At 37.7% G+C, this 217,463-nt stretch carries 241 protein-coding genes, 5 tRNA genes, 1 rRNA gene and 4 pseudogenes; 104 read left to right on the top strand and 147 right to left on the bottom strand.

Features of this window, described 5'->3' with window-relative positions; translation table 11 throughout:
- The 14 genes from carB to purC all read right to left on the bottom strand — a co-directional run.
- A partial coding sequence (carB, locus tag WIW89_RS08600) for a carbamoyl-phosphate synthase large subunit (RefSeq protein WP_337720433.1) occupies window positions 1–1,227 on the bottom strand: 1,227 nt, incomplete at its 3' end.
- On the bottom strand, window positions 1,220–2,338 hold the full coding sequence (gene carA / locus WIW89_RS08595; RefSeq protein WP_337720432.1) for a glutamine-hydrolyzing carbamoyl-phosphate synthase small subunit: 1,119 nt from the start codon (window positions 2,336–2,338) through the stop codon (window positions 1,220–1,222). The genes carA and carB, both read right to left, overlap by 8 nt.
- Window positions 2,322–3,659: an argininosuccinate lyase gene (argH, locus tag WIW89_RS08590; RefSeq protein WP_337720431.1), complete on the bottom strand. Its 1,338-nt coding sequence runs from the start codon at window positions 3,657–3,659 to the stop codon at window positions 2,322–2,324. The genes carA and argH overlap by 17 nt, the downstream gene beginning before the upstream one ends.
- Window position 3,660: 1 nt before the next feature.
- A complete protein-coding gene (locus tag WIW89_RS08585; protein WP_337720430.1) occupies window positions 3,661–4,836 on the bottom strand; it encodes an argininosuccinate synthase in 1,176 nt (391 codons plus the stop codon).
- An 89-nt stretch (window positions 4,837–4,925) separates the two neighbouring features.
- Entirely contained in the window at window positions 4,926–5,066 is a 141-nt protein-coding gene (locus WIW89_RS08580; RefSeq protein WP_337701563.1) for a ribbon-helix-helix domain-containing protein, read from the bottom strand.
- A gap of 87 nt (window positions 5,067–5,153) precedes the next feature.
- Window positions 5,154–5,600: a hypothetical protein gene (locus WIW89_RS08575; RefSeq protein WP_337720429.1), complete on the bottom strand. Its 447-nt coding sequence runs from the start codon at window positions 5,598–5,600 to the stop codon at window positions 5,154–5,156.
- A 57-nt stretch (window positions 5,601–5,657) separates the two neighbouring features.
- The gene (gene purM, locus WIW89_RS08570) at window positions 5,658–6,620 is read right to left on the bottom strand and encodes a phosphoribosylformylglycinamidine cyclo-ligase (protein ID WP_337720428.1); all 963 of its coding nucleotides are present in this window, start codon (window positions 6,618–6,620) and stop codon (window positions 5,658–5,660) included.
- Window positions 6,614–8,047, bottom strand: a complete 1,434-nt coding sequence (purD, locus tag WIW89_RS08565; protein ID WP_337720427.1) for a phosphoribosylamine--glycine ligase — start codon at window positions 8,045–8,047, stop codon at window positions 6,614–6,616. Before purD ends, purM begins: the two co-directional genes overlap by 7 nt.
- 4 nt (window positions 8,048–8,051) lie before the next feature.
- Complete coding sequence (locus WIW89_RS08560) at window positions 8,052–9,263, bottom strand: amidophosphoribosyltransferase (protein ID WP_337710295.1); 1,212 nt, start codon at window positions 9,261–9,263, stop codon at window positions 8,052–8,054.
- 4 nt (window positions 9,264–9,267) lie between these two features.
- A complete protein-coding gene (gene purF / locus WIW89_RS08555; RefSeq protein ID WP_337720426.1) occupies window positions 9,268–10,596 on the bottom strand; it encodes an amidophosphoribosyltransferase in 1,329 nt (442 codons plus the stop codon).
- Window positions 10,589–12,712, bottom strand: a complete 2,124-nt coding sequence (gene purL, locus WIW89_RS08550; RefSeq protein ID WP_337720445.1) for a phosphoribosylformylglycinamidine synthase subunit PurL — start codon at window positions 12,710–12,712, stop codon at window positions 10,589–10,591. Before purL ends, purF begins: the two co-directional genes overlap by 8 nt.
- On the bottom strand, window positions 12,709–13,389 hold the full coding sequence (purQ, locus tag WIW89_RS08545; RefSeq protein ID WP_337710427.1) for a phosphoribosylformylglycinamidine synthase I: 681 nt from the start codon (window positions 13,387–13,389) through the stop codon (window positions 12,709–12,711). Before purQ ends, purL begins: the two co-directional genes overlap by 4 nt.
- Complete coding sequence (gene purS / locus WIW89_RS08540) at window positions 13,364–13,633, bottom strand: phosphoribosylformylglycinamidine synthase subunit PurS (protein WP_337720425.1); 270 nt, start codon at window positions 13,631–13,633, stop codon at window positions 13,364–13,366. Before purS ends, purQ begins: the two co-directional genes overlap by 26 nt.
- Window positions 13,634–13,647: 14 nt before the next feature.
- The gene (gene purC, locus WIW89_RS08535; RefSeq protein WP_337710298.1) at window positions 13,648–14,352 is read right to left on the bottom strand and encodes a phosphoribosylaminoimidazolesuccinocarboxamide synthase; all 705 of its coding nucleotides are present in this window, start codon (window positions 14,350–14,352) and stop codon (window positions 13,648–13,650) included.
- Window positions 14,353–14,463: 111 nt separating this feature from the next.
- On the opposite strand from purC, the gene metG (WIW89_RS08530) reads away from it, so the two are divergent.
- The 3 genes from metG (WIW89_RS08530) to WIW89_RS08520 are packed head-to-tail and all read left to right on the top strand — an operon-like array spanning window position 14,464 to window position 16,407.
- Window positions 14,464–14,805, top strand: a complete 342-nt coding sequence (gene metG, locus WIW89_RS08530) for a methionine--tRNA ligase subunit beta (RefSeq protein WP_337701548.1) — start codon at window positions 14,464–14,466, stop codon at window positions 14,803–14,805.
- Window positions 14,799–15,788: an NOG1 family protein gene (locus WIW89_RS08525; protein WP_337720424.1), complete on the top strand. Its 990-nt coding sequence runs from the start codon at window positions 14,799–14,801 to the stop codon at window positions 15,786–15,788. The genes metG (WIW89_RS08530) and WIW89_RS08525 overlap by 7 nt, the downstream gene beginning before the upstream one ends.
- Window positions 15,769–16,407 carry a 7-carboxy-7-deazaguanine synthase QueE gene (locus WIW89_RS08520; RefSeq protein ID WP_337720443.1) on the top strand — a complete coding sequence of 213 codons (639 nt, stop codon included), beginning with the start codon at window positions 15,769–15,771 and terminating at the stop codon, window positions 16,405–16,407. Before WIW89_RS08525 ends, WIW89_RS08520 begins: the two co-directional genes overlap by 20 nt.
- Here the strand turns inward: WIW89_RS08520 and WIW89_RS08515 are convergent.
- The gene (locus WIW89_RS08515) at window positions 16,321–16,962 is read right to left on the bottom strand and encodes a tRNA(Phe) 7-((3-amino-3-carboxypropyl)-4-demethylwyosine(37)-N(4))-methyltransferase (protein WP_337720423.1); all 642 of its coding nucleotides are present in this window, start codon (window positions 16,960–16,962) and stop codon (window positions 16,321–16,323) included. The two genes, WIW89_RS08520 and WIW89_RS08515, sit on opposite strands and share 87 nt — an antisense overlap.
- Before the next feature lie 35 nt (window positions 16,963–16,997).
- Between WIW89_RS08515 and WIW89_RS08510 the strand changes: the two genes are divergently transcribed.
- The 5 genes from WIW89_RS08510 to WIW89_RS08490 are packed head-to-tail and all read left to right on the top strand — an operon-like array spanning window position 16,998 to window position 20,655.
- A complete protein-coding gene (locus WIW89_RS08510) occupies window positions 16,998–17,396 on the top strand; it encodes a hypothetical protein (RefSeq protein ID WP_337720422.1) in 399 nt (132 codons plus the stop codon).
- Window positions 17,386–18,744: a dihydrolipoyl dehydrogenase family protein gene (locus tag WIW89_RS08505; protein ID WP_337720421.1), complete on the top strand. Its 1,359-nt coding sequence runs from the start codon at window positions 17,386–17,388 to the stop codon at window positions 18,742–18,744. Before WIW89_RS08510 ends, WIW89_RS08505 begins: the two co-directional genes overlap by 11 nt.
- Window positions 18,745–18,770: 26 nt before the next feature.
- A complete protein-coding gene (locus WIW89_RS08500) occupies window positions 18,771–19,076 on the top strand; it encodes a winged helix-turn-helix domain-containing protein (protein ID WP_337720420.1) in 306 nt (101 codons plus the stop codon).
- Between the two features lie 25 nt (window positions 19,077–19,101).
- Window positions 19,102–19,611, top strand: coding sequence for a cell division protein CdvB3 (cdvB3, locus tag WIW89_RS08495; protein WP_337720419.1), 510 nt, complete (start codon window positions 19,102–19,104; stop codon window positions 19,609–19,611).
- A gap of 12 nt (window positions 19,612–19,623) precedes the next feature.
- Entirely contained in the window at window positions 19,624–20,655 is a 1,032-nt protein-coding gene (locus tag WIW89_RS08490; protein WP_337720418.1) for a PhoU domain-containing protein, read from the top strand.
- Here the strand turns inward: WIW89_RS08490 and WIW89_RS08485 are convergent.
- Genes WIW89_RS08485 through pyrE form a run of 3 tightly spaced genes read right to left on the bottom strand, consistent with a single transcriptional unit; the run spans window position 20,618 to window position 22,479 of the window.
- Window positions 20,618–21,271 (bottom strand): hypothetical protein, encoded by a 654-nt coding sequence (locus WIW89_RS08485; RefSeq protein ID WP_337720417.1) that lies wholly within the window; start codon window positions 21,269–21,271, stop codon window positions 20,618–20,620. The two genes, WIW89_RS08490 and WIW89_RS08485, sit on opposite strands and share 38 nt — an antisense overlap.
- Window positions 21,237–21,899, bottom strand: a complete 663-nt coding sequence (locus tag WIW89_RS08480; RefSeq protein WP_337720416.1) for an orotidine 5'-phosphate decarboxylase — start codon at window positions 21,897–21,899, stop codon at window positions 21,237–21,239. Before WIW89_RS08480 ends, WIW89_RS08485 begins: the two co-directional genes overlap by 35 nt.
- Complete coding sequence (gene pyrE, locus WIW89_RS08475; protein WP_337720415.1) at window positions 21,892–22,479, bottom strand: orotate phosphoribosyltransferase; 588 nt, start codon at window positions 22,477–22,479, stop codon at window positions 21,892–21,894. Before pyrE ends, WIW89_RS08480 begins: the two co-directional genes overlap by 8 nt.
- Before the next feature lie 72 nt (window positions 22,480–22,551).
- Here pyrE and pyrB point away from each other — a divergent pair, with 72 nt between their 5' ends.
- The 10 genes from pyrB (at window position 22,552) to WIW89_RS08425 (ending at window position 28,785) form a co-directional block, all read left to right on the top strand.
- Entirely contained in the window at window positions 22,552–23,445 is an 894-nt protein-coding gene (gene pyrB / locus WIW89_RS08470) for an aspartate carbamoyltransferase (protein ID WP_337720414.1), read from the top strand.
- Between the two features lies 1 nt (window position 23,446).
- On the top strand, window positions 23,447–23,947 hold the full coding sequence (gene pyrI / locus WIW89_RS08465; RefSeq protein WP_337720413.1) for an aspartate carbamoyltransferase regulatory subunit: 501 nt from the start codon (window positions 23,447–23,449) through the stop codon (window positions 23,945–23,947).
- A gap of 3 nt (window positions 23,948–23,950) precedes the next feature.
- Window positions 23,951–24,592, top strand: coding sequence for a hypothetical protein (locus WIW89_RS08460; protein WP_337720412.1), 642 nt, complete (start codon window positions 23,951–23,953; stop codon window positions 24,590–24,592).
- Entirely contained in the window at window positions 24,576–25,742 is a 1,167-nt protein-coding gene (pyrC, locus tag WIW89_RS08455) for a dihydroorotase (RefSeq protein ID WP_337720411.1), read from the top strand. The genes WIW89_RS08460 and pyrC overlap by 17 nt, the downstream gene beginning before the upstream one ends.
- Window positions 25,720–26,628: a dihydroorotate dehydrogenase PyrD gene (gene pyrD, locus WIW89_RS08450; RefSeq protein ID WP_337720410.1), complete on the top strand. Its 909-nt coding sequence runs from the start codon at window positions 25,720–25,722 to the stop codon at window positions 26,626–26,628. The genes pyrC and pyrD overlap by 23 nt, the downstream gene beginning before the upstream one ends.
- Window positions 26,629–26,639: 11 nt before the next feature.
- On the top strand, window positions 26,640–26,945 hold the full coding sequence (locus WIW89_RS08445) for a hypothetical protein (protein WP_443295719.1): 306 nt from the start codon (window positions 26,640–26,642) through the stop codon (window positions 26,943–26,945).
- A complete protein-coding gene (locus WIW89_RS08440; RefSeq protein ID WP_337720409.1) occupies window positions 26,911–27,219 on the top strand; it encodes a hypothetical protein in 309 nt (102 codons plus the stop codon). Before WIW89_RS08445 ends, WIW89_RS08440 begins: the two co-directional genes overlap by 35 nt.
- A complete protein-coding gene (locus WIW89_RS08435) occupies window positions 27,216–27,818 on the top strand; it encodes a MarC family protein (protein ID WP_337720408.1) in 603 nt (200 codons plus the stop codon). The genes WIW89_RS08440 and WIW89_RS08435 overlap by 4 nt, the downstream gene beginning before the upstream one ends.
- Before the next feature lie 59 nt (window positions 27,819–27,877).
- On the top strand, window positions 27,878–28,345 hold the full coding sequence (locus tag WIW89_RS08430; RefSeq protein WP_443296425.1) for an Lrp/AsnC family transcriptional regulator: 468 nt from the start codon (window positions 27,878–27,880) through the stop codon (window positions 28,343–28,345).
- A gap of 134 nt (window positions 28,346–28,479) precedes the next feature.
- The gene (locus WIW89_RS08425; protein ID WP_337720407.1) at window positions 28,480–28,785 is read left to right on the top strand and encodes a DNA-directed RNA polymerase subunit M; all 306 of its coding nucleotides are present in this window, start codon (window positions 28,480–28,482) and stop codon (window positions 28,783–28,785) included.
- Window positions 28,786–28,789: 4 nt separating this feature from the next.
- Here the strand turns inward: WIW89_RS08425 and WIW89_RS08420 are convergent, their stop codons facing one another.
- A complete protein-coding gene (locus WIW89_RS08420; protein ID WP_337720406.1) occupies window positions 28,790–29,209 on the bottom strand; it encodes an HIT family protein in 420 nt (139 codons plus the stop codon).
- 58 nt (window positions 29,210–29,267) lie between these two features.
- On the opposite strand from WIW89_RS08420, the gene WIW89_RS08415 reads away from it, so the two are divergent.
- Both WIW89_RS08415 and WIW89_RS08410 read left to right on the top strand, forming a co-directional pair.
- Complete coding sequence (locus WIW89_RS08415; protein ID WP_337720405.1) at window positions 29,268–29,504, top strand: hypothetical protein; 237 nt, start codon at window positions 29,268–29,270, stop codon at window positions 29,502–29,504.
- A gap of 46 nt (window positions 29,505–29,550) precedes the next feature.
- Entirely contained in the window at window positions 29,551–31,074 is a 1,524-nt protein-coding gene (locus WIW89_RS08410; RefSeq protein WP_337720404.1) for a B12-binding domain-containing radical SAM protein, read from the top strand.
- Here the strand turns inward: WIW89_RS08410 and serS are convergent, their stop codons facing one another.
- The 11 genes from serS to hisC are packed head-to-tail and all read right to left on the bottom strand — an operon-like array spanning window position 31,075 to window position 39,295.
- On the bottom strand, window positions 31,075–32,439 hold the full coding sequence (gene serS, locus WIW89_RS08405) for a serine--tRNA ligase (protein WP_337720403.1): 1,365 nt from the start codon (window positions 32,437–32,439) through the stop codon (window positions 31,075–31,077).
- A 24-nt stretch (window positions 32,440–32,463) separates the two neighbouring features.
- A complete protein-coding gene (locus WIW89_RS08400) occupies window positions 32,464–32,865 on the bottom strand; it encodes a metal-sulfur cluster assembly factor (protein WP_221288080.1) in 402 nt (133 codons plus the stop codon).
- A gap of 33 nt (window positions 32,866–32,898) precedes the next feature.
- Window positions 32,899–33,294, bottom strand: a complete 396-nt coding sequence (gene hisI / locus WIW89_RS08395; RefSeq protein WP_337720441.1) for a phosphoribosyl-AMP cyclohydrolase — start codon at window positions 33,292–33,294, stop codon at window positions 32,899–32,901.
- Entirely contained in the window at window positions 33,294–33,905 is a 612-nt protein-coding gene (gene hisH, locus WIW89_RS08390; protein WP_337720402.1) for an imidazole glycerol phosphate synthase subunit HisH, read from the bottom strand. Before hisH ends, hisI begins: the two co-directional genes overlap by 1 nt.
- Window positions 33,905–34,195 carry a phosphoribosyl-ATP diphosphatase gene (gene hisE / locus WIW89_RS08385; RefSeq protein ID WP_337701497.1) on the bottom strand — a complete coding sequence of 97 codons (291 nt, stop codon included), beginning with the start codon at window positions 34,193–34,195 and terminating at the stop codon, window positions 33,905–33,907. Before hisE ends, hisH begins: the two co-directional genes overlap by 1 nt.
- Window positions 34,185–35,369: a histidinol dehydrogenase gene (gene hisD / locus WIW89_RS08380; RefSeq protein WP_337720401.1), complete on the bottom strand. Its 1,185-nt coding sequence runs from the start codon at window positions 35,367–35,369 to the stop codon at window positions 34,185–34,187. The genes hisE and hisD overlap by 11 nt, the downstream gene beginning before the upstream one ends.
- Window positions 35,366–36,115 carry an imidazole glycerol phosphate synthase subunit HisF gene (gene hisF, locus WIW89_RS08375; protein WP_337720400.1) on the bottom strand — a complete coding sequence of 250 codons (750 nt, stop codon included), beginning with the start codon at window positions 36,113–36,115 and terminating at the stop codon, window positions 35,366–35,368. The genes hisD and hisF overlap by 4 nt, the downstream gene beginning before the upstream one ends.
- On the bottom strand, window positions 36,112–36,696 hold the full coding sequence (gene hisBd / locus WIW89_RS08370; protein WP_337701492.1) for an imidazoleglycerol-phosphate dehydratase: 585 nt from the start codon (window positions 36,694–36,696) through the stop codon (window positions 36,112–36,114). Before hisBd ends, hisF begins: the two co-directional genes overlap by 4 nt.
- Entirely contained in the window at window positions 36,689–37,381 is a 693-nt protein-coding gene (gene hisA / locus WIW89_RS08365) for a 1-(5-phosphoribosyl)-5-((5-phosphoribosylamino)methylideneamino)imidazole-4-carboxamide isomerase (RefSeq protein WP_337720399.1), read from the bottom strand. Before hisA ends, hisBd begins: the two co-directional genes overlap by 8 nt.
- Window positions 37,378–38,235, bottom strand: coding sequence for an ATP phosphoribosyltransferase (gene hisG, locus WIW89_RS08360; RefSeq protein WP_337701488.1), 858 nt, complete (start codon window positions 38,233–38,235; stop codon window positions 37,378–37,380). The genes hisA and hisG overlap by 4 nt, the downstream gene beginning before the upstream one ends.
- Complete coding sequence (hisC, locus tag WIW89_RS08355; RefSeq protein WP_337720398.1) at window positions 38,207–39,295, bottom strand: histidinol-phosphate transaminase; 1,089 nt, start codon at window positions 39,293–39,295, stop codon at window positions 38,207–38,209. Before hisC ends, hisG begins: the two co-directional genes overlap by 29 nt.
- A gap of 77 nt (window positions 39,296–39,372) precedes the next feature.
- On the opposite strand from hisC, the gene WIW89_RS08350 reads away from it, so the two are divergent.
- Window positions 39,373–39,960, top strand: a complete 588-nt coding sequence (locus WIW89_RS08350; RefSeq protein WP_337710338.1) for a hypothetical protein — start codon at window positions 39,373–39,375, stop codon at window positions 39,958–39,960.
- On the opposite strand, the gene leuS is transcribed toward WIW89_RS08350, so the two are convergent.
- Window positions 39,950–42,823 carry a leucine--tRNA ligase gene (gene leuS, locus WIW89_RS08345; RefSeq protein ID WP_337720397.1) on the bottom strand — a complete coding sequence of 958 codons (2,874 nt, stop codon included), beginning with the start codon at window positions 42,821–42,823 and terminating at the stop codon, window positions 39,950–39,952. The genes WIW89_RS08350 and leuS overlap by 11 nt on opposite strands.
- Before the next feature lie 37 nt (window positions 42,824–42,860).
- Between leuS and WIW89_RS08340 the strand changes: the two genes are divergently transcribed.
- Window positions 42,861–43,394: a cob(I)yrinic acid a,c-diamide adenosyltransferase gene (locus tag WIW89_RS08340; protein ID WP_337720396.1), complete on the top strand. Its 534-nt coding sequence runs from the start codon at window positions 42,861–42,863 to the stop codon at window positions 43,392–43,394.
- On the opposite strand, the gene WIW89_RS08335 is transcribed toward WIW89_RS08340, so the two are convergent.
- Both WIW89_RS08335 and WIW89_RS08330 read right to left on the bottom strand, forming a co-directional pair.
- The gene (locus WIW89_RS08335) at window positions 43,370–44,335 is read right to left on the bottom strand and encodes a TIGR00269 family protein (RefSeq protein ID WP_337720395.1); all 966 of its coding nucleotides are present in this window, start codon (window positions 44,333–44,335) and stop codon (window positions 43,370–43,372) included. The two genes, WIW89_RS08340 and WIW89_RS08335, sit on opposite strands and share 25 nt — an antisense overlap.
- Window positions 44,332–44,616, bottom strand: a complete 285-nt coding sequence (locus WIW89_RS08330; RefSeq protein ID WP_337701476.1) for a DUF211 domain-containing protein — start codon at window positions 44,614–44,616, stop codon at window positions 44,332–44,334. The genes WIW89_RS08335 and WIW89_RS08330 overlap by 4 nt, the downstream gene beginning before the upstream one ends.
- A gap of 120 nt (window positions 44,617–44,736) precedes the next feature.
- Here WIW89_RS08330 and speD (WIW89_RS08325) point away from each other — a divergent pair, with 120 nt between their 5' ends.
- Together speD (WIW89_RS08325) and WIW89_RS08320 are read left to right on the top strand one after the other, a co-directional pair.
- Window positions 44,737–45,105 carry an adenosylmethionine decarboxylase gene (speD, locus tag WIW89_RS08325; RefSeq protein ID WP_337701473.1) on the top strand — a complete coding sequence of 123 codons (369 nt, stop codon included), beginning with the start codon at window positions 44,737–44,739 and terminating at the stop codon, window positions 45,103–45,105.
- A gap of 137 nt (window positions 45,106–45,242) precedes the next feature.
- Window positions 45,243–46,031: a hypothetical protein gene (locus tag WIW89_RS08320; RefSeq protein ID WP_337720394.1), complete on the top strand. Its 789-nt coding sequence runs from the start codon at window positions 45,243–45,245 to the stop codon at window positions 46,029–46,031.
- Here the strand turns inward: WIW89_RS08320 and WIW89_RS08315 are convergent.
- Entirely contained in the window at window positions 45,990–46,205 is a 216-nt protein-coding gene (locus tag WIW89_RS08315) for a PolB1-binding protein PBP2 family protein (RefSeq protein WP_337701469.1), read from the bottom strand. The genes WIW89_RS08320 and WIW89_RS08315 overlap by 42 nt on opposite strands.
- 43 nt (window positions 46,206–46,248) lie before the next feature.
- Here WIW89_RS08315 and WIW89_RS08310 point away from each other — a divergent pair, with 43 nt between their 5' ends.
- On the top strand, window positions 46,249–47,091 hold the full coding sequence (locus tag WIW89_RS08310; protein WP_337720393.1) for a UbiA family prenyltransferase: 843 nt from the start codon (window positions 46,249–46,251) through the stop codon (window positions 47,089–47,091).
- Between the two features lie 19 nt (window positions 47,092–47,110).
- Here the strand turns inward: WIW89_RS08310 and WIW89_RS08305 are convergent, their stop codons facing one another.
- Window positions 47,111–48,061: a hypothetical protein gene (locus tag WIW89_RS08305; protein ID WP_337701465.1), complete on the bottom strand. Its 951-nt coding sequence runs from the start codon at window positions 48,059–48,061 to the stop codon at window positions 47,111–47,113.
- Window positions 48,062–48,095: 34 nt separating this feature from the next.
- Here WIW89_RS08305 and WIW89_RS08300 point away from each other — a divergent pair, with 34 nt between their 5' ends.
- From WIW89_RS08300 to hjc, 6 genes are all read left to right on the top strand, one after another.
- Window positions 48,096–48,902: a GTPase gene (locus WIW89_RS08300; RefSeq protein ID WP_337710349.1), complete on the top strand. Its 807-nt coding sequence runs from the start codon at window positions 48,096–48,098 to the stop codon at window positions 48,900–48,902.
- Entirely contained in the window at window positions 48,880–49,413 is a 534-nt protein-coding gene (locus tag WIW89_RS08295) for a magnesium-dependent phosphatase-1 (RefSeq protein WP_337720392.1), read from the top strand. Before WIW89_RS08300 ends, WIW89_RS08295 begins: the two co-directional genes overlap by 23 nt.
- Before the next feature lie 165 nt (window positions 49,414–49,578).
- Entirely contained in the window at window positions 49,579–51,297 is a 1,719-nt protein-coding gene (locus WIW89_RS08290; protein WP_337720391.1) for an acetolactate synthase large subunit, read from the top strand.
- A complete protein-coding gene (locus WIW89_RS08285) occupies window positions 51,275–51,670 on the top strand; it encodes an ACT domain-containing protein (RefSeq protein WP_337720390.1) in 396 nt (131 codons plus the stop codon). Before WIW89_RS08290 ends, WIW89_RS08285 begins: the two co-directional genes overlap by 23 nt.
- Complete coding sequence (gene ilvC / locus WIW89_RS08280; protein ID WP_337720389.1) at window positions 51,651–52,649, top strand: ketol-acid reductoisomerase; 999 nt, start codon at window positions 51,651–51,653, stop codon at window positions 52,647–52,649. The genes WIW89_RS08285 and ilvC overlap by 20 nt, the downstream gene beginning before the upstream one ends.
- 18 nt (window positions 52,650–52,667) lie before the next feature.
- Complete coding sequence (gene hjc, locus WIW89_RS08275; protein WP_337720388.1) at window positions 52,668–53,102, top strand: Holliday junction resolvase Hjc; 435 nt, start codon at window positions 52,668–52,670, stop codon at window positions 53,100–53,102.
- On the opposite strand, the gene WIW89_RS08270 is transcribed toward hjc, so the two are convergent.
- The 12 genes from WIW89_RS08270 to WIW89_RS08215 are packed head-to-tail and all read right to left on the bottom strand — an operon-like array spanning window position 53,103 to window position 63,344.
- Window positions 53,103–54,632, bottom strand: a complete 1,530-nt coding sequence (locus WIW89_RS08270; RefSeq protein ID WP_337720387.1) for a PINc/VapC family ATPase — start codon at window positions 54,630–54,632, stop codon at window positions 53,103–53,105.
- 44 nt (window positions 54,633–54,676) lie between these two features.
- Window positions 54,677–55,279, bottom strand: coding sequence for a pyridoxal 5'-phosphate synthase glutaminase subunit PdxT (gene pdxT / locus WIW89_RS08265; protein ID WP_337701451.1), 603 nt, complete (start codon window positions 55,277–55,279; stop codon window positions 54,677–54,679).
- Between the two features lie 2 nt (window positions 55,280–55,281).
- Complete coding sequence (gene pdxS, locus WIW89_RS08260; RefSeq protein WP_337720386.1) at window positions 55,282–56,292, bottom strand: pyridoxal 5'-phosphate synthase lyase subunit PdxS; 1,011 nt, start codon at window positions 56,290–56,292, stop codon at window positions 55,282–55,284.
- A gap of 56 nt (window positions 56,293–56,348) precedes the next feature.
- Window positions 56,349–56,636, bottom strand: coding sequence for a 30S ribosomal protein S26e (locus tag WIW89_RS08255; protein WP_337720385.1), 288 nt, complete (start codon window positions 56,634–56,636; stop codon window positions 56,349–56,351).
- Window positions 56,637–56,671: 35 nt separating this feature from the next.
- The gene (gene proS / locus WIW89_RS08250; RefSeq protein WP_337720384.1) at window positions 56,672–58,123 is read right to left on the bottom strand and encodes a proline--tRNA ligase; all 1,452 of its coding nucleotides are present in this window, start codon (window positions 58,121–58,123) and stop codon (window positions 56,672–56,674) included.
- 54 nt (window positions 58,124–58,177) lie between these two features.
- Complete coding sequence (locus tag WIW89_RS08245) at window positions 58,178–58,474, bottom strand: V-type ATP synthase subunit K (RefSeq protein WP_337701443.1); 297 nt, start codon at window positions 58,472–58,474, stop codon at window positions 58,178–58,180.
- A gap of 19 nt (window positions 58,475–58,493) precedes the next feature.
- Window positions 58,494–58,652 carry an ATPase gene (locus WIW89_RS08240; protein WP_337710363.1) on the bottom strand — a complete coding sequence of 53 codons (159 nt, stop codon included), beginning with the start codon at window positions 58,650–58,652 and terminating at the stop codon, window positions 58,494–58,496.
- The gene (locus tag WIW89_RS08235) at window positions 58,645–59,286 is read right to left on the bottom strand and encodes a V-type ATP synthase subunit D (protein WP_156006183.1); all 642 of its coding nucleotides are present in this window, start codon (window positions 59,284–59,286) and stop codon (window positions 58,645–58,647) included. The genes WIW89_RS08240 and WIW89_RS08235 overlap by 8 nt, the downstream gene beginning before the upstream one ends.
- Entirely contained in the window at window positions 59,283–60,680 is a 1,398-nt protein-coding gene (locus tag WIW89_RS08230; RefSeq protein ID WP_337701440.1) for a V-type ATP synthase subunit B, read from the bottom strand. Before WIW89_RS08230 ends, WIW89_RS08235 begins: the two co-directional genes overlap by 4 nt.
- Window positions 60,680–62,461 (bottom strand): ATP synthase subunit A, encoded by a 1,782-nt coding sequence (locus WIW89_RS08225; RefSeq protein WP_337701438.1) that lies wholly within the window; start codon window positions 62,459–62,461, stop codon window positions 60,680–60,682. Before WIW89_RS08225 ends, WIW89_RS08230 begins: the two co-directional genes overlap by 1 nt.
- A 1-nt stretch (window position 62,462) precedes the next feature.
- The gene (locus WIW89_RS08220) at window positions 62,463–63,035 is read right to left on the bottom strand and encodes a V-type ATP synthase subunit E (RefSeq protein ID WP_337720383.1); all 573 of its coding nucleotides are present in this window, start codon (window positions 63,033–63,035) and stop codon (window positions 62,463–62,465) included.
- Window positions 63,036–63,041: 6 nt separating this feature from the next.
- Window positions 63,042–63,344: a V-type ATP synthase subunit F gene (locus tag WIW89_RS08215; RefSeq protein ID WP_337710367.1), complete on the bottom strand. Its 303-nt coding sequence runs from the start codon at window positions 63,342–63,344 to the stop codon at window positions 63,042–63,044.
- Between the two features lie 69 nt (window positions 63,345–63,413).
- Here WIW89_RS08215 and WIW89_RS08210 point away from each other — a divergent pair, with 69 nt between their 5' ends.
- Window positions 63,414–65,531, top strand: a complete 2,118-nt coding sequence (locus tag WIW89_RS08210) for a V-type ATP synthase subunit I (protein WP_337720382.1) — start codon at window positions 63,414–63,416, stop codon at window positions 65,529–65,531.
- Here the strand turns inward: WIW89_RS08210 and metG (WIW89_RS08205) are convergent.
- Window positions 65,523–67,259: a methionine--tRNA ligase gene (metG, locus tag WIW89_RS08205; RefSeq protein WP_337720381.1), complete on the bottom strand. Its 1,737-nt coding sequence runs from the start codon at window positions 67,257–67,259 to the stop codon at window positions 65,523–65,525. The genes WIW89_RS08210 and metG (WIW89_RS08205) overlap by 9 nt on opposite strands.
- A 53-nt stretch (window positions 67,260–67,312) precedes the next feature.
- On the opposite strand from metG (WIW89_RS08205), the gene WIW89_RS08200 reads away from it, so the two are divergent.
- On the top strand, window positions 67,313–68,236 hold the full coding sequence (locus WIW89_RS08200) for a DNA primase regulatory subunit PriL (protein ID WP_337720380.1): 924 nt from the start codon (window positions 67,313–67,315) through the stop codon (window positions 68,234–68,236).
- On the opposite strand, the gene pgsA is transcribed toward WIW89_RS08200, so the two are convergent.
- Entirely contained in the window at window positions 68,218–68,796 is a 579-nt protein-coding gene (pgsA, locus tag WIW89_RS08195) for an archaetidylinositol phosphate synthase (RefSeq protein ID WP_443296401.1), read from the bottom strand. The two genes, WIW89_RS08200 and pgsA, sit on opposite strands and share 19 nt — an antisense overlap.
- Before the next feature lie 44 nt (window positions 68,797–68,840).
- Between pgsA and WIW89_RS08190 the strand changes: the two genes are divergently transcribed.
- The 3 genes from WIW89_RS08190 to WIW89_RS08180 are packed head-to-tail and all read left to right on the top strand — an operon-like array spanning window position 68,841 to window position 70,090.
- Window positions 68,841–69,152: a hypothetical protein gene (locus WIW89_RS08190; protein WP_337701425.1), complete on the top strand. Its 312-nt coding sequence runs from the start codon at window positions 68,841–68,843 to the stop codon at window positions 69,150–69,152.
- A 24-nt stretch (window positions 69,153–69,176) separates the two neighbouring features.
- The gene (locus WIW89_RS08185; protein WP_156006165.1) at window positions 69,177–69,659 is read left to right on the top strand and encodes a protein-lysine N-methyltransferase; all 483 of its coding nucleotides are present in this window, start codon (window positions 69,177–69,179) and stop codon (window positions 69,657–69,659) included.
- A complete protein-coding gene (locus tag WIW89_RS08180) occupies window positions 69,659–70,090 on the top strand; it encodes a DUF2286 domain-containing protein (RefSeq protein WP_337720378.1) in 432 nt (143 codons plus the stop codon). Before WIW89_RS08185 ends, WIW89_RS08180 begins: the two co-directional genes overlap by 1 nt.
- A 39-nt stretch (window positions 70,091–70,129) precedes the next feature.
- On the opposite strand, the gene WIW89_RS08175 is transcribed toward WIW89_RS08180, so the two are convergent.
- Window positions 70,130–72,790, bottom strand: a complete 2,661-nt coding sequence (locus WIW89_RS08175) for a DNA-directed DNA polymerase I (protein WP_337720377.1) — start codon at window positions 72,788–72,790, stop codon at window positions 70,130–70,132.
- A gap of 41 nt (window positions 72,791–72,831) precedes the next feature.
- Here WIW89_RS08175 and WIW89_RS08170 point away from each other — a divergent pair.
- A tRNA-Arg gene (locus tag WIW89_RS08170) sits at window positions 72,832–72,918 on the top strand.
- 7 nt (window positions 72,919–72,925) lie between these two features.
- Here WIW89_RS08170 and WIW89_RS08165 read toward each other — a convergent pair.
- From WIW89_RS08165 to map, 9 genes are all read right to left on the bottom strand, one after another.
- Entirely contained in the window at window positions 72,926–74,155 is a 1,230-nt protein-coding gene (locus WIW89_RS08165; RefSeq protein ID WP_337720376.1) for a glycosyltransferase family 4 protein, read from the bottom strand.
- Between the two features lie 11 nt (window positions 74,156–74,166).
- Complete coding sequence (rpl7ae, locus tag WIW89_RS08160) at window positions 74,167–74,547, bottom strand: 50S ribosomal protein L7Ae (RefSeq protein WP_337710375.1); 381 nt, start codon at window positions 74,545–74,547, stop codon at window positions 74,167–74,169.
- 61 nt (window positions 74,548–74,608) lie between these two features.
- Window positions 74,609–76,324: a glutamate--tRNA ligase gene (locus WIW89_RS08155; protein WP_337720375.1), complete on the bottom strand. Its 1,716-nt coding sequence runs from the start codon at window positions 76,322–76,324 to the stop codon at window positions 74,609–74,611.
- Window positions 76,290–76,994, bottom strand: coding sequence for a phosphoglycolate phosphatase (locus WIW89_RS08150; RefSeq protein WP_337720374.1), 705 nt, complete (start codon window positions 76,992–76,994; stop codon window positions 76,290–76,292). The genes WIW89_RS08155 and WIW89_RS08150 overlap by 35 nt, the downstream gene beginning before the upstream one ends.
- Entirely contained in the window at window positions 76,991–78,178 is a 1,188-nt protein-coding gene (locus WIW89_RS08145; protein ID WP_337720373.1) for an HD domain-containing protein, read from the bottom strand. Before WIW89_RS08145 ends, WIW89_RS08150 begins: the two co-directional genes overlap by 4 nt.
- A 38-nt stretch (window positions 78,179–78,216) precedes the next feature.
- Window positions 78,217–78,335, bottom strand: a 5S ribosomal RNA gene (gene rrf, locus WIW89_RS08140).
- Between the two features lie 53 nt (window positions 78,336–78,388).
- A complete protein-coding gene (locus WIW89_RS08135) occupies window positions 78,389–78,583 on the bottom strand; it encodes a hypothetical protein (protein ID WP_156006149.1) in 195 nt (64 codons plus the stop codon).
- Window positions 78,580–79,713, bottom strand: a complete 1,134-nt coding sequence (locus WIW89_RS08130) for a DUF1512 domain-containing protein (RefSeq protein WP_337720440.1) — start codon at window positions 79,711–79,713, stop codon at window positions 78,580–78,582. Before WIW89_RS08130 ends, WIW89_RS08135 begins: the two co-directional genes overlap by 4 nt.
- A 59-nt stretch (window positions 79,714–79,772) precedes the next feature.
- A complete protein-coding gene (map, locus tag WIW89_RS08125; RefSeq protein ID WP_337720372.1) occupies window positions 79,773–80,666 on the bottom strand; it encodes a type II methionyl aminopeptidase in 894 nt (297 codons plus the stop codon).
- Window positions 80,667–80,718: 52 nt separating this feature from the next.
- Here map and WIW89_RS08120 point away from each other — a divergent pair, with 52 nt between their 5' ends.
- From WIW89_RS08120 to WIW89_RS08105, 4 genes are read left to right on the top strand one after another with little or no spacing between them, the layout of a single operon-like run.
- On the top strand, window positions 80,719–81,402 hold the full coding sequence (locus tag WIW89_RS08120; RefSeq protein WP_337720371.1) for a metal-dependent hydrolase: 684 nt from the start codon (window positions 80,719–80,721) through the stop codon (window positions 81,400–81,402).
- Entirely contained in the window at window positions 81,403–82,797 is a 1,395-nt protein-coding gene (gene pheS, locus WIW89_RS08115; RefSeq protein ID WP_337720370.1) for a phenylalanine--tRNA ligase subunit alpha, read from the top strand. It begins immediately after the preceding gene.
- Window positions 82,798–82,802: 5 nt separating this feature from the next.
- A complete protein-coding gene (pheT, locus tag WIW89_RS08110; protein ID WP_337720369.1) occupies window positions 82,803–84,434 on the top strand; it encodes a phenylalanine--tRNA ligase subunit beta in 1,632 nt (543 codons plus the stop codon).
- Window positions 84,431–85,213 (top strand): alpha/beta fold hydrolase, encoded by a 783-nt coding sequence (locus WIW89_RS08105; protein ID WP_337720368.1) that lies wholly within the window; start codon window positions 84,431–84,433, stop codon window positions 85,211–85,213. The genes pheT and WIW89_RS08105 overlap by 4 nt, the downstream gene beginning before the upstream one ends.
- Here the strand turns inward: WIW89_RS08105 and WIW89_RS08100 are convergent.
- Window positions 85,187–85,978: a nicotinamide mononucleotide deamidase-related protein gene (locus WIW89_RS08100; protein WP_337701399.1), complete on the bottom strand. Its 792-nt coding sequence runs from the start codon at window positions 85,976–85,978 to the stop codon at window positions 85,187–85,189. The two genes, WIW89_RS08105 and WIW89_RS08100, sit on opposite strands and share 27 nt — an antisense overlap.
- 50 nt (window positions 85,979–86,028) lie before the next feature.
- On the opposite strand from WIW89_RS08100, the gene WIW89_RS08095 reads away from it, so the two are divergent.
- On the top strand, window positions 86,029–87,228 hold the full coding sequence (locus WIW89_RS08095) for an aminotransferase-like domain-containing protein (RefSeq protein WP_337720367.1): 1,200 nt from the start codon (window positions 86,029–86,031) through the stop codon (window positions 87,226–87,228).
- Here the strand turns inward: WIW89_RS08095 and WIW89_RS08090 are convergent.
- Complete coding sequence (locus WIW89_RS08090) at window positions 87,223–88,089, bottom strand: zinc-binding alcohol dehydrogenase family protein (RefSeq protein ID WP_337720366.1); 867 nt, start codon at window positions 88,087–88,089, stop codon at window positions 87,223–87,225. The genes WIW89_RS08095 and WIW89_RS08090 overlap by 6 nt on opposite strands.
- A 54-nt stretch (window positions 88,090–88,143) precedes the next feature.
- Here WIW89_RS08090 and WIW89_RS08085 point away from each other — a divergent pair, with 54 nt between their 5' ends.
- Window positions 88,144–88,470 (top strand): helix-turn-helix domain-containing protein, encoded by a 327-nt coding sequence (locus WIW89_RS08085; protein ID WP_337701393.1) that lies wholly within the window; start codon window positions 88,144–88,146, stop codon window positions 88,468–88,470.
- Here the strand turns inward: WIW89_RS08085 and WIW89_RS08080 are convergent.
- On the bottom strand, window positions 88,457–88,849 hold the full coding sequence (locus WIW89_RS08080) for a hypothetical protein (RefSeq protein WP_337701391.1): 393 nt from the start codon (window positions 88,847–88,849) through the stop codon (window positions 88,457–88,459). The genes WIW89_RS08085 and WIW89_RS08080 overlap by 14 nt on opposite strands.
- Before the next feature lie 53 nt (window positions 88,850–88,902).
- Between WIW89_RS08080 and WIW89_RS08075 the strand changes: the two genes are divergently transcribed.
- The 3 genes from WIW89_RS08075 to WIW89_RS08065 are packed head-to-tail and all read left to right on the top strand — an operon-like array spanning window position 88,903 to window position 90,851.
- Window positions 88,903–89,589 carry a DUF2192 domain-containing protein gene (locus WIW89_RS08075; protein ID WP_337701390.1) on the top strand — a complete coding sequence of 229 codons (687 nt, stop codon included), beginning with the start codon at window positions 88,903–88,905 and terminating at the stop codon, window positions 89,587–89,589.
- A 37-nt stretch (window positions 89,590–89,626) separates the two neighbouring features.
- On the top strand, window positions 89,627–90,529 hold the full coding sequence (locus WIW89_RS08070) for a CBS domain-containing protein (protein WP_337701388.1): 903 nt from the start codon (window positions 89,627–89,629) through the stop codon (window positions 90,527–90,529).
- Complete coding sequence (locus WIW89_RS08065; protein ID WP_337720365.1) at window positions 90,522–90,851, top strand: hypothetical protein; 330 nt, start codon at window positions 90,522–90,524, stop codon at window positions 90,849–90,851. The genes WIW89_RS08070 and WIW89_RS08065 overlap by 8 nt, the downstream gene beginning before the upstream one ends.
- Here WIW89_RS08065 and WIW89_RS08060 read toward each other — a convergent pair.
- From WIW89_RS08060 to WIW89_RS08015, 10 genes are all read right to left on the bottom strand, one after another.
- Window positions 90,762–93,386 carry an ATP-dependent helicase gene (locus WIW89_RS08060; RefSeq protein WP_337720364.1) on the bottom strand — a complete coding sequence of 875 codons (2,625 nt, stop codon included), beginning with the start codon at window positions 93,384–93,386 and terminating at the stop codon, window positions 90,762–90,764. The two genes, WIW89_RS08065 and WIW89_RS08060, sit on opposite strands and share 90 nt — an antisense overlap.
- A gap of 43 nt (window positions 93,387–93,429) precedes the next feature.
- Window positions 93,430–94,815, bottom strand: a complete 1,386-nt coding sequence (locus WIW89_RS08055; protein ID WP_337720363.1) for a glycosyltransferase — start codon at window positions 94,813–94,815, stop codon at window positions 93,430–93,432.
- Complete coding sequence (locus WIW89_RS08050; RefSeq protein ID WP_337720362.1) at window positions 94,809–95,408, bottom strand: ParB/RepB/Spo0J family partition protein; 600 nt, start codon at window positions 95,406–95,408, stop codon at window positions 94,809–94,811. The genes WIW89_RS08055 and WIW89_RS08050 overlap by 7 nt, the downstream gene beginning before the upstream one ends.
- Window positions 95,359–96,045, bottom strand: coding sequence for an endonuclease III domain-containing protein (locus WIW89_RS08045; RefSeq protein ID WP_337720361.1), 687 nt, complete (start codon window positions 96,043–96,045; stop codon window positions 95,359–95,361). Before WIW89_RS08045 ends, WIW89_RS08050 begins: the two co-directional genes overlap by 50 nt.
- A 66-nt stretch (window positions 96,046–96,111) precedes the next feature.
- The gene (gene upsB, locus WIW89_RS08040) at window positions 96,112–96,522 is read right to left on the bottom strand and encodes a pilin subunit UpsB (RefSeq protein WP_337720360.1); all 411 of its coding nucleotides are present in this window, start codon (window positions 96,520–96,522) and stop codon (window positions 96,112–96,114) included.
- A 5-nt stretch (window positions 96,523–96,527) separates the two neighbouring features.
- Window positions 96,528–96,959: a pilin subunit UpsA gene (gene upsA, locus WIW89_RS08035; RefSeq protein ID WP_337720359.1), complete on the bottom strand. Its 432-nt coding sequence runs from the start codon at window positions 96,957–96,959 to the stop codon at window positions 96,528–96,530.
- A gap of 29 nt (window positions 96,960–96,988) precedes the next feature.
- The gene (gene upsF, locus WIW89_RS08030; RefSeq protein WP_337720358.1) at window positions 96,989–98,464 is read right to left on the bottom strand and encodes a membrane pilin protein UpsF; all 1,476 of its coding nucleotides are present in this window, start codon (window positions 98,462–98,464) and stop codon (window positions 96,989–96,991) included.
- On the bottom strand, window positions 98,445–99,857 hold the full coding sequence (locus tag WIW89_RS08025) for a type II/IV secretion system ATPase subunit (RefSeq protein ID WP_337720357.1): 1,413 nt from the start codon (window positions 99,855–99,857) through the stop codon (window positions 98,445–98,447). The genes upsF and WIW89_RS08025 overlap by 20 nt, the downstream gene beginning before the upstream one ends.
- Window positions 99,858–99,883: 26 nt before the next feature.
- Window positions 99,884–101,905, bottom strand: a complete 2,022-nt coding sequence (upsX, locus tag WIW89_RS08020) for a protein UpsX (protein WP_337720356.1) — start codon at window positions 101,903–101,905, stop codon at window positions 99,884–99,886.
- A gap of 254 nt (window positions 101,906–102,159) precedes the next feature.
- A complete protein-coding gene (locus tag WIW89_RS08015) occupies window positions 102,160–102,810 on the bottom strand; it encodes a hypothetical protein (RefSeq protein ID WP_337720355.1) in 651 nt (216 codons plus the stop codon).
- A gap of 48 nt (window positions 102,811–102,858) precedes the next feature.
- Here WIW89_RS08015 and WIW89_RS08010 point away from each other — a divergent pair, with 48 nt between their 5' ends.
- The 5 genes from WIW89_RS08010 to WIW89_RS07990 all read left to right on the top strand — a co-directional run bounded on the left by WIW89_RS08010 (window position 102,859) and on the right by WIW89_RS07990 (window position 107,494).
- Window positions 102,859–103,737, top strand: coding sequence for a pyridine nucleotide-disulfide oxidoreductase (locus WIW89_RS08010; protein WP_337701367.1), 879 nt, complete (start codon window positions 102,859–102,861; stop codon window positions 103,735–103,737).
- Between the two features lie 294 nt (window positions 103,738–104,031).
- Window positions 104,032–104,781 carry a hypothetical protein gene (locus tag WIW89_RS08005; RefSeq protein ID WP_337720354.1) on the top strand — a complete coding sequence of 250 codons (750 nt, stop codon included), beginning with the start codon at window positions 104,032–104,034 and terminating at the stop codon, window positions 104,779–104,781.
- A 40-nt stretch (window positions 104,782–104,821) separates the two neighbouring features.
- On the top strand, window positions 104,822–106,069 hold the full coding sequence (locus WIW89_RS08000) for a phosphoglycerate kinase (RefSeq protein WP_337720353.1): 1,248 nt from the start codon (window positions 104,822–104,824) through the stop codon (window positions 106,067–106,069).
- The gene (locus WIW89_RS07995) at window positions 106,056–107,090 is read left to right on the top strand and encodes a phosphorylating glyceraldehyde-3-phosphate dehydrogenase (RefSeq protein ID WP_337710414.1); all 1,035 of its coding nucleotides are present in this window, start codon (window positions 106,056–106,058) and stop codon (window positions 107,088–107,090) included. The genes WIW89_RS08000 and WIW89_RS07995 overlap by 14 nt, the downstream gene beginning before the upstream one ends.
- Complete coding sequence (locus tag WIW89_RS07990; RefSeq protein ID WP_337701360.1) at window positions 107,087–107,494, top strand: universal stress protein; 408 nt, start codon at window positions 107,087–107,089, stop codon at window positions 107,492–107,494. The genes WIW89_RS07995 and WIW89_RS07990 overlap by 4 nt, the downstream gene beginning before the upstream one ends.
- A gap of 46 nt (window positions 107,495–107,540) precedes the next feature.
- On the opposite strand, the gene glyA is transcribed toward WIW89_RS07990, so the two are convergent.
- From glyA to speD (WIW89_RS07960), 6 genes are all read right to left on the bottom strand, one after another.
- On the bottom strand, window positions 107,541–108,842 hold the full coding sequence (glyA, locus tag WIW89_RS07985; protein ID WP_337701358.1) for a serine hydroxymethyltransferase: 1,302 nt from the start codon (window positions 108,840–108,842) through the stop codon (window positions 107,541–107,543).
- A gap of 25 nt (window positions 108,843–108,867) precedes the next feature.
- The gene (gene hmgA, locus WIW89_RS07980; RefSeq protein ID WP_337720352.1) at window positions 108,868–110,103 is read right to left on the bottom strand and encodes a hydroxymethylglutaryl-CoA reductase (NADPH); all 1,236 of its coding nucleotides are present in this window, start codon (window positions 110,101–110,103) and stop codon (window positions 108,868–108,870) included.
- Entirely contained in the window at window positions 110,087–110,500 is a 414-nt protein-coding gene (locus WIW89_RS07975) for a Zn-ribbon domain-containing OB-fold protein (RefSeq protein WP_337701353.1), read from the bottom strand. The genes hmgA and WIW89_RS07975 overlap by 17 nt, the downstream gene beginning before the upstream one ends.
- 5 nt (window positions 110,501–110,505) lie before the next feature.
- Window positions 110,506–111,603 (bottom strand): thiolase family protein, encoded by a 1,098-nt coding sequence (locus tag WIW89_RS07970; protein ID WP_337720351.1) that lies wholly within the window; start codon window positions 111,601–111,603, stop codon window positions 110,506–110,508.
- On the bottom strand, window positions 111,603–112,649 hold the full coding sequence (locus WIW89_RS07965; RefSeq protein ID WP_337720350.1) for a hydroxymethylglutaryl-CoA synthase: 1,047 nt from the start codon (window positions 112,647–112,649) through the stop codon (window positions 111,603–111,605). The genes WIW89_RS07970 and WIW89_RS07965 overlap by 1 nt, the downstream gene beginning before the upstream one ends.
- A 160-nt stretch (window positions 112,650–112,809) precedes the next feature.
- Complete coding sequence (gene speD / locus WIW89_RS07960) at window positions 112,810–113,199, bottom strand: adenosylmethionine decarboxylase (RefSeq protein ID WP_156006082.1); 390 nt, start codon at window positions 113,197–113,199, stop codon at window positions 112,810–112,812.
- Window positions 113,200–113,312: 113 nt separating this feature from the next.
- On the opposite strand from speD (WIW89_RS07960), the gene WIW89_RS07955 reads away from it, so the two are divergent.
- From WIW89_RS07955 to WIW89_RS13615, 3 genes are read left to right on the top strand one after another with little or no spacing between them, the layout of a single operon-like run.
- Window positions 113,313–114,158 (top strand): hypothetical protein, encoded by an 846-nt coding sequence (locus WIW89_RS07955; protein ID WP_337720349.1) that lies wholly within the window; start codon window positions 113,313–113,315, stop codon window positions 114,156–114,158.
- Window positions 114,155–114,331: a hypothetical protein gene (locus tag WIW89_RS07950; protein ID WP_337710422.1), complete on the top strand. Its 177-nt coding sequence runs from the start codon at window positions 114,155–114,157 to the stop codon at window positions 114,329–114,331. The genes WIW89_RS07955 and WIW89_RS07950 overlap by 4 nt, the downstream gene beginning before the upstream one ends.
- A 37-nt stretch (window positions 114,332–114,368) precedes the next feature.
- A complete protein-coding gene (locus WIW89_RS13615) occupies window positions 114,369–114,464 on the top strand; it encodes a DUF1953 domain-containing protein (protein WP_443295720.1) in 96 nt (31 codons plus the stop codon).
- A gap of 4 nt (window positions 114,465–114,468) precedes the next feature.
- Here WIW89_RS13615 and WIW89_RS07945 read toward each other — a convergent pair.
- The 5 genes from WIW89_RS07945 to cdvA all read right to left on the bottom strand — a co-directional run bounded on the left by WIW89_RS07945 (window position 114,469) and on the right by cdvA (window position 118,024).
- Window positions 114,469–114,563: transfer RNA gene (locus tag WIW89_RS07945), tRNA-Leu, on the bottom strand.
- Between the two features lie 56 nt (window positions 114,564–114,619).
- Entirely contained in the window at window positions 114,620–115,294 is a 675-nt protein-coding gene (gene rpiA, locus WIW89_RS07940; protein WP_337701345.1) for a ribose 5-phosphate isomerase A, read from the bottom strand.
- An 89-nt stretch (window positions 115,295–115,383) separates the two neighbouring features.
- A complete protein-coding gene (gene cdvC / locus WIW89_RS07935; RefSeq protein ID WP_337720348.1) occupies window positions 115,384–116,505 on the bottom strand; it encodes a cell division protein CdvC in 1,122 nt (373 codons plus the stop codon).
- 4 nt (window positions 116,506–116,509) lie between these two features.
- Window positions 116,510–117,289: a cell division protein CdvB gene (cdvB, locus tag WIW89_RS07930; protein ID WP_337720347.1), complete on the bottom strand. Its 780-nt coding sequence runs from the start codon at window positions 117,287–117,289 to the stop codon at window positions 116,510–116,512.
- A gap of 18 nt (window positions 117,290–117,307) precedes the next feature.
- Window positions 117,308–118,024: a cell division protein CdvA gene (gene cdvA / locus WIW89_RS07925; RefSeq protein WP_337720346.1), complete on the bottom strand. Its 717-nt coding sequence runs from the start codon at window positions 118,022–118,024 to the stop codon at window positions 117,308–117,310.
- Between the two features lie 168 nt (window positions 118,025–118,192).
- Between cdvA and WIW89_RS07920 the strand changes: the two genes are divergently transcribed.
- Complete coding sequence (locus WIW89_RS07920; RefSeq protein ID WP_337710054.1) at window positions 118,193–118,441, top strand: hypothetical protein; 249 nt, start codon at window positions 118,193–118,195, stop codon at window positions 118,439–118,441.
- Window positions 118,442–118,445: 4 nt separating this feature from the next.
- Here WIW89_RS07920 and eno read toward each other — a convergent pair whose 3' ends face one another.
- Window positions 118,446–119,690 carry a phosphopyruvate hydratase gene (gene eno / locus WIW89_RS07915; RefSeq protein WP_337710056.1) on the bottom strand — a complete coding sequence of 415 codons (1,245 nt, stop codon included), beginning with the start codon at window positions 119,688–119,690 and terminating at the stop codon, window positions 118,446–118,448.
- Window positions 119,691–120,038: 348 nt separating this feature from the next.
- On the opposite strand from eno, the gene WIW89_RS07910 reads away from it, so the two are divergent.
- Together WIW89_RS07910 and WIW89_RS07905 are read left to right on the top strand one after the other, a co-directional pair.
- A complete protein-coding gene (locus tag WIW89_RS07910) occupies window positions 120,039–120,368 on the top strand; it encodes a chromatin protein Cren7 (protein ID WP_337701333.1) in 330 nt (109 codons plus the stop codon).
- The gene (locus tag WIW89_RS07905) at window positions 120,349–120,774 is read left to right on the top strand and encodes a signal peptidase I (RefSeq protein WP_337720345.1); all 426 of its coding nucleotides are present in this window, start codon (window positions 120,349–120,351) and stop codon (window positions 120,772–120,774) included. The genes WIW89_RS07910 and WIW89_RS07905 overlap by 20 nt, the downstream gene beginning before the upstream one ends.
- Here WIW89_RS07905 and gcvPB read toward each other — a convergent pair.
- Window positions 120,766–122,280: an aminomethyl-transferring glycine dehydrogenase subunit GcvPB gene (gcvPB, locus tag WIW89_RS07900; RefSeq protein WP_337720439.1), complete on the bottom strand. Its 1,515-nt coding sequence runs from the start codon at window positions 122,278–122,280 to the stop codon at window positions 120,766–120,768. The genes WIW89_RS07905 and gcvPB overlap by 9 nt on opposite strands.
- Complete coding sequence (gene gcvPA, locus WIW89_RS07895) at window positions 122,264–123,634, bottom strand: aminomethyl-transferring glycine dehydrogenase subunit GcvPA (RefSeq protein WP_337720344.1); 1,371 nt, start codon at window positions 123,632–123,634, stop codon at window positions 122,264–122,266. The genes gcvPB and gcvPA overlap by 17 nt, the downstream gene beginning before the upstream one ends.
- Window positions 123,635–123,671: 37 nt before the next feature.
- On the opposite strand from gcvPA, the gene gcvT reads away from it, so the two are divergent.
- The 9 genes from gcvT to WIW89_RS07850 all read left to right on the top strand — a co-directional run bounded on the left by gcvT (window position 123,672) and on the right by WIW89_RS07850 (window position 130,974).
- Window positions 123,672–124,715, top strand: a complete 1,044-nt coding sequence (gcvT, locus tag WIW89_RS07890; RefSeq protein WP_337720343.1) for a glycine cleavage system aminomethyltransferase GcvT — start codon at window positions 123,672–123,674, stop codon at window positions 124,713–124,715.
- 5 nt (window positions 124,716–124,720) lie between these two features.
- A complete protein-coding gene (gene gcvH, locus WIW89_RS07885; protein WP_337720342.1) occupies window positions 124,721–125,143 on the top strand; it encodes a glycine cleavage system protein GcvH in 423 nt (140 codons plus the stop codon).
- 1 nt (window position 125,144) lies between these two features.
- Entirely contained in the window at window positions 125,145–125,885 is a 741-nt protein-coding gene (locus WIW89_RS07880) for a proteasome assembly chaperone family protein (RefSeq protein ID WP_337720341.1), read from the top strand.
- Window positions 125,886–125,891: 6 nt separating this feature from the next.
- Window positions 125,892–126,263, top strand: coding sequence for an Hsp20/alpha crystallin family protein (locus WIW89_RS07875; protein ID WP_337720340.1), 372 nt, complete (start codon window positions 125,892–125,894; stop codon window positions 126,261–126,263).
- Between the two features lie 73 nt (window positions 126,264–126,336).
- The gene (locus tag WIW89_RS07870; protein ID WP_337710066.1) at window positions 126,337–127,338 is read left to right on the top strand and encodes an AbrB/MazE/SpoVT family DNA-binding domain-containing protein; all 1,002 of its coding nucleotides are present in this window, start codon (window positions 126,337–126,339) and stop codon (window positions 127,336–127,338) included.
- Between the two features lie 25 nt (window positions 127,339–127,363).
- On the top strand, window positions 127,364–128,101 hold the full coding sequence (gene sufC / locus WIW89_RS07865) for a Fe-S cluster assembly ATPase SufC (RefSeq protein WP_337701317.1): 738 nt from the start codon (window positions 127,364–127,366) through the stop codon (window positions 128,099–128,101).
- A gap of 75 nt (window positions 128,102–128,176) precedes the next feature.
- Window positions 128,177–129,616, top strand: a complete 1,440-nt coding sequence (sufB, locus tag WIW89_RS07860) for a Fe-S cluster assembly protein SufB (protein ID WP_337710068.1) — start codon at window positions 128,177–128,179, stop codon at window positions 129,614–129,616.
- A complete protein-coding gene (locus WIW89_RS07855) occupies window positions 129,616–130,758 on the top strand; it encodes a SufB/SufD family protein (RefSeq protein ID WP_337720339.1) in 1,143 nt (380 codons plus the stop codon). Before sufB ends, WIW89_RS07855 begins: the two co-directional genes overlap by 1 nt.
- Before the next feature lie 69 nt (window positions 130,759–130,827).
- The gene (locus WIW89_RS07850; protein WP_156007956.1) at window positions 130,828–130,974 is read left to right on the top strand and encodes a ribbon-helix-helix protein, CopG family; all 147 of its coding nucleotides are present in this window, start codon (window positions 130,828–130,830) and stop codon (window positions 130,972–130,974) included.
- Here the strand turns inward: WIW89_RS07850 and WIW89_RS07845 are convergent.
- A tRNA-Thr gene (locus WIW89_RS07845) sits at window positions 130,956–131,045 on the bottom strand. The genes WIW89_RS07850 and WIW89_RS07845 overlap by 19 nt on opposite strands.
- Before the next feature lie 60 nt (window positions 131,046–131,105).
- The gene (locus tag WIW89_RS07840; protein WP_337710072.1) at window positions 131,106–132,080 is read right to left on the bottom strand and encodes an NAD(P)/FAD-dependent oxidoreductase; all 975 of its coding nucleotides are present in this window, start codon (window positions 132,078–132,080) and stop codon (window positions 131,106–131,108) included.
- Window positions 132,081–132,341: 261 nt separating this feature from the next.
- On the opposite strand from WIW89_RS07840, the gene WIW89_RS07835 reads away from it, so the two are divergent.
- From WIW89_RS07835 to WIW89_RS07825, 3 genes are all read left to right on the top strand, one after another.
- A complete protein-coding gene (locus tag WIW89_RS07835; RefSeq protein WP_337720338.1) occupies window positions 132,342–132,761 on the top strand; it encodes a hypothetical protein in 420 nt (139 codons plus the stop codon).
- The gene (locus tag WIW89_RS07830) at window positions 132,752–133,042 is read left to right on the top strand and encodes a GNAT family N-acetyltransferase (RefSeq protein WP_337720337.1); all 291 of its coding nucleotides are present in this window, start codon (window positions 132,752–132,754) and stop codon (window positions 133,040–133,042) included. Before WIW89_RS07835 ends, WIW89_RS07830 begins: the two co-directional genes overlap by 10 nt.
- Before the next feature lie 311 nt (window positions 133,043–133,353).
- Window positions 133,354–133,441: transfer RNA gene (locus WIW89_RS07825), tRNA-Met, on the top strand.
- Between the two features lie 392 nt (window positions 133,442–133,833).
- On the opposite strand, the pseudogene WIW89_RS07820 reads toward WIW89_RS07825, so the two are convergent.
- The 7 genes and pseudogenes from WIW89_RS07820 to WIW89_RS07790 form a co-directional block, all read right to left on the bottom strand.
- Window positions 133,834–134,034, bottom strand: a pseudogene (locus tag WIW89_RS07820) (IS1/IS1595 family N-terminal zinc-binding domain-containing protein); the annotation flags it as partial.
- Between the two features lie 101 nt (window positions 134,035–134,135).
- A complete protein-coding gene (locus WIW89_RS07815; RefSeq protein WP_337720336.1) occupies window positions 134,136–135,209 on the bottom strand; it encodes a hypothetical protein in 1,074 nt (357 codons plus the stop codon).
- Window positions 135,210–135,215: 6 nt separating this feature from the next.
- Window positions 135,216–135,950, bottom strand: coding sequence for a 7-cyano-7-deazaguanine synthase (locus tag WIW89_RS07810; RefSeq protein ID WP_337720335.1), 735 nt, complete (start codon window positions 135,948–135,950; stop codon window positions 135,216–135,218).
- A 2-nt stretch (window positions 135,951–135,952) separates the two neighbouring features.
- Window positions 135,953–136,792, bottom strand: coding sequence for a hypothetical protein (locus WIW89_RS07805; RefSeq protein ID WP_337720334.1), 840 nt, complete (start codon window positions 136,790–136,792; stop codon window positions 135,953–135,955).
- A 160-nt stretch (window positions 136,793–136,952) separates the two neighbouring features.
- Window positions 136,953–137,120 (bottom strand): annotated as a pseudogene (locus tag WIW89_RS07800) (IS1 family transposase); the annotation flags it as partial.
- Window positions 137,121–137,259: 139 nt separating this feature from the next.
- Complete coding sequence (locus tag WIW89_RS07795; protein WP_337720438.1) at window positions 137,260–137,802, bottom strand: hypothetical protein; 543 nt, start codon at window positions 137,800–137,802, stop codon at window positions 137,260–137,262.
- Between the two features lie 57 nt (window positions 137,803–137,859).
- Complete coding sequence (locus WIW89_RS07790; RefSeq protein ID WP_337720333.1) at window positions 137,860–138,042, bottom strand: hypothetical protein; 183 nt, start codon at window positions 138,040–138,042, stop codon at window positions 137,860–137,862.
- A gap of 160 nt (window positions 138,043–138,202) precedes the next feature.
- Here WIW89_RS07790 and WIW89_RS07785 point away from each other — a divergent pair, with 160 nt between their 5' ends.
- Window positions 138,203–138,442, top strand: coding sequence for an AbrB/MazE/SpoVT family DNA-binding domain-containing protein (locus tag WIW89_RS07785; RefSeq protein ID WP_337700975.1), 240 nt, complete (start codon window positions 138,203–138,205; stop codon window positions 138,440–138,442).
- Window positions 138,432–138,860: a PIN domain-containing protein gene (locus WIW89_RS07780; protein WP_337720332.1), complete on the top strand. Its 429-nt coding sequence runs from the start codon at window positions 138,432–138,434 to the stop codon at window positions 138,858–138,860. The genes WIW89_RS07785 and WIW89_RS07780 overlap by 11 nt, the downstream gene beginning before the upstream one ends.
- 242 nt (window positions 138,861–139,102) lie before the next feature.
- Here the strand turns inward: WIW89_RS07780 and WIW89_RS07775 are convergent.
- The 4 genes and pseudogenes from WIW89_RS07775 to WIW89_RS07760 form a co-directional block, all read right to left on the bottom strand.
- A pseudogene (locus WIW89_RS07775) lies at window positions 139,103–139,267 on the bottom strand (conjugal transfer protein); the annotation flags it as partial.
- A gap of 186 nt (window positions 139,268–139,453) precedes the next feature.
- A complete protein-coding gene (locus WIW89_RS07770) occupies window positions 139,454–140,095 on the bottom strand; it encodes a hypothetical protein (protein WP_337720331.1) in 642 nt (213 codons plus the stop codon).
- A 20-nt stretch (window positions 140,096–140,115) separates the two neighbouring features.
- Entirely contained in the window at window positions 140,116–140,616 is a 501-nt protein-coding gene (locus WIW89_RS07765) for an ArsR/SmtB family transcription factor (RefSeq protein WP_337720330.1), read from the bottom strand.
- Window positions 140,617–141,269: 653 nt separating this feature from the next.
- On the bottom strand, window positions 141,270–142,364 hold the full coding sequence (locus WIW89_RS07760; protein WP_337720329.1) for a M28 family peptidase: 1,095 nt from the start codon (window positions 142,362–142,364) through the stop codon (window positions 141,270–141,272).
- Window positions 142,365–142,619: 255 nt separating this feature from the next.
- Between WIW89_RS07760 and WIW89_RS07755 the strand changes: the two genes are divergently transcribed.
- On the top strand, window positions 142,620–143,342 hold the full coding sequence (locus WIW89_RS07755; protein ID WP_337720328.1) for a CoA-transferase subunit beta: 723 nt from the start codon (window positions 142,620–142,622) through the stop codon (window positions 143,340–143,342).
- Here the strand turns inward: WIW89_RS07755 and WIW89_RS07750 are convergent, their stop codons facing one another.
- The 8 genes from WIW89_RS07750 to WIW89_RS07715 form a co-directional block, all read right to left on the bottom strand.
- Complete coding sequence (locus WIW89_RS07750) at window positions 143,343–144,086, bottom strand: CoA transferase subunit A (RefSeq protein ID WP_337720437.1); 744 nt, start codon at window positions 144,084–144,086, stop codon at window positions 143,343–143,345. It lies immediately after the preceding gene.
- 8 nt (window positions 144,087–144,094) lie between these two features.
- Entirely contained in the window at window positions 144,095–145,978 is a 1,884-nt protein-coding gene (locus tag WIW89_RS07745; RefSeq protein WP_337720327.1) for an AMP-binding protein, read from the bottom strand.
- 206 nt (window positions 145,979–146,184) lie between these two features.
- The gene (locus WIW89_RS07740) at window positions 146,185–148,191 is read right to left on the bottom strand and encodes a DNA topoisomerase I (RefSeq protein WP_443296380.1); all 2,007 of its coding nucleotides are present in this window, start codon (window positions 148,189–148,191) and stop codon (window positions 146,185–146,187) included.
- Between the two features lie 2 nt (window positions 148,192–148,193).
- Window positions 148,194–148,457: a DNA-directed RNA polymerase subunit K gene (locus tag WIW89_RS07735; protein WP_337700994.1), complete on the bottom strand. Its 264-nt coding sequence runs from the start codon at window positions 148,455–148,457 to the stop codon at window positions 148,194–148,196.
- Between the two features lie 38 nt (window positions 148,458–148,495).
- On the bottom strand, window positions 148,496–149,611 hold the full coding sequence (locus WIW89_RS07730) for a pyridoxal-phosphate-dependent aminotransferase family protein (RefSeq protein ID WP_337700996.1): 1,116 nt from the start codon (window positions 149,609–149,611) through the stop codon (window positions 148,496–148,498).
- A complete protein-coding gene (locus WIW89_RS07725; RefSeq protein WP_337720326.1) occupies window positions 149,612–150,547 on the bottom strand; it encodes an NAD(P)-dependent oxidoreductase in 936 nt (311 codons plus the stop codon). It lies immediately after the preceding gene.
- Between the two features lie 201 nt (window positions 150,548–150,748).
- Complete coding sequence (locus WIW89_RS07720; RefSeq protein ID WP_337720324.1) at window positions 150,749–151,372, bottom strand: N-glycosylase/DNA lyase; 624 nt, start codon at window positions 151,370–151,372, stop codon at window positions 150,749–150,751.
- Window positions 151,314–151,862, bottom strand: coding sequence for a hypothetical protein (locus tag WIW89_RS07715; RefSeq protein ID WP_337708395.1), 549 nt, complete (start codon window positions 151,860–151,862; stop codon window positions 151,314–151,316). Before WIW89_RS07715 ends, WIW89_RS07720 begins: the two co-directional genes overlap by 59 nt.
- A 114-nt stretch (window positions 151,863–151,976) precedes the next feature.
- Between WIW89_RS07715 and WIW89_RS07710 the strand changes: the two genes are divergently transcribed.
- Both WIW89_RS07710 and WIW89_RS07705 read left to right on the top strand, forming a co-directional pair.
- On the top strand, window positions 151,977–152,195 hold the full coding sequence (locus WIW89_RS07710) for a hypothetical protein (RefSeq protein WP_337720323.1): 219 nt from the start codon (window positions 151,977–151,979) through the stop codon (window positions 152,193–152,195).
- Window positions 152,179–152,499 (top strand): hypothetical protein, encoded by a 321-nt coding sequence (locus tag WIW89_RS07705; RefSeq protein WP_337720322.1) that lies wholly within the window; start codon window positions 152,179–152,181, stop codon window positions 152,497–152,499. Before WIW89_RS07710 ends, WIW89_RS07705 begins: the two co-directional genes overlap by 17 nt.
- Here WIW89_RS07705 and WIW89_RS07700 read toward each other — a convergent pair.
- Genes WIW89_RS07700 through WIW89_RS07690 form a run of 3 tightly spaced genes read right to left on the bottom strand, consistent with a single transcriptional unit; the run spans window position 152,457 to window position 154,138 of the window.
- The gene (locus WIW89_RS07700) at window positions 152,457–152,771 is read right to left on the bottom strand and encodes a hypothetical protein (protein ID WP_337720321.1); all 315 of its coding nucleotides are present in this window, start codon (window positions 152,769–152,771) and stop codon (window positions 152,457–152,459) included. The two genes, WIW89_RS07705 and WIW89_RS07700, sit on opposite strands and share 43 nt — an antisense overlap.
- Window positions 152,772–152,784: 13 nt before the next feature.
- Window positions 152,785–153,180, bottom strand: coding sequence for a hypothetical protein (locus tag WIW89_RS07695; protein WP_337720320.1), 396 nt, complete (start codon window positions 153,178–153,180; stop codon window positions 152,785–152,787).
- Window positions 153,158–154,138 (bottom strand): NAD(P)/FAD-dependent oxidoreductase, encoded by a 981-nt coding sequence (locus tag WIW89_RS07690; RefSeq protein WP_337701010.1) that lies wholly within the window; start codon window positions 154,136–154,138, stop codon window positions 153,158–153,160. The genes WIW89_RS07695 and WIW89_RS07690 overlap by 23 nt, the downstream gene beginning before the upstream one ends.
- A gap of 55 nt (window positions 154,139–154,193) precedes the next feature.
- On the opposite strand from WIW89_RS07690, the gene WIW89_RS07685 reads away from it, so the two are divergent.
- On the top strand, window positions 154,194–156,635 hold the full coding sequence (locus tag WIW89_RS07685) for a valine--tRNA ligase (protein WP_337720319.1): 2,442 nt from the start codon (window positions 154,194–154,196) through the stop codon (window positions 156,633–156,635).
- A gap of 140 nt (window positions 156,636–156,775) precedes the next feature.
- Here the strand turns inward: WIW89_RS07685 and WIW89_RS07680 are convergent, their stop codons facing one another.
- The 9 genes from WIW89_RS07680 to WIW89_RS07640 are packed head-to-tail and all read right to left on the bottom strand — an operon-like array spanning window position 156,776 to window position 164,571.
- Window positions 156,776–157,984: a pyridoxal phosphate-dependent aminotransferase gene (locus WIW89_RS07680; protein ID WP_337720318.1), complete on the bottom strand. Its 1,209-nt coding sequence runs from the start codon at window positions 157,982–157,984 to the stop codon at window positions 156,776–156,778.
- An 11-nt stretch (window positions 157,985–157,995) separates the two neighbouring features.
- Window positions 157,996–158,742, bottom strand: a complete 747-nt coding sequence (trpC, locus tag WIW89_RS07675; RefSeq protein ID WP_337720317.1) for an indole-3-glycerol phosphate synthase TrpC — start codon at window positions 158,740–158,742, stop codon at window positions 157,996–157,998.
- Between the two features lie 4 nt (window positions 158,743–158,746).
- Complete coding sequence (locus tag WIW89_RS07670) at window positions 158,747–159,331, bottom strand: anthranilate synthase component II (RefSeq protein ID WP_337701018.1); 585 nt, start codon at window positions 159,329–159,331, stop codon at window positions 158,747–158,749.
- Window positions 159,328–160,632, bottom strand: a complete 1,305-nt coding sequence (locus WIW89_RS07665; protein ID WP_337720316.1) for an anthranilate synthase component I — start codon at window positions 160,630–160,632, stop codon at window positions 159,328–159,330. Before WIW89_RS07665 ends, WIW89_RS07670 begins: the two co-directional genes overlap by 4 nt.
- Window positions 160,614–161,219: a phosphoribosylanthranilate isomerase gene (locus WIW89_RS07660; RefSeq protein ID WP_337708422.1), complete on the bottom strand. Its 606-nt coding sequence runs from the start codon at window positions 161,217–161,219 to the stop codon at window positions 160,614–160,616. Before WIW89_RS07660 ends, WIW89_RS07665 begins: the two co-directional genes overlap by 19 nt.
- The gene (gene trpD, locus WIW89_RS07655; protein WP_337720315.1) at window positions 161,206–162,252 is read right to left on the bottom strand and encodes an anthranilate phosphoribosyltransferase; all 1,047 of its coding nucleotides are present in this window, start codon (window positions 162,250–162,252) and stop codon (window positions 161,206–161,208) included. Before trpD ends, WIW89_RS07660 begins: the two co-directional genes overlap by 14 nt.
- The gene (trpA, locus tag WIW89_RS07650) at window positions 162,239–162,976 is read right to left on the bottom strand and encodes a tryptophan synthase subunit alpha (protein WP_337720314.1); all 738 of its coding nucleotides are present in this window, start codon (window positions 162,974–162,976) and stop codon (window positions 162,239–162,241) included. Before trpA ends, trpD begins: the two co-directional genes overlap by 14 nt.
- Window positions 162,973–164,247, bottom strand: a complete 1,275-nt coding sequence (locus tag WIW89_RS07645) for a TrpB-like pyridoxal phosphate-dependent enzyme (protein WP_337701027.1) — start codon at window positions 164,245–164,247, stop codon at window positions 162,973–162,975. Before WIW89_RS07645 ends, trpA begins: the two co-directional genes overlap by 4 nt.
- Before the next feature lie 51 nt (window positions 164,248–164,298).
- The gene (locus tag WIW89_RS07640) at window positions 164,299–164,571 is read right to left on the bottom strand and encodes an acylphosphatase (RefSeq protein ID WP_156005984.1); all 273 of its coding nucleotides are present in this window, start codon (window positions 164,569–164,571) and stop codon (window positions 164,299–164,301) included.
- Between the two features lie 95 nt (window positions 164,572–164,666).
- On the opposite strand from WIW89_RS07640, the gene WIW89_RS07635 reads away from it, so the two are divergent.
- Window positions 164,667–165,752 carry an inositol-3-phosphate synthase gene (locus WIW89_RS07635; protein WP_337720313.1) on the top strand — a complete coding sequence of 362 codons (1,086 nt, stop codon included), beginning with the start codon at window positions 164,667–164,669 and terminating at the stop codon, window positions 165,750–165,752.
- 281 nt (window positions 165,753–166,033) lie between these two features.
- On the opposite strand, the gene ppsA is transcribed toward WIW89_RS07635, so the two are convergent.
- Both ppsA and cdvB1/B2 read right to left on the bottom strand, forming a co-directional pair.
- Window positions 166,034–168,427 (bottom strand): pyruvate, water dikinase, encoded by a 2,394-nt coding sequence (ppsA, locus tag WIW89_RS07630; protein WP_337720312.1) that lies wholly within the window; start codon window positions 168,425–168,427, stop codon window positions 166,034–166,036.
- A 68-nt stretch (window positions 168,428–168,495) separates the two neighbouring features.
- The gene (gene cdvB1/B2, locus WIW89_RS07625) at window positions 168,496–169,155 is read right to left on the bottom strand and encodes a cell division protein CdvB1/B2 (RefSeq protein ID WP_337701033.1); all 660 of its coding nucleotides are present in this window, start codon (window positions 169,153–169,155) and stop codon (window positions 168,496–168,498) included.
- A 79-nt stretch (window positions 169,156–169,234) separates the two neighbouring features.
- Here cdvB1/B2 and WIW89_RS07620 point away from each other — a divergent pair, with 79 nt between their 5' ends.
- Window positions 169,235–169,522, top strand: a complete 288-nt coding sequence (locus WIW89_RS07620; protein WP_337720310.1) for a hypothetical protein — start codon at window positions 169,235–169,237, stop codon at window positions 169,520–169,522.
- On the opposite strand, the gene WIW89_RS07615 is transcribed toward WIW89_RS07620, so the two are convergent.
- Window positions 169,494–170,948, bottom strand: coding sequence for a UbiD family decarboxylase (locus WIW89_RS07615; RefSeq protein WP_337701037.1), 1,455 nt, complete (start codon window positions 170,946–170,948; stop codon window positions 169,494–169,496). The genes WIW89_RS07620 and WIW89_RS07615 overlap by 29 nt on opposite strands.
- Window positions 170,949–171,036: 88 nt before the next feature.
- Between WIW89_RS07615 and thrC the strand changes: the two genes are divergently transcribed.
- Genes thrC through WIW89_RS07590 form a run of 5 tightly spaced genes read left to right on the top strand, consistent with a single transcriptional unit; the run spans window position 171,037 to window position 176,472 of the window.
- Window positions 171,037–172,221: a threonine synthase gene (gene thrC / locus WIW89_RS07610; protein WP_337720435.1), complete on the top strand. Its 1,185-nt coding sequence runs from the start codon at window positions 171,037–171,039 to the stop codon at window positions 172,219–172,221.
- 1 nt (window position 172,222) lies between these two features.
- On the top strand, window positions 172,223–173,572 hold the full coding sequence (locus WIW89_RS07605) for an aspartate kinase (protein ID WP_337720309.1): 1,350 nt from the start codon (window positions 172,223–172,225) through the stop codon (window positions 173,570–173,572).
- The gene (asd, locus tag WIW89_RS07600; RefSeq protein ID WP_337720308.1) at window positions 173,557–174,609 is read left to right on the top strand and encodes an aspartate-semialdehyde dehydrogenase; all 1,053 of its coding nucleotides are present in this window, start codon (window positions 173,557–173,559) and stop codon (window positions 174,607–174,609) included. Before WIW89_RS07605 ends, asd begins: the two co-directional genes overlap by 16 nt.
- Complete coding sequence (locus WIW89_RS07595; RefSeq protein WP_337720434.1) at window positions 174,609–175,268, top strand: PHP domain-containing protein; 660 nt, start codon at window positions 174,609–174,611, stop codon at window positions 175,266–175,268. The genes asd and WIW89_RS07595 overlap by 1 nt, the downstream gene beginning before the upstream one ends.
- Window positions 175,231–176,472, top strand: coding sequence for an Nre family DNA repair protein (locus WIW89_RS07590; RefSeq protein ID WP_337720307.1), 1,242 nt, complete (start codon window positions 175,231–175,233; stop codon window positions 176,470–176,472). The genes WIW89_RS07595 and WIW89_RS07590 overlap by 38 nt, the downstream gene beginning before the upstream one ends.
- Here WIW89_RS07590 and argF read toward each other — a convergent pair.
- The gene (gene argF, locus WIW89_RS07585) at window positions 176,458–177,378 is read right to left on the bottom strand and encodes an ornithine carbamoyltransferase (RefSeq protein ID WP_337720306.1); all 921 of its coding nucleotides are present in this window, start codon (window positions 177,376–177,378) and stop codon (window positions 176,458–176,460) included. The genes WIW89_RS07590 and argF overlap by 15 nt on opposite strands.
- A 15-nt stretch (window positions 177,379–177,393) precedes the next feature.
- On the opposite strand from argF, the gene WIW89_RS07580 reads away from it, so the two are divergent.
- The 5 genes from WIW89_RS07580 (at window position 177,394) to WIW89_RS07560 (ending at window position 181,327) form a co-directional block, all read left to right on the top strand.
- A complete protein-coding gene (locus WIW89_RS07580; protein WP_337720305.1) occupies window positions 177,394–178,056 on the top strand; it encodes a DUF4443 domain-containing protein in 663 nt (220 codons plus the stop codon).
- Entirely contained in the window at window positions 178,028–179,137 is a 1,110-nt protein-coding gene (locus WIW89_RS07575) for an ATP-NAD kinase family protein (protein ID WP_337720304.1), read from the top strand. The genes WIW89_RS07580 and WIW89_RS07575 overlap by 29 nt, the downstream gene beginning before the upstream one ends.
- Before the next feature lie 70 nt (window positions 179,138–179,207).
- Window positions 179,208–179,927 carry a winged helix-turn-helix domain-containing protein gene (locus WIW89_RS07570; RefSeq protein ID WP_337720303.1) on the top strand — a complete coding sequence of 240 codons (720 nt, stop codon included), beginning with the start codon at window positions 179,208–179,210 and terminating at the stop codon, window positions 179,925–179,927.
- Window positions 179,928–180,169: 242 nt separating this feature from the next.
- Window positions 180,170–180,502, top strand: coding sequence for a hypothetical protein (locus WIW89_RS07565; protein ID WP_156005962.1), 333 nt, complete (start codon window positions 180,170–180,172; stop codon window positions 180,500–180,502).
- A gap of 18 nt (window positions 180,503–180,520) precedes the next feature.
- Window positions 180,521–181,327, top strand: a complete 807-nt coding sequence (locus WIW89_RS07560) for a hypothetical protein (protein ID WP_337720302.1) — start codon at window positions 180,521–180,523, stop codon at window positions 181,325–181,327.
- Here the strand turns inward: WIW89_RS07560 and WIW89_RS07555 are convergent.
- Entirely contained in the window at window positions 181,260–181,982 is a 723-nt protein-coding gene (locus WIW89_RS07555; RefSeq protein WP_337720301.1) for a hypothetical protein, read from the bottom strand. The genes WIW89_RS07560 and WIW89_RS07555 overlap by 68 nt on opposite strands.
- A 168-nt stretch (window positions 181,983–182,150) precedes the next feature.
- On the opposite strand from WIW89_RS07555, the gene thsA reads away from it, so the two are divergent.
- Window positions 182,151–183,830, top strand: coding sequence for a thermosome subunit alpha (gene thsA / locus WIW89_RS07550; protein ID WP_337701054.1), 1,680 nt, complete (start codon window positions 182,151–182,153; stop codon window positions 183,828–183,830).
- A 189-nt stretch (window positions 183,831–184,019) separates the two neighbouring features.
- Here thsA and WIW89_RS07545 read toward each other — a convergent pair whose 3' ends face one another.
- Window positions 184,020–184,364, bottom strand: a complete 345-nt coding sequence (locus WIW89_RS07545) for a hypothetical protein (RefSeq protein WP_337701055.1) — start codon at window positions 184,362–184,364, stop codon at window positions 184,020–184,022.
- Window positions 184,365–184,493: 129 nt separating this feature from the next.
- Here WIW89_RS07545 and WIW89_RS07540 point away from each other — a divergent pair, with 129 nt between their 5' ends.
- The gene (locus WIW89_RS07540; protein ID WP_337701057.1) at window positions 184,494–184,799 is read left to right on the top strand and encodes a hypothetical protein; all 306 of its coding nucleotides are present in this window, start codon (window positions 184,494–184,496) and stop codon (window positions 184,797–184,799) included.
- On the opposite strand, the gene WIW89_RS07535 is transcribed toward WIW89_RS07540, so the two are convergent.
- Window positions 184,791–185,183 (bottom strand): hypothetical protein, encoded by a 393-nt coding sequence (locus WIW89_RS07535; RefSeq protein ID WP_337701059.1) that lies wholly within the window; start codon window positions 185,181–185,183, stop codon window positions 184,791–184,793. The two genes, WIW89_RS07540 and WIW89_RS07535, sit on opposite strands and share 9 nt — an antisense overlap.
- Window positions 185,170–185,373, bottom strand: a complete 204-nt coding sequence (locus tag WIW89_RS07530) for a hypothetical protein (protein WP_156005950.1) — start codon at window positions 185,371–185,373, stop codon at window positions 185,170–185,172. Before WIW89_RS07530 ends, WIW89_RS07535 begins: the two co-directional genes overlap by 14 nt.
- A 53-nt stretch (window positions 185,374–185,426) precedes the next feature.
- On the opposite strand from WIW89_RS07530, the gene WIW89_RS07525 reads away from it, so the two are divergent.
- From WIW89_RS07525 to WIW89_RS07515, 3 genes are all read left to right on the top strand, one after another.
- A complete protein-coding gene (locus WIW89_RS07525; protein WP_337720300.1) occupies window positions 185,427–187,301 on the top strand; it encodes an arginine--tRNA ligase in 1,875 nt (624 codons plus the stop codon).
- A gap of 4 nt (window positions 187,302–187,305) precedes the next feature.
- Window positions 187,306–187,392, top strand: a tRNA-Arg gene (locus WIW89_RS07520).
- 120 nt (window positions 187,393–187,512) lie between these two features.
- A complete protein-coding gene (locus WIW89_RS07515) occupies window positions 187,513–188,085 on the top strand; it encodes a hypothetical protein (protein ID WP_337720299.1) in 573 nt (190 codons plus the stop codon).
- Window positions 188,086–188,132: 47 nt separating this feature from the next.
- Here WIW89_RS07515 and WIW89_RS07510 read toward each other — a convergent pair.
- A pseudogene (locus WIW89_RS07510) lies at window positions 188,133–188,697 on the bottom strand (acetate uptake transporter).
- 62 nt (window positions 188,698–188,759) lie between these two features.
- On the opposite strand from WIW89_RS07510, the gene acs reads away from it, so the two are divergent.
- The 3 genes from acs (at window position 188,760) to WIW89_RS07495 (ending at window position 193,796) form a co-directional block, all read left to right on the top strand.
- On the top strand, window positions 188,760–190,697 hold the full coding sequence (gene acs, locus WIW89_RS07505) for an acetate--CoA ligase (protein WP_337701065.1): 1,938 nt from the start codon (window positions 188,760–188,762) through the stop codon (window positions 190,695–190,697).
- 128 nt (window positions 190,698–190,825) lie between these two features.
- Complete coding sequence (locus WIW89_RS07500) at window positions 190,826–193,324, top strand: adenosylcobalamin-dependent ribonucleoside-diphosphate reductase (protein WP_337701067.1); 2,499 nt, start codon at window positions 190,826–190,828, stop codon at window positions 193,322–193,324.
- Window positions 193,325–193,388: 64 nt separating this feature from the next.
- A complete protein-coding gene (locus tag WIW89_RS07495) occupies window positions 193,389–193,796 on the top strand; it encodes a transcriptional regulator (protein WP_337708364.1) in 408 nt (135 codons plus the stop codon).
- On the opposite strand, the gene WIW89_RS07490 is transcribed toward WIW89_RS07495, so the two are convergent.
- The 4 genes from WIW89_RS07490 to WIW89_RS07475 are packed head-to-tail and all read right to left on the bottom strand — an operon-like array spanning window position 193,758 to window position 198,288.
- Window positions 193,758–194,819, bottom strand: a complete 1,062-nt coding sequence (locus WIW89_RS07490) for a hypothetical protein (RefSeq protein WP_337720298.1) — start codon at window positions 194,817–194,819, stop codon at window positions 193,758–193,760. The two genes, WIW89_RS07495 and WIW89_RS07490, sit on opposite strands and share 39 nt — an antisense overlap.
- Before the next feature lie 55 nt (window positions 194,820–194,874).
- Window positions 194,875–196,779, bottom strand: coding sequence for a Glu-tRNA(Gln) amidotransferase subunit GatE (gene gatE, locus WIW89_RS07485; protein ID WP_337720297.1), 1,905 nt, complete (start codon window positions 196,777–196,779; stop codon window positions 194,875–194,877).
- Complete coding sequence (gatD, locus tag WIW89_RS07480; RefSeq protein ID WP_337720296.1) at window positions 196,757–198,100, bottom strand: Glu-tRNA(Gln) amidotransferase subunit GatD; 1,344 nt, start codon at window positions 198,098–198,100, stop codon at window positions 196,757–196,759. The genes gatE and gatD overlap by 23 nt, the downstream gene beginning before the upstream one ends.
- A gap of 32 nt (window positions 198,101–198,132) precedes the next feature.
- Window positions 198,133–198,288, bottom strand: a complete 156-nt coding sequence (locus WIW89_RS07475; RefSeq protein WP_156005929.1) for a 30S ribosomal protein S30e — start codon at window positions 198,286–198,288, stop codon at window positions 198,133–198,135.
- Between the two features lie 61 nt (window positions 198,289–198,349).
- On the opposite strand from WIW89_RS07475, the gene WIW89_RS07470 reads away from it, so the two are divergent.
- Genes WIW89_RS07470 through WIW89_RS07450 form a run of 5 tightly spaced genes read left to right on the top strand, consistent with a single transcriptional unit; the run spans window position 198,350 to window position 202,726 of the window.
- Window positions 198,350–199,579: a C/D box methylation guide ribonucleoprotein complex aNOP56 subunit gene (locus tag WIW89_RS07470; RefSeq protein WP_337720295.1), complete on the top strand. Its 1,230-nt coding sequence runs from the start codon at window positions 198,350–198,352 to the stop codon at window positions 199,577–199,579.
- A gap of 6 nt (window positions 199,580–199,585) precedes the next feature.
- Entirely contained in the window at window positions 199,586–200,281 is a 696-nt protein-coding gene (locus tag WIW89_RS07465; protein ID WP_337701079.1) for a fibrillarin-like rRNA/tRNA 2'-O-methyltransferase, read from the top strand.
- 4 nt (window positions 200,282–200,285) lie between these two features.
- The gene (locus WIW89_RS07460; RefSeq protein ID WP_337701081.1) at window positions 200,286–200,705 is read left to right on the top strand and encodes a DUF61 family protein; all 420 of its coding nucleotides are present in this window, start codon (window positions 200,286–200,288) and stop codon (window positions 200,703–200,705) included.
- Window positions 200,692–201,615: a helix-turn-helix domain-containing protein gene (locus WIW89_RS07455; protein WP_337701083.1), complete on the top strand. Its 924-nt coding sequence runs from the start codon at window positions 200,692–200,694 to the stop codon at window positions 201,613–201,615. The genes WIW89_RS07460 and WIW89_RS07455 overlap by 14 nt, the downstream gene beginning before the upstream one ends.
- Entirely contained in the window at window positions 201,602–202,726 is a 1,125-nt protein-coding gene (locus WIW89_RS07450; protein WP_337701085.1) for a tRNA (guanine(26)-N(2))-dimethyltransferase, read from the top strand. The genes WIW89_RS07455 and WIW89_RS07450 overlap by 14 nt, the downstream gene beginning before the upstream one ends.
- Here the strand turns inward: WIW89_RS07450 and WIW89_RS07445 are convergent.
- The 3 genes from WIW89_RS07445 to WIW89_RS07435 form a co-directional block, all read right to left on the bottom strand.
- Window positions 202,719–203,093, bottom strand: coding sequence for a winged helix-turn-helix domain-containing protein (locus WIW89_RS07445; protein WP_337701087.1), 375 nt, complete (start codon window positions 203,091–203,093; stop codon window positions 202,719–202,721). The two genes, WIW89_RS07450 and WIW89_RS07445, sit on opposite strands and share 8 nt — an antisense overlap.
- A gap of 64 nt (window positions 203,094–203,157) precedes the next feature.
- A complete protein-coding gene (locus tag WIW89_RS07440) occupies window positions 203,158–204,042 on the bottom strand; it encodes a transcription initiation factor IIB (RefSeq protein WP_337720294.1) in 885 nt (294 codons plus the stop codon).
- The gene (locus WIW89_RS07435) at window positions 204,039–204,317 is read right to left on the bottom strand and encodes an H/ACA RNA-protein complex protein Gar1 (RefSeq protein WP_337701091.1); all 279 of its coding nucleotides are present in this window, start codon (window positions 204,315–204,317) and stop codon (window positions 204,039–204,041) included. Before WIW89_RS07435 ends, WIW89_RS07440 begins: the two co-directional genes overlap by 4 nt.
- Before the next feature lie 167 nt (window positions 204,318–204,484).
- On the opposite strand from WIW89_RS07435, the gene WIW89_RS07430 reads away from it, so the two are divergent.
- Together WIW89_RS07430 and WIW89_RS07425 are read left to right on the top strand one after the other, a co-directional pair.
- Window positions 204,485–205,429, top strand: a complete 945-nt coding sequence (locus tag WIW89_RS07430) for a coiled-coil protein (RefSeq protein WP_337720293.1) — start codon at window positions 204,485–204,487, stop codon at window positions 205,427–205,429.
- Window positions 205,401–206,462, top strand: a complete 1,062-nt coding sequence (locus tag WIW89_RS07425; protein ID WP_337720292.1) for a DUF373 family protein — start codon at window positions 205,401–205,403, stop codon at window positions 206,460–206,462. The genes WIW89_RS07430 and WIW89_RS07425 overlap by 29 nt, the downstream gene beginning before the upstream one ends.
- On the opposite strand, the gene WIW89_RS07420 is transcribed toward WIW89_RS07425, so the two are convergent.
- From WIW89_RS07420 to WIW89_RS07410, 3 genes are read right to left on the bottom strand one after another with little or no spacing between them, the layout of a single operon-like run.
- Entirely contained in the window at window positions 206,443–206,691 is a 249-nt protein-coding gene (locus tag WIW89_RS07420) for a DUF5622 domain-containing protein (protein ID WP_337701096.1), read from the bottom strand. The two genes, WIW89_RS07425 and WIW89_RS07420, sit on opposite strands and share 20 nt — an antisense overlap.
- A 24-nt stretch (window positions 206,692–206,715) precedes the next feature.
- Window positions 206,716–207,294, bottom strand: coding sequence for a TATA-box-binding protein (locus WIW89_RS07415; protein WP_156005905.1), 579 nt, complete (start codon window positions 207,292–207,294; stop codon window positions 206,716–206,718).
- Between the two features lie 59 nt (window positions 207,295–207,353).
- Window positions 207,354–208,103, bottom strand: coding sequence for a metallophosphoesterase (locus WIW89_RS07410; protein WP_337701098.1), 750 nt, complete (start codon window positions 208,101–208,103; stop codon window positions 207,354–207,356).
- Between the two features lie 57 nt (window positions 208,104–208,160).
- Between WIW89_RS07410 and dph5 the strand changes: the two genes are divergently transcribed.
- The gene (gene dph5, locus WIW89_RS07405) at window positions 208,161–208,937 is read left to right on the top strand and encodes a diphthine synthase (protein ID WP_337701100.1); all 777 of its coding nucleotides are present in this window, start codon (window positions 208,161–208,163) and stop codon (window positions 208,935–208,937) included.
- Entirely contained in the window at window positions 208,919–209,626 is a 708-nt protein-coding gene (locus WIW89_RS07400; RefSeq protein ID WP_337701102.1) for a DUF357 domain-containing protein, read from the top strand. The genes dph5 and WIW89_RS07400 overlap by 19 nt, the downstream gene beginning before the upstream one ends.
- A 25-nt stretch (window positions 209,627–209,651) precedes the next feature.
- Here WIW89_RS07400 and WIW89_RS07395 read toward each other — a convergent pair whose 3' ends face one another.
- The 9 genes from WIW89_RS07395 to WIW89_RS07355 all read right to left on the bottom strand — a co-directional run bounded on the left by WIW89_RS07395 (window position 209,652) and on the right by WIW89_RS07355 (window position 217,284).
- A complete protein-coding gene (locus WIW89_RS07395) occupies window positions 209,652–210,782 on the bottom strand; it encodes a hypothetical protein (RefSeq protein WP_337720291.1) in 1,131 nt (376 codons plus the stop codon).
- 105 nt (window positions 210,783–210,887) lie between these two features.
- Entirely contained in the window at window positions 210,888–212,270 is a 1,383-nt protein-coding gene (gene lysS / locus WIW89_RS07390; RefSeq protein ID WP_337720290.1) for a homocitrate synthase, read from the bottom strand.
- A gap of 64 nt (window positions 212,271–212,334) precedes the next feature.
- A complete protein-coding gene (locus WIW89_RS07385) occupies window positions 212,335–212,610 on the bottom strand; it encodes a hypothetical protein (RefSeq protein WP_337720289.1) in 276 nt (91 codons plus the stop codon).
- Between the two features lie 3 nt (window positions 212,611–212,613).
- On the bottom strand, window positions 212,614–213,297 hold the full coding sequence (pyrH, locus tag WIW89_RS07380) for a UMP kinase (RefSeq protein ID WP_337701107.1): 684 nt from the start codon (window positions 213,295–213,297) through the stop codon (window positions 212,614–212,616).
- Between the two features lie 104 nt (window positions 213,298–213,401).
- Window positions 213,402–213,578, bottom strand: coding sequence for a chromatin protein Cren7 (locus WIW89_RS07375; RefSeq protein WP_156005889.1), 177 nt, complete (start codon window positions 213,576–213,578; stop codon window positions 213,402–213,404).
- A gap of 107 nt (window positions 213,579–213,685) precedes the next feature.
- Window positions 213,686–214,486, bottom strand: a complete 801-nt coding sequence (locus WIW89_RS07370) for an SDR family oxidoreductase (RefSeq protein ID WP_337708338.1) — start codon at window positions 214,484–214,486, stop codon at window positions 213,686–213,688.
- A 2-nt stretch (window positions 214,487–214,488) separates the two neighbouring features.
- Window positions 214,489–215,571 carry a pseudouridylate synthase gene (locus WIW89_RS07365; protein ID WP_337708414.1) on the bottom strand — a complete coding sequence of 361 codons (1,083 nt, stop codon included), beginning with the start codon at window positions 215,569–215,571 and terminating at the stop codon, window positions 214,489–214,491.
- Complete coding sequence (locus WIW89_RS07360) at window positions 215,549–216,886, bottom strand: signal recognition particle protein Srp54 (RefSeq protein WP_337720288.1); 1,338 nt, start codon at window positions 216,884–216,886, stop codon at window positions 215,549–215,551. The genes WIW89_RS07365 and WIW89_RS07360 overlap by 23 nt, the downstream gene beginning before the upstream one ends.
- 2 nt (window positions 216,887–216,888) lie before the next feature.
- Window positions 216,889–217,284, bottom strand: coding sequence for a translation initiation factor IF-5A (locus tag WIW89_RS07355; RefSeq protein ID WP_337701114.1), 396 nt, complete (start codon window positions 217,282–217,284; stop codon window positions 216,889–216,891).
- Window positions 217,285–217,463: the final 179 nt, after the last annotated feature.

The following is a 217,463-nucleotide window of genomic DNA, read 5'->3' as shown; positions in this document are numbered from 1 at the left end:
TTTACCGCCCACTAGACCCGGTTCACCTATATCTAGCATTCTTATGGCTTTCTGTAAAGTTTCCTCAAACGACCTCCCTATGCTCATTACTTCTCCTACACTTTTCATCTCTGACGCCAGAAATTGTTCCACGTTCTCGAACTTATCCAAATCCCATCTGGGTATCTTTATTACTAGGTAATCCAAACTGGGCTCAAAACAAGCACAAGTAGACCCGGATACTTTGTTAAGAACCTCGTATAGGTCGTATCCCAATGCTAGTTTAGCTGAGACATAAGCTAACGGGTATCCGGTAGCTTTGCTTGCTAAGGCACTTGACCTTGACATTCTTGGATTTGTTTCAATTACATAATAATTATAACCTTTAGGATCAAGGGCAAATTGTACGTTACACTCTCCTACTAGATCTATGGACTTAGCTACGTCTATTGCCATGCTTCTCATATCTTGGAACTCTTTGTTGTCTAACGTCTGACAAGGGGCAATTACCGTAGATTCTCCAGTGTGAACACCCATTGGATCAAGGTTCTCTATACAAGCTATTACGGCTGAGTTACCGTGTTTATCCCTCATGACCTCGTATTCTAGCTCTATCCAGTGATGGAGGTATTTCTCGATTAAGACTTCGTGAATGTAACTTTGACTTAACGCTCTACCTATATCTCTTTTTAAATCCTCTTCATTCCATGCTACTGTTGAACCTCTACCTCCTAAATTGAAGCTAACTCTTACCATTACTGGATAACCTATTTGTCGAGCCTTTTCGAGTGCCTCTTCTTCACTTCTAGCTGAAAGACTTGGAGGAACCGGTATCCCTACCTCTATCATTGTTTCCCTGAACTTTTCTCTACTTAGAGCCCTCTCAATTCCTTCGATGGGAGTTCCAAGTACTTTAACACCGTATTTATGAAGAACTCCTTTCTTATAGAGGTCTACACCAACGTTGAGAGCAGTCTGTCCTCCAAAGCCTATCATTATAGCATCAGGTCTTTCCTTCTCAATTACTTTTTCTACAGCCCACCACGTCACCGGTAACAAGTAAAGCTTGTCTGCGAACTTATAGCTCGTTTGGACTGTTGCTACGTTGGAATTTATAAGGATTGTAGTTATTCCTTCCTCTTTCAATGCCTTTAACGCCTGACTGCCTGAGTAGTCAAACTCTGCCGCTTCCGCTATTTTAATAGGACCTGAACCTACTACTAGGACTTTCTTTAGGGACTCATGCATTTTTAACCACCATTTTCTTGAATTTATCAAATACCCACGTTACATCCCAAGGTCCAGGTCTAGCTTCGGGGTGGAATTGGGTAGTGATTATGGGTAATTTCTCGTGAATCCAACCTTCAACTGTGCCGTCATCTGGGTTATAGAACCAGAGTTTTGTATTAGGAGGTAAATCCTCTTTTGACAATATGCCATATCCGTGGTTGTGGGTTGTAATATAACATCTATTTGACGTAGTATCTATAACAGGTTTGTTCACTGCCCTATGACCGAACTTCATTTTCTTAACTTTTCCGCCTAGGGCTATAGTGGCTATCTGATGACCAAGACATATACCTAATATAGGAAGTTTGTATTCTGTTACTTCTCTGAAATTTTGGGCTAAGTCTTTAAGTAAATTCGGATTACCTGGCCCGTTCCCGAACACTATTCCCTTAGGGTCAAAGTCCATTATTTTATTAACGGAATAATTACAAGGAACTCTTACAATGGTAAAACCTCTCTGATATAGCTGGTACAATATACCATGTTTTATGCCGCAATCAACTAACACTATAGTCTCTTCCGAATTCCCTTGGTGTATAATAGGGGCTTTAGGTGAAGTATATTGTGCAAAGTCTATTTCATCGTACTTTTTCTCAAGGTACTTTTTAACGTTGACATCATCAAAGTCGATCCCAGAAGCTAATACGCCCATCATTACACCAAACGACCTCACTTTCTTCACTATAGCTCTAGTATCAACATCTTGTAACCCTGGTACTCCTTCTTTTTTTAACCACGAATCCAAGGTCATTGCTGAGTTCCATTTGAAAGGTTCCGTATGCTCCGCAATTACCACACCTTCTACCTGAATTACTTCAGACTCAAAATTGGTCAAAATACCATTTATGGTTCGTTTCTCTGGAATTCCGTAATTTCCTATTAACGGATGCGTAAAGACTAGAATTTGCCCTCTGTAGGAAGGATCTGTGAGACTGTCTGGATAACCATTCATAGCTGTAGTGAAAACTATTTCCCCAGCTCTGATTCCCTTAGCTCCGAATCCTTTCCCTTTAATTAGTGTTCCATCCTCTAGGTATAGAAAACCTATTTCTTCATTGTAAAATGTCATCTTCTATCACCTTTAATTCCGAAATTTTATCTATAAATTGTAATTTGTATTCTCTGAAATTGTTCCATTTTTGCTCTATGTTCTCTTTTTTCAACTCTATCTCTGTTTTTATTAATTCTGGATTTGGAGAACCTATTACAGCCTTTTTTTCTATAGAACTTTTTAATGAAATTTCGGACTGAAAAGTGCCCGCTCTAATCTTGTTAGCAACCTCCATATAAGCTTTTCTGTAAGGTACTCCAGTAAGAGCTAAGTCCTCCGCTACATCTGTCGCCGTAATACTTTTATCGTCAAATTTCCCTGTAACTTCCATTTTCTCTAAAACGTCTTTAATGACGTAGATACTCGGAATCACGTGCTTTACGCACTCCCAATAGTGTCTGTTAAGTTCTTGTAAGTCCAAATTGTATCCTGAAGGTAAGGCTTTATATATTGTAACAAGTGAGGAAAGATGTCCGAAACACTCCCCAGCCTTCGTCCTCAGAATTTCCATGGTTACTGCGTTCCTCTTCTGGGGCATTAGGCTACTGGTGCTTACATGAGAATCTGGTAATTTTATTATTCCAACAAAGGAGGAGGAGAGTAATATTAAGTCCTCTGCGATTCTGCTAAATATCAACATTAACAGAGTCAAAGACGAGATTGCAGAGATTAAATCGAGCCTCGAGGCGGTAGCTGATATAGTGTTATAAACTAGACCTTCAAAACCTAGCATTTCAGCCTCTCTTTTTCTATTGAGTTTCACATTAGTACCAACTATTGCACCACTTCCTAAGGGACTTCTGTTAACAAGTCTTAACGAGGTAAAAAGTTGATCCCAAACAGAGTCCAACTCCTCATCTACGTAAAGCAAATAGTGGGCTAGAGAAGTGGGTTGAGCCGGTTGAAAGTGAGTGTAAACTGGGATAATTACCTCAGTAGTTTTCTCAGCTCTTTCTAAAATAGAGATACGAAGCGAGTACAACGCCTCAAAAACGTTTACCAAGTAGTCCCTCATTTTAAGCCTTAATGCCGTGGATACATGATCGTTTCTACTTCTTCCTAAGCCAACCCAACCCCCTTCCTCACCTACTAATTTTATTATATAGTCTTCTATTGCTTCGTGAATATCTTCGTAGTTTCCCGTGTACTCCCTAAAGGAGCTTATTGCTTGAAGGATTTTCTTTGCCGTGTCCTTTTTAATATATCCAGAAAGGTAAAGCTCAATTACATGAGCCTTCATTACCGTCTTTACTTCTTCTATTATCTCTCTGTCACTCTCGTTAGAGGAGGTATAAGAAACAACGAAGTCCTTATCCGTCCCCCACTTTCTATATAACACGTTAATCACTCCTTACTTCTCTCGTGAGAAGTGAATGCATACCGAATATCTCAATGAAACCTCTTGCCATCTCATCCGTGGGGTACCATCCTTTATTATAACTTGCTACCTTCTCTGAGAATGGCGAATATTTAGGCTTCCTTCCGAGTATCCTCATTCCATTACCATCAATCTCTACTTGGACTTCACCCGTAATCCACTTGTTCAAGTTATCTCCAGCTAACTCTAGGGTTTCCCTCAGAGGCTCGTACCATAGACCTTGATATACCAGGTCCGACCATTGAGAGTCGATTAACTTCTTAAATCTCAGCTCTAGGGGAGAGTATGTTGACTTCTCTAAGTCTTTATGTGAGTATATTAACACTAATGCGGCTGGAGCTTCGTAAACTTCTCTAGACTTAAAGCCTACAACCCTATTCTCGAGATGTTCAATCCTCCCGAAGCCTCTTGAACCTGCTAGTTCATTAAGTACTTGAACTAGTTTTACGAAATCCATTTTCTCGTTATTAACTGATACCGGTACACCTTTGTCGAACTCAATAACGAGTTTCAGCTTTTCGTTAGTTTTTCTTTTCGTCCATTCAAAAGCATCTTCAGGTACTTCTACGGATGGGTCTGAAATTATATCTCCTTCTATACTTCTCCCCCACAAGTTTTCATCGATACTGTATTTACTACTCTCTGATTTAACCGGAATTCCCTTCTCTTTAGCGTACTGTAATTCAGTCTCCCTCGTCATTTTCCATATCCTTGCAGGAGCAATAATCTTGGCTTCGGGATAAAGGGCTTTAACTGCTAAATCAAACCTAACCTGATCGTTGCCCTTTGAAGTGGAACCGTGGGCTACAGCGTCTGCTCCTTCTTTTTTAGCTATCTCAACAACCTTTTGAGCGATGAGCGGTCTGGCTAGTGCTGTCGCTAAGGGGTAAACGTCCTCATAAAGTCCGTTCATCTTAACGGCATAAGAAAGAAACTTATCGGCGAACTCCTTTTTCGCGTCAATTGCATAGTGCTTCTCTGCCCCAGCTATATATGCTCTTTTTTCTATATCTTCAAAATTATCTTTTTGCCCTACATCTACTGTGACTGTTATAACGGTAGCGTTGAAGGTTTCCTTTAGCCATTTTATGGCAACTGTTGTGTCAAGACCTCCTGAGTATGCAAGGACTATTTTCATTTCCGTGTTTACAAAGAAAATTTAATATTTAAGATATGGTCATCATCAGAAAAACGAATTCTCTAGGTAGGGAATGTTGAAGGAGTCCTTTAGCCCTTCTTTTTGTGTACATAATAATCAAGTGCTTGCCTAAGAAAATCAGTTCTACTTTCTAATCCCAGTTCTTCAATGTACTTATCAATCTTTGAAACAATTTCCTCTCTAAGTCTAACACTTACAACTTTCTTCATAATCTCAATAAAAAATGGTCATACCATCTTATAAGAGTAATGACTAAAAAATATGCCATAAAAAGCGATTAATTAGACTAAAAAGTTTTAACTTACTGAAGTAAGTATTACGGCGTTCTTGGCTTTCTTGTATTCCTCTAGCCTTTCTGTCATAGTTTTAATGGTAGCTGTAAGTATATCTTTATGATATTTTCTAACATGTTCCTCAGCGTCTTCCTTAGGAACTGAGATGTCACATATAGTACACGTATAAAGTTCATCCTCTCCCTTTTTAATTATCGGTTTAATGTCCTTTGAGATTTCCTTAATAATCGGAATAATCTTCTTAGCCCTTGCTTCACTACCGCTCTTTTCAATAATCCTCTGAGCGTAACCCCTAAGCTGATGTTTTGATATCTGATATTCATAGGCAACTGACGCTGGACCTTCCCCCTTCACTAGGTATTTCTCTAGAGCATCTATTATGTAGTCACTACCTCCTAGTATTTTTAATGCTATATAATTAATTAGAGATTTTGTATCCATCTGTTTCATATATAGTCACTAGACACCTTTATTATCGCCAGAGTTTAAAAGGACTACTGTTACTTTTCATAGATTTAGAACTTGACCCTTATAAGTAGTTATTTTAATACCTTCTCCTTCTTCTACTTTTCCTAATTCCATTACTTTCTCTTTTCCTTCTAAAATCTTTATTATCTCCTCTACATTTTCCTTAGATACGAATAGAACCATGCCGACTCCCATATTGAATACTTTATGCATCTCTTCATGTGAAACTCCACTATTTTCTATAACTTTAAACACTTCAGGAGGATCTGGAAGTCGGATAGAAATGCGGTAATTTGTTATCCTCCTAAGTTTAGTGAAGGAACCGCCAGTGATATGTGCAGCAGCTTTAATTTTGTCTAAGACAGACAAAACAGAGTTTGAGTAAATCTTTGTAGGTTTTAATAGCTCATCAGCCCATTTTTCTAATCTAATTTTACCTTCGTCTATAAGTTTTCTCACTAAGGAGTATCCGTTAGAATGAATTCCGTTACTTGCAAGACCCAAAATTACGTCACCGGGCTTGACATCCTGACCGGTCTTGAGTTTATCTGCAACTCCCACCACGGAGCAAGACAAATCATAGCCAGTTATAACCCCAGGCATAATAGCGGTCTCACCGCCAACAATAATAGCTTGTGACTCCTCAGCTCCATGTTTTAGGCCTCTCACAACCTTCTCCACTACATCGTCCATAGGTTTCTCTAATGCTAGATAATCAACCAAAGCGATTGGCTTAGCCCCTACACAAGCAATATCATTAACGTTCATTGCTACACAATCTACGCCAGTAGGCTCAATAATCCCTGTCTTTAAGGCTAACAGTGTCTTAGTACCTACTCCGTCAACATGCATTACGATATACTTATCTCCTAATTTAACAGCTCCAGCGTAATGGCCTATTTTTATTGGAAGGTTAGAAGAAGAGAGGTAAGAGGAAATAAAAGAGTGGTAACTTCGTAACTTGTTCAAATCCACACCAGATTTAGAATATTCGCTCACCAAAGACCACCGTTAGGAGACCAATCCGCAGATATTCCCAGCATACCGTTCTTTTCCCTCGATTTGTAAGTATACCTCACTATCTCAGCCTTCTCCACTTGAGCTTCTAAAGTGTTCCCTATGTCGTGCCTATAAATCAGCTTCGTATCGGAACTAACCAGAGAGAAGCACTGATCTAATTTATTACTTGCATTGATAAAATCATCTATAACAACTATCTCTATCGCTCTTGAACCCTTGGTCACTAAGGACATCCCCTCTAAAGCTACAGAACCAAAGTAAACATTACAGCCCAATTCTCTCATCTTAGGTAGATCTAAGGAGATCTTGTGGCCCGAAGCCATTTTCTTGTCTAAAGGATAGCCTAAGGGAGCTACAGCCCTAACTATCGAAGGCTTCTCTTCAACCTCTAGCTTTGCTTTGCTCAAGTGCCTTGTAGCGGTTAACTCGAGGATCTCACCGAAATCAGATCTAATTCTAGGGATTATTGCTGAAGCCTCTGGGTCTCCTAGTCTCGAATAATACTCGATTATAGTTGGTCCCCACAGACCTGTCAACATCATCTGACCAGATAATACGCCTATATAGTCCATTCCGGTTTCCTTCCTTATGGCTTCTGCAGTTAGCTTTACTATCTCTAAAGATTTCTCGTACTCTTCCTCGTTTATGAATGGTAATAAGGAACCAGGTCCTGATATAGAGCCCATTCCACCCGTCTCTGGACCTATACCGTCTTCGTATGCATTCTTATAATCCTGAGCTAGAGGCAGAGGCAAGTATGAATATCCATCGGTTAATACGTGGAGGGTGTACTCAGGTCCGTCAACTTTCTCTTCAATGATAAGTTTAACATCATCCTTAACTAAACCTGCTATGTTATTTACACCCTTACTCAAGGCATTTCTCTTTTCCTCGCTCAGATAAGCTTGAAGATCCGCAACGACCTTCACTCCCTTTCCCCCTACTTGCTCCGACGGTTTTATTGCTATCGAGCCTCCAAATTCTAAGATAAATTTAGACGCTTCAGCGAGGTTATTAAACGCCTTAAACCTAAGCCTACCGGGGATGTTGTATTTCCACATTAACTGCCTCATCCATACTTTAGACTTCTCTATCATAGCCCCCTCTTTATTAGGACCAACTACCGGGATTCCTTCCTCTCTAAAAGCGTTTGCAACACCTTCAAAGAGTGGATCTTCCGGACCTATAACTCCAAAGTCCGGATTAACCTCCTTTATAACTCTCTTAACATCCTCAACGGATAGAATATCCCCAGTATAATACTTACCGCCAGTCTTTGCTACAACTTCTTTTATCCCTGGATTTACATAACTGGACATTGCATATACTTTATAACCTCTGTTGGATTTGCCCAGTGAATCTGCTAACGCGTTCTCCCTTGCTCCGTCTCCTATTAGAAGTACTTTCATGCTCTCACACCTCCTTGGGATAAGACTTAGTCATACATCCTACACATAAGGATCTATGACCAATGACCTTATACAAGCCTTCTAAGCTTAGCCAGTAAATGGAGTCTGCTCCTATTACTTTTGATATTTCCTCATCTGGCAGATTAGCAGCAATCAAGTCTTTTTCTTCAGGAACTTCCATTCCGTAAGGACAGTAAGAAATTAACTTAGGGCTACCAATCAGCACATGAACTTCTTTAGCTCCCAAAGATCTTAAGCTAAAGATGGTGTTCTTTAGGGTTCTTCCAGTCACCATTGAATCGTCAACAAGGATTACTCTCTTCCCCTTTACAGAAGCCTTTATTGGGTTAAGCTTTAGCTGAACTCCGATTACTTTAAGGAAGTCATCTGAGGCAAGCATAGTCCTTATAGGGCTACCAGTCCTCGTAAAGCCGAGAGTGAAAGGGATTCCAGTCTTTCTAGAATAACCAATCGCATAAGGAATTGCAGTGTCTGGAACTCCTATGACCACATCGGCATCTATCCTTTTTTCCTTGGCTAATTGCTCTCCTATTTTAACTCTAATGTCGTATATGTCTAACCCGAATACGTGGCTATCTATCCTGCTCTGGTATATTATATCAATCGAACAATACCTAGGTTTAGGATCTTTTATTCTAGAATATGATACATTATAAGTGTCTATGTAAACCATTTCGCCCGGCTGGATTTCTCTCTTGAACTCCCCTCCTATCACGGAAATTCCAGAGGTCTCTGAAGATAGTATTGCCAAATCAAAACCGAAACCCCCTATTTCCAAGGGTTTCACTCCGCTCTCGTCTCTGTAACCGATCATCCTGCCGTCCTTGGTAAGGAATATCATTGAAAAAACCCCTTTACTTGCTTGTAATCCTTTCTCTGGGTCTGTATAAACGCTTTTAAGCAAACCCTCTACATCTCTCACAACGCCGTCTATGACAGCAACACCGTAATCAGTCACTAAGGGATATCCTTGTTTAGTCCCATTATAAGCTACCCCGGCCCACCCTTCTAGACCTTTAACTTCTAGATCCTCCGGAGCCACGTTACTGGTAATGGTTGAAAAGCCCTTGTCGTTAAGAGTCGATATACCGCTGTAGGAATAACCCCTATGCTGGAGCCCTATTGAACCGTAGTATAAGAACTTACTTATGTTCCATATCTTATCAAATGCATATATACCTAATATACCTCCCATTTTTTCACCTCTTAAACACGGATTCCAGTTGGGACATATCGTACGAGAATTTAAGGGGATATACCCCAGAAAAACACGCGTGACATAAGTCTTTCCTACCTATCGCACTTATCATCTCCTCAATAGTGAGGTACTCTACACTATCTGCACCTATTTCACTTGCTATTTCTTTTTCCGTCTTGCCATAAGCTATTAGCTCACGTGATGTTGGAAAATCGATCCCCATATAGCAAGGATAACGTATTTTAGGGGAGCCGACTCTTACGTGAACTTCCCTTGCCCCGTTATCCCTCATCAATTTAACGATACGCTTCATCGTATTCCCTCTCACAATGGAGTCGTCGATCAACACAATCCTTTTGCCTTGAATGACGTCCTTAACTACCCCAAACTTATCCTCAAGAACGCTTTCCCTCTTATCTTGTGTAGGCATTATGAAAGACCTCTTAGCGATCATACTCCTTACTAATGCCAACTCTAAAGGAATCTTAGACTTTCTTGAATACCCTACGGCTATTGGGATAGAGGATTCCGGTACTGGAACAACTATGTCAGCATCCACGTAGTGTTTCTCGGCAAGAATTTCACCAAGCCTGACTCTTGCTGAGTAAACAGAAACTCCGTCAATCACAGAGTCAGATCTGGCGAAGTAAATGTACTCAAAGGAGCAGAAAGACACCAAGCTAGAAGCTATGATTTCGCTTTCGATATTTCCGTTCTTATCCACATAAACCATCTCCCCTGGTTTAACATCTCTTATTATACTCCCTCCTAATTGTCTGATGGCAGAGTCCTCAGACGCAATTACATAATTTTCTCCTATCTTACCTATAACTAGAGGCCTAAAGCCCTTGGGGTCTCTGAAGCCTATTAACTCTCCGTCTGAGGTTAATATAACTATAGAGTATGCACCGTCGGCAATGTCTGCAAGTTTCCTTATCCCCGCCTTAATATCCTCACTCTCACTTAATACCTTAAGTATGAATTCCGTATCCGTATTAGTGCCAAACTTGTAATAATTAGGAATAGTGCCGTTAAATGCTAAGGATATCTTTCCGTTGCTGAGGGGTTGTGCCTCGTCTATCGTCCCCTTTCCGGTGGTAGAATACCTTACATGACCTATGGACAAGCTAGAGGATTTAAGAAATATGGGATCTATCGCGTCCTCAACTAAACCCATGCCTTTTAAGGTCTTAATGCCTCCGTCGATATAGGAAATACCGGCAGATTCCTGACCCCTATGTTGTAATAGCTTGAGCACTTCGTATACAATAAACGTAGCTTTATTATCCTTACTCCACACTCCAACTACTCCGCAATGCTCCTTAATCATTCTCGATCACCTTATAGAGGTAATGATGATAATTTTCAACCTCCTGCGATAGATCTAAGGACTTTTCGTCAATCTTAAGCACATGTGATTCGGAATTGACTTTACCGATTATTGACGCTACGACCCCCTTCTTATTCCTGATGAACCATTCTGGGTCATCAGTTAACACCACGAATCTACCGCTGGATTCAGAGAAGAGTTTTACAAGCAAATCGTCTCCTGCATCAGTCTTTATCTGTCTGGTTTGAATCTCTAACCCAAAGTCCTTTATAAGGATAGGAAATAACGCTGTTACTAATCCTCCTCTACCCACATCTTTCGCGAACTTAACTTTACCCTCGTTTATCCCTTGGATGATCAACTCACTTGCTAATAGATCCTCGTTTAGCCTTACCTTAGGAACATCACCAAAACTACCATAAAGTTTAGTCAAGAAGGTACCGCGTAATTCGTTTCTCGTTAATCCAAGCATCACGACACTTAAACCATTCTCTACCGAGGGTCTAAGGAATTTGTTTTCAACTAGCCCAGCCATTACAACGAGCGGTGTAGGCTTTATCGGTTTACCCTCTTTGTTTTCATTGTGGAAAGAAACTTTACCGCCGACTACTGGTGTATTAAAGAACTTCGCAGCCTCTGCAATACCTCTTAAAGCTTCTACGAATGTGTAGTAAACCTCCGGCTTTCTGGGGTCACCGAATTGAAGGTGGTCTACAATCCCTATTCCTTTAGCTCCTACTGTGGCTAAGTTCCTATAAGTTTCTGCTACTATGTATTTACCGCACTCATAAGCGTCCTCTTCACATAAATCTGGATTCGCGTCTCCCTTCACAGCCAACAATTTCTGGTTCGGTAAGACTATTACTGACGCATCAGCTTCCCCCGGCTTTATTACTGTCGAGGTACCTACTTCGTAGTCGAACTGGGAGTAAGCCCATTCCTTACTTACGAAATCAGGATGAATCAGCATCTTTCTTATAGCTTCTTCTATGTTAATTTCTGGTCTCTCCCTAACTTGTTTTGTAGGTCTCTTTACATCCCACATGAAAAGGGATGGGGAAAGAAGTAAATCAGAAGGCAACTTTACGACGTCTTTACCCTTATACCGAAACCTAACTATACTGTCTTCTGTAAAGTAGCCTATTTCCGCGCATGGATATTCATAATACTCAAACTCTTTACATACTTCCTTCACCTTTTCTTCCTTTACAGCAAACAGCATTCTTTCCTGAGTCTCCGAGATGAGAATTTCTTCAGGAGTTAAATCAGAAACTCTTAACGGGACTTTGTCGAGATCTACTACGGCACCGAGCCCGTTAGCCATTTCGGTGACCCCGACCACTAGTCCTCCGCCTCCTAAATCCTTAATGGCGTCAACCTTATCTGCTACAGCCAGAGTAACGTCTAGTACTATCTTGCCCGCAAAGGGGTCAGCAATTTGAACAGCACCTATCTCATTCTCTCCGCTTAGCTTCCTAGACGCAAAAGATGCTCCTCCTAAACCGTCCAGGCCAGTAAGACCGACTATAACAATCCTGAGCCCAGGTTGTTTTGCTACACTGGGAACTATTTTATCCTTTCTTACGATACCTATACCTGCAACATCTACTAGAGGGTTATCATCGTAAGTTTCGTCAAAAGACAGTTCACCACCTACTACTGGAACGCCAATACTATTACCGTAAAATCCTATACCCTTAATAATGTTCTTCAGGAGCCATCTGTTCCTGTCTTTATTTAGGTTACCGACTCTAATCATATCCAATAAGGCTATAGGAACAGCACCCTTACTTATAATGTCCCTAATAATGCCCCCTACTCCGGTAGCAGCACCATTAAAGGGGTCAATTGCTGAAGGGTGATTGTGACTCTCCAGTTTTAATACGATTGCCCAGCCATCACCTACGTCCAATGCTCCAGCATCTTGCCAGTCCTCTATTCCCATCACTACTCTTTCCCCAGTACTCGGAAAGCTCCTCAGATAAACCTTAGACGACTTGTAAGAGCAATGCTCAGACCACAATGCGTCTATTGTAGCCCATTCAGCCTCAGTAGGTTCCCTGCCCAACTTTTTCCTTACTAGTTCCATCTCGTAAGCTGAAAGACTCAACCTCACCATTTTCTCAACCCCCTAAACAATAGTAACCCGTCCGTAACACCGTCAGGGGAAGTCAACTTGAAAGAAGCCCTCTCAGGATGGGGCATCATCCCAATTACATTTCCTTCCTCATTAGCTACAGAGGCTATATTAAAAAGAGAACCGTTAGGATTGTACTTCTCGTCCACAGTACCGTCTTGACCTGCATAATAGAGTACTGCAAGTCTTTTAGCCCTTTCCGGATCGGTGTGATAGTACCTTCCCTCAGCATGGGCTATGGGCATTTTAATGATATCTTTCTCGAAACCTTTAGTCAGGACAGTGTCTTTCCTTCCTACCTTCAAATAAACCCATTTGCTAATGAACCTCAAATTCAGGTTAGGCAACAAGGCACCTTCAAGCAATCCACTTTCTACTAAAATCTGGAAGCCGTTACAAATTCCTATGACGACTTTCCCCTCGTCAGCCATTTGCTTGACTTTTTTCATTGTCTCCGTGCTAGCCGCTATACTACCCGCCCTAAGATAATCACCGAAGCTAAACCCCCCTGGTAGAACTACAGCCTTATATTTATCGGGATCGAAATCCTTAAATTTCACTATTTCCGCATCAACTGAAGCCTCAAGAAGTGCTTTATAAACATCAACTTCACAAGTAGTTCCGGGGAACTTAATAATCGCCGTCTTCGTCCCTATTCACCCTTACAATTATCTTGTGGACTATAGGATTGTACAACCTACCTTCCTCTGCGATTCTCTTTACCGTCTTTTCAGCTTCTTCTGGACTGGAAGATTCAACGTTAAAAAGAATGTATTTGCCAGCTCTAGTACTATTTACGTTTTTACTGATCTTTTCTACGACATATTTCTGTATCGTTTCTCCTTCTGGATCTCTTATCCCATCCTTATTAAGTATTATTAGCTCAACCTTGTAGATCACTCATTTCCACCTCTTCACGACGTTATTCTCTTGAAGAACTCCTCGTAACTCCTCTTTACGGTCTCCAGATCGGCTCCTTTCCTATATAGATCCTTATCGAGAATTCTTAGAGTATCTTTTTCCCTGATTCTCATAGAGTCTAACGTAATTTCGTCTCCTATAATGAGCTTGTGACCAAGCCTCCCGAATTCTAGTTTAAAGTCATAAAGTAGTAGCCCCTTTTCGAGAAATAACTTATACAGCACGTTATTTACTTGCTTCATTACTTCCTCTACTTGTTCAGCCTCCTTTCTCGTAAACAGCTTAAAGTATTCCATGTGAGAGTAGTTAAGCAAAGGATCGTGCCTTTCATCGTCTTTTAGGAAGAACTCCACTATCGGAGGGTTGAACTTTTCGCCCTCTTTTATAGGAAGCCTTTTCACAATACTTCCGGTGGCTATATTCCTCAAGACGACCTCTACTGGAACCATGCTTAACTTTTTCACTATCATAGTCCTTTCATCATACATTCCTACATAGTGGGTCTCTATCCCCTTAGACTCTAGAAGTCTGAAGAGGAAAGCTGATGTCTGAGCGTTTAATACCCCTTTTCCCGGCATTTCATCCTTTCTAGCTCCGTCTCCGGCCGTTATGGAGTCCTTGAAGTAAAGAAGGTAATGATCTTTATCGTAATCATATACTATTTTCGTTTTACCTTCTGCGACCTTTGTAAAATCCATAATCGTGATTTACACACGCGGTATAAAAAACTATTGTAAATGAAGGAAGAATATTTACTTAACCAAGTAAAAGACAGTATTTTATTTTAAGCCTACAGCTAAATACTGGACATGAGCGAGATAACTATCGACGATTTCGCAAAGTTAGATTTAAGAGTAGGGATTGTAAAAAGCGCTGAGCATATAGAGGGGACAAAGCTCCTGAAACTCATGGTAGATTTGGGAACGGAAACTAGACAGATAATAAGCGGAATTGCAGAATTTTACAGACCAGAAGAATTAGTGGGGAAGAGAGTAATCTTAATTGCTAATTTGAAACCAAGAAAAATAAGGGGCTTTGAAAGTCAGGGAATGATCCTCGCTGCCGGATGTAAAGAAGATGAGGAGAAAGGAATAAAACCGAGAATTATAACAGTAGATGGGGAAGTACCCGCAGGAACAAAAGTATGTTGAACCCCTTCGAGAAAGTAAAAATACCTCCAGAAGTTGAGGACTTTATAAAGTCTTACCTAAACAAGATACCTTCTATTGGTGGGAACACTCCTAAAGACAGAGAATTAAGGAGAGTGAAATCGTTAGAGGATTCTTTATCGAGATACAGCGAATTTGTGAGCACGTTCCCAAAAGTGGATGAGCTCCACCCTTTCTATCAAGAAATGGTGAGAATAGTAGCTGGAGACGTCGATAAACTTAAGATGTGTTTAAGCGCAATTAACAGAGCAGTAATTCTGTCTAGAAAGATAACGAGACAGTATATGGGATTAATAAGGAAGAGCCAAGATGAAGAAGCAAATAAGCTTATGAGACAGTGTGTAGGAAGGATAAACTCGATTCTAAGGAAGAGAAGTGAATGTGTTAGCTGGACTATACAAGTGGCAAAATCATTGAGGAGATTCAAAGCAATAGATCCTTCATTACCTACAATTGTCATAGCTGGAGCCCCTAACGTGGGTAAGAGCACGTTAGTAGGGAAAATATCAAGTGCTAAACCGGAAGTCGCATCATATCCTTTTACTACTAAGGAAATACACGTAGGACACATAGACTTAGGGTTTTTTAAAGCCCAAGTTATAGATACACCAGGGATATTAGACAGACCTATGGCTAAAAGAAACAAGATCGAGTTACAAGCAATTAATGCGATCAAAAATCTGGATGGTATAATTCTTTTCATTTTCGATGTATCTAAAACCTCATTATACAGCGCGAAAGAACAGTTAGACTTGTACGAAGAGGTAAGAGAGTTAGGAAAGAAGGTAATACCCGTACTAAATAAGATCGATGATAAAGACGAAAAATTATACGAAGAGATAAAAACTAAAGTCAATCCTGAATTCGAGATTAGTGCTGAAAAAGGGGACGGCATAAATGAACTTTTAAATTACGTAATATCCTTGATGAAACATGAGATCGGAAATAAAGTACTGGATAAGTGAGATTTTTCAGTCCATTCAGGGAGAAGGAGAAGTAATTGGTACCCCCTCAAACTTTATCAGGCTTGCTGGTTGTCACTTAAGATGTATATGGTGTGATACGAAGTACTCTTGGTTTAAATATGAAGGAAAGGAAATGACACTGGATGACATTTTGTCTCAGCTAAACAGAAATTTACCGTTAACTACAATAACGGGGGGAGAACCGCTTCTCCAGAACATTATACCTCTTGTTACAGCGATTAAACTACAGCTAAAGCAGAAAGTCTTGATTGAAACCAGCGGAACTATTAGACCACCGAAAAAACTTGTGGAACTCGTGGACATCTTCTCTGTGTCACCTAAACTCAGTAACGCAGGTTACAAGTTTAACTATAATTTTATTGACGATAAATGGCCGACCTATTACAAATTCGTGATAGTCAACCCAGAAAAAGACCTCAAGGAAGTAGCTGAATTCGTCAGGAGGAATAACATAAACCCCGAAAAAGTCATCCTACAACCCGACGGTAGGGTGAATAATTATGAGGAATCCTTAAGGAGACTGGTCGATGCCGTAATGGAGTTCGGTCTCCCTTTTAGAGTTCTCCCTCAGCTCCATAGACTCATTAGATATAGATGACTCAACACTTTCCTTTAATTTCCTAAGTTTTTCCTTACCCTTACGTAATACCTCTAATGAAATGGATACTAACTCTTCCAGCTCTTTCTGGTCTAAAGAAGGTGAGAGGTAATGAACCATCTTTACTCCGGTTCTTAACTCGACCAGAACTCCTTTATTATTTGAGGTTAGAATACCACTGTGCTTGAACCCTGCACCTCTAGCTATCTTCAATAACTCCCACGCTTCTTCCTTATCTTTAGTATACACATGTAGGATTGGACCTTGCACGATCAACCAGAGCCTTCTAACATAACCCTTAGATATTGTGTCTTTTAAATCTTCCAAACTAAAGGTAATATGATTCTTATAAACTACAGTGGAATCTTTTCTCTCCCACGGTAAATACGAGTCTATAATGGAAACCCTACCGCTACAGCTACTCTGTGTATATGCCTTTTTCCTTTTAAAGAACACCTCTAATACTTCGAATATGTCTGGATCTAGGTACCCAATCTCCTTGTCTCTCAGAATTCTCTCCCATGCTTTCTTTTTATAATCTTCCCAGTTTTCCACGACACTTTTTACTCTTAATGACCTAAAAAGTATTAATGAATAAGGTAGTTGAAAAATTTCTAAGGGCTGAGGAATCCATCATTTTTCTTTCCACAGATGAAATCTCAATAAACGACCTATACGACGATATTCCTATAGGAGTCAGAGTAGTTGTTGTGAACAATAAGAACGGTAGAAAGAGAGTGATGGATTTAGGTTTACTAAGCTTCATCATGAAGAATTGTGAAAACGGAAGATATTTTGTTGAGAGATATTTAGACCTTACTAGATCTTTAGACGACATTCAAGAAGAGTTTAAAGTCTTTACGGAGCTGGAGTACCTTGCTCTTTGTCCCGATGATAAAATAAAGATGTTGGATAAGGACTTACAAAGCGTTTTGCAAAAGCTTAAAACCTATCTTACTAGGAGAATTAAGAAAAATAATGAATTATGATGTAGTGGTAATCGGCGGAGGGATAGGAGGTTTAACTGCGGCGATAAGAAGTTCGGAATTAGGTAAAAAAGTCGCTATAATTGAAAAAGATGAACTCGGGGGAGAGTGTTTAAACAGAGCTTGTATTCCGTCAAAGACCCTAATAGATGCCGTAAAGCTGGTTAGCAAAACTACAAAATCAAACTGGATTTCGGGAAAGGTAGAGATAGATTACGATAGACTTGGAGTATTCAAAAACGAAATAATAAAGAACGTCAAGAATTCTTTCACTTCAGTCCTCAAGAAGTATAACATCGACGTCATAAAAGGGCAAGCCAGTGTAAAAAGGGAAGGGGAAGTAGAGGTTAACGGAAAAGTGATAACCACAGATATGATGGTAATCGCGACGGGTTCAGAGCCTCTTTCTTTAGCAGACTTCCCACTAAACGGGAGGAATGTAGTAGATCCATGGACTGCAATGAACTTACCATCCTTACCTAATAATATAATTATAGTAGGTGGAGGAGTTGCTGGCGTGGAGTTAGCTACCTTGTTCAGGGCTATGAATAAGAACGTTACTATTATAGAGTTAATGCCAAGACTATTGCCCGTTCCAGGAATAGATATTGAAGTTGCAAATGAAGTAAAGAAAAGATTGGAAGAAAAAGGTGTTAAGATCTATCTTAACACCAAGTCAAAGATAGTAAAGAGTGATGATAAAGTTGTATTTACTGCACAAACGCCTTCATCTACAGAAGAAGTCAAGGGAGATTTAGCTGTTATTACTATAGGGAGGAAACCAGTAACTAACGGCATTGATCTAAAGGCTTTAAAAGTAGACAGTGACCAAAGAGGCTACATTAAGGTAGACAATAAGGCGAGGACTAGTAATCCAAAAGTTTACGCTGTAGGTGATGTAGCTGGAGTACCCCTCTCCGCAACAAAGGCATGGAGACAAGGAATTATTGCTGGAGATAATATAGGTGGTAAAAATACAGAAATGCCCAAATATATTCCGTCTTCAATTTTCGCAGATCTCGAAATAGGAGTAGTTGGGCAAACTGCTGAAGAGTTGAAGAAGTCTGGAATAGATGCTCGGGAGATAAAAGTCCTTATGAGGGAGATACCGAGAGCGTGGACACTTAATGAACCTGAGGGATTCCTGAAAGTTTACGTGGACTCTGAAGGAAAGATTCTAGGTGCTAATATGGTAGGTGAGGGGGCAACGGAAGTTATAAACACATTGGCTTTAGCTATGGAGTTATCCCTGAAGTTAAGTGATCTCTATAAAGTACAGTTCTCTCATCCTACTATTTCAGAAGTGATAACCGAGATCTCTCAACGCGGAATTTACGGAGAGATTTATTAATACTATAAACCCTTTTCTAATCCATAGTGAGTGATAAAGAGATCAGGCAAGTCAAAAAGCTTTTCAAATTTCTCTTTTTGTCCTCCAGAGGGGGAAATACTAGGCTTAAAATTGTGAAATTACTTGAGAGCTCTCCAATGAATGCCAACCAGATAGCTAAGCAACTCTCTATAGATTATAAAACCGTAACCCATCATCTCGAGGTCTTGATAGATAATCAAATAGTATATAGAGAAGGAGACGGTTATGGGGCATTATATAAGCTTACTTCTTTCTACCGCATGTATGTAAACGTTTTGAATGAGCTTCTTAAGGAGACTAAATCCTCTTAAATGTTTGGGCTCAAATGTGGTATTTGTGAGAAGGAAAAAGACGCTATCAGAGTTACTTGCAGACGTTAAAATCGCAATTAATAAGATCGATTTCTGGGTAAGTAGAATCGATAGTAGAGTTAAAAATTTGGAAAGGCTCTCCCTATCTAATGTAGGTAGGTTCCCCTATCTAAGTAGGGAATATATAAAAGAGGCAGATATAAACAAGAATATAATATCTAGGCTTATCCAGTTGAAAATCATTTTGGAAATCCTTGAGATTAGACTGGAGACTGTGTTAATTCTTGGAGAGGTTCGTGGTTATCTAGCTCCAGTAGTAGAAGCCGTAAAGGTACTTAAGAAGGAAATAGGTTCTTCAATTGAATTTTCTCCCATAATAGACGAGATTTTAGATTCATTAATACCGATTGAAACCACTGAAACCCCCTTTATACAGAATATAACGGAAGAAGCGAACAAAATACTCTCTGAGTCTGAAAGTATCGCTAAACAAGAGATAAATAAAAAATATAAAGTCCCCGAGGCAAGTATATAGTGAAAATAGACTATGATAAAGCCTATAGTGAGAAAAATACAATTAACTGGCGGTTCCACATATATAATATCCCTACCAAAAAATTGGGTGAAGGAACATTCCTTAAAACCTGGTGATGAGATAGAGATAAGGCAGGACAAACAACTACGATTAATACTTACCCCAAAAAACAGAGAGGGAGACGAGAAAAGAGAGAAAACTATAGGTCTCAACTGTAATAAACCTGATATCTCCTTTGTTATAAGAGAGATAATTGCATATTATATGGCAGGATATTCATTAGTTACAGTATCGTGTAACAGATTTACTGCAGACGATAGAGAGATGATAAAGGACGTAGTAAGAAAAAGGCTTCTTGGGGCTGAAGTTATTGACGAGAATGCTAGTAGTTTAATGATTCAATTTCTAGTTAATGAAAAGGATCTGTCTTTGACTAAGTCCATTAGTAGAGCATTCAACATCTCCTATAATATGTTGAGGGACTCGATGGATGCCTTGTGGGAAGGGGATGAGAAACTCAGTAAAGAAATCTCTGATAGAGATGATGACGTAGATAGGTTTTACTTTTACACTGTAAGACAACTTTCCTTGTCGGTTGAATACTCAGATATTCTCGAGAACGAAGGATATAACTTGACTCAGATAATAAATATATTCTCAGTTGTGAAATCTATAGAGAGGATTTCCGATCACTCAGTAAGGATATTACAACAACTTCAGACCTTGGAGAGACTTGAGGACAAAAGAGTATATGATCACGGTAAAACTACTGCAGACTTCTATAAGACTTCAGTAAACGCATTCTTCAACAAAGACGGGAATATAGCCCACGACGTAATTAAGAAAGAGTATGACTTGTTAAATTCTAATGCTCTTATAACCCAATCTATTCTCTCCTCTCAACTTGATCCCAAGAAAACAGGGTCTCTACTGATAATCATGGACTCCCTTAGAAGGGCTATAAGATATTCCATCGACATAGCGGAAGCAATAATAGATCTCCTTGCTAAACAATCCGAACCATTTGAAGAGCTAACTGATTAAACCTTGAGTTTTTATAACCGTTTAGAACTTCTTGCAGTGTTTTACTCTTTTTAGTTATCCTTGCCAGTTTCTCCAGCTCGTTCTTATCCTCTAACGTGTAAGCACCTTTTCTGAAAATCAGTAACAAACATTCGTCCGTGGTTACTCCCACCGCTAGGTAATTCTTTATAAATAGGTGAGAAGCTGTTTCGAGATCCCTATAGGAGAAAACGCAGACGTTAGGATGAGTATGAGTAGAGGCAATAGCTGAGGGATGGGGAATCACTACTCTATCCTCTTCTCCCTCTAACACGAGATAATTGCCGTCATCAAGAAGTATATTAATGAACTCTATTTCTGTCTCTCTCGTCTTTGAGGCGTAAGTACCCATTACTTTACTGATAAACTCTATGTAGACTTTAGCAAATTCCTCATATAAAGCAAAGTAACTGACTTTCCCTTTACCAATTTCGGTTCCTTTAACACCCCCTTGTGTGTATAATTTCTGAAAGTCCGTTGTAGGCTCTTCCCCCGTATCTTCATGTATTTCTTCGGCTTTGTAAATCAACTTTGCGATCTTTGCAAGTTTTAAACTTAAGTCATTATTTTCTATTTTCTGAAACTTCCTTGCACTCATTAACCCTTACCTCTTGCTTAGCAACTAATTCACGGGTAGTTTTAACAGGGTCAGTCGAGGAATATATACTTCTACCTACGATTTCATAATCGGCACCATTACATAACGCGTCTCCAAACAAAGCTCCCTGAACTCCCACACCTGGTGATATAATCAATTTTTCAGGGAAGTCATTCCTGACTACCTTAATCATTTCTGGTTTAGTAGCTCCGACCACAAATCCCTTAGGATTGACGTGTTTAGCAATATCCTTCAAATACGGGTAGAAAGAATCGTTCCAACCTTTATGAGACATAGAAAGAACCAAATATAGTCCCTTACCTTCCTTTGATAAAAAGAATGAGAGAGTGTCAAGAGCTCCTTCGAACCCTATAAAGGAATGAGAGATAAAGGAATCTGAAAAACTAGTCAGCCTACTGACTATCCCAACCATAGTAGAGTCAATATCGGCAAGTTTTAAATCAAAAATCACTTCTTCCCAACCCAACTTATAAACTTCCTTTAGGTACTCCAACCCTCCATCAAGCAAAGTGATATAGCTAAATTTCACCTTGGGAATATAGTCCCTGATACCTTTAAGTGTCTTAATTGGTAGGACTATATCCAAGGCTAGTATAGTTTTACTCAATATTATTCACCAAATACTCCTTTATAGCTTTCTTATCAGTGTCGTTTATTAAGTCCGAGGAAAGAAGGTAGTTTAGGATATCACTTATTTTATAGACTGAGATTAAATTTACATCTATATTTTTTAGCTTTTTAGAAGCACCTTCTTGCCTATCTACTATAGCGAGTGCATAATTAACTAATCCGCCGTTCTTCCTCACCTCATCAACGGCCCTTAATATAGACCCCCCAGTAGTTACCACGTCATCAACTATGATAACTTTTTTTCCTTGTACTTCCGCCTCAACCAAACGATCTGTACCATATCCCTTTTTCTCACTCCTTATATAACCTAAAGGTTTCTGAAGCTTGCATGCTAGAAATGATGCGAATGGAATCCCTCCAGTAGCTATTCCTATTATGATGTCGAAATCCAGACCTTTTATTATCTCAGTAGCTTTATTCACTACTTCGTTAAATATCTCTGGATAATTAGGTAGTCTCCTGAGGTCTAAATAATATGGACTGACTTTACCAGAGGTGAGTATAAAATTACCTATTAATAATAATCTTTTTTCAAGAATACTTTTAGCGAATTCCATCCCTTATCGGCTTTATACTTAATCGTAAAAGACTTTAAATAATCTTCCAACAAAGCTAAAACAAGGGCTTTTGTGAAAAGTATAATCTCTTCATATGACTTAACAAGAGAAGATGTAGAAGAGATCTTCAAGTTAGCTTCTAAGTTCGTGAAGGAACAAAAAGGTGATTCATTAAGAGGAAAAACCGTAGCTCTAGCCTTCTTCGAGCCTAGTACAAGGACTTACTTGAGCTTTAATAAGGCGGTTATAAACTTGGGAGGAAATGTAATCGGTTTCTCTGGAGCTGAAGGAACTTCAGTAACTAAGGGAGAAAACTTAGCAGATACAATCAGGATGTTAGATAATTACTCTGACGCAATAGTAATACGACACAAATTTGATGGTGCAGCGAAGCTTGCATCTGAGGTTACGGATAAACCGGTAATTAATGCAGGAGACGGTAAACATGAACACCCTACACAAACTCTAATAGACCTTTTCACCGTGTTTAACCACTTCGGAACAACCGATGGTCTAATTTACGGACTACTTGGCGACCTTAAATACGCTAGAACAGTAAATAGCTTCCTAAGAATGCTAACAAGATTTAAGCCAAAAAGCGTGTATTTAATCTCCCCTCCACAACTTAGACCGAGAAATGAATTCTTAGAAGAGTTGAATTATCCCTACAAAATTACCTCAAACGTCTACGATGTCATTGAGGATATAGACGTGCTCTACGTTACGAGAATACAAAAAGAGAGGTTCTTAGATGAACTTGAATACGAGAGGATCAAGGAGAGCTATATAGTAGACTTAAATTTAGTGAGTAAAATGAAGAAAGATAGTATCATTCTTCACCCATTGCCGAGAGTTAATGAGATCGACAGAAGAGTGGACAAGACAGCACATGCAAAGTATTTTGAACAAGCTTCCTACGGAGTGCCCGTCAGAATGGCTTTACTCGAAAAAATTTTAGGTGAGTAAAATGGAAGAACCTACAAAAAAAGAACTATTAGTAAGTAAAATTAAGAACGGAACGGTTATAGATCACATACCTGCTGGAAGAGCACTCGCAGTATTGAAAGTACTAAAGATAACGGGCTCGGAAGGATTAAGAGTAGCTATTGTACTTAACGTAGAAAGTAAAAGAATAGGAAAGAAGGATATAGTCAAGATCGAAGACAAGGAAGTAAGTGAAAACGAGGCCAACTTAATTACACTAATAGCTCCTACTGCCACGATTAACATCATAAGGGATTATGAGGTCGTTGAGAAAAAGCAGTTAAAAGTGCCTGAGGTAGTAAAGGGAATTCTGAGGTGTCCTAACCCTCACTGTATAACCAATAACGATATAGAGGCAACATCTGTTTTCAGGACTGTTAAAGTAAAACCGTTGAAAATGAGATGCGAGTATTGCGAGACAGAAATAGATGAAAACGACGTAATTAGACAGATACTGGGCAACCCTCAAACAAAACCGGTGTAACTAATGCTGTTTAATGAGTTGATATATAGCGATGTAATTTCTGTTTCTTATGACAAGATGTTTGAGATAAACAGAGTTTCGGTTAAATACCCTTTCAAACCTAGAGCCGGTCAATACATCAGCATAATTTTTCCAAAAGAATTAGAAATCCCTTTAACCGTAGGTGATTACGATGAGGAAAATAAAGTTTTGACGCTCTTTATTGAAAGTCAGAAACTCATCACCATGATTCAGGGTAAAAAGAAATTATTAATAAAGGGACCTCTCGGTAAGCCGATTAACTTTGGTAAGACCGGAAGTGTGCTAGGAATTATCAAAAACAAAAAGAATTATCTCGATTTAAGGTACGCGTTAAAAGTACTTAGCGAAAGTGGGTCTAAAGTCAACATATATTGCTTAGAAAAATGTGATGTCGGAGAATTCGAGACAGTAAAGAGCTTACAAGATAGTAAAGAATATGATTTAATCCTAGCATCCGTTCCTGAATCTGATGTAAAAACTCTCCCTTTAAATGCTCTGGTATACGTGAGATGGGTAAAAATGAACTGTAATTTGGGAGTCTGTGGTGAGTGTAATTATAACGGAATACTACCTTGTATTGAAGGACCCTTTGTGGAAGTGAGGGAACTTGTGGATCAGAGGTAAAACCTACTATTACGGGGAAATTACCGAGCTGTGTATAAACATAGATAGAAACATAAGAGAAATTAGAAAGAACTGTAAACCAGATATTGAGTTCAGACCCGACGAGCTTATTTTACCCAGCTCTGTTGATATTCACGTCCACGTTAGGGGGGCCAAGTTGTCATATAAGGAGACGGTAACATCTGCGACTAGTGAAGCTGTTTACGGTGGAGTCGGTACTGTATTTGACATGCCAAACACAATACCGCCAGTAAATACAAAAGAAAGAGTTATAGAAAGATTAAGGGAATTCGATCTATATGCTAGAACAAACTATGGAATATATAGCGGTGTTACAAAGGAATTTGAGGAGGTTGATAAAATACCTATAGCGGGGTATAAAATATTTCCTGAGGATCTAGAAAAAGAGGAAACTAAATTAATCCTTGAAAAGAGTAAAAAGCTTAAAATACTTCATCCTGAAATACCCCTTGCTCTAACGGTTGACAGAAGGCTCAGAGACAAGTGGATGGAACTTGCGTCGCTTTACATGGTAAATGGAAAGATACACATAACACATATAACTAATTTAGAGACGTTGAGGCTCGCAAAAAACTTAGGATTTTCGACTGATATAACACCACACCACATATTAGTAGAAGGAGAAAAGGATTGCCTAAGTAAGGTAAACCCCCCAATTAGGGATTATAAGACTAGACTGGAATTATTCCTTCTAGGATTACATGAGACGGATGCATTGGCAAGTGATCATGCGCCACATACCGAAAGGGAGAAGTCTCTGCCATTCGACCTATGCCCACCTGGAATAGCAACTGTATCTTTCACAACTCCGTTTATTTATACGTTAGTGTTTAAGGGACTCATGGAGTTAAATAGGGCTGTTAAATTACTAGCCGAGAACCCTGCTAAGATCACGGGTATTAAAGCTGGAGAGATAAAGGAGGGGTACTCAGCTACATTTACAATAATCAAAAGGGAGAGTTGGAGATACTCTACTAAATTCAGTAAAGTAACACAAACCCCTCTAGACCAGTTTCCTTTAGAAGCTAAGGTAACTAACGTTATTGTAGAAGGGAAGCTAGCATATGACGGAGAAACTGTATATCCTATTAGGGGAGTGAACATAATTGCTGAAAGTAGCAGGAATTGAATTTAAAGACCCTTTTATAATAAGCTCTGGCATAGTCCCTCTCGTGGATAAATTTATGAATAAAATTTGCGAAAAATATTCGCCTTCAGCAATAACGATGAAGACGCTAACATTAAACGCATTAGAGCCCCACAAACCTCCTACAGTGATTAAATTAAGTAATGGTTGTTACATGAATGCAATAGGTTTGGGTAACCCGGGGATAGACTCACTGGAGGGGTTTCAGGTTAAATCTGACTGTAATTTAATTCTAAGTATAGGGGGAAACAGTATAGGTGAAATAAAGAAAGTGGTAGAGAGATTCGAAGAGTTGAGAACTACTAACAAGGCTTTAAGAGAGAAAGTGAAAATGATAGAACTGAACCTAAGTAGCCCTAACAGAAAAGGTTACGGTGAATCAACCTCAAAATTTACACTGGACATCACTAAAGAAGTGAGCAGTGTAACTTCACTCCCCGTGTTCGTAAAATTAGGTCCTTGGGACAATACTGTAGAACTGGCAGGAAAAGCCCTTGAAGGGGGAGCTAAAGGAATTACCCTGATAAATACACTTAAGGGGTTAGCTTTAGATAGAGAGGAGTTTAAGCCTATCCTAAGCTACGGTACAGGTGGTATATCAGGGAAGTGCATACATCAGTTAGCTGTGAGGATTATCCATGACGTGTATAAGGAGTACGATACAGAAATAATCGGGATGGGAGGAGTATTTACGTGGGAAGATGCGTTAGAACTAATCGCTGTTGGAGCGAAGTTAGTGGGTTTAGGAACAGCGATTATCGACAGAGGTTACGAAGTAATTTTGGAGATACGTGAGGGTTTTAACACTTATTTAAAGGAGAAAGGATTAAAGATTGAAGAAGTGATTGGTATAGGTGTGAGAAAGTGAACAGAATACCTATGAAAGGAAGAGACATAGAATCACTACTGTATATGGGCAAGATACAATCGGTAGACGTTGAATATTGTGACGAGGCTAAAAAAGAGGCTAAGGTAATAGCTAAGCTGGTGACGGGAGAGGAGGTAGAGACTGAGTGCATCCCAGTTAGGGCAGCAGGCAAGATAAGTATTGTCATTAAACACTATCTCAAGATGGGCGTAGATAAATTAATAATTCAAGATATAGATATGAAAGAAGTAAGAAACGTAGATACTGAGGGTGGAGAGGAAAATGAAGTTCAGGATAGACAAGATTCCAAAGAATGAGGATGATATAGCTGAAATACAAAGAGAAGTAGAGCAAGAAGAACATCATCACCATCATCATGAACACGGAGAAGAGGACATCATAACACAATTACTTTATTCTTTGCAAAGTTTAGAAAGTAGAGTAAATGAACTCCAATTAGGTAATGAACAGTGTAAGAAGGAAATTTCTACTATCTACAAAGTGCTCAGTAAGTTGGTTTTAGCTTCTTTCACCGAAAATAAAGAGGAAAGAATTAAAATTCTCAGAGACGTGTTAAGCCTACTAGAATGACAGATATATTTTCACCAATACCAATAATTACAGTAAAATTGTTTGCAATTATAGACCCTTTTTCTGTACTACCGTACTTATTAGCGGTTTATGAAGAGGCTGCTAGAGAGGAGAAGATAACGTGGAAATTTGTTGTGAATAAAATAACAGTTGCTATTGGAGTACTTTTAGTTTTGTTTTCAATACTAGGGAAACCCTTACTTGATTTTCTTGGAATATCACCTCAAGCACTGGAAATTGCAGGTGGGATTCTTCTAGTTTACTTGGGTATCGATACTATGGGTGGTTTCCAACAACTCAGATTCGTGAAAAAGTTAGAGGAAGCTCTAATCACTCCAATAGCAACACCACTTCTAGTAGGCCCTGGAACTATGACAGCTTTAATTACGTTATCTGTATCTTATAATCCAGTAACATTAATTTTAAGTAGTATTGTAGTTACACTTTTAGTCTATTTCTCACTCCTTGTAGGACCAATACTAGTAAGAGTATTAGGTGAAACTGGAACAGTTGCTGCGGGCAGATTCACCGCTATAATCATAGCTGCCTTTGGAATACAATTAATACTAGCTGGTATATCTCAGCTCAAGTTTGTATGACAAATCCTTATTAAAATGAAAATTTTTTAACGGGTAGTCATTTAATAATCATGAACTTCATGTCTGATAGAAAACGGGTTGAGATAGACACAGTTGATAGGAAATTATTAATTGAGCTACTAAAAGACTCAAGAGTAAGTTTAAGAAAACTAGCGGAAGAAATGAATGTATCACCCGCGACTCTTCATAATAGATTATTCAGGCTTGTCCAAGAGGGCGTAATAAAAGGATTTACAGCATTGATTGACTATTCAAAATTAGGCTATTCACTTACAAGCATAATAATGGCTAAGGTAGATGGAAAACATTTAGTTGAATTTGAAAGAGAAATAGCCAATCTAGATAATGTTATCGCAGTCTACGATATTGTAGGAGAATACGACGTCGCAGTAATAGCGAAGTTCCGCAGTGTAGAAGATCTCGACAACTTTCTGAAGAGCTTATTAAAGAACCCTAAGGTGGAGAGAACTCACACGAGTATAGTTCTTAACGTAGTTAAAGAAGATCCTAGGATTAAAATTGTTTAAATCTATCCTTTTTTGATTGATTTATTATAAATAAACTATCCCTATTAATAAAGGGTTGTCCTAGGATCAGCCAAGATAGGCAAAAGCCTTTTATACATTTTCTAGGCTTTACTACAATATGTGGTGACCAGTTAATGCAGTTCTGTCCTAGATGTGGAGGAGTGCTAGTACCTACCAAGAAGGATGGCAAAGAGATACTAAAGTGCAATAAATGTGGTTACGAGAAGGAACTCAATGAAAAAGCGAAAAAAGAGTATAGTGTGAAAGAAAAAGCTGATAAAAGCAACAAAGTCCTTACTACCTCTTTGGTGAGTGATAAAGGAGAAAGAAGGCTAGAGGAAGAACAACTAGAGCAGGAGAGGGAAGAATATTATAAGGAAATAGGACTTGAACTGCTCAGGGAAGAATTTGAAGAAAGTGACGAATCTGAAGAGGAGTAAAGTACTAACTTAAAAACCTTCTAATCTTATCCGCATATTCTCTCATTTCATTTTCATCTTTATATCTGGTCCTATCCTCTATTGTGTCTATCTTAATACGGTCGCCTTTATATCTCGGAACCACGTGAAAGTGGATGTGAAACACTCTTTGTCCTGCTGCTTCATCATTATTTTGGACAACATTAATACCATCCGCACCCATCTTTTTTATTGCTGTAGCAACCTTTTTTACTACTACAATAACTTTTTTTAATTCATCATCTGGAATCTCGTATATGTTATCGTAATGCTTTTTACTTACCACGAGTGTATGTCCTTTATGAATCGGATTAATATCTAGAAAAGCTAGCACATAGTCGTCTTCATATACTTTTTGTGATTTAAGTTCACCTTTAATTATTTTACAAAATACGCAAGAATCCATTAAATCACCCGACATTAAAGTTAAAGCTTTAATCCCTATAAGTGTTAAATTAGAAATCATGAAGATATCATCCATCGAGGCAAAATATCTGGTAAAGATTGGTAGAAATGAATTGATTATACATCAAGCCAGAAATGAAAGAGGAGAAAAGATATATATATTCCAGACTTTAAAGAATATAAAATTGGGAGAAAGTGAAGAGTGGAATGAAGACTTAAATAATGTACAGACTATAGACTCAAGAGACAAATTGCCTGATGATTTGAAAAGGATCCTTAGAAACGTGCTTAAATGACTTTTAAAAACGTCTTTATAAATATAAACTTACAAAGACATAAAAGGTGAGTTTTTTGGAAGAGAAATTTGACTTCATAATAACAACTGATCGCTGTCTAATGACTAACCATCATGGCAAGGAATTTTTGGGCTTCTTAGGTACTGGACCTGCAATAGGAATTCCTGAGAAGGCGTGGAAGTGGTTAGCTTGCCCTAAAATGAAGACAGATGAATTAGGAAGACCGAAGGAAGCACCTTACGGAATGAGGAAAATAGAAGCAGCACTAATTGACGCAGGTTATAAGGCAGCCATTATTGACCCAGACCATATCGGAAAATACTTACCACATGCTAAGGCCTTAATGTTGTCTCATCACGATTATTTTGCTTTTGGCCCTCCATCTTCCACATGGTGGGGGATAACAAAGAAGGAGCCTGTCAATTACAAGAGTTTCCAAGAGCTAATTCATAAACCGGAAATTAAGCAGGCAAAACAAAGAGGTATGAAGATTATAGCCGGGGGACCGTCAGTATGGCAATGGCTTTGGAGAACAGACATGATCGAAGAAGTAGAAGTAGATACCTTAGTAGACGGAGAAGCTGATACTTACATTGTAAAAATTGCCGAAATGATAATGAATAACGAACCGTTACCGAAATACGTGTATATTGGCGCGGAGGAAGCCCCTTCAGTAGATCAAATTCCTGAAATAAAAGGTGCTAGTGTTAATGGACTAATTGAAATAATGAGAGGATGTGCGAGATCTTGCAGATTCTGCTCCGTGACGTTAAGACCAACAAGGTATTACCCACTAGAGAAAATTGAAAGAGAACTACAAGTAAACGTTAAGAATGGCGTAAGACACGGGGTAATACACAGTGATGATGTTTTGTTTTACGGTGCAGTAGGAATATATCCTAGACCTGAACCGCTTATAAAACTGCATAAACTAGTTAAGAAATATTATAAGAGCATAGCATGGAGTCACGCCAGCCTGGCAGCAATTCGTTACTCAGAAGAGAAGTACGGTCTTATCTCGAAGATAACAGAAATCGTATATGAAGACGGTCACCAGAACTACCTCGGTGTCGAAGTAGGGATTGAGACCGGATCCTCAAGACTTGCAAAAGAAATAATGCCCGCTAAATCCGCACCATATAAAGTAGATGAATATCCAGAGACTGTAGAAGAAGCATTTAAGATAATGCATGATCACAACATAATACCTGCCGGTACCATGATAGTAGGATTGCCTGAAGAAACTGAGGATGATGTCTATAAGACTATAGAACTAGTTGATAACCTGAGGTCCTACCGTAGTATATTAGTTCCGATGTTCTTCGTACCTATGGGTTACTTCAAGAATAAGGACTGGTTCACTAAGGTTAAACTAAATGAGGCACATATTGAATTATATAAGAAAGTGTTCTGGCACGATGTATATTGGGCTGAGGATATTTTAAATAAGTTCTACCTCAAGTCACCCGTATATATGCCGGTAAGATGGACATTAAAGCTGTTTCTTAGAATTGCGAAGAAGCAAATGAAAAAAGTTGAAGCCCAATTGGAAGGTTACTTAAGGAAATAATCACTCCTTTTTAGGATATATGTAGTCTTTTGGTGCTGCACCAAATACCTCTAGGTACTTTCTGAGCACTTTAGGAATCTCCACCACACCATCCTCTCTTTGGTTGTTTTCCAGAATTGCAGTAATAGTCCTTGTACTAGCAATTGCTGTACTATTTAAAGTGTGGACATATCCCTTCTTGTTTGTCTTATAATCTACATATCTTATTTTCATCCTAAACGCTTGCCAATCCAAACAATTGCTACAACTTACCATCTCCCTAAACTTCGCTTGTGCAGGCATCCATACCTCTAAATCATACTTCTTTGCTGCACATGCTCCCAAATCACCAGAGGCAATATTTATAATCCTATAAGGAAGCCCAAGTCCTTGGAATATTTGTTCAGCATTTGAGATTAATTCCTCGTGATATTTCCAACTCTCTTCAGGAAGAGAAAATATGAATTGTTCCACTTTATGAAACTGGTGAACTCTGAATATTCCTTTCAAGTCCTTATTAGCTGCTCCGGCTTCCTTTCTAAAAGCAGGGCTAATACCTACAAACTTTAAGGGTAGTTTCTCCTTAGGAATATCTTCTTTAAAGAATAGAGCTGCTATGGGGTGCTCTGCTGTGGCGATAAGATATAGATCCTCATTCTCTATCTTATAGATAGCGTCTCTAAAAGTATCTAAGTCTATAACACTCTTAATGACTTCACCCCTCAACATATAAGGTGGTAAAACTAGAGTATATCCCCTAGAGGTCATTATATCTATCGCGTAGTTCAAGAGAGCGATATCTAACCAGACTATATCGCTAAACAGATAGTAAAACCTCGACCCTGCTACCTCTCCAGCCTTTTTTGTATCCCCCAACTTAAGGACGTTTTCTAACATATCCGCATGTCCTACAGGTTTCCACTTTATTACCTCATAATCAGCCTTTAATCCCTTAACTTGCTTGAGAAATTCATCAACGTCTTTCTCATAAACCTTGAACTTCCCCCAAACTTTTATCGGTACGCTGTAATTTTCATCGGGACCAATGGGCACTGAATCGTCCACTACGTTAGGTAGCTCGGAAAGAATCTGATCTCTTTCTTCTTCAATTTTCTGTAATTCTTTCTCTTTATCCTCTAGTATTTTCAACAATTCTTTAGCCTTTTTTATAAGTTCTTGCTTCTGTTCTTTTGGCGCTCTAGGGATTTGAGAACTTATTACGTTATGCTCATGCCTAAGCCTTTCTACTTCTTGTAGTGTAGCTCTCCACTGTTTATCTAATTCAACAGCTTTATCAACTAACGAAACGTCTATGAATCTTCGGCTTATACTCTCTTTCAATTTTTCAGGATTCGTCCTGAGTAGTTCCAATATACTCCAAGACACAAGTAAGAAATGGGTGAAAAGATTTTATGCCTTCTGTTCTTGTTGTTGCGTATCTTCGGTAGGTAAGCCGTAAGTTTGTACCCACATTTCTACTATATCATAACCATATAATTTCTTGAACTTTTCTCTGCCTTCAGGTGTCATCTTTAGAGGCGACCATACCGTTTCTAAATCTATATCAACCTCCACAGATTTTGCAGGAACTGTCTCCTTTATCACTTGTTCCACAGTATAAATCAGGTCATCTACGACAGGGCACCCGGGTGCAGTTAAACCAAGTTTTATGTAAACGTCTCCTTCGTCTGAAATTTTCAACTCATATATTAGCCCTAAGTTGACTATGTCTACTGGGATTTCAGGATCATAAACTTGAGTCAAGGCTTCCATGATTTTCTTTTTCCACTCTTCTTTGTTGACTTCAACCATCTTTAACCCAGTTAAAATATGCTAAAACAAGTATTAACTCTTTGCGTTTAACTCTTTTTCTTTCTCTTTTTCTACGACTATATCGTTATAGGATCTGTAAAAACAAGTCTTATTCCCCGTATGGCAGACCGGTCCTATCGACCGCACCAACAAGACTATTGCGTCTCCGTCACAGTCTATCTTAAAGTCTTCTACAATCTGATAATGGCTGCTTGTCTCCCCTTTAAGCCACAACTTCTTTCTGCTCAGAGACCAAAAATAAGCGTAACCTTCGGTTAGAGTCCTAATCAAAGCTTCTCTATTCATATGTCCTACCATTAATACCTCTTTCGTTTCAACATCTTGGAGGACAGCTATTATTGTAGAATCTGTATGCCTGAACCAGAACTTTTCAGCTATTTTAGTAGCCTCCTCTAGGCTTAGCTTAATCACTTTTTCATCCACCTATATAGGTTACCTAAAAAGATCTTTCCAATTTTACTACTTTTTTCTGGGTGAAATTGTGTGCCTACAATGTTACCTGAACAAATAATAGCGGGGTAAGAAATTCCGTAAATGGTTGTAGCTCTAACGATACTTTCGTCTTCGGGGTATGCTACGTAACTGTGGACGTAATAAACGTACTGGTTGTTTAACCCCTCAGTGAGCGGACAAGTAAGGTCAGTTACAATTAACTTATCCCATCCTATATGTGGTAGTTTTAACTTATCCTTTCCGTTGTTTTCGATCTTATCTACTTTGCCCTTAAACCAACCTAACCCTTTGGTTAAACCGCCCTCAGTTCCTTCTTCGAACATTATCTGCATTCCTAAGCACACACCCAAAAAGTAAGTGCCTCGTTTTCTGAGGTCTTCTAATAGCTCTTTATGTGAACTCAGATAACTTGCAACTGCATTGAAAGAACCTACTCCAGGGAATACTATCAGGTCTTCGTTACCTTCGGGTTGAGAGTTTACCGAAACTTCAAAGCCTACCCTTTTCAACCCAGCTGAAATACTGAAAAGGTTACCCACACCGTAATTTATGACGGTGGCTTTCATTACTCTTTCATCCTCCTTTTTAACTCCTCATAAACATCCTCTGGTTTCACATTAGATACAGCCATTAAAACTAATAAATGATAAAGAAGGTCTGCAACCTCTTCTACAAGACGCTCCTTCGTTTCGGCTAAAGCTGCCACAATTACTTCGCTTGCCTCCTCACCAACCTTCTGAGCTATATAAGGCTTCCCTTTCTGGTACAATTTTACTGTGTAACTACCCTCTTTCTGCGATGAAATCCTGTCCTCAATTATCTCATATAACTTGTCTAATACCTCATTACCTGCCATATCTGGCACCTATACTCTTAGCATGAAATTCGAAACCTTCATACTTAGCTAAGATTATAGCGGACTGTATTAATTTGTCATCCGGCTTCTCAAGATTGGCGTACATAATGGGCTTTAAAAAATCATAAACAGTGACCCCTCCCCTAAATCTAGCCCATTGATTAGTAGGTAGAATATGATTAGGACCTGCGGCATAATCTATAACAGCCGGTGGAGTAGAGCCTAGACTTACCGCGCCTGAGTTAGAAACAATATCTAAATATCTCTTGGGGCTAGTGACATACAAAGAAAGATGTTCAGGAGATATCTCGTTAGCAATCTTTATAGCTTCCTCAACACTACTCACTTTAATGACGTAGTACACGTTCCTATCCCTTTCTAGTTCACGCTTTACTTCATCAACTATATTCTGGGAAATGGTTAGAAGGACTATAAAAGTCGATAATCCATGTTCGGCTTGGGCCCTCATATCTAGAATCAAGTCCTCAACCTTTGCTGTATCGTCCGCAATAATTACTAACTCGGTAGGGCCCTCAATTCCGTCTATTCCTACATCCCTACTCACTAAAAATTTCGCAGCTTGAACATATATGTTACCAGGACCTACAATTTTATCTACTTTCTTAACTGATTCCGTACCGTAAGCAAAAGCTGCTATCGCTTGTGCACCGCCTAATCTATAGAGCTTTTTCACGCCTAACTTCTTAGCGATATAGCATATCGCAGGGTCTATCTTAAACGGTGGAGTAGCTGCGTAAATCTCATTAACACCAGCTACCTTTGCAGGAATCCCTGCCATCAACAAAGTAGACGGGTAAGCCTTATTCCCGCCGGGTACGTATATGCCTACTTTCTCTATTGGTTTCCAGATTACACCAAACTCTACTCCCTTTGAGTTACCTCCAGCGTTATAGGGCTTAATAGTTTCATGAAATTCGACCAGCTGTTCGAATATGTAGTCTATAGCATCTTTAAGCTCTGGGGATATCCTTAACGCAAGTTCGTCTACCTTATCCTCTACTACAGAATCTAGCTTCACATGATCCAGCTTCTCCTCTAGCTCAAGTAATGCTTTGTCGCCTTTTTCCCTAACTAGCTTAATTATTTCCTCCACTGTGGGTATTGCTTTAGTGAAATCGTTAGGTCTGTTTTTAGGTAATTCACTCGAAATCATAATCTTACCTCCAACCCTTGGGACTTTAAATACATTTTAAGGTTTTGTATCCTTATTACTCCATCATGAAAAACTCCCGCAGCCAAAGCAGCGTCGGCTACTTTTAAGGCTTCCAAAAAATGAACCTCTTTACCAGCTCCTCCGCTCGCTATTACTGGAATATTAACCGCTTCTGAAACCATCTTAGTTAAGGTAATGTCATATCCCTCCCTAGTCCCGTCCCTATCTATACTCGTGAGAAGAATTTCACCAGCTCCTAAAGCTTCAACTTCTTTAGCCCATCGTATCGCGTTTAATCCCGTGTTATAACTCCCAGATTTGGTGAAGACTTTGTACTCATCATCTACTTTTTTAGCATCTATTGCAACTACTACTGCCTGAGAACCAAACTGTAGTGCGGCCTCGGTAATTAGTTTCTTATTCTCCACAGCTGCAGTGTTTATACTCACTTTATCAGCCCCGTTTCCAAGGATAGTTGATACGTCATCAATAGTCCTTATACCACCCCCTACAGTCAAGGGGATTGAAAGAACACTAGCTGTGTTCTTAACCACTTCTAACAAAGCCCTCCTACCTTCAATTGTAGCAGTAACATCTAGGAAAACTATCTCATCAGCTCCTTCATCTTCATATCTCGCTGCTAATTCCGTAGGATCCCCTTTGTCCTTTAAATCTAGGAAATTAACTCCTTTAACAACCCTACCTTTTTTTACATCTAAACAAGCGATAATACGTTTTGCCGTCATAAGCTCCCCTTCAGACTTAATACGTCTTGAGAGATAATTCTACTTGCCTCGTATAAAGACATACCTAAAGCCTTGAAAGATGCCTCAATAATATGGTGAGTGTTTGTACCCCTTAGTTGAATTACGTGTAGGTTTACTCCACAGTGATAAGAAAACGTTTGAAAGAAGTGGAAAACGTTCTCTATTGCTAATCCTCCAATTTCGCTTCGCTGAAGATTTAACTCTATATTACTTACTCCCCTTCCAGAGATATCCACTGCCACTAGGACTAACGCGTCGTCCATTGGAACTATCTCGTTAGCAAACCTCCTTATTCCCCTCTTATCACCTAAAGCCTCCTTGAACGCTTCTCCCAACGTTATAGCAACGTCCTCTACTACATGATGGTCATCATAACCTAGCTTGTCCTCGGCAATAACCGTGGAAGTCGAGTTCATGTAATATAGTAAAGTGGATAACATATGAGTAAAGAACTTGACTGGAGTTTGTACCCTGACTTCGCCTTTCTGATCAATATCTAATTCGATTTCTACCTTGGTCTCCTTTGTTTCTCTGACCTTTTTAACACTCCTATTATACAACTTTTACACCCCTAAGACTACCATTATAGAAGCTCATACCAATTATAGCATAATCGAAACCGAAAACCTTAAGCTTCATCAAATCCTCAATAGTGGATACTCCTCCTGCATATTCCTTAACTCCCTTGGTTATATTAACATATTTCTTTACGCTTTCATCTATCCCGCTCTTCGTGCCCTCTTTAGGAACGTAAGTAAATATAAAACCATAAACATCAAAAGATAGTATTTCCTCGACCTTTATCTTTCTCCTCTCTTTCCATCCTTTTATTAAAACGTCCCCTTGTTCATTGTAATCTATGGAGAGTAAAATCTTATCTTTACCCACTTCACTCCAAATTTTCTCGAAAGTTTCTCTATTCGCAACGGGTAAAGTAGATAGAACTATGAAAGAACATTCATTAGCTATTTTTTGGGCTTTGTCTAAGCTCCTTATTCCTCCTCCTACTTGTGTGTGTTCGAATCCAATTTCTTTACAAATCATCTTTATAATTTCCTCGTTGTTACCGACTCCCTCTGCCGCATCCAAATCGACTAAGTGCACTTTCTTATATCCCTCGCTGTATATTTGTTCAGCTATACGCAAAGGATCTCCCAGAATTAGCCCAGAGCCCCTCTGACCCTTAATTCTCTTTACGGCTTTACCTTCACTGATATCTATACTGGGAATGACCTCTAAACTCATTTTATCACCTTTTCTATGTCGACTATTACTATATCACGTGCACCGTTAGCCACTACCTTTCCGATTATCTCGGGAAGGGAGTCTTCATCTATCACCGTAATTACTTCCCATGCATCACTCTTAGCCAATTTAGATAAAGTAGGAGAAAGCATTGCGGGGAGAACGGAGAGCACTTTGTCCAGCTTTTCATCAGGTACGTTCATAAATACCATCTTCTTGTTTCTCGCAAATAAAGCACCTTTCATCAGGGTAAGTAGAAGGTTTATCCTTTCGGCTTCTTCACTTTTTATCCAATCTTTATTTCCTATTACCACAGCCCTACTTTCCATAACAGTGTCTATTGCCTTCAGACCATGGAGTTTCAAAGTAGTCCCGGTGCTCATTACATCGATTATCGCATCGGCAGCCCCTAAAGAGGGCATTACCTCAGCTGCCCCACTTATCTTAACTAATTTAGCTTTTATCCCCTTTTGAGCTAAGTAGTTTCTAGAAATATTAAAATACTTCGTCGCTATTCTGATTTCCCCTCTAATCTCCTCTGGAGAATTAATACCCCAAGATACTGGCACGGCGAGAACTATTTTAGCCTTACCGAAGTCCAGATGTACTAACTCCTCAACGTCTACACCTGATTCCAAGACGTAATCAAAACCGGTTATACCTAATTCCGCAGCTCCCGCTTCAACTATATTAGGAATGTCCTCCGTCCTGACCATAACTAGCTGTACTCCTTCCCAGTTAGTCGGTACTATTAATGCTCTCTCGTCACTAGCTAGGGGCTTAATACCCACACTGTTTAGGAACTGTAAGACAGGTTGTTGTAGCCTACCCTTGTTTGGTATTGCTATTTTCAAGGATCTCACCCAAGGTTTTTACAAGTAGTTCACACTGTTCTTTTGTTCCAATTGATATTCTATAATAGCCAGAAATCAAATTCCTTATAGCAATGGATTTAGCCATAAGTGGGGTAAATAAATCCCTATTATCTTTTACGAAAATAAAATTAGTGTAGGAGTTAAACACTTTTAACCCGAGCCCCCTTAACTCTTTGATTAAATACTCTTTGTTGGTGTTTATCTTGTTAACGACTTCCTTTACATAAGAAGGATCCTCTAATGCCTTAATCCCAGCGATTAGACCGGGTAGTGAGACGTCGAAAGGCGTCGAAGTCTTCTTTAGTGCTTTCACTACTTCTTCATTTCCTATTAAATAACCTACTCTAAGAGATGCCATGGAAAAAGCTTTACTTAAAGTCCTAACTATTAACACATTCGGATAGTCGTAGATCATCCTTGCAAAAGTCTTCCCGTAGAATTCGTAATACGCTTCATCAATAACTATAAACCCTCTAACATTTGTAGCGAGCTCCTTAACCAACTCCTCATCTAACATCGGTGAGCCCGTGGGGTTATTCGGATTATCAATTATTACAAGTCTTGCAGCTTTACTCTCGCTTAACAGTCTCTCCCTATCTTCATACCACCATTCTTCACCTTCAATAAGTTTAATCTTCACGTGGTTGAGTCCTCTTACTGACGAGTAAACCTTGTACATGCTATATGCAGGGTAATTAGTTACAACTTTGTCTCCAACTTGGGCTAAATTGTAAAATATTGACCTCAAAGCCCCGTCTCCACCTGGAGTAGGAAAGATGTTTTCTGGCTCTACTTTATTATAGTCAGCTGCTAAGGCTGAAAACCTCTCAGATAATTCTGGGTGCTGGTATCGATTAGCGTAAGGTAAATACTTCTGTATAGCTTCTAATATGTGCGGAGGGGGTGAATAAGGAGACTCGTTTAAGTGAAGCCTTATCCCATCCTTTATATCATCAAAATTATATTCTTCTGACTCCAGTAGCCAAGGATATATAAGTTCTTTCACGGTTGGTGCAATAGGAAACCCTACATATATCACTCTGTTGTAAAAATAAGCTTTACTCTGTCATGATAAAAGGACAACCTTAATTTTACCGTTTCCACTTTTCCGTTTATATGGATATAATCGAAAGAATTCTTCAGAAACCAAGGTTAATTAAGAGTTATTACTACGGGGTTAATTTGGTAATAGTAATTAACGCCGCTGAAAAGTTGTACGCTGAGGGGAAAAAGCCTTGTATAATCAACTTTGACAAAATTAAGTGGGAGTTTTACCCATACGAGATCAAATTCAAGATGTTTTGTGATAATGACTCAGAAAACTTGGTCTTTGAGGCGGAAAAAGTCAGTGAAATACCGCTGAAGTTCAGACTCGTTACGTCTGCTAAGGTCTTTAACATTAATTGTGACATAGCGACCGTAGAAAGGATCGGAAATAACTTATATAAAATATTATTAGATGGAGAAGTCCTCACTTTCCAAGTTAAAGAGGGCAAGTTAACCGAGAGAGCTATGAACAGAATCGATGAGGAAATCCTAAACCTTTTAAACGAAAATGGAGGAACCATGACCGTAAAAGAATTAGTAGATATTATCTCGTTTAAGCTGAGGGTTAGTAAAGATTACGTCAGAAACGAACTCGCATTCCTAAAAACTTCCGGAAAAGTTGAGATAGAAAAAAGTACAGTTAAACTTATTGGATAAATATAGCTGGTTTTAACGGTAATGCGTCTTTCTTATACTTGCTTTTGTCCATTTCTTTAACGCTCCTTATCTCGATCTCTTTACCGCCAAGTTTGTACTTAAGGTAATTAGCGCCTTCTCTTAGTATTTCTTCTTCGTTAAAGTCGTGTCCAAGAACAAGTTTACGCATCTTATCATCTAAACTTCTTGCTTCCTCGAATATTTTTTGGTACAACTTAGCGTCGAATTTCTCTTGAGTCTTATTCTTCTCTATAAACTCTTTCATACTTCCTCCTCTTGATACTACTTCTAATGCACTTCTTAATAATGAAAGTTCGTGAGGCGTTGCCACGAATATACGAACAACTTTTGGAGTTCCTTTATACACGTTTAATATCGACTGAATATCTTCAAGGACTTTCTTATGATATTCATGAATTAAGTCGACTAACATATCTACTGAAGTCTCGGGTATCTCAGGCCATTTCTCTACACTGACGAAAGTCTCATGCCCCAACTTGTGCCATACTTCTTCAGCAAAGTGAGGAGCGAAGGGCGAAATCATCTTGATCCATACTTCCAGAATCTCCTTTACTAATTTTCCATTAGGTTCCTTCCCTTCAGCCCTTACCATTTCCGTATACTCGTTCAGATAAGAAGAGAAGTTATAGAGCAGTTCATTTAGGGCATTTCTCAGGTCTAAGTTCTCAAGATATTTAGTAACGTTTATCACCATCTGGTTGAACTTATTCTTTATCCACTTCTCTGGAAAGCTTTCTTCACTTCCCTTGAACTCATCTACTTTCTCAATTAAATCGTAATAGTTCCTTAACGCGTCTGCTACTGATTTAGCATAGCTATCACTGAAGTTCACGTCGGAGCCCATATCGGCAGTAGAGGTTAGAGTAATCCTAACAACATCTGCTCCGTACATTCTTATAGCTTTTCTCAGAGGAATAATGTTTCGTAATGATTTACTCATCTTTTTACCTTCTAGAAGAACGAACCCGTTTACAGCGATAGCTTTAGGCCATAATTCTTCTGGGAATATTGCAGCGTGGTTGAAGATGAAGAAAGATAAATGATTAGGTATTAAGTCCTTACCACTGTGCCTTACGTCTAACGGGTACCAATACGTAAATTCTTTTCTCATTTCCTCTATTACTTCTTTCGGAATTCCAGTAGAATTCGAAATAGAGAAAGGGTCACCTTGCCCTAACATTACATAGTCCCAAAAGTCCAAAGTCAGTTGTGAAGGCTTAAGCCCGTACTTCTTTATAAGGTGAGCGACTGTATAATAGGCCATATAAATGGTTGAATCACTTAAGCTCTCAATGATCCACTTCTTATCCCAAGGTAAGGGAGTTCCCAATCCCCTTGTCCTTGCACAAGCCCTTTTCTGTAACCAGTCCGCTACAAACTCAAAGTCTTTACGGGCCTCAGGAGGTATGAAAGTCATGTTAGATATTAATTTCTTAGCTAGGGCTTTCCACTGCAGGTTGCCATAATCTAAGAACCACTGGTCTTTTAGAATCTTTACTACGACCTCGTTACCGCACCTACAATAGACCGGTCTATTCATTATCTCATAAATTTTCCTTCCTAGTTTCTTCTCTATCAGGAACTCAGTTATCTTCAGCCTCGCGTCTGGTACACTTAAACCCACTAATCCCTTAACACTCTCTCTGAATTCAGGTCTAGCCAACTCAACGATATTCTCTTTCATTCTACCCTTATTATATTCCGTTCTATACACTTGTTCCGTTAGTTTTTCTAAGTCCTCCTTGCCTTTGGGATTAGTCTTATCCACTACTTCTTTAGCTAACGCATCCCCTTGTCCTTCAACCGTAATTATAGATATTACGGGCATGTCCTGCTTAATCTTTTTGAGGTAGTAGTAGTCAAAAGGTGCATGAGCTGGGACACTCATTACTACTCCAGTGCCGGTCATCGGATCTACGAAGTCCGCACCCAATATCGGGATTGTTTTACCAGTGATTGGGTTTACAGCATTATGTTTAGTTAGTTCTGAACCTTTCAAAGTAGTTATGGTCTTGACATTATCGATCTGGAAGGAAATCTTAAATGCAGCCCTTTCACTCATAACATACTTCTTACCGTCTATTTCGACTATTGCGTAATTGACGTCAGAATTAACCCAGATCGCGACTGCCCCGAATACAGTCTCAGGTCTCAAAGTCGCTGCAGGAAAGATACCTAAGTCGGAGTCAAAGTAGATAAGCGTAAACTCTCCTATTTCGGGCTCCATGTCTCCTTTTGTATCGTGCATACCTACGGGGATGTGATGAACAGGACACCAACCTACCGGGTGTGTATCCCTAACTATGAAACCCTTTTGCTGAAGCTTATTAAACTGCCAGACTATAAACGAAGAGAACTCGGGGTCTATTGTAGTAAACTCCCTTCTCCAGTCTATGCTGAGACCGATTTCTTTCATCGCTTTCTTAATTTCCTCTTTGAAGTAATTGGCCATAAATAACGGGTCTACCAGTTTAGAAATTACGTCATCAGGTATCTCATATATATTCTTAAAGATGTCTATTAGCTCTTTGTCTCCTTTTGCTACGTCATCGGCCATAGCTATAATGGGTGTTCCAGTATAATGGAAGCCCATGGGAAAAAGTACGTTATAGCCCCTCATTCTCATAAATCTGGCGTAAATATCACATGTTACGTAAGTCCTACCGTGACCTAAATGAAAGGGAGAGTTAGGATAAGGAAATGCAACTGTCGTATAGAATTTCTTACGAGAATAATCAGGATTAGCCTCAAAGAGTTTTGTATCCTCCCAAGCTTTCTGCCATTTTTGAGATATCTCGTTAAGAAAATCAGAAAACCTTTTAGGTGCTGATATAAGGGTCACCAAAAGAGCTATATATTGTAGATATTTAAAGTATACTGTGTTTACTAGAGAAGGCGACGATGGTTCCACTAATGTAATTAACAAAAGAGTCGGTAAAGATTCCCCTTTGGTTAATCTGTTAGGAGATTTAGACGAACTAAATTCGTATTTAGGTTATTTAGTTTCGAAACTACCTTGGGAGGACATGAAAAACGACATCAAGAAAGTCCAATACACGTTATTTGAGATAGGAGAAGACCTCTCAACTAACGGTGTAAAGAAGAGAATAACTATGGACTACGTAAAGTGGCTCGAGGATAGGACTGTAGCTTATAGGAAGGAAACCGGACCGGTTAGGTTATTTGTAATACCGGGAGGTTCTGAAGAAGCCTCACTCGTCCACATAACTAGGAGCGTATGCAGGCGAATAGAAAGGAATACTGTAAAATATTCCAAGGAACTTCCGGAAATGAACAAGATGATAATTACGTATTTGAATAGACTTTCCTCACTGCTCTTCGCAATGGCTTTAGCCGCAAACAAGAGAAAAGGTGTAGAGGAAAATGTTTACGACATAGGCAAGTTCTGGTGATAATTCAACAAACCAGCTGATATCAAGAGTTCACAGTTCTTACATATTTCCCTTCCGTAGCTGGTCGGCTCCCCACAAATCTTACACGTAGGTAACTCTTCTTTTAACTGTGTCTGATTTCTAACCTTCTCAGCTAGTTTGTCGAACTCCTCAAGAATAGTCAATAATGTACCAGGTTTTTTATCCTCTAGCATGTAAAGGAGCTCCCTCACTTTGGCTCTCAACGTCGGTCTTGTAGATATGTAAGGACATTCTAATTCTTGGAACTGGTAACCGCTATAATAGGCATAAAGTGTAGTCTCCCACTCATAGACCTTTCTTAACGGTTTTACCCTCAGGACGAATTTCGAACTCAATTTTATGGGTTTGTCTGCAAACCTTATCAATCTGAGCAAGTCGCCCCTAATCAGATTAATTACTATAGCCTGAACTTCGTCATCCAGATTATGACCGGTAGCGACATAATCAGCAGAGACCGCTCTACCTGCATTATTAATTAATTTCCTCCTAAAGCCTCCGCAAAAAGTACAAGCTGATACGTTTAACCCCTTACCGATGGAATATTTCATCATTTCATCTAACGTATAACCTACACTCTGCTTGAAGCTGTCTTCTATTAACTCAATTCCGAGAGAGGAAAGGTATTTTCTTAACTGCTCAATTTGCTCTCTTCTGTTATAACCATGAATCCCCTCAGTTATGTTGTAAGCAATTAACTTTTGAGTATCTATAAACGACGCCAAAGTGTCCGCTAATACGTAACTGTCTTTGCCTCCAGACACTGCAAGAAGTATTTTGTTTGCCTTATCTAGACCTATCTTTAAACTCTCCTCCTTCACCCTCGCCCTCACATCTTCAATAAAGCACTTTCTACAAAGTCTCTTACCACTATGTGGTTGGTATACCTCTGCTTCCCTAGCTTTACATACATCACATATCATTTCTCTTTCACTCTGCCTTCAACCATTTTAGTCCCACTTACCACCTCGTCAATACTATGAATAGCACAGCCTTGGTTCTCAAGGGTTTGCTTAACTTCTTCAAAGTTTATGTTAGTCCCTTCGATCACTATCATTAATCCCATGGTCTCCACGTCCATATCGGTAACGCTTATGTTTACCCCCTCTACTCCCTCTAGGGAAGCGACCTTCTCGGCTAGGTCTACTAACGAAGTCCCCCTGATAGGCTTTAAGACATCAAGGACAAGTCTTCTTATAGCCAATTTATGATCAGCTGATCATATGTGAAATTCTCATTAAAAACTTGACCTACTTATAAGGTAAAAATAGGGTTAAAAATTTAAAAATAAGCGAATACCCCTTTAAAAATGGGGGGTTAGGGTATGATGGGGGTAATAAGCACACCTAAGGTAGTAGGAAAGCAAGTTTACGGATCATTATACGAGTGTGACCCTAATATCTTAAAAGACAGGGAAGCTTTGGAGAAGATTGTCAAAGACGCTGTAACAATAGGGAATATGACACTTTTAGACATAAAGTCGTGGAAGATAGGTGATGGCGTAAGTGTTGTAGCGATTGTACTTGAAAGTCACGTTACAATACACACGTGGCCCGAATATAACTTCGCTACTGTTGACGTGTATTCTTGTGGTGCACACACAGATCCTAAGAGAGCCTTCCAATATATAGTCGAGCAATTAAAGGCAAAAAAATATACTATGAATGAGGCTGATAGATCATCCGAGTTCTGATAGTAGGAGGAGGAATAGCTGGGTTACTTACCGCATATCATGTAAAGGACGTAAGCCATGTTGTTTTTGACAGAAGGTACTCAGTAGGAAAGAAATGCACTGGAATAATTAGTAGGTCAACATTTGAGAGATTAAATGTGTCTAAAGAGTTTTTAGACAGAGAATTCAAGACAATTCTTCTTCATTACAAGAACAAGGTAATTGAAATTAGAACAAATGTAGTGAGGCTTAACAGAGTTAATTTAGAAAAGTATTTGTCGGAGAACGTTAGCTTAAGGTTAAAAAGTGATGCAAAAATCGTTAACGAGTCTGCGGTAATGTGTAATGGAGAGAAGATAGAAGGACTTGTGATCAATGCCTCAGGGTGGAAAGGCGACGCCAAATGGGTAAAAGCTATCGAATATTTAACAGAGCCCATAGACTCGGAAGCAATTGAAGTCTTCTTTGATGATAGAAATAAAGCAGGCTTTTCATGGATAGTTCCCTTACCTTACGGAACGCTGATAGGAGCGATGGGTTATAAAAATCCCGAAAATTTTATCCCAGAAATTAATAAGAAAATAATAGAAAAACACGGTGGGGGGATACCTAGACCAAAACCGACCTATGTTAGAAGAGGTATTGGAGACGTATTGGGATTAATAAAAATATTCACCGGAGGTGGTATCTTCTCCATATCCGAAATTTTACCCTCAATAAAGAAGATAGTATACGAAGGGGATGAAAACGAGCATAGAGAAAAATTCAAAAAGTTATCGAAAGAGATCAGAAAGCAACATAACATATTATCTCTAACTGAGAAAGTCTGGAGCTTAGCTTTGAAATTCGGTTTTACAGTTTTTAACGGAAAAACCATATATGCAAACGAGGAGTTCGACTTACACTCACTTTTTGTCAGGAGAAGCCTCACTCCTATTTCTCACTAAATTGTAACAACCTTCGCCTTTCTCGATAATTCCCATTTCAATTAATTTAGCTATCGTAGTCTCGGGCTCTTTAACCCCTAGTGCCTTCAACTCTCTGACAGCTAATATTTCCCCTACTGAAATTACGTTCTTGAAGTACTTTATTGCAATATTTATGTCGTCTTGTGATGACATTAGTTCACCTTATAAGAACCCTTTCAATCTAATTTATTCGATTATGTCAATAAAACCTTATCTACAATTAGTGAGGATACATAACGTTATAGGTTCCGCATTGTCCGCACTAATGGGCTATTTAGTAGCTTCAGAATGGCATATAATCCCAGTCCGGATGATAATTTCCTCTTTAGTCGTTGCTCTCATCGCTGCTGGTGGTTATGTAATCAACGACGTGTATGATGTGGATATAGATCGTATAAACAAACCCTACAGACCTATACCTTCAGGGATGGTTAGCCTACAAACTGCGAAAAACTTGGCTTATGCAACATCAATAACGGGAATACTTTTGTCCCTTATTCTTGGTATCTATCCTGCATTTGTAGCCTTGATTACGGTGATCTTACTATTCGAATATGCGGTTTCCTTGAAGAAAAGCGGGCTAATAGGTAATTTGATAGTAGCTTCAACATCAGCTTTATCAGCCTTTTACGGGGGTCTGGCGTACTTTACTGGAAATTGGCTCTATTTTATCTCGATCCCCACTTTGTACATATTTTTCTTCACTTTGTCTAGAGAATTCATAAAAGGAATTGAGGACTATGAAGGAGATAAGGCTAATAACGTGAGGACCCTAGCTGTAAGGTTAGGGATAAGCAAAGCTTGGAAAATCTCTAAGGCAATTCTAGTAGGGTTAATGATAACGTCTCCTCTTCCCTATTGGTTAGGCTTTAATATAATATATCTTATTTTGATTTTAATCTTAGATTTCCTATTAATTTACGTTATCCTTCTTAAAGAGACTATAGAAAACTCTTCCAAGGCTAGGGGTGTGTTGAAAGTATACGCAATAGGAACAATGATAGCTTTTATACTAGGAAGTTTGCCTGTTAGGCTCTAGTTCAACGTGCCAGATTCAATCAAATAGTTAAAGATTTGTCAAAGGTCTTCCTAAAACCACTTTTTATACCTACTGCCCTTATTACCAAATTACCTTTCTTGTTTAGAGGTAAACCTACTTTAATATCTAGCGTGTCTGAAATTTTTACGTCGTTAAACATTTTGTAACTAATAGAAAGCCCGTTGAAGAGAACGTTCACTATAACTTTATCTAGTTCTATCTCGCTTAAGTTAGTAATTATCACATCTAGAGAATCTTTATCTACTTTAGAGTCGACCTCAAGGACTATTCTAGGTATCTTATAGTTAATACTGTAAAAATTGTAAATATAAGCTAGGGATCTTGAGTTACTTTCAGACATATACCTAACGTAAATCTCTCCTTGTTTTCTCATAGTAATCTCTTCAACTTCGTTTTCGCTTGTTATCAGGTAGCTATCTACAAACAATCTAGCGTTCTTACCCACATTCTTAGCTATTAAGTGGCATTCTCCATCACAGTTAAACTTCATTTCCTCCCCGGGCTTCAAGACCAGAATTCCAGCCATCAGATCATATTTAGTTTCAAACTTTTCCGCTCTGTAGAACGTAACGTGACCTATACTATCCAGCGAAATCTCGTGGATACCTTTATACGTGATGAGAAATTCGTTCCTACCTGGTTTAACTAAAGGGGAAATGTCATAGATTATAGACGAAATTTTTCTACTTCCGTTCTCTACTTCTATGTTAGGTCTGAACTCCTTAGTTAATGAAAAATCGTTTAACCAGAGTCTCCACTTTGGCTCTACGTTTTTGTCCCGCTCTATGTTCAAGATTATATAAACCTTCTCTGGTTTGCTGTCGATATTTATAACGTATGTAAATTCTTTCAGGGCTGTGTTAAGTTTCGTAGGTGTAGTAAAGAAGTCATAATCAATAGTCCCGTCAAAGGAGCCCTTATCGAATGTTACCATATTTCCAATTGGCATATTATTAATACCTTAACCACCAAAAATAAAGTGAATGATAGGGAAAGTTCTTGCCCTCATCAATAGGTCCGACGTAGTAGTTGAAGTGTTAGACTCACGTGAACCTGACCTTACTAGATCAAGGAAAATAGAAGATGTATCGAGAAGAAAAGGTAAAAAACTTCTTATAGTTCTCAACAAAGGTGACTTAATTCCGTTAGACGTGTTACAGAAATGGAAAGAGTACATAGAAAGAAAGGATAAAATACCAACAGTTTACATATCCGCAACCGGTCACTTAGGTACTAAAATCCTTAGGGATAAAATCAAGGAACTTTTAGGGGGGAAACGAGAAGGGATCGCTGTACTCGTAGGATATCCTAAAACGGGTAAATCGTCTATGATAAACGCACTAAAAGGGAGACATTCGGCAACAACCTCAAAGTTTCCAATGAGCTATGGTTATACTAAATCCGTTCAACTCTTCCGAGTTGACTCAAGATTATACATATGGGATACGCCAGGTATAATTCCACCAGACGGGAATGAATTAGAGCGAATTATAAGGGGGATTAACGTGGACAAGCTAGAAGACCCGGTAAGAGCTGCGAAGCTTCTCTTTGACAGAATACAACAATTTGACCCTAATGTGATTAAAAACGTTTACAAACTTGATTATTCCGACTATTACGATTTCTTAAACAGACTAGCACTAAAGCGTGGATGGATATACAAGACCACAAAAGAACCTAATATTGATGAAGCTGCAAAGGTACTAATTAGAGATTATCACGATGGCAAAATAATTTATTATACCTATCCACCAGATATAAAGACAAATGATAAAAGTAGTAGTGCTTGACGCGGACAAGACCCTCTGGGATCACCCTAATATATCCGACCTTAAACCCCCTCTAAAATTAGTTAACGAGAATAGCTTAGAAGACTCAAGCGGAAGTAAGGTAACTTTATTCCCTGGCGTAAGAGAAACTCTTCAAGAACTCAAAGACACGGGTTTTTATCTCGTATTAGTAACGTGGAACATTCCTGAAAAGACCGAAATTGTGTTGTCAACACTTAAGCTGAAGAACTATTTCGATCTGATCGTCTCAAGGGAGTATCCTTTCAAATTCATTTACATAAGCCATATAATCTCCTTGCTTAGACAGTCAAAGAAAGTTGAGATCAAGCCTGAGGAGATTTTGTTTGTTGATGATCGCAGAGTTCATTTCGGAAACACTTGGTTATATGTAGGTAATGTAAACTGTTTAGAGATGTGGGGGGATATTAATAATCACAAACAAATCATAGAAAAAATAAAAAGTATTTATAATTCAGAGAAGTTAAATGAAAAGAATTACAGTAATATTTAAAAATTTAAAACTCATTCACTTCTGTCTGTGAAAAAGATGATAGGTGACTGTACCCTCCAAGTCGACTAAATTTTCTCCTAAATTCTCGATCAAGAGGGAAAACAGGAGAGAGAATGTATTTGAATATTCTATCATACAACCTACTTCTATTAGGGGTGTGTGATTATGCCAAGTGGTGCTAGAATTTTAGTCGATTCTCTAAAAAGAGAAGGTGTAAAGGTAATCTTCGGTATACCAGGGTTATCAAACATGCAAATATATGACGCCTTTGTCGAAGACATACAAAATGGAGAACTTAGACACGTTCTAATGAGACACGAACAAGCTGCCGCTCATGCTGCCGACGGTTACGCAAGAGCCTCCGGAGTACCCGGAGTATGCACAGCGACTTCAGGTCCCGGAGCTACAAACCTTGTAACTGGGTTAATAACTGCCTATTGGGACTCATCACCAGTAATAGCGATAACCGGACAAGTACCCAGATCCTCAATTGGAAAAATGGCATTCCAAGAAGCTGATGCAATGGGTGTATTTGAACACATTACAAAATACGTGGTGGAAGTAAAGAAAATAGAAGAAATTCCGTTATGGATTAAAAATGCGTTTTATATAGCCACGACCGGAAGACCTGGCCCTGTTGTAGTGGATATTCCAAGAGATATATTCTATGAGAAAATGGACGAGGTTAAGTGGCCAGAGAAGCCTATTGTAAGGGGTTACAAAGAGTTCCCGACAATAATAGACAGACAGAAGCTAAAGAAAGCTGCCGAGATCCTGATAAACGCTGAAAGACCCATAATACTTGCTGGAACTGGAGTAGTCTGGTCTAACGCCACACAAGAAGTTTTGGAACTCGCAGAGCTACTTCATATACCAATAATCTCAACATTTCCCGGTAAGTCAGCGATACCTCACGATCACCCATTATACTTTGGGCCTATGGGGTACTACGGAAGAGCTGAAGCGTCAATGGCAGCACTGGAGTCAGATGCGATGTTAGTAGTAGGAGCCAGACTAAGTGATAGGACAATAACGTCATACGACGAAATGATCGAAACTAGAAAGAAGTTCATTATGATAAACATTGACCCGTCAGATGGAGAGAGGGCTATAAAGGTAGACGTAAACCTAGTGGGGAATGCTAAGATCTTACTGAAGGAACTGGCAAAAGCTGTAATTGAGTTAGGAATGAAGAATGATAATAGTGCGTGGCTAAAGAGATTGAAAGAGTACAAAGAATACTATGCCCAGTTCTACTATCACGATGAGCCGAATAAATTAAAACCTTGGAAAGTTCTAAAGACCATAAGGAATGCAATACCTAGGGATGCAATTGTTACGACCGGTGTGGGACAACATCAAATGTGGGCTGAAGTATTTTGGGAAGTACTAGAGCCAAGGACGTTTTTGTCTTCAACAGGAATGGGAACAATGGGATTTGGACTACCTGCTGCAATGGGTGCAAAACTAGCAAAACCTGATAAAGTAGTAGTAGACCTTGACGGAGACGGCTCATTCCTAATGACTGGAAACAATTTAGCAACGGCTGTTGACGAGCATATCCCAGTAATATCTGTAGTATTTGATAACAGAACATTAGGGCTGGTGAGACAAGTACAAGACTTGTTCTTTAACCGCCGAGTAGTAGGAGTAGACTACGGACCATCACCAGACTTCGTCAAGTTAGCAGAGGCTTTCGGAGCACTGGGTTATAATGCTACAAGTTATGAAGAAATAGAGAAATCGATAAAAGCTGCTATCAGGGAAGATATGCCAGCAGTAATAAGAGTGCCCATAGATAAAGACGAATTAGCCTTACCCACTTTACCTCCAGGCGGAAGACTAAAGCAGGTGATCCTACGTGACCCAAGAAAAGGTAGTTAGGGTAATTGGTTACTATAGGGATCCAGGTTATATAGAGAGAGTAGCTGGTGCATTCAGAAAACTGCTAATGGATATTAACTGGATCCAGGGTAGGAAAGTTTCAGACGACGGACTATACGAGATTTATCTAGGAGTACCCTACACTAACAATTTTGATATAGCAATACAAAACTTAAGCAAAACAGTAGACATAGAGAAAGTAGAGGTATTAGAAGATGCTGTAGTCACGACATATGTCATAAAACGAGATGGGTCTGTAGTTAGAGGAGAACCTTTTGAAGCGAAAGAATATGACATAGTAGTTTTTAAACCTTCATTCTCAAAAGTAACTACACTAAGTTGGGGGATTGTAAGTGGTAAAAATATATACTGATAAAGACGCAAGCTTAGAACCTATAAAAGACAAAACAATAGCAGTATTAGGTTACGGAAGCCAAGGTCATGCTTGGGCACTAAACCTTAGAGACTCTGGGCTAAAAGTCTTAGTAGGACTAGAGAGAGAAGGAAAATCATGGGAACAAGCTAAGAAAGACGGATTTAACCCAATGCATACTGAAGATGCTGTAAAGAACGCTAACATAATAATATTCCTCTTGCCAGATATGGTTCAAAGGACAGTATACCTTGAAAGAGTAAAGCCACACCTAAGAAGCGGGAATGACTTAGTTTTCGCTCACGGATTTAACATACACTATAGGTTGATCGAACCACCTAAGGATGTGGATGTATATATGATAGCACCTAAAGGACCAGGTCCAATAGTAAGAGAATACTTCGTGAAAGGAGGAGGAGTCCCTGCATTAGTGGCAGTTCACCAGAACTATTCTGGTAAAGCGTTAGAGAAAGCATTAGCTATAGCTAAAGCTTTAGGAGCTACTAGAGCTGGTGTTATAGAGACTACCTTTAAAGAAGAGACTGAAACAGACCTCTTCGGTGAACAAGTAGACTTAGTGGGCGGAATAACACAACTAATGAGGTCAGCTTTTCAGGTCCTAGTAGAGGCGGGATACCAGCCTGAAATTGCATATTACGAGACTATAAACGAAATGAAGATGATTGTTGACTTAATCTATGAAAAAGGGTTCAGTGGGATGTTCAAAGCAGTGTCTGACACAGCAAAATACGGAGGTCTAACTGCTGGTAAATATGTCATAGACGAAAGCGTAAAGAAGAGGATGAAAGAGGTTTTAGATAAGATAAGATCTGGTGAGTTTGCTAATCAGTGGATAGAAGAATACGGAAAGGGGGCCCCAACCCTTGTTAAAGGGATTCAAGAGCTGGAAAACAGCTTAGAAGAGAAAGTTGGAAGAGAAGTAAGGGAAATATCTCTGAGAGGAAAACCTAAATCCTAAAATTTTTATTATTCTTTTGTGGCTTCAAATAAAAGTAGGGGCACTTCTTTAGAGAGGTATATTGTTTCCAAACTTAGGGATAGGGGCTTTGCAGTTATTAGAGCACCTGCAAGCGGAGCTAAGAGAAAAGACCACGTACCTGATATAATAGCCATGAAATCCGGTGTCATAATTCTCATTGAAATGAAGAGTAGAAAAAACGGGAGTAGAATTTACATTGAACGGGAACAAGCTGAAGGAATAAAGGAATTTGCAAGGAAGAGCGGAGGCGAACTGTTCATCGGAGCTAAAATCGATAAAGAACTACGCTTTGTTAAATTCGACAGCCTTAGAAAGACTGAGATTGGCAATTACGTTGTTGATATAGAGACACTAAGCATAGGTCTTACTTTTGACGACTTAGTGAGATATGTAGACGCCAAATTGAGCAAAACCTTGGATTTCTTTATGTGATCATTCTGGGAATCTAATCCTAGTCTTTATACCATATTTCTTTTCATATTTCTTTAACTTAGTAACTACACGTTTATTAAACAGTCCTATTCCTTCCTTCGGTATCGTTATAACGTACTCCCCATTCTCATAGGTGACCGAGGCAGAGGGAATTATGTTGTTAATTAAGTTCTCTAATCTTCTTTGTATAGCATTTCCGGCTTTTGCTGTTATATTAGCCACGGGTACTATCATGGTCTGTTCACCGAACACGTAAATTTCGTACTCAACTCTATCCGTAAGTAAATCTTTGACCTCTACAACGGGTCTGGCTAGGTCAGCCTCCTTTAATCCAGTCGGGACTTTCACAGTCATGTCCAGACTATATACCTTGGCTACATTCCCCGAGTGGATGAAAACTATCGTATCCAGAATATTAGGAATTGTACCTATATCGACTCTATTAATAAACCTGTGAATTGCGTCGATCGGAGAAGTGGCGTGGACAACTCCTATCATCCCTATTCCTGCTAGTCTTAAATCGATGTAGAGTTTAAAGTCCTCATCATTTCTCATCTCGTCATAAACAGTATAATCGGGTCTACTAAGCAATAATATGTCGTGTAACTCACCTACTTCAGCGTAGTTCTTCGAATACTGTGTTATCTCGGGAGGTAAGTGCATATCACGCGGAGATTCTATTGTTTTAACTACTTTATTCATCCTCATGTAAAATTCCGCAAGTGCTTGGGCGAAAGTAGTCTTACCCATACCTGGTGAGCCGGCTATAAGTATCCCTTCAGCTCTATCTCTCAACCTCAATAATAACTTCTCATTAAGGTTGTAATCTTCTAACCTCTTTCTAGCTACAGGTCTGGTAATTGTAACCTCCCACCCATCGCTTAGAGGAGGTCTGATTATCACTATCCTATAATTACCTAACTGGATTATCGTCGAACCTTTTCTCTCAATTTCAATAAAAGAGTCTTTAACGTAATCAACAGCGGAAAGAATTTCATTGGCGATCTTTTTGATCTCGTGACCAGTAAGAATATTAGGCGACAGTTCAACGAACTGCCAGTTGCCGGGTTTACCCTTTTTGGCTTTTGGGGTTGTCCCCTCTTTCAAATGTACGCTCATAGTGTTTTCGTCAAATAACTTATCGATTGTAAGCGAAGTAACATCTGGGGTAAGTAAGATTACATCAATTCCTAGGCTTTCAGCCAACCTCTGTTGTATCGCATCAGCCGTAACGATCGTACAACCTCTTCTTAAGCAATACTCACGTAAACCTTCATTCACAGAAGAGTATCTTCCTTCATCACCTACTATCTCGAAACTTACTAACAACTCTTCACTAAGTTCTTTTAACCTTGAAACTTCTTCTAAGGCTATTTCAGCCGTAACTAAACCTTCCCTTGCGTCTCTTTCTAACTCGTTAAGTAATATTTTGTGAATTAGGATGTTACCATAAAGCCTCTGTTCCGCTACGTATTTTGATATACCATGAATTAGTGCGGACTTATCAGGTAATAGATCTTTCGGAGGCAACTAATAATACCCTACTTCAAATTAGTAAGTGGAAAAATAATAAATTATCTCTTGACGTGATTTAGAAAGTACTCATGAACGATTGTAGTATTCGATAGTTCAGGATGGAAAGTAGTAGCAATCATATTTCTCTCCTCAGCCATTACCGTAACACCTTGTAGTGTTATTAAAGACTTAGCCTCTCCCCACGTCTTCACGATTGCTGGAGCCCTAATGAATACTACCCTACCTTTTCCGCCACCTATAACTGAGAAATCTAAAGTCGCCTCAAAGCTCTCCCTCTGTCTTCCGTAATAATTCCTTATAACTTGAATATTCATTTCCCCTATCAGGGGCTGTGACTTTTTGGAGACCTTTGCGTCTGTGACGTCCTTAGCTAATATTATAGCACCGGCACAAGTCCCTAACACCGGTGTACCTTCAGTGATCTTACTTTTTAAATCGTCTAAGACACCAAGCTTCTGAGCTATAATTCCGATAGTTGTACTCTCGCCACCTGGTATAATCAATCCGTCAACTTGTTTCAGATCCCCTGCTTTTTTAACTGGAAGTATATCTCCGCTAACGTTCAGTTTTGTCATTGCTCTCTTTAACTGTAATGCATGCTCCTCGAAACTACCTTGATAAGCAAGAATTCCTATTTTCATATTTAACTCCCTCTTACTTGCAGCAACTCCTCTGGCTTAAGCGACTTTATATCAATGCCCATCATACTCTTGCTTTCGCTTATCATTTTTTGTGCCTCTAACACAATTTCAGGGTCCTCCCAGTTGGCAGTGGCTAAAACTACTGCTTTAGCCCTCATATCTGGGTCTGAACTCTTAAATATTCCAGAGCCTACGAAAACACCGTCAGCACCTAACCACATCATCAGGGCAGCATCAGCAGGTGTAGCTATTCCTCCAGCCGCAAAGTTAACAACCGGTAACCTCTTGAGCTTAACAGTTAGTTCTACTAATTGATAAGGAACTTGTAACTCCCTAGATTTCTTTAATCTGTCCTCTTCATTCATTGACACCAATTGGGCTATCTCATTGTTTATTATTTTCATGTGCTTTACAGCTTCGCTTACGTTTCCAGTTCCAGCTTCACCTTTAGTTCTGATCATTGATGCTCCTTCATTAATTCTCCTCAAGGCTTCTCCTAAACTTCTCGCACCGTTGACGAAGGGTACTTTGAATTCCCATTTGTTTATGTGATGTTCCTCGTCAGCAGGTGTAAGGACTTCGCTCTCGTCTATCATATCTACTCCTAGTGCTTCTAGCACCCTAGCTTCGTAATAATGTCCTATCCTTACCTTCGCCATAACGGGTATCGTAATAGAGTTCATTACTTCCTCAATAATTTTTGGATCAGCCATTCTTGCTACACCGCCACTTTTCCTCACGTCGTAAGGTAGCTTGTCTAAGACCATCACAGCAGTAGCTCCAGCATCTTCAGCTATTTGAGCCTGTGTGACGTTAGTTACATCCATTACTACTCCACCTTTCTGAAATATAGGAAAAGCGTGCCTTACCATTGATGTACCCTGAACTACATCACCTTTCTCAAGGATTGGAGATACTGTCAATAGATTTTCATCTTTAAGGATATCCCTGAGTTCAGCTAATTTATAGAAAAAACTCTCAATCTCATAAAAACTTAACTCGTAAAGTCTCATAAAAAGAGATGAGCAAAGTAAATTTAAAAAACTTTGTCAAAAGAGTACTGGGGAGCTCAATAAAGTTTTGCCTTTTGTTTCCTTTCTTCTTCAGCTCTAATCTTTATAATACCTAAGTAAACCGCACAATTAACACAATAACACTTCGTTACTGGATATCTCATTATAATGGCTCCTTTCTTCTCTAGTTCAGCTGCTAAAGCAGGGTCTACTGGACTGTACGGTCTAGTTACACATATTGCTTTATCCTCTGGTACTCTAGCACCACATTGATCGCAAGAAATATAACCTACATGCCCCTTATCGCCTTTCCTTCTACCTCTATTCTCTCTTTTCTTAGGCAAAAATTAACACCCTTAATTTAACCATATCACTCCTTTTAATAAGTTTTTGCTAGCCTAAGGGTATCCTTAGCTGGTTTTTTACAAACCACACACGACTTATTTGAAACATCTCTTGATGAGTCGTATGGAGAACCTAACACCCTACTGTTAGTAAGCTCTTCAAGTTTCAAACCACAGTCGTTCTCCCCGCACCATGGTACTTCTACTATACCGGACCTATTTTCTAACGTCTTTTTAGCTTCATCTAGATCGTCTGTATATATTATTTTACTCTTCATCATTTCCCAAGCATTTTTCTTCAAATCTTCCGAGATATTCATTAGGAGCTCGGAAACTTTTTTCACTAATTCACTTCTCTGTATCGAAATGCCTTGTAATGTATCTCTCCTTTTAATATATACCGTGTTATTGTTTACCTCTCTTTGCCCTATCTCTATCCTTAAGGGGACACCCTTTAATTCCCAGATATAAAACTTCTCGCCAGGTGTCTTCTCAGGGTTTTTATCAATAACTGCGTTTATTGAGTTCTTATTTAATTCCTCCGCAATACCGTCGCAATAATCTGTGATTTTCTTATTAGTTTCATCATCTTTAGCGGGTATAGGAATTATTACTACTTTTATAGGTGCTATTTTAGGATTCAAGACCGGGCCGTGATCGTCTCCGTTAATGGCGATTAACGCAGCGACCACTCTGTCTGAAATCCCATAACTTGTTTGATGAGGATATTCTAATGAACCGTCTTTCTTTTGTATCTTGAAGTCGAACACTTTTGTAAAGTGTTGTCCTAGATGATGTACCGTACCTATTTGCATAACCCTTGAGTCTGGCATTATCGTATCGAACGCAATAGTGTAGACAGCACCTGCAAACTTATCCCAATCTGGCCTCTTCGATATAACATAAGGAATTCCTAGTTCGTCGAAAAACTTTTTGTAGATTTCCACTGCCTCTTTGACTTGTCTTTCGGCGTCTTCATAAGTCTCGTGAAGAGTATGCGCTTCTTTGAAAGTAGTTAGTTCCCTGAGCCTTATCATGGGTCTCGTAGCTTTGGTCTCGTATCGGAAAACACTCACTATTTGGTAATATTTCTTAGGTAGTTGCTTGTAACTACTTATCCACAAAGACTCCATGAAGGTAATTGAAGTCTCACTAGTAGGTCTCAACGCTAATTTAACGTCTAGGTCATCCTTACCTCCCTTTGTTACCCAGTATACCTCACCCTCAAAACCCCTTATGTGCTCCGACTCCCTACGCAACAAATCTTCGGGGATAAGCATTGGGAATAGTACTTCCTCATGTCCCGTGGAATCAAGTAAGTTCCTAATTAAGTCAGTTACAGCCCTTCTTATTTTGAAACCGTAGGGTAACCAGACTCCTACTCCTTTGACTGGATATCTCCCATAATCGTAGAATTCGCCTTCTTTTAGTACCCACTCGAACCATTCAGAAAAGTTCGTCTGCCACTTTTCTCTTGTTATTTTCATAGTAAGAGGAAAGAAAACGAGGAACTAAAAAAGCGTTTTTGTCTTTTAACACGTTCACACTTTTGCGAACAACATTAATATTGCGAACAGTATACCATATACTGCGATTCCTTCTCCGATAGCCACGAAGATAAGAACTGTACCGAACATGTCTCTCCTTTCCGTTAATACACCTATACCTGCAGCAGCTGCCATTCCAACAGCAACTCCAGCACCCACTGCAGCTAAACCTATTGCGAGACCTGCACCGATGTTAATTCCGGCAACCTCTGTACCTGAGCTAGTTTGAGCTGAAGCTAGCGTAGTTACTAATATTGGTATTAGTAGAGATGCGAGCAGGATTTTCCTCATAGTAGAACACTCCGTTAAACTATTTTTCTACTTCCTTTAAAATATTTCTTTTAATGTTTTCAAAGTCATCCATTCTTTGTTTAACTATCTTTTCAAACTCAGCATTTAATTGCGACATTATTTCTTTTCTCTTTTCATCGAGTTTAATCTTTAACATATTCACGTATTGTTCAGCCACTTTCCATCCTCCTCCTCTGAAGAACTCTCCTAATCATTTTTAACCTACTAAACTCCTCTCTGGTTCTATCATCTAATACGCTCTTAATGTACTTAGCTGAAGAATTATAATAAGGAAGTATAGAAGTATCTATAGCATTTATAAGCCTTTGTGTCTTTCTCAGCTCAAGAGTAAGTGACCTTATAGCTGATTCCATCTCAACAAGAAGCAGTATTTTTTTGAAAGCCTCTGCAATCTCTTCCCTTGATTTTAGTATATAAGGTGATATTTCTACGTCACCGAAGGGCTGTTTTTGAATTGATTCCTCATTTAGCTCAACTATCGGAATTCTAACACCGAAGAGGAGCTTTGTATTACTCTTAACCTCAAGGCTGGAGGGTACAGAACTCGCAAACTGTTCTATAGTAGCTATACCCTCAGCCGAAACGCCTTTTAAATACGTAGAGTATACATCCGATAAAACTTTGCTGACCTCACCGTAGGTCTTTTCATACTCATCAGCATATTGACGTAAGTACAGTAACAAAACCTCTCTTTTATTTTCCAAAAGTCTCTTAATAGTTCTAGTTAATCTGATTTGTCGCCTAAGGTTTATCAGATTAATCTTTGTAGGTAAAATCTTCCTTGAGCTCATTTCTTACCCCTATAGTTGGGATGATACTTCTTTATGTATTCTTGCTTGATTAGACTTAACTCAGACTCTGGTAACACAGAGAGGACTTCCCATCCAATGTCTAGTGTTTGTTCTATAGTTCTATTCTCATTGAACCCTTGACTTATGAACTTTCTCTCGAACTGTTCTCCGAACAGTAAATACTTCCTATCAACTTCCGAAAGGCTATCCTCACCAATAATTGCAGCTAACCCTCTTACTTCCTGAGCCCTTGCATATGCCGCAAACAGTTGGTTAGATAAGTCCTTATGGTCATCTCTTGTTTTTCCTTCTCCTATACCGTCTCTCATAAGCCTTGAAATGCTCATGAGGACGTTAATCGGTGGATATATTCCTTTATTATATAATGATCTATCAAGGGTTATCTGACCTTCGGTTATGTAACCGGTCAAGTCCGGAATTGGATGTGTAATGTCATCATTAGGCATCGTTAAAATTGGCATCTGAGTAATTGAACCCTTTTTACCAACTACTTTACCTGCTCTCTCATAGATTGTCGCTAGATCAGTGTACATGTATCCAGGGTAGCCTCCTCTACCAGGGACCTCTTCTTTAGAAGCACTTAGTTCTCTAAGTGCTTCACAATAGTTTGTCATATCAATGAGTATTGCTAATACATGCATATCTTTTTCGAAAGCTAAATATTCAGCTAGAGTCAAAGCCGCTCTTGGTGTTAGAATCTTTAACGATGGTGGTTCATTAGCTAGACTGAAGAACATCGCAACCCTGTTTATAGCACCAGTCTCTTCGAAGAACTTCCTGAAGAATAATGCTTCGTCATATCTTATTCCTATTGCACCAAAGACTACAGCGAAATTACTCTCTTCACCTCTAACAGTAGCTTGTTTAGCGATTTGAGCAGCAATCATGTTACCAGGCATACCGCTCCCGCTAAATATAGGGAGCTTTTGTCCTCTCAGTAATGACAACATGCCGTCAATTGCAGATATTCCGGTTTGGATAAACTCTTCTGGATATTCTCTAACTGCTGGATTTAAGGGATCTCCGTTAATGTCCCTCTTCTCGCCTGATATGACTGGTGGACCGTTATCCAAAGGTTCACCTAACGGGTTGAATATACGCCCTAGCATCTCTTCGGAAACTTTTATCTCCAACCCTCTTCCTAAGAACCTTACCTTTGTACTTGTAGGTGAGATACCAGTGGTCCCTTCGAAAACTTGGACAAATGTAACTCCTAATTGCGAATCTACTACTAGCCCCCTTCTCTTGATACCGTCAGCCAATTCAATTTCTACTAACTCGTTATAAGAAGCGTCATTTACTCCTTGTACAGCCACTAGAGGACCTTTAATCATCGAGATGTTCGAATATTCTCTAAGGTTCATGCTTTCCATTATCCTGACACCTCCTTTAGTAATGAGTCATAAGCTGCCTTTAATTTATTCTCTATCTCATCTATTTTCGCTAGTTCATCATTCTTTACTGAGTATTTAATCCTTATAATTTCTGGCTCCAATGACCCAACTTTTTCTAATATCTTCTTCAAAGGTATTCCTTTACTGATTAAATCGTTAGCTTGAGTATAGAACGTATATAACACATGCATCATTTTAGCCTGCTTTTGCGGTGTAGCGAAAGCGTCTATCTCATCAAACGCATTCTGTTGCAAGAATCCTATTCTCACTAATTTTGCAGCCTCTAGAACTAGCTTGTCCTTATCTGACAGTGACTCGGGACCTACTAACCTCACTATTTGTTTGAGTTCATCCTCCCTTAAAAGGACTTTCACCAAAGTGTTCCTCATATCATACCAATTCGGATCAACGTTTTTATGCCACCATGAAGCTACTAAATCTACGTAAGCAGAGAACCCTTGGATCCAGTTTATTGCTGGGAAGTGCCTAGCTTGAGCCAACGAGACATCTAAAGGCCAGAACACTCTTACAAATCTTAATGTATTACTGGTAACTGGCTCGGTAAAGTCACCTCCTGGAGGAGATACTGCTGAAGCTATCGTCACTGAGCCAGTCCTCTCTGGGTTCCCTATTGCCCTTACCCTTCCAGCCCTCTCATAATACTCTGCTAACCTTGAAGGTAAGTAACTTGGGAACCCTTCTTCTGCTGGCATCTCCTCCATTCTACCTCCTAAGTCTCTTAATGCTTCCGCCCACCTAGTGGTTGAGTCAGCTACTAATAATACGTCATAACCTTGATCCCTGAAATACTCAGCCATAGTAACTCCTACGTATATGCTTGACTCTCTCGCCGCTACAGGCATGTTGCTAGTGTTTGCAACTAATATTGTTCTCTGAAGTAATGGTTTTCCAGTCCATGGATCCTTTAGCTTAGGGAACTGTCTTAGCTCGTCTGTCATTTCGTTACCCCTTTCTCCACATCCCACATAAATCACAATCTTAGCTGCCGACCATTTGGCTAAACTTTGTAATGTTACCGTCTTACCGCTTCCAAATGGACCTGGTATAGCTGCCGTTCCTCCTTTTGCCATAGGGAATATAGTATCAATTACTCTGGTACCCGTCAATAGAGGTTCTGTAGGCTCTAACTTTTCTTTGAAAGGTCTCGGAACTCTTACGGGCCATTTATGATACATTTTGAGCTCCTTCGTATCGCCGTTAACATCTAAAGTAGCTATAACATCCTCTACTGTGTAATCACCTTCAGTCACAACTTCTTTTACAACACCATGAACGTTAGGGGGGGCTAATATCTTATGTTGAATAAGCTCTGTCTCTTGGACTACACCGATTATATCCCCGCCTGACACCTTGTCCCCTTTCTTTATGGTAGGCGTGAAGTGCCATTTCTTGTTCTTGTCTAGTGCCGGTATCTTTACTCCTCTTTTAACGTAGGGTGATTTAGTGACATTTGCAATGTAGTCCAGTGGTCTCTGTAGACCATCAAATATCCTTCCTAGTAGTCCGGGACCTAATTCTACTGATAAGGGAGCGCCAGTTCTGTATACTTTGTCTCCGGGCTTAATGCCGTCAGTAGTCTCGTAAACCTGGATGAATGCCTTATCGCCCTCAATTCTGGTAATCTCTCCTATTAATCTGGGTTCTCCTACTTCTACTACTTCATACATTTGCGCAGATCTCATTCCGTCCGCTACTACTAGAGGTCCATTAACACGAATAACACGACCTTCTCCTGCCATCTTACTCACCAAAGAGAACTTTAGCTATTTCGTCTCTTAAATCATCGAACATCTGATTTAAAATTGTTTCAAGCGTAAAGTCTCTCACTAAACTTTGATCGGGATAGAAAATTTTAATCCCAGCCCTTATGTTCTTATCCTCCTCGACCTTAGCGTTTATCTTCTTAGATGATAGAATAGTTTTAACAGTCCCTAGATCACGTGAAGAACAATAAATCACGGAGCCGTTTTTAGCCTCTCTTGCTATTATACTTTCAAGCCCTTGCTTGTATCTAGTATCAGACACTAAGTCCGGTATTTTCTCCACTACCTTATAGTACACTTGGGAGATCCAATAGTCTTTCTCCTTACTGATAAGCCTTTTATTTTCTACTTCTAGTTTCGCTTGCTCGCCTTTTACCCTATCTTCATTCTTCCTGATATAATCCGTGATCTTTTGTGTATACTCCGAAAGAATAGCGTTGTATCTCTCATCTACAATCGTATTAGCTTCAACCATAGCTTTTTTTAGTTCTTCTTGGTTCTTCTTTTTCACGTCCTCTAATGATGAATTTAATAATTCCTCAAATTTCATCTATTCTCACCCAAATCCTAGAGCTCTAAGTATTAAGCCTTTCACATCGAGGGGCTGACCTTGACTAAAGGGAGTTGGAATAACAGTAATTAGTGGTTTTTTCTGATCTATTACCAATGATTCAATTTTTTCCTTTACTGGATTATATAGGTCATTTGCGACCAATATTAAGTCTATGTCTTCTCTCTTTTTTAACTTAACCAATGTGTCCTCAAGATTGAGTGGGTCATCAAGCACTAAGCCCTCAGTACCTATCATCCTGAAAAGGTTAACAGTATATCTGTCCCCTAATACTACTACTTTACCCATCGTTAATTATCATTTTAAAAGGAGATTAAATATTTTTAAGACATACCTGATTTATCATAGTGAATCACTGTGATTCTTCCTGAGACGATGGTTAGGGTTGAAATACTTACAGACAAACGAAACGTTAATAATGTGGTAACTAAGTTACTGAATTTAAATGCATTTGAAGTTGACGACTCTAAAGCACCAATATCCCAATATAAATATGAGGAGGCTAGGAGGAATCTAGGAGAAACCAGTGAAAATATCAACAAAATAAAGATAATAATGGAACTTGGAGGAATTGAAATAGAACCTAAGGGTAAATTAAAGGTCTCCGACTGGTTTGAGACCGCGACCGAGGTGAACAAAGAATATTCCAAAATTGAAGAGAAATACAAGGAATTACTGGAAGAAATAGGGAAACTCAGGGCTGAGTTAGAATCCCTTAATACTCAGTTAAGTGAAATAGAGCCCTTCAAGGACATAGGAATAAGTCTAGATCTATTATACAAAACTAAATATTTTGAAGTAGCACTCGTTATATTATCTAACGAGCAGAGAAACAACTTAGAGAAAACCGAGAGAATTGCAGTATATTGTAATCCTTTTGCAGAGAATAAAAACGCCTGTATTATAACTGGACCGAAGGGGATAAACTTAGAGACTAAATTAAAGGAAATAGGTGTCAGAAGATTCGAGACTCCAGACATGATTTCACCTCAAGAGGCTTACAATAACGTTCAGGAAAAAATTAAGTACCTTCAGTCTATTCTTGGAGAAAGGAGGAAGGAACTAATTAGTAAGGTAGAACAAGACAGAGAATGGATAGCAGAGACCTATGGTAGGCTACTAACCGTAAGAGATGCGATGACAATTCTCTCCAAGGCTAGAGTGTCAGAATACTACGTACAAATAGAAGGTTTCCTCCGCGAAAAGAAACTTAAGAACCTCTTGGACGAACTAGGAGGCTTAGCGTTTATCACATATGAATACCCTAAGAGATATGCAGAAAATGAAGGAGAGACTCCACCTACTTATGTTGAACTTCCAAAATCCATTAAACCTTTAGAATCGGTAATCGAACTTTATGGTGTTCCATCCTACTGGGAAATATCTCCTACAGTATTCTTAATAATTACCTTCCCGCTCCTCTTTGGTCTCATGTTCCCAGATTTCGGTAACGCTCTAGTTATTTTCATTTTCTCGCTGTGGTTCTACAACTACGGTAAAAAGAAGGGGAGTAATAACATTAAACAACTCTCTTTAGTTTTAATCTACGGCAGCATAATCGCAATGATCACTGGGATTTTGGCTCGAGAATTCTTCGGTCCGTTGGCCGTAGGAGGGCTCAGAGAGTTATTAAATAATCCGGCGTATCCAAATGGTCCACTTTATAACATATGGCCAGTTCCTCAGTCCGTTTACGAACAGATAAAATACATATTACCTACTGGTGGAGCTGAACAAGGTATAGTTAACTCAATAATACTGTCCTTATTGTTAGGTTCCATACTCTTGTTCGTGAGCTCCTTACTAGGAGTAATTAATGCAATAAAGAAGAAAGATCCTGAGTTCTTAGTGCTAGATAGATTGCCTATCTTATTAATCTACACAGTACCATTTATAATATTTACCTACGGTCTTACGAACTTATCGAATTATATAGGACAAGTTGAAACTTTGCTCGGAGGAATTGGTTACTTCTTGTTTAAGACCGGTTCACCAGCAGCTGGATCTACACAAACTCTTGCCGATATATTGGTGATCTGGGTAGAACTAGCGTTAATTTATAACTGGGCTGGAAAAGTTATAATTCTACGTAAACATGAGAAGATGTCTGCTGTAGGAGCTATAGTCTTCGGTTTCATAGAAGGAGGATTTGAAGCCGGCATTCTGTTACTGTCTAACACTATTTCCTTCATACGAGTGTTAGTATTTGCCGTAGCCCACTATTACATACTCTATGCATTCTCTTATATGGGGTATCTAGCAGCTGGACAACCATCAACTGTTATCACGTTAATAACAAACCCCATAGCGTTGGTGATTATAATAATCGGAAACTTACTGGCGATAGCATTAGAAGGTTTAATAGTTTTTATACAAGACATGAGGCTTCACTTCTACGAAATGTTTAGCAAGTTCTATGAAGGAAAAGGAAGAAAGTTCGAACCGCAAGTAACTTACGTAGAAATTTTATCTTAATAATTCAGGTCTATTTTTTTCTACTTTCTTTCTTATTTCTTCTAATTTTCTATGAATTTCTTCATGAAGCTTGAATTCGTCCTCTATAGGTAAGTCTAATTTTTTAAACAATGGCTCTATATTCCCTATTTTTTGTCCGGGTTTGATGGTAAAGTCTCCAGCGTTATCCCACTTCTCGTTCTCAATTCCTGATAACCCTATTTGTGAGTACAGTTTAGATGCGTGATCGGGCATCAATGGGTATATCATAATGGCAATAGTTCTCAGCGAATTTGTAGCTATATATAACACGTTTGCCGCTTGCTGCTTGTCTGTTTTAATTAAATTCCATGGAGCCCTTAAGTTTAGGTAAGAATTTCCGTCTCTAGCGAGTTTTAACAGTTCTTCAGTACCAGCCTTTAGTTTACCTAACTCCATCATCTCTCCCATTTTTTTGGGTGCTTCTTTTATTTCACTGACAAACTTTCTATCCTCATCATTATAAACGCTCTCGTCGGGAGTAGGTACCTCTCCTCCGAAGTACCTCTTGACCATAGACAAAACTCTGTTAGCATAATTCCCTATATCGTCGTTGAGCTCGGTGTTCACAATTCTTACCGCTTCTCTCCAAGTGAAATTAGTATCTCTTTCTTCTGGTCTAAGTCTTATTAAAACGAACCTCCAATATTCGATATCCATTAACTCCTTGGCTTCATCGATCCATATTCCTATCTTCCTACTTTTACTGAACTTCTGTCCCTCGTAAAGTAAATACTCGGTAGAGGCAATTACTGTAGGAAGAACGTAACCTTCCCCAGAAGCCATCAGCATTGCAGGTAATATAACCGCATGAAAGGGAATATTATCTTTACCTATAAAGTAGTAGCTCTTGACATCATTTCCGAACCAGAATTCCTTCCATTTCTCTTCATTGCCTTCTTTCCTGAAATATTCAATAGTAGCAGATATATAACCTAACAAAGCCTCAAACCATACATACACAGTTTTGTTCTCAGCTCCTTCATACGGAGCGGGAATACCCCAAGCATTATCTCTGGTAATACTCCTTGGCTTTAACCCCTCTTTAACCCAACCTAAAGCTACTGATTTAACGTTGTCTGGCATGTAAGGAGATGAAGATATCCAATCCCTTATCTTATCGTTAAACTCAGATAAATCAAAGAACCAGTGTTTAGTCAGTTTAAGGACGGGTTTACTACCACATAAGGCACATTTCGGGTTAATCAGTAGCTTAGGAGTTAATAGCCTACCACAATTATCACATTGGTCACCTCTAGCATCTTCAAATCCACAGTAAGGACAAGTTCCCTTGATAAATCTATCCGGTAAGAAGAGCTTATCATGTTCACAATAAGGTATCTCGTCTTCCTCCACTTTTACGTACTTTCTCAGATTCAACAGGAAACTTCTAACGAATTCCTTATGAACTTCAGATTCTGTCCTAGTGTAATTGTTAAATGTTATCTTCCACGTTTCCAGAAATAATTTTTTATCGTATTCATGGGCTTGATCAGTTAGTAATTTCGGGTGAACTCCCCTTTTCTTAGCCTCAATTTCTATCGGAGTCCCATGTTCGTCGCTTCCGCTCACGAACACTACGTTTTCCTTACCGTACTTCATTCTAGCGTATCTAGCAAAGACGTCAGCTGACAAAATCGAACCTATTAAATTGCCTAAATGTGGAACCGAATTAACATAGGGCCAGGCTGAAGCTACGAATATTTTCATATATCACACTTTGCTCACGCGTGGAATATAAGTTTATAAAATTTCTTAATCAGATGAGTTTTGAATTGGCACTAATAGACTACTCTAAATACCCTTTCCTCAAAAGCCTCGAAGATGAACTCAAAAAGTACGGTAGTTCAATAACTATAAAAGACTTATTAATTACTAGTAAAGAAAAACTTGATGAAGCAAGGAGTAGAATAGAGAACGTTATGAAAGAAAAATTTAATGTACCATACTCACAGCTCCACGGCGACACGGTCTTAACCTTTTATTTATCCTTACTTATTTTGTCCGCGTTAGGAAGTAAAATCCTTACAGAGAAGTTCGTTGAGAATGAGGTAAATGTTTTTAAATTACAATTAATGATGGAAAAACCGGACGTAGTAGTTGAAATAGCAAAAATATTAGGAATTAATGTTAACACTGATGAAATAGAATTACGTGAGTATCAGGGTAAAAAAATAAGGTCAATAAGACTCCCTTTTGCTATTAATTTTGTTGAGTACTTAAAATATTCGAAAGAGTTAAGGAAAAGAGACGAAAAATTCTCATTACGTAAACACGTCTTACAAAAGGGTAATGTATATTTAGACAAGAACGAACTAGTCGACCTAATAACTGACAGAATCAGAGAGAGGATAATGAACATAATTAAACAGATCCAACTTACTGACGTTCCAGAAGAAATAAAGAAATTAGCTGATGAAATTAAAGGAAGAAAAACTCCACCCTGCATTATGGAGTTAATGAAGAAAAAAGAAAATCTTACTCAAGAGGAAAAGAAGATACTCTTGGCTTATATTATCGACATAGGAGCTGATACCAAGGACTTTGCTCCAGAGGAGATAGTGAAGGAAACTAAGAAGGCTAGAGTTATAGTTTACTCTTGTGAAAGGCTAAAAGAGCTGGGTTTGTGTGTAAATAATTGCGGAGTCAAAAACCCATTACAATTGTATTATGGTAAGCTTCTATAGACGTAATAGAATCTTTGCACTACTGTTACTGCGGATAAAAGACAGAAAATTGCTAGAATGAACGAAGCTACTTTAAACGAAAAGAAAGATACGAATAGGACGATTATCGTAAATATAATCCTTTCCCCTCTTTCTATTATCCCCCTACCTTCGATCTTGGTTAAGCCTAAAGATTCTCCCTTAGCTCTAAGATAGGGGATAACTAATGACAGCCCTATAAGGAGAGATGTCAGGAATGACGAAAAACCAAGGATCACTAAACCTAGGAGGTAATTAACATCCTCAATTCTGTCCAAGCTACTATCAATAAAGCTGCCTTTTACTCCCGCAGCATTAGCCAACCTCGCTATTTCACCATCAAGTGCATCCATAAAAGCTGATATTGCTATAAGTAAAACCCCCAGAAGTGGATTTTTGAATATATACATAATTAGTAAGTACACAAAGGACAAGACTAGACCCAGTAGAGTTACAGTATTTGCAGTGAGACCCATTTTGCTTAAAGCTTTAGCAATAGGTTGAAGAATCTTCTTAGATTGCTTCCTTACTCTGGTTATCATAACCAACACCGTTATTAACTACTTACCGAACTTTTAATGGGACTATGAAAGCTAAAAAACTGATCTTGGTAACGTCCGAATCCCATCCTTCGCATAAAGCATTTTTAAAAGTTACTGAAGATTTGAGTAAGGAGTTAAATATAGAAAAGGAGATAAAAATAGAGGACTACAGCTTCCTAACAGATTACGGCGAGAAGGACGACTTTGGAATGCCATTCCTACCACAATTACTGATACAAACAGAAGACGGAAAAATAGTACCAGTTCTAACCCAAATGCCATTTAACCAGAAGTTACAGCCTGATCCCGAGAAGGGGAAGGAAGAAGCTCTTAACAAAATTAAAAATATTACCTGAATAGTTTTAGTATAAGTGAGAAACGTGAGTTACGTTCCACATGTGCCATATGTACCTACACCAGAAAAGGTAGTAAGAAAGATGCTGGAAATAGCAAAGGCTGGCCCAGAGGACATAGTGTATGACTTAGGATGCGGTGATGGCAGAATAATAGTAACAGCTGCTAAGGAGTTCCATGTTAAAAAAGCTGTCGGAGTAGAAATAAACGACGAAAGAATAAAAGAAGCAATCGAGAATATAAAGAGAAATGGAGTAGAGGGAATAGCCCATGTTGTAAAAGGAAACTTCTTTGAGGTAGATATTTCAGAAGCAACAGTTGTAACTATGTTCTTGCTAACAAATGTAAACGAAATGTTAATGCCTAAGCTCCAGAAAGAGCTGAAACCTGGAACAAGGATAGTATCTCATGAGTTCGAAATGAGAGGATGGAAGCCTAAAGAAGTCGTAAAAGTTGAGGACGGAAATATGACACACCTTGTTTATCTTTACGTAATTGGTGAAACTTAATGAAGGTTTTAATATTAAGAAGTGAGGACGGAAATATAACTAAAAAGGATATAGTCGAGGGAGAGTTTGACAAGGTATTAAGGGAGATAGCTTTTAGTGCCTTAAAGGAATGGAATGAGACCTCCTCAGACTTCACGATAATGAGGGACATGTACGAGGTTAAAATACCCCTGCCCCTAAAACCCAACGTTTACGAAATAATTAAGGGCTATTTAAAATCTAGGACAAAGACCGAAGCTATAGCAGAAATACCAGTATATATAATAAGTTTTGATAACAGATGGATGGACTCAGATTATCGTGATATGAAGGTTTACGTGGTGTCTCCCTATATCGATGAGAACGTAGAAAAGGAATTAACTGACTATGCTATTCAGGCTACTTCACAGAAACCAATGACTACTGAAGAAGAAGAGGAAGAAGAAGAGTAAATAGTTTGTTTGTGTGATTTTTGTCTAGGAGTAATAAAGTTATTTTGTATACTTATTATTGGCGAAGAATGAATCTATAGTTATAGTAGATACAATCTCATCCCAGCTAATGTTGAATGCTCTTAGTATTTGTTCAAACGTGCTTCTTAATGCATCAACATATTTATCCACATCAATTTCACTTAGCTTCGCTAGCTGTACTGGCTTTACTCCATCTTTGTTCTTTACCTTTACAAACAATATTACATCTCTAGGAAGCACCATTACGCCGTAGGCAGCTAACTGCAATGCAGCTTTTACGTGTTGTGGGGTGTTCTTCTTGTATGCATCTAAAGGTTTTGAAAGCATAATCCTAAATGCTAGCTCGTCGAGATTATAACCTTTATTTTTCAACTTGTTGTATATATCTTTTATCTTGTTTTCTAGTGCTACCTTAATTTTAGGTATATCATCTGGGGAATTCATAGATGCTATTAGTGTCTTGACTTCATTGAACTCTTTCTTAATAAACTCCGGTGTGTTACGTTTCTTTGCTAACATTCCCTTAATGTCGGTCTTACCATCTGGGTATACGCCAAGATAATTCTTCTTAAGTCCCGAGAACGCTACAAACTTATAAACTTTATCAACTTCTAAGTCTAGACCGAACTTTTCTTTTACAAATTTAATTATCTCCTCTAGTTTATCCTTAGGAGGGTTATATATGAATAAAGAGTCTGTATCACCATATAACACTTGTAAGCCCATAGACCTTGTAGTCTGTGAGGTCATAGTTATAACATATCTACCTATGGCAGTGACGCTTTCTGCCACTGCAGGTGCGTATAGAGGGAACGTTTCTGCTCCGAAGACTCCATAAGTAGCGTTGATGAATACTTTCATAGCTCTTTGAACTACATCATAAAGTGACCTTTGCTCCTCTGAAACGTCCTTCTGTTTAGCCTTCTTCTTATAAATTTTAACTCTGAAGTCCCTAAGTAATCCAGTTATAACTGCAGTTATACCCGGACGATCCATGCAAACAAAGTGTAGCTTTTGTCCTTGTTCATCTACTATCCATTCTTTTTTCTTACAATCCATGTTGTCTACCGTTTCATAACTTATGTTCCAGTTTCTGATTATTGAAGGATACAGTGAAGCAAAATCAAGAACTATAACATTGAAATAAACGCCAGCAGGTGGATCGATTACTACTGCACCCTTGTATCTTTTACCTTTAATTGTAGCTGCGGTCTTAATTTCGTTAGATCTAGCAAGTATATCCTCCTTTAATGGTATAAGCCAATTTAATTGCCTATGTTCCCAATAGTATAAGTTCTTTACCCACGTAGATACTTCAGTTCTCGTCAGTTCTTCTAAACCTAGTTTAGATATTCTAGCTAGTAATATTATTAATTTCCAAACTAGATTATTGCTATATGTAGTCAACTTTAACGTAATTTCTGCGTCTCTAAAGTTATACTCAACCAGCTTGCTCAGGTCGAGAAAGCTGATAAATGTGTCAAGTTTAACCTTAGACATACCGAGTAAAGCACTTGCAACTGCATCTAAGTTATACTCACTATATTTACCTTCAAATGCATAATTTCTTACGGCTTTGTTAAAGAAGAGCTTGTAGAGGTCGATATGCAAACCTGGTAGGAATTTTCCTTCGTCATTAACGATATCGAAAGGTATCTCATCTTCCTTAAAATTAAGCCTTAAAGCCCTATAATATATGTAGGGAATATCGAATTCGTCACCGTTAAAAGTTAGAATTAACGGATACTCAGCGACTATCTCAAAAAACCTCGCCAATAACTCCTTCTCTGTCTGGAAAGTTTCGACGCTAAAGTCCTTAGCAGCAATTTCAGTATTTACATCATGCCTCATTAAGACGAGTACCTTCTTCAAGCCATCGTTCCCAGCAAGCCCGATGCTTATAATCGGAAACTCGGCTCTTTCTGGAGAAGGTATTCTACCTTTAGAAGGTGTATAAACCTCTATATCTATTGCAACTCGCTTTACGTCTGGTACCTCGCTTTCAAATATTGGTATCCACTCCTCTACAGTCCTCTTCGTCATTTCATCTGAGTCAGCAAATGCTCTCTTTATCTCCTCAACCTCTTCTCCTTTCAGCTCGGGCTTAAGCGGTTCTAATTTACCTTTTCTCACTAAGTAAGGCAAACCTGGTATCAGACCTAAGTCATAAACGTAGTTATTGAAGTACTTAATATGTGCCTCAAAAGCCTTAGGCACTGAATTCCTCATCCTCCTTACCGCTAGAGGATCCTTGGTTACAACCTTAGTGAGCTTAATGTATTTACCCGTATAAGGATCTATCTTCTGAACTAACTCTATGTGGTCAAAGGAAGGATCCCTGACTATCTTAGGGATCTTACTAACCTTATCTGGTTCAATATCGGTCAGAAAATAAGGCTTATGATTAGTGTTATCATATAAAGTGTAAATCTTACCCGTGATCTTATCGTAAAGTTTACAAACAGCTTTCCCCTTTTTGCCGTCATAATCCACCTGAAGTAAGAAATAGGTTTTACCCTCTTCCGCTTCAGATAACCATGACCCCCTCTTTTTTAAGGATTCTTTTCTAGGCTGTGTATAGGATTTTTGTTCTTCTTTCTTAGGTTCCTCTCTAGGATTTTTCTCGTCTTCCTTCTTATTGTTGACGGTAAAATCAAAAAGCGTTACTTGTTTAGCCATATACAAATTTATTATTGTGTGGAATACGTTATAAGTTTGGAGGACCCGTAGCTCAGCCAGGATAGAGCGCCGGCCTTCGGAGATACGAGGAAAGCCGGCGGTCCCGGGTTCAAATCCCGGCGGGTCCGCTATACCTCATTTAACAAAACTTGAAAGAAAAATCTCAGTCTCCTTAGCAACATTCTCCCACTTTGAATGAAGGTCGAGAAATTGCCTTACCTTCTCGTCATTGTGCTCATCCTCGTAATCTTGTTCGTTCATTTCCTTAACCTTGTTAGCAACTGCAGCCATTCCTTTAACGTCGTACTCTCTTACAATCTTAACTGGCTTCAATCCTCCATAAACAAATCTTATCGCGGGAATATCATAAGCGACTACTGTAGTTCCTAAAGCCAGAGCGTCAAGAACTACAAGTGAAAAACCGTCCTGATGGGAGGGATAGATGAGCACTTTAGCATTAGCCACAGTACTATATAGCTCATCGTAGGGTAAATAGCCCTTATACTCAATACCTTTAACTTCAAGAAACTTCTTATCACTTTCGTTATATAGCTTTCCACATACAACGAGTTTAGTACTTAGTTCACGAGCTATCTTAGGTAATTCATAAAGACCTTTTTGAGGAACAAGTCTTGCATAAAACACTGCGAAATCGCTTTTGTTTCTGGTCTTTCTGTATTTAAAGAGAATATCTTTATCGAATGCATTCCCAGGTTTGTATACTTTTGTCTTTACTCCGTATTTTCCAGAGACCTTATCTAAGCCTGAATAGTAAAATGCTGAAGGAGACACACTTGCGATCCCCCTCAAAACTCCATCTCTCATTGCCCTTAAAAAAGCCCATTTATCAGCCTTATAAAAGAAATACATCATACTGTCATATACCCATCCTTTGAGACCGAGGAAGTGTCTATACCCTCTTCCGAAGGAATTCCTAAAAGGTTCGTCATGTAGTAACTTAACTAACGGCTTACCCAACTTCTTGGCAATATGATACGAAAGTCTTAGCGTAATCGCATCTTCATGCATATCATAGACTATATCTACTTTACTAGGTAGTTCGTCTAGTATTTTTTTATCAAAGCCTAAATTACCCCAATTGAAATATACCATATGAGAATTAATAAAATATCGAAAAGTGCGAATTTGCGTGGTAACTCCGTTCTCTAAATAGAAGTAAACTAAGGGGTGAATCTCAACTCCTTTTAACTCTTCTACGACCTTCTTTCTTGAAGAATCTACGAGAAAAGAGGGAGTGTATAGAGTTACCGAATGACCTAATTTAACAAGTTCTTCAGTCACGTTCTTAATGTGCGTATAAACCCCAGAAGTATTAAATATATTCCCTATAACGAAAATGTTCATTGTAAAAAATTTTAACTTGCTTGTCCTTTTAATCCTTCTACTCTCTTTATTATCTCATCAACTAGTTCTTTTGCTTCACCTGGGTCTATTATAGCAGCTGAAGCGGCAGCTACTTGAAGGTTACAAGCCTCGCCTAGAGCTTTCTTTGAGGGAACGTAGACATACGGTATCTTCTTTTCCTCGCACAAAAGTGGTAAGTGTGCTACTATTTCTTCTGGCTGTACGTCTTCAGCTATTACCACAAGTTTTGCCTGACCTCTTTCGACAGCTTTAGTTGTCTCGTTAGTACCTTTCTTTACCTTTCCCGTCTCTCTAGCCTTCTTAACAGCTTCTAATACCTTATCGGCTAAATCTTGTGGAACTTCAAATTTTACATAAGACGGCTTAGACATGCGTTCATCCTCCTCCTAGCTCGTCACGCAATAACATATCACTTCTGGGAGATTAAAAAACTTACTCATGTGAAAATATAGCATGAATAACCACATTGTTATTCTTTACTTCCTTTTTATCAATTCTCACAAATCCGAACCTCACGAACTGGACTATATCGTCCTCTTTTAAATTACCAATCTCCTTCTCACCTAAGCCGTGGATTTCACTAACTCCTGCGTTAGGGTCTGCAACATATACTATTACCGGTACGGCTTCGTCTTTCTTTACCCACTGAACGATTTTAGCGTTAATTTTTCTTGCTTCCTCGAGTCCTCTACTATGGTAGATTAACTTTCCTCCCTCAATCGTTACGTTACACAACTCCATTAATCTAAGGACTTTCTCTTTTGCATCGTTTTCGTCAATAAATATAGAGGAACCTGGTTTCACCATAATCTCACGATAATTTGATGGATTTGAAGGGTGATAAGGAATTCTCGCAATTATTTCCTCTGGGATATCAATTACGTACTCCCTTGGCTTCGGAACAAACATTAGCCTCTTAGCAATCTGGTCAAGTTTTTTTCTATTTACAGAAGCAATATTGTCAAAACTAATTGTCGCATCGGACACTTTAAGACCAACAGTAATTATGATCTCTCTGATAGTATCGGGAAGAATGCCTCTTCTTCTCAACCCTGCTAATGTAGGAAGTCTCGGATCGTCAATACCGGCTCCTCTGTCAAGGGCTGTTCTGATCTTGGATTTGCTCATCATAAAACCTTCCAGTTTAAGCCTACCAAACTCATGGACTTCTGGATAAGACCATCCCATGTAATTATATATCCACTTCTGTTTCTCCGCATTCACTGCATGTTCTTTCCCCCTGAATATGTGTGTAACTGTTAAGTCATGATCATCGATAGCACTCGCGAAATTGTAAGTAGGCCATACCCAGTACTTGTCGCCCTCTAAAGGATGCGGATTAGCCTTTACGTCTATAATCCTCAGTAAAACCCAATCCCGTTGTGACGGATCTGGAAGATTCAGATCAGTCTTTAATCTAAGTACAGCCTCTCCTTCTTTAAATCCCCCATTCAACATTTTTTCGAATAGGTCGAGATTAAAAGAGGGTTCCTTATTCCTATTAGGGCAAGGTATCCCTTTATCTCTTTTCTCCTTGAATTCCTCTTCGCTGCAAGTATCTACATATGCATAACCTTTTTCAATGAGCACCTTTGCGTATTTATAGTAGAGCCACAAACGTGCTGAGGCCCTAACTTCTAAGTCCCACTTTATCCCCAACCATTTTAAGTCTTCTCTTATCCAATCGTAAGCTTCCTTAATCGGTTTCTTAACTTTAGGATCTGTGTCATCAAATCTTAGGATGAATTTTCCTTTATACATTGAGGCATATTCGTAAGAGATAATTGCTGCTCTCGCATTCCCTAAATGCAACGGACCATCAGGATTAGGGGCAAAACGTGTAATGAGAGATCCCTTAACGGATATAGCAGGTAATGTTTTTTTACCACTCTCCTCCTTTTTCCTCTCTTCTAACATATCTGGATATTTATCCTTAAGTTCCTTCATTTGATCTTCAACGCTCATAGAGTTTACTTTTTCTACGACTTTCTTAGTAAGGTCTACGATCTCCTTCGCCTTTGATCTTAAGTCAGGTCTATCCGAGAATATTTTACTCACAACCGCATTTACGTTAGCTTTCCCGTTATGTTTAACAGCGTTTTGTAAAGCGTATTTATAAATCAGCTCCTCTATTTCTTCCATGTACATCACCTCTATTTGTGATTAGCATGTTTACAAATTCTGCTACTCCTTTTCCACTTTTCTCCTTAGTTATATAGTTTCCCAATTTCTTTACCTTCTCTTCACCGTTGCCTACTACTACTTTAAATCCCACTTCCTCTAAAAACTCTACGTCAGTGTCTGAATCACCTATGCCTATCACGTCATTTTTGCTTACTCCTAATAACGATAGGAGAAACCTAACTCCGTCACCTTTCCCTTTTTTAGACTTCGAGATGTGAATAGCGTAACCACTAGTTTTAATGTATAATCCTTTTTCTCTAGCCCACTTAACCATTTCCTCTGTTAATTTTGGTGGGGTGAATGTTAAGTCACAACATTTGAAGGGATTTTGCCAACTACCCCTTACGCTGAACAGTTTCTCAAACTCAGTAATTAGACCTTTATCGATCTTCTCACAAACTTCATAGAGCCCTTCGTAATAGACTACGCACCCGTTCTCCGCTACTATTCCTCCATTAAAGCCTAAATACGTATATAGTGCTCTCAAAACTGGGTAAGAATTTCCGCTTACAATACCTACTTTAAAGTCAAGTTTTTGGACTTCTCTTAAAGCTCTGATTGCGTCTAATTCAAGAACATAAGTATCTCTATCAATAGTTAAAGTCCCGTCAACATCGACTAGTATTAGCTTCAACTCAATATATCTCTTGCCCTATTCACAAATTTATAGTCAACGTAAATTCTCCCAATATTTATATATTCTGGTATTGATTTCAGCAGAGTGCTAGACAAATCTTTTAGAGATTTATATTTTCCCTTTGATAATACCTTAATCTTACTTTTATCGATAATTTTTATCTTTTCTTCAAACGGGAAGATTGCATCTCTAGGGATTCCATATCTCTCTAACTTGCTGACCAGCTCCTCTAAGGAAGTAGTAAGCTTGTCAAAAGTAACCTCTTCAAATACGACCTTTGGACCATTTCTATTTAAGAAATTCTTTATCTGCAGCTTTAGATTATCTGATGTATTATAATCTGATAAAGCCTCATATAATTTAGAAAAAACCCATTCGTCGTCCCAATATACCAAGGAACCTTCATTAACACTCTTCTTAATATAGTTTGTGTTAAACAATTCCGGACAGCATGATTCTACCACTTGTTTAAATATGTGGCGTAAATATATCTCGTATCCTAAAATGGTTTTATGATAATACACCGCCTGATACATATGTAGTCTGGATATATAAAAATTCTCTAGACTATATAGCCCTTTTTCTAAGACTATTATGTTACCATCTTCTCCGTAACTAATTGTATCTATTAACCTTTCCAGATCCAAGTTTCCTAATTGAACGCCGGTATGTCTAGAATCCCTTATTAAGTAGTCCATTCTGTCTACATCAACATCACTATCTATAATACTCGAGAAAGAGTTATCTCCATTATATATCTGGAGAATTTTCCCCACATCAACTGAATGCTCCTCAAATATTTCTTTAAGTTCCGCGTCATTACGTATAATTTCGTCCCTCAATACTTTATTACTGAGATTCGATTGAAGGTAAAGCGGTTCAATTGCATGACTAAAAGGAAACTGACCTATATCGTGAAGGAGGGAGGATAAGCGAATAAGATTAAGTTCTTCTGAGGTCATAATACCGCTCTGTTGAAGCTTTTCACCTACTTTCTGCGAAAGATAAAAAGTGCCTAGGGAATGACTAAACCTAGTATGCATCGCGCCAGGGTAAACAAGATAGGCCAAACTGGTTTGTTTTATTCTTCTTAACCTTTGAAAAATGGGAGAATCTATTATCTTTGTTTCAAGATCATTTAAGGTTATGTAACCGTGAATCTCATCAAATACTTTCTTCATTGATATATGACTAAACTAGAAGTATTAAAAATGAATGCCCATCCCAGCTCAGAAGGGCTGCGGGTCCTCGCGGACCCCACGGCCCTTCTGACGTGGGCGGCTTAACTTCCGGGTTCGAGATGAGTCCGGGTGTTACCCGCCCACTATGGCCGGGTGGACAATCTAATGTAATCTCTCAAAGCTTAAAAAAGTATCTGATTTAATACGCCGTTATTTGTTCTTTTGCTGTTGATTAGATTTAGCATATATACCCCATATAAAAAGAGGTGCACCATCTTGGGGACAAGTCCCCTCAATCTTCGGAATAAAGTCGCCCTCTCTGAAAGGCCTCTCAGTAGTGTATCCGCATTTAAGACATTTCAGTACAGTTACAATAGGTTTTTGCTGCTGTTGACTTTGGCTCATTGAGCTACACCTACTGTATTTCCTACTCCTATCATTAATACAGTATCGCCAGGTTTAGTTCTTTCTAGTATCAGCTTCTTAACTAATTCAACAACTTTGTCAGCAGCTTCATACACTTCTTGAGGCATGGATGTAATTGCCTCCTCCATACTCATCTTTACTATCACAGCATCTATTGGTATGTTATACTTTACAGCGACCCTTTCGATCGCAATCTTCTCTGGACCCGGATCTCCCATAGCAACTCCAGTTCCTTCAGCAATATCACCTGTAGTTTCCCCTTCTAACTTTGCTGCTGCGTCAACTGTTATTATTCTTGCCACTTTTCCGTGTTCTCTCTCTACAATTTTCTCTACCGCCTCACCAGGAGTTCCAACTGTAGCCATAGGACCTTCAGCTTTAACTACTATAAGCTTTCTGCCTTCGAATAATGTTTCCCCAGCTATTACTTCTCTACTTGGAGACCATTTTTCTGGAATCGACATTAGAAATCTAGAGGCAACTAATGGACCTAGAGAGTCACCTACTGGAATACCTTGGATAAATGTATCTTGAGCCTTCTCATAGGCTTCAGCCATTTTTACCAAAATTGGAACTACACTCTGCAATTGCAACAGAATGAAATAACTGTTCAGTTTTTTACCCAATAAGAGATAATGTCTGATGACCTTGTGAAGGGTATTTAATGCATTTATAATCTCAGCGGAAACTTCTATCTTACTTCTAGTTACTGGGTCAACATTAGGTAATGTAGTCATTATTATACCTTTAATCCTGTCTTCACTTGTCCTAATTAGTAGCCTCATCCTACTAATTATATCCGTAGGCTCTACACTAACTGGGTCTATAGTAAACATATCTGCAAATCTCTTAGTTAGCTCCTCTGGATTTGATGCACCTTGTTTTTCTAATAATTGTTTAGTTTTACTTTTAGCAGTATTCAAAGACTTCTCTATTTTAGCCAGACCATTTTCTATTTCCCTAGAAGCAAAGTAAATATACATCCTCTGTTGAAAACCAGGTAGCGACATCAAAGCAATGAGAGCGAAGAATACAATATATGCAAGAAAATAGTAAGCACCATTTAATTGATTAGCCGCACCTGATTGAGCTAAGGCTATTATATCTATTACGCCTAACATTCCTCCATCACATTTATGTTATAAACACAAGAGATAATAATTTTTTATTAAGTTATTACTTCCACTCCATCCTTAGTAACTAAGACCGTATGTTCGAATTGTGACACAAAACCCTTCCTAACTTCCAACAGGATAGGATAACCTCTGAGAGCACCTTTCCTCATGAGGGTTCGTATCATCTGTTTTACGTATTCCGCCTCTCCCAGGTTAGCAAACCAACGTTCGCTGAAGGGATTCTTATTTACTTTTTCATAGATCTTCATGAGAAAGCCTTTTTCCTCATCTGTTAACCCCTTAACATCAGTAGACCTTACTGCAAAAATCGTAGTCTCCTTTCCCTCTACCACTTTTCCTCCACCGTCCGTAGCGAAGGGTTCGATAGCGTAAGTATTATCCTCGATTATCCTTCCCATTCCTCTCTCGTAAACGTTTGGAATAAATATCCCTGCATGAAGTTCATAACGCCTAATCAAGTGACCGCCGAGGTTCGCTATGGGTTTATATCCGTAGCTCTTAATAGTCCTCTCAATCGCCTTTCCGATTTCTCCGATATCTACTCCTGCCCTTATAGTCTCTATAGCCTTATCTAGGGCTTCCTTTGATGCCTCAGCTAATTTTTCATATTTAGGATCTAAGACTACTGTTACGGCAGTGTCCGTTATGTAACCATCAATGTGAGCACCTAAATCTAATTTAACAACCGCATTTTCAGGGATCACTTTAGTGTCGTTGATCACGGGACTGTAATGAGCAGCTTCATTATTTATAGACAGATTGCATGGGAACGCAGGAAAGGCTCCACTCTCGATTATTATTTTCTCAACGGTTTCGCAAATGCCTATAACCTTTACCCCAGGCTTAATTAACTTCGCCCCTTCTTCTCTCGCCTTAGCCGCAATTTTTCCAGCTTTTCTTAGTATTTCTATAACCTCTTCATTCATGAGGGTATATAAAGAAAGGAAGTTTTAATTTTTAGCTTAGAAATATTCTATTATGCCACAACTACGTTGGTTAGGTCATGCGGCTGTCGAACTTTATATAAACGGTAAACATATTATTATAGACCCATTAATAAAAGATAACCCCTTATCCCCCGTAAAGTTAAACTATTTTGAGAATAACCTAGACCTAATTGTAGTAACTCATGACCATTACGACCACTTAGGAGACACAGTTGAACTGATTAAGATGAACCCTAAAGTAAAGGTCTTCGCTACTTACGATTTAGAAGCCTATCTAGCTAATGAGTACAAGATTGATTGGGACAAATTCATACCGGCTAACGTAGGAGGATACGTAGATTTCGACGGTATCAAACTTGCGTTGACAAAAGCTGTTCATTCTAGTGAGCATAGTGATCCCACTGGTGTAATAATTAACGGAGACGGAATAACATTATATCATGCTGGGGACACGGGGATCTTTGAAGACATGAGGTTAATAGGTGAGTTGTTTAAGCCTGATTACACTCTATTACCTATTGGCGGAAGGTTCACTATGGATCCTCAACAAGCGGCTATAGCGGTAGAGATGTTAAAGCCTAGAAAATATGCAATACCAATTCATTATAATACTTGGGATTTAATCAAAGTAGATCCTAATGAGTTCGTAAGAGAAGTGAATAAAAGAGGTTACAAGGCATTATTACTTCAGCCTGGACAGAGCGTGGAACTCTAAATGTTAAGCGAGAACGAGATTAAAATAGTTGAATATTTGAAGACGAAACCAGACAGAACTGCATCAGCTGAGGAGATTAGCAAAGCTTTATCAATCCCGATTTCCTCTATCTATAGCCTCGCCCAACTATTAAAGGAAAAGGGATACGTAAGGACTGAAGAGAAAAAAGTAACTAAATATGAGCTAACAGAGGAGGGTAAACTAAGGCTTCAGAATGGAATGCCCGAAGAGAAGCTGATCAAGATCCTTAACGGGCAAAGTAAAAAAATAAGCGAGCTCAGAGAGGTCTTAGGCGAGGAATTAGAAATCGCTTTAGGTTGGGCGAGAAGGAAAAACCTTATAAAAATAGATAAAGACACAATCACCCCTCTTGTTAACGACTATCACTCCCCAGAACTTGACCTATTGAGAGACCCTTCTAAGATAGACAATGAGAATTCAAAACAGTTAATTTCGAGGAAGCTAATAACTGCTAAACAAGAGACGTTTCTTCTATTAATCCTAGTACAAGACGTAGTGGAAACTATCAAAGCTATAACTTATATTACACCTGAAATCCTTAGGAGTGGTGAATGGAAAAAATCCCCGATTAAGGAGTACAACGTTGAAGCGGAACCACCTTTCTATCCGTTAGCTAAGAAACACTTTTTCAAGGAGTTCTTGGAAAGATTAAGGGACGTAATGATAGAACTCGGATTTACTGAAGTTAATGGAAATTACGTTGAACTTGAATTTTATAATTTTGACTTACTGTTCCAAGCACAAGATCACCCCGCAAGAGAAATACATGATAGCTTTATGATCGAAGGTAAGGGAGAAGTTAGAGACGAGGAGTTAATTGAAAGAGTTAAAGAAATGCACAAGAAGGGCTGGAAATACGAATGGGATGAAAACGTTGCCCTGAGACTGGTTCTAAGAAGCCAGACCACCGCAGTAACGTCAAGAGTTTTAAGTTCTAAACCTAAACCACCGATAAGGACTTTCACTATCGGTAAAGTCTTTAGACCAGACTCAATTGATGCGACCCATTTAATTGAGTTCCATCAGCTAGACGGTCTTGTAATAGAGGATGGTTTTACATTTAGAGATCTGCTAGGCGTTTTAAAGGAGATATTTTACCAGATAGGGATAAAGGAAATTAAATTCAAGCCAGCTTACTTTCCGTTCACCGAACCAAGTGTGGAAGTCTACGGAAAGATTGAGGGTCTCGGCTGGGTAGAAATGTCAGGAGCGGGACTATTAAGACCCGAGATTCTTCAGGCAGTAGGAATAAATAGTGACGCAGGAGCATGGGGAATAGGAATAGACAGACTTGCAATGCTTCTTTTCGGCTTGAAAGATATTAGATTATTATATGCTAATAGTATAGAGTTTCTCAGAACATTTACGGGTTGAGACTCATGGTAACTATAGTAGTCTATAAATGGGATATAATTAATCAACTGAAGATAAAGGAAAGCGAACTAGAAGAGCTACTTTTTAACTTAAAGTCCGAAGTTAAACCAGTTGATCAAGATCATGTCGAAATAGAGATTAATAACGATAGGCCAGATCTTCTATCCTCCTCTGGAATAATAAGAGCAATTAAGGGATTAAAGAAGTTAGAACTGGGAGAAGCCAAGTATGAGGTAAAGAAAAGCGAATACACATTAAGCGTGGAAAACGTTGATACAAGACCCTATGCAATAGCAGGAATAATAAGAGGAGTAAGATTTGATGAGGACACACTGAAGGAATTGATACAATTTCAAGAAAAACTTCATATAACTATAGGAAGAAAGAGGAAAAAGGTTGCAATAGGCATCCACGACTTAGATAAGATTACGTCTAAAAATATTGTATATAAAGAGATCCCACTAAATTACAAATTTATACCACTTAACGGGAATAAAGAAATAACCGTCAAAGAAGTTTTAGAGTCTACAGACCAAGGAAAACAATATGGAAATATATCAGTGAAGAACGGGAAAACTCCAGCGATAATGGAAGATGACGGAAGCATACTGAGTATACCGCCCGTTATAAATTCAGAAAAAACTAGAATAGAGCTAACTACCAAAAATCTTTTCATAGATGTGACCGGTACGTCTTTAGATGCCGTGATCTCTACCTTAGACCTATTAACTACTAACCTCGCTGAGATAGGCGGGAAGATAGAGCAAGTAAAAGTTTTAAGCGCACAACAAGACTTCTGGTCTCCACTGCTAAAGCACACGACGATGAGAATCTACTCGGATTATGTAAATAAAAAATTAGGAGTAAACTTGCCAACCAGTCAGATAGTAGAGTACTTAAGAATGGCCAGATTTGACGCTGATAGTATGAGTAAAAATGAGATAGAAGTTATTATCCCCCCTTATAGGGTAGATATAATTTCACAGATTGACTTGGTCGAAGATATAGCTATGATGATAGGATATCAGAACCTTGAACCTTCGACATATAAACTTTCGAAAATCGGGAATGCGTCTGAAAAGACTTTAATCAGCAGAAAATTGAGGGACTTAAGCGTAGGGGCTGGTTTCACGGAGATATTTACTTTCGTTCTAACTAACGATAGAGAAATTCAGGGTGATTACGTGAAAATCTTAAATCCAGTAACTGTGGACTATACTGTTATTAGAAACTCCTTAATTCCTACAACACTATACTTCTTGAAACAAAACCAGCACTCAAGAATGCCTATACTTGTGTTTGAAATAGGCGACGTCGTAATTAGGGGAAATACAGATACGGGCTATAAAAACTCAACCAGAGCAGTTTACGCAATAATGGACAGTAAGGTTAGCTTTGAGGAGCTTCAAGCTAGAATTCACCAGATCCTTTATAATTTGAAAATAAACTTCAGCTACAGAAAAAGTGAACACCATCTCCTAATTAAGGGTAGGACTGCTGAAATAATCAGAGATAACTCTGAGGTTATAGGAATAATAGGAGAAGTCCATCCAGAGGTTTTAGAAAAACTGGGGATCGAATATCCAATAGTTATAAGTGAAATATACGTAGATAAACTCAGTGGCGATAACGAATGATAACACTACTAAGTAGCGGAGTAAGGATATACTACGAAATGAAGTCCCAACCTGGTTTGACGAGTACTGTAGTCCTAATACACCATCTGGCAGGAAGTGTTAAAAGTTGGAAACATGTTTATCCTATCCTAGCGTCAAAATTCAATGTGTTAATTTACGATTTACGAGGACATGGTAGATCATCAATACCCTCCTCTCCCTACTCGATCGAAGAACATTCATCTGACTTGAGAGAACTTCTTGAAGTAGAAAATATCAAAGACCCAATTATTATTGGTCATTCACTGGGTACTCTAATTGCCATAGATTACGCATTAAAGTACAGCATCAAAAAACTGGTTTTGATAGGGGCATTATATAAAGCCCCCGCCAGAGAACCTTATGAGAAGATGATTTCTATAGCACTCTCTCTCGGTATGGAAGCTCTAGCAGAATATAGGAGAAAGGCAAATGACTTCTCACCTACTTTATATATGAACCCTAGAGCATGGAACGACCTCCTTGAAGTATATCGCGAAAACACACCTCTTGGCTATAAATACGCTGTAGAAGGTTTGCTTAACGCTAAGGATTACTCAAATGACCTAGAAAAGATAGATGAAGATACTTTAGTTGTGTACGGGAGTGAGGATAAGCTAGTACAAAACTTACAAGTATTCCAACAAAAAATTCGAAAATTGAAAAGTAAGGTATTTCAGGGATATGGTCACTTCCTTAACTTTGAATACTCAGAAGAACTTGCTAATGAAATCTTAGCCTTCTTGAATACTTCCGCCTAATTGTTTGCCTATTTCCATAAGCTCCTTCTTACAATTTTTAACTTTTTTCTTTATTTCTTCTTCGTTCTCAGAACTACCGGCAATTTGGACTTCCAGTAGAGGATTATCGAGTTCTTTTCCTTTGGGATGTGTCTTTATATAAAGATTGTATTTCTTAACTAATTGTTTCACGTACGGGGCTAACGCTGACTCCATCACACCTTTAATGATGAAGTTTTCCTCATAATATTTCTTATTAGGTCTGTTACTCAAGTAACGGGATAGAAAGTTTTCCAAGACGTTTTCCATCTCTCTCGGAACTCCTGGAGCGGCGAGTATTTCTATTCCTTGATAATTTATGTAAATTCCCGGAGCTATCCCAGCTTCGTTCTCGACCGGTATACTACCTTGTGGCATCAAAGCCATTTTTCTCCTTTCTTCTGTAAGTTGTATTCCTAATCTAGAGTACTTTTCAATTAACATTTGAAGAGCTCTTTGGTTTAGCTCAAGTGGTCTATTAATTGCGAGAGATAAGCCTTCACTTGTCTTATCATCATAAGTAGGGCCTAGACCCCCAGTAGAAACTATTAATTTAGGTTTTCTACTTAGCGATTCTATAAAGGCTTGTTTTATTTCATCGAGTTCGTCCATAACTACCGTTATTCTCCTTATAGTAAAACCTATTGAAACCAATCTTCTAGCTATATGGGAGGCATTTGTGTTAACAGTTCTACCGCTCAGTATTTCATTTCCTACGGTTATAATTTCAGCGTAACACTCACACACAAAAATAGATAAAAGGGCGAAGATTAATTATTTTGTGCGTGAACTGTTAAATGTTTGAACGTTACCTATCTAAAGACACTGAGATGCTAAGGAGCTCCGAAATAAGAGATCTGCTTAAATTAACTGAAGGAAAAAAAGTCATCAGCTTAGCCGGTGGTTTACCAGACCCTTCTACTTTTCCCGCTGAAGAAATAGAAAAGATTACATCAGATATACTTAAGAAGAGTCCTGAGAGAGCACTACAGTATTCTACTACTTCCGGAATAGTTGATTTCAGAAAGGAATTAGTAAACCTATCTGCAAGAAGGGGGATTACTGGGATAAATGAGAACAATATATTTGTTACCGTAGGAAGTCAAGAAGCTTTATTTATGATCTTTAATTTACTCGTTGATCCAGGAGATACGGTAATCGTAGAAATGCCAACCTATTTAGCTGCACTAAATATTCTAAGGGCAAGGAAGCCCAATTTCATAGGAGTTAAGGTTACGGAGAAAGGTCCCGACATCGACGAACTGGAGAGGAAGGTTAAGGAGAGTATATCTAACGGTAAGAAGCCAAAGTTGATGTACGTAATTCCAACAGCCCAAAATCCTGCTGGAACTACGATGAGTTTAGAGGACAGAAAAAGGTTGTTAGAAATAGCTGAGAAATACGACTTCCTAGTAGTGGAAGATGATGCCTACGGATTCTTAGTCTTTGAAGGGGAAAGTCCTGCACCTATTAAAGCTTTAGACAAATCGGGTAGAGTTATTTACACTGGCACTTTCAGCAAAATCTTAGCACCGGGATTAAGGCTGGGATGGATAGTGGCGTCTGAAGAATTTACTCATGAGTTGGAGTTATATAAGCAGAATGTGGATCTTCACACTCCTACTTTCACCCAAATGATAGCGATGGAAGCTATTAGGAGAGGAGTTATAGACAGGCAAATACCCAAGATAAAGGAGACTTATCGTAAGAAAAGGGATGTAATGTTGAGTGCTATAGAAAAGTATTTCCCTAAGACAGCTAGATGGAGTAGACCGGTAGGAGGGATGTTCGTATTTACATGGCTTCCTGAGAAGATAGACACAGTTAAAATGCTCGATGATGCTATGAAAAGAGGAGTTGCTTACGTACCTGGTTCTAGCTTTTATTATGACTATAGTGGAAGAAATACCATGAGACTAAACTTCAGCTATCCAAGCCCAGAAGAATTAGAACAAGGGATAAAGATCTTAGGACAAACTATTTCTTCTTATTTATGACATGAAAATTTTTTCTGCGTTAAGTATAACCCCAGGTTTTGGTGTAGGTATCGAAGCCTCAAGAGAATCAGATGAAACTATTAACTCATTGAATAATTTGTCACTTATCTCATCTTCGATATAGTCGAAGACCCCGTCCATTTTTATTGGTTCAATAAATTTCACATTTAGCCTTGTAGGTATTATCGATGGCCAACTGTTAAGGAATCTCGGAAGGGCTAAGATATCACCTTCCTTAGAACCAAGTTGTAAAAGTATTCTTATCCAGCTCCTCATACTACCAGCGAATACTATATCCCAGTTACCACCATCTTTAACCTCCTCTACCCCGTATAGTCTGACTTTATATCCCTCGTCGTTATATAGATATATTCTATTTGCATAACCTACTAACGTTAATGCGGATATATATGAAACGAGACCACCACCTATTATTAACACGTTAAACCCTCTCACTATCTTTCTCAGTTGTAAACCAATACTCACAAATGGATATAGAATATACTTAACGTCATAATCGTTCGGCAAGATTACTAAACTATCGCTGGGTACTACAGCGTTTTCAGCTAAGATTCCGTCTATTTCTGTTCCGATACCTCCATACTTTTTAGAGTAAGGGAGAACTATGGCTTTTTTACCCTCAATGTTTTTATCGACCTCAATCCCTGCATTTCTTACTTTAACTATGCCGGTACTACCCAGAATTCTCTTTGGTTCTACCCAAAGAAAGCCCGTGTATATAGCATTCTCTATTCCTGTTAGTAGCACTAGAGAAGGTGATACCATTACATAATCCTTATTTATAGGTCTTTCTACAACGTCTTTCATCGTAATACCTAAATCGAATACTATTGCCTTCATTCGTAACAAATAATGTATTTCACTTATTAAATTTTCGACTGATAATGGGTTTAAATGCGCATAATCCATAATCTCAGCAAAGAGGCTAGGACTAGGATTATTGAACTTCTACTACAGAAAAGAAGCAAAAAGGAGCTAGCTGAAGAACTGGGTTTATCTCCAGCAGCAATAACGAAGTTTTTGAACAATACGACCCACCCTAGCGATGAAACCATTGAGAAGGCTTTTAAGATAGCTACTGAACGAGAGAAGAGAGAGATCATAGATATCATTCTCGACGACTTATTGGAGAGTTTAGAGGAGTTTGTAGAGGAGACTAATGTAATGGGTAGAAAAATACTTAAGATCAAAAAGATCATAAACTCAGCTATGTTCTCTTAGGCTCATATAGAGGACATGTTATACAAATGTCGGAAAACTTTGCCACCACAACTTTTTTACTACCATTCTCTAGAACCACTATTGCATCTTGGGGAATCCCTAATTTTTCAGGTTCACTTATGCTCCATGCGTTACAAGTATCATTGAAAACATGTCTGCAAGTTTTCGCTTTCCACAGACCTTGTGACCGGGCTATATTTAACCAGCTAGTAATTGTAAAGAGTCTATCCAACTGTGACTTGACGTTATTAAACTCTTGACTAGTAGAATCGTTTAAGTTCTTTATTTTTTCCCTTAACTCCTTTATCTCCTCTTCAAGATCTGATGCAGAAATTAATACTACGTTATTTTTTAAAGTATCTTCATTTGTTATGCTCATGTTTAGATCCTCTACTTGATACCTTTTTAAGGGAAATTGCCAAATACAATTCCATGGTTAAGGAATTATACAAAGAGAGGGTCAAGGTTCTGACCGATATTTGGGGAAAAATACTGGAGAACACTAACGTTACAAGAGAACAAGTTCTCAAAATACTTGAAAAGTCTTATGAGGAAAAACACATAAAACCGATCAGAGGTTTCAAAGCCGATGAATTATACGAGAAAGAGCTAATCAGCCTTTACGTAGTGGGAAAGGACGGATTGGGTTTACTTAATGAATATCGAGAATTATTCGATAGGGTCTTTCCCTCAGAAATAAAGTTCGATAATGCAGCACAGCTTATTATAGAGAATAAACCTTTAGAAGCCTACGAGATGCTGGATAAGGATAAATCAAGCCTTGCTAAAACCTTAAGGCTTATTTTTATAGAAGGTATATTCTCCTTCAAACCCGAGCAGGCACTATATGATGCATTACGTATTCTAAGCTCAGTTAACGTTGACGAAATCCAGCACACAGCGATCAGTTTTGCAAGATTTTATACGGCATTTAAGATAGCCGAGGGAATAGCAACTAGGAGCATTAGAGACAAGTTGAGTCTAGAAGCCCAAAAGAGAGCTATAGCTATAAACATAGGTATAAAGTACCCTCTTCCAAAGCCAGAATATATAGCAATGATAGCAGAAAAAGTGTTTACTGTTAGTCCTAAAACTATAAAGAAAATTATTGGCTCATGAAATGATTTTTAAATTTATAATTAGATTATAATTATTGATGCAAAATTTATCATCTACGCAAAGGGAGATACTTCTAGCTCTAGTAGACTTATACAATAAGAATAAAAGAATGATAAAAAGTAAGGAAGTAGCAGACGTTATAGGAAAGGATGAAGGGACCGTAAGAAACATAATACTTAGCTTAAAAGTTCTCGGATTAATTGAATCGAAGCCCGGGCCTAATGGTGGATATGTACCAACACTCAAGGCTTATGAAACAATAAAGAACCCTATAATAACACCTATTCTGGATCAGTTAAGTCTATACAAAGATGGTTTTGAAACTGATATAAAGATAAGTAATATAGAGATTCTTGATATTACTAATCCTTCTGGGAATAAAGTTCTATTAAGGGTTAGCGGTGAACTAAAGAAGATAAAGGTAGGTGATACCGTAAAAGTAGGTCCGGTACCTTATAGCAGGCTCGTAATAGAGGGTGTTGTAATACATATTGATGATTCAAGGAAGGAATTGATCCTAGATGTTACAAGAATGATTAGTATTCCGAAGGTTCAAGTCAAGAATATAATTTCTAGAAAATTAATCGCTCTAAAACCTAGCATGACTCTCAAGGAGGCATCACAAATACTTTATAAAGAAGGAATAAGAGGGGCTCCGGTTTTAGATGAGAACGAAAAAACCTTAGGGATACTTACTACAGCAGACATAATAAAGGCGTTCTTTGAAGGAAACTATGAGGCGAAAGTTAGTGATTATATGAAGACTAACGTGATTAGTATAGGGGATGAGGACGACATAATGACAGCCATAAGAAAAATGCTAATATATAACGTGGGTAGGCTTCTAGTACTATCTAGAAATCAAAAGGTAGTAGGAATAGTAACTAGAACAGATATTCTTAAGACTATTGCTGGATTGGAAGAGTTAGTAAATGCATGAAAGAATTGCAATCGTTACAAGGAATAATAAGCTAATAGAGCTGAAGAATATAGCCAAAGGAGATGATAGGTTTCAAGTAGATCCTGAGGAGTTCTATAAATACACAAATGAGATAAAAGCAATAGTTCATACGCACAAAGACTCTTGTGAACCTTCCTTGTCTGACTTACAATACATGAGCTTATGGGAAGTGCCATGGATTATTTGTAGCAAAAAATGTGTAAAAGCATACTTATTCACTGCTCTCGGTATACTGGAGATTGACGTCAATTCCCTTATTCCTAAGGAACTCCACAACCTTCTCATGAAGCTTCTTCAATAATTCTCTCTTATCTTCTGCTAATACTACATCAGAGTACTCTTTCAGCAATATATTATGAGCGAATGGACTCGGAATATTGAACGGGCCTACTACTTTAACCATAATTTCACCACTTCTTACTTTGCTTACTATCTCTATCGCTCTTTTTATATCCATGTAATCCTCTAAAATTTCCCTTATGGTCTCCTTGAGGACAGGAAAATCTTCCAACTCTTTTACAACTCCAAGCAGAACCTCCGAGTTTAATTGCCTACGATCAATATTCGTCTCCCTACCTTTATAGCGCTTTAGTAACATAAACGATCTTTCAGCACAATGTCTAAACCTACGCTTCAGCATCTCAGTCCTCATTATTACTCTACTTAGTATATCATACATTTCATTAGGGTTAAGCCTAGCTAAGATTGAACCTATATCATAGTCAACTATGTTCGGTAGCGTAATTATAAATCCGTTATCTGTAACTGCTATTCTTAAGTCAGTTTTTAGGTCGTTACTCATAACGTAAGCTACAGCTCTAGATAAAGCATCTAAGGTTCTCCTTCCATAGAGGGCATGAAAGATAAAGTTCCTTCTTCCCTCTTCATCATCATAAATTTCTATCACAATTAGCTTATCCGTCGGTACAACACCAGCGAACATATATTGCTCGTATATATACGTGTAAATAGACTTAGCTCCGGATTTCGATAACTCATATTCTTTTGCAATCTCTTCTATAACATCTCTCGCGTTAGCGCCATGAGAGATATACTCGGCAACCATACCTCTGAACTTTCCTATTTCAAGTGCTGAGTCGTAAGCTAATGGTAACATCTCCGAAAACCAACTAGGAACAGTAGGTCTTTGTCCCTCTGCATCTCTCACGATAATTACGTTATTCTCACTTCTAATAAATTCGTACGTCTTTCCGGCAAGGACGAATATATCTCCGGGAGTAAGAATTTCTACGAACTCTTCTTCGAGGTTTCCTACGTATTTTCCTTCTTCTGTCTTGACCGGAATCATAGCCTCATCGGGGATTGTACCGCTATTGAGGAAGAATATCATTCTAGCTCCGCTTTTAGGGTAAATTACATTATCTTTTAGCCTGATTTTCGCATAAACTCTTTTATCTTCCAGTTCGTAACCACCAGCTAAATAATTAACTACGCTCAAGAACTGCTTCTTTGAAAGGTTAGAATAGTTATAAGAGTTAGTGATGATCTCAAATAGTTTATCAATTGAAACAGGGGAAATTAAGGACGACGCTACTATTAATTGGGCTAAAACGTCTAAAGGTGAGGATGGTATGTGAATACTGTCTATTTTTCTCTGCCTTGCTAGTTGTGCCAAAATCGTGCATTCTACTAGATCATCCCTATCTACAACAACTATTCTCCCCCTGCTCACATTTCTTATATGATGACCCGCTCTCCCTATCCTTTGCAATAATCGGCTTACACTCTTAGGGCTGCTTAAGAGTATGACTAGATCAATGTATCCGATATCTATACCGAGTTCTAGACTGGTGGAAGAAACTACGACTTTTAACTTTCCTTCTTTAAGCTTCTCCTCTACATCAAGCCTCACATCTCTACTCAAACTACTATGATGAGCAGCTACTAGGTCAGAGTCAAATATCTTCTCCTCCTCAAATAATTTTCTAAGCTTGTAAGAGACTCTTTCGGCAGCACTTCTAGTGTTTGTAAATACTAAAGTTGTCTTATATTTCTTAATTTCGGAGATCAAGAAATCATAAATCCCCTTACTAACCTCCTCTTCCGACGCGTGAACTAAGTCCCTTACTGGCGAAATAACTTTGATGTCTATTGGTTTAACAAATCTAGCATCGATTATTTCAAAGCTTCTGTTACGTCCTACCAGAAATTTTGCTACTTCTTCCAATGGAGATACAGTGGCACTTAATCCGATCCTAACTATCTCGTTTTTAGCTACCAAATTCTGATATAGTTCTAAAAGTCCAGATAAATACGCTCCTCTTTTACTGTTAGCGAGCTCATGAATCTCGTCAATTATTACCCACCTTACATTAGCGAGTTTATCTCTGAATTTAGGGGAAACTAAAGATATCCCGAAAGATTCAGGGGTAGTTATCAGTATGTGAGGAGGGTCCCTAAGCATCTTTTGCTTTTGGTACGACGTAGTGTCACTCGTTCTAATACCCACTTTTATCTTAGGTAAGTCTGGATATAGAGAGCTGAGTTCCGACAAAGGTTCAAGTAGGTTTCTGTGCATATCATTATTTAACGCTCTTAACGGGGAAATGTAAATGGCGTAAATCATATTCTCTAGATTACCTTCATAACCCATTTTGATCAAGGTATCTAAAATACCAAGAAAAGCTGCCAAGGTTTTTCCGCTACCAGTCGGACTAGAGACAAGCACATTTTTACCGGCTTTTATTAAGGGAATTGCTCCCCTCTGTGGTGGTGTAAAAGTCTTATACTTTTCCTTAAACCATTTTGCTACTTGAGGAGTAAGGAGTTTATATATCTCTTCATCAGAAATAAAGTTAAAAGCTTGAACTTCCATGTTAATGTTATTAAGTGACATCAGTTTAAAAGAGATTGTTGTATTATTTATTGTAACCAAACACCGTATATAAGTAACCTGAGGAGTAGTACAATAACCAAAGACCAGTAATGATATAAGAGTGAAGGAAGTATATTATCGAAGCTGTAAAATACATCAGCCCAAAGACCGCAATTACGGCATTTATTCTTCTAACCTTAGATTCAAAAGAAACTTTCACATTGCCTTTAGGGGTAACTACGTAAACTTTATCTTTATATAGAATACCTTTGAAGAAGCTTATAGTAATGAAGGGAGATATTGCTACTGTAAGTGCAGAGAGGGCTCCAATAGCCATTAAACTATTCTTGAATCCCAATCCCAACCTTAATGCCAATATAAAGAGGGTTATCGCATACAGAACCAAAATTGCCATCCAGAGCAAGAACAGAGGAGTCCTCAAAATATCTCCGAACTTAAAAGGAGCGAGAACAGCAACCAGTGTTGCCAATATGAAAGTAATTATTATTGGAGTATATTGTAAAAGGTGAAATACCATGTCCATCTTTTGAGATAAACTATAAGGTGAGCTTAAGATGTATTTTATCCTGTTTCTCAATACCTCACCTGTACCTAATGCCCATCTGGTTTGTTGGACATAAAACCCGTATAAGTTATCAGGAACCTCTATATATATCGGCACTCCAGAGGAGCATACTCTTTTCCCTATGTGTGCCATTCTAGCACCTATTTCAAGATCGTCTTGTATTAGACTGTAATCCCATCCGTGAAGTTTTTCTAACACTTCTCTTTTAAATATAGTTCCGCTCCCTACTGGGAATGGTCTTAAACCTATGCTCTCTTTACCTCTGAACAAAGCTCTGCTTGCTAATACTGTTGTAGCGACTAATCCTTTAGCTAAGTTAGAATACATATTATTTGTATATCCATTCCATTCAAAAACGACAGCGTCGCAATTACTCTCAATCATTTTAGCGTAAGCCTTAATTAAGGCGTCACGAGGAAGTCTTGAGTCTACATCTATGGTCAGAATTAGGTTTCCTCTCGCCATTTCAAACCCATAAGATAGTGCACCGCTCTTGAAACCCAGTCTTTTTTCCCTCCTGAATAACCTAACGTTAAGGTATTTAGGGATTTTTAAGGTACTCTTAAGGGTAGAAAAGTATTGTTCATCATCATCTGAAACTATGATTACCTCAAGCTTTTGCTTATCCCATATTAATGTATTTATGTTATCTATTAACCCTTGAATCACGTCTAATGACTCGCCTTTAGTAGGGACGATTATAGAAAGGAAGGGCAAATTTGTCTCTTTTAAATCTGGACTTAAAACGAGAACTTTTTTAGAGCGATAATAAAGTATTAGTTGATACAATACGAAGAGCGAAGGATAGAGGAACAATAAGAGTTTTAATACTAGTATTAGCATTTTAGAGATAGTTCTTCTCTCGGTATAAAAAATTTATAGACATGCCTAGTGGATTTAGGGGGGAACCTAAGGCCCATAGAAGCTAACTTAATAACGGTCTCTTTATCTATAGGTGGTAATGCAATCCCATCAGGTTCAGTTACTTTAACGGCTTTTAATCCTAACTTTTCAAATTTTTGCTTTAAGTGTTCAGTTTTCCAATAAAGGCGAAATATACTCTCATCACATATAATCTTAATACCTTTTATTGTTGCACAATATCTTTTTCTCTGATCGTAAGAAGCGAGTAGATAGGAGTTAATGAAAAGATTAAACGTGTTTTCATTCTCTATTTTAAGATACCAGTTTTCTATTTTTATATCTTCGCTATGATAATCTACAAGAACTACTGGTATTTTATCTAAGCCTAGTATAACAGCCGCTTGATGCCTATGATGCCCGTCTAATATCGTAAGAGAGCTTCTATCTACCACTATAGGAACAATTTTACAAAATCTTTTTAACTTATTTATATTCTCAACGACTATACTTTCTATCACATCCTCATGTGGCTTGAGGTCTAGAGGGTTTAGCCATTCCAGTGTAAAACTCACAACAATTTTTCAATACACATGAGTTGCATAAAGGTTTTCTTGCTTTGCAAGTCCTTCTGCCGTGGTGAATTAATAAATGATGTAAATTAAGAAGATCCTCTGATTCTAAGAAACCCAAGAAGTAATTCGATATATCTTTATAGCTTGGTGACTTGCCTAAAATTCCCAACCTGGTAATCACTCTTTTTATATGAGTATCAATCGGGAACGCTTTGCACTTAAGACATGTAACCAGTACAACATCTGCAGTCTTATAGCCAATTCCCTCTATACTAAGTAAAAAGTTTCTAAAAGTATTACAGTCCTTAAACTCGAGTTTATACTCTAGGAATGCCTTAGCTGCGTTTCTTATATATCTTGCCTTAGAGTTAGAAAGACCGCATATTCTTATAGCACTTCTTATATCTTCCATCTTTGCGTTTAGCAATAATTTCGGCTCTATACCTATTTTTTCTTCTAAGTTTTTGTACGCAGTCATAGCTGACTTATCAGTAGAGTTCTGAGATAGAATTGTAGCTATTAGAGTTTTAAAAATATCACCAGATCTTTTACAAACATGGTAAGCTATGAATTCTTCCTCATTCAACTCCTTATATGCTTTTCTAAGCAGTTCGTAAATTTGAGCAACCGTACACATCCTAATAGGACTTATTTCACTCTACACTAATAAATTATGTAAAAAAGATTAGAAGTTAACGTAAAATTAAGTAAAGTAGAAATAATTCCCGTTAGCTAGTAACACTATAGTACTGTCTTTAGAGACTACTATGTTCACATGATAACCGCTCGCATTTAATATATTATATATTGATACAATTTGTAGTGGCTTCACCACGAAATTGTTAATATTATATGTTACATTATATATAATTATCTTGCTTATTGTAATGTTATACTGACCGTAATTATAAACGAAAATCCCAGACAAATTATTTGAGACTCTGATCAAAGTTATCTGAGTATCTATTGCGTTTTGTAGAGCATTATACGACGAGCTAACTTGACTCTGCGTATTGTTATAAAGATTACTAAAATATACAAACAGAGGGACTGCAAGAGAGATGGTGATTAATGTAACTATTAGAGAAGAAAAAATAGAGGATATCGCCTTCATATATATCACGTAGTTTCAGATGCCAGAACATTTAGTGCTACACTAAATTGTTTCCCTACACCAGTAGTTCCGTATATTATTACGGTGTAGTATTGTCCAGCATTATATACTCCTTTAAGAAGGTAGACGTGCTGGTAAGTCTGTCCTGGCAATATGCTGGTAAGATTGAAGTTAGACACCGGTTGACCGTTAACATATACTGAAGTTATATTTACGTTAACATTACCGTCATTAACCAATGTTAATTGCAAATAGGCTTGAGATGTAGACGGATTTATTATTATTTGTGCTTGAGCGTTCACGCTAACGTTTTGGGTCAAATTACCGAACATGCCTTGACTATATGCATACAGTAGAGCACCTAATGCTATAGTTATAGCAAGTACTATTACTGTACCTAATATGGATGAAATACCTTTTTTACTCTTATGTTGCATCTTCTAATCCCTCATAAAATATCTATCTTTTAAATACCATGAGGGAAAGCCGAAAGTATTGTTGCTATTACTAGCGGAGTAATAACTGCCGGTAAGTAAAATGTAACAAATCTAGAGATTTTTGAGAATATTAGACCGTTAGCTAAACTGTAGAAGAATATCACTAGATCTTGTAATTCCACGTTCTTACTGTTACTAAATACATTCCCTAGCATGGAAAATGTCAACCACAACATAATAGGTGTTAAGAATAACATAGCATCAAATAGCCTTAATTGTCTCAGCATACTATTTCTCATTATAATTATATCGTTAACCAAATCCGAAAGTTCTTCCAGTCCTACACTGGTCAAACCAGATTTACTCAATATCTTCAACGTATTCATCACGTTATTAAACAGCTTAGATGACGTATTCACTTCAGGAATCTCGTTATCTATAGAAACCTTTCTAATTATATCCTCAAGAATTTTATAACCGAGGCCTTTTTTAGCTCTTACCTTAGTCAACGAAGTAACAATACTGTAACCGATTTTCATGTAATCCGAAACTTGATTTAAAATATCTGGTAGTTGAGAGAGTAGATAGTTTGCAACAAGGATTTGCTGATAAATGTATAACAGAGGAATCGACAAGATAGTTATAATTGCAACGAATTTTATAATCAAATTCAAAGGCGTTAAAGTAATTAAAATCAGGGCTGGCAGAGGCAAAATATATTTATAGCTAGCCTTAATTTGATAGTCTCCTACAGGCTGTATTGCTGATATGAGAAATATGAACGCAGGTGTAAATATCAATGGGAATAGTAATTGTAAGATATTTATCTTGAAAGCAAATTGAAAGCCTACTAGAACAATTGGCAGTAATAAATAAACTGCAAATATCATTTCAGAGAGCTCCGCCGATCTCTCTACATAATTCCTGTACTCTTCTCTATATGACTGTAAAATTTCTCTCATAGACTCCCTCATTCTGTCCTTTATAGATATACCGAGGTCAGCTGCTATTAGAAACTTAGAATATATTTTTCCTAGTAAATCATCTTTGTGTAAAATAGCTCTCCTCTCAACCGCCTTGTAACTTGACTCATTTAACACCTCTTTACTCTTTTTAATCATCTGGTACTCTACCGAGGGAACCTTTAGGCCCCTTACATTTAGTAATTCTTCGATAGTCTGAAGGACATTTTTATCAATTAACGAATTTACATATGCAATTATAGATATAAGAGGAGCCTCTTGGTTTACTTCCTTTTTATACTCCTCCTTTTTAGACCAGCTGTACAGTAAGGGATAGAAGTAGACAACTAAAAATACACCGATTTCACTAAACACTACTAATCTTACCGTAAGAAACGACACGATAGTTATTGCCACTAAGAGAATAGGTAAAATTCTTATCAATTTCTTATATTCTAAACACACTTGCTCGAAGTCTCCTCCAACATACTCTAAGTCTTTCTTAATTCTCTCCTCGAATATTTCACATGCTAGCCATCTCAACCTTACCACCCGTATCATAGAATTCCAAAACCTTTTGACTAACTTCTTCAAAGCCTATGACTTTGGAGTTCTGTAAATCTTGTAAAAACTTTATACGTCTGTTCAATTCACTTTGCAGATCCACGTTATAAGTTTCCTTTAGTTTTCTCAATAAAGAAGATTTCTTAATTAGCTCTTCTACAGTAGTAGGAGTAAACCTTGTTTTCATATAAGACCATTCTATCACCCTCTTAAATCCTACTTTTGACTTAGAAGTAACTACTTCATAGATAGAGAGCACTGATCTTCTACTATTATTCCCCTCTTTTACATTTCCGACTACTACAAAAGCCCATACTGTCTGAAGAAACAGCTTGGCTAGGTCATTTGACAACAAGTCAGTGATTCTTGTTACTGCATCGGTAGGTCTAGAGCCGTGAAATGTAGTGATAGAACCGTGACCAGACGCTGATGCATGGACTAACGCCTCAATTTCTTTACCTCTAACCTCTCCAATAACCAAGTAATCAGGTCTATATCTCAGCGACAACTTTGCTAAATCCATCATAGTAATATCGAAATTACCGGAGAGTGTAGCCCTTGAGACAAATCTCACCCAATTTTGATTCTTAATGTTTATTTCCGGAGTATCTTCAATAGTGAGAATCTTATAATTTGGATTAATTAAATTCAATAAGGCGTTTAGTAGCGTGGTCTTACCAGATCCAGTAGCTCCAAGGATAATGATAAAGGGTTTATACTCTATGAGTAACCACAAATACGAAGCCGTTAGTTCGTTAATCATTCCAGACTTTATGATCTCTACTATGCTTAGCGGTTTTAGAGGGAACTTTCTAATATCAAAAGTTGAGCCAGGTAGTGAAATCTCCTTTGAAATTGTTGCAGCTACTCTATGTCCCTCTGGAAGGGAAAATTCTAGGAAGGGTTTAGCTATATTTATGCTCTTGTTAGCCTTATTTGCCAACCTTTCTATAGTTTTTATTGCCTCTTCCTCAGTTTGAATATGTATATTAGTATATAGCCGAATACACTCTGAATGATCTCTATGAATTACTGTTAATGGGTATAAGTATCCCTTGTATTCAATTTCCTCTACCTTAGGGTCAAGCATTAAAATAGTAAGTTCTCCGTAAAGAAAGGATTTCTTTATATGGTAAAGAACCTTTTCAATTGATTCGTCAGGAAACTTAAAGCTTTGTAATCTTTTTACTATCTCTTCTTCAATATTATCCACTTTAGTGTAGTATAATTCTGAAAGAATCTTGTCCTTAGCCTTCTCTTCTAAAGATGATAATTTAGGCTCTTCAACAATGTATAAACATTGACTCGACTTCTTTACAATGTTTACCTTCACGGGACCTACATAATATTCTTCGAGAACTTGTTCACTCATATAACAAAGAAACCTTAAAAACGACCTCAGAGTACTCCGAAAGTTTCGATCTCTTCTTTTAACATTAGAGATTCTTTAACTGCTTTGAACAAAACTTTCTTAAATAAATCAAGCAGCTTATACTCCTCATTCCATTGTATTCCTCCCAAATTAACTAGAAGAGACACCATATCATATGTAGGTTCTAACTTAAACGTTAATTTTTCGGAGTCTGTTACAGTAATTTGTGTACCATACATACCGACTACTACGACGTTATTCAAGTTTTTCCTCAGATAAATGCAAAGGTTCTCTCCCACTATCTCGGCACTTTCCACCTTAACTGGGTTCTCGAACCCATATATAATGTATTTTCTCTTCATGTGAGATTTCTTTATTTCTATTTCCTTCCTGCCTTTTGTAACTTGTACGTTATTTCCCTCAATATTAACGAATTCTCCTGCTTTTCCAATTACTAACACATTGTAAAAGTCTGGGTATTCCTCCCTTTTCTCCCAGATAAAATCTCCATTCACTATTTTCTCAACTCTTATCTTTTTAGAATCTTCTATGTATGTAGAAACGGTTCTTATTCCCTTTTTTTCTACAAACTTCGGCTTCACCGTAAATTCATAAACTTCTTCAACTTTACTTCCCCTATGAATTCTTACCTGCACTACTTCTTCAGAGTCATCTATTTTGTAAAATGGTAGTTCAAAATTTATTTCTCCCGTTAGTTCAGTAAGCTCGTAACTTATCTCTTTATTTCTGACCCTTATACTTACCATCTTACGTAAATTAGTTGGAATATCAAACACTAATGTACCCTTTAATACTGCATTGCTCGATTCATCTTTAACGTACTTCCCATTATGTAGTGCAACATTTAATTTCAGATCCTTAATACTAAGCTTTAGTTTCTCGCTTCGTAGCTTAATAGGATACTCATACTCATAGATTTCATTTACTATCTTGATTATCTCTTCAACTTGACCACCATCCATAAGATAGGGTTCTACGTGGATTACCAGTTTATTATTCTCATAATTTCTTCTTGTCTCTACAACTTTTTGACCTAAGATAACCTCACCTTTTATCACGTCCCTTATTTCAATTTTATAGCCTATTGTATCCCTTTGAACGGTTATAAGGCCTTCATCTTCATTAGGAGATACTATATATATTCTATTAGTTCTTGATAAAGCTACTATCTTATATTCTATTAATTTTAAAGCTCTTATATTCTTAAGTGAGTATATTTTCTTTAAATTATATGAATACACGTTAGTAATATCATTCGTTAATACTACTAAGTATCTATTAACATCAGAAGATTGGAGGTTATTGTATATCTGCCCTAAGTAAGACCATCCACCCTTGTAAAAATACTTTACTTTTCCCTCACATGATATAAATATACCACTATAGGACTCACCTAGAAAATGAACGTCAGAAGAACATACACCTAATAAGTCATAATCAAGAGAATCAGAGATTATTCTGCCGTTTAAAGTTTGATAAATGTCTCCAATCGAAGTACTTGCTAAGAAAACTGCTGGCTTTTTATATTTCTTTATACTTCCATCTCTTCCTATTGTCAATGAGAAATCACTATAAACGACTGATACATAATCATTAAATATTCTGTAATGAATGGGTTTATCCAGCTCTACCTCCTTGCCTTCAGGAGTTATAATTTTTATGATGTCATTTGTAAAGACTTTAAAACCGTATTTAGAAAAATAGGAAGTATATTTTTCTCCATTAAATACTATCCCTCTTAAACCTTTATATACTGGCATTATCTCTTCATTCATATAAACAACGTCTAAAGGTAATTTTGAGTCATATTCCTTAATAATTTCCCTTCTATTCCCGTCTAATTTTATCACCTTATTATCTTTCCATAAAATCCAGTCTCCTTTTTCTATAAAGGTAGGATATAACTCAATATAAGGAGACTTGACTGCATCTGAGTGTAGGACTATTTTATCTTCATGTCTGGACATCCACACGTTGATATCCGAAGGTAATGTTAACGATATTGCCTGCTCTACTATAGGTATCATAATACACAAGTAAGGTTAAAGTAGGATGAGAGATAGCCGAAAATACTTATGAGAGAACGGTTATCGTAATATTAGGAATTATATTAGCTTACACTTTAATGATTGAAAGCTAAGAGATCTTATGAAGGAAATAAACTTACTTGTAGGACTATTGGTGGTTAGTTTATTCTTTTATGCTTGGGGATTTTCATATCCTATAGAGGGCATATTCGCACCGTATGCCTTACTAAAAATGGTTAAAATCTCCAGAAAGTTTAGACTAAACGGTAAGAAACATTAGAGCATAAATTTTTCTCTCTACACAATTTAAAGAAACACTCGATTGCACTTCTACCTTTTAATCCTAATTCCTTTGAAAAGATGCTTACTTCATTTTTCTCAACCATTTTGGAAGCTGATTCTCTTATCAAAACTTTTAACTGTAGAATTATTTGTTCATCGAGTCTCTTAGTTGCTAAAACTTTCAGAATCAATGGAGAATTTTGACAGACATTATTCCAAAGATTTAGTAAATCTACATCACCTGTATCGTAAGTTACTTTAGCGTCGTAATCACCGCTTATAACTGGAGTTATTCCACTATTATAGAGCATTTTGACTAGATAGAACTCTGTTGAGTTACTCCCAGGTACTAAAACTCTTTTTGCAGTGCTTGATAATAGTTGAAGCCTCAATCCGGTTGACACATAACTTCCATTACTCAATATACTCAAATTCTGTGCGAAATTTAAAATTGGGAGTGGGATATATACTAAGTCTACCTTATCTAGATAGAATTTTAATTCGTCTTCCCTATCTACTTTAATCAACTCAAATGTAAAACCTCTAGTATCAATCTCGTTTTTTAACAGAGGAATTAGGGGCTTTAACTCCGCTTCTCTCGCGTAAGCTATTTTGACTATCACAACAATACTATAACTACTTTTTATTTTAATTATTTGAGTTTATCATTAATGATGAAAACAACCATTGTTGGTGCGGGGTATGCGGGTTTAAACACATATTATACTCTTGGAAGAGAAGCAGAAATTATAAGTGATAGAGATTATTTTATCTTCTATACTGCTTATTTAAGAAATCTACTAAATTTGGAAAAAAACAGATATACCTCGAACCTCCGTTTCGTTAGAAAAACAACCATTAAGGACTTTGACCTTAAAGGAAAATGGATTAAGACTAAAGAAGGAACGGAAATAAACGCAGAAAATTTAGTATTAGCTGTAGGTTGTGATAGAAACGAACAGATAAACTTTATAAGAAAATTACTCGAGAAGGAGAAAATCTCTTTAAGTATTGAGAATGAAGAAGAATACTTAGCAATACAATTAGCCTTCTATTTAAGAAAAATAGGCAAAGACGTGAGCTATTGCGGGAATATGCTTTCTAGCCTCGGAGAAAAAGTAAGTAACGCAATAATAGAGAGTATGAATAATAAAAAAATCAAGATCATGGAGAATTGTGAAGATATACTACCACCTTGTAAACCACCACATCCCTTTGAGTTCTTTCCTGTAAATGAGTTTCTGCAATATAAAGGTGTTTATATAATAGGGGATCTAATCAAAGGTTTTCCTAAGGTAGGAGAACTTGCAATGAGAACCGGTATATATGTAGGAAAAAGGATTAGGAAAAACTTAAACTTGCCTTTCAAACCAGTCTTTATTAACATAATTGATACTGGCGATTACGCAATCCATATTAGGAGTGACAAACTATGGGGCGGTAATTATGAAAGTGTAAAAAAGTCGAGATTAAGGGCGTTCATGAAAAGGTTTATTGAAAAATATTATGTCTATAGAAAGGGGAAAATGGGCATACTTTATTATCTGTAAGTGAAGTATCCAGGGACCTATGGGGGGTTCAGGGGGTCATATAGTTAACCTTCATCTATAGGTCCCTGGATACCCTAAACTAATATATAGTAGATGGGGTATAATTAGTTTTCCTCTTATAATGCTTAATAACCCTAATATATTCCCATATCTTTATAAAACTATATAGTAATCCGTACTAAATATATATCGTATATCCGCTAAAAATCTTAATTATACCTGATTTACGATTAGAGAATATTATTTAACGTTTAAATCTCAGTGTGTCAATTATGGTAAAAGAGGTTTGAAAATGTGATAACGAAGTTTTTCAAAAAGAGAGACGATGATAATAAGATGAACATTACAGATGAGTTCGGAGAATGGCTAATCATACGTAAAAACGCTTACGCATTAACTGTGAAAAAAGCCGTAGATAAGACCTTTAAAAAATTAAAGATTAAAAACGGTAATTTTAACTTTATTTCAATTTCAGAAGACGAGAAAGTAAAGGGACTAATTGGAATAAAAGGAATGGCGTATTTTACTGAACAAATTAGAGATGCTGATTTTTACAAGGCATTCAAAGATGTTTCTGATGAATACTTTACTTTAGGTGAGATGAGGTTAAGTAGAATTAGAGTTTGTAATCTGACTTTTCTATTCTTTAGTATAAACATGCTTGTGAGAAAAACAGAGGAAGAGAATGATAATGTAAAATTGCTTTTCCCACCTAAAGGGGTTTACGCTGACGAAATCCCCTATGTTATGAAGGATTTATTTCTGAAAATGGTTGAGCGAAATTCAAATACTGTGTGTAACTCCATTTCATATAATCTAAACAACGGTACTTTTGAAGGAGTGTTTTCTTGTAGGCTTGTGCATGGAATTGATTTACACTTACTATATGACTCTTTCTCTTACTTCGGTATTGAAGCACCTAAAATTTCTCTTAAAGCGTCGAATAATATCGTTGAAATTTCCGTATCATTACAGAAATTTAAAACTAAATACTTGATTCCATTATTATGGGGAAATATAATAGCTTCTAATATTGTATGCTAAAATCATATTAACTAGATAGTGTCAATATTAATCGAGATTTATGATTAAAGTATCGGATCTAAGCATACCCACACTAGATGATGTAAATGCATTTAACAAGAAAATTCTATTGCGAATTGATATAAACTCACCAGTAGATAAAAAAACTGGTAAGTTATTAGACGACTCGCGTATAAAAGCTCATGCTTATACTGTGAAAAATTTACTAGAAAGAGATAATGCAATAGTTATATTATCCCATCAAGGTAGACCCGGTGATGATGACTTTATATCACTACAACAACACGCGGAATTACTATCTAAATATATTGGTACTAACGTTGAGTTCATAGAAGACATTATAGGACCGTATGCGATAGAGAAGGTCAAGAAGATAGAAAAAGGGCAGATTTATTTACTAGAAAATGTAAGATTAGTCTCTGAGGAACTAATCGAAGCTCCTCCTACACAACATGCCAAAACATTCTTGGTTAGAAAATTATCACCTCTATTTGATATTTATGTAAATGACGCATTTGCTGCAGCTCACAGAAGCCAACCAAGTCTAGTAGGATTCCCAATAGTTTTGCCATCAGCTGCGGGCAAAGTAATGGAAAAAGAAGTTTCAGCATTAGCTAAGATATTTAACCCTGAAGACTCACCAAAAATATTCGTCCTAGGAGGAGGAAAAGTTAGCGACACACTAAAAATAATTGAACATTTAGCAAAGAACAGAGTTGCTGATAGAATTCTAACAGGTGGGTTAGTAGCTGAATTATTCGCTGCAGCTAAAGGAATAAACCTTGGAAAAGCTAACATGCAAGTGCTAGAAAGTAAAGGATTGTTGAGCCTAATTCCAAGGGCTAGAAAACTGCTTCTCAGCGGAGCCCCAATAGAAATACCTGTTGACTTCGTTACAGAGAAACAAAATGGCGAGACCTCTGAGGAACCTGCTAATAATATAAACGGAACTATTAAAGATATAGGCTCAACTACTATAGAAATTTATTCATCCTTTATTAAGGAGGCAAAAGTAATCACCATGAGGGGACCAATGGGAATCATAGAGGATGAGAGATTTAGGAACGGAACTAAAAGCCTTCTAAAGTCAGCATTTGAAAGCCCCGGTTTTGTAATAATAGGGGGAGGTCATATGATAAGCATGGTGGAAAAAGGAATAGAAATTAATGAGAATAAAGTTCATATATCCACTGGTGGAGGAGCATTACTTTTATTTCTAGCTGGAGACAAATTACCGGCATTAGAAGCACTTCACCTCTCATGGGTGTCTAAAGGTGGCAAGAGTTAAAGTAGCTGTTAATGGTTACGGAACAATTGGAAAAAGAGTAGCAGATGCAATAAAATTACAACCAGATATGGAACTAGTGGGAGTAGCGAAAACCTCACCCAACTATGAAGCATTTACCGCCGTGAAGAAAGGTTACAAGCTTTATGTACCAAAAGAAAATGCAGCCAAATTTGAGAAAGCAGGGATACAAGTTAATGGATACATAGAAGACATGATTAATGAAGCCGACATAATAGTAGATACAACTCCTAATGGAATTGGAGCAAGTTACAAACCATTGTACCAGAAGTTCGGGAAGAAAGCTATATTCCAAGGAGGAGAAAAAGCGGATGTTGCAGAAGTCTCTTTTTCAGCCTTATGTAACTATAACGAGGCTATTAACAAGAACTACATTAGAGTTGTATCTTGTAACACAACCGGAATATTAAGAACTTTATGCACTATTAACAGTAAGGTAAGTAGAATAGAAAAAGTAAGAGTAACTGTGGTAAGAAGGGCATCTGACCCAAAAGAGATAAAGAAAGGTCCAATTAACTCAATAGTACCAGATCCAGCCTCAGTTCCTAGCCACCATGCAAAAGATGTTTTAACCGTGATGAAGGGGATAGACATAATATCTATGGCAGTAGTAGCTCCTACAACACTAATGCATATGCACCTGATGAACATAACAATGAAGGAACCCGTTAGAAGAGAAGACGTGATTTCTGCATTAAAGGATACTGAAAGAATAGTTCTCATAAATTCCTCTAGAACTGGTATAGGTTCTACTGCTGAAATCATAGAAGTATCTAGGGATATAGGCAGATACAGAAACGACATACCCGAGGTCGTAGTATTTGAGGACTCAATCTACTCTCAAAATAATGAACTGTTCCTAATGTACGGAGTTCATCAAGAATCAATAGTAGTGCCTGAAAATATTGACGCTATTAGAGCTGCGATGAATCTTGCTAATAAGAACGAGTCAATTAAAATAACTAACGATACATTAGGATTAATGAAAGGTTATCTAATATGACAGAACCAACATACACTGTAAGTTTTTGGTTGAGAAAAATAGCTGTATTAGTAGACGGATCAGAAAATAGCTTTAGGGCATTAGAATTAGCATTAGATTTTGCTATGAGATACGGTTCACAGATAACAGTTATTCATGCTTGTGACACTTGTAATGAGACAGAAATTAGTGAAAAAATTAAGAGACGAGTTAATGACAGGGCAGAGTATGAGTTAAAGATTCTTAAATATTCAAGTAAAGAAAGTAGCACAGCAAACGAAATATTAAAGTATTTAAGTGAAAACACATACGACGCGGTAATCATGGGAGCCAGAGGGTTATCAATAAACAGCGAGTTAAATATAGGTTCTGTAGCTATGTCCGTAGCCCTTAACGCTACCACTACAGTTATTCTAGTCAGATAAAATTAGTTTGAATAATTTTAAAAAAGAAATAAAGAAAGGAAAAAAATTAGATTAACAGAGGAATAGCCTTACCATTTGAGAATTGTCCTAAATCTAAATCAAATGTGTACTTAACGGTAAGGAATCTCTTTCTGAACTCTATCACCTTTTTCTTTACTTCTGAGACATCCTTTTTGTCTATTGCTACCTCTCTCATAAACTTGGCAATTTCAGCCATATCTTCTTCCTTAACACCGTATCTAGTCATTTCTTGTACTCCTAGCCTAATACCACTTGGATCCTTTACAGCACTAGGTGGGTCGTAAGGCAATAAGTTTTTGTTAGTAATTATGTTTGCATCTTCAAACATTTTTGCAACCTTAGCTCCTCCTCCCAGATTCCTTACGTCTATCGCAACTTGATGACTTTTCGTATACCCTAAATGCTCTCCAACAACCTTAAATCCTTCAGCTGCCAATGCCTCAGCAAACGCTTTAGCATTTCTCACAATTTGCTTTGCATAATCCTCTCCGAAGTATTTCATTTCAAGTGCGGTAACCGCTACACTAGGTAGTCTATGCAAATGATGATTACTTACAAACCATGGAAATATCGTATCACTTACTTTTTTGTATAGCTCATCGTCATTGATAAATATTGCGCCACCTTGGGGACCTGGAAAAGTCTTATGTGTCGATGAAGTCATGATGTCTGCTCCTTCTAATAGCGGATTATGCCATGCTTTTCCAGTGATTAAACCGTAAACGTGAGCAGCATCGTAAATAAGCCTGGAATTTACAGCATGAACATGAGGTGCCAGTTCTTTAGAAGGATGTGGGAATAAGTATAAGCTACCACCCAACACTACAAATTTAGGTTTAACTTGCTCGATCATTTTAATTGCCTTATCAACATCTACATTCATATTCTCAGGATCGTAAGGTAGTTCTATTTGCTCTATGCCTAGAGCGCCTAGTGTACCAAATCTAGTATGACTTACATGCGCACCAGCCTGAACTGGAGCTATAAGAGCTTTATCTCCAGGGTTAGCCAAGACCTTGAATACTTCCGCATTAGCTAAGGTACCGCTTATTGGCCTTAAATCACAGTGAACAGAATTAGTTATTTCATTCATTAATTTCATAGCTAGAGTTTCTATTTCATCTACGTATTTAGTACCTTGGTAGAACCTCTTATATGGCTTACCTTCAGCATATCTTGACATAAAATCGCTCATATAAACCGTTTCAGCTAAAGGGCTCATCACGTTTTCTGATGGAATTAAGTTTAACGTTTCTAGTCTTCGCCACCTATTCTGTTCTCTGGTTATTTCTATGATTTTTTGAAGTTCTTCGGGAACTTGAGGCATTAGGTAAAAATAGGTTATAAAAAATTTAAACTTTCGCAGCCCTACCTAGCTTAAGATGTGCCTTCCCCAATTCTTTATTGGCTAGTGCTGATAACAAGTTAAGCTCACCAGCCAACACTGTAGAAGCTATTATTTCAGCGAATTTCTTAGCATTGCTACCAGGCGGGTTACCACTACCGTAAACGCCCATTATAGAAAGTGCTTCTCTCTGTGTAGGTAATCTAGTACCTCCTCCTACGGTCCCTACTTCAAGAGAAGTTAGAGTTACAGATATGTAAATTCCGTTTTCTCTGACTTCAGTCCACGTGTAACCGCTGCTACTTTCAACTACTTGAGCCATATCTTGACCAGTTGCCAAGAAAATGGCCGCAATTATATTTGCAAAGTGAGCGTTATATTGAAAGAACGTTCCTGCCCTAGCTCCACCAGCCCAATTCTTTCTCAAATTGACCTCATGAATTAAGTTCTTATCTGATTTCAAAACCTTTGTGATAATATCGTTAGGGATTAAAGCCTCAGCTACTACGGTTTTCCCTCTACCGTGAAGGCTATTTACTATTGATTGCTTCTTATCACTACACATGTTACCGCTAACTGCTAAACACCTAGCCCTTCCAAAGTTCTCCTCAATATATTCACACACTTTCTCTGTAGCAATAGTAGCCATATTCATACCCATCGCGTCACCAGTATCGTAAATAAACCTCAACCACACATTATTACCTAAAACGTAAGGCTCTACGGAAATTAATTTTCCATGAGAGGTTGTAGACTCTGCTATATGTTTCAAATCTTCATAATGTTTCTTTACCCAATCTATAAAATCTACAACATCAATTATACTATCCAATTTGAAAACTGGAGCCCTTGCCATTCCGTCAAAAATTATCTTAACTCTTGTACCTCCACTTAAGGTTACGGCCTTTACACCACGGTTAACGCTGGCTATCAAGGCTCCCTCTGTTGTAGCTAAAGGTACATAGAATTCTCCCCTAGCATAATCACCATTAACTCTTAAAGGACCTATAACACCCATAGGTACTTGAACAGCTCCTATTACATTCTCTGCATTTCTATTCTTAATTTCAGCATAATCTAAAATTGTAGAACCTATCGAAGGTAAGTTTGAGTTAGTTAATCTTTCTATAGCTAGTCTTCTAGCTACCATCGCAGCATTTGCTTCTAAAAAATTATCTATTTCATGAAGTTGGATCTCGCCCTTTATTACTTTCTCAACAATATTATTAATTGTTTCCTGCATTATCTATCACTCTAAATTTTATCCCGTACTGTATTAAGCCATTAGTGGAATCAGACCTCAGCCTTCTTAACACAGCCTCAACTCTAACACCCTCTTTTAATTCATTGGCTTCTACGTCTGTCAAGGGGGCAACTATATCTAAACCCTCATCTAACCTAATGAGACCTACTATTATAGGGACTTGCTTTTCGAACCCCTCCCTTGTTTGATAAAGGACTGTGTATTCGAGTAAAGTACCTGTCCCCTTAGCCTTAACCTTTTCTACGTCTACAGAGCCACAATTTCCACATATACTTTGATACGGATAGAACACGTTCCCACATTTCTTGCATATTCCTAGAGTTAGAGAGTATAACGTATTTTTTAGTCTCCAACTTTGAGATGGACTTATTTTCATATATTTCACCTCATCAGAGCAACTAGATGAGAAGAATTACCAAGATCGTCTGTAGACAATAAAAATCCTCTTTCTGCATCTATTTTACCTCTTGGATGTTCTCCAATTAAATGTAAATATAACTCAGCTAACTGATATATCGCAGCAGCCGAGCCCGGATAGCCTCTTGCTTTAAGACCACCACCTAGATTTACGTTTACATTATCTAGATTGTCCAATCCGTTACCGTCCTTAGCAAGACCTAAGGACTCTAGCTCTAACGTAGCTAAGATACTATAAGAATCGTGGATCTCGTAAATATCATTACTACTCATTTTAGCCGTGAGCTTCTTTGCAACATCTCTTACAGAGTTTATTCTCACACTAGCAAGATCTAAAGGTAAATTACTGCTCACGATGTTTTCTATCCTTACAGTTGTATCAGTGAATTTCCTTGACAATTCATCAGATGTTATCAGAACTACTGAAGCACCATCAGCCCTTGCAGCTACATCAAACAAACGCAAGGGTTCAGCAACTATCTGCGAATCCATTATTACCTTTTTATCTACTTTAAATCTAAGATACGCATAAGGATTCTCCACAGCGTTTTCGTGCATCTTTAAAGGCCATTTTGTAAAGTAATCATAGTCTTTGCTGAACTTTTTCATATACCTCTTCATTAGTAAGGCAGCATGTGCATGAGGAGTTAATCCTACTTGATATTGGTATTCATTACCCAAATTATAAGAGATGACATCATTAACGTACTTTGACGGATAATCCGAAAACTTATCCACACCTATTAGCAGAACACTATTAGCAATACCAGATTTGATTAACGAATATGCTGCTAATACTGCCGAACCACCGTTATCCCCATTTTCAACTCTAAACGATATAGAGGTTTTAATGCCTAACTTGTTGGAAAGTTTGAAGGCTAACATAAGATTCTTAGACAAGGTATCACTATACGTGCTGGCTAAAATTAAAGCATCAATTGATGAAGGCATTTCCTTTACTTTTAATATTAAATTCTTGTAAGCTTCAATGACTAGATCCGTTTCAGAAAATTCATAGTACCTATCAATTTTTATGAGACCACTACCTACTATTGAGACCATTATTCATACACCTTGAACTTATTGGTCGTTTTTGCATATAACGAATAAGGAATAACCTTTTTCCTATTCATATAATATTCTACACTCGGGGCTAGCTTTTGCCTCTCAGAGATTTTATCCGTTACTAATATGCTGAAGGCATCACTTCCTGCACCGCTTCCAAAGGGAGCTGTTAATATTCTTTCACCAGGTTTCGCAATATCAAGCACTTTTGCCAGACCTAACAAAGCAGAAGCGTTATAGGGATTACCAATATATGGAGATACTAATCCGGCCTTTACTTTTTCTAACGGAACATTCAATTTCTTTGCAACTTGTATAGGAAACTTACCATTAGGCTGGTGAAATACAAAGTAATCAAAGTCAGAAATTTTGTACCCATTCTCATCGAGAAGGTTCTTCACCGCAGACATTATATGATAAAAGTAAGCAGGTTCACCGGTAAATCCTTCGCCATGAAGTGGATACGGCATACCATCTCTCCTCCAGAAATCCGGAGTATCGGTAGAGAAGGAGGTAGAAGCTTCGATAACTGCTGCGGATTCGTTGTCTCTTCCAACTACATAGGCTACTGCAGCCGAGGCTGAACTAAGTTCTAGAACATCGCCAGGATTTGATTGTGCAGTATCACTACCAATTACTAAGCCGTACTTAATCTTACCAGCTTCAACCATACTAGAAGCAAGTCTTAAACCGGCTGAAGCTGCTCTGCAAGCAAATTCTAAATCGGCACTTAGAGTATTATGAGAGATACCTAATGAATCTAGTAAAATAGTAGCAGTAGGCTTAACGGCATAAACTTTAGATTCAGAGCCGAACAATACAAGGTTAATCTCTGAGGGATCAATTCTAGCTCTAGCTAAGGCATTTCTAGAGGCTTCCCATGCCATTGTAGTAGAATCCTCATCTGCTGAAGGAACAGCCTTTTCTGACAATCCGAGGCTTTTTACAACCTCCTTTTCAATGCCCCATAGCTCAGCTATTTCCTCAGACCTAATTCTATATCTAGGAATATAACTACCCCATCCTATTATTCCACTTTTCATTGATAAATGGAATGTAAGAGCTTTAATTATAAGATTTTCGACAAATGACTATAATCTAATCGACAAATGTCGAAAAAGTAATATATAGGGTATGACTTGGATTTAATTGAAAATTATTGGTGATGAGTAAAAAACACGGGGACTTTATGACCGGCTCAGCTCACGCTGATGATCTGTCAGCATAAAACATCTGGTAGCGTCTAGGCTTTAATTGTGCCACAATGTAATTAAAAGCAGCTTGCGGATCACTCTGTTCACCACAAGTGTACACATCCAATGTAGCATATTTGTATTCATTCCATGTATGAAGTGCTATATGACTTTCCTCTACTAGAGCTATGACTGAAACTCCGCCTTTCTTGCCTCCGAATTTCCACGCTTTAATTTCTACTAAATTCATTTTAGCTATATTCACTGCTTCAAGAACTATCTTTTCTAGCAGGTCTTTATCCGTAAGAAGTTCTTCATCGAGATCGTATAGATTGCCGAAAACGTGCTTACCTATTATTTTATCTTCAGAGGAGGTTTGGAAATAGGTTTGTTGTTCCATCTTTTTTCCTAGGGCCCTCCGTCTCATTATCTTCTATATGGGGGATAATAAAGTAAACTGGTCTATCTAGTCTTCGAAATAAACTAATATATTACCCTATAGTATTAACCGCAATGAAACGAATTTACCTGCTTGGCGTCATACTCATATTATTTATAAGCCTAGGTGCAGTATTTTACGTAGAAGCTAATAATTTCCACGTTTATGCGTATATAGTTAAGGAATCAATAACCCAATCTGGTTACCAAGTTTATTCAATCTGTGTCGTTAGTTTAAATAAAGGTCCTCTACCAATGTCAGCTAATGTAATAGTGGCAATTTCCGCGGGAACGCAATCTGGTATATTCGCCCACACAAAGAACTATATCAACGACACAAGTATTAGCGTTGCCCCTTTCAGCTCTAAGAAGTTATTAGTTAATATATCAATTCCAGCTGCACAACAAGTCTATAATGTTTATATCGAGGGGTCTGGTAATTACAATTGGCAATTGAAACCACAGAACAACATAACTTTAAATCAACAAATATATCAATTAAACACTATTGCACATTTCTACCCTATAAGAGCCGTTGTGTCCTCAAAGTATCTTACATTCTATACTAACGCTTCGATCATTTTCACAAACTCACATGCTTATCCTTATTACGTACAGTCAGCTCCGATATCACTAACCGCTTATCCCAATGGAAGTATAATTTACTCAATCGCCTTCGTTCTTAATACTCAGTACATAAAACTCTCAAGTGGTTCTTACACGGCTAAACTCTATGTAAATGGAAGTTTAGTCAATACTTCAAGTATAACTATTTCTCAAGGACAGCAAGTAGTGATATACGGTAACCTCCCACCGTCAAACATAATATCTGTACAAAATTACGGTACGGCATATAATATAACATTGTTCTTAAACGGACAACAATTGATATACTATTTCGGCGAAATTATTTCAATATGATAGGGGCAAATCTTGACGTTAATAAGTTAACGTTTTCAATCTACGCTCCTTATATAGAAAAACTTGAGATTAGCATTTCTAGTTTAGGAAAATATGAGCTTGAAAAAGATGATTTGGAATATTTTAGGGGAGCCATAGATAACGTAAGAGAAGGTATGGAATATATGTTATAGTGAAAACGTTACAAAGCTTGATTGAACAAAACGTAAAATAGATGGAGAATATACAGATGTTCTAACCGGTGAATACTTTAGAGATTCAGTAACCGTCAAAGACCTACCGAGAGTCTTAGTAAAGCAAAATTAAGGTATGCGGGGGGTGGGCTTCGAACCCACGCAGGCCTACGCCAGCGGATATCCCTAGGGCCTTGAGTCCGCCCCCTTTGACCAGCTCGGGCACCCCCGCCTACCTATCTACATATTCCTCATTAATTTTAAGTTTTTCACCTATTGAATTATAGCTTAACTTAAAATCTCGATACGACCCTCTTCGTTCCCTAAAATCACCTCATAATCTTTAACACCCTTTTTACCGCAAAAAACACCACTCTCTACTACACCAGGTATCTCCTTTACTTTCTTTTCAAAAGCACATAATTCGCTTGTATTTACATCAACATCTATGATTATATTACCATTATCACTGATTACTCCTCCGATTTTTCCGTTAGTTTCCCTAATCCTCGCTTTGTATCCCAGCGAAGTAAGCTCCGACAAAACGTAAGATATGGCAGCTTGAGTGACTTCTACTGGGACGGGTAACTGATTTGAGCTTGAAAGTTTACTATACTCTCCAATGAATACTGACCTTTGAGAAAAATAGTATAATAATTTCTCTCTAAGTAATGCTGCACCTCCTCCTTTGATCATAACTTTGTCCTTAGTTACGAAATCGAAACTATCCACATAAATCTCTGGTTTCATGCCTGAACTCAATGATAAGACAACACCTCCCCTTTTAGATAAGTCTATTTCCGTGTCGATAGAACTTGATACAAAAACTTTACCCTTTATCATGTTTTTCTCTTCCATAACTTCAATTAGCCTCTTTACTGTTCTACCAGTACCCATTCCGATCAATTTGTAATCGGCTAGTAAAGGGGCTACGAACTCGGCTACAGCTCTTTTAGCATCCATAGAAGCATAATCTCCAATTAAGTTATAGGTTTTACCCTTGAATAAGAAGAGGTTAACTTAATTGTAAATAGTTAAAAAATAATTTTAAATTACAAGGCCTTGAACTTTTCGTGCCACACTTCGTAAGCTTTAACCATTTCTTCATTTACACTGGGTTTTCTAACCTTTAGAACTTCCATGAAGTCGTTAGTTGCTACTGGTCTAGGTTCCGATAAGTTCTTTTCAAACATCTCCTTTACTACCTTAATCTGAGCAGCTTGAACAATATCCTTAATATCGCTCGCTGTATACCCTTCAGTTAGTTCTGCGAGTTGATTCAAATTAACACTACTGTCCAAATTGATCTTAGATGTGTAGTACTTTAATAACGCCAGCCTGTGATTAAAATCGGGAAGTCTGACGTAGATTCTCTTCTGGAATCTCCTTAGGAATGGTTCATCTAATCTCCATGGCTTATTCGTTGCACCTATAACGTAAACTTTGAACGTCTCAGACTTATCTTGTAATCCGTCCATTTCTTTTAAAAATTGGTTTCTAACTCTTACCTCTCCGCCGTTTTCGCTATTATACACACCAAGTAACGCATCTATCTCGTCAATAAATATTATAACCGGTTTATTCTCCTTTTTAGAGAGTTCCCTCGCGTTGTTGAATATTTTAGCTACGTTCTTCTCTGCTTCACCTAGCCACTTAGACATAATCGAAGCAGCGTCGACCTGAATAAAATATGAGTCAATTTCACTAGCCACTGCAGCAGCTATCATAGTTTTACCACAACCTGGAGGACCATATAAAAGAATGCCTCTAGGCCATCCGAGAGGGAATAAGTCAGGTCTTTTTGTTGGATATACTATAGACTCTTTTAACGCCTCCTTCACATCATCAAGTCCTACTATATCGTTAAAAGAGACCTTAGGTTTTTCCTTTACTATGAGATCCTCTATACTAACAGATGTTGTCTTAGCTTGTTCTTCCCCATTAGCAGGAACTACTTCTTTTAGTACCTCTATTCTTTTTTTATACTCATTAATCATCTGTTCATAGACTTTAACAGCATTAGAATCATGATACAACGCTATCAATTGAGATAAAACTTCTATAGCTTTTTTATAGTTATTTATAGCCTCCTCTATGTTTCCTTCCTTATCAGCTTTTACAGCTGCAACAGCATATTTTCTTGCCATTTCTTCTAACATTGACTGAGCCGACATCTACTCATCCCTCCAATGCTATCAGACCCTTCTGTTCCAATCTCTTTAATAGATTGAGAACTTCTACCTTATCTACCCCATAGTTCTTTGAAATATATTCTAGATCGAGAAATCCCCCCGTACTTCTAATGTAATCCAGGAGCATATCTTCTGTTAATTGGCGCTTTATTTGTATTGCCTGAGCTCTAGGTTTAGGTAATTCTGTCGGAGGATGAGGTAATTCTGGCAAGATTTCTCTAACTTTTACTTCTGCCATCTTTTGAGCCTCATCTAATATCTGCTTAGCTTGTTCGTCAACCATTGCCGGAACTACAGATCTCTCACTTATGGCACCTGTTTCTATAGCAATACTGTTAACACTGCTTGTTATGGAGTCTAACGCTAAAGCCACTTCAGGAGCTACTCCCTTTATCTGATCCTTAAGCTCTCCTAATATTTTCATAACTGGAAATAGGACTAGGGATACACCTTGTAATTCCTGAACAGTATCAAGCTTCAGTCTGACCTTTTCTATTGCCAAATAAGCAGTATAAATTATTTTGATCATTTTCCTAATGTCAGAGATCTCTTGAGCGTAGATAGTGGCCCTAGCAACATCACCCTCAATTTGGGCTCTAACTACTTTTTCGAAGAGCTCCTTGTCCCTCTCCTTTAACCTCCTTATTGCCTCGTCAAGTCTGTCTTGCTGTTCCTTTAGCTTCAATGATATTTCCGTAATCATCTTCCCTAATTGTACTTTTCGCTTCTTATCATTGTTAAAAATTGATGATAACTTATCAAACATCCTAAGTCACTAGATTAGTTACAAAGTATTTATTACCCTTACTGGTATTGGCAAAGGCACTTCACTCTTATTACTTTCCGTCTTTGTAGATTGTTCTGTCTGCGTGGGTAATGAGGGAGAAGGCTTTAAATCCAAACTCTCTTTATCAAGCCCGTCTAGCTTATCTAACGTTTTTCTTATATCATCCCTTTCCGCGGTATAACTCTCTTTAGATTGCCTAAGGATCTCTATCGAATTCTTATATGCAGTTTCTGGTAACTCTCCCGAGATATAACTCATTTTAAGTGCTATTGTAGCCCTATCGATCTGAGATAACTGATCCTCAATTTTGTTTAACCTATCCTTAAGTTTCCCCTTGAGTTTACTTTGTTCATCTCTGACCTTTAACATTTCGGCGTCCAACTTTCTCTTCATATCATCATACATACTCTTTGGGATCTCGTTCTTAGAGTATAACTCCTCTAACGCTTTCTGTCTTCTTCTTATTTTATCCATATATCCTAAAATCTTGTAAGCCTCGCTCCTCCACTCTGGAATTAATACTAATGAATCCCCATCTAATTTCAGACTGTCAGGAGCGTAACTCTGTATCTCATCTCCTTTAGAAATCTCTACGCCAGTTACTGTTCCGTCGATTTCAGTATAAACGTGAAGTAGAATCCCTACATCTCTACCGTAAATGTCCTTTATCTTTTGTCCTATGAACTTCGTTAATACTTCAACTGAAACCGGCATGGTATTACTCCTCAAAATTATCAGCTGAGTATGATTTATTTAAAAGGATTTGGGCTCCTCAGCAGGTAGAGGCTCATCACGGATAAGTGCTTTTAACCCTCATCATCGGCTAGGTAATATTATGATAGATTATTTAAAAAGGATTCCTAACGCAAGTTATGATTTACAATGAGCTTACAAACACTGGAGAATATAACGGGACAATTTTCACAGCTCTTACATGTAAACCCAACACCTCTAGCTTCAACATTCATTATCATAGGATTGTCAATACTAATAATCCTTCTTCTCGGAGGCATCGCTTACGGAGTAGTACAGGCTTTTAAAACCTTGCCTAATATGCCGTTCAGAGGTTTCGTTATCTTAATGTTAGTTATAGCCACGTTCCTATTAATTATAGGAATATTAATACCCTAAAATACTATAACTTTTTCCCGTAATACTCTAAGCCATAATCCCTTTCTATTTCTATGATTCTATTATATTTACTAGTCCTTTCACCTCTAGCAGGAGCACCAGTTTTGATAAAGTCACTTTGAACTCCCACTGCTAGGTCAGCAATAAAGGAATCCTCAGTCTCACCACTTCTATGGCTAACTATAACCTTTATGGAATTCTTTTTAGCCAGCTCTATATAGTCGAAAGTTTCGCTTAAAGTACCAATTTGATTAGGTTTAACTATAGTTCCAATGGTCGACTTCTTCTCAATTCCTTTTTTAAGATACTCCACATTAGTGGTATATAGATCATCACCTATTACTATAGTCTTCTTAAGCTTTGACTGTAGAATAGAAAACCTTTCAAAATCATTTTCATTGAATGGATCCTCTAAATATAGAATAGAATACTCATTTGCTAAGCTAACGTAATAATCTATCATTTCATCCGGAGAGTATTTCCTACCGTCTATCTCGTAGGCACCATCTTTGAAAAAGTCTGAAGCCGCTGCGTCCATACCTAGATAAACTTGACCGTCGTACCCAGTCTGTTTTACAGCCGTATATATGAGATCCAAAGCATCCCTAGTCTTCTCGAGAGGTGGAACGACTCCACCTTCATCTCCTAAGGCAGTGTAGAGTTTACCATATCTCTCTGTTATCAGCTCTTTTAGCCTCTTATAGATTGAAGTCGAGGCGATTAAAGCCTCTGAAAATGTATCAAACTCCTTGGGTATGATAATGAACTCTTGGATTTTAAGCATGTTACCCGCATGAAGCCCACCATTTAATATATTAAGTAAGGGTATAGGAACATACCTAACCCTAGGACCTCCAATATATTTGAAATATTCTAGCCCTAGAAATTTAGAGGCAGTTTTGAGAACTGCTATAGAAGTGGCTATTGTAGTGTTCCCTCCAATTCTACTCTTGTTCGGAGTTCCATCAAGCTTAATAAGAGCTTGGTCTATTGCTAACTGATCCAGAACACTAAAGCCATGGAGTGAATCATTAATTACTGAATTAATTATTCGAACAGCTTCTGTAACTCCGCCATCCTTATCCCTAAGTTCTACAGCTTCCCTAGTTCCCTTTGATGCGCCTGCAGGAGCGTCTCCGAAGTCAGAAATCCCGCCGTAAGTCTCAACCCTTACTCTAACTGTCCTGTTACTTCTAGAATCGAGAATTTGATAACCCTTTACCTTTCTTATTCTGAACGAATCGCTCATTTTAAATCCTTGATTAATATTCAAATAGAGAAGATTAATATATGTTACCTATTTGTTACAGCTCAATACCTTTGATCATATACGGGGTATTAACGCCAGTTTACGCTCGAATCCTAAGGGGAAAGATAAGTAACGAAAAAGCATTTTATATCACTTGGGTCACAGCACCGTTTTTGGTAGCGTATTTTTACCTTCAAACCATAATAACTTTACCAATCTTAATATTTTTCAATATTATAGGATATGTAATAGCTTTGAATAAAAAATACAAATTCATATCCCCTTTACTTCTGACGGCGTCAATATTATGCCAATTAATTTATAGTTTATTTGTATTACATATTACTCATGCCTAGGAAAAAACAGAGCGAGCCAGACGTATGCCCTAATTGTGGAACAAAAGTTGATAAACCGACAAAGACTTGGCAACTAGTATCTCCTCTACCAGATGCATATGGAAGAATAACCATAACAGTTATGGGCTCTTATGAATGTCCTAAGTGTGGACATAAATGGAAAGCAGTAGTTTCAAAAATAAAGGCTGGAGGGAGCTCCGTAGAGGTAGAGGGTAAGAAAGGAGTTAAGAAGATAGGAGAAGAGCAAGAGAAGGAGGAGGAAAACAGAGCCGAAGTAATAGAACTTGATTTGAGTGACCTTGATGAAGATGAAGAAGAGTGACATCATACTTTTAATACTTATTTTAATGATCTATATAGGAGTATTTTCAGGAGTAGTACAGACAGCTAGCGTAGAAGGAGTTTCAATGTATCCGGAATTTCAAAATGGCTTCCTAACTTTCTATACTTCTCCAAAAAACATTAGTGTAGGAAATATAATTATATATAAATCAACTCTAGGAACTTATGTAATTCATAGAGTTATTCAAATTAACCCTCAATATAATAGTTATATAACACAAGGTGTAGATCCAATAACCAATCCCATTCCTGATAATAGAATAGGTTTAGAACAACCTTACGGTGTTCCTCACCAATTCGTTATAGGAAAAGTGTTAGAGATTCATGGAATAATATTTTCAATACCTTACCTCGGATATATTTCTATATTATTCTCATTACTTTAAGATAGATATTTTTCCCTCACTTCTCAGTCTGTACACCCTATACGTAGGAGTCACTGAAGAGGGGTGATTTGCAGTAACTTGATCAATCCTACCGACAGAGGTATTTGATGGAGAGTTTAACAGTAATTGCGGATTCTTGTAAGCCTCTTCAACTATCTGCCTAATTGCATCTGCATATTTATCAAGAACCTCTTTCGGTTCGGTTTCAGTAGGTTCTATCATTAAAGCCTCTTCTACGTTAGGCGGGAAATAAATTGTAGGAGCGTAAAAGCCCCTATCGATCAGTGCTTTAGCGATATCATTAGCCGAAATCCCGGTCTCGTTAAACAATTGTTTCGCCGAGAATACAACCTCGTGTTTTCTGGGTCTATCTGAATAAGGTAATGAGAGACCTCTTACTCCCTTGAGTTTACTTATTAGGTAGTTAGTAGCTAGACTACTCAACTTTCCTACCATAGAAATGCCTTCAGAACCTAAACCTAAAATGTATGAATACGCTCTTACAACATTAGCAATATTGCCATAAAAGGTAGCTATCTTACCAATACTTTTAGGCGGAACATAATTTAGTGTAAACTTTCCATCCTTTTTCTGAACTAAGGGATAGGGCAAATAGTCTACTATTTCACCTTTGGCGCATATAGCTCCAGCACCTGGCCCTCCTCCACCATGAGGGACTCCAAAGGTCTTATGGAGATTGAGATGAACAACATCGAATCCCATGTCTCCCGGTCTGACTATTCCCAGTATCCCATTTAGGTTTGCACCATCATAATAGAGTTTAGCATCAACCCTATGAAGAATCTTGGATATCTCTAGAATATCACTCTCAAAAAGTCCTAGTGTATTAGGATTAGTGAGCATGAACCCGGCTGTCTTTTCGCTTGTAACTTCCTTTAATATGTCTATATCTATTAGCCCATCCTTGTTTGTCCTTATGTAGATTACCTTATATCCTGCCATAGCTGCACTTGCTGGATTAGTACCGTGAGCAGAATCCGCTATTAACATTTCATCGCGATTTCTTCTATTCTTATCTTCATGATATTTCTTTATCATTAAGACACCTGCTAATTCTCCAGCCGCACCTGCTGGAACTTGAAGACTACATTGATCCATACCAGTGATCTCAGCTAACATATTTTGCATCTCGTAAATCATTTCCAGAATTCCCTGAACAGTGTCAAAATCTTGTAACGGGTGATATTCAGAAACTATCTCTGAAGTTTTTTCTTCCACTTTAGGATTATATTTCATAGTACATGAGCCTAAAGGCATAAATCCAGTATCCACTCCGAAGCTCATTTGAGAGAGCCTTACGAAGTGCCTAACTACTTCTAGTTCTGATAGCTCTGGTATTTCAGGCTCTTTACTTCTCTTAAGTTTTTCAGGTATTCTTAATTGGATTTCTATTTCCTTCTCGTGTGGAACCAGAGTTCCTATCCTACTATTATTTCCCTTATATTCCGTTATTAGTGGTTCGTCCCACTTAGCTTGTCTCCACATTTTCAATAACCTCCTTCACCTCACTTACTAAAGTGTCGATCATTTGCTTTGTGTGAACCTCAGTAACACAAAACAATGCCTCATTTCTATCAATTTTGATACCACCATGAATTTTCTTCTTTAGTAGATGAGAGTGAATTAAGGAGTAATCAATGGGGAATTTGAGCAAGAACTCTTCAAAGAAGTCCCCTTTAAAGGGCGAGATAACACCGTCTATCCTTTCGAACCGTTCTTTAGCATAATGACTCCTCTTATAAATCTCCTCAGCTAAGTCCTTTAGCCCTTTCCTCCCTAGTAAAGATAAATATACTGCATTTGCGATCGCCATCAAAGCCTCATTGGTAGTAATATTCGAAGTTGCTTTCTCCCTCCTAGCAAATTGCTCCCTAGTTTGTAAAATTAATGTAAAAGCTCTGTTCCCGTCAGAGTCCCTAGTAAGACCTACTATTCTCCCAGGCATTTGTCTGATAAGTTGCCCGTCCCACCTAACTGCCATAATTCCAACTAAAGGACCTCCGTAATTTAAAGGCAAGCCTAGTTCCTGCCCATCACTGATAGCAATATCAACCCCGTATTCACCTGGAGGTTTTATAAGACCGAGAGATAGGGGATTAACACCCATAATAGTTATGATATTGTTCCTTTTAGCATATTCTACTATCTCTTCGACATTCTCTTCAAAGATACCGTAATAGTTAGGCTGTTGTATATATATTGCGGTTATATCTTTAGAAGACGATAGTATCTCTTTTGCCTTTTCATACTCTAATTGACCAGAGTTCTTGTTATAAGGGATCTCAACAATTTTTATTTCCTTACCGTATACCCACGTTTTTAATTCCTCCTTATGATAAGGGTTCATGTTTTCTGGGATTAATATTGTAGATCTCTTGTTGATTCTGTTTGCCATCATCACAGCTTCAGCTAAAGCAGAACCCCAATCATATAGAGATGCATTAACTACTTCCATCTCTAATAGTTCCGCAATCAGACTCTGATACTCGAAAAGTGCCTGAAGTAAACCCTGAGTTATCTCTGGTTGATATGGAGTATAAGAAGTATAGAATTCTGAACGACTAATGATAAATTTTACAGCCTCAGGAACGTAATGAGGGCAAACACCCCCACCCATAAATGGGGGCATGAGTAATTTCATGTTTTTATTTTTTAATTCATTAAGCCTTAACGTAATTTCGTACTCCGATAATGGTTCTTTATAAGGTAAGTTAAGCTCTCTCCTCAATAGGATCTCGTTAGGTACATCGGAGAAGAGATCATAAATATCGTGTACTCCTATTGCTTGAAGCATTTCCTTAATGTGAGCTAGGTTAGGTAGCCACGGATGCATGTCCATATAAATATCAAACAGTTATACTTGATCACGGTTAATAATGTTTAGTTCACCCCTTTTGGATATTGAAATAAAGCTAAATGCGGATATAGGAGAATTCGCAGGCTGGCAAATGCCGATGAAATACACAAGTTATCAAGACGAACACATGGCTGTGAGAACATCGTGTGCATTTTTCGACCTTTCACACATGGGAAGACTCAGAATTAAGGGAAAAAATGACGAGTTGGACAAACTGGTCGCCAAGGATATAAACAAGGAAAAAGAAGGAAAAATGATAGGACCTACCGCATTCCTCAATGATAGGGGTGGTTTTGAAGACGACGTAATGTTATATAAGGTCAAAGAGGATGAGTTTCTCGTTGTTACTAATGCTATAAACAGAGAGAAAATAATCAGTTGGATAAAGAAAAATTCCTCACTAGATGTTCAAGACTTGACATTCGATCTAGCTATGATTGCAATCCAGGGGAGAAATGTGTGGAACTTCGTTGAAAAAGTGGATCTTCAACCTTTAGAATTTAGGTTGAACACAAAATTCATGAGCGAGGATGTATTTTTATTAAGTAGGTCAGGGTGGACGGGAGAGGACGGCGTAGAATTATGGGGATCTCCCGAAACACTCTCAAGGTTGATCACCAAGCTTGTTAATTTGGGTGTGAAGCCAGCAGGTCTAATTACTAGGGACAGTCTGAGGCAAGAAATGGGTTTTGTACTTTATGGGGAGGACATCGATTCAACTACTACACCTATAGAAGCCAGATATTGGGTTTTCTCTCTAGAGAAAGAGTTTATAGGAAGGGACAAGATTTTAGAACAGTTAAAAAATGGAGTAGACAAGATAAGAATCGGATTTAAAGGAAAAAAGAACGAGAGGATCTTACCCAGAAGGGACAATCCGTTTAAAGTTTTAGGTACTCAAATAGGATATGTTACGAGTAGTACTTACAGCCCTTACTTAAGCAGGGTTATAGGAATGGGCTACGTTAAATCGAGTCACCTTTACTTAGGATTTAACTTAAACATTGACGTAAGGGGAAAATTAATAGATGTAAAAATATCAGACTTCCCATTAATTAAGTGATAAAGATGAGCAACGAAATCGTTATAGGAGGAAAATATAAGGTCTTAAAAGACAGATACTATACTGAGACCGACGAGTGGATAACTATAGAAAATAATGTGGCTAAGGTAGGGATAACAGACTACGCTCAGAAGAAGCTGAGAGACATTGTAGGAGTTGACTTACCTCAACCAGGTAGGGAAGTAAAAGCAGGAGAACAAGTCGCCACTGTAGAATCAGTGAAAGCTGCTGCCGATATATATTCCCCACTTTCCGGAAAGATAACAGAAGCCAATGAAGAATTAGTTACCTCGCCCGAATTAATAAATAAAGAACCTTATGGTGCAGGATGGATTTTCAAACTAGAAATTTCAGATCCAAAAGAAATCGAAAAACTGTTAAACTACGAGCAGTACATAAATACAATTAAAAAGAGGGAGGGACTGTAAAATGTCAATAGAGGTATTAGAAGGATACGTGCCCGTTTTTCCAAAGCCATCTTACATGGTTGTAGGAATTCCTGACGCTGGACTCGTAGGAGTCATAGCCACCGAATACCTAATAGAAAAACTCGGTTTGAAGGAATTCGCCACATTATATGCCCCAGGTTTACTACCTCCTATCTCCCACGTAAAAGACGGGATAGCTAAATCACCCATAAAACTTTACCATGGAAATAACATACTCGTCTTCCATTCGTGGATAGCAATTCCCTCAGAAGCATTATATCCGATCTCACGAGAGATAGTAAAAATAGCTAAGAAATATGGTATATCAACGATCATCTCAATAACAGGTCTTCCGATAGAAGACAGATTAAATGCTACTACAATAAACGCGTATTGGATAGGTAATAGTGAAGAGATCGCTCAAGAAATGGAAAAATTTGGCTTAATGAAGAAATTCGGTGACGGGTATATCGCAGGTCCCTATGCTCCGTTACTAATTGAAGCTAAAAAAGAGAACATTAATAACTTCACCATAGTAGTGGAATCGTTCTTAGACCTACCTGATCCCGAAGCATCTGCACTAGCACTTTCAATTCTTTCCAAATATATTGGTTTTAACATATCTGTAGACGAACTGATGCAAGAGGCAGAAGAGATAAGAGAGAAGATCAAAGGCTTAATGGCTCAAACAAAAGCCGAACTTCCAAGATACGCATCTGGCAAACCTATGACCTACGCGTGATTAAAAATGCCAGTTTTTAAAGATCTGGATGAATTAATCAGATACTTAATATCTAAACAAAAGGAGGAATTTAAGCAGATAGAGCAAGAAATTAAGAGAGAGTTTGCAGAAGTCGAGAACTTCATTAAGTCAAGATCTCCCTTATACTCCGTTGAGGAACTACAAGATTGTTATAAATATGTAATAGACATGCCGAAAGCCGATACATCAAGCCTTAAAGTCACAACAAGTGAAAACACTATAAGAGTTTATTGCAAGACAAAAAGCGGTAATACATATTATCTTAAATTCACAATTCCACCAGATGCAGATCCTAATTCTGTTGAAGTAACAAGACACAAATGGTTGATCGTAATTACGGTTAAAAAGAAGCACTAATTTTTTTAAAAGCTTAGAATAAGTTAGAAATGTTTATATAAACGCCGTTTAAGTTTAATAATAGGGAATTATTTTGGCAGAGGAAACTAATAAAACACCAAAAGACGTGGAGACTAGAAAAGTTCAAAGATTAGGTTCATCCTCCCTTTTCATCACATTACCCAAGAAGTGGATTAACAAGTGGGGAATAAAACCAGGAGATAAAATTATTATGGAGATCTCTGAAGATGGGACACTAAGGTTAGTAGCGGAAAAAGTAAAGATAAACTACAACAGGAGGAATGTAAAGATAGATATAGATAGCTATAAACAACCCATGACTACAGCAATACCATGTTTATACATCTTAGGATACGACGAGATCGTATTTACTTCAAAAAAGAACATAGATCCTAAAGAATTTGAAGACGTAATAAATTACTCAAAGCACTTGGTAGGAATTGAAGTAGCAGAAACTAGTGAAAACAGTATAAAGCTGGACTGCTTGCTCGATACTGAAAAAATAGGCTCCGAGTCCCTTCTCAGACGTATTCTGAACATTGCATCAAGAAAAGTTGATGAAATTCTAGGATACTTAAAAGGACAACCCTTGGCAGAAGTGCAGCCTAGCTTAGAGGACTTGAAGAGAGTACAATTGATGTTATTGAGAAGGAGTATGGGAGGCAGATACACGTCTGAAAGAGACACATTAAGAAACTTCATAATAGCTATTAACTCGATTATTATTCTCCGTGTATACAACATTATGACTAAATTAAGCAACACGATAAAGAACACTAAACCGATCCTCACTCAAGAACAAGTAAAGATCTTGACGGAAATGTTCCAGAAAATAAATGACTTATTTGATGAGATCATAATGACAATATTATTCCCGAGCGTTAAAAGGATCTCTAACGGCCATAATATAATCTCCCAGTTGAAACAAGGACTAGAACAGCTTAACATACAAGAACCGTTAATCAAAAATTATCTAGAGGAGTTAGTTCAAAGTTTAGAGGAGGCGTTAACAAACTCCTCTTGCTCAATATTTTTGGAAGAATTGCCGTGGATCGAGAGAAATTTTAATGCGTGAACAGAAATAGATATGGAGAAAAGTAATGACCACGCTAAAAATAAAAAACCTTCACGTGCAAGTTGAAGGAAGAGAGATACTTAAGGGAGTAGAGCTTGAAATTAACTCAAGAGAAATTCACGTACTTATGGGGCCTAACGGAAGCGGTAAAACCTCTTTATCATTAGCTATAATGGGACACCCTAAATATAAAATCACAGAAGGTAAAATCCTTCTTGACGGAGAAGATATCACAAACCTAGAGACTTATGAGAAAGTGAGAAAAGGTCTTTTCTTAGCTTTCCAAAATCCTATAGAGATTAGTGGAGTTAAACTTTCTACGCTTCTTGTAGCAGAATATAACAGAATTTACGGCTCCTCAACACAACCCTTACAAGTGATATCACAAGTTAAAGAGCTAAGCAAAACTGTAGGTGTTTCAGACTCACTTTTAAACAGAGGGATTTTCGAAGGATTTAGTGGAGGAGAGAAGAAAAGAACAGAAATCCTTCAAATGCTCCTCATGAAACCTAAAATAGCAATCCTAGACGAGCCAGACTCAGGAGTAGACGTGGATGGATTAAAAGCGATTTCAAATTCTATACTAAAGCTCAGAGAGGAAAACAATACTGGGTATTTGATAATTACTCATTATAGAAGGATCTTAGAACATATCAACGCCGACAGAGTACACGTACTATATAAAGGAAAGATCGTTGCTAGCGGAGGTATGGAGTTAGCTAAACTAATAGATGAAAAAGGTTACGAAGGAATAGTCAAATGATAGACTCTTTTTACAAATTATTCATAAGCAAGTTTAAATTAGATCTTTAACACAGTTAATGTGAGGTAATCCCAATTGCCAGAAGAGAAAATATCCGTTGATCTAAACGAATTAATAAACGCTACAATAGAAGCTAAAAATCACTCGCTCACACAGCAAGAATTCCATAAGAGAGTGGTGGAATCTGGACTTAGCAAAGACGTGATAACCGAAATTTCTAAGATAAAGAAGGAACCTGAATGGATGCTAAGGTTGAGGCTAAGAAGCCTTGAGTTATTTGAAAAACTCCCCACACCTAATTGGCTTCCTGACTTCCTATCAGAGCTAGACGTTTCCAAAATGGAAATTTACATTAAACCAGACGTAGAGAGAACTTCTAACTGGGATCAAATACCACCAGAAATAAGAAAATATTACGAACAGTTAGGAATACCACAATCAGAACAACAATACCTAGGAGGTTTAGTAGCAACTTTTGAATCAGAACCGATATATAGTAACGTAAAAGCGGAACTTCAAAAGAAAGGGGTAATTATGATGCCCCCTGAAGAAGCAGTCCAGAAGTATCCAGATATAGTCAAAGAATACTTCACAAAAATATTCCCAGTCTCAGACCACAAATTCGCAGCCCTACACGGAGCATTATGGAGTGGAGGAGTATTCGTATACGTCCCTAAAGGAGTAAAAATAACAATGCCCGTTGAAGGGTTTTTCATAATAGGTACAGAAATGGAAGGACAGTTTGAACACACACTCCTAATTGCTGATGAGGGGTCTTATATTCACTTTATAGAAGGATGTAGTGCGCCACAGTTTAAGAAGTTCTCCTTCCACGACGGAATGGTCGAACTTTACGCTAAGAAGAACGCATACATTAAATTCACTACAGTTCAGAACTGGAGCAAGAACATAATTAACTTTAATAATAAAAGAGCGTGGGCTGATGAAAATGCAACAGTAGAATGGGTAGAAGGCTCTTTAGGATCAAAATATAGCTTTGTTTACCCCTCCACTATCCTAAGAGGTAAAAATGCAACCTCAACCAGCTTAGTAGTAACATTAGCAAGTGGAGAAGGAGAATGGAAAGATAGTGGTTCAAAAATGATACATGCTGCACCTAATACTAAAAGTAAAGTCGTAAGTAAAAACATCGGATTCAATGGAGGAGTTAATATATACAGAGGACTAATAAGAGTTAACAAAGGTGCAGTGGGATCTAAAGCATTTGTAAAGTGTGATTCGTTAATGTTAGATGAAAAAACTAAAGCCTATACATTCCCCCATAATCAAGTGTTTGAGGAAGATGCAGATGTAGCTCATGAGGCTCACACATTCAGAATGAACGAAGACCAGTTATTCTATCTAGAGAACAGAGGAATAGACGAGAAAGAAGCTGTGTCAATGCTAGTACTAGGATTTATAGACGAGATAATGAAAGAGTTACCATTCGAATACGCTACAATGTTAAACAAGGTTATTAAATTAGAACTCGACAAGCTAGGTGCAGTCGCATAATGTCCATAATAGATTTTTCCTCAGCTCAACAGTATATTTCAAAGTTTAGTAATAAAAGTGAAAGAGAAAGACTTTTATCATTATATTTATCCCTCCCTTATCAGAGGATTAACGATTCCCCTACTCTAAAACACTACACAGACTGGAGCAGATTTGAAAAATTGAACCTACAAGTTAATGATTTCTTGCCCTCGAAGGAAGGAAGAAAGATAGATGGTTATACTGAAATTACTTATCCATCTGAGATCGAAACAAAGGATGAACCCACTAACTCACTTATAAAAGCCGAGGAACATAAGCTAGTAAGCTTAACACTCGCATTATCAAATAAGATCACCATATCTTCATCAAATTTAAAGTCAAAGAAGATCCTATTTTACCACACGTCTTCTGAAGGAGTATTTTATCCCCTAAATTTAGAGGTTAAAGTAGAAGACGGAGACACGATGGACTTCGTTTATATGAGCGATAGTCCGAAGGATGGAATGACCTCATCTGTTATATCCTTTGAAGTAGGAAGAGATGCACAGCTAAATCTTACTATAATAGGGCTTTCCTCTAACCTATTCATTTATTCCAAGGCATTAGTAAAAGGAGAGCTTAACACCAACATTTTCACCTCAAGGTCGTTTATCTCACATGTAAGTTACTCAATCGAATTAATGGAAAACGCAATATCTACATTTTCAGCAAAGACCATAGGATTAAATGATGATAATATAAATGTAAGAGTAAGTGCAATTCATAAAGGTAAAAGGAGTAAAAGCGATGGCATGCTAAAGGCTATATCTACAGATTCCGCATTGTCCGTAATAGGAGGAGATGCAATAGTATCAGAAGAGGCGTTAGATTCCTCAACATCTATAATAGGTAGAGCGTATAACATCGGTAAGGACTCTAAAGCAGTAGTTGCTCCAATGTTAGAGGTCAAGACTGGGAGGGTTCAGTTAGCAAAGCACTCAGCTTCAATTTCGAGAGTACCAGATGAGCTTATCTTTTATCTGGAGACTAGAGGATTCAGCAGAAAAGAAGCAGAGTCCATGATAATTAAAGGTTTCATAATAGATGAAAATGATCCTCAGTTCTTAGAGAAAATAATCGACGAAATACTTACGGAGGCAAAAGTATTAGTTTCAGTCTAGTCTCTCTATTCTGACTTAAGCGAAAAATCCCTTATTTATAATCTACGTAAAAGGTAATACTGAGGGAGCATGAGAGTAATCACGTTCAAGGTCGAAGAAGAGTTGTTACAAGAGCTTGACCTCTATGCAGTTAATTCTAGAAACACCAGAAGTGAGATAATAAGAGAGGCCCTCATAAAATATCTGAGAGAAAAGAAAGCCGCCGCGGGGACTTGAACCCCGGACCACCGGCTATCTCGAGATAGACCTTACAAGGCCGGCGCTCTACCAGTCTGAGCTACGGCGGCAAGTTATTATTTTACCCATTAATTTTAAAGTTTTATCCCGTTAATACCGTCAAAACGTTTTTACGATATTACGAGTCTAATAGCTCTAAATATACCCACTTTTTCCGCTAATTCAGCTAGCTCACCTTTCACAAATTTACCATAAAAATCACCAAAATAAATTCCCCCTATCCTGACTATTATGGCTAGTTGGTTAAACCTAAACTTTTCATCCTCCCCTAATGCATTCAACATCGCTCTTCTTCCCGATTGGACTGCTACTTGAGCTGACATTGGTATGAATTTCGTCGTCGTTGCACAATCTCCGGCTCCATATACGTCATCGTAGTCAACCGACTTAAGATAATCATCTACTATCATCCTACCGTTTATATTGGTTAGTCCAATCTCACTGATCATCGGGGAGCCCTTAAATCCTACAGATGAAATTATGAGATCAGCTCTAATCTCATGATCGTTAGTTACTACTAGATTCTTCTCTATTTTTTCTACTTTATTCTTAAGTAATACCTTTACTCCCAATCCAGTAAGTAATTCATAAGCATAAGTTGAAGACTCAGTACTCATAAAAGGTAAAAGCCTATCTTGTGCTTCTATTAGGTAAACTTCCTTCAAAGGATCCATTTCTTTTATAATCCCTGCTAATTCAACACCTAAATTACCTCCGCCTAATATTACAACAGACTTAGCCTTCAACAATTTATCTCTTAATTTTAGAGAATCTTGTATGTCTTCGACTTTCTCTGTGTTCGGAAATATTTTCTGAGAATACCCTAGTGCTATTATCAATTTATCATATTGGAACTCGCCCTTGTCAGTGATAACTACCTTTTTCCTAAAATCCACGTTCCTCACTCTAGCAACCAATACTTTATGGTAAGGGATCTTAGCTAACTTCGGATCTCCAGTCTTTATTACGTCCACTAGCCTATGGGTGAGAGTAAAATAACTTTTCTGATCTATAAGTAAAGCGTCAGGATTTGTTTTTAAAGCAGATAAACCTGCAAATCCTCCACCTAAAATTATAGTCTTCATAAGTATATATCAACTTTCAACTTTTTAAAGCTAGTTTCGTAATATTTAAAATTTTCACTTTTTTCCCAGTTCACCTCAAGTACTGAAGGCACATCGTGAAATGCTTATAGAATATAGACTAAATACCACTTACTGTCAAACTCATAAGAGTAAGGAGAAATTATCTAAAGTGGTTTCGCAGAACAGAAAATTAAAATTCGGCTAAAAAATTCTAGTTAAGAAGTAAAGGACTTGATCGAGAGACTAAAGAGTTTGTTTTTAATGAATCCTGTCAAGTTTGCATTTGAAATCTATGACTCAGAGGTCGATAACGAGTATGCAGATCTTACGGTAATTAATGAGGGTTATTTAATGTTTTACAGAAAATTTAAGCCAATTACGATACTGCTTTACGCGGAGAAGGAAGAGACAGCTAAAAAGTTACTGAGTTCAATAAGGGAAGACAAATTCGTACCGTTTGTGGAACCTAGATGGAGATCTTTGTTGAACTTTCCAAACAGTAAGATTTATCCAGAGCTCTTGATAGTGTGTAGATCTCCTATAGTCTTTAAGAGAGAGGATGTTAGGGAGTTGAATATGAAGGACTCTAATGAAATACTAAAAATCTATGGGAAAGAGAGGGGTAACACGTTACTACAGATGATAAAGAAAAATGAACTACTGCATACAGATTGTTTTTAAACGATCACCTAGTCTCAGCGGCTTATACATTGATTGAACTAGAGAAAGTTGCTGTAATAGTGGAAGTCCTAACTAAGGAAGAATTTAGGAATAGAGGTTTTGCAACTTCAGTTGTATCAATGTTGACTGAAGACCTTATTAAAAGAGGTAAAGTAGCCTCATTGTACGTGAGAGGAGATAACAGCCATGCAATTTATGTTTATATGAAGATAGGATTTATAGAATATTGGAAAAGGTTATGGATAACTGTAAATACTGATACAAAACCTCTGCAAATATAATAGATGTGTATCTATGCCTTTTTGCATTTTTTCTCTTTAATATGAACACTTTAAGTCCTTTGATAAATTAAATAGATATTAATGTAGAGTATACCTAGATATTTTAACTGAATTTAAAAGATAATTCATACTCTATTTCATGCTAAACTATCATTATTTTAATAATAACGTTACATAACATTCCATTAAACTATTATTTAGTTAATTATCACTTTTTCATCTCCCAACTAAGCCTAGAGAATCTTCTACCATATGCCCCTGAACTTCTAAATATAAACTTTATAACCGAATTAACACTTAAAAAATATAGTGCCGCCGTAGCTCAGCCTGGTTAGAGCGCCGGACTCATACGGCGCAGGGGACATCCGGTTGTCCGGGGTTCAAATCCCCGCGGCGGCATCTCCCTAATCTTTATCATAAATTGAAAGAGATTTACGTTCTTATGAGGGAGTATGATTGGAAACGTCTGAGGAAGAAACTGGAAACGCATAATATCAATTAGGTCTCTGACGTATTTATTAGAAGAGGGGTAGGAATAATAGACATTTTCGGGCTGACGGAGTATCAGAAGATCAAAATCTTAGAGAGGACACTGGAGAAGAGCTTATCAGACAAAGAAGGATAAACGAGGTAACTATAGTCTGGAAGGAATTCCATTCTTTCTATTGACTTCAGAGGACTGCAATATGAAAATGAAAGATATCATTATTGTTAAGTCAAGCAGAGAAGAGTTATATTAATATCTCACGAAAGCCTGAGGTCTATGAATTTGAATGGACTAAATTCCCTATTATTAGCTCTTCTTTCAATTTAATTACAGAGAAAGAATTAGACCTAGAGCGATGATAATAAGAAGCATTACCGAGGAAATACCTACCGCAGTACCTACACAAATACCTCTGCCTACCCAAAGGCCTACCACACTTGACAACATGATGACTACTACAAGAAGGACGTGCTAGGTCTTGTCTGATTGCAAGCTTTCTGCTCATAAATAATTCTGGTTATACAAAATATACATAGCTTAATGACTGCACTATGCTCACACTGACTCAAAAAGTAATTCAAGATATATTAAACACTACATTATTTACTATTTCCTTTCTACTATAACCTTGTATACAAACAAAGACGGCAAGATTGAAGATAACCCTGCTATTATAAAAATTCCATAAAACAAACCCAGTTTTACGATAAATGCAAGTAAGATTGACGCTAACGCTGAGAAGATAGTATCCATCAAGTGGTAAAATGAAGAAATTTTTGTGCTAAAATTTGACAATTTGACTACTGTTTCTTCAACGACTGGTGCCCTTAAGGATGAGGATATGTTGGCTAAGAGTATTAGGGATAAGAAGAGAAATATCGATTCTCGGTAAAACATAGAAAGTGATAAGAAAAGAATTAATTCTGCTATACACAATATTAGGAAAACTTTCTCACTTATTTTATGGCCTATATAAAAGAAAATAATTAGAGGAACTTGAATTATCATGAGGCATAAACTTATTTCCTGCGGGGTATATGTATAAAATACTGTAAGCAGAATTAAAGGTATATAACTTGTGATTGCAACTCTTCTTAAACTTGCAAAGAAGCCAAAGAATAAAACTAACTTCCCGACGTTTTTTAACCAAGAGTAGAGTTCCGATAAACTCTCTTTATTCTCTTCATATCTAAGCATTGATGATAATACTAGGTTTGCAAACAATAGAGGAATAAATAATATGAGGAGAATTTTTATCCCTATTATTCTACTCAAGTAGAATATTCCTAATCCTGCTAAGCTGAGGGTGTAAGTTAAGGTCATCATAATTGAATAATCCTTTCTCGTAAATCCTTTTTGAAGCATTATAACTGAGGAATTTATAGAGTTGGAGATACCCATAAAAATTGCAGAGAGGGTGAAAGTAAGGAAGGATCTTTGGATAATTAAGATTATTAGTACAAGAAGTTCTAATGCCGCTGAGACCAAGAGATTCCTCTTTATCGAGAAAGACACCAGAATAATGTATGTGATAAATTGAGATATTGATATAGTACTTAATATTAACCCTATTTGAAAGTCATTTAAGCCTGATATTTTCATTAAAGCTATGAACGCAAAACTCATGAAACCTATGAAAAATGAGATAATTGACTTATATGCTAAGTAATAATTCTTCATTTAGATTCATCCGTTATATTTTTTCAAAATGTTGGCTAAGTTATCCACGAAGTCTTTAGGATATTCTCCAGTGTACTTCAAGAATGGCTTAAAATACCTCTCTACTAACTCTTCCAGGCTTAGTTCTCTTGATAACTTATCTATCTCAGCAAGGGGCAAATTAAAGTAGTAGATGGTGGGATCTTTAACTTTTGCCTCTTCAAAAGCTCTTCTTCTAGATCTACACGGCATACATATGCCGCAATGCATTTTTCCAGATACAATGCAACTATGAGTTTTTGTAAAATCTACGCCTAATTCATTACCCAACTTAATAACTTCACTTTTTACCATTGTGTGAAAAGGTGCCATAACCTTAAAACCCGTAAGAGATTCAATACCTTTTAAGATACTCATTTTATTACTCCACTCATCCTTAAGCCAGCCCACAAACATGGTATTTAGATTCGGATAAGCTGAAAAAGATGCTAGGATTTCTATCACAAACTGATACTTAATTATATATTGTATAGAACCTATTGGAGGGAGATCGAAAGACTTAATATAAGAGGAAAAATCAATAATCTTTAGAGGGGTATCGAGCTTTTTAGATAATTCTTTGACTAACTCTAATTCTCTTATCTGGGGAGGATAGCCGTAATATATGAAAGTTCCATGCAACACATATTTATCTTTAAGATAATACGCTAACACTGTGGAATCTATTCCTCCAGTAAGTTGAATAATAGCTTCATCAACCATGATTATTTCCCGTAAGGGTCTTTTGCCGGCATATAATATGCTATGTGTGACATTGAATCTATTCTTTTATTATTCTTTATCTGATCGAAATTAGCATCTTTGCATTTAAATATCATAACCTCATCAAATGGTAATTTTCTGCCACCATATATTTTATATTCTCTAATGGCGGCCTCGTAATACATTCTACCCATGGAGTCTACTTGTATCTGATTATAAACTCCAGATATTATATTGTCATTTTTCTGTGTCAGATATACTGTATAACCCGGCGAAGTATTCAACCGGAATTTTTCATCAATAAACCCAACTAATTTAACTTTACCAACTCGTACCCCGTTAATAGTCTTAACTATACCTTTCTGATATCCTTGGAATACTATCTCACCCTCGTCGTTTAGAGTTAAATATGTAACATTTGCTTCTAATGGAAAACCCTCTAATGTTCCCGCGACAGAACTTATGTTAACCGCACCTTGATAAGCTTTTGAATAAGTAGAATAATCCCAGCAAATTATGGAGCCACCACTAGCAGCTTGCACTTCATATTTAGTTAATGATTCCCACTCGAAATAGAGAGACGAGATATTATTAGTCTTTGTATCGTATGAACCAATGCCAAGTCCTCTATAAGTTTCATCATTTAAATTAACTTCAATAATAAAAATGGTATCTATCTTGGAACTATCATAAAAGTTATAATACGATTTTAGAAAATCTTTGAATTGTTTATCTTCTAACTCACTATTTTCAATTTTTATCTCGATATTAGAAACAATGAACTTTATTTTAGGTATTAAGTTTTTCCCTATTATGTATTCAACTTTAGAACTGATTTCCATCTTTACCTGGATAGATTATTTCGTTTATGTTAGATAAAGATACTGTATTTAGAATATAGAGGAATATGTAGAAAATGTATATTATATTAAGTTTTTTCCGATCTTACTCTATATAATATATTTTTGCCGAAGTTACAACAGTCTGGAGATAGTGTCGTAATTAACCTACAAATTCTGGAATTAACATTCTCTCCCACAAGACTAGGACTATGTAGTACATCATGGTACTAATGCTCCTATTTACTGTCTTAGTAGTCCTCTTAAAACGTACGAGCCTATCCCTCAATCAAGAGTGCAGCGATTCGTTAGGATTAACGGGTGAGATAACCGGCTGTCCGGGGTTCAAATCCCCGCGGCGGCACCTTAACTACATTTACTGATAATTTCGGACAGTTTTCTCGATAAGTCAACTGCTAAAAGAGTAAGATTTGGTAACAATAATTAAAACAATCTGTACGTTTAAGCCTTTATCTTTCTCCGAAACGATACTTATACGTCTCAATCTTACTCCTCAAATTGTCAACCAACATTCTAGTCTCAAAGCTTACATTCTTCCCCTCCATAGCCTCCTCAGCCCTTGCCAGATACTCCTTAGCCCTCAAGTACAGATCCTTGTTATCATAAGCTACAGCATTTTGCAAATACATCATGCCGAGCATGACCAACTGCTTGATATATTCCTCACCCTTAATAAGCTTGAGATTAACCTCAAAGCTCCTTATGTATTTTTCATCAATAGGCTGCCCACTATCTGGTGAGATTGTAATCGTTCTCTTTTTCATGAAGGGACTGATAAGATTGCGACTCTGAAGATATTTACTAAAGTATGTTACTGAGATTACAAATACTACTAATGGAATTATTGTACTAAGGGTATTAGTTAGAGTTACATTGTGTAATAAATAGTAAGGAATCGAAAACGACACTACAGTAGCTATTGCTGTAGGGAAACCTATAAACAGCAATGCTAAACCAAGCCATTTCGAAAAAGATAACTTCTCTCCTTCCATAACTCTTCCCTTAGTTAAATTCATTATATAAAGTATAAAATTTTATTATATTAGCAACTAAACCGGCTTTCTGGCATTTCCTTCTTCACTCTTTTGTTGCAAAGGGTAAGGTTGGTATAGCTTGTCTGGTATTAGCACTTCCTTATTCTCTATCCTCTTAGTCTTGGTTCCGCATCCAGACACGCCTTCCTTAATCAAAATTCTGTGCTTATAAGCTACACTGTTTTGCGAATACACCATAGCAACTATATCTAATTGAAATTGTTAGACGTACTCCTATCAATATCTTCTTCAGAATCTGCTTCAGCAACAATCCTCATAATTCTTTAAACTATTCGTAGTGCTATACTCCTCTCGGTTAATGGTTAAACTCTTTAGACATTAGTTTAACTTATATTATATGGTTTATCAAATAAAGTTAAGGAAGAAAGGTGTAATTATCTTACCAAAAGATGTTAGGGAAAAACTCGGGATAAAAGAAAACGATATATTGTTAGGTGAGATGAAAGGTGAGGAGTTAGTTTTACGTCCCTTAAAACCTAAAATTGTGAGGGTTGATCCCAAAATGGTGGAAGAGATCCTTAAGGAAGAAGGTGAGGCTGAAAGGAGGAAAGAGGAGGAAATATTTAATGATAGTTGATACGGGAGTTCTAATAGAGTACATTAATGAGGCTGGTACATACCATGAAAAGGTTAAGAAGCTAATTGAGAGCTACAAACCACTTTATGTCACACCAATCACTTTGAGTGAAGTATTATACGTAAGTTATAGAGTTTACATAACGGCTGGGTTAAGTAATGCCAACAATTACGCAAAGGAATTTGTAGAGTGGCTATCAGCTAAACTGAAAGTCACGGAGATTAACCACGAAATAGTAATAAAAGCAGGGGAAATAAAGAAAAAATACGGGATAGCTTTGCCAGACTGTTATGTAATAGCTACTGCAGACTATTTAAAAGATAAGGCTCTCTTTAAAAGAGAGAAGGAAATAGTTCAAGTCTTGGACGAAATTAGAAAAGAATTCGGAGATATTATTAGTTTTATTGATGAAATATAATACAATAATAAAAAACTTAAATTTTATAAATTCTGAATATTTTAACAGAAGTATTTACTTAAACATCTCGGGATTATTACTACACTGGAGTTAAAGAGGATAAAACTAGTTCAAATACCGGTATCCGTTCCAATAAATTACTTAAGGATAATCGAGGGGCGAAAAATTTTCACGTAAGAAGATGGGGTAAAAAGCTCTCTGTACATTTAAGAAAATTTTCAATATTCTAATATATAGTTAAGTTAAAGACTATCAGCCTTAATAATTAATCTTATGTCCCTGTCAAAGCATATCATCGTTCTTGAAAAGAAATCATCCCTACCTAAAATAAGGCTTGGAAAAACTCCTTCATAAACGCCTAAATCGGCTATTGCAACTGGTATTTCAAAATTTTCATTTAGCTCTACGGGTAGCTAGAGATAGAGGAGTTTGGAAAAGAGGATTTTAATGTGGGGCTTTAAAGAGTAGCTGAAGGACAAGTTAAGTTAATACGTAAATCCGATATTAATTCTAGAAGCTACTGGGAGATATAAGATTATATTGCAGCTCAAGCTAGAAAATCCTGAGGGTTTATTTAAATATGGCTCTTCACTTTAACTATATAAAAATTTTCTAGCGACAATAAAGCTGAGCAGCGACAATGTAAAATCTGGAATACTAAATAATATAAACATAGACCTGAGGCTGAGGTGGTTAAGATCGGCATAAGTGGCAATAGAGTCAACAAAACCGAAAGGCGCAGTGACTATTATATATTTTATATTATTCTTCCTATGGCTTAAGCAAGCCGTAACACCCCAGGCATAGTGCAATAATAGTGAAGACGTTCTATCAACAATTTTCACGATAATAACCTGAAGTAACGTAGTCAGAACTACTGTATAATTAAGGATAAATGCGTCCGGTAACAAAAGGAGCCCTTCTAACACTGCATTTTCCCAAAAAGCTAAGGCTACTCCATACACTTGAGAGTCTCCTTTAACTAACCTTGCGAACACGTATGCGAAACCAGGTTCTGTAGCAGCCGTTAAAGCTCCATAAGCTAGGTATGTAGGTATCTGAGGCTTTTCGAAGAAGCTTAAAAAAGAGTACTGGATTACAACCTTTACGATTATAGCTGTAAAATACGCAGCTGCTGCAACCGCGAGAGCTTGTATGTCCCTCTTTACGAAAAAGAGAGGCAGAGCACCAACTAAAATGGAAATAACACTACCTATAAGTATATACAAGTCCATGGGTTAAAGTAAGGAAATAACTATTTAACGTTCCTTTTCAAAAATGAAAATAAGTAATTTCTAGCTTCTTCCACGAGCTCCTTTAGCTCACCCTCGTTATCGAAAAGTATCCCATAATTCATAATGATATCCATTAATACAGCATAATCTATAGGATCTACGTCATCTGGTATTTCATTAGGATACGCTTGGAGAGCTCTATTCCTTAAACTTAATAATTTTTCATAAAGGAACTTAACCTTAATGTCTCTAGGACGGATTTGGAGAAAATTCGGCAAAGCATAGTACAAGGCTTTAGCCCGATAATATTTTACCTTAAACTTTCCCACCTTCTCCACCTTCACTGCCTCTATTAATCCTCCCTTCTCGAGCCTCTTTAGCCTTCTCCAAACCGTCGGTATCGGCTCATTTAGCCTCTCAGAAATCTGAGTGACATTTAGAGGTTCTCTTATTATTTCTTTGATGATCATGACATTTAATTTGTCGAAAAGAAGATCAACTTGCTCCTTATTTACTACCATAAATCTTAGCATAAGATAATAGAAGGGATTAAGGATAAATTTTGTTAACGATGTTTTCTCATCAATTCGCTATTATCACCTTTTAAGTTTGTGTAAGACTTTACAGGGGGTCTGTTTGGTTTGATTACCTTTCCCATCAGATAAATTCTTTTTAAACCAAATAATCGTTTTGTAAAGAAGAGGGTTAGGAGAAGGAAATCTCCGAAAAGGGATTAACAGCCCCATATAGAAATGTTTATAAACGTTACTTTTTCTAAATTTCCTTAAATAACTAGGAGAGATAAAGCAATCAGAGATATTCTTTTTATAAAAATCGCCTATCCAACCTCTTACTAGTCCTTGTAACTAACTACTCAAAAGCACTCCGTCATGCATTATAGAGATTAAGAGGATTGTTATGACAACACCTTCCTGATATACAAGGGATGGTATAATAATTCGAAAAGAGAATGTTTCCCTTAGACGTGAAAAAAGATTGAAGAAATTGGTTATCATTAGTTTTAGTGTACTTGCAATTAGGAGAAAGACCGTGACGTTATTAGGGTGGTGAACTTAAATGGGAGGGGTTTCTGAGCCTCTCGATTGACCACTGAAGGAAGAATGTGATTCCAAATCGATGAGAGGAACCCACGCTTCTTAGAGCGGAAGGGAAATCATCTCTCGCCCCTCAACTTTGAAGTAAGACCGTAAGGAATTATACTGCCTTTTCTTTCTAGAAGTTTTATTCCTTTGCTTTCGGCATACTTAAAGAACTTCTCATTTAACTCCTCCTCTCTCATCTTATCTAACTCGATTAGGAATCTGATCAGTGATTTTCTTAACTCCTCTGCAAAAGCTTTATCTGACTCTATCGGTAAATCTCGATCCGAATGATAAAAAGGAATTAAATCGTCGTTATAGAGAACCATAGCGGGATAACCTTCTATCACATAAGGAAAGTGATCGGAATAAGGTGTGGGCATCTCCACCCTTTTCACGTTAAAAAATCGCGATAAATCCCATAGATCAGGAGTAGCCGAAAAGACTACTTTGTCGGGGTATAAAGCATCGAGAGATATCATAGTAAACACGTCATCTTTGGGTTGTTGAATAGAGCCGTTGCAACATCTGGGACCCTCTTCAGACGAAAAGAAAACGATTTTGAGACCGTGTTTAAACTTTGGAAATTCTATAGTAGAAAGAAATTCTACAGCGAAAATATTATCATGATATCCTGATAGCCAGTGATCTACATGAGCTCCAATAACGATATATTTTTCACCTTCTTGAACAGTAAACTCTAGGTTATGAGATATCGTATCGACGAGTCTGCTCTTAGATTCTATATCTACTACATCGCCTGGCTTTAAAGGTATTGAACTGAAAACAGCCGGTTTTTCATCCTTTACACTAATCCTCCTTAATTTCCCCTTGTCATAAAATACTGAAGCTGAATATTTCCTTTTTAAATTCTCCTCGTGTATCGAAGGTACGAGAAATGGGTGCTCTGGCATTACGTTAAAGGCTATATCCTTTCCTACTTCCCCTTTCAGGTATCCGCAAGTATACGGTAATAAACTGGCTTTTACTTCTTTTCCGTTAACTACAAAACGGAATTCGTCTATCACCCATTCCTTAGTCTTTACCAAGTATTCACGATATGTAGGATAATTACCTGAGAGTCTTTCCTTTAGGATACTAAGGATCTCTTTCTCTCTGTTAGAACCATGAATAGCCTCACCGAGCTTGAAAAGCTCTTCTCCCAGCACAATGAGATAATTAATTCAAGGCTTAAATAAATAAGATAAACGTGAAAAGAAGATAAGGGAAACAAAAAAAGCAAATTTAACTTATTAAAAATAAAAATATTATGCTTTCATTGCGAGCCTTCTACAGGCTTGATATCAAATTATTTTTAGGAAACCTTTTCGGATATTTCACAGTAAACTTGAGCCATCTGATAAATTTTACGAATTGTTAACGTTGAGTGAATTAATTAGCATCTACATAATAATAGTTTAATAATGAGTCAAGTAGACTACGCTATAAAGGCTATTGCTGAACAAGTTGAAGATAATGAGTTAGTTTACATAGGGTTAAACTCAATTCCAAGTCTCATCGCCTCATTCATGGCAAGAGATCTTTACGGCAAGAAAATAAGGATAATAGGAGTTGCTGAGGCTGATAACCCTAAGTCCGTAGAAATAAGTCCCTCAACTGGTAATCCCTTTATGGTCTCCAACACTCCAGTATTTATAACAGCTGACGCTTTTGATTTAGCTCAGAAGGGGAGACTGGATGTTATGTTTTTAGGACCCGTCCAAATCGACAAAGAGACTAACGTAAATCTCTCCGTTATAGGGGACTACCACAATCCAAAAGTAAGGCTTACCGGAGGGGCTGCAACTGCCTTCATCCTCCCCCTAGTTAGAAAAGCTATATTGTGGAATTTAAAACACTCAAAAAGATCTCTAGTAGAAAAAGTTGACTTTGTAACGGGTACAGCAAAATATTCTAGTAATAAGGTGATAGTGGTTACTAACTTAGGGGTTCTAAAATATGACAGAGAGAAGAAAACCTGGTTCATAACTGCTATTTATGAAAACACGTCAGTTGAAGAGATCTTAAATAATACAGCGTTTGAAGTAGTTGAATCACCTACTCTACGAATTATTACGCTCAGAAACGACGAAAGAGAATTCATAAAAAGGATGGATCCTTATAACTTACGCTCTGCACTTGCATAATTAGATAGGTTGTAATTCTTCCACGACTCTTTTCCAATCTACATCGTAGAGCCCGAACATACTTGTGGGTTCAGCGCCCCTCGGAGCATGAACTACGGCTGTTATATATTCACCATTTATTGTAGGTCTTTTTCCGTAGAAATAACTCTTGTCAACAATTTCCTCGGCTGTTATAATTGTTATTTTGGATGCCTTAGCCTTATACTCATCCTCGTATAAAGGTCCTAATATTTCACTATTACCCTCTTCATCTGCCTTATGGACATGAATAACTGCTACATCGGGGACTATAGCTTTAACTAGGAGGATATCCTCACCGGAAAAGGGATCTTTAACAACTTTCCAGGTCTCTAACTTTTCATGTATTTTAACGAGATCCGAACCTATTACCCCCTTAACAGGCATGAAAGGTAGTCCGAACGCACCAGCCCTGATACCGGCGATAAAAGCTCCACATGTGTCTTCTATGAACTCTACGTCTTTATTTTCTACCATCTTCCTAAAATTCGGAGGAATCCCAAACCACTCGAGAGTAGCCATAGCAGCCCTTATCTTTTTAACCGCGCCGTGTTTGAGGAGAACCTCTAATCCGAAACCTGGCTCCCGGTCGATAAAATATAACCCCTTTTTACCACTCTTGATTAATTCATAGATAAACGCCATAGGATTTCTATGAAATGACATACCGCTGATGGTAATTGAATCTCCGTCCTTCACTAGGTCGACAGCGTCTTTAATACTCATTAATTTGCTCAAACTCTATCCACCACTTTAATATCGGCTAACGCTTTTTTAGCTTCTTCTACGCTTGTCTCGTCCTCCAGTGTTGAAACATCACCTACATCTTTTCCAGTTGCTAACGCCCTTAAAACCCTCCTCATGATCTTGCCGGTTCTCGTATGCGGTAATTTATTAACGAAAATTACTTCCTTGACAACAGCTATTGCCCCGAAATTCTTTTTCACATTTTCAATGATCTTTTGCTTTACTTGGGACAAGTCTTTAACTCCTTCTTTAGGTACCGCGAATATCACAATTACCTCTCCCCTAATCTCGTCAGGAACTCCTACTACTGCAACCTCAGCAACTTCTTTAATGTAAGCTGCATTCTCGATCTCAGCCACTCCTAGCCTATGACCTGCGACTTTTAGTATATCGTCGCTCCTGCCTAGAATATACAAATATCCCTCTTCGTCCATATAACCGTAATCTCCGGTCTCATAATAACCGAACCTGACGTAGTAGTTTTTATACCTTTCATCATTCCACAGACCGATCATAAAAGCAGGGGACGGTGAGGTAACTATGATATTTCCAGCTTTCCCCCTAGGTAGTTCAGTACCGTTATCATCAACTATTTTAATATTTATAGACGGTAACGGGACACCAACACTACCATCCTTGATCTTGAGGAAGCCGAAGTAAGAACCGCCTGGAGATGCTATGTAGCCGGAATTCTCGGTCTGTCCCCATACCTCAAAAATCTTTTTTGCTTTAACGTTCCTACGCAACCAATTCATAGCTTCAACTCCCAGACTCTCACCAGCTGTGACAAAGACTTCTAAACTCGAGGTGTCGAATTTCCTCACGTGCTCTTCTCCATACCTCATTAGCATCTTAACTAATGTAGGTGCAGTCCACACATTTTCAACTTTATATCTCTCTATTATTTCCCACATAACTCCAGGGTGAGGATAGTCCAAGACACCCTCATACCAGATCGTTGTACCGTAGTTAAGTAAAGGTCCATAAAGGCTATATGAGTGACCGTTAATCCATCCTAGGTCGGCAGTCGTTAACAGTTTCCTCTCGTTAGAGAAATCAAATAACCATTTAACGTGAGCATAATCCCAGACGGTATAAGACCCCATTGCGTGAACTATACCTTTAGGCTTACCAGTAGTTCCTGAGGTATAGAGTATGAACAATGGATCTTCCGAATTCGTCTCTACGACCCCCATTCTAGTATTAAGCTTAATAACGTCATTAAAGTCTATATCCCTATCCTCTTTAAAACTAGCCTTGTCCTCTCTATTTAAAACTACGACTTTGTTTACATTAATTCCGCTTTCCTTTATCGCTTCATCAACGACACTCTTCAACTCTATAACTTTTCCTCTTCTGTATGTAACATCAGCCGTGAAAATTATTTTCGGCTTAGCGCTCTTTATTCTCTCTGCTAATGCTTTAACACCGAACCCCGAGAACACTACGGTATGAATTGTACCTGATCTCGCTGAGGCTAACATTGTTGCTCCTGCTTCGACAACCATAGGCATGTATAACAGTATTGTATCGGATTTCGACGAATACTGAGTGATAAATGAAGATATTTTGCACGATAATTCGTATAGGTCTTTGTAAGTATATCTCTTCTCTTTTCCTTCTTCATTTAACCAGATTATAGCTGTTTTGTCCCCCTTACCTTGAGAAATCCATCTGTCCAATGCATTATATGTAATATTAATCTTTCCGCCTACAAACCAACGGTAATTATCCGGTGATTTATAGTCTAGAATCTTTTCGTAACGCCGAAACCAAATCAGTTCCTTAGCTATCTTATCCCAAAACTCTTGGGGGTTACTTATACTTTGTTTCCAGATATCGAGATAATCGCTTAAACCTACCTCTTTCATTGAAAAAATAAACTATGAATTAATAAATAGATTTAGCGGAAACGCGGAAACTAGACAATAAGACAAAAGGGAGTGTACTCAATTTTCTTATCCTCTCATTAAGTTTAATAACTCACTTAGATAGAACTCTTTTTAGATGATGTGAGTCATGCCAAAGCGATTGGTGAGTTAAACCCTGAGGTAACTGATTTCCTTTCACTAGATCCCTAAATTAGTTTCTTCTCTATTACCTCCTTAACGTATTTTCCAGTAGAAGATGAAGTCAATAGTTTCTTGATTATTTGCGGCTCACCCATACCGCTTCTTTCCTTCCATACTAGCAGAGATTCCCTAAGTTTCCTCAGCGCTTCATTATGATACTTGCATAATCCGTTTACCGAAATAGCTTCAAGTTTACATATTTTACAAGGCTTATAACTTACGAGACCCAATACTCCTCCTAATTTCTCTCCAATATGCTTTTTAACCTCCTGATATTTACTCATGTAGCTTTCTAAGATTTTGACGGTCTCGTCTACAACTTCTTGCTCATTAGCTTTACCGTCAATAATTGCGTTAAGTTTCTCTTCCATTTTCTTTGTTAGAGAGACGTCTGTTAATTCCTTAAAATACTGATCTAAGACTTCAGCCACTGTTATCCCAAGGTCAGTTGGTACTAGATAACTTCCTTTTTTTACCAGATATCTTCTGTCAAATAAAGTCTCTATAATTCTCCCTCTAGTTGCCTCGGTACCTAGATTATTGTTCTCCATCCACTTCAATAAGTCGATTTTCGTAAGCCTACTTAGCGATGGTTTAGTAACTTTCATCGAAACGGAGACCTTTGCTATTTCCCCTACATCTCCCTTTTTCAAATCTAGGAGTTCCTCATCAGGTACGTTACGATAAGGATACAATAATAACCAGCCCTTGAAAATTACCTTCTGAAAAGTTAGCCTTATGTCTAACTTCGTTTCTTTAAACATTAAGTCTACCTTTTGTTCTTTAACCTTGGCATCAGAAGATATGCTAGCTAAGAACCTCCTCGTTATCAACTCGAACAGTTTGTACGTTTTAAGTTTTAAGCCCTTAGCTTTTTCTCCAGTAGGGTAGATAGCTGGGTGTGCTGGATCTTCCTTCTCTCCTTGCCTAACTTGAAACCCATTCTCTCTTTTAGTTATATTCTTCACTAACCTCACTAAATTTGAGAAGTTGTTCCGCTCTATATCTTGGACTATCTTATCAACATTAACAGTAGGAGGTATCTTTTGGCTATTAGTCCTCGGGTAACTAATAAGTCCGTCTAAATATAACTCTTCAGCTAATCTCTCTGTATAATAAGGTGAGAGACCTAAAATTCTTCCGGCTTCTACCTGAAGATCTCCTAGGTTGAACGGTGGGGGTCTAAGCAAATTTCTTTCTTCATATTCTACTTCTCTGACTATTAGCTTATCGTTCTTTATTTTTTCTGCAAACTTTTGGGCATCTTCTTTCCTTTCGAACACTTTATTAACTGTGAACTTCACTTTCCTTTTTCCAATTACTGCTTCTACGCTCACTGTATAATACGGAAGAGGGACGTAAGTTTCCCTCTCCATTGTATTATTTATCACGTGGATTAACGTGGGGCTTTGTACCCTTCCGGCACTTAACACTATTCTCTTCCTAGATATCTCGCGTACAGCATTCATTAATGCCCTACTGACGTTTATTCCCCATAACCAGTCTACTTTATGTCTCGCTATTCCGGCATTGATCATGTTATAATCTAAAGGTTCTAGATGAGTAATTGCTTTCCTAATATCTTCTTTAGTAAGAGCTGAAAACTTCATCCTCTTAGCTTTTCTCTCATCTCCAAAGAACTTTATTATTATGTAACCTATTACAGAACCTTCAATATCATAATCACAAGCATTAATAAAATCTAAAGCCTTTTCCGAAAGAAATCTAAATAACTCATAATATTTCTTAGTATATCTAGCAGAATCATCTATTGTCCAAAGGGGTTTCCATTCCATATGAAATACTGGAAACCCAGAATTCCCGTACAGATTGAAAAGGTGTCCAGCAGCAGGAGCAATTACTAAAGTTCTTTTATCGTAATTTAAAACCCAATAATTCACTGAAAACTGTTTACATAGTTGAGGTTTAGTAGATAATGCTTCGGCTATCTTTTTAGCCGCTTTGCTTTTCTCTGCAACCACTAATGTATAATTACTTGGCTTACAGACCATGTTTATTCGATCTTTCTTATAGACACTAACTCTACTTTACCATTAGGATATACACGTCTTATAGTAATAGGTAAAACCCCTCTTTTCAATTCGTCTTCTGCTATGCTTATAACGTCATCAAAAGACAAATTAGACGTATCAATGAGAGGTTGAGCACCCATTGCAAGCTGTAAAGCTCTTGCACTGACAATTCGTGCTATCTCGTATTTTGTTAGCTTACCTTTCCAACTCTCCTGAAAAATCTCATTAATTTTACTAATTGTCATCAGTACTCACACCCAATAAGTAGGAAAAAAATCTAACTCTAATCCCAGTCTATCTCTTTTGCGAGAAATTCCGGCAACTTACATTCTGGAGGAGGAGTAAACGGTATCTCTGAATTGAATATAGTTCCCAGTACTTTAGCTAACTTACCTACTGCCCTATCATCTACGATTCCAAGTAATCCAAATCTCACTATTTTCTCCTTCAACTCTCCTATACCTGGCGATATTTCGATCTTAAATTCCTTCAACTTGCTTCTTAGATCCTTTATAGGTGGTTCAGCTGCAACTACAGTATTGGAGAAGTTACTTTCATTGCCAAATAATGAAAACCCAAGATAATTCGTGATATTCCTTACAAAACGTGCACAAGCTTCATGCCTTCTCCATCTATTTTCAATTCCCTCCATTTTCATCAGCTCAGCTGCTCTCAATGTAGCATTAAATACTCCTACCGCAGGAGTAAACGGTGTCTCAAATTTGTCTTGGAATTTGAGGTAAAGCGATATATCTAAATAAGCAGGGACTTCATCTTTTACGAGCTCGTTTACTCCTTCTTGAGATAGTGCAACGAAACCTAAACCAGGTACTGACGCTAAAGCTTTTTGACTTCCAGTAGCCACAGCATCTATTTTCCATTCGTTAACTAGAAGTTTATACGCAGCGAATCCCGATACAGAGTCAACAAGTAATTTTAAACCTCTGCTTTTAACTACATGAGATACATCTTCCATATTTCTGAACGCAATACCAGTACTGGTTTCGTTGTGAACCAGAGCAACTGCCGTTGCATCTTTATTGTTATCTAACGCTTCCTTGATCTCCTCCAAGGTAAAACCTTGACCTAGTGGTTTTTCATAGCTCACTACATTAGCTCCTCTCCTTTTTAGTGAGTCTAAAAGCCTATTGCCGAATTCACCGTATGGGAATGTTACAACTTTTTCGCCTCTTTTTACAAGAGAGTAAACCATTGCTTCTACAGCCAAGGTGCCTGAGCCTGTTAATAATGCTACTCTAGTAGAACTGAAATGCTCATTCATTAATCTCTCTAGGTTTTTAACTATCTCTCTAAACTTATCACTTCTATGGTTGATTACTAGCGTAGATGCTTCCTTTACGCTTTTTGGGACTTCTACCGGACCGGGTATTAACAACATTTAGATCATCCCCAACTCTTTCATAGTAGCGAGTAAGTTCTGTAGTGTTATTTCGGCTACTCTTTGTTGTGCTTCTTTGGTTTGAGCACCTATATGAGGAGTAACAATAACTCTCTCATGCTTTAATAACTCCAGTTCCCACTCCTCCTTTGGAGGCTCATTCCAAAATACATCCGTAGCATAGGCTAAAATCTTACCAGACTTTATATATTCTAGTAAAGCTTTACCGTCCACCGATACTGCTCTACTGGTGTTAACAATTATTACATTATTCTTCATTTTTTCAAATTTATCTCTATCTAAAATCGGCTTAGCATTTTTACCTACTGTTACGTGAAGACTTATAACATCTGACTCCTTCACCAACTCATCTAGAGTTACGGCTTTTGCATTGAGTTTCTCTGCTTTCTCTCTAATATCTACAACGTCATATGCTAAGACTCTCATCCCCATAGCATTTGCTATTATACCTACCTTAGTGCCTATTCTCCCATAACCTATTATCCCTATGGTTTTTCCAGCTAACTCTACTCCTTCTAACTTCTTAAATATACCAGATTTCGCTAGGTTCATTGCTGCGTGCATTTTTCTAGCTGCAGCTATCATTAGTCCTATTGTTAATTCTACTGCAGAATCCGTAGAAGCACCCGGGGCATAAACTACCTTGATTCCTCTTTTATCAGTCTCGTCTGTATCGATATTATCTAGACCTATACCGGCCCTTGCAACTATTTTTAAGTTTTTACCTCTCTCGATTACGTCTTTATCTACCCTAGTTCTACTTCTGACCACTAAGACTTGATAGTTTTCTATTATATCTAACAATTCTTTTCTTTCAATTTCAGGTCTATAATCTACTTCTGCTCCCTTCTCTTTTAGCGTTTTAATTAGGATTTCGTTGATAGGATCTGTAATTAATACTTTTACGGAAGGCATAACACTCACCGTAAGAAGAATTTATAGAATTAGATGTTTAACATGATGAAAGTGATGAAGAAAAAGCCCAAGACGTAGTATAAGTCAAGTAAAGTTGTATGCCTTTAGGCACATTCAAGGGATTTGTAATTGTTTGCATTTTTACCCTCACTTTATACGTTAAATTCCTACTTTTATATTTTTCTTTTATATTTTTTTATTTTATTTTACGAGAGTTTGGGTTTGCTTAAAAAATATAAAAAGATCAAGCAACCCCACTTGCATATTCAAAGCTGAAGCTATAGCTCTAAGTAAACCTTCAACTAATAAATATCTATGTTTGTTATCTACTTTTTTAACGCTTACATACAAATTAGTATTAACATACCGTAAAATGTGTCTATCAATAATAGCCAGCTCAAAGTATCCCAGATTACGGAGGAAGTGGCTAGCTTCTTTATAACCTAAACCTTTAATGTTATTTACCAGAAATTCTCTAGCTTCAAATTGGTCAATGTCAGCTATAGGTTTCACTAATGTCTTTATCCTTCCGTAATATTTTTCTATTGCTTCTCTTATATAACGGGATTTAAGATTATAAAATCTATATCCAGAATCTCTTAAAATTACAGAGATCTGCTCTATATCTAATAATTTAATGTCATGAGAGTATAGGTTATTTAAGGCCTTATAAGCAGATATGAAAGAAGAATTAGCGGTAAGTAAACAAAGTATTAATTCCCTAAACCAAATTTCTTCTCCTGCTTTATTATTTAATAAAAATTCCTCAACTCTTTCTAGCACTCTTGCTCTTAGCTTTTTGTCTTGAACCAGCTCTCTTAGCACTCTTCTTTTTCTTACTCTTAGCTTTATTTTTAGACTTTTTAGCTGTTGACTCCTTAGTTCCCTTAGGCTTAGAGTTTATTTCTCCTTTAGATATTATCTTAGTAAATCCGTTCTCAAAATCTAAGACTACAAAAGGTTTATCAAAGTTCTCATTGATATCCACCCCTATTAGTTTATAATCCTTATCAAAGAACGTAAGATACTCCATTCCCACTGATTCCACATTCTGAAGATCTTTAGGATAACCGATCCTAAGTAACTTCAAGGGTTCAGGCAAAGTGTACCTCATTAAACCTGGAGTATTAACTACTCTGAATTTATTAGCTATAACGAGAGACACATGGGAAGTATCTTGAGAAGTAGTTTTTTCTGCCTCTTCTTCATCTTTAACGTTAACTAGTTCTTCCTTCTCTTTAGCAACTTTATAACCGATTAGACCAGGGAGTAACTCTACTGGTTCCAATTTATAATACAAGACTACAGCCTGCACTTTTTATTCCTACTATATTTATAATCTTCTCCTAATAATAGTTACTCTTGGAGGAAAAGGTAACACCTTATCCTTACGATAAATATAAATACATGATAGAAGGTAGTATATCGCATGAGTATTAAAGGCAGAGGAAGCACAGCTTACGGACATATAGGATGGGTTCAAGTTTACTGTAGAATATGTAACAGAAAATTAAAGATGGGAACTGATATAGTATATAAGTGCCCAAAGTGCGGAAAGAAGTATAGGGCCTATTTCTGTGAGGCTGATGCGAGGGGTTTAAAGTATAGATGTCCTTACTGTGGGAGCGAACTTGTCCAAACAGTTTAAGAAAATTCTATTCAATAACAAAGATCTCGTATTAATTGGAAATCTTTTTTATGCGGACACAGATTTAATAGTTAATAATACAGAAAAACTAAAAGTCACTAATAGCATTAACAATGTCATTTATGTGGAATTAAATATTGAGAACGACTCTTACAGAATAGTGAAAGGAGTTTTATGCAAATCGAGGATACACACTTACCTATGTAATATCGTAGCTGAGATGAAAAAGGAAATAACAGACGATGGAGAGATAAAACAAATTTACCTGAAGATGCTGGAGGAAGTAGCTAAAGTCATTACGTAACCTTGTTCTCTAAGTCTGGTAGCTAGCTGGGATAAGATATTAACTAAAGACTGAGAATTATGAGACTGAACCTTTAAACGAACATTAAGCTGTCTCCCTTCATTAAACGAGGTAAATACTAACACCAAAACATCAGCGGAAGGAGCACAGAGTAGCGAAGCTCCCGCTTTTACAACATTACAGATCTCCTTTAACTCCTTCTCAATAAGTTCTAATGCATATGTGCTTCTCAGAACATTAGATGGATCTGAAGGAAGTATAGTGTATTCCACTTCAAAAATAATCTCACCCCTTAGGAAGCTTCATGTTAATTCCTTTAATCGGGATCTTGAGCTCTTGAAATAGGGCTCTAACTTGCTCGGCGTAGGTTGGCTCTCCTTTCACTAGTTTTAACTTTAATTTTCTATAATTGAATTCAGAAACTACATTACCATCTTTATAGACCGTGACCTTTCCCCTTACCTTATTTTTTAGATTTTTTAAGAAAACTAAATGTATGAAAATTCCCTTATCTGGTATTATAACTAACGTTCTATCTCCTATCTTGTAAGTGGGAGGAACTTTACTCTTTACCTTAACGGTTTTATATTCTACTAGTTTACCGTTCTCCAAGGTGTAAAGTAAACTCCTTATTGCATGCTTACCGGTCTTACTCTTACTATTTTCTAAGTATACCTCCACTTTTCACAAACCTCGCTGACTCTGTTATACCTTCAGGAGTTAATTTATCTTCTAAATAAGCGTCTATAAGAATTTCGTTCTTAAACAAGAATTTTAAGAGACCCTTCCTTAAAGATAACCCACTTTTTCTGTATAACAAAAGAATTTTATGCTGTAACATAATACTGTCCTCTAAGCTTTTCAAAGCGGAGTCTAATCTCTCTTCAAACCTATTAAAGTCGTACGATAGTACCTCATAAGCCTTTATTGCAGAAATAGCAGAGGGCCTAATTCCCTCACCGCTCAGAGGAAAGACTAACCCTCTAGCTTCACCTATTCTTCCAACCTTATTATGGACTGGGGAAATGGAAATAGGAGCACCTCTCATGTCTAACAATTCGAAATTACCGTATCTCTCTTTCATATACTTAAGTAAGAGCTCCTTTGAGTTTTTATACTCTATGAAACCAGCTCCTATGTTAAGTAACCCTTCTTCAGCTGGGAATATCCAATAAAAACCCGTGTATTTAGTATCGAACTCAAAAATAGCTTCATCAGTAAATTTATCAGTCTTTATAATAGCCCTTGTCGTGTACACTACATCCCTATCCATATCATATGGACCCTTAGCGTCTATGACTAGATCAAAGTCCTCTTTTCTAAATTCACTTACGTGGTTAAAACCTAAATTTTTACGCATGTCATTAATCCATTTCCATTTGTCTATTACTAACCACTTCGTATGCCTATATTCTACGTCGTAAACTCTCTCCCCATCTATATAAAAAGCGAACCTCTTAATCCCGAACTTGACTTCCCAAGGATACGGAGTAGAAAAAACGTTAGGTACTATATCTCCGCAAGGTTTAACATACTTGTTTATTACATCGAATAACTTTACCTCATGATTTGTCTTAGCCTTTAACAAGTAACCTAGTAGTGATCCTGATACTCCACCACCAATAACTGCAATCTTCATTTCCAACAATTTTTAACCTCATACCTTATAAAATAGTGGTAAAATAGGTGAAACAATGCTAACACAGGAGGAGATTAATAAAAAGATGGAAGAATGGCCTAAGCATTATGATCCTGAGTCGATTGAGTTAAAGTGGCAAAAAATCTGGTTAAGCCAAGAGTTTTGGGAGAAAGTCTTCAGGTTTAAGGATGAGGATACGCAATCGCCCACCTTCGTTATAGATACTCCTCCGCCTTTCACGAGCGGAGAACTTCACATGGGTCACGCATATTGGGTTTCCATTGCTGATACCATAGCGAGATTTAAGAGACTCCAAGGATATAACGTGCTTTTACCTCAGGGATGGGACACACAAGGGTTACCTACCGAGCTGAAAGTCCAGTACAAGCTCGGTATTCCTAAGGATAACAGGGAATTGTTCCTCAAAAAATGCATTGAGTGGACAGAGGATATGATCAAGAGAATGAAAGAAGCTATGATTAGACTTGGCTACAGACCAGAGTGGGAAAGATTTGAGTACAGAACTTACGAAGAAAAGTATAGAAGAGTAATACAGAAAAGCTTACTGCAGATGTATGAGAACGGACTAATAGAAATGAAGGAGGGCCCAGTATACTGGTGTCCTAAATGCGAGACTGCATTAGCTCAAAGTGAAGTAGGATACCTTGAGAAAGAAGGAATTCTAGCTTATATTAGATTCCCTCTCAAGGATGGTGGAGATATAATAATAGCAACAACCAGACCTGAATTATTGGGAGCAACACAAGCTGTAGCAGTACATCCGGAAGACGAACGATACAAGAACTTGATAGGAAAAACGGTTATAGTTCCCGTGTTTAATAAAGAGGTAAAAATAATTGCCGATAAGTCTGTGGAAAAAGAATTCGGAACTGGTGCAGTAATGATAAGCACTTACGGAGACCCTCAAGACATAAAGTGGCAATTAATGTACAACTTACCTGTAGCAGAACTGCTAGACGAGAAAGGCAGAATGAAAAACACTAACGGGTTGTTGGACGGGTTGAAGGTCACCGAAGCCAGAAAGAAGATGGTGGAAATACTAAAACAACAAGGTTACTTAGTGAAAGTAGAGAATATCAAGCACAACGTTTTATCTCATACTGAGAGAAGCGACTGTCTGTCTCCCATAGAGTTCCTTACAAAGAAACAAATATACATAAGAACTCTGCCGTTTAAATCACAATTGCTAGAAGAATATAAAAAAATGAAATTCATTCCTTCCAGGATGTCTCATTATCTTGAAGACTGGATCAATAGCTTGGAATGGGATTGGAACATAAGCAGACAAAGAGTCTATGGAACACCCTTACCGTTCTGGTATTGTGACAACGGGCATCTAGTCCCCGCTAAAGAAGAACAACTCCCAATAGATCCTACGAAAATCTCTCCTCCTGTAGATAAATGTCCTAAATGCGGTCTTCCTTTAAAGCCAATAACCGATGTAGCTGATGTATGGATCGATTCCAGCGTTACAGTGATTTACCTAACTGGTTTTTACACCGACAAGAATAGATTTTCGAGGACTTTCCCTGCATCAATAAGGTTACAAGGGACGGATATCATAAGAACGTGGTTATTTTACACTTTTTTCAGAACTCTCATGCTAACTGGGAATATACCGTTTAAAGAGGTACTAATTAATGGGCAGGTGTTAGGACCCGACGGAACTAGAATGAGTAAAAGTAAAGGGAACGTGGTTAATCCACTGGATAGGATAGACGAATTTGGTGCCGATGCAATAAGGCTTACATTATTAGATGCAAGAATTGGAGACGACTTTCCATTCAAATGGGAAACCGTAAAGGCGAAGAAACTGCTACTTCAAAAGTTGTGGAACGCTGGAAGACTTTCATATCCCTTCATAGGAAAGAAGAAGTTCGAAAAACCTCTAACCTTAAACTCTATTGACCAATGGATCTTAGCTGAGCACAAGAGATTTATAGAAAAAGTCATTAGTGCATACGATAATTATGACTTTTACACAGTTGTGGAGTCTTTGTACTCGTACTTCTGGGAGACAATAGCTGATGAGTACCTAGAACTGATCAAACACAGACTCTTCGAGGAAGATCAGTCAGCACTTTACACTTTGCAAAGGATATTCAGGGATCTTCTGATAATATTACACCCGCTAGCACCCCACATAACAGAAGAGATGTATAGTAAACTTTTCGGAGATAAAATAAGTATCTTGTTAGAGAGAATTCCGGATGTAAGTGACATTGAAGAAGACCCCGAGATTCTGAAGCTGGGCGAGTACATAAAGAAAACTACTTCAACAATTAGAACATTGAAAATAAAGAACCAATTATCAATTGTATCTATGATTAATGTTAAATTAGTAGGCCCTAAAGAGTTCATTGAGAAGATAAGAAGTATAGAAAGTGACATAAAGAAAACATTGAAAATCGAGAGTATAGAGTATCAAGAGGGCGACGAGATTAAGGCTGAATTATTATCAATAGTGAAAAAATAAATTAGGGATATTTTTCCAACGTGCTTTTCAAAGCCTTCTTTATTTGTTTTGAAGAACTGAATTAGAGGTGAAAAACAGAAAATAAACATTATTTAATCACAGATAGTCAGCCCATGGGAGTTTTGCTCACCGTTCACTCGTTACTCTTTCATCAACCTTGTTACGAATTCATTAATCCTTCTGACTCCTTCTCTTATATCATTTTCGTCTACAGCAAAACTTAATCTGAGAAAGTTCCTTCCAACCTCTAACGGGAAGACCTCCCCTGGTATGGTAGTCACCCCAGCTTCTTCTATCATCTTTACTGAAAAGTCTTTAACCTGCATTTTCGTCTTAGCTAGAATGTCTCCTACATACGGAAACATGTAGAATGCCCCTTGACTCTTGTAAACCCTTATCCACTTATTTTTCTTCAATTCTTCATACATTACATCCCTTCTTCTTCTGAATAATGAAATCATATCCTTTACATCATCCAATGAATCAAAAGCAACTAATGCTCCTTTCTGAGCAAAACTTGTCGGACATGTATATATATTAGCTGCAAGCTCTGCCATTTTCCTGACAACTCTATCTTTAGCTACTATATAACCCAGCCTCCAACCAGTCATCGAAAACGTCTTACTGAAACCGTTAACATAAATTACATACTCACGCCAATCTGGATCTTCTAAAACACTTTTCATCTTTCCATCATAAATAAAATAATCATAGATCTCGTCTGATAACAAGATAACTTTTCTCTCCTTTGCTATTTCCATTACTTTCTCTATTTCTCTCGGATCAAATACCATTCCAGTAGGATTATGAGGATTGTTAAGAACTATCATTTTAGTCTTAGATGTTATCTTCTCTTTTAGCTCATTAACATTGAGCGAGAAACCGTTCTCTTCAGTCCACCTCATCTTGATGTAAACAGTTTTCCCGCCTAACATCTTTATTACTTCCGCATAGGAGTAGAAAGACGGGTCGAAAATTATAACCTCGTCACCGGGGTTAACGTAAAGGAGAAAAGCGAGATATAATGCAGTTTTCGCGCCAGGCGTAACTATTACTTCCTCCTTCTTTATTGGTCTCTCACTAGGATACCTCGAATTTAAATGCGAGGCGATCTTTTCACGCAATTCATCTATACCGTAGGCTGAGGTATAACCGGTAAAGCCCTCGTCGAGTGCCTTTATTGCTGCATTTCTTATTTTTCTAAACGTAGGTAAATCTGGCTGTCCTATTCCGAAGTTTATTACTCTTATACCTTTCTCCTTCTGTACTTTTCTCGCCACTTCTTGATAAACTAACGTCGATTCACCGGTTATACTTGTTGACGCAGTAGAAAAATTATCTACTGACATAAATTATACACCTAAATTAATTCCTTTATTTTATTCGGATCTTGCATTAATGTGGTACCTATTAAAAATGCGTCAGCTCCCGCATTTTTAAGACGATGAATATCGTCCCTAGACCTTATCCCGCTTTCAGCAATTTTTATCCTATCTGAAGGGATAAGTTTAAGTAACCTTTCAGTCTTTTCTAAACTTAAGTCAAGAGAAGAAAGATCCCTGGAGTTTACGCCTATTATATCAAAATTATTCCTTAAAGCTATTTCTACCTCTTCCTCATTTGTTACCTCCACAATAACGTCTAACTTATAACTCTTTGCATATTTGTACAAACTAATTAACTCCCTCTCCGTGAGAACCCTTACTATCAATAAAATGACGTCAGCACCTAAACTATAGGCTGTATTTATTTGTTTCTCAGTGACCACAAAATCTTTCATTAAAACTGGGACACTAACATTTTCAGCAACTCTCTCAAGGTCTGTGTAACTGCCTCCGAAAAATTTCTCCTCGGTTAAAACAGATATACCGGCAACATCATTAGCCTCCATAAATTTTACATACTCTATTATGTCCCTATTCACGTTAAGCCCGGAGGGAGATTTCCTTTTAAACTCAGCAATAATGGGGTTTTTGCCCTCACTTTTCTTTACCATAATATTCCTTTTGAGCGAATAAATAGGTCTCTGTCTAGTTTTGTATACTTCAGGTCTTTGTTGGGAAAATCTTATAACATCCGCTAACCAGCCTTGTAAAAATCTAGGCATCTGATCAGACTTTATTAATGAAATTATAAAGTATTCTCTTACCTAACGGTGTACCCACACTTTCAGGATGAAATTGAACCCCATATATTCTATATTCGACATGATGAACCCCCATTATTTCGTTATCTTCTAAGGAATAAGCGTCAATAATTAACGGCTCTTTTACATCATCAATAACTAAGCTGTGATATCTAGTAGCCTCGAATTGCTTAGGGATTCCGTCATAAATAATCGCTGTCGAATTATGAACTATTTTACTTATTTTACCGTGAAAAACCTTTTTAGCCCTTCTTATCTTAGCCCCGAAAGCATATCCTATAGCTTGATGACCTAAACAAATACCAAAAATCGGAATTCTTTTTCCCAATTGCTTTATTACGTCTATTACTATACCTATATCTTCTTTCTTATCAGGTGAACCTGGACCCGGAGAGATGATGATCCTATCAGGGTTTATTCTCTCTACCCCCCTCACTGTAATTTCATCATTTCTTATCACTATCGGAATAGTTCCTAATTCTCCTACTATTTGTGCTATATTATAAACGAAACTGTCATAATTATCTATTATAAGTGTAATATCTGTCATTTTTCCACCCCCATAGCCACTCTCAAAGCTCTCATTTTATGTTCAGTCTCATAATATTCCATTTCTGGAATTGAATCGTAAACTATACCAGCTCCTGCTTGTATCCTAAACAAATCTTTATTCACGAAAGCACTCCTTATCGTTATAGCAAACTCGGAGTCACCATTAGCTGAGAAGAATCCCACACCTCCAGCATAGGGACCTCTCTTATACGGTTCTAACATCTCTATAATATTCATAGCCATAGGCTTAGGAGCCCCGCTTACAGTCCCCGCAGGGAAGGTAGCTTTCAGCACGTCAAAGGAAGTGTTGTTCCTCTTCAATGTTCCGACTACCTTACTAACTATATGCTGAACATGACTGTATTTTTCTACATACATTAATTCCGGTACTTTCACGGAACCCATGTAGCATACTTTACCTATGTCATTCCTAGCTAAGTCTACAAGCATTAAATGCTCTGCCCTCTCTTTCTCTGAGGCCAACATTTCCCTCTCCAACTCTAAGTCCTCTTCTACGGTCTTCCCTCTAGGCCTAGAACCCGCTATAGGATAAGTTTCAACGATACCATCTTGGACACTGAATAATGTTTCGGGACTTGAACCAATTATCTCCCTATCAAAGAACTTTAGGTAAAACATGTAAGGTGAAGGATTAACTTTCCTTAACGTATTGTAAAAGTGTGTTACATTACCCTTAAATGTATACCTATAAAACCTAGAAATTACTACTTGAAAAGCATAGCCTCGTTTTATATAATCTAATATGTCTGAAACACTATTTTCAAATTCCGTTTTCCCTAAAGATTCGTCATAGAGATCGAACTTTACTTGTCCTGAATTCGAACAACCATCTTTAAGCTGGAGTTCACCTTCCACGTAAACCTTCCCTTCAACATGGTCATATAAGATTACGTTTTCGGGTATGAAGAACTCAGCGTATGGCCAATCCTCGGCTTCTGGTTTCAGATCCTTTATCGTTTCCCAATACCTTATTGCGTCATAACTGACATACCCTATCATACCTCCCTTAAATTTTCCAGGTAAATTCAACAATGGAGCTTTTTTCATAAACTCGCCTAAAACCTCCACGGGATCATAAAATGAGGTCGATATCTCTCCCTCGCTAGAGTCCTTGTTCAACTTGAGATAGCCTTTCCTCCCCCAAGCAATTATACTAAACCTCGCTTTATGCTGAGGACCAGAACCGCTTTCAAGTAATGCGGCAATATTCTCTCCTTCTTTAATACACTTAAAGACTTCGTTAGGTTGTGCGAAAGCGGTTATCGGATAGACGTCCATTCTCTCACCTCTTTTATAATTAAGGACATTTTACTCGGGTCTTTCTTTCCCTTGTATAATTCAATCCCACTGGAGATATCAATCCAGTAAGGGTTCAGTGAGAGGTAATCCCTAACATTTTCGGGCTTTATACCTCCTCCTATACCGACCTTAGAGTACTCACTAATCCATTTTTTAGCAATATACAAATCGACCTTGTTTTCATTATCTTTATCTAATAAGACCATGTAATTTGAAGATGAGATCACTTTTCTAAAGTACGTTTCGAATTTACCAGATGCAGGCACGTATAAAATGATATTCCTTTTGAAGGAATTTAAATACTGTAACTCTTCGTCGGTTAAAACCCTATGTATCTGTACAAAATCCGCTTCTTTCCCTTCTTCCAGTATTTTACCTAGTTCTCCTTTAACCTTTACCGTTACTACGGGTTTCGTAACATACCTTTTCACTATTCTTACGAACTCATTTTTGACATACCTAGGACTTACAGTATCAGTTACTACACCTATGAAGTCCGCACCTAATTTTTCAGCTAGCATAGCGTCTTTAACGTTAGATATACCGCAGAACTTAACCCTTATCAGCTTCCTTCACCAAAGCCTCAAATTTTTGAGAAGTTCCGTTTAACTCCATTATCTTTCTTATATGTTCTACAGAACTGCTCATGAGCTGCTCAGCGTACTCATATCCGTCTTTAAAGTCGTTAACTTTCCTTAATAGTTTAAGGCCGACACTAACGTTAATTCCTATGAAAATTCTGACATTTTTGTCCTGTCCCAACAATCCCCTAATGATCTTAAGAGCTGAATCGTGAGCATTTTCGACTCTTAATTTACCTATCGAGACTGGTTCTTTAATGCCGAAATCCGTATAGTTTACCTTATACTTTTCCATACTCTGTCCTTTCACTTCATATATCAGAGTATCTCCTTGAGGACTTACTTCATCAATTCCGGGGTCTCCGTGATACAAAAATACCCTCTCGTAATTAAGATGTTGAACCGCTTCTGCTATTCTATCAATGTATTTTATGGAAAACACACCAATCATCTGGTACTTAGCTGAAGCGGGATTGGTAAGCGGACCTAAGATATTAAATATTGTACGTATCCCGAGATTCTTCCTTACATTAGCAACGTTCTTCATTGCAGGATGATAGAGTTGGGCAAACAAAAAGACAAAATTGCACTTTCTCAAAAGCTCAATAGCCTTATCTTTACTAACAAATATGTTATATCCCAGCTCTTCTAAGACGTCAGCACTTCCCGACTTACTGCTCACCGATCTATTACCGTGTTTTGCAACAGGAAAAATCTGACTAAGTACAAGAGCTGCAGCTGTACTAACGTTCAAGGTGTTTAACCCGTCCCCCCCAGTACCAGCTGTGTCCAAACTATCGGGAAAGTCTATTTTTATTGAATTACTTCTCATAGCCCTTGCAAACCCTCTAATCTCTTCTGCCGATTCTCCCTTAGACGCTAAAGCTACTAGAATTCCCGAACTCTGAATCTCATTTATCTCTCCCCTCATTATACCGTTAGCTATTTCCTCAGCTTCTTTTTCTGAAAGATCCTTTTTCTCATAAACAAGTTTTTTCAAGTACTCAGCTGTATTCATCTAAAATCCCCCTGATTTTTTTAACTAGTTCTAGTGCACTATTGATCCCGTTCTTCTCAATTTCTTCGATAAAAGCGGTACCAATAGCTATCCCGTCAGCCCCCGCGGCTAATGCTTTTCTGAGGTCGTTAAGATCGTTAAGACCAAACCCTACAACTAACTTATTTTGAACTAAATTCCTAACACGTATAATCAGGGAGTCAACACTTACGGGAATAATAACTCCAGTAGTGGGTCTTACACCGTAATAAAGAAATATATCGGAAATCTTTGACGCCTCTTGTATGAGAGTATCGGGAACTGATGGAGCTGTAAATAACACAGCCTTTAACCCATGTTTCTTAATTATATTAACATACGACAAATAATCGTCTACGAAATCAATCAATAGATCTGGAAATAGTATCCCATCTATCCCTATTTCTCTTAATTTGCCAAGAAATTGATCCAATTGATTTATATAATCTTCTAAATACGTTAATATAATAATAGGTACTGAAACCCTTTTTCTGACTTCCGCTAAGACTGAATAGTAGTCCTTAAGCCATTCAGTAACTACTTTGTAACTTTTTCTAATCACGGGGCCATCGTATTTAGCGTAATTTGGTGGTACGCCTATCTCCAATATGTCTGTCCCTAATGATACACTTTTTTCTACAAACTCATAGAACGAGTCCAAATTTGGATATCCTAATGTCATATACGTTACTAACATTCTCTTCATTTCTTGCTCCCTATTCTCTTTCTTATAGATTCATAATTACCAAGATCTAATAACCCGTGACCACTGAAATTTACAACAATTACCTTTTTCTCGTTTTTCTTCTTCGCCTCTAATGCCTCATCGATTACAGCTCTCAATGCATGGGAGGTCTCTGGGGCAGGTACAATACCTTGAGTTTTCATGACTAGTTGAGCAGCCTCAAATATGTCCTCCTCTCCGTATTCCCTCCACTCTATGATCTTTTCTCTCACTAATAGGCTAAGAGACGGAGCAACACCGTGATATCTTAGTCCTCCTGCATATATCGAGGGAGGAACATAATCCTTGCCTAGGGTTATCATCTTAACCAGAGGTAATAACCCTGCGGAATCAGGAAAGTCATACTCGTACTTACCAGTGCTAAACTTCGGTACTTCCGCTGCGCCTACCGCAATATACTTCTTTCCTTTCTTAGCACCTATAAAGGGATAAACAAATCCTCCGAAGTTACTTCCTCCACCTACACATCCTATTAGTACGTCCGGTTCCTCGCCTAGCTCTTCTAATTGGGCTATAGCCTCCATACCGATTACCGACTGATGAAGAAGTACTACATCTAAAACACTTCCTACTAGGTATCTGTAGCCGTGTGTTAGTGCATATTCTATAGCTTCACTCATTGCTATACCTAGAGACCCTGGGTGATTCGGATTTTCCTTAAGAACTTTCCTTCCAAATTCAGTTAAGTCCGTGGGACTTGGATAAACATTTCCACCATAAAGTTCCATTATCGTCTTTCTCATTGGTTTCTGTTCATAACTAACTTTCACCATGAAAATAGTGGATTTCATATCATACATCGAAGCAGCTAGTGCTACCGCCGTCCCCCACTGTCCAGCACCCGTCTCTGTTACTACATGCTCTACTCCTTCTTCATACGCAAAATACGCTTGAGGTATAGCTGTGTTTATCTTATGAGACCCCGTAGGGGTTGCACCCTCGTATTTAAAGTAGATCTTTGCAGGAGTACCTAAATATTCTTCTAACCTCTTCGCTCTAATTAGGGGTGTAGGCCTACCTATAGCCGCGTATCTATCTCTCACTTCCTCAGGGATCTTTATAAATCTCTCTATAGTGAACTGTTGCCTTAATACTTCTTTGGGCAATATTTTCTTAAGGAGCTCAATCCTTGAAAATTCAGCATCTGGAGGGTCTCTTGGAGGAGGTAAAGGTTTGGGTAGGTCTGGAACTATATTGTACCAGTACTTTGGAATCAAATCCGTGTTTACCATTGGTGCAACAAAAACACCTTATACAATAAAAGCTTACCACATTTAAAAATTTTAATAGGTATCAAACGTGTCGAACTCACCTTTATACTCATCAAACCTTACGTCCACATTCTCTACCTTTGCAAGAGGAGGTCCTCGTCTTATCTGGTCTAAGAGTTTCTGAAGAGCTTCTTCGTGACCCTCTCCTACTATCTCTACACTTCCGTCTGGAAGATTTTTAGCATAACCTTTTACCCCCAGTCTTACCGCGTGAATTTGAACGAAACGCCGAAAACCAACCCCCTGAACTATACCGTATACCCTTACATACATTCTTTTTAACATAATCTCAACCTCAGTGTCGCTCCACTTCTTCACCTATCTGATTTCTCCTTATCATCACAATATATTTTAATCCATCTTCTCTCATTTTAAAATCAATGATTAAAGTAGCAATAGCTGGACTAGGGAATTGTGCCTCAATGCTTATACAAGGAATAGAATATTATAAACAGAAAGGAGAGAGTTATTACGAGGGGTTAATCACACCACTAATAGGAAGATATAAGGTGACTGACATAGAGATAGTTGCAGCATTCGACATATCCAAAAACAAAATAGGAAAGGATATAAGCGAAGCTATCTTCGAGAAACCTAATATAACCCCTAAAATTGTTGAAATACCCAAAAAAGGCGTAAAAGTTTCTAAAGGACCCACATTTGACGGAGTAGCTCCTCATATGATGGACGTTTTTAACCCTGCAATGGACGGAAAGATAGAGGATGTAGTGCAAGAACTCAAGGATAGTAAAGCAGAGATCCTTGTAAATATGTTACCGGTAGGTAGTGAGATAGCCAGCAGAACTTATGCTAGGGCTGCGTTAGAGGCAGGAGTAGCCTTCATTAACGCGATTCCCGTTTTTATAGCAAGCGATCCTACCGGCGAATTTCCCAGAATGTTTAAAGAAAGGGGACTTCCTATAGCTGGTGATGATGTTAAGGGTCAGATAGGTGCTACGATTCTTCACAGAACACTCACATCTTTGTTCAGACTTAGGGGAGTTAAGGTAGACGAAACCTACCAGCTTAACGTAGGAGGAAACACAGACTTCCTAAACATGAAAACAGAAGAAAGACTATATTCTAAAAGGGTTAGCAAAACCAAAGCAGTAACAAGCACTTTAGAGAACGATTATCTAGAGAAAGAAGGTAAAATCAGGATTGGTCCGTCAGACTATATTCCTTTCCTTGGAAATACTAAAGTAGCTTATATTTACGTTAAGGGCTCTGGCTTTGCTGGGATGCCAATAAAAATAGAAGCGTCATTAGAAGTTGACGATAAATCTAACTGTGCTGCGGTGTTGGTAGACGTGATAAGAGGTGTTAAGGTAGCGTTGGATAGGAAGATAAGCGGACCTCTAATTGAATTATCAGCATTTTACTTCAAACATCCACCTGTCCAGGCGAAAGATGATGAAGAAGCTTACAGATGGTTTAAGAGATTTTTGGAAATGCGAAATTTGTGAAGAAAATTCGCAACTTTTTGTTTGCAAAATTTGTAGGAGAAAAGTATGTTTAGAAGATTTTGTAATCACTCAAGGCATATGCAAAGTATGTGAAATGAGCCTCTGTCAAATTTGTAGAAGGAACTTGTCAATAGGAAAGTGCGAGAATTGCGGAAGAATAATATGCCAATCATGTACGGCATATTTTGACGGAGCTAGGAGATATTGCAAAGAGTGTTGGGGCTCGATATTAAACCAGAAGAAAAAGGGAAAATCTATTTAAAATGAACTAAGGATAAAAATTATTCTTTATCTTCTTGATTATTATTTCTTAGTCCTTGAAGCAGTATTTTTTGCTCTACAGAGGCTACCCAACGCCTAGTAGTGGTCACAGCGTCTGGGTTAACACTTATACTATCTATCCCTTCCTTTACGAGGAATTCTACAACTTCGGGATATACACTAGGTGCCTGACCACATATTGAAACTGTCCTACCATACTTATGGGCAGTCCTTATTAACCTCCTTATAGACTCGAGCACTGCCGGATCTCTTTCATCATAATATCCCATTCTCGCAAGTAGGTCTGAGTCTCTATCTACTCCTAGCGTGAGTTGTGCAAGGTCATTACTACCAATACTGAATCCGTCGACTATCTTAGAGAATTCATCTGCTAGAACAACTACTGATGGAACCTCAGCCATAATCCAAACTTTGAAATCAGAACTTCTCCTAAGCCCCTCTTCCTCCATAATTTTAATTGCTTTATTAAGCTCCCATGTAGTTCTGACAAACGGGAACATGACCCAAACGTTACTTAGTCCCATTTCCTCTCTAACCTTTAGAATTGCCTTTACCTCTAACCTGAACGCTGGCTCGTATTGCTTACTGATGTAACGTGATACTCCTCTCCAACCTATCATTGGGTTTCTCTCGTCTGGCTCAAATTCGGTTCCGCCTTGCAAGCTCTTATACTCATTAGACTTGAAATCAGAGAACCTTACTACTACCGGTCTAGGATAAATTGCTGAAGCGACCATTGATATTCCTTCAGCAAGTTTGTTCACAAACTCCTCAGGTTTACCTATCTTTATTAAGTAAAGCGGATGATATTTAATCCACTCACTGACTATGAACTCGATCCTCATTAATCCTATACCGTCAAACGGAAGATCTAAGTACTTGTTTATTATATCAGGCTGTCCTAAGTTCATATAGATTTTAGTGGCAGTTACTGGATATAGGCTTAATAGTACTTCACGTGAGATTCCTGAAACAGAAGCTTGAGGAGTAACAGTTTGAGCAGAAGACTTCTCTCCCTCCTCTTGAACCACTTTACCTTCATAAATAATTCCTCTAGTTGCGTCAACAGTTATTTCTTGCCCGTCTTGTATGACTTTAGTAGCGTTACCAGTTCCTACTACAGCGGGAATACCTAACTCTCTGGAGACTATTGCAGCATGACTAGTCCTTCCGCCTTCATCAGTAACTATTGCAGATGCCATCTTCATGATAGGAACCCAATCAGGGTCTGTCATCTTAGTAACTAATATCTCACCTTGTTGGAAGTTCTTTGCATCTTTAAGATCAAGTAGAATTCTTGCTTTACCTACAGCAATGCCTGGGCTAGCCGGTATTCCTTTAGTGAGTATTCTACCGGAACCGCTTGACTTCTTTTCTTTCTGCTCTTCTTTACCTTTATTACTCCAATAGGTCTCTGGCCTAGCTTGAACTATAAACACATTATCAGGAAACTTCAGGTCTGAATCGATCGCCCATTCTATATCCATCGGTCTCCCATAGTGCTCCTCGATCTTTAATGCAAGTTTGGCCAACTCTATCGCTTCTTCGTCGTTTATGGACATAGTATCGGCTTCCTCACCGGTTAGTTGCACTGTCTTATTCTTACGGGCGACCGGATCGTAAACTATCTTAGAGGTTTTATGGGAAAGTCTCCTCTCAACTATCTTTAGACTGGACTTCTCAATTACGACTTCATCAGGAGTAACTTTTCCTCCTACTACAGATTCTCCGAGTCCCCAACTGGACTCAATAACAATATAGTTCCTATCACCAGTAGAAGGATGTAAAGTAAACATTACACCTGCAGATCTGGAATTAACCATCTTTTGTACTACTACAGCCATAGATATATTTAATTGATCTATACTCTTTGCTTTTCTATATGATATTGCCCTTGCTGCATATAAACTTGCCCATACTTTTTTTACAGCTTCTATTAGTTCTGAACGTGAAACATTTAAATACGTGTCTTGTTGTCCTGCAAAACTAGCTTCCCCTATGTCTTCAGCAGTAGCTGATGACCTAACTGCAACTAAGACTTCTTTCCCCACCATCTTAGACAATGAGTCATAACCCTTGTATATTGATTCCTCTAAGTCCTTAGGCACTAATGCCGACAAGATCAAAGACCTAATCTTTTCGCTCGCACTCTCTTCATCTGACTCTTTTTCCAGAACTTCTTTAATCTTCTCCTTTAAGTTATTATATTCTATAAAGTACTTATATGCATTTGACGTAATCACAAAGCCAGGTGGTACCCTTATACCAAAAGCAATTAATTCACCTAAATTAGCCCCTTTACCTCCGGCTACAGAAAACATGTCTTTCCTTATGGATTTAAGATCGAGGATAAGGTCTCCCTCAATAACGGAAGAAGTCATAATATTCCCCATTAAAATATTTACTTATACATTAAAAAATGTTATTGACCCTTGAAAAATCTCACTACCAATTTAATTTTTCATTTGTGGTCTTCATTGGATTTCTGTGCTACAGATGTAACAAATGATGGTAGAGATGGGAACTTCTCCTTCATCCTTTGCTCAGCAACCATAGTGGCTTCCTCAAGAATCTTTCTCGCCTCAGGCGATGTTGAAGTGAAGTCAACTCCAGTACCGCTGAACTCTCCGGCTTCTATTACAATCTCTTGTAATCCCTCTTCTAGATCAGCAAGCTCAACAGAAAGTTCTGGCATTACTCCTTTCATAGCATACCTTAACTCCCTTATTACACCAACAACTGGTATCAGTGAATTAAACACATCACCTAACTCGGTTACGGTCTCTAGCCTTAACTGCACTTGCTCCAGAGCTATTTGCGTAGCTAACAGCTGTTTTGTGATCTTCCTTATTTCAGCTATCTCGTTAGCATACATTGCAGCCCTCATATTATCTTTAGACATCTGAGCTTCTACTACTTTCTCAAATAACGACCTATCCCTTTCCTGCAGTTTCGAGATGTAAACATCTAGTCTGCTAATTGTAGTCTTAAGCCTATAGTTAGCCATTACAAGCTTGTAACGTAGTGGTTGTTGAGGCTTGAATGCAGTTTTTAACTTTTCAGCTAACGTGGGTTCTTGTTTGCCGTTCCAGTTCTTTATGAAATCGTTTACACCAGCCATTTATCTCAAATTAAGTCTAGTTATACTTAGTTGTTTAAATAGACGGGCTTATAATACCTCATTATATTAAAATAAATTAATGAACGTTTTTTCGGTTAAGAAAGACGCAAACAAAATAATCATACTAAACACTACACCTAAAAAAGTATTACTAAGGCTCATTCTAGTGACCTATGAAGTATCTGCCCTTACGTATAACCAAGAAAGAGTACCTAAAATGCTTCATGACGAAATTTCTATAAATAGAGAACTTAAAGAGAACGAAAAAGTTGAAATTAACTCAACTATAGATACTGTAAAGAGAGTCAGCATTGTATATAAGGATCTGGAAAACGACGTCACTTTGAGAGAAGATCATGAGCTTTAACGATTTTGTCCAGTAAAACATTCATTCTTTTAACCACTTCCTCATCATCCTTCACTTCTTCAGGCCACTCTCTCCCTACCTCTTCTTTAAACTTCCTCGTTGCATCAATACCAATTTTACTTCCTAGAGGTGGGTTAGGTACTGTGTGGTCTAGAGAATCCGTAATTACATTATCTATTAATAGCACATCTCTCTTAGGGTCTACAGTAGAAGCTATAGCATAAATTACTTGATTAATATCATGAACGTTTACATCTTCGTCTACAATAATAATCATTTTAAGTAAACTCAGTTGCCCAGTCCCCCATAGAGCCATCATAGCTCTTTTACCTTGGCCTGGATACATTTTCTTTATAGAAAATATACCTATGCCGGTGTATAAACCGTATTCTGGTAAGTTCATGTCAACCAGTTCAGGCACTATTAATCTCAAGAAGGGTAAAAACAATCTTTCAACAGCCTTCCCGATCCACGCATCCTCTAAAGGTGGTTTACCCACAGAAGTAGCGTGAAATATTGGATTCTCTCTTAAGTACACCTTTTCTAGTTTAAACGTGGGAAAATAATCCTGAGGGGTGTAGTAACCCAAATGATCTCCGAAAGGTCCCTCTAATCTCATATCGTCTAGATCAACATAACCCTCGATGACGGATTCTGCATTAGAAGGAACTAAAATACCGTTATCTAGTTCATGAACCTCAACTCCCTCGCCTCTAACAATCCCAGCGAATAAATACTTGTCCAAACCGGGAGGTACAGGTGAGGATGCTATAAACGCAATAGCTGGGTCTACACCGTTAACTATAGCAATAGGAACTTTCCTAATTCCCAGCCTCTTATACTTATGAGCTGCAATATTTCCCCTCTTTAGAACTTGCCAGTGAACTATTGCTTCCTTTTCATTAACTATTTGAACTCTGTAAACGCTCAAATTAGTTACTTCACTTTCTGGGTCTTTTGTTATAGCTATTGAAAATGTAAAATATTTTCCCGCATCCTTAGGCCACGTTTTTAAGGCTGGGAAAGACAGAAGATTAGCCCTACTTTTTTCCTCAAAAACGGGCTTCTTACTTTTAGGTAAAATTTTCCCAAACTTAGAAAACTCTGCAAGACTCTTTATTTTCTGGGTTAGAGTTATAGGTATATTTCCCATAAAATTCTCTATAAAATTCTTGCTTATTTCGTCTAATTTATCTGTTCCAAAGATGTCGTAAAACGAATTAATAGAATAGAACATGTTAGTTATTACCTTCCAATCAGGATACCCTTTAACTCGCTTAAACAAAAGTGTAGGCAACCTCCTATATGTGGCTTGCCTCGAAATATAAGCGATCTCAAGGTCTGGCGAAATTTCGTCATCTATTTCTACAATTTTTCCTTTTTGACGTAGAAAATGAATATATTCTCTAAGATCCTTAAAAGCCATAATTACTCACATTTTTGATGTAAGATAAAGCTTATAATTTAGTGTAATAAAGAGCTTTACCGTACAGTGGTGAGTTATTGTTGGAAACATTAATGGCTATTTAAAATGTTTAGACTGTGGGGAAGAGTACCCTATAAAGCAAGACCTTATAACTTGCCCTAAATGTGGAGGACTACTAGAAATAGTAGTAGAGCCTCCTAAGTCCTTTTCGTTCTCCTCACTTAAAGGTAAAGGAGTGTGGAGATATAAGGAATTAATAGCAGGGGAATATAAGAAAATAGTTACACTGAATGAAGGAAATACGCCTCTGATAAAGTCAACTAGTTATGAAAATGCTTACTTCAAGTTTGAAGGAGCTAACCCGACTGGGAGTTTTAAGGACAGGGGAATGACGGTAGCAATAAGCTCTGCACTCTCATTAGGATACAAAGTTGTCGTCGCAGCTTCAACTGGGAATACCGCAGCCTCAGCTGCAGCCTATGCAAGTAGAGCAGGTCTCAAAAGTTATATTGTCCTTCCTAAGGGTAAAGTAGCTCTAGGAAAATTAGCTCAATCTATTCTTTACGGAGCAACAATACTTGAGATAGATGGAAGTTTCGATATAGCAATGTCAAGCGTTATGAGGCTTTATAGAGAATTAAAGATAGTTTACCCGCTAAATTCCTTCAACCCGTGGAGACTGGAAGGACAAAAGACCATAGCATTTGAAATTTACGAGGATATTGGAGTCCCTGATAACGTAATAGTCCCAGTAGGAAATGCAGGAAACATTTACGCAATATGGAAGGGATTCAACGAATTAAAGAACGCAGGGATAATTGACAAGACACCGAGAATGATAGGAGTCCAAGCTGAAGGTGCTTCACCGATAGCAAAAGCTCTCGAAAAAGGGCTGGACAAACCAGAGTTCGTAGACACACCAGAGACTGTTGCTACTGCAATAAGAATAGGAAAACCGGTTAATTGGAAGAAAGCTATAAAAGCGATAAAAAGCTCTGATGGCTTCGCTATTTCAGTATCCGATAACGAGATTCTTGACGCGCAAAGACAATTAGCGAGAAGAGAGGGAGTAGGAGCAGAACCAGCATCTGCAGCAGCTTACGCAGGCTTTCTGAAACTTATTAACGAAAAAAGACTAGACGCAAAGGATAAAACAGTTATGATCTTGACAGGGCATGCGCTTAAAGACCCTGACGCTATGACTAAATCTGAAGCTAAGCGTATTCTAGTCAACCCCGAACATATAGACAAAGTTGTTTTAGGTGAGTTATAAAATGAGAGTGGTAAAAGTAGGTGGTTCAATACAAAAAGATGAAAAAGATTATGAATTAATCCTAGAAAAAATAAGAAAATATTCAAGTGACTCGTCTTTTAACAAGAACATAGTAGTAACATCAGCGATTAAGAACGTAACAAACCAGCTCCTAGAAGCAATAAATCAAACTGACAAATCAGTGGACATCATAAGCGATATTTATGATAGGCACATAAGACTCCTATCAAAACTCGTGGACGGAATAGAATTTGAAAGAGCATTTAAGAATCTTTCCAAACTTGCGGACGAGCTTTACAAAGTAGCGTGGTCAATAAGAGTATTAGACGAAGTCACGCCGAAAGTAAGAGACTACATACTATCTTTCGGAGAGAGACTCGCTGTTATTGTCCTCTCGGCATACCTTGATAGTAATAAACTAAACGTTGGATATTTACCAGAGCCACCTTTGATAACAGATGAGAATTTCGGTGAGGCTAACGTATTATTACCAGAGTCTACAGATTATTTAACTAAAAAACTTGAGGAAATAAACAAACCAATTACGGTTATACCGGGCTTCATAGGCATCAGCAAATCACATAAGTTCACTACGATAGGAAGAGGAGGAAGCGACTATACCGCAACCCTCATAGGAAAACTCCTTAATGCTAAAGAGGTAAGGCTAATTACTGAAGTACCTGGAATAATGACAGCGGATCCCAAAAAGATCAACAACGCCATAACTATTCCAAGACTCTCCCTTGAAGAAGCAATCGAACTTTCACAACTAGGGGCTAAGAGATTACATCCTAGAACCTTTGACCCTATATTTGGATCAAATATGAAAGTAATTATAGAAGGACTTTACGAAGAAGGAGATACTGTGATAGAAGGGTTATGTACACCTAATGATTTATTAAAAGGAGTTACTATGAACGACAACTTAAAGCTCGTCACCATTGAAAGTACTAGAATCGTAGGAAAGATCGGTTCCGCTGCTACAATAACTACTGAAGTTAAAAACGCTAACGTGAATATAGTTGCGATTTCACAACCTGCATCAGAAACTGTAATTCAATTAGTAGTAAACAATGAAGATAGCGAAAGGATGATGAAGAGATTAAATCAGTTAGACACTTTAATAAAAGAAGTGGAAGTAGAGGACGTAGGCGCGATAAGTATCGTAGGATGCGGATTAAGAAACAAAGAAATCTCATCCAAAGTACTCACAAGGGCTTCGGCATTTAATCCACTCTTTATATCTAGAGGGTTGAAAGGAGTCAGTATAACATTTATATCAAACAAGAGAGAATCAGAGCAACTCGCTAAAGACCTACACGAGGTGGTTTTAGAATGGTCGACAAAATAAAAGTATCCTTACTCGGCTCAACCGGAATGGTAGGGCAAAAAATGGTAAAATTACTTTCTAAACACCCTTATCTGGAACTAGTTAAGGTTAGTGCTTCTCCCTCAAAAATAGGTAAAAAGTATAAGGACTCAGTCAAGTGGATTGAGCCAGGTGATATACCGGAAAATGTCAAGGACTTACCTATAGTATCGACAAATTATGAAGACCACAAAGATGTCGACATAGTACTCTCAGCCCTACCTAATGAGTTAGCAGAGAGTATAGAACTAGAGTTAGTAAAAAACGGGAAAATTGTTGTCTCTAATGCAAGTCCTTTCAGAATGGATCCAGACGTACCTTTAATTAACCCCGAGGTAAATTGGGAGCACCTAGAACTTTTAAAGGTACAGCAAAAGAAAAAAGGATGGAAAGGATTTCTTGTTAAAAACCCTAATTGTACCGCAGCTATAATGTCCATGCCCTTAAAACCCTTGCTTGATATAGCAGAGAAATCAAAAATATTAATCACTACACTCCAGGCTGTAAGCGGAGCTGGTTATAACGGAATTTCCTTCATGTCAATAGAGGGGAACATAATACCTTACATTAAAGGGGAAGAGGACAAAATTGCAAAAGAACTCACAAAACTTAACGGAAAATTTGAAGGACAACAAATAATTCCCGCTAGCTTAGACACTTCGGTAACGTCAATTAGAGTCCCCACTAGAGTAGGTCACATGGGAGTAATAAACATACTAACTAACGAGAAAGTGAACATAGAGGAGATAAAACAGCGGTTTAGAAACTTTAAGTCTTTACCTCAAATTAAGAACTTACCCACAGCACCTAAATCACCAATAATAGTTAGAGATGAAGAGGACAGACCTCAGCCCATGCTAGACGTATCTGCAGAAAACGGAATGGCCATCACTGTAGGGAGAATAAGACACGAAAATAATGTATTAAGACTAATAGTTCTAGGTGATAACCTAGTGAGAGGGGCTGCCGGAATAACGATACTGACAGTGGAGGTCATGAAGGAGCTAGGATATATATGATTAAGATAGACCTCCACGTTCACACTTTTTATAGCGATGGAAAATACTCCCCAGAAGTTATGGTAAAACACTCACTAAAAATAGGTCTTAACGGAATAGCCATAACAGACCATGATACGTCAGAAGCACATAGAAGAGTTAAAGGATATCCTATAATCCCTGGGCAGGAAGTCACTACACAGTTCGGACATGTAGTTATTCTCTGTAATTTTCCTCCTGATCCTCCTAGAAAAATTGAGGAACTAGCAGACTATAGTAAAGAAAACAACTGCGTCATTTTTCCGTCCCATCCCTTCGATATCTTTAGGGCAGGAATAGGAGAAAAAGTATATAACTACAAGTTTGACGCTATAGAAGTTTTTAACTCCAAGGCTCCTAGGTCAGCAAACGAAAAGGCGTTAAAAATATCTAAAGAATTGAACATACCTGGAGTAGCTAACAGTGATTCACACGTAAAAGAAGCCTTGGGTTCTGCATATAACGAGTTAGAGATATCGGAGTTCAACGTAGACGAGGTCTTAGAGGAGTTGAGAAAAGGCAAGATAAACCCGGTAGGAATAGGATTGACCGTAAAAGCTAAGTTAAAGATTGTAGAATGGAGTATATTGAGGAAACTCAAAATTGCGAAAAATTCCCGCAGAGTTGTGCATCAGATGTAAGGGATACAAATACTTATGCGGACTTCCTTCTTGCCCTATAATGGATAGGTTTAGATCTGTAACACTGGCAATAAGTAAAATTCACAACTCAGAAGTCATAGAGGGATCCACTCCCCCTAGTATAATAATCGGAGAAAGAGGGTATCCTAAAGTCTCGTTACTTTACAACATACCCCCCGGCGTTCAAGGTGAAAGTGCTAAAGATTATGAAGACCCGAGAGGCTGGTGGGGAAAGAAAAGCCTAAACGAGATTTTGTCATTGAGAAGTCAAATGATATCTTCTATACTTAAAAAAATAGACATTGCAAATCCTTACAGACTTTATGAAAAAGAGATTTCATTAGCTGGAGTCTCGTACAAGCCCGTTGATTCAAACGCAGTAAGCGATAAGAAAGGGATTGAGCCAAAACTGAGGTTCGATGGTATTTTTATACCCAGAGGACCGTCAGTAGAAGTTAATGATATCAAAGTGCAAGATAATCCTAAACTTTCCCCTCAATTCGAAAAGCTGATTTTTGACGACGTCAAGGCAGAATCTGCTATTCTAGAACTTTATCGAAACGGAGAAGATTACTACAAGATAATTACTGGTCTATCGCTAGGACTTTTCGGGCTGAAGAAGAACAGGAAATTAGTCCCTACAAGATGGAGTATAACAGCCGTAGACCAAGCAATAGGTAAGTTCCTATTATCTCAAGTCAAACAATACCCCGAAATCAACGAAATCGAAGTATACTACTCATCGTACCTAGGCAATTACTTCCACGTGATCTTCTTCCCCTCAACATATAGGAGTGTCTGGGTAGAAATATGGCACCCCTTATCACTCTGGACTAAAGAGCTCATAGTTAGCGACTTAAGTGAAAACTTCTGGGGGGAGTATGATTTCCTCGACGGAGGGTATATGGCTTCCAGACTGGCAGTTCTGGAGAAACTTTACGAAAGAAAGAGACAAGCAGGTGTGATCATCATCAGGGAGATAACTTCTGAATATTATGCTCCTGTAGGTAATTGGCACATAAGAGAAACAACTAGACGTGCACTGGAGGAAAAGAAGATTGGGACTTTTTACAACCTGACAGAGGCAATCAAATTCGTGAACTCAAGGCTAAAAGCGGGGAACCAAATCATGTTAGAGGAAGTAAGGAGTATCAAAAAACTCCTCACCCAGACTACTATTGACTTATTTTTAGATAAGAAGTGACAGTACAGACATTGCAGTATAAAGTCTATTCTCTGCTTGATCCCATACTGCCGACTGCTGTCCGTCTATCACTTCAGCATCTACTTCCTCTCCCCTAACTGCGGGCAAACAATGAAGGAATATTGCCTCCTTACTCGCATACCTCATTAAGTCTTTCGTCACCTTATAGCTACTCAGTTTTTTCTTCTTTTCCTCAGCTATTTTCTCCTGACCCATACTGACCCACACATCGGTATACACAACTTTGCTCCCCCTAACCGCCTCATAAGGATCTTCATAAAATTCTATTATTGCACCACTCTGCTCAGCCTCTTCTTCAATCTTCTTCCATACGTCCTGCCTAGGCTTATATTCTTTTGGAGTTGCAACCCTTAACTCAAGACCCATTTTAGCTGCAAACGACATAAGGCTGATCAAAACATTATCCCCTCCGTCTCCGACAAAAGCCACAGTCTCGTACTTACCGAACCTCTCCTTTATAGTCATATAATCCGTCAACGCTTGAAGGGGGTGAGATAAGTCGCTTAGTAAATTAATTACAGGTTTCTTAGAATACTCGGCCAAGATCAGGAGGTTTTTATGGTCGAGGACTCTCGCACCTATACCGTTCACGTACCTTCCGAGAACTCTGGCAGTATCCTCTACCGGTTCACCACGGCTGAGTTGAAGTTCTCCCTTACTTAAGACTATACTTACACCTCCCAAATACCTCACAGCGAGTTCTGTGCTAACTCTAGTCCTAGTGCTGGGCTTTTCGAAGATCAAGGCAACACTTTTTCCCTCAAGGACTTTAGGAATATTACTAGTATAAACGTAGTTCTTCATCATGAACGATACTTCCATCATTTTTTCTATTTCTTGTTTAGAAAAATCCAAGAGACAAAGAAGGCTTTTTCCTCTCAACATATTTTTATGTTATCTATGCCATTTATAAATGTGGAATTCGTAACATTGCTAGGGCAAATTGTAACCCCTAAAAAGGGGAATAAACCGAATTTTGATGAAGCTCACGTACTCCTCGCCCTAGAAACTATAAGGAAGGAACAGCCTATAGGGAGACACTTACTAATGAGAAAGTTGGGTCTCAGTGAAGCCAGTACCAGGACGCTAATTAAAAGGTTGAGGGAACTAGATTTAGTGAACATAGATAAGGTAGCTGGAATAATCTTGTCCGAAAAAGGTAAAAGTATCCTGAAATATTTTACAGAAAAAGCTTCAGTTCTCGAAAATATGGAATTAAGGACAATAAATTGGAATGCTGGATGTATAATTATGAGAAACTTGTCCCACTTAGTCGATAAGATCGGGATACTACAGCTCAGAGACCTAATAATTAAGTCGGGGGCTTCTAAAACACTGATCGGAACAGTAACCGAAGAAAGTAGTATTGAACTACCACCTAAAACCTTTGACGAAAGTGACGAGGTGAAGAAACTGAAAGAGGAGATAAAAGAAAAACTGAAGGAGTCCATACAACCTCACGACTTAGTAGTATTCTTCGAGCCTAGTAGTAATTACTTAGCTTATAAAATAATCCTGACCCTATATTATGCGAATGAGCAAAACGATATGCCTACTGGTTAACCCTGTAGCTGGAAGCGGAGGAAGAATAGGGAATAAAGGTAGTGATAATTTACAAATTTACAACACAGAAACACCATCTCGAATTTTAAGGTTTTTAAATACAGCCCCTAAAAACGCTAATTATATTGTTGCTCCACGTGAAATGGGAGAAAACTACTTTAAGGGAAGCGAAGTTAAGTATGAAGTCGCTAAAATCAACATCAATACACCCACATCAAGAGAGGATACAATCAAAGCCGTGACTTACTTTATAGAGAGTAAGCAATGTGATATAATAGTTTTTGCCGGAGGTGATGGTACAGCAAGGGATGTTTTCAGTGTCGTAAAGGACAAGTTACCAATCCTGGGAATTCCTACAGGTGTAAAAATGCACAGCGGTGTTTTTACTACAAACCCCGAGTCAGCAGGAGTTCTTTTACGACACTTCGTTGAGGACAAGACTGAAGAAATCTTAACTGAAATCTTGGATATAGATGAACAAGCCTATAGACAAGGTAAATATGTTGTTAAGTTATATGGTTACGCTAAGACAGTAAATTACTCCAACTTATTAACACCTAATAAAGAGGAGGTCATAAACGATAAGGAGGAATTAGATGAAATAGCCCAATATGTGATTGATACTTACCTAACATCGTCGAACGAAGTCTTCGTAGTAGGCCCAGGGAGTACGACAAAAACAATATTGAAAAAGATCGGAATAGAAAGTAATTTCCTCTGTACCGATGTCATAAAAAATCGTCAACTTTTAAAGAGTTGTGTGAAGTACGAAGAGTTACTAGGTTTAACCGGGGAGTTAAAGCTTATCCTCACTCCCATTGGTAAGCAGGGCTTTCTCATCGGGAGGGGGAATCAAGAGATAGGACCCGAATTTCTCAGGAAATTACTAAAAGTATCTCAAGGGGCCAATAGGAAGGATAACATAATCATCGTATCTACAAGGAGTAAGTTGAACACTTTCAACTGTCTCAGGATAGACACTGGTGATCCCGAACTTGATGTTTTAATGAGAGGAGTATACAAGATAATAGTTGGTTATGGAGAATTTGTAGCGATGAAAACTTGTGATATTACTGATTAACAAAAAGCATGGAATTACCTAGGCTGAAACTTTCCACTATTATTAATTTTAGTTTGGCAAATAAGATATGATGACTACTGACGATACTGACATTACGGATATTATCAGAGTTCAAGAGAGCAAAAGTATTAACCCCAGGTCTAAGTTAGTGGAAGCAATACTCGTTCTACTTCTCGCGAGACCTCTTAGAACATCAGAAATAGCGGTAAACTTGGGACTAGAGACCAAGTACGTTAGTAGTTATCTGAGCTATTGGAAGAGGAAAGGACTCGTTTATCAGGAAGCAGGAAGATGGCATTTGACCCCACAAGGAGAAGACTTGGCTAAGGAAATAGTGGAGAGTAAGAACAACACTAAGTTTACCGAATACCTGGCTATTGCTAGAGATATATTCAATGAAAAAGTTAAACCTACAATAAACAACAAGAATAAGGAAAAAGATGACAAAGAGAGAAAAGAAATTTTGTCGTTTATTGAAGCAAAAACCAGTCCTAAAGAAAATAAACCACAAAAAGAGAATTTGATGAATTGTTTAGATGAAATTCTTCAAAAACTAGAAGAAGAAGAGAAAGAGTTATTATCCTATTTACTGACAAAATACACGCAATGGGGTTCAACATACGTATACATCGACCAGCTACAAGAGGAGTTCGGAGCCGATACAGGCTGGCTCTTTCGGGTATTGAGAAAACTTCAGACTAAGAGGATCTTGTACCTTTATCATGATCCAAAACTGGGTTTAAGGATAGGTTTTACACAGTCATTTAAAAACAAGATTAATGAGTGTTAATTTTTATAAAGGAACTCTCTCTGTTTCTTTAATAAGAGTTGTAGGGGTTTACTTAATCAAAACTACATACATATACTACAACTATGAATAATGCCTATACGAAACAATTCTAATCAATAATACTTACAATATACAAACTATATTTAATTACTTCACTCAGGTCTAGTCTATTGTTCATCTCTTGTAGTAGTAGTAATATATATTAGAGGAGACGTGTAAAGTTACATAATGCGGTGTTAATTATGGCTGATAATACGAGGTCTTCTAAGATCTCGGAAGAGGAGATGAACAAAGTGTTAGCAAAGGCTGAGAAAGAGGCAGAGAAGAAGGACCATAAGAAACAGTGGATAGAAAAGATGATAAAAAGCGCAAAAACATACCACAAATTATGTCCGCACTATGATAAGAAGTCTCAAATTTGCTTCTTAACCTTAGGAGGAGCTAAATGCACTAGAGAGGGAAAATTTGAGAACTGTCCAGTATTTATAGAAGATTTAGAAAAGAAGTATAACGAAATAGTGTCAAAAGGCAAAATGCTTCCTATGGACTACCTGGACTTATCCCACATTGTCTGATTGGCCCAGGGGGAGCAGTTGCCCAGGAGGAAAAAAGGTGAAGAACAAGAAGAAAAGGATACTACCTCACAAACCAAGAGCAAGAAAAAGAGGTCATCCTCTGTAAAGTATGTAGATCCTAATGAACTTTTAGACGAATATTTAGACGAAGTGATAAATGCTCTTGGTCTCGCTTATCTCGAATTGTCGAGAGAGGAGTATAAGGAACTTATAAAGGAGCCTTTTGCGGGTGCTGTAGGCGAAGTGAAGACTAAGCCTAAATCTAAGACTATAATAAACAGACTATCTGCCAACAAAGACTCATTAATGGAGTTCTTAGCTATGAAACTTGTGAAAATTAAGGATTTAGAAAAAATGACAGATGAACAATTAGAGTTTGTTGTATATAATACAAAGAATGCAATTAAGGATCTGGGCCCGAGACTGTATGAGATTTGTAGTAAGAAAGGCAGAAGTGACCTAATAGATATTCTCAGGGCTAACTGGACTATATACGGAATTAACTCCCCGGTAAAATGTCCGAAATGTATGTTTAACGCCATTATGCCTGACTTGTCTTGCTATATATGTAAGTACACAATCAGTATGAAACAACTAAAAGAACAACTAAACGTGTTGCAGTTGCTTTTCGACTATTTCAAAGCGGATCCTCAAGGTTACAAGGAGATAATGACAGCTGGTTACTTCTACTATTCATGGGACGGCGTTTTACCCCCCAGTAAACAACCCAAAGATCTTCTAAGGTTCGAGATCGTGCTTAATAAGGAGGAGAAGGAGAAGCTAAAGTCCTTTTACATCGAGCACAGTACTCCCCAGACTCAATGAAAGCGTCACAAGACTTACACTTGGGGTAGTTGAATAACGAAGTGGAGGTTATGAAGGTATGAAAGAGCTCGTAGTTCTCAGCTAACTGTGTGTTAACCCAAGAAAAGATTGAGTTAAAAACGTCGTCATTAAAGCTAATCTCGTTTATTATACCGAAAGCACTGAGTTCTGATAACGGTATTGAATAAAGAGGAATAAAGATTTTAGTTCCATCGTTTAATGTCTTAGAACTTGTAACGTAATTAAGATAAGAATAATTTTTCATTGTAACTGAGTAGAGGAGATAAGCTAAATAGAAGTTTGAAGGAAAAGGAAGTACTTTCACACTATACTCTTTGAGATTTTTAGCTTCCATTATTAGACTCCAGATATACTCGTTAATATCTTGGTAGTCAAACTGTACGCTAACTTTGTCGATCTTTAAATTACAAGTGTAACAAGCCTTGCCTATGATATGTATTAGGAGCTCTGCTATTTGGTCCATGTTATTTGGTGCTAGAATAGCAACCTTATCATTGTAATTAAACATTTTACTGTTATGAATCTCCTTTCTGACCCTTTTAACAATCTCGTCTCGTGCACACATCTCACATAATTTCCTTCCACCGACGACATACTTCGCTTCTCTCTTGTTACATCTCTGGCAAAGGTTCATATATCAACAACTTCGAGTGTAGAATTAAAAACTGTTTAAAATATCTCCATTCTTTCTCTAGAACTATGATGACTTTCTCTTTTCTCCCATACCTCATTAGTATTGGGCCATAAAAAAGAAAAATTTATATATAACCGCTCCTAATGAAAACCAGCTACGGTGAGCTAAATGGCAGGTGCTCCAGTATTACTCTTTAAAGAGGGTACAAATAGATCCTCCGGAAGGGATGCTTTAAGGAACAATATACTAGCAGCTGTAACACTATCAGAGATGTTAAAGAGCTCGTTAGGACCCAGAGGATTAGACAAGATGTTAGTCGATAGTTTCGGCGACGTAACTATTACTAATGACGGTGCTACTATAGTAAAGGAGATGGAAATCCAGCACCCGGCTGCAAAGCTCCTTGTTGAGGCTGCAAAGGCACAAGACGCTGAAGTAGGAGATGGAACCACTTCAGCAGTAGTCCTTGCTGGATTATTACTCGACAAAGCAGATGATTTATTAGACCAGAATATACACCCAACCATAATAATTGAAGGTTATAAGAAGGCATTAAACAAATCATTAGAAATTCTAGATCAGTTAGCTTTGAAGATCGACGTAAGTGATCTTAATTCACAAGTAGCTAGAGACCAGCTGAGAAAGATTGTATATACAACAATGTCGAGCAAGTTCGTTGCTGGTGGAGAAGAGATGGACAAAATCATTAACTTAGTACTCGATGCTGTATCAATTGTAGCTGAGAAGAGGCCAGACGGTAGCTATAACGTTCCTCTTGATTTAATCAAAATAGATAAGAAGAAGGGTGGAAGTACAGAAGATAGTATGTTGGTAAGAGGTCTAGTACTCGACAAAGAAGTGGTTCACCCTGGAATGCCTAGGAGAGTAGAAAAGGCAAAGATCGCTGTATTAGATGCTGCACTGGAGGTTGAAAAGCCTGAGATATCAGCTAAGATAAGCATCACTAGCCCAGACCAAATTAAGGCCTTCCTAGATGAAGAGGCTAAGTACCTTAAGGAGATGGTAGACAAACTAGCTTCAATTGGAGCTAATGTTGTTATATGCCAGAAAGGTATTGATGATATAGCACAGCACTTCCTAGCTAAGAAAGGAATACTCGCAGTGAGAAGGGTAAAGAGGAGCGATATAGAGAAGTTAGAGAAGGCTTTAGGAGCAAGGATTATAAGTAGTATAAAGGATGCGACTCCTGAGGATCTAGGTTACGCCGAGCTAGTAGAGGAGAGGAGAGTAGGAAACGATAAGATGGTATTCATTGAAGGTGCAAAGAACCCGAGGGCTGTGAACATTTTATTAAGAGGATCCAATGATATGGCACTTGATGAGGCAGAGAGGAGTATTAACGACGCATTACATTCATTAAGGAACGTATTATCAAAGCCCATGATTGTAGCGGGTGGTGGAGCCGTTGAGACTGAGTTAGCATTAAGATTAAGAGAATATGCAAGAAGCGTAGGAGGTAAGGAGCAGTTAGCAATTGAGAAATTCGCTGAGGCATTAGAGGAGATACCGATGATATTAGCAGAGACTGCAGGTATGGAGCCTATACAAACTTTAATGGATCTGAGATCCAAGCACTCTAAAGGTCTAGTGAATGCTGGAGTTGATGTAATGAACGGAAGACTTAACGATGATATGATGTCAATCAACGTAATTGAGCCTGTGAGAGTAAAAGCTCAGGTATTTAAGAGCGCTGTTGAAGCAGCTACTGCGATTCTGAAGATTGATGACTTGATTGCCGCCTCTGCATTAAAGAGCGAGAAGAAAGAAGGAAGCAAAGGTAAAGAAGAAGGCGGAGAAGAAGGAAGTAACAAACCCTCATTTGAATGATTAGTTTCTTTTTTATCTCATTTATTCAAAATTCTATTCTAATTGTTTACTCTCATTATAATTTTTATCTATATAATAGTCAGATTATGAGATTATTAAAATATAATTAATTTGTATAATTAATTAATAAATTGTAATAAATTATGAACGCATGAGTGTTGTTTCCTAGTATACATATTACTTTTTACTTTACTTATACATCATAACTTGATTTGTTTCTTCTCCTGAATACCCATCTAGTTCTTCAAGCATCTTCTGGACTGCTTCTTTTATTTTTGGGCTTGAATAGTTGTCACGAGTTAAATAAAGTAATTTCTTTGAGAGGTCTACTCCAATAATTAAAACCAGATTTATAAAGTCTGGACTTAGGATATAATTAGCTAATTTTTCTGGGTCTCCTCCATAAGATGAAAAACCATATTTTGACTCTGCTTTTGCAAGTAATTTCTGAGCTTCATCTAATTTTTTCATATCCAGACTTACGGGCGTTAATACCTTACTCACTATATGCCGTAAGAAGTCAGGTTCTCCCAAATGATTCGCCTATTATAACTAATTTTAACTAGCCATATAAAAACTGTAGTTAAGAAGTTATTTGCTCTTTTCATCAACACTTATAAGTAGATATTTTAATTAATAACATAGGAAGTGAGAGGAATCAAGATGTCATCCTCGAAGAGAAAAAAGAGGTCTATAGGTAAAGAAGAAGAACCTTTAAATGAGGTTGAGAAAAAACTTCGTGTATTGTATTCCGATAAAGAAGTAGTTGTAATGACTGCACCTAATGAAGAGGAGTTGAAGGAGATATTATTGGACTTATTAAGTCAAAAGCCTATGAATCTAAAAGAACTTCATTCCGCTTTATCAGGTATAGCTAGCGAAGATAAGATAAGAAAAGCATTATCGGATTTAGCGGAGAAAAACTTGGTCACATTATCCGAAGACGGGAAGTATGCTAAGTTAGGTTAGAATTCTTACTGGGCAAGTTTTCCATACTTTTGAACATAACTCCGCTTGTGACACTGTTAATATTCTATCCATAGCCTTACATCTCGCAACTAAACCTTTTTCAGTTCTAAACAATTCAAAATTTGGACACTCACTATCTAGAGTGCTTTCTAGCACGTTAATCTTATGGTAAAATGAGATCTCTTGTTCTACCCTCTCGTCCTCTGTGTATTGTTCAAGTCCGTCTTTTCTGGCCTTTTCCTCTTCGTTACCCATGTAATACCTGCAAGACTTATAGTTACCCTGACACCTTGAAGGTGATGTAACCGAATCGGAAGGAGATTCCAGTACGGGAGAAGTACAAAAACCTCCTTTGTAATGAGGGCATATATTACGTTTCTGCAACTTCTCTCACTATAATATGTACTCCTAATAAATTATCCTCGTCCTCCGAAGCCGTGGGTATAGTAACCTTATTAATCACAACTTTGTCTACTTTTTCGTTAATCTGCTTAAGTAACTCAGTTATTTGGGTTTCATCTACTTTTGTAGATCCCTTCATATCATCTACTATTAGGACTTCTACTCTTTTCATGGTTTAAACATTCAGTCAGAAAAAGATATAAACGCACTGGCTTATGCCATCTTGTGAATCCTATAAGAGATGCAAAGATTGAGTTTTCTAAGCTCATATCGGATAAGCTCGGTATTAGCTACGATGAAGTATTTAAAAACATCGAATATCCTACTAAGGACGACATAGGAGATCTGGCATTACCATTACCGGCAGTTACTAAAGATAAGGCTTTGATAAGTAAGGAATACTCGGATAAGGGTCTGATGTTAATAAGAGAAATAAGGAAGATGGGGATTTACATAAACGCCTTTCTTGACGAGGGTAGTCTATTCAAACTTACATTTTCTAATCTTCAGGACGATTATGGAATAGAAAAGATTGAAAAAGGCTCAAGGATCGTAATTGAACATACTAGCGCTAATCCTATTCACCCCTTACATATAGGGCATTTAAGGAATTCTATTATCGGCGATACGATAGCCAGAATGCTGAGGTTAAGAGGACATAACGTTAACGTGAGATTTTACGTAAACGACGCTGGTAGACAAGTCGCTATATTAGCATTGGGCTATATGCTGCTTGGAGAACCTGAACCACCCTCTAATGTTAAGTCTGATCACTGGTTTGGAACAATTTATTCAATAACCAATGTTTTGATAGAAATTAAAAGCATAAAGAAAGAACTTAGTTTGTTGAAAAACAACGATGACGAAAAATACAAAGAAAAGGTGAAGAGGCTTGACGAACTTGTAGCTATTGCAGCCCAACAGCAGGAGAGGTATCCCGATATATTTAACAAATTAGCAGATGAAATAAACAAAATAGAAGATTTAGAGGTAGAGATACAAAATATAATAAGACAATATGAAAGCAAAAGCGATGAAAAGATAGTAGAGGTAATAAGAAAGATAGTGAAATACAATCTGAACGCATTCGAAAAAAGTCTGTCAAAGCTTCACATCACGTTCGATGCATATGATTATGAAAGTGACTTGTTGTGGAACGGGGAAGTAAGTAAGATAGTGAGCGAAGCCTTAAGTAAGTCTATCGATTATAAGGGTACTAAAGCACTTAGCCTTGAGCTAAGCAAAGAGGAAAAGGAAGGACTGTCTATACCTACTGGGCTTCAACTACCGCCATTAGTTTTGGTTAGATCCGACGGAACTTCTCTTTACACCACAAGGGATATAGCATACACAATAAGGAAATTTAACGTATTCGAGGCGGACAAGGTAATTAATGTAATAGCGGAGCAACAAGCCGTTCCACAGATGCAGTTAAGGGCTTCTCTATACATACTAGGGTACACAAAATACGCTAGGAATTTAGTACACTACTCGTACGGAATGGTCAATTTACAAGGCATGAGGATGAGCGGTAGATTAGGGAGGTTTATTGCACTTGACGAGATAATAGAAAAAGTTGAGGAGGTAGCAAGGAAGAAGATACAAGAAAAGGGAGGCAACATGGAAAATGTTGGAGAGGTTGTAAATGCAGCTATTCGCTTTGCAATCCTTTCGGTGTCAGCAAATAAGCCAGTAACGTTTAACGTCAATAATGTAGTAGACTTTGACCAAAACAGCGGACCTTATCTGCAATACACATATGCTAGGGCTTTTAACATTCTAAATAAGAATAATGAAAGATTGGAAATAGAGAAAGCTGACCTGAAAGACCTCGAAGGAGACAAAAGGAAGTTGTTAATACTGATTGCTAAGTTCCCCGAAGTATTGTCAAAAGCTTCAGACGAAATGAGACCTGAAGACTTAATAGACTTTTTGAAAAAGTTGTCAGATACCTTTAATAGATGGTATAATAACGAGAGGGTTTTGCAAGAGCAGGATCAGGGAAAGAGAATGACCAGACTATTTCTCGTCAAGGGTGTCGAGAGGGTTCTATTTAATGGGCTCAATGCGATAGGAATAAAACCTCTTGAGAGAATGTAAATACGGACCCGTAGCTCAGCCAGGATAGAGCGCCGGCCTGCGGAAGGTTGGAGAAAGCCGGCGGTCCCGGGTTCAAGTCCCGGCGGGTCCGCTATACTAGGCTTTCCTAACTTTAAGATATTGAGTACAGAAGGAAAAACCCAGTTGATTTAATCTCATAGAAAAAGAAGGTAAAAGGAAGTTATTAATGTGTTCAATGAAACTGAATACAATGCGAGTTGAAAACTTAATATCCCTTATTTTTCATCCCTCTGTTTCAACCGCTTTAGGTTTTATTATAATCTACTTAATGCGTTGTAAAAACCTACCAGATCTATTAATATCCTTAATATTTTTCTCTTTTACACCTTTTCTAATTACTTTAATTTTAATGAGAAGAGGTAGGGTTTCTGATCTATTAGTCACAAGAAGAGAACAGAGAGGAAGAGTAATAACATTATCAATACTGGGTTACCTTATTGCGTTAGCATTGATTTACATTTATGGAATAAATTTGCTCTTTTACGTGGCACTTTTGTATACTTTAAATTCTTTCCTTATCCTTTTAATTACATTAAAATATAAAATAAGCATTCACGTTGCAGTGCTCTCAGGTGTTTCAACTGTCCTTTCGTTTCTTGTAAGCGAGTATTTTGTTATAATGTATTTTATGACAGCCATAGTAGCGTGGGCTAGGGTTAAAGCTAAGGAACATGAGTTAAGTCAAGTGGTCTCGGCTTACGTTTTCTTTGCACTCCTTACTTACTTGGAGATAAACTTCATTTCTACTGATTTTCATATTTAACGGAGATAAAATTTAGAATGAATAAAGAATAATAACAAAAAAACAATCTAACTTAATACAGCTTTACCTAAGGGAGCCTTCTTACCTATGCTCTCAGCTATAACTTGTGATAAACCAGTATACCACGCTACTATTGCGGTTAATATACCCATATAACCTCCAGCGTGAATCAATGACTGATTACCATTTATTGACCCTATACCTAGCAAGAGGAAGTTATCCATAAAAACAGAAACGTTAGGAAAAGCGATAGATTAGCCCTAAAAGTCCCAAACCACATATTATCAGTGTGAATATTCCAAACGCTATTAACACTAAGCCTATTCCTTGCGATGTTACGCTTCCGGTAAAACCCATAGCCGTAAACGAATACCATTCCCAAAAGGCTCCGTAAGTAAAAAACGCTACATAACCGAACGTATTTCCGGCTCTCCACTCTAGTACTCCCGCTATTAATTGAGCTAGTCCACCGTAGAAAAGGGCTAAGCCTATTACTACACCTTCTCCTTGTGCAGATAACAACCCTGCGTTAAAAGAGCTGAGTACTAACGTAGTTAAGGCGAATCCGGAAAGCCCTAGAGGAGCTGGATTTGCTCTTTTTTCTTCCGTCATTACAAACCTAACAGTTTTAATTTATTTTATATTTAAATACGGCAAACTTAAAGAGATTTATAATGGTAGAAAACCTACCTTTTGAGGAGAGATATTACCAACCGCCTTATAAACAACTTTACAAAGAATCACTCGAAGAACCAGAAAAATTCTGGAGAAAAATGGCTGAAGAGATAGAATGGTTTTCACCATTCCAGAAAGTTCTCGACGAGAGTAATGCACCGTTCTACAGGTGGTTTATAGGAGGAAAAGTTAACATAACGTATAACGCTTTAGATCGTCACTTAAAGACTAAGGGGAATAAAGTAGCAATTTATTGGGAAAACGAAAAGGGCGAGAGCAGAAGTTTAACCTACTCACAACTCTATAATGAAGCAAACAGGTTTGCGAAAATACTACAAGATTTAGGCGTTCAAAAGGGAGACAGAGTCCTGATCTATCTTCCTTTGATACCGGAATTGCCTATAGCAATGTTAGCGTGTGCAAGAATTGGTGCAATTCATAGCGTAGTCTTCTCAGGCTTTTCCACACAAGCTGTAGTTGACAGAATAAATGATGCTAAGGCAAAACTCGTTATAACTACTTCGCATACCATGAGGAGGGGTAAGAGGGTAGAACTCAAGAGAATAATAGACGAAGCTGTTTCTCAAACTCCAACAGTAGAAAAGGTTCTGGTCATTAAGAGGGACGAAGAGATAGAATTAAATGAAGAAAGAGACGTACTATATCAAGAATTGATAAAGAGAGTGGGTTATAAGAAAGTAGAGCCAGAAATGACTGATGCAATAGATCCCTTATTCATCTTATATACTTCTGGTACAACTGGAAAGCCTAAAGGTATTTATCACTTACATGGCGGTTACGGTCTCTGGACTTACCTAACCACTAAGTGGGTTTTTGATTTGAGAGACGAAGACGTGTTCTTCAACACTGCAGACATAGGTTGGATCACCGGACACTCATACATAGTTTACGGTCCCTTACAGAACGGTGCCACAGTGCTGATGTATGAGGGAGTTCCAGACTATCCTAACCCCGATAAATGGTGGGAGTTAGTAGAGAAGTATAATGTAACAGTATTTTACACTTCTCCAACGGCTGTGAGAACATTAATGAGATACGGAGAAGAGTGGGTAAAGAAGCACGACTTATCAAGTTTGAGATTATTAGGAAGCGTAGGAGAGCCTATCAATCCTGAAGCATGGAGATGGTATTTCAAGAATGTCGGAAGGTCTCAACTACCTATAGTAGACACTTGGTGGCAAACGGAGACGGGAGGTATAATGATTTCAGCAACTCCAGGGTTAGGGAATTACATGCTTAAGCCCAGTGCTAACGGACTTCCATTACCCGGAGTAGACGCTGATGTGTTTAATGATGAAGGTAAACCCACGAAACCGAGAGAGAAAGGCTATATAGTTATCAAGAGACCGTGGCCAGGTATGTTGGCTGGAGTATGGGGAGATCCAGAGAGATATATAAAGACTTATTTCTCTAAGTTCCAAGGAGTCTACTATCCAGGGGATTATGCAGTAAAGGACGAAGATGGATTCTTCTACATTTTGGGAAGAGCAGATGAGGTGTTGAAGATAGCAGGGCACAGAATTGGAACTAGGGAGATAGAAGACGTCTTAATCTCACATCCGGCTGTCGCAGAATCAGCCGTAATAGGTATACCAGATCCCGTTAGAGGAGAGGTAGCTGTTGCAGCAGTAGTATTGAAACAAGGATATCAACCTTCAGATGAATTGAGAAAAACGTTAATTGAATACGTTAGGAATAACCTAGGTCCCATAGTAGTGTTTGGCGGGTTATACTTCGTAAGTAAATTACCGAAGACCAGGTCAGGGAAGATAATGAGAAGAATTGTAAGAAGCGTAATCTCTGGGCAAACGTTAGGTGATATAACTGCACTAGAGGACGAAACATCAGTTGACGAACTGAAAAAGATCGCAGAGGAATTCTCTAAAGAGATTCAGAGTCAGAAGAATCAACAATAAACTCACTTTTTCCTTAATTTTTGATACAACGAGCGTATCTTACCTTTTTAAGTTGCGGTATATGGTAATACCATAGTTAATTCGGCTATGACTTATTTATATCATTTGAGAAGAATAGATGATAACTAATGCAAAAAGTACAGATCAGTGTACTCTCTCTCGCTAAGCTTAAGGTCATCAAACGTAATAACTCAGTCGAAGAGTTTAAGTCCGAAAAGATTTTTTCAAAGCTATCATTACCAGAAGAAGTGATTGACGGGATACTAAACGACATAGCCCAAAATGCAAAGGACAACGCAATAGACAGTAGGACGATAGCCGATATCGTTGAAAGGAACCTCATAGAACACTCATTAGACTATCCAGAGTTGATGGAGACGGCCAAACGTTTCGTCCTAGCAAGGATTTACAATCACGTTTTCGGCAAAGGCAAATGGAAGGATTTCGACCCAAAGGACTTACTGTTAACATACAATGCGTTGAAAGTCCTAGAAGCTAGGTATCTACTTAAGAACCCCGACACACTCCGCTACATAGAAACCCCGCAAATGATGTTCAGAAGAGTAGCCTCATTTCTGGCAAAAAACGAGGAAAGGAGGAAAGAAGTAGAGGAGAAGTTCTACGAGATAATGTCAGAACTTAAGTTCTTACCAAACACACCTACCTTAATGAACAGTGGTACAAGGCTAGGTATACTCTCAGCATGCTTCGTAATACCAGTCAGAGACTCAATGGTAACCCAAAACGGTGAAGGAATATACGACGCATTAAGGGCTATGGCAGTAGTTCATCAACAGGGAGGAGGTACAGGCTTCGACTTCTCAGAACTAAGACCTAAAGGAGATGTAGTAGCCTCAACCGCTGGAGTAGCCTCAGGCCCCATATCCTTCATGAGGATCTTTGACGTGTCTACTGACGTAGTAAAGCAGGGTGGAAAGAGGAGGGGGGCAAATATGGGAGTAATGCATGCGTGGCACGCTGACATAGAGGACTTCATTAAAGCTAAGACTGGTCAGCTGAAGGACGTACAATTACAGAACTTCAACATATCAGTTGGCGTTTACGACTACTTCATGAAAGCAGTGGAGAGAGGTGAGACAGTCCCGCTAATTAACCCGAGAAAGACCAAGATCCCTGGTAAAGACTACGAGTACTACATTGTTAAGGCTAGAGGTTACATGGATGAGGAATGGATACAAGAAGAAATACTAAGAGAATTAGAGGAGAGAGGAGGTTCAGTTTACCTCGATGAAAGCATTATTATAACAGTTGACGAGGCTTTGGCTATTGCAGAAAAAGAGGGGGCTATAGTGAAGTGGGTAAATGCCAAGGATCTGTTTGACGAGATCGTTAAAGGTGCTTGGGACAGTGGCGACCCTGGTCTACTCTTCATAGACACTATTAACAGGAGGCACCCCGTATGGTACTTGGGCAAGATACAAGCTACTAACCCGTGCGGTGAAGAGCCGTTATTAGCATGGGAGAGTTGTAACTTAGGTTCAATTAACTTAGAGAAGTTCGTAGTAGAGAGGAACGGCAAACCAGTAATTGACTGGGAAGGATTAGCAGAAACTATACGTTACGGTGTGAGGTTGTTAGACAATGTGATCGATGCAAACCGTTACCCGCTGAAACAGATTGAGGAAGCTACAAAGAGAACTAGAAAGGTAGGACTAGGCGTTATGGGCTTAGCTAGAATGCTAATCAAGTTAGGCATTCAATACGACAGTATAGATGCTGTATACTTGTCTTACCAGCTAGCCAAGTTCATCTACTACCACGCTTTCAAAACGTCAATAGAGCTGGCTAAGGAGAAAGGCGTCTTCCCTGCATACGACCCAAGACGTTACAAAGACATATGGGAGAGTGCATTACCATTTGAGCAACTCCTCTCAACGGTAGGTGTTGAAGGTAGAGTAAGTTCAGAAGTTAAAAAACTGACCGAGGTCGTTGACAAACTCGATTTTGACCAACTTAAAGGAGAGAGAATTAAACACGGTGTGAGAAACTCGACCGTCGTCTCGGTAGCTCCAACTGGTACTATCTCAATCATAGCAGGAACATCGTCCTCCATCGAACCACTATTCGCATTAGCCTTCATCAGGAACGTAGCTGTGGGTAAGTTTATAGAAATAGACCCGTTATTCCTCGAGTACCTGAGAAAATACGAGCTTGACGATCCAGAAGTAGTTAAGAAAGTTGCTGAAACTGGCATGATAGGAGAGAATCCCTTCATGCCCAAGAGTATGAGGAGGATATTTAGGACTGCACACGAAGTGCCACCGGAGTTCCACTTACTACACCAGGCCTCGTGGCAACAGTGGAACGACAGTGGTACGTCAAAGACTATTAACTTGAGAAGTGAAGAGCCTCCAGAAACGGTAGAAAAAGTGTACTTGCTGGCGTGGAAACTTGGTATCAAAGGTGTGACGGTTTACAGAGATAGATCTAAATCGCAACAGGTCATATACTTCGGCATAAAGAAGGAGAGGGAAGAAGCTGAGAAAAAGATGAAAGAGGAAAAGAAGATACAGTCTCCTCTGCCCTCCTCACTTAGGATATCCCAAAGTAAATATGTGGAGGTCTCGGAAACCTACAGCGGTGGTTGTAAGACTTGTGAGTTGTGAAACGCTAAGCATTATAATATTAATATTTTTTAATTATGACGGTGTATCATATTCTTGAGAAGGTTTGCAACTTACATTACCTTGTGAATATTCGGTTAAAGAGATCCTACCTGCTGTTAGGGCTTTGATAGCTGAGAAACTAGTTGTCGAAAATAACGTTTCGATCTACAAGACGGCGGAATTAATGGGTTTAACACCGGCAGCTGTAGAGAATTATATAAAAAAGAGAAGAGGTAATGCAATAAAGGATGTCTTGAAAAAAGATAAGAAGTTTATGGAAATGATAGAAGGTTTTATAAGGATTATTTCATCTAAGAACGGTAAAGACGGTGCTTCAATATCATCATATTATTGTATGTTATGTGCTGAAGGAAAAAGAGTACTGATTAAACAAGGTTATCAGATGTCACATTGTATAGTAGAGACTCTATCTTCAACTTATGATTTTTCGCTTGAGAAAACTTTCAAGTAATTTTCTGAGAGTGAGTTTTACATAAATTATACCGTTTTTCCGAATAGGTATTTTAACTCTGTCGAACTCAGGTTCTATTTTCTCAGCCTCATTTCCTTTTCCATCAAGTATAGATGCGGAAGAAATTCTAGCAGATAAGATCAGGTTAGCTATTACAGGCTCGTCGTTTAGGTTCACTAATCCTAAAGTAAGTTCGTAATTCTTGTATCTAAAGAGAAATGGGACGATGCCGCTAGGATATAGTTTATAAAGAGAGAGATTAAAAGGCGGTTTACAGTCCAAGTGTATAATTGGAACCTTTAAGTTCCACACTAGTTCATACGGTTTAGCTTCTTTCCACGTGGTACTTTTAGTTACTATTACTTCTGAGCTACCCTCAACTCTTAATGATCTGTTGTCTTTAAACAGTACGATCTCTGATGCAGTGGCAAAGGTTATTGCTTTATGAAGTTCCACTGAGAAGAAATTAGATTTTCCTTCTACTTTCTCGTCAAAATTTAGTATAAACGGGTTCATATAATAGTAGGTGGGGTTGTAGAAGGGTATATCTATCGAAAACGGAGGAGTTTTCTTGTCTAGTTCATGTTCTCTAAACTTTAAACCGTCGATTGTTGTCAGCTCTCCACTTTCCATAATGACTTTTTTACCTTCTAGCCAATCCTTTCTTGTCCAAGGAGAAGGATTAAAATAGCTCTCTCCTTCTTTACAATTTATTAGGTCTCGGATTAATCCTACTATCACTTCACTGTTGATCTTAAAGTCCCAGCCTCTCTGTTCTTTCTTGATCGGTGTCCTAACGTATATAGGTTCAGTATTATTTCTAAGACTCATACTGGTAGTTATCGAACTCCCATCAGGTCCAATTATTTTAGCATATTCACTCCAGAATATTTTTTCTGGACTAAGATAGTTTAACAATTGTGGGAGCTGTTCTATGTTTAGGTCACTTTCTTCTAATTCCACTATTGGAAAATAAGGTAATGGGTAATCAGCGGCTACCTTTAACAAATCATTTGGCTTCATAAGCGGTCAAGCTCATCATCTTAAGAGATCCGACAAATGCCTTTTCATCATAAATTCAGGATCGGGGGTAATTCTTCATTCTTTTCGATATTATTTCCGCCACTTTCTTGCCTTCCACTTTACCTCTAACTTTGGACATTACTTTACCCATTATTACATTAAATGCTTTATCCCCTTTCTCCTCGATAATTCTTATATTTTCTTGGATTACTTGATCTACGATCTTCTCCAGTTGTTCATCACTAATCTTAGAATATTTCTCCACGAGTTTATTTATATCTTCCTTCGTTAAGGAATATTCTAGCAATATTTCAGGAATTGAGTCCTTACTTATCTTGTCTTCGTAAAGTAACTTTATCATGTACTCTAATAAGTCATCGGTAATTATTGATATATCTCCTCCCTTAGACTTTACGTACTTTAAGTTGACCTCCAGTACTGAGGCAATCACGGATGGAGAAACTTTAGGAGAATATTTATTCACAAGCTCTTCAAAAAGGTCTATTTTGGTACTGTTTAACATCGCAGTAGCAAGCTCTTTACTTAACCCCAGATCCACAAACTTTTTCAGTTTACTTTCAGGCTTCTCAGGCATAAAAGTCTTTGCTAATTCTATTATCTTAGAGTCAATTCTTCTAGGCGGTATATCTGTCTCTGGGTACATTCTGGCAGAACCGGGCTGAGGTCTCATAAACTTTGTAGTTCCGTCCTCTAGAGCAGTCCTCGTCTCTTTTGGGATCCCTTCCAGAGCGTATAAAATACGGTCTCTTATCGTATCGAGAGCCAGTTGTAACCTAGCTTTATCCCCGACTACCAGTACGAAAGCGTCTTCTTCACTTACATTTAATGCTTTCTTTACCTTGTCTACTTCTTCCTGAGATATTCCATAATTGGGTAATTCATCTGAGTGAAATAGTCCCCCTAGACCGGCTAAAACTCTCACGTAATCTGCAACTTCCGTTCCGAACCTTCTGTTTTTCATTAGTTCCCATCCGAAAATCCCTCTAAACTTAGGTATCTTAACTCCGTAGACTAAAGCTCCCTTTTCCAGTTCTTTCTTTACCAGTCTACTATTTGTGGAAGCAAAGATCGAAGTTAGGTCTGTAGGCTTATAATTTTCAAGAATCAACTCTTTAGTAACTCCTCTTCTCTGAGTTAACTCTTCTTTGATCTTTAATAACTCGTACTGTCTCCTCGCTTCGTTTCTTATTATCTCCGGGACGAGCTCTAATCTCTGAACTCCCTTGATTTCAGTCTTAACTCCACCCTGAATAGATACGTTTAGGTCTTGTCTTATTGTCCCTATTCCTCTTTTTACTTTTCCGGTCATTCTCAATAACTGACCAATTGCAAAGGCTACCTTTTCAGCTTGTTCTGGTGTATGTATGTCTGGGGCTGTGGAGATCTCTATTAACGGTACGCCTAGCCTATCTAGGTTGTAGACGATTTCATCTTTATTATCACTTATTTTTCTCGATGCGTCTTCTTCTAGGGCAATTGTTTGTATACCTATCTTATTACCATCTACTTCTATGTATCCTCCCAAAGCTATAATAGCTGTTCTCTGAAAGCCGGAAGTATTGGAGCCATCTATAACTATTTTCCTCATTACGTAAACTTCGTCAACTAACGTACTGTGGAGTGAAAGGGCTATGGCCGTGACTATGCCCAAAGCCTCTTCGTTGATCAAATGAGGGGGCTCCTCGTCGCATTCGACAAGGCATGAGTTTTTGGGTAACTTATAAACATATTTCTTACCTTTTTGCCACTCGAACAAAGCAGCTATATCTACTTCTCCTAACTCGCTGAATGAGGGCCTTAAATACCTCTCTAATGATGCATGAAAGGTTTCATTTAGAGATGTATCACAGTTGCAGAAGAGTTTGTGAGAGGTATTTAATTGCTGATGTATTTCCAATCCTACTTTTAACCCTAACTTACTGTAATCTAATTCTGTCATGATACCACCTGGGATACATTTCGGGAACGTGAATCGGATTAATTTCTCCTACAAAATTAGTGAGCATAAGCTCTTTAACCTTATCTAAGTCTGTTTCATGAGCTAAAACCCACATGAGCTTGACCAAAGCTGTTTCAGGTAACATATCCTCTAAAGGTACTACCCCAGCTTCCTGAAGGAGTCTTCCCGTAGTATAAACGTTCATGTTTACCCTCCCGAACAAGCACTGTGAAGTCATCCCTACAAATATACCGTCCTTAGTAGCTTTCTTGAACGCATTATAAAATTCGGAGGATGTGTGTCCTAAACCAGTTCCCTCGACTATAATACCTTTTACACCCTTACTCATTAAGTAATCGATTATATCCGGCAATAGACCAGGGTAGTACTTTAATAGGAAGACGTTAGGGTCGAACTTAGCGTCTACTTCGTTTGCGTCCTTCTTCCTTATGTAATCGTCTCTGAGAATCTCTATTTTTCTTTCCCTATAATACACCTTAGCCAATGGGATGTCATTAACACTTTGGAATGCGTCTCTTCTACTTGTATGCATTTTTCTAACTTTTACACCTCTGTGGACTAGGGTGTAAGTATCGGATGATTCCCCATGCATATTAACCGTAACTTCAGCAAACGGAGCATCTTTTGCTACCAGAACGGAGGTCAAAAGGTTTATAGGCGCGTCGCTGCTTGGTCTATCACTACTCCTCTGAGACCCTACCATAACTACCGGTCCGGTTAGGCTCTTAAGCGAGAATGCTAAAGCTGATGCTGTGTAAGCCATAGTATCAGTTCCGTGAGCGACAACTACTCCTTTTGCTCCCTTATCTAAAGCATTCTTTACTTCGTTTGCTATTTTTATCCAGTATTCAGGCTTCATATTCTCGCTAAGTATGGAAAACAAAACTTTTGCGTCAATTTTAGCTATCTCGTTTATCTCAGGCATGAACTTGAGAATTTCTTCAGTTGTCAAAGCAGGTCTTACAGCACCGGTATCGTATTCTATTTTGCTTACTATAGTGCCTCCAGTGCTGATTATAACGACTTCACTCTTGTCTTTAACCGCTTTCTCCTCTGCCCTTTTCTCCTCTCTTTTTTCTCCTCTCTTTATCAGCTTAACTTCGGATATACTATCTACGGATATACCGATGTTATATCCGTTATCAAGTTTTATGACTAAAATGTCATCAGATGAAGAATAAGAGGGCATTATAATTCCTTTTAGTATTACCCCATTTTTTGTAAGCTCTATGGTATCCCCTTCTTGTAAGTTAAATTTCTTTAAAAAATCAAGTGCCTTACCTGCGTAAGTTTCAGACATAATAAAAGGAGAAAAACTGGGACTAAAAATCTTTACCTAGCTTTAGCTTGTGATGCCTTAAGTACTCTCTTCTCGTACTCTAGCTTGTTCCTAACTCTCGGCACTTCTTTGTGCTTCTCCTTTTTAGGCATTTTAGGTGTAGCGTTCCTTACTTTACCAGCCTTTGTTAATGAACCGTGAGATGGCATAAATAAAATGTGGTAAAGGAAAAATTTAAACTTAAATGTTAAATAATGGGTTTGATAATTGATGAAAATATACTTAGTAGAGCACGCGATAGGATCCTTTGCATATGACGAGCAAGGGAAGCTATTAGATTATGTATTAAATCCTAAAGATTTAGGTAAGGTTGTGGAAGCTCTTATAGAAAACGAGAAGGGAACTCCCCTACCCTCAGCAAAAGAATTAATAAGTAAGTTAAGGCCAGACGAGGTTGTAGTCGAGAATGAGGCTGAAATACCAGAGCTTCAAAAGAGCGGAGTGAAGGCATCAGTAGAAATTCATAATATTGGAAGTAAGACTTTCAGGCAATCTCTTCCTAAAGTAGCTTTAGAAACTAAGTTTGTTACATCAGAAGAAGAACTTTACTCCTTCTTGTATGAAGTATCCTTTGAATATACAAGAAGGAAACTAAGGGGCGCAGCAAGTAAAAGGGATCTACTAGCGATTCAGGCTATAAGAGCAATTGACGATATAGATAAGACTATCAACTTATTCTCCGAGAGATTAAGGGAATGGTACAGCATCCATTTCCCAGAATTGGATAATTTAATTGACGATCATGAATTATATGCATCAATAGTTTCCAAGTTCGGCTATAGAGACGAGATAAATGAGGAAGGACTGATAGAATTGGGATTAAGCAAAGAGAAATCACAGAGACTTCTTACTGCGGCTAAAAAAAGTATTGGAGCAGATGTTACAGATGTAGATATTAAGTCAGTTAGAATGCTAAGTGATACTATCTTAGAGTTATACAGAATTAGAAGAGAGCTAACTGATTATATAGAGTCGGTAATGAAAGAAGTTGCTCCGAATATAACCGCACTTGTGGGGCCTACTCTGGGAGCTAGGCTTTTAAGTTTAGCAGGAAGTCTTGAGGACTTAGCTAAAATGCCAGCAAGTACTATACAAGTCTTAGGAGCTGAAAAAGCACTCTTTAGGGCGTTAAGAAAGAAAGGTAGACCACCAAAGCACGGTGTCATCTTTCAATATCCCGATATTCACACATCCCCCAGATGGCAGAGGGGTAAAATTGCTAGAGCTTTAGCAGCAAAGTTAGCAATAGCTGCTAGAGTAGATCAGTTCAGCGGTAGGTTTATTGGTGATAAGTTAAATGAGGAACTTAAGAAGAGGATCGAAGAGATTAAGACAAAGTATGCTCAGCCTCCACCTAAAAAAGTCCAGGAGCAACAACCTAAGCCGAAACAAAAAGGTAAAAAGAATGAAAAGAGAAAAAAGAAGAACAAGCGAGAGTGAGAAATTATGTCAGAAGTAGTCAAGGTTGAGAAAAGCGAGTTTGATAACATCTATGAGTGCGTATATAATGACGGGACTGTAAGGCTTTGTACGAAGAATCTAGCACCAGGCCATAATGTTTACGGCGAGAGATTGATCAAAGTAAACGGTATTGAATATAGGGAATGGAACTCCTTTAGAAGTAAGCTTGCAGGAGCAATTCAGAAAGGGCTTAAACACAATCCAATAACAAGGAATACAAAGGTTCTTTATCTAGGAGCTGCTTCAGGAACAACTCCAAGTCACGTATCGGATATTGTTGAAATGCAAGGTAAAGTTTATGCTGTTGAGTTCTCTCCTAGAGTAGTCAGGGAACTTATTCTGGTTGCCCAGCACAGACCTAATTTATTCCCTATTTTGGCAGACGCTAGATTTCCACAATACTATAGGGCTCTAGTTGAGGATGTTGATGTGGTTTATGTAGATATTGCACAGCCAGATGAGACCGATATAGCAATTTATAACGCTGAGTTTTTCTTGAAGGATAAAGGTTATCTAATGATGGCAATAAAAGCCAGAAGTATAGATGTAACTAAAGATCCCAAAGAAATCTATAAGAGTGAGGCTAAAAAATTAGAAGAAAAAGGATTCGATGTGATCGAAGTAATTCAACTAGACCCTTACGACAAAGATCACGCGATGGTATTGGCGAGACTTAAGTGAAACCATGTTCGATAAAATTTTCGACATAGGAATTAAAGGAACTATTTCTTATTACCCACAAGAATTCGTAACGTTAAAGCAAGCTCTAGACGGTAACAATTACGTAAAAGTTAACGGCGGTTTTAAACACTACTTCAAGAAGGAAGAGTTAGAAAAACTATCTAAAAATCTCCCCCTTTACTTATGGGATTTAGTTAAGATCCCTTTTGTAATTGTTAAAACTCTAAATCCAGGTGAGTATGTTTTAAATGGTTCAGAGTGGGAAAATAAGGCAATTTCTGCGTTATTGAAGAAAGATATAAAAAGTTATATGACAATAGGTGATGTAGAAAAGATTATAAAAGAATATAAGTCTCTCGTGTTTATTACATTAAGTCCATTAGGCTCTCTTAGTAGTGGTGATGAAAACGATGAGTACTATTAACGAGATAGAAAGAGTTTTGTTAAGGGGGTATTATGATTATTCTATCATTCACTATCCAGAAAAAAACAAATCTATAGATATAATTGCAAGAAAGAAGAGCGATAGTGCAGATAACTCGCGTTCATTTATATTAAAAGTAACTTCCAGCAAATACGTCCATAACAGCAAACTAGTAAAAGACTTAAAGAAAATGGCTACGTTAAGTGGCGCATTACCTATCTTAATAGACGATCAGGTAGACGAGGAAGTTATAAATGATAGGGATAAGGTGCTGGTAATGAGCTCCACTACGTTTGAGAAAGTAGTTAGCGGTGAGAAAATATTCTTGCTAAAAACCAGAGGGGGTATTTTCGTAAAGATAAACTCTAAAGAACTTAGAAAGATAAGAGAAGAAAAAGGTATGAGCTTGGGTGAATTAGCAGAGAAGCTGGGAGTATCTAGGATTTCGATTTATGATTATGAAAAAGAGGACTCCTACGTATCAATTGACGTAGCCGAAAAACTAGTAGATATGTTCGGAGAGAGAATATTAGGGGACATAATAAGTGATTTTAAGACAGAAGATGTAAAAGTTGATGACAAGGATTTGGATGTAGGGAATGATAGAGATGTAACAAGCTTATTAGTTAAAAAGTTAGTGGGAAACGGATATAAGATAGTCAGGTTTAATTTTACTACTGTAGACCTTGCGGCTTCCAGAGATAATAAAAAGATGTTCTTCTGTATTGAAGCAGAAAACGTTTCAACTTCTCTAAAGAAATTTAATGAGGCAAGTAAGTTAGTTTCTAAAGTTAACGGTGAACTAGTGGTCATTGCCAAAACATCTAAGACGCTCAAGGCTTATGAAAAAGAGAGTTTCAATGCATACACTGTAGAAGATATAGATAAGATCGAAAATGAAATTAACTAAAATACGGGAAGGAAAAGCTGAAATTCTAGTCCCAGATCCTAAAGAATATGAAAAAGAAGGTAAGTTCGATCCTAGTTGGGCTCCGGTTTTCTACAACCCAAGAATGGAATTAAATAGAGACATAAGTGTGCTATTTTTGAATATAATTAGACCTAGACGCATAGTAGATGCATTGTCAGCAACTGGAATAAGAGGAATAAGGTACTTTAAAGAGGTAGAAGGCGTCGAAGAAGTGATATTTAATGATTTAAGTAAAGAAGCTGTTGAATTAATAAATGAAAATATAAAGATCAATAACATTAAAGGTAAGGTATTTAATAAAGATGCAAACTCCTTACTTTATGAAGTTAAAGCTGACTTCGTAGACATTGATCCCTTTGGAACACCTGCACCTTTCCTACTAGCATCTTTCCACTCAGTTATAAGAGGGGGCTATGTCGGGATTACTGCGACTGATCTATCAGCTCTAGTTTGTTCCTCTAAATCCTCAGCTAGAAGAAAATACGATATTATTTGTGATAGACTAAGTTTTTCGAAAGAGGTAGGAATAAGGGGGCTAATAGGAAAAGCGATAAGGGAAGCTGCAGTAGTAGAGAAAGCTGCAATACCAGTATTCTCCTTCTATCATGACTACTATTATAGGGTATTTTTTAAGGTAGAAGGTGGTGCTAAAAAGGCAGACAGTTTACTTTCTAGACTAGTTTACTATTATGAATGTCCAAAGTGTGGTTATAGAGATAAGTCAGTTTATTATCAACATGCCACATGCCCCAAATGTGGGGCATCAATGAAAGCTTACGGCCCTGCTTGGGATGGGGAAATTTACGATAAAAATATGATCAACAAGATTAAAGAGGGGTTAGTTCACTTTAATTATCTATCTACATTTAGTACTATATCTAGGTTAATCTCGATAATTTCAGTCGAAGCAGAATACAAAGAACCTTATTATAAACTTGATTTTATTTCGCCAAGATTGAAAAGAAACGTACCACCTAAAGATAAAGTCATAAAATGTTTAAAAGAAGCTTCAGCTACTCACTTTGATACTGTAGGAATAAAAACCAGTAAAAACTTTGAAGAAGTTGTAGAGTGTATTAAGGTTAACTAGCTCCTTTTATGTTCATTAGTATAAACTTAGATAAGTAGGTACAAGTTGTGGGTGAGACCACACTTCCATTTCCACATTTAGTCAAATTCTTGCACGTAAAACAAGGTATCTCAATTATATTGTCTAAGTTAACCGTTATGAGCGTCGGCTCCTCATTAATAAAATACTTAACAACTGTCTTGCCATTTTCTTTAACTGAGTTCTTCCTTATAACTTTCTTGTTCATTAACTTACGTATGGCGAGATTAGCTGTCCTACTATCAAGTCCGAGTTCCTTAATGAGTTCTTTTAAGGGAATTCCTTTTTCGCCCGCCTCCTTTATCTTTTGATAAATAAGATCCTCATATGATGAAGAACTTGACTCCATTCTAAAATCACCGAATTATCAGTAAATATATATATATACTTTAAGGCTTATTTATTTTTCCCTCTCATAATTTTACTTCTATGTCGAAGTTGCTGATTATTTCTTTGTATCTATTTCTTATAGTTACTTCTGTAATATTTAGTGCTTCGGCCACCTCTTTTTGAGTTCGCTTTACATCCATCAATGTACTTATTAAGTACACACTGGCAGCCGCAAGTGCAGTATAACCCTTTCCACTCGTAAGTCCGTTTTTATGCATTAAATCGACTAGTTCTGATGCTTTAGTAGAGACGTAAGGAGGTAAGTTTAACTTTTCAATTATTTTCGGTATATATTCAGTAGGTTTGATAGTAGGCTTAAAACCTTGAACGCTTTTAGCCACGCTTTGAATTCTCTCTAGAGCTTTCCACAAATCGGACGAGGAGACATTGTATAAACTTTTTATCTCTTGCAATGACTTGGGAATCTTGTTAACTTGGCAAGAATAGTATAGGATTCCAGCAATTAGAGTATACATATCGATTCTCTTAGCTTTTCCTTCTTCTATTATCCTTCTTGTCAGTAACGCTGCAGTTTCCTTTACATGATCAGGTAAGTTTAGTTTAGAGGCTTCGCTATTTAATACCGACAAGTAAGTTACTAACTTTCTCTCCTTAGCAGGTACTCTTAATTTGTTTTGCATCAGTCTCAATCTATGTATCTTAGCCTTGTCCTTGACTCTGGAATATCCGATTTTTGTTGTTATGCCAAAATCGTGTACCTTAGCCGTTATCGGAGACCCTGTTCTCTCCCTTTCCATACGATCTTCAGTCGTGTACGCTCTCCACTCTGGTCCCTGATCTATTATCATATCGTCTATGACGAACCCGCAACTGGTACATACATGAATTCCTCTCTCGGGATCAAAAGTTATCGAATCAGAAGAACCGCAATTAGGACACTTGGTCATTTTCTTCTACCTCCTTTCTTTCTTTCTATAATCTCAATGAACAATTTCTCGGTAGGCTTCTCGTTAGTAAGAGGTTCAGCTAAAATGAATGGTCTATTTACATTACCTATAATGTCTAAAACTTTTGCTATCCTTTTTCCACTTTCTGTAACTATAATCTTTCCTATGTAGTTATACTTAGAGTAGTCAATCTCTCTTTTTCCTTCAATTAGCCATTTATTACCTAGACTGTTTTTATAGAAATTTCCAGTTTCAAGAAGTCTAATTTTTGTCATAGGATCCACATCTCATTTTGTATATTAGATAGTATTTATAATAATACCAGCATAAGAGAACGTAAAATGGCGTTCTGCTTGGGATTTAGATTATGGGTTAAATACTTTATTAACCTACGGCTACTTATAAATAAAAATAAATCTTCATACATTAAAGTGATAAGTGAATGTCAACAGCTGAATCCTCAGAGGACGAGATTCAACAAAAGCTCTCACTAGCATATGAGCAGATAAGAAAGTTAAAAGAGAAGAAGGAAAAGTTAATCGAAGAAGTTAAGAAACTAAAAGAAAAAAGAAGGGAAAAAGTAGAAAAAATAAGATCTATAAGAGAACAGCTCATGCAAGTTAGGGAGGAGTTAAAGTCCAAGGTCGAGGAAATAAGACAGCTAAAAGCGCAGAAGCAAAACTTAGTTCAAGTAATCAGCGAGATAAGAAAGGAGTTTGAACAGCTTAAGAATGCAGAGAAAGTAAAAGAGAAGTTAGATCCGGTTCAGATAATGAAAAAAATTGAACAGCTTGAGTGGAAGTTACAAACATCTACTCTTTCACTTGAAGAAGAAAAGAGAATTATTCTTAAAATAGCAGAACTCGAAAGGAAGTTACAGACTGCTAAGAAACTAGCTTCTTTAAAGGAAAAGAACGTAGAAAGTAAAGCAGAATTGTTAGCTAAGAGAGTGGAACTATCTAATATAAGGCAAAAAATGTTAGAATTAGGTAACCAAGTTGCTGAGAAAAGAAAACTTCTACAACAACTGAAAGCGGAGAGAGACAAGCTCAAAAAAGAATTAGAGGACATAAATAATCAGATAAAAACAATAAGTGATCAGATTATAATTATTAAGACAGATATAGAAAATAAATCAAAAGAAATTCAACAGCTCAAAGATGAGTTAAAGAAGATCAAGGAAAGTATAAAGAATGCTAAGAATGTGACAGAGATATACCAAAATCAGATAAAGGCTAATCCAGTGAATAAGGAGATGATTGAGAGCAAAAGGAAAGAGATCGAAGAGAAATTGAAGACTAACAAGAGGCTTTCGTTTGATGAACTTTTAATACTATACTACAACCAAAATGATGATAATGGAGAAGATTCTGGTAATATACATTGATATTGACGATGATTTAGGCAAGATTGGAATCAAGACACCAGTTATAGGAGAGTCAGAAGTATCTCAAGCGATTAGGATCGCCGAGGAGAAAATTCCCACCGACTCAGATCTAAACACTATGATAGTGGCTTATAATATATTCAAGAAAATGCGCAATGAAGGGCAAAACGTAGATATCGCATTTATTTCAGGTAGTGAAGGCAGTTCATTGGAAAGTCAGTTACAATTTTCAAAAAAACTGGATGATGTAATAAAAAAAGTAAATCCATCTAAGGCTATAGTAGTATATGATAGTCCTGAAGACGCAAAAGCTATCCCAATAATTCAATCGAGGCTTCCCATCGCAGGTATAGAGAGAGTTTTGGTAGAGCAGTATAGGGGAGTTGAAGAGACTTATGCTCTACTTGGGAGGTATATAAAGAGAGCCTTATCAGAACCCAGATTTTCACGGATTTTTTTAGGAGTACCAGGAATCATTTTGTTTATATTAGGTCTCTTTTCCCTGCTTAATTTAACAGCTTATGCCGGTCCTATAATCATGATGGTTATAGCAACAGCACTCATAATTAGAGGTTTGGGAATAGATGATTTAATAGAAAGTTGGTGGGAAAACTCTACTATTATGGTTATAGTATCAATTATTGCATTAATTTCTCTTATCGCCGGTATAGTAAACGGTTATTTTGTTTTTATCAGCTTGAAAACTTATGATGCACTCACGGAATTTCAGGTTCTATTAAGTATACTTCCCTATGTTGTTTTTGCTTCTGTAGTTCTATTCGGAGGTAAGGCTGTTAACAAAATAATAGCTAAAGATATAAAAGTGTGGCATGATATTTTTAGGATCTTTTCGACAGTCATAATATATTACATTATAGTGGTAGTGGCTAAAAACCTAGAACAGAATTCAACAGAAGTAGGTTTACAAACTATTTATTCCTTATCTATAACCACACTCGTTTTAATCTCTGTGTATATACTTATGAATATAATAGAAAAATATAAGTTCAACTCTACTTCTGCTCCTTCTTAGTTTCAGTTTTTTCTTCTGTTTTTATCCCTAATTTATCCCTAATTTCGACGGGTAGATCTTCTACTTTTATTACTTTAGCTTTTCTAGGAAGCTTCTTTACAAGTCTGTTTAAAATGAGATATGCGTCTGGCGGATTAGACTCTTCAAGTCTAGACTTGAAGACACGGATCTTTACAAAATGATCCGGACTTATTTGAACATATTGATATTTCTGATGTTTTAATGCCATGTTTCTCACCTATTCAACACTTTCTTAAAACTCTAACTCTTCTTCCTCTACTGGTCTTATACAGTCTAATTCGGCAAGCCTGTCGAAAATTCTTTTTACAGCCTTATGTACCTCGTCTTCTCTTTTTGCTCCAGTAATTACCATTTTTCCGCTACTGAATATGAGTAAAACTACTCTAGGCTCGTCCATTCTATATATTAAACCTGGGAACTGTTCAGGCTCGTACATGTTATTTTCAAGGAGAAATGCTGCCTTATCCAAATTAACTATTACATGAAGGTTAGCTGATGCAACTATATTTTGAATTTGTATCTTAGGTTTTCCGGTAAGTTGCATTCCGTATTTTTTAAGCGTCTTTATAATTCTCTTTACTGCCTTGATCAATTCATCAGTACTTTTAGCTCCGGTTACTACCATTTTACCTGACTTGAAAATTAATGAAGTAACCTTGGGAGATTCAAGTCTGAAAATTAAACCTGGAAACTGATCAGGGTCATATTCAACGTTTGGAACGCTTCTCTCCATTGCGTAAAGGTCTAACGACTGTTCAAGGGTTACAGTAGCTACTATATTCTCGATATTAACTACTGCCTTATAGGGTATTTCTGATATTTAGACCACCTAAAAATAGTTTATAAAGACATTTATAAATAACTTGTTTTTTAAAGGATGAGGTCTTTTAAAAGACTGAGTTCAGGGAACTCCATTATTCCTTGTCCTTCTATAATCCCGTAAGGTTTAGCCTTTTCTAGTACTCCGTTTTTTCTCATTAAAGGTGACATATAATTCGTGTGAATTAACGAGATGTCGTTACCAGACTGATAAGTTCCGGTTGCAGGTAATACAATGGCTGTTGCTCCTTCATTCAGTGGTACCTTTAAGAAACACTGAATTTTATGTGCAAATCCCAGCTTATCCCTTATGCTCAATCTTGGATGTTCATGACCTATTATATAAATACGACCCTTCTCTATTGATATCTCTTTATGACCGTGAAAGATGATTATTTTATCATAAACAATTTCATCTAGAAGTTCTACATTATCAAATTTCTCTAGAAGTGAGGAAAGGTAATTGTCATGATTACCCCTTATAACTTTTAACTCCACTCCTTCCTCTTTAAGCGTTGTAAGTATTTCTGTAAGTTCAGCCCTCTCTTGCTTGCTTAATTTACTAAATGAATGTTTAAAATCACCGTTCACGACTAACTTATTAGTTTTAAAGACTTTAAGAGCTCTCTTGTATACTGTTAGGAATCTTTTCTTCTGAATTTTAGGTATAAAAATTCCCTTGGAAGCCATGTCCTCCTCATAACCTATATGAACGTCAGATAAAACTACGGCGTTCAGTGGTTTTACGTAAACTACAGGTAAGTCTTCAGCAATAAAAATCTCAGAAGCTAAATTCATCATATCCTTACTTATGAGTGTAATACTAAATCTTAAATCTAATAAATCTCTCTTTCATAAGTGTCACTGTTAAAGCTAATCGGCCTAGGCTTGTCCAGTAAGTTCCTGACTAAAAAGGCTATAGAAGAGTTATCCTCTTCAGATATAATATATTTAGACTCCTATACATCCTTATCGTGTGACATTGATGAAGAGTTAATCTCGAGTCTAACGGGGAATAATGTTCATGTATTTACAGCGAATCGTTCACTATTGGAGAATAATTTCAAGACAATTCTCCAATATCTAGATGAAGGAAAAAACGTTGCCATCGCTACCATAGGTGATCCTATGATAGCAACTACCCATATTAGTCTAATAACAGAGGCTAAGAATAGAGGTCACGAATTTCTAATTGTTCCGGGTGTTTCGGTTCACTGTTACATGATCTCGAAAAGCATGTTATCCTCTTATCGTTTCGGAAAGTCCGTAACTATAGTTTACCCTTTTGGTGATAAGATAGATACGACACCCTATTATGTCCTTAAGGAAAATCAAGAGCGTAAGCTTCATACTGTTTTTTACTTAGATATAAGAGACGATAAACCAATGAGTGCAATAGAAGCTGTGTCATTATTACTTAAAATGGAAGAAATGGAGAAAATGAGAGTTATTTCACGAGACGATGTGATAATTGTGGGACAAAGATTGGGCTGTCAAGACGAAGAAGTCGTAGCAATGAAACTTAGCGATGTGGTTAATTATCAGTTTAAGCCCCAACCACATATAATAGTTTATCCCTCTAAGTCCCTACACTTCATGGAAAGCGAGGGGTTAAAATGTTTGATGAAGAGGTAAAAAATAGGGCTGAAAAGTATATTAGAGGAATGGAGGAAAGACTTAAGAAAGTTCCATCATTCTTTATAGAAAAATATAGAAAGATTTATGATTTAGCACGACAATATACGCAGGATGCCAAATACTATCTGGAAAAGGGAGACTATATAACTGCTCTAGTAGATATAGTCTATGCCGAAGGTCTGCTAGATTCTATTGCTTTCAACGAGAATATAAATTTAGAACTACAAATACCGAAGAAAGTATTCGTAGCAGGAACGTTTGACATTATTCATCCTGGACACATAGAACTACTTAAAGAGGCGTCTAAATACGGGTTAGTACATGTAGCTGTAGCTAGGGACAAAAATTCGGAAAAAATAAAGGGAAGAAGACCCATAAATGACGAAAATCATAGATTAGAGGTAATAAGAAGCATAAGATATGTTTACGAAGCCTTCCTAGGCGACGAAAACGACTTCCTAAAGAGTGTGGAACGAGTGCGTCCTGACGTGTTATTCCTAGGACCAGATCAGAAAGTCGATGAAAGTAAATTAATTGATGAGCTTAAAAAAAGAGGTTTAGAAAACGTTCAAATTATGCGATTACCTCAAAGGATATCCACGTATGAACATTCGAGTACATCTTCTATAATTCAAGAGATAGTAAAAAGGTATTGTAATAAAAAAGATGATAATAAAAAGGAATAGAAACATGCATTCTTATATTTATTTTTCAAGTGCTAACGTTTAACAAATAAACTCCATTTGGAATAGCTATGTACAAAGGTGCATTATTAAATAATACGTTTTTAATAAACTTCACAGAGCCTATATAATGCCATTTATTAATTACTCCATTTGTGTGTAGATACGTGCCATACTCTACGTAGTAGTATACTGTTAAATTAGATGGGTTTATATCAACTTGGAAAAATGCTATGTAGAAAAGGAACGGGTCTGGTACGAATGTTACACCATACCAATTGTAATCGTAACTTATAGTACCGTAATATGAATAGCTTGAACCCGTAATACTCGGTACGAGATTATTTAAACCTTCCGCTACACCTATTGCATAATATATATATCCGTCACTATAATGATTTTTAGTTTCATTATAAACCGGAAGATATAAGCCACCTAAACAGTAACTAGAATCGGTTGGGGCAATTGGGTTTAAGGTCAACTGCTCATTTATATTTGGTTTTTTGAACGTCAAATTTATCCATTGGTATTGACCGGATGGGACAATCTTCAAAATTGTGTTTGTAATCTCATATGGATAAGTAATATTACCTATCGGTACACAATTATTATCGAGTAATACCAGAGTGAGGTTTAAAGGTATTAAAGCAAGGGGATCTGGTGTGCTTATACCTCTTAGATAATCCCAATCTGGACTTTCAACCTCAGTTATTGGGAAGTTCCCTTGATACGGAATTCCAGCCATACTAACCAGTTGCTGTAAAGAGTATAATTTGTTACTTGTATCGGAATATATTCCTAAAGACGTTACGTTATACCAAGTGCCCTTATTTGTAATAATAATAGCCCATGGATATTCCCCTAATAAGGAGTTTATAGAAACTGGTATACTGATTTTCTCATGTAGTGGTTTTAACTCGTTCGGATATATTATGTAACATATGTATTGTTGTGAGGGAGAAGTTATATAATAATTTCCATTAATTTCTATTATAGAAAGAGGAGAGTTCTGTGAATAATAATTTAATCTCTTTATCAGATTTTGAGATGATGAACCTAGCTGTTGCTCTACGGATAAAACTACTAATAATGACATTATTATTATTTGCACTAGTATTACAGCACCTAATATACTTGAGATTCCTCTCTTACTTCTCATGAAGTAACTGAAAAATTAAAAATGAGCAGGGTAGGTTGAAAGTTAAAAATAAAATCTTTTCATCCGCGTATTGCTTCGCGAATTCGTAAGAAGGTGTTAAAAAGTTTACAACTTCTTGAGGACTAAAGATGTAAGAGTAGACCTAACTCCCTTAACGGATCTTATACTTTCAATTATTTGATTTAACTCATTAGTATCTTTAGCCTCAACCTTCACTATTATATCATAATCTCCAGATATCTCCATTACCTCTTTAACTCCTTGTACTACCGATAAGCGCCTAGTTACAGCAGTTGTGTAAACATTCGAGTCACATTTTACGGATACGATAGCCTGAATGTTTTCAGGAGGTCTCGGTTTTAGTATTCTCCCGGTAACATTCTCAGCAAGCTCCAGTAGATCTACGTCACGATAGAATCTTGCACTAGGGTTTGCTTTTATTTTAGCTAAAACTTGATCTAATTCACTATCAGATAGCTTGACACCTAACTTTTCGAATCTGTCTTTAAGGGCATGTTTTCCAGTATATTTGTCTATTACATAATCTCTATTTCTTCCGAAAGTTTGGGGTGGCATAAATTCATAGGTTGACGGGTCGTTAAGAATTCCGGCAACGTGAATTCCCGCTTTATGCACAAACGCGTAATCACCGGTAATCGGGAAGTTCGGAGGCATCGGAATCCCGCTATATTTCTCAACAAGACTGGCTACCTCAGGTAGTTTTTCTAGTTTAACGACCTCTACACCGAAATGATATTTCAATGCGGCAACTACTACTTGAAGAGGAACAATTCCTACCCTCTCTCCCAGTCCGTTTACGGTTGCATGAATAATAGTAGCCCCTCCTTCTACCGCAGCCAAAGCGTTTGCTACAGCCATTCCCAGATCATTATGTGCATGTATATCAAACTCTACGTCTGGGAATCTAGAAGTTAGATCCTTAAATAACTCTCTAGTTTTCGAAGGGTACAAAACTCCTACAGTATCTGCAATACTTATACGATCAGCACCTGCGTCTTTGGCAGTCTTTATTACTTCAAGAAGATATTGGTAATCTGCTCGTGTAGCGTCTTCAGCAGTAAATCTGACCTTAACTCCGTGGCTTTTAGCGTAACTCACGGTCTCTGAAATTATCTTCAGTGCTTCTTCCTTGGTGACATGGTGCTTTGCCTTTAAATGAATATCGCTTATACCATAGAAAATTGCAATTCTATCTACTTCTAATTCAGCTGCCACCTCAATATCCCTTTTGACTGCTCTGCTGTGCCCTAGTATTTCTGAAGTAATTACGCCTTCCTTCTTCATTTTGACTATTCTTTTTATACCCTCGTAAATGTCAGCAGACACTGCAGGGTGCCCTGCTTCTATCATTGTAACGCCTATATCAGATAACGCTTTAGCTATTTCAACTCTCTGTTCTACGGTAAATACTACTCCAGGTGTTTGTTCTCCTTCTCTAAGTGTTGAATCAAGGATTCCTACTTTCATTTGTAATGTCTATGACAGTAATGTGGTTATAAATAAAATGGTAAAGAGTGGTTTCAAAACCGTACTATTTAAGAGAGTTTATTACGAGTTGTGAAATGTTCTCAAATCCAATTCTCTTTGAATATTTTTCCAAAACTTTTGAGAGTAATTCATAAAATTCTCTATTTTGCCTTATAACATCAAGGTGATTAGTATACACAAAAATTATAGATGAAGTCAGATTCTCACTGTGCACATAATCTTGTTCGATCTCCTCTAGTATTGATATAACAGTTTGTAAATCTATTTTATTCTTGTATTGTCTAATTAATTTAAACTCCTCCTCATCCATTATTGACATATTTTACACCGGAAGGACTAAACTTCCTATACTTATATTCCCTGATATAATATCTAAAAGCTTGTCTAAGTTTTTGAAATTAACAACCAGTACTTTTATTTTCGATCTTTCTATAATTTTAATCGCTAATGGGTCTAAAAGCTCATAAGTTCCTGCATTAACTGACTGCGTTAACTCTAAGATTTTTTTCAGCTCAATAGTGCTAAGTCGAGGTAATAATCTAGCTTCGGAGAACTTTTTAGGGTCTTTATCATAAACTCCGTCTACGTTAGTGGCTAGAACTAAAAGATCACTATTGGTAGCTTCACTAACCAGAGACGCTACGGTCGCAGTAGATTGACCAGGCTGAAAACCTCCAGTAACTACAACCTTACCGTAACTCCATTTTTCAATAAACTCCTCTAGACTTTCGGGAACCTTGGAATAAGCAAGGTCTCCCAGATAGAAAGCTACCAGGTAGGCGTTAAGGCGTGACGCCCAAATACCTAGAAGATCTAAGTGAGCTTCTTTGATACCAGCTTTTCTTCCCAAGTTTATGTATTTTCTCGCGGTACCTCCTCCTCCAGTCACAATAGCTACTCTATGTCCAGAATTTAGTAGAGAGAGTACGGATTTTTTTATAATTTCCAAATTAGTCGGATTTTCGTCATCAAAAAATTTCCCGCTTATCTTCAATGTCACTATCATTTGAGGAATAAATCATTTGAGGTAAAATTAAAGCTCAACTGTATGATCGTACAAACAAAAGAACAAGTAAAAACAAGTTTTAGCTTAAGCATATAAAAATCGCGTTAAACTGGATAATCATCTGGAAGTTTATGTCTGAAGTACTTTCCAGTCTCGGGGTCTTTGAATAACCCTATCTTTACACCTTTCCTTCCTTTAGGAGCTAATACCCATGTTTTCTCCGGTGCAAGCTCCATCTCTTTACCTCCTGGAGTTTTTACTTTTACTTTTTTATCAGCCATATCAATCATTACTATACTATTTTAGACAACTTTAAAAACCTTTTTACAACTCATGTAAAGGATAATACCAATAGTAAGCTAAAGATAACTTGAAGGACTTCCTTAAATTATATTGCATCACTAGTTCCCCCATCAATTTGTATTACAGACCCCGTTATATATGAAGAGAACTCCGAAAGAAGGTAAGTTATTAATGATCCCAATTCTTTTTCCACGTCCCCAGTTCTCTTTAACGGCGAGCGAGAGATTACCTCTTTCTGCCAGAGCTCATCAAAACTTATTCCCAATTTTTCAGCTAATCTCCTTAAGCTCCTCTTAGCTCCCTCAGTCTCAAAACTTCCCATAAGGATCACGTTAGCTGTTACGTTAAATTGACCGTAATCTTTAGAGACTACTTTAACCAATTGTATCAATGGGGAACGGGAAACATCAGCTAACACGAATATACTCTGAGGTTGTTTCACAGTCCATGAGGATAAATATATCAATCTACCACTTCTCTTCCTTACCATATACGGTAGCAGTGATTTAGTTAACTTTATAGCACTAAGCAGATAAAGATTTACAGAATAAAACCAATCCTCCATGGTAGTTTCAGCGAAAGTAGAGGGCTCTGAAGGAGGATTCCCCGTGTTGTAAATTAGAGCATCAATATCATTCCCTAACTTCTCTAACGCAAAGTTAACTAGGTCATCCAAACTATCGAGCTTACTGAGATCAGACTGGAAACCATATACCTCAGGGTTATACTTTTTTAAACTTTCAACGGCTTTATTCAATTTTTCTTTGTTTCTAGAGGTCAAAACCAGTCTACAACCTTCTCTAGCTAACTTCTTTGCTATCCCGAAACCGATACCTTCACTTGAAGCGGTAATAAGTACTTTTTTACCGTTTATATTCACGTTCACGTTTATCCTATTTTATCCTTGTAAAGGATTGTATATAACGTATTCACCTTACCTGAAGTGGTTACTAAATCTATGCCTAGTATAACCATGCCTCTATTCTCAAGTTCGTTTATTTTTGCCTTTAGCTCCTCTGGTTCTTTCACCGTTAAAAACAAGTCATAAACTCCTTGGTAAATGTTCATACCTCCTTCAACCGGTTTTTCTGAGTAGACGGTAATCCTATAAGTTCTGTTAGTAGGTTTTAGGGTGAATATTGTTGAAAGCTCCCTACCCTGAACCTTTCCGTAAGGTTTAAAATAGTACCCTGCTACGTCCTTAACTTCTCCCTCAACTATCAAAGGATACTCTTCTAAAATTCTATACTCAGATGGCTCCGAAAACGGTACGTATAACTTAGTGTTAGTGAGAGAACTCTCCAAGGATATTCCATCTTTAGCATACCAGCTAGATATAGGTACATTTCTCGATAGCCGGTTATAGAAAACTAATGTCTTATAGCTCTTCTTTACCTCTAAGACCGCATCGTACTCGATGTCGTAAATCAGTTCGACCTCTGCATCTTCAAAAGCAGGCGTAAAGCCCTTCTCAGCTATCCTCTTTCCTACATCTCTCTTAATCTCGTTCTTAATACTCTCATAATAGGTCAAGTCGTTACTAACTATGAAATCCTCTTCCAACCTCTTCAAATAAGTAGGTAAGTTGACACCTAGAACGAAAGTCTTATAACCTTTCTCCTTGAGGATTTGTAACGCGTTTCTCTCGAATTTATCCTTAATCTCTTCTATTTTGTCTCCACAAATGTAACAGCTTCTTTTTTGGAACCCCTCATTATAATAGAGGGAAAATAGAGGCGAAGCAAGCTCTCCAATGTTGAAGAATACCTCCTTTAGCTCTGTAAGGTCTTGAATCTCATGATCTTTAATCATCTTATCGATCTCCATCAAAAGTGCCAACTTCATTGCCTTACCTCTCTCATTGTTGGTATGTCCATAACTCAATCTGGCAAAGCATCTGCCTAAACAACTGTTACAAAGAGGATATTTAGAAAGAAGAGTAAAAGCCTTATTTAATATCTCTCCCTTCAAAAAGCTTTGCAAGACCTTTCTTCCTCCTCATCATTTTTAATAAGTTGTTTGTCATTTCATATTGTTTAAGGAGCTCCTTTACCTCCTCGGGCGTAGTTCCAGACCCCTTTGCGATCCTCTTTATTCTAGACTTGTCTATTATGTCAGGGTTATCGAGTTCTTTGTAAGTCATTGAATTCATGATATTCATGAATTTTCTTATCTTCTCCTCTCCTAACTTAAGTTGTTCTTCTGGTATTTGTGATAAAATATTGTAACCAGGGATCATCTGGAGAATCTTATTGAGGGGACCCATCTTTCTCATCGCATTCAACTGTTTATAAACATCCCTTAAAGTGAGTTTAGTCTTACCCGTTAACACTTCCTCCATTTTCTTCTCTATCTCCTCATATTCCTCTATTCCTTTGATCTTCTCTATTATAGCCTCAATATCACCCATTCCTAATATGCGTGAGACAAACCTTCTAGGATTAAACACTTCAAGCTCATCGAGCTTTTCGCCAGTGCCTATGAACTTAATAGTAGCCCCTGTAGCGGCTACAGCAGAGAGTGCTCCTCCTCCTTTAGCAGTACCGTCCATTTTAGTGATTATGATAGAGCCTATAGGACTCGCGGTGTGGAACTTAGAAGCTAGATCGTAAGCCTTTTGTCCGATAGAAGCATCTATCACCAAGATTACTTCGTCCGGTTTTATACTCTGATAAATGTTCTTCATTTCTTCCAACAGTTTAACCTCTTCCCCGTAACCATGTCTTCCTGCAGTGTCTACTATGACGACGTCGTATTTTTCCTTTAGGAACTTTTCTACACCGTTCTTAGCTATTTGTATAGCGTCCTTATTCCCAGGCTCACCATATATAGGTACACCTATTTGGTTTCCTATTTGTAGAAGTTGTTCATAAGCAGCAGGTCTATATATATCTGCAGCCACTAATCCTACTTTATACCCTTTTTTCTTGTAGAATAATGCCAATTTTCCTGAAGTAGTGGTTTTACCGCTTCCTTGTACACCTACAAGCATTATCACGTAAGGAAGTTTCTTAGGCATTACATTAGGTTCTTTATCTCCCCCAAACAAGTTAGTTAGCTCTTGGTAAACTATTGAGATAAACCACTCTCTTCTCTCGATAGCAGATGGTGGCTTTTCATTTGCGAGCCTATTCTTAATTTTTGTAGTTAATTCATTAACCAGTTTAACATTTACATCAGCTTTTATGAGAGAAATCTGGAGGTCTTTTATGAAATCATTAACAGCCTTGTTATAATCAGAAGAACCTAAAAATTTCTTTACTGCATCTTTTAAATTATCAAGCAAGGTTACTTAACCCTTACAATCTTTTTTCTACCCATTACGTCCCAATACTCTATCTCGGCACCTGGCCTTATTTTATCCGCAAGTTCAGGTTCTTTAGGCCTCTCAATATCAAAAGTCTCGTAAGTTTCTAAGTCCATTATTTGAACAGTGTCACCTTTGTCTGCGAGTATCTGACCTACATGCTTCTCTATAATCGGAACTTCAACCTGCTGATCAACGGGAGCCATTATAGTCCTCTTTTGACCGGTGAAAATACCGATTGCCACGACGTTCGCCTTAGCACTACCGTGCTTACCGGTCTTTGCCTTAGTGATGTCTACAACTCTACAAGGTTCTCCATCTATAACTACGTAACTTCCAACCTTTAAATCGCCAACCGTGGTGTACTGAATGCTCACGATTACTCCCAATTATCCTAATTCACATTAGGTTTTAAACTCTTTTGTCATTGTCACGGAGTGTGGTCAACAATTTTGTTAATTTAATATAATTTTATTCAACAATCTTTTCTCGTTCTGTAAGAACTTGTTTTCGCGTAATACTATTTAAGGGTGAGCACGGGGTTTTTATCTTGGTG

The sequence above is a fragment of the Stygiolobus sp. CP850M genome (assembly GCF_037389425.1).
Taxonomy (GTDB): domain Archaea; phylum Thermoproteota; class Thermoprotei_A; order Sulfolobales; family Sulfolobaceae; genus Stygiolobus.
The sequence above is the reverse complement of the archived record's forward strand: the minus strand, read 5'-3'. Positions and strand labels throughout refer to the sequence as shown.

What these genes read in the sequence shown, in the direction of transcription:
- WIW89_RS08580 (WP_337701563.1), bottom strand. Translation starts at nt 5,066, where the DNA reads ATGAAGAAAGTTGTAAGTGTTAGACTTAGAGAGGAAATTGTTTCAAAG.
- WIW89_RS08190 (WP_337701425.1), top strand. Translation starts at nt 68,841, where the DNA reads ATGAAAGCTAAAAAACTGATCTTGGTAACGTCCGAATCCCATCCTTCG.
- WIW89_RS07785 (WP_337700975.1), top strand. Translation starts at nt 138,203, where the DNA reads ATGGTTTATCAAATAAAGTTAAGGAAGAAAGGTGTAATTATCTTACCA.
- WIW89_RS08335 (WP_337720395.1), bottom strand. Translation starts at nt 44,335, where the DNA reads ATGATATGTGATGTATGTAAAGCTAGGGAAGCAGAGGTATACCAACCA.
- pdxS (WP_337720386.1), bottom strand. Translation starts at nt 56,292, where the DNA reads ATGAGACTTTACGAGTTAAGTTTTTATGAGATTGAGAGTTTTTTCTAT.
- WIW89_RS07965 (WP_337720350.1), bottom strand. Translation starts at nt 112,649, where the DNA reads ATGAAAAGTGGAATAATAGGATGGGGTAGTTATATTCCTAGATATAGA.
- WIW89_RS08060 (WP_337720364.1), bottom strand. Translation starts at nt 93,386, where the DNA reads ATGGAAGTTCAAGCTTTTAACTTTATTTCTGATGAAGAGATATATAAA.
- trpD (WP_337720315.1), bottom strand. Translation starts at nt 162,252, where the DNA reads ATGAATACAGCTGAGTACTTGAAAAAACTTGTTTATGAGAAAAAGGAT.
- WIW89_RS07430 (WP_337720293.1), top strand. Translation starts at nt 204,485, where the DNA reads ATGTCAACAGCTGAATCCTCAGAGGACGAGATTCAACAAAAGCTCTCA.
- WIW89_RS08290 (WP_337720391.1), top strand. Translation starts at nt 49,579, where the DNA reads ATGCCAAGTGGTGCTAGAATTTTAGTCGATTCTCTAAAAAGAGAAGGT.
- pyrI (WP_337720413.1), top strand. Translation starts at nt 23,447, where the DNA reads ATGGAAGAACCTACAAAAAAAGAACTATTAGTAAGTAAAATTAAGAAC.
- WIW89_RS07575 (WP_337720304.1), top strand. Translation starts at nt 178,028, where the DNA reads ATGAGCAAAACGATATGCCTACTGGTTAACCCTGTAGCTGGAAGCGGA.
- speD (WP_337701473.1), top strand. Translation starts at nt 44,737, where the DNA reads ATGATGGGGGTAATAAGCACACCTAAGGTAGTAGGAAAGCAAGTTTAC.
- WIW89_RS07805 (WP_337720334.1), bottom strand. Translation starts at nt 136,792, where the DNA reads ATGGAAATCAGTTCTAAAGTTGAATACATAATAGGGAAAAACTTAATA.
- metG (WP_337720381.1), bottom strand. Translation starts at nt 67,259, where the DNA reads ATGAAAATATTCGTAGCTTCAGCCTGGCCCTATGTTAATTCGGTTCCA.
- hisE (WP_337701497.1), bottom strand. Translation starts at nt 34,195, where the DNA reads ATGGCAGGTAATGAGGTATTAGACAAGTTATATGAGATAATTGAGGAC.
- rpiA (WP_337701345.1), bottom strand. Translation starts at nt 115,294, where the DNA reads ATGGATGCTAAAAGAGCTGTAGCCGAGTTCGTAGCCCCTTTACTAGCC.
- WIW89_RS07455 (WP_337701083.1), top strand. Translation starts at nt 200,692, where the DNA reads ATGAGTACTATTAACGAGATAGAAAGAGTTTTGTTAAGGGGGTATTAT.
- WIW89_RS08400 (WP_221288080.1), bottom strand. Translation starts at nt 32,865, where the DNA reads ATGGTTGAAGTCAACAAAGAAGAGTGGAAAAAGAAAATCATGGAAGCC.
- WIW89_RS07750 (WP_337720437.1), bottom strand. Translation starts at nt 144,086, where the DNA reads ATGAGTATTAAAGACGCTGTCGACCTAGTGAAGGACGGAGATTCAATT.
- upsA (WP_337720359.1), bottom strand. Translation starts at nt 96,959, where the DNA reads ATGCAACATAAGAGTAAAAAAGGTATTTCATCCATATTAGGTACAGTA.
- WIW89_RS08425 (WP_337720407.1), top strand. Translation starts at nt 28,480, where the DNA reads ATGCAGTTCTGTCCTAGATGTGGAGGAGTGCTAGTACCTACCAAGAAG.
- cdvB (WP_337720347.1), bottom strand. Translation starts at nt 117,289, where the DNA reads ATGTTTGATAAGTTATCATCAATTTTTAACAATGATAAGAAGCGAAAA.
- upsB (WP_337720360.1), bottom strand. Translation starts at nt 96,522, where the DNA reads ATGAAGGCGATATCCTCTATTTTTTCTTCTCTAATAGTTACATTAATC.
- WIW89_RS07530 (WP_156005950.1), bottom strand. Translation starts at nt 185,373, where the DNA reads ATGAAAAGAGTAGAAGTCCTAATAGTAGATGATATGAAGGGATCTACA.
- WIW89_RS08305 (WP_337701465.1), bottom strand. Translation starts at nt 48,061, where the DNA reads ATGCCAATTGGAAATATGGTAACATTCGATAAGGGCTCCTTTGACGGG.
- WIW89_RS08445 (WP_443295719.1), top strand. Translation starts at nt 26,640, where the DNA reads ATGAAAGGAAGAGACATAGAATCACTACTGTATATGGGCAAGATACAA.
- WIW89_RS07640 (WP_156005984.1), bottom strand. Translation starts at nt 164,571, where the DNA reads ATGTTAAAAAGAATGTATGTAAGGGTATACGGTATAGTTCAGGGGGTT.
- WIW89_RS07440 (WP_337720294.1), bottom strand. Translation starts at nt 204,042, where the DNA reads ATGACCAAGTGTCCTAATTGCGGTTCTTCTGATTCGATAACTTTTGAT.
- metG (WP_337701548.1), top strand. Translation starts at nt 14,464, where the DNA reads ATGAGCGAGATAACTATCGACGATTTCGCAAAGTTAGATTTAAGAGTA.
- WIW89_RS08245 (WP_337701443.1), bottom strand. Translation starts at nt 58,474, where the DNA reads ATGAGGAAAATCCTGCTCGCATCTCTACTAATACCAATATTAGTAACT.
- asd (WP_337720308.1), top strand. Translation starts at nt 173,557, where the DNA reads ATGGTCGACAAAATAAAAGTATCCTTACTCGGCTCAACCGGAATGGTA.
- WIW89_RS08225 (WP_337701438.1), bottom strand. Translation starts at nt 62,461, where the DNA reads ATGGCAGGAGAAGGTCGTGTTATTCGTGTTAATGGACCTCTAGTAGTA.
- WIW89_RS07565 (WP_156005962.1), top strand. Translation starts at nt 180,170, where the DNA reads ATGGCTGATAATACGAGGTCTTCTAAGATCTCGGAAGAGGAGATGAAC.
- WIW89_RS08090 (WP_337720366.1), bottom strand. Translation starts at nt 88,089, where the DNA reads ATGAAGGCAATAGTATTCGATTTAGGTATTACGATGAAAGACGTTGTA.
- hisA (WP_337720399.1), bottom strand. Translation starts at nt 37,381, where the DNA reads ATGAGTTTAGAGGTCATTCCCAGTATAGATATCAGTGAAGGTAAAGCC.
- WIW89_RS07570 (WP_337720303.1), top strand. Translation starts at nt 179,208, where the DNA reads ATGACTACTGACGATACTGACATTACGGATATTATCAGAGTTCAAGAG.
- WIW89_RS08200 (WP_337720380.1), top strand. Translation starts at nt 67,313, where the DNA reads ATGAGTTTTGAATTGGCACTAATAGACTACTCTAAATACCCTTTCCTC.
- WIW89_RS07500 (WP_337701067.1), top strand. Translation starts at nt 190,826, where the DNA reads ATGCAAAAAGTACAGATCAGTGTACTCTCTCTCGCTAAGCTTAAGGTC.
- WIW89_RS07780 (WP_337720332.1), top strand. Translation starts at nt 138,432, where the DNA reads ATGATAGTTGATACGGGAGTTCTAATAGAGTACATTAATGAGGCTGGT.
- WIW89_RS07710 (WP_337720323.1), top strand. Translation starts at nt 151,977, where the DNA reads ATGAGTATTAAAGGCAGAGGAAGCACAGCTTACGGACATATAGGATGG.
- WIW89_RS07470 (WP_337720295.1), top strand. Translation starts at nt 198,350, where the DNA reads ATGAAAATATACTTAGTAGAGCACGCGATAGGATCCTTTGCATATGAC.
- WIW89_RS08350 (WP_337710338.1), top strand. Translation starts at nt 39,373, where the DNA reads ATGGATATAATCGAAAGAATTCTTCAGAAACCAAGGTTAATTAAGAGT.
- gcvPA (WP_337720344.1), bottom strand. Translation starts at nt 123,634, where the DNA reads ATGGACATGCATCCGTGGCTACCTAACCTAGCTCACATTAAGGAAATG.
- WIW89_RS08155 (WP_337720375.1), bottom strand. Translation starts at nt 76,324, where the DNA reads ATGTACATGGAAGAAATAGAGGAGCTGATTTATAAATACGCTTTACAA.
- WIW89_RS07690 (WP_337701010.1), bottom strand. Translation starts at nt 154,138, where the DNA reads ATGAAGATTGCAGTTATTGGTGGTGGAGTATCAGGATCACTACTAGGT.
- trpC (WP_337720317.1), bottom strand. Translation starts at nt 158,742, where the DNA reads ATGCCTAGATTTTTACAAGGCTGGTTAGCGGATGTTATAAGATTTTCC.
- pgsA (WP_443296401.1), bottom strand. Translation starts at nt 68,796, where the DNA reads ATGATAACCAGAGTAAGGAAGCAATCTAAGAAGATTCTTCAACCTATT.
- pheT (WP_337720369.1), top strand. Translation starts at nt 82,803, where the DNA reads ATGGTAACTATAGTAGTCTATAAATGGGATATAATTAATCAACTGAAG.
- speD (WP_156006082.1), bottom strand. Translation starts at nt 113,199, where the DNA reads ATGGAACAACAAACCTATTTCCAAACCTCCTCTGAAGATAAAATAATA.
- gatE (WP_337720297.1), bottom strand. Translation starts at nt 196,779, where the DNA reads ATGACAGAATTAGATTACAGTAAGTTAGGGTTAAAAGTAGGATTGGAA.
- WIW89_RS07875 (WP_337720340.1), top strand. Translation starts at nt 125,892, where the DNA reads ATGCCAGTTTTTAAAGATCTGGATGAATTAATCAGATACTTAATATCT.
- WIW89_RS07990 (WP_337701360.1), top strand. Translation starts at nt 107,087, where the DNA reads ATGACAGAACCAACATACACTGTAAGTTTTTGGTTGAGAAAAATAGCT.
- WIW89_RS07765 (WP_337720330.1), bottom strand. Translation starts at nt 140,616, where the DNA reads ATGGTAGTAAATAAGGAGCAAGTTGATCTTCTTTTCGACAAATTAAAT.
- WIW89_RS07755 (WP_337720328.1), top strand. Translation starts at nt 142,620, where the DNA reads ATGAGTCAAGTAGACTACGCTATAAAGGCTATTGCTGAACAAGTTGAA.
- WIW89_RS07410 (WP_337701098.1), bottom strand. Translation starts at nt 208,103, where the DNA reads ATGATGAATTTAGCTTCTGAGATTTTTATTGCTGAAGACTTACCTGTA.
- WIW89_RS07435 (WP_337701091.1), bottom strand. Translation starts at nt 204,317, where the DNA reads ATGACAAAAATTAGACTTCTTGAAACTGGAAATTTCTATAAAAACAGT.
- WIW89_RS07605 (WP_337720309.1), top strand. Translation starts at nt 172,223, where the DNA reads ATGAGAGTGGTAAAAGTAGGTGGTTCAATACAAAAAGATGAAAAAGAT.
- WIW89_RS08010 (WP_337701367.1), top strand. Translation starts at nt 102,859, where the DNA reads ATGATGAAAACAACCATTGTTGGTGCGGGGTATGCGGGTTTAAACACA.
- hisH (WP_337720402.1), bottom strand. Translation starts at nt 33,905, where the DNA reads ATGAAAGCCACCGTCATAAATTACGGTGTGGGTAACCTTTTCAGTATT.
- WIW89_RS08585 (WP_337720430.1), bottom strand. Translation starts at nt 4,836, where the DNA reads ATGAAAATAGTCCTTGCATACTCAGGAGGTCTTGACACAACAGTTGCC.
- WIW89_RS07810 (WP_337720335.1), bottom strand. Translation starts at nt 135,950, where the DNA reads ATGGTTGATGAAGCTATTATTCAACTTACTGGAGGAATAGATTCCACA.
- ppsA (WP_337720312.1), bottom strand. Translation starts at nt 168,427, where the DNA reads ATGGGGAATATTATGACTTCTTCCGTTATTGAGGGAGACCTTATCCTC.
- WIW89_RS08055 (WP_337720363.1), bottom strand. Translation starts at nt 94,815, where the DNA reads ATGCTAATACTAGTATTAAAACTCTTATTGTTCCTCTATCCTTCGCTC.
- WIW89_RS07725 (WP_337720326.1), bottom strand. Translation starts at nt 150,547, where the DNA reads ATGCCTTCCGTAAAAGTATTAATTACAGATCCTATCAACGAAATCCTA.
- WIW89_RS07770 (WP_337720331.1), bottom strand. Translation starts at nt 140,095, where the DNA reads ATGGACTTGTATATACTTATAGGTAGTGTTATTTCCATTTTAGTTGGT.
- WIW89_RS07515 (WP_337720299.1), top strand. Translation starts at nt 187,513, where the DNA reads ATGCGAGTTGAAAACTTAATATCCCTTATTTTTCATCCCTCTGTTTCA.
- WIW89_RS07375 (WP_156005889.1), bottom strand. Translation starts at nt 213,578, where the DNA reads ATGGCTGATAAAAAAGTAAAAGTAAAAACTCCAGGAGGTAAAGAGATG.
- hisD (WP_337720401.1), bottom strand. Translation starts at nt 35,369, where the DNA reads ATGATTTCGAGTGAATTACCTAAAAACAGACCTAACGATTTCACTAAA.
- WIW89_RS08220 (WP_337720383.1), bottom strand. Translation starts at nt 63,035, where the DNA reads ATGAAATTTGAGGAATTATTAAATTCATCATTAGAGGACGTGAAAAAG.
- WIW89_RS08440 (WP_337720409.1), top strand. Translation starts at nt 26,911, where the DNA reads ATGAAGTTCAGGATAGACAAGATTCCAAAGAATGAGGATGATATAGCT.
- WIW89_RS07745 (WP_337720327.1), bottom strand. Translation starts at nt 145,978, where the DNA reads ATGAAAGAGGTAGGTTTAAGCGATTATCTCGATATCTGGAAACAAAGT.
- upsX (WP_337720356.1), bottom strand. Translation starts at nt 101,905, where the DNA reads ATGATACCTATAGTAGAGCAGGCAATATCGTTAACATTACCTTCGGAT.
- WIW89_RS08575 (WP_337720429.1), bottom strand. Translation starts at nt 5,600, where the DNA reads ATGAAACAGATGGATACAAAATCTCTAATTAATTATATAGCATTAAAA.
- WIW89_RS07395 (WP_337720291.1), bottom strand. Translation starts at nt 210,782, where the DNA reads ATGAGAAGTAAGAGAGGAATCTCAAGTATATTAGGTGCTGTAATACTA.
- WIW89_RS07850 (WP_156007956.1), top strand. Translation starts at nt 130,828, where the DNA reads ATGAGAGTAATCACGTTCAAGGTCGAAGAAGAGTTGTTACAAGAGCTT.
- WIW89_RS08075 (WP_337701390.1), top strand. Translation starts at nt 88,903, where the DNA reads ATGGTTAAGGAATTATACAAAGAGAGGGTCAAGGTTCTGACCGATATT.
- WIW89_RS07670 (WP_337701018.1), bottom strand. Translation starts at nt 159,331, where the DNA reads ATGACAGATATTACACTTATAATAGATAATTATGACAGTTTCGTTTAT.
- pheS (WP_337720370.1), top strand. Translation starts at nt 81,403, where the DNA reads ATGTTAAGCGAGAACGAGATTAAAATAGTTGAATATTTGAAGACGAAA.
- WIW89_RS07790 (WP_337720333.1), bottom strand. Translation starts at nt 138,042, where the DNA reads ATGGTGTATTCGCAAAACAGTGTAGCTTATAAGCACAGAATTTTGATT.
- purF (WP_337720426.1), bottom strand. Translation starts at nt 10,596, where the DNA reads ATGATTAAGGAGCATTGCGGAGTAGTTGGAGTGTGGAGTAAGGATAAT.
- WIW89_RS07540 (WP_337701057.1), top strand. Translation starts at nt 184,494, where the DNA reads ATGTCATCCTCGAAGAGAAAAAAGAGGTCTATAGGTAAAGAAGAAGAA.
- WIW89_RS08525 (WP_337720424.1), top strand. Translation starts at nt 14,799, where the DNA reads ATGTTGAACCCCTTCGAGAAAGTAAAAATACCTCCAGAAGTTGAGGAC.
- WIW89_RS07420 (WP_337701096.1), bottom strand. Translation starts at nt 206,691, where the DNA reads ATGGCATTAAAACATCAGAAATATCAATATGTTCAAATAAGTCCGGAT.
- WIW89_RS08145 (WP_337720373.1), bottom strand. Translation starts at nt 78,178, where the DNA reads ATGAAGAAAGTATTTGATGAGATTCACGGTTACATAACCTTAAATGAT.
- purD (WP_337720427.1), bottom strand. Translation starts at nt 8,047, where the DNA reads ATGAAAGTACTTCTAATAGGAGACGGAGCAAGGGAGAACGCGTTAGCA.
- WIW89_RS07615 (WP_337701037.1), bottom strand. Translation starts at nt 170,948, where the DNA reads ATGGCTTTTAAGGATCTTAGAGAATATATTCATTTTCTACGTCAAAAA.
- rpl7ae (WP_337710375.1), bottom strand. Translation starts at nt 74,547, where the DNA reads ATGTCTAAGCCGTCTTATGTAAAATTTGAAGTTCCACAAGATTTAGCC.
- WIW89_RS08460 (WP_337720412.1), top strand. Translation starts at nt 23,951, where the DNA reads ATGCTGTTTAATGAGTTGATATATAGCGATGTAATTTCTGTTTCTTAT.
- WIW89_RS08435 (WP_337720408.1), top strand. Translation starts at nt 27,216, where the DNA reads ATGACAGATATATTTTCACCAATACCAATAATTACAGTAAAATTGTTT.
- WIW89_RS07815 (WP_337720336.1), bottom strand. Translation starts at nt 135,209, where the DNA reads ATGAAGAATTATTACTTAGCATATAAGTCAATTATCTCATTTTTCATA.
- WIW89_RS07880 (WP_337720341.1), top strand. Translation starts at nt 125,145, where the DNA reads ATGTCAATAGAGGTATTAGAAGGATACGTGCCCGTTTTTCCAAAGCCA.
- WIW89_RS08510 (WP_337720422.1), top strand. Translation starts at nt 16,998, where the DNA reads ATGAATAAGGTAGTTGAAAAATTTCTAAGGGCTGAGGAATCCATCATT.
- WIW89_RS08300 (WP_337710349.1), top strand. Translation starts at nt 48,096, where the DNA reads ATGATAGGGAAAGTTCTTGCCCTCATCAATAGGTCCGACGTAGTAGTT.
- WIW89_RS07665 (WP_337720316.1), bottom strand. Translation starts at nt 160,632, where the DNA reads ATGGACGTCTATCCGATAACCGCTTTCGCACAACCTAACGAAGTCTTT.
- WIW89_RS08165 (WP_337720376.1), bottom strand. Translation starts at nt 74,155, where the DNA reads ATGAACATTTTCGTTATAGGGAATATATTTAATACTTCTGGGGTTTAT.
- hmgA (WP_337720352.1), bottom strand. Translation starts at nt 110,103, where the DNA reads ATGCAGGAAACAATTAATAATATTGTTGAGAAAGTAATAAAGGGCGAG.
- WIW89_RS07460 (WP_337701081.1), top strand. Translation starts at nt 200,286, where the DNA reads ATGTTCGATAAAATTTTCGACATAGGAATTAAAGGAACTATTTCTTAT.
- WIW89_RS08080 (WP_337701391.1), bottom strand. Translation starts at nt 88,849, where the DNA reads ATGAGCATAACAAATGAAGATACTTTAAAAAATAACGTAGTATTAATT.
- WIW89_RS08215 (WP_337710367.1), bottom strand. Translation starts at nt 63,344, where the DNA reads ATGGGTAAAGTAGTAGTATTAGGGGACAGATATACTGTTAACCTTTTC.
- WIW89_RS08105 (WP_337720368.1), top strand. Translation starts at nt 84,431, where the DNA reads ATGATAACACTACTAAGTAGCGGAGTAAGGATATACTACGAAATGAAG.
- WIW89_RS07975 (WP_337701353.1), bottom strand. Translation starts at nt 110,500, where the DNA reads ATGAAAATAAGTCCATCTCAAAGTTGGAGACTAAAAAATACGTTATAC.
- WIW89_RS08485 (WP_337720417.1), bottom strand. Translation starts at nt 21,271, where the DNA reads ATGAGTGCAAGGAAGTTTCAGAAAATAGAAAATAATGACTTAAGTTTA.
- WIW89_RS08415 (WP_337720405.1), top strand. Translation starts at nt 29,268, where the DNA reads ATGAAGATATCATCCATCGAGGCAAAATATCTGGTAAAGATTGGTAGA.
- WIW89_RS07580 (WP_337720305.1), top strand. Translation starts at nt 177,394, where the DNA reads ATGCCATTTATAAATGTGGAATTCGTAACATTGCTAGGGCAAATTGTA.
- WIW89_RS08490 (WP_337720418.1), top strand. Translation starts at nt 19,624, where the DNA reads ATGATAAAGCCTATAGTGAGAAAAATACAATTAACTGGCGGTTCCACA.
- gcvPB (WP_337720439.1), bottom strand. Translation starts at nt 122,280, where the DNA reads ATGTGGAGACAAGCTAAGTGGGACGAACCACTAATAACGGAATATAAG.
- WIW89_RS08175 (WP_337720377.1), bottom strand. Translation starts at nt 72,790, where the DNA reads ATGGCTAAACAAGTAACGCTTTTTGATTTTACCGTCAACAATAAGAAG.
- carA (WP_337720432.1), bottom strand. Translation starts at nt 2,338, where the DNA reads ATGACATTTTACAATGAAGAAATAGGTTTTCTATACCTAGAGGATGGA.
- WIW89_RS07555 (WP_337720301.1), bottom strand. Translation starts at nt 181,982, where the DNA reads ATGAACCTTTGCCAGAGATGTAACAAGAGAGAAGCGAAGTATGTCGTC.
- WIW89_RS07970 (WP_337720351.1), bottom strand. Translation starts at nt 111,603, where the DNA reads ATGGTCTCAATAGTAGGTAGTGGTCTCATAAAAATTGATAGGTACTAT.
- WIW89_RS08420 (WP_337720406.1), bottom strand. Translation starts at nt 29,209, where the DNA reads ATGGATTCTTGCGTATTTTGTAAAATAATTAAAGGTGAACTTAAATCA.
- WIW89_RS07685 (WP_337720319.1), top strand. Translation starts at nt 154,194, where the DNA reads ATGCTAACACAGGAGGAGATTAATAAAAAGATGGAAGAATGGCCTAAG.
- gcvT (WP_337720343.1), top strand. Translation starts at nt 123,672, where the DNA reads ATGTTTAGTTCACCCCTTTTGGATATTGAAATAAAGCTAAATGCGGAT.
- WIW89_RS07855 (WP_337720339.1), top strand. Translation starts at nt 129,616, where the DNA reads ATGTCCATAATAGATTTTTCCTCAGCTCAACAGTATATTTCAAAGTTT.
- WIW89_RS07920 (WP_337710054.1), top strand. Translation starts at nt 118,193, where the DNA reads ATGAGCTTACAAACACTGGAGAATATAACGGGACAATTTTCACAGCTC.
- cdvB1/B2 (WP_337701033.1), bottom strand. Translation starts at nt 169,155, where the DNA reads ATGGCTGGTGTAAACGATTTCATAAAGAACTGGAACGGCAAACAAGAA.
- lysS (WP_337720290.1), bottom strand. Translation starts at nt 212,270, where the DNA reads ATGAAAGTAGGAATCCTTGATTCAACACTTAGAGAAGGAGAACAAACA.
- WIW89_RS07475 (WP_156005929.1), bottom strand. Translation starts at nt 198,288, where the DNA reads ATGCCATCTCACGGTTCATTAACAAAGGCTGGTAAAGTAAGGAACGCT.
- WIW89_RS07795 (WP_337720438.1), bottom strand. Translation starts at nt 137,802, where the DNA reads ATGGAAGGAGAGAAGTTATCTTTTTCGAAATGGCTTGGTTTAGCATTG.
- WIW89_RS07910 (WP_337701333.1), top strand. Translation starts at nt 120,039, where the DNA reads ATGCCTAGGAAAAAACAGAGCGAGCCAGACGTATGCCCTAATTGTGGA.
- argF (WP_337720306.1), bottom strand. Translation starts at nt 177,378, where the DNA reads ATGTTGAGAGGAAAAAGCCTTCTTTGTCTCTTGGATTTTTCTAAACAA.
- WIW89_RS07645 (WP_337701027.1), bottom strand. Translation starts at nt 164,247, where the DNA reads ATGGTAAACACGGATTTGATTCCAAAGTACTGGTACAATATAGTTCCA.
- proS (WP_337720384.1), bottom strand. Translation starts at nt 58,123, where the DNA reads ATGAAAATAACAAGAGAAAAGTGGCAGACGAACTTTTCTGAATGGTTC.
- WIW89_RS08065 (WP_337720365.1), top strand. Translation starts at nt 90,522, where the DNA reads ATGCATGAAAGAATTGCAATCGTTACAAGGAATAATAAGCTAATAGAG.
- acs (WP_337701065.1), top strand. Translation starts at nt 188,760, where the DNA reads ATGGTAGAAAACCTACCTTTTGAGGAGAGATATTACCAACCGCCTTAT.
- WIW89_RS08505 (WP_337720421.1), top strand. Translation starts at nt 17,386, where the DNA reads ATGAATTATGATGTAGTGGTAATCGGCGGAGGGATAGGAGGTTTAACT.
- WIW89_RS07840 (WP_337710072.1), bottom strand. Translation starts at nt 132,080, where the DNA reads ATGAAGACTATAATTTTAGGTGGAGGATTTGCAGGTTTATCTGCTTTA.
- WIW89_RS08560 (WP_337710295.1), bottom strand. Translation starts at nt 9,263, where the DNA reads ATGGGAGGTATATTAGGTATATATGCATTTGATAAGATATGGAACATA.
- WIW89_RS08430 (WP_443296425.1), top strand. Translation starts at nt 27,878, where the DNA reads ATGTCTGATAGAAAACGGGTTGAGATAGACACAGTTGATAGGAAATTA.
- WIW89_RS07740 (WP_443296380.1), bottom strand. Translation starts at nt 148,191, where the DNA reads ATGGTCTGTAAGCCAAGTAATTATACATTAGTGGTTGCAGAGAAAAGC.
- WIW89_RS08180 (WP_337720378.1), top strand. Translation starts at nt 69,659, where the DNA reads ATGAAGGTTTTAATATTAAGAAGTGAGGACGGAAATATAACTAAAAAG.
- WIW89_RS08000 (WP_337720353.1), top strand. Translation starts at nt 104,822, where the DNA reads ATGATTAAAGTATCGGATCTAAGCATACCCACACTAGATGATGTAAAT.
- WIW89_RS07635 (WP_337720313.1), top strand. Translation starts at nt 164,667, where the DNA reads ATGATTAAAGTAGCAATAGCTGGACTAGGGAATTGTGCCTCAATGCTT.
- thsA (WP_337701054.1), top strand. Translation starts at nt 182,151, where the DNA reads ATGGCAGGTGCTCCAGTATTACTCTTTAAAGAGGGTACAAATAGATCC.
- WIW89_RS07835 (WP_337720338.1), top strand. Translation starts at nt 132,342, where the DNA reads ATGAATCCTGTCAAGTTTGCATTTGAAATCTATGACTCAGAGGTCGAT.
- trpA (WP_337720314.1), bottom strand. Translation starts at nt 162,976, where the DNA reads ATGAAGAGAATGTTAGTAACGTATATGACATTAGGATATCCAAATTTG.
- WIW89_RS08295 (WP_337720392.1), top strand. Translation starts at nt 48,880, where the DNA reads ATGATAAAAGTAGTAGTGCTTGACGCGGACAAGACCCTCTGGGATCAC.
- WIW89_RS07735 (WP_337700994.1), bottom strand. Translation starts at nt 148,457, where the DNA reads ATGACAATTAGTAAAATTAATGAGATTTTTCAGGAGAGTTGGAAAGGT.
- WIW89_RS08045 (WP_337720361.1), bottom strand. Translation starts at nt 96,045, where the DNA reads ATGTGTACGGTTGCTCAAATTTACGAACTGCTTAGAAAAGCATATAAG.
- WIW89_RS07955 (WP_337720349.1), top strand. Translation starts at nt 113,313, where the DNA reads ATGAAACGAATTTACCTGCTTGGCGTCATACTCATATTATTTATAAGC.
- WIW89_RS07425 (WP_337720292.1), top strand. Translation starts at nt 205,401, where the DNA reads ATGGAGAAGATTCTGGTAATATACATTGATATTGACGATGATTTAGGC.
- cdvC (WP_337720348.1), bottom strand. Translation starts at nt 116,505, where the DNA reads ATGTCGGCTCAGTCAATGTTAGAAGAAATGGCAAGAAAATATGCTGTT.
- sufC (WP_337701317.1), top strand. Translation starts at nt 127,364, where the DNA reads ATGACCACGCTAAAAATAAAAAACCTTCACGTGCAAGTTGAAGGAAGA.
- WIW89_RS08095 (WP_337720367.1), top strand. Translation starts at nt 86,029, where the DNA reads ATGTTTGAACGTTACCTATCTAAAGACACTGAGATGCTAAGGAGCTCC.
- WIW89_RS07680 (WP_337720318.1), bottom strand. Translation starts at nt 157,984, where the DNA reads ATGTCAGTAGATAATTTTTCTACTGCGTCAACAAGTATAACCGGTGAA.
- pyrE (WP_337720415.1), bottom strand. Translation starts at nt 22,479, where the DNA reads ATGGAATTCGCTAAAAGTATTCTTGAAAAAAGATTATTATTAATAGGT.
- WIW89_RS07490 (WP_337720298.1), bottom strand. Translation starts at nt 194,819, where the DNA reads ATGAAGCCAAATGATTTGTTAAAGGTAGCCGCTGATTACCCATTACCT.
- glyA (WP_337701358.1), bottom strand. Translation starts at nt 108,842, where the DNA reads ATGCCTCAAGTTCCCGAAGAACTTCAAAAAATCATAGAAATAACCAGA.
- pdxT (WP_337701451.1), bottom strand. Translation starts at nt 55,279, where the DNA reads ATGAAAATAGGAATTCTTGCTTATCAAGGTAGTTTCGAGGAGCATGCA.
- eno (WP_337710056.1), bottom strand. Translation starts at nt 119,690, where the DNA reads ATGAGCGATTCGTTCAGAATAAGAAAGGTAAAGGGTTATCAAATTCTC.
- WIW89_RS07450 (WP_337701085.1), top strand. Translation starts at nt 201,602, where the DNA reads ATGAAATTAACTAAAATACGGGAAGGAAAAGCTGAAATTCTAGTCCCA.
- gcvH (WP_337720342.1), top strand. Translation starts at nt 124,721, where the DNA reads ATGAGCAACGAAATCGTTATAGGAGGAAAATATAAGGTCTTAAAAGAC.
- WIW89_RS07730 (WP_337700996.1), bottom strand. Translation starts at nt 149,611, where the DNA reads ATGTTGTTAATACCCGGTCCGGTAGAAGTCCCAAAAAGCGTAAAGGAA.
- WIW89_RS08025 (WP_337720357.1), bottom strand. Translation starts at nt 99,857, where the DNA reads ATGAGTGAACAAGTTCTCGAAGAATATTATGTAGGTCCCGTGAAGGTA.
- WIW89_RS08085 (WP_337701393.1), top strand. Translation starts at nt 88,144, where the DNA reads ATGCGCATAATCCATAATCTCAGCAAAGAGGCTAGGACTAGGATTATT.
- hisF (WP_337720400.1), bottom strand. Translation starts at nt 36,115, where the DNA reads ATGACGGCAAAACGTATTATCGCTTGTTTAGATGTAAAAAAAGGTAGG.
- WIW89_RS07385 (WP_337720289.1), bottom strand. Translation starts at nt 212,610, where the DNA reads ATGTCAATAATGGATGAGGAGGAGTTTAAATTAATTAGACAATACAAG.
- WIW89_RS08135 (WP_156006149.1), bottom strand. Translation starts at nt 78,583, where the DNA reads ATGAGCCAAAGTCAACAGCAGCAAAAACCTATTGTAACTGTACTGAAA.
- WIW89_RS08315 (WP_337701469.1), bottom strand. Translation starts at nt 46,205, where the DNA reads ATGTCATCACAAGACGACATAAATATTGCAATAAAGTACTTCAAGAAC.
- WIW89_RS07400 (WP_337701102.1), top strand. Translation starts at nt 208,919, where the DNA reads ATGTTTGATGAAGAGGTAAAAAATAGGGCTGAAAAGTATATTAGAGGA.
- purC (WP_337710298.1), bottom strand. Translation starts at nt 14,352, where the DNA reads ATGGATTTTACAAAGGTCGCAGAAGGTAAAACGAAAATAGTATATGAT.
- WIW89_RS08070 (WP_337701388.1), top strand. Translation starts at nt 89,627, where the DNA reads ATGCAAAATTTATCATCTACGCAAAGGGAGATACTTCTAGCTCTAGTA.
- gatD (WP_337720296.1), bottom strand. Translation starts at nt 198,100, where the DNA reads ATGTCTGAAACTTACGCAGGTAAGGCACTTGATTTTTTAAAGAAATTT.
- WIW89_RS08310 (WP_337720393.1), top strand. Translation starts at nt 46,249, where the DNA reads ATGTCAATAAAACCTTATCTACAATTAGTGAGGATACATAACGTTATA.
- WIW89_RS08235 (WP_156006183.1), bottom strand. Translation starts at nt 59,286, where the DNA reads ATGAGCTCAAGGAAGATTTTACCTACAAAGATTAATCTGATAAACCTT.
- WIW89_RS08230 (WP_337701440.1), bottom strand. Translation starts at nt 60,680, where the DNA reads ATGGAAAGCATGAACCTTAGAGAATATTCGAACATCTCGATGATTAAA.
- map (WP_337720372.1), bottom strand. Translation starts at nt 80,666, where the DNA reads ATGAATGAAGAGGTTATAGAAATACTAAGAAAAGCTGGAAAAATTGCG.
- WIW89_RS07950 (WP_337710422.1), top strand. Translation starts at nt 114,155, where the DNA reads ATGATAGGGGCAAATCTTGACGTTAATAAGTTAACGTTTTCAATCTAC.
- cdvA (WP_337720346.1), bottom strand. Translation starts at nt 118,024, where the DNA reads ATGCCGGTTTCAGTTGAAGTATTAACGAAGTTCATAGGACAAAAGATA.
- WIW89_RS08120 (WP_337720371.1), top strand. Translation starts at nt 80,719, where the DNA reads ATGCCACAACTACGTTGGTTAGGTCATGCGGCTGTCGAACTTTATATA.
- WIW89_RS07620 (WP_337720310.1), top strand. Translation starts at nt 169,235, where the DNA reads ATGAACGTTTTTTCGGTTAAGAAAGACGCAAACAAAATAATCATACTA.
- WIW89_RS07445 (WP_337701087.1), bottom strand. Translation starts at nt 203,093, where the DNA reads ATGGAGTCAAGTTCTTCATCATATGAGGATCTTATTTATCAAAAGATA.
- WIW89_RS07465 (WP_337701079.1), top strand. Translation starts at nt 199,586, where the DNA reads ATGTCAGAAGTAGTCAAGGTTGAGAAAAGCGAGTTTGATAACATCTAT.
- WIW89_RS07905 (WP_337720345.1), top strand. Translation starts at nt 120,349, where the DNA reads ATGAAGATGAAGAAGAGTGACATCATACTTTTAATACTTATTTTAATG.
- pyrH (WP_337701107.1), bottom strand. Translation starts at nt 213,297, where the DNA reads ATGATAGTGACATTGAAGATAAGCGGGAAATTTTTTGATGACGAAAAT.